Raw genomic sequence first — 230686 nt, 5'->3', positions numbered from 1 at the left:
GCTTGAACTTATTTCGCTTTTAAAAGTATTATTTTGTTCAGTATTTTGATTTACTTTTTCTTTATTTTCGATTTGATTTTTTGTATCTAATTCTTCTTTTGTATCTCAAATATTTTTATTTTCTGAACTGGAAATGTTTTGATCGTTTTTTGAAGTTAAATCCTTTGTTTCTTGCTCTTTTTGTTCGCTAACTTCATTGAAATTTTCTTTGCTTTCAATTGATTCTTTTTTATCACCACTATTAGTTTCTTGTTTTTCTTCTATTTTTTCGTTATTATCTATAGCGGGATTTGAGTTTATTTCGCTTTTGGAAGTATTATCTTGTTCGCTTTTTTGACTATTAGAAAAAATATTGTGGTTGTTTTCTTGTTCTTGTTTATCTTTTAAATCTGATTCGTCTTTGGTTTTTGGAATATCTTTATTTTCAAAACTTAAATTGTTTTGATTATTTTTTAAAGTTAAATCATAATCTTTTTCAGATGGCTTTTCTTCAATTTTAGTTTTGTTTTTATTAGGATTTTGAGTTAATTCTCCCTTTTTTGGTTGATCATTTTTTTTATTATCAACATTGCTTATATTTTCATCTTTATTTTTATCATCATCAATAGTTGAACAAGAAACTAAAATCAACGGAATTGACATTGATGATAATAATAAAGGAAATTTTTTTGATTGTTGTTTTTTCATTTTTTCCTTAATAGCAAAAAATGTGTGTATTTATTTTGCTAGTTTTATTTTTTATTTTACTGGGGTTTTGGGTATTCATAAATTAGTTTTTAATGCATTTGTTAGTGCTTCTACTTGTTTATCAGCACCAATTCCATAAAAGTTTTGAGCAAGACCAGATTCTCAACCTCCATAAGAGGAATTTCCACCTATTAAAACATATGATTCAGATCAAGTTTCATCTTCTTTAATAACTTGACCATTTTCGTTTTTCTTATATTTAACACCTTTAACACTTATGTCGAAATTACCAAATAATTTTCCGGTGTCATTTAAAACTTTATTACGTTCTGGATTTAATTTTTTACCAGAAGCAATATCGTTAAAATCATCAAAATTATCCCCAACTCTCATAACGGTTTTAAAAGAAATTTTATTACCTGAGCCATTATATTCACTTAAATCTCAAGTTTTTTCATTAACTAAATTCATTCTTTCTTCTTTTTCAGATTTTATTCTTTTTCCGTTACTATCCTTTTTAATGTGTTTTCAAGGTGCTTCAGTTTTACTTAAATCCACTCCTTGCATTCAAAATACTCAATCTGGTAAGTATTTAGCATCTAAACCTTCTGAAATTAAATTTTCTCTAGTAGGAACTAACTGATTTTCTTGTTCACGATTTGAGTTATACATTACAACTCCACCTTTTGAATAAACATATTTAATAAATTCAATTGCTCCTGCTATTTTAATTGCTTTTTTATCTTGAATAAAAGCGTTTCAATTTTTAGAGTTATAAACATCTTTATTTAAAACTAAATAATTTTGAAAAGCAAAATTGTTTAAAACTGTTTCATCAATATCCATAAATACTACAGGAATAGATTTATTATCGCTTGTATTAGAAACTACTACTTTATCATTTTCCACTTTAACTTTATCTAATTCTAATATATCAGTTTGCTTAATCATTTCATCAAATTGTTTTTTAGCGGCATTATACAAATTAATAGTCATAGCATCTTTTTCAGCTGAAACTGTATTTCAAACACCTGAATTTCATCTTAAATTATCAACAACAGCTTGACTTTCTGAATTTTGAGGTTGTTGACAAGATATTACAGTACCAACAGAAGCAACTACAGTTGTTGCCCCTAATAATGGAATAAATAATTTTCTTTTTTTCATTTTTTTCTCCTTAATTTATTTTTTTAATTATATATATTAATATATATTAATTATAAAACTTTTATTTAAAATAAACTTAATAAAATAAATATTAGTAATTTTTAATCTTATTTTTAATAAATATCTTAATAAATGAATTTTATTTGTAAAATGTTAATTATTATTAGTGAATTATATTAAAATAGCAGATTATTATTAAAAAATAATTCAATAATCATAAAATTTTATTAATTTTTAACTTTTTTAGAAAAAATTTTAATTTTTACATTTTTGTTTATAATAGGAGCATGAAATTAAAGAAAAAAGTAATATTTAATGCAATTATTGTTGCATCACTATTAACAACATCTTACACAATTGTTTCATGTAACAAAGAGAAAGGAAATGAGCAAACCAATACTGTTGAAATTGGTTCAAATTCTAATACTTTAGAATTAAATAAAAAAGAAATTTTAAACTTTGATGCTAAACAATCTTATGATTGAATAAATAAAATTAATTTTGTTTTATGAATGAAAAAACAACAAGATCAAACATTTTTACCTAAAATTGAACAGGTTCTAAAAAAAGATTTTATTTTTAGTAAGCAAAATGATTATACAATCGATAATTCTTATGATAAATACTTATATTTATTAAAGTTAGTTTCAAGTCAAAGTGATAAAACTGATTTACCTACTTGAGAAAAAATTTTAAATTTAAATATATCAGAATTAAATCTTTGAGAAAATAAAATGCAATTAATTGATTTTATTTCTAAAAATCCTAATGATAAATTGCCTACTAGAAAAGTGATTTTAGAAATGAATGATACTGATGTAAAAAATATGATCGCAAGACTAGAATTATGAAATTTAATTTTAAAAGAAGAGGATAAAGGTAAATTACCTGATCTAGATAAAGTTTTATCTATGAATATTTTTGAATCAAACAGCACTAAACAAACTGTATTTTCGTGATTTTATACAATAAAATTATTAAATTTAATTGAATCACAAGAAGATAAAGCTGATTTACCAACTAGAGAAAATGTTTTACAAAATATAGAAACAAATTACCAAACTCATATTGATTTATATATTAAATTAGAATTATTAAAACTTTATAAACAAATAAATGATAACGGTAATTATCCTAGCAAAAGTGAAGTTTTAGAATATCGTAATAATGATGCTATTGAAGAATATCAAAATAATTTATTTAGCTTATTAAAAGATAATAAAAAATTATTTTTAAGCAATTTTAGAAATTTTATAAAATATAACGAAGGAACTTCTAAAATTGATTATAATAAAATCATTCTTAACAAAATTGAAAATGATTCTAAATTTATAAAATTATTAGATTCTATTTATAAATATTATAGATATGACTATTCAAATAAAAATGCAAATATTTTAAATTTTTTACTAATATTAATTAATGATTCGCTACAAAATAATGATTTAATTAAAAAAGATTATATTATTGATGCTCTTGAATATTTAATGGAAAATAACTTAAAAATTCCTGAAAAAATTTTAGTTTCACAAAACATTACCCCAGCAATTTATTTACAAAAAATCGGACAAATTTTAAGTATTACAAATAAATTAGAAAATAAAAACGATTTACCTAAAATTACAGAGATTTTAGATTTGGAAGAACATTTAATGGATGAATTAATTAATAAATTAATTTTATTAAATTTAGTTTCTCAACTAAAAGATAAAAACGATATTCCTTTAACAAATGAAATACTTAAAATGAATGAAAGTAATGTTGAAAAATGAAATAGAATTGTTTTAATTTTACTAAATTGAGAAAAAATAAATGATAAAAGTAATTTACCTTCAAGAACTGAAATTATTAATAAAGAAAATTCAGTTGATCAAATTAATATAATGAAATTATTATCAAAAATCGAAAGTTTTGATAAAAAAGAGGAATTACCAGATAAAAATCAAGTATTAAAATTTAATTCAAAAGAGATAAATGAATGAATTAGTAAATTAGATTTATTAAATTTATTGAAAGAAAATAACTTCGTTTTAAAAAATGATAAATAAAAAAACCAATTTCGCAATTGAAATTGGTTTTTTCATACCACTAATTTTCATCTAACATCTTTTTAATTTCAGTAAGTTTAGCAAAATTGGTTTCAAGTGATGCTAATCTTATTTCAAAAACATCATTAGTAATAGTAAATAATCTCTCTAATTCTTTATTAAATTCTTCTTTATTTTCAATTTCACTATATAAATTTCTGAATTTAACCTTTTCTTGTTCAATGACAAAATATTTATTAAATAAATTATTAAATTCAGTTATATGTTCTTTAACTATTTTTAAATCACTACTTAGAAATTGATTATAAAGAAGTATTAAAACTTGAGTACTAATTCCGTATTTCGGTATTTTTTTAGCAACTTCTTCTTCAAATTTTTTAAATTTATCTGGATAAGTTATAAATGCCCTTGCTATAAACATCATTCCACCAGAATAGGATTGTAAAATTGATGTTAAATCAGTTTCTAATTTATTCACTTTTCCTTCTGAAATGAAAGTAAATCATTTTTGAGTATTTAAAAGTTTTTCTTCTTTTAATAAATTTAATTTTTGTTGATCTTCTTCAGAGATTGTATAAACTTTTTCATTTTCTACAAATTGACCTAACCCATTAACAGATGAAAGTATTCTATCTTCAACATACTGTCCAGTTCCTTTTGAAGTGGCATATATTTCATCTTCAACATACTGTCCTGATCCACTAACTGATGAAAGAACAACATCTTGAACACTTTGCCCTGATCCTTTAATTGAAATTTGTTCTTTACAAGAAATGACTAAAGAAGAAATCCCCAATATACTAATGGGGATTAAAGAAAATTTTAATAACTTTTTCATTTTCATTATTAAGAAGCACTAGTGCTACTTGTAGTTGTGGCTGCTTGTGTATTTAATGATTTAGAAATTTCTTTTAATTTATCTGAGTGTTGATTAATTAAAGTTACATATTTTTCTAAAGCTTGTGCATATGTTTCTAATTTTGCTAAATCACTATCGAGTTCTGGATAATTACCATTTACATCGATTTTAAATCTCATTTCATTATTTTCGAGTGTAAAGTATTTATCAAATAATGCATTTAATTCATCGCGTTTTTCTTCAGCCGCTGCAATTTGAACAGACATAAATGTAACATAATTAATAACAACTAACATCCCTTTTTTCTCTTCTGGATAATTAGATAGTTTTTCTGTTACAAATTTTTCAAAATTTTTGAAAAAATCTTTTTCAGTTTCATATGCTTTTTCTAAAAATGGTTTTTGATCAACTTCACTTGTCATTAAAGTCAATAATTCATTTTTTAAATTAGCAAATTTAGTAGCATCGTTAAAATATACTTTTTGTTTTTTAACTAATTGACCTTTTTCTGAATTTTCTAATCACGCTTTTTTAGCTTTTTCGTTATCGTAATCTTTATTTCCATCACCACAAGAAATAGCGATTGTTGCTGCTCCAAAAATTGTTAATGGAACTAAAGAAAATTTTAATATTTTTTTCATATTTCTCCTCGTTTTTTATAAAACACTAATTTTATTATAATTACAATATAATATTATACATAATTATTTTAACATTTTGTTTTTTTAGAACTATTAATTTAAAATTATTAAGAATTTTGATTATTTAAAGAATTATTAATTGCTGATAATTGCTCATAATGATATTGAATTAATGGAATTTGTTTGTTGTAAATTGTAACTCCGATATATTCTAATCTAGCTAATTCATTTCTAGTAGTTTCATCCTCAATATTGATTTCATTTTTTAATGAAACACCATCTTCGTTTATTTGGTAATACTTATTAAATAAGTTTTCAAATTGTTCTTTTTCAGAATTTACCGATTTTATTTGTGCAATAATTCAAAATTTATACGATTCGGCTGTATAGTAACCCTTTAATTGAGGTGGTAATTGAAAAGGAAGCATACTTAATGATTTTTCAGCCTCTGCAAACAGTGAACTGTTAATAGAATAAGCTTTTTGTAAGAAGGTTAAATCATTTGAAAATGTTGAAATATTTGTTGTTAATGTGCTAAATTCATCATTTTCTAAAAATGTTTTTCATTTTCCGATTATTTCAAGTTTTATTTGAGATTCTTCAAACACCTCAGCCTGCACAGAAACAGAAGTTCCTTTTTCATAATTAAATGCAACATCTTCAACATACTGTCCTGATCCATTAACTGATGAAAGCACAACATCTTCAACGCTTTGACCCGAACCATTAACAGATGAAAGAACAACATCTTGAACACTTTGTCCTAATCCTTTAAGTGGGGAATCATATATTTGATCTTTAACTGAAACAGAAGAACCTTTTTGTGTTTTAATTTCTTCTTTATTTTCATTATTACAAGAAATTGCAAAAAGCGATGCGCCCAAAACACTTGCTGGAATTAAAGAAAATTTTAATAACTTTTTCATTTCTCTCCTTATTTTTTTAAATAATTATTTATCAATTTAGCATTACTTTTAAATAGCAAAATCACATTTTATTGCGAATTTATCTTATTTAAATCATTGCTAATTTTTAATAATTGTTGATAATGATATTGAATTAATGGAATTTGTTTATCATAAATTGTAATTCCGATATATTCTAATCTATCTAAATCTTTTTTAACATCAGGATTATCAATATCAAATCCGTCTTTTAATTTAAATTTATCTCCATTTACTTCATAATACTTATCAAATAACTGTTTAAATTCTTTTTGTTCCGCTTTTACCGAGTGTACTTGAGCATACATTCATCATTTATACGATTCGGCAGTATAAAAAGGAATTGCCTTTTCTGGTATGGGAATTGGCACGAATTTTAATGACTTAGTTGCTTCTTCAAATAATTCTTTGTTAACCGAATAGACTTTTTGTAAAAAATTTAAATCTTCTGAAAATTTAAACACTTGGTTTTGTAAATTGTCAAATTCATTATTTTCTAAAAATGTTTTTCATTTAATAATTGTTTTGTTATTTTCAGAATCTAATCAATGAATTTTTGGTTTTTTGTCTAAATTTGGTTTTTCATCTAAATTAGTTGACTTTTCTTGCTCATAACAAGAAATTGCTAATGGCGAAATCCCTACAACAATAATTGGAACTAAAGAAAATTTTAATATTTTTTTTCTCACTTTCCTCCTTTATTTTTATATATTAATTATATAATTAATTATCATAGTGAAATGAAAAAAAAAAAAAAAGTAGTCATTTTGGCTACTTTTTCGCTATTTTTCGGCTATTAAATCAATTTTAGCCAGGGCTTTAATACTATCTTTATTTTTTAACGAAATGATTTTAACACCCTTGGTGTTTCTTGAAGTTTCAGGAATTTGATTTAATGAAGTTCTAATAGCAATTCCTTGTTTTGTTAAAATTAAAATTTCTTCATCACCTTTAACATTTCCTATATATGTTAATTTTCCTGCCTTAGAACTATTAATTGTTTTAACCCCTTTAGTTCCTCTAGAAGTTTTTCGATATTCATCAATTAAAGTTTTTTTACCAAATCCGTATTCACCTAGTGCGAAAATAAATTCTCCTTCAGATGATGGCGATGCACCAACAACATAATCATCTGAATTTAAATTAATTCCTTTAACTCCTGCTGCTTTTCTTGATGTTGCTCTCAAATCGCTTGAAGCGAAACGGACAACATGTCCATTAGAAGCGCCGATAATAATTTCGTCATTATCATTAACTATAAATGCTCTTTGAAGTTCATCGCCTTCTTTTAATCCTAAAGCAATTTTTCCATTAGAATTAATTCTTTGGTAGTTAATAATATCAGTTTTTTTAATAATTCCTTTTTTAGAAACAGTTACTAAATAATCGTTTTCTTTATATTCATTTATTGAAAGCATTGAAATAACTTTTTCATCCTTTTCAATGCTAATTAAGTTAATAAACGGAATTCCTTTTCCTTGTTTACTTTGTTCTGGTATTTCATATGCTCTTAAACGATAAACTTTAGCTAAACTTGTAAAGATTAATAAATCAGTATGAGTATTAGTAATTAAAATTGAATTTAAATTATCATCCTCGTAAGTTGTTGCTGTATTAGAACCAACACCTCCACGATTTTGTGTTCGATATTCGTCAATGTTAATTCTTTTAACATAACCATTATCAGTTAATGTAATTGCCACATCTTGCGATGGAATTAAATCTTCATCATCAATTGAACCAATTTCTGTGGAACTTATTTCAGTTTTTCTTTCATCTCCAAAAATTTGTTTTACTTCTTCTAATTCTTTAATAATTAATTCAATTAATTTATCTCTAGATGCTAAAATATCTTTAATTTCAGCGATTTTTTCATACAATTCTTGCATTTCTGATTCAAGTTTTTCAACAGCTAATCCTGTTAATCTACTTAATCTCATATCGATAATTGCTTTGGTTTGAATAGAAGTCAATTCAAATCTTGTTCCAAGTTTTTCTTGAGCTTCAGCATCTGATTTAGATGATTTAATAATTTTAATTACTTCATCAATGTTTTCAATTGCAATTTTTAAACCCTCTAAAACATGAACTCTTTCTTCTGCTTTTTTCAGATCAAATTGTAATCTTCTAGTAAAAACATCCACTTGATGTTCTAAATAAACTTCTAATGCTTGTTTTAAATTAATTAATTTAGGTTCACCATTAACTATTGCAGTCATATTTACTGAATAGCTAATTTGTAATGAAGTTTGTTTATAAAGATGATTTAAAACAACTTCAGGAACAAATCCTTTTTTAATGTCAAAAACTACTCTAATTCCTTCTCTTGATGTTTCATCACGGATATCAGCAATTCCCTCGATTTTTTTCTCTTTAACTAATTGTGCAATTTTTTCAATTAAAACAGGTTTTTTAACTTCATATGGAATTTCATAAACTATAATTTTACTTTTTCCATTTTTTAACTCTTCAATTCTTGCTTTTGATCTTAAAGTAAATGCACCTTTACCTGTTTCATATGCCTTGACAATTCCACTTTGACCTAAAATCATCGCTCCAGTTGGAAAATCTGGACCTTTAATATGATCCATTAATTTATAAATGCTAATTTCCGGATCTCGAGCTAATGCAATTGTAGCATCTATAACCTCTTTTAAATTGTGTGGAGGAATTGTTGTTGCCATTCCAACGGCAATTCCTGATACACCTGAAACTAGTAAATTAGGAAATTTAGCAGGTAAAACTGTTGGTTCAAATTCAGAGCCATCATAGTTAGGCATAAAATCAACGGTATCTTTTTTAATACCCTCAACCATTAACATAGCAATTTTAGACATTCTCGCTTCAGTATAACGCATTGCTGCTGCTTGATCACCATCAATTGAACCAAAGTTTCCATGCCCATCAATTAAAGGATATCTTAAAGAAAAATCTTGAGCCATACGAACCATAGCATCATATACCGAAGAATCACCGTGAGGGTGATATTTCCCTAGTACATCCCCAACAATTCTCGCTGATTTTTTATGTTGCACAGAACTGGTGATACCTAGTTCGCTCATTCCATATAAAATTCTTCTATGCACTGGTTTAAGACCATCACGAGCATCAGGAAGCGCTCTTGAAACAATAACTGACATTGCATATTCCAAAAATGATGAGCGCATTTCATCTGAAATTTGTTTAGGAATTATTCCATTAATTTCAGAATCGATAATTTGTGAACTAACAACATATTCATCTTTATCTTGTGGTGCTATTTCTTCATCATCTTGTTCTTGAACTATTTTTTCTTCTTTAAAAACAGTTTTAATTTCTTCATCTTCAATTATGTATTTATCTTTTTCTTCTTTTTCATCTAAAAACATATTAATACTCCTTTGAGTTTTTATAAATTTTATAAATATAATTTATAAATATTTAAAATTATACCAAAAAAATGCTATTTTTTATGTTTTTAAATAAAAAGAAAGACCCAAAATTAAATTTTGAATTTTTATAGTTTTTTATTACTAATTATGGTTGATTTGGTTCTTATGAATTTTCTACTTAGTTTGAACCTTCTTGTTGTTCAGCTTCGTGTTTTTTATCTTTTCTTTTAAGTTTGTCTTTTAATTTATTTAGTGTTTATTTACCTTTTTCTTTTGCTTTTTGAATGTTTTAATCGGCTACATAATTTCCAATTACATCAGCCGCTTTAATCAACTCCATCTTGAAATTTTTCAGAAACAAATTCCGCTACAACACTACCCACTTGTTCAATTGCTTCATCTCTTTTTTATCTTTTTAGCTTAGACCAGTTTCCTTTTTTTAGTATCATCTGTTTTATTTGGTTCTGATTGCGCCGGCGTTGACTATGTTGGCACTGATTGTGCTGGCTGAATTGTTTATACTTTTTTCCTACACGACACCACAATTGCTAGAGATGAAATAAATGTAGGTGTTCATCCTAATGTTAATAATAATTTTTAAATTTGTTTTTCGTATATTTATCCTTTCGATTTACTATATTACTATTTTACTTTTTTATTTTTTTGAAATATTATATAAAAAGAACAAATTCAATTAAAAAAAATCGCCATTTTAGCGATTTTCTTTATTTAAAATTAGTTTTTAATTTTATTTAATTGATGAACTGCGTTTCTTGCCGCTTCTCATAAAACTTCACTGAATGTTGGGTGAGGGTGAATAGTTGAAGCAATATCATAAATTGTTGATTCTAAATCCATTGCTAAAACAACTTCAGAAATTAAATCAGTTGCTGCACCACCGATAATGTGGCAACCGATAATTTCTCCAAATTCTTTATCAATAATGAATTTAGCAAATCCTTTTGATTCGTGAGCCGCTAATGCTTTTCCAACAAAACTAAATTGATGTTTTGCAACAATAAAATCTCTTTTTTCAGCTTTCGCTTGCTCTTCAGTAATTCCTACGACAGCAATTTCTGGGTGTGTGTAAATGCATGCTGGAACTGTTTTTGAAGAGTATTTTACTTTTCTATTTAAAATATTAGAAACAGCAACTACAGCATGTCTGTAAGCGACGTGTGCTAGCATTGCTTGTCCAACAACGTCTCCAATTCCATAAACTCCTTCAACATTTGTTTCACAATATTCATCAACTAACAATTGTTTTCTATCTCCAAGTTTAATTCCAACTTCTTCTAAACCTAGTGATTCTGGTACTCTTCCAACAGAAACTAATACTAAATCAGATTTAACTGAATCCTCTTTTCCATCAACTTCATAGTAAATTTTACCTTTTTCATATTTAGTTGTGTTAGCATTAGTAATTAAATTTACTCCTAATTCTAATAAATCAGATGTAACTTGTTTGATAATGTCTTTATCTAACATCCCTAAAACTGTTGGTAAATTTTGAATAATGGTTACTTTTGTTCCTGCAGAAGCAAAAACTTGAGCGAATTCAACCCCGATAACTCCTCCACCAATAATGGTTAATGATTTAGGTTGTTTTTCTAAATTAATCGCTTCCTTTGAAGTGATTAATTTTCCTTCTTGATATCCTTTTTCAAATCCTGGTAATGGGATTTTTCTATCACTTGATCCAGTAGCAATAATAACATTTTTTGCTCTATATACTTTCGAATCAACTTCAACTTCATGAGAACCAACAAATTTTGCTTCTCCAAAAATTGTTTTAACTTTATTCATTCTCATTAATGATTGTACACCAGAAGTTAATTTAGAAACTACCTCTGTTTTTCTAGCATGCATTTTTGTTCAATCAATTTTTGCATCTAGTTTACCAATAACTCCATATTCATGAGCGTGTTTAACTGAGTGTAATACTTCAGTTGTTTTTAATAACGCCTTAGTTGGAATACATCCAACATTTAAACAAACTCCACCTCAAAATTCTCTTTCAATTATTAAAGTTTTTAATCCTGATGCTCCCGCTTCTTCAGCTGCTAAATATCCACCAGGTCCTGAACCGATAACTATTAAATCAAAATCTTCTTCGATTTTTCCGGCATAAGCTTTACCTTTTTCTTTTGATTGTTTTTCAGAAACAGTTTGCTCAACTGCTGGTTTAGAACTTTCTTGTTTAACTTCGACTTTAGTAGCTGGTTTAGTAAAGGCAGATAAATCAAATAATTCGTTTGAAACTTTAACTTCACCAACAACTGAAGCCCCGCCTTCACTAGATGTTGCTTCTTTTTTAGTTTCTACTGGAGCTTCTGGTTCATAATTAGAACTTCCATCATCAATGTGGTAAATTTCTTGACCAACATGAATGGTGTCCCCTTCTTTCATTAAAACTTTTACGATTTTTCCTGTTGCAGGAGATGGGATGTCAGATGTAACTTTATCTGTTTCAACAGAAAATAAAGAATCACCTTCATTAACCATATCCCCTTCTTTTTTATAAATTTCGGCAACTACTCCTTCATGTAGTCCTTCACCTATATCAGCAAATTTAAATTTATGCATTTTAAAATACTCCTAAAATTTCTGGTTTTTCCAGTAATTGTTTTACTCTATTTGCAAATCTTCCAACTGTAGCTCCATCAATTCATCTATGATCGGCTGAAACTGTTAGATTCATAACTTTTCCTGGTACAATTGCTCCATTTTTAACAACTGGACGATCAACAATTGCTCCCACTCCAGCAATTGCTAATTCAGGATAATTGATAACTGGAGTTCCAAATAATGCTCCAACTGAACCATAATTGGTAATTGTAAATGAACCACCACTCATTTCATTTGGTTTAATTTTTTTATCTCTAGCGGCTAATGCTAATCTATTAATTTCTTTTGCTAATTCAACAATATTTGAATTTTGAGCATCTTTAACAACTGGAACCATTAATCCTGCTTCTGTATCAACTGCAATTCCTAAATTTAATGTTTCAGGATAAACAATCTCTCCAGCTGCTTCATCATATTTAGCCGCTAAAACTGGAAATTCTTTTAAAGCTATTAAAATCGCTTTGGCGATGTATGGTAAAAATGTTAATTTAACACCTGTTGCTGATAGAACATCATCAACAATTGATTTTCTTAAATCTCATAATTTACTCATATCTATTTCATTAACTAAACTAAAATAAGCAACAGAATCTCTAGAATTAATCATTGCTCTAGCAATCGCTTTTCTAATTGGCGTAATTTTTTCTCTTTTAGCTTCAAGTGAAGCAACAGGCTTAACTTTTTGCACAGTTTCAGAACTTTCTTTTTTAACAGAAGATTGTGATGCTTCTGGTTTAAAAGATAAAACATCATCTTTTAAAATTCTTCCAAACGGTCCTGTACCTTTAACTAAATTTATATCAATTCCCATTTTTGCAGCTAATGCTCTTGCTAATGGAGTTGAAACTATTTTGTTCATATTTTTCCTTTCTATTTACTAAAATTTAAATGCCATTACTTCTTTAATTTTAGCAACAACTTTTTTATCATCAATTGCATGATATCCCTCTCCACGTGCTAGCGGAACTGTAATATCATATCCTGTCAATCTTGATAATGGGGCTTTTAAATATTCAAAAGCTTTTTCATTAACTACTGTAATAATTTCTGCTGATACAGAAAATGATTTAACAGCTTCATGAACTACTAAAAGTCTTCCTGTTTTTTTAACTGAATTTACAATTGTTTCCACATCAAGAGGTTTAATTGTTCTTAAATCAATTAATTCAATGCTAATTTCTGGGTTAGTTTGTCTTAATTCTTGCAATGCTTTTAAACAATCGTGAACTTGAGCACCGTATGTTACCACAGTAATATCATTTCCTTCGACTAGTACATTAGCTTTTCCAATTGGAACTTCATAAATTCCAGCAGGAATTTCTTGTTTAAATGAACGATAGATTTTTTTTGGTTCTAAAAACACAACTGGATCTGGATCGTTAATTGCTGAAATTAATAAACCTTTTGTATCATAAGGGGTAGAAGGCATAACAACTTTTAATCCTGGAACATGAGCGAACATTGCTTCAATTGCTTCTGAATGGTGTTCTAAAGCACGAACTCCACCAGCCATTGGCATTCTCAATACTAATGGAACGGTAAATCTTCCTCTTGTTCTGTTTCTATATCTAGCAGCATGAGTCATTAATTGTTGAAAAGCTGGATAAGCAAATCCTTGAAATTGCATTTCTACAATTGGTTTTAACCCGAAAATTGCAGCCCCAACTCCAATTCCCATCATCGATGCTTCTGCTATAGGAGCATCTCAAACTCTTTCAACACCGTGTTTTTTTTGTAATCCTTCAGTTGCTCTAAATACACCACCTTCAAATCCAGCATCTTGACCTCATAAAACAACTTTAGGATCTTTTTCCATCATTAAATCAATTGCATTTGTTACTGCACCGATATTATTTAATGCTATTTTTTTATCTTCCATTATTTATTCTCCTTTGAATAATAAGCCAATGCTTCAGCTTTTTGTTCTTTTAATTCAGGTGTTAATTCAGCATATGTATGATCAAATATTTCATTTATATCCACATCTAATTCTTTTAATGATTCATTGTAAGCTTCTTTAACTTGAGCTAATGCATCTTCTCAAATTTTTGTTTTTTCTGCTTCTGTTAAATATTTTTTTGAATATAAATAATTTTCAATTCTATGCATTGGTTCTCATTTTTCTTGCTCTTGTTCCATTTCAACAGTTCTATAAACTCTTGGATTATCGCTGGTTGTATGTGGTCCCTGTCTTCACGACATAAACTCAACTAAAACCGGACCATTTCCTGCTCTAGAATATTCAACAGCTTCTTTTACCACGGCATATGAAGCTAATAAATCATTTCCATCAACTCTAACTCCTGGAATTCCAGCTGCAGCAGCTTTAGCAGCGATTGTTTCTGAACCTGTTTCTAAATGTTCTGGTGTAGAAATTGATCATTGATTATTATTTACACAAAATACTGCTGGTCATTTTCAAATTCCCGCTGTATTCATAGCTTCATAAAATTCACCTTCAGCAGTTCCACCATTTCCTACATATGACATTGCAACAGCTTTTTTACCTGTTAATTTAATAGCATATGCAAGTCCCGCCGCATGAGAACATTGGGTTGCTATTGGAATATTAACTGGAAGTAAATTAATACCTTCTGGTGTCATATTTCCCTTTTCATTTCCATTTCAGTATAATAATTGGTTTTTTACCGGCATTCCCATATATAACATAACTGCATTTGTTCTAAATGTTGCAGTAAATCAATCATCTTTTTCTAAAGCCATAGCAGAAGCAACTTGTAATGCTTCTTCCCCAAAATTAGGCGCAAAAGTAAGCATTCTACCTTGTCTTTGTAATTGTGTCATATAAGTATCTTGTTGTCTAGATAAAACCATTACTTTATATGCTTTAAGTAATTCTTCTTTTGTTAATTTAGTATCATTTTTAGGATTAATTAGTTTTCCATCAATGTCTAAAAAACGAACAATTTCATCTTTAGAAAACATAACTTTTCCCGCTTTAACAAATTTATATTCCATTGTTACTCCTTGTTTTATTTAAAATATATATTTTTTATTATACTACTTTTAAAAAATAAAATTTATTTAAAAATTGAAAAAACCTAAAAATAATAGTTTTTTACTGAAAATTAATATAGATAATGAAAAAACAAATTATCACTATTTTTTTAATAACTTACTTAAATTAATTTATTTTTTGCATTTTTCAATTTTATTTAATATTTCAGTATGAAAGCTAAAAATTGATAATATTGTAATTGAAATTATAATAAACAAGCAAAAATTAAAATTTAGCACTTTAATTAAAGCAACTATTTATTTGAAAAAAAAGAAAATAAAAAAATTAAATAATCATTTAAATAAAATATTTTTGACTATTTAATTTTTTTATTTATTTTGTTTTAAAAAACAAATGGAGCACTAATTATTATTAATATTAATGCAAAAATAAAACCAACAAAAACAGTAAAATAAGAACTTTGGCTGCGTTTTTGAGCATATGATTGTGCCGTTCATAATTCTTTTTCTGGTAAGCGGTTTTCTTTACGCATTTTATTTTCGCGTTTAATACTTCAATTTCTAATTCCGCGACTATAAATATCAAATAGTCCTCATTTTATAACTAAAGTTAAAATTACCAGAGCAAGAATTAAAAAACCAACAGTAAATAGTGATGTGGATCAAATTAATTTGTTAAATGCAAAAGTCATTAAACAAAATAAAATAATAAAAACTACTGTTCATATTCCTAAATAAATTCAGTCAATTTTTCTTATATTACCTATTATTCGGTTTTTTCAAAAAAATAAAAGTTTATTTTTCATTTTCAAGTCATTGTTCTAGTTGTTTTTCAGTTCCATACACTTTGTGACTTTGTGAATCGCCAACTAATTTTTCTATTACTTGATTAGGGAATTTTTGTTCACTTAAATAATTTAATTCAAATGAAGATGCCTCAAATGGCTCGTTAGCATTGGACATTTTTGGAATTGATTTAAATAAGTTAATTGTATAAGGATGTTTTGGATTGGAATAAATTTCGTGAGTTTTTCCTCTTTCCACAATTTTTCCTAAGTGCATAATAATGATGTTATCAGCAATGTATTCAACCATTGATAAATCGTGAGCGATAAAAATCATTCCAATTCCTTTTTTATCAATTAAACTTTTTAATAAATTAACTATTTGTGCTTGAATAGAAATATCTAGTGAAGCAATTGGTTCATCGGCAATAATAATTTTTGGTTGGCTTATTAAAGCACGAGCGATAACAATTCTTTGTCTTTGACCCCCTGAAAATTCATGTGGATAACGATAAGCAAATTGCTTTAATAATCCAACTTCTTCTAGTGCATTATAAATTGCTTGGTCATACATAACTTTTTTAACTTTTTTCTTCGCTTTGAAAATTCTAGTTTTTTTATGAAGACCTAGTAAGAACATAATTTGATAGTAAATTTTATTTAAAATTTTGGTTTCTAATTTAAAACTTTTAAGAATTTCTTCTTTTTCGCTAACTTTTTGTTCGTAAATTTTTAACTCTTTTTTAACTTGTTTTTTATTTAAACCATCAGCAGTTAATTTTTGCTCATATCATTTTAAAAAGTTTAAATGTACTTCTTTAAATTTTTGATCTAATATTAATTGTCTTGCTGAAATTTCTTGAATTAAAATATTTCCGTTTTCTATTTTTTCATCAATATCAATTTCTCATTTTTTAAATTCGCTAATATATTTATCTAATTCATGTTGGAAAACATGTTCATTTTTTTGATGAATTAATTTTGCTAAATTTAATTTCATCTCATCAATTTTTAAAATTTCTTTTTTTCTTGATATTTGTGATTTTAAATTTTTAATTTCATTTTCTAATGTAGTTTTTTGCTCTTGATATTTTTCTTTTCTTGAATGAGCAATTTCAATGTATTTAGAAAGATCCATTTCAGCATATTCGGCTAAAAGTTCTTCATACATTTGTTTTTTGTTTTTTCAACTTTCATTATTGTCATTAGCAATTTTTACAAATTTATTTTCATATTTTTCAATAATAAATTTGTTAAATTCATTAAATTCATTAATCATTTGATCAATTTCTTCTAAAGTTAGTCAATAAAAAACATTTTCGCTTAAACTCAATTTATTTGATTTATTTTTTAAAAATTGTTTAGTGATTTTATTAACATATCTTCTTTTCATGAAAAAAGAATAATTTTTAAAATCTTCAGTTTTTAATGCTTCATTTTTATTTAATAATTCTTCAGATTTATATTCAAAAATATAACTTTTAACATAATTTTGTGAGTTAATATGTTTTTCTTTTGATAGTTCTAAAAATTCTTTTAATTTACTTTCAAGTTCTGCTATCTGTTTTTTTAATGCAACATTAGCGCGAGAATTTTTAGTTAGTAATTCGGCTTCTTTTAATCCTCTTTCAGATTCTCTTAATGCCAATTCATCAAATGATAAATTACCATCACGGTATTCTTGTTGCTTTTCAAAATAGTAGTTATATAAAGTACTTGCTCCTTGATAAATTTCATTAATCGCTTTTGATTCGTGAAATTGTCTTTTATTTAAATATGAAAAGTATGAATTAAAAATATCTTCATAACTATTATTTTCAAACATTAAATCAAAATCTTGAAAATCATCAAAGTGAGTTTCTCATTCTTTAAAATATTCATTAGCTTCATTAATAATACTAAATTGATTCATCAATTTTTGTTCTTTATATTTTCTTAAAAATGAATAATGAAAGTTCTTAATAATTGTTGAAAAATCACTAAAAGTATCTTTCATTTTATCTTTAATAATATTATTAACTTTAAGTGGTTCTTTTAAAATTGAATATACATTTTTTTGTCCATTTAATGATGCATGCGGATCTTGAAAAATCATTTGCATATTTTTTCTCATAAATCTATTTTTAGATTTAGAAACTTTTTTACCAGAAATGATTTTATCTAATAAGCTAACTTGACCATTGTAATTGTCATAAAGTCTAATTAACGAACGACCAACTGTGGTTTTACCAGAACCAGATTCACCTATTAAACCTAAAACTTCTCCTTCATAAAGTTTAAAATTAACTTTATCTACAGCCTGAACAATTCCTTTTTTACTGTAAAAGTATTTCTTTAAATTTTTGACATTTAAAATTGTTTTTTCACTATTTTTATTCATCTTTTTCAAAAACCTTTCTAAATAATTCTAATCTGGATTTTAACTGTTCAGTTAATTCAACTTTAGGAGCATCTGGGTGTAATAATCAAGTTGCTGCTGCATGAGTTTCAGAAACATCTATTAATGGTGGTTCTTTTTCAAAATCAATTTCTAAAGCATATTCATTTCTTGGAGCAAATGGATCACCTGCAGGTAAATTTGCCATATCTGGAGGAGTTCCTTTGATATTAAATAATTTTTGATTTTTCTCTTCGGGAATTGCACTAATTAATGCTCATGTATAAGGGTGTTTTGGATCGGTAAAAATATCAGCCCTCGTTCCCTTTTCAACAACTTTTCCAGCATATAAAACATATATATAATCACAGAATTTAGCAATAACTGAAATGTTGTGTGAAATAAATATTAAAGAAATTCCGTATTTATTTCTAATATCATTAAATAATGCTAATACCGATGCTTGTACAGTTGGATCTAAAGCTGTTGTTGGTTCGTCGGCAATAATCAATTCAGGTTGCATTGCTACTACCATCGCAATTACAACTCTCTGTTTCATTCCTCCACTAAATGTATGAGGATAAGCATTGAATTTTTCTTTAGCATCACGAATTCCAAACGATTCAAGCAGTTCAATTAAATAATTAATTTTTTCTTCTTTAGTTTTAAATCTTGGATCTTTATGTAAAACATCTAATAATTGTTTTCCAATAGTTCTAGTTGGATTTAAAGCAGTTAGTGGATCTTGAGGAATGTATCCAATTTTTTTACCTCTAATTTGCTGTCATTGTTTATCTTTTTTATAATTAGAAATATCAATTCCAGAAATTTCCATTACATCACTTTGAACATTTGCAAATTCATTTATTCCTAAAAGCGATTTAGAAGTAACTGTTTTTCCCGAACCAGATTCGCCTACTAAACCAACAATTTGCCCTTTTTTAATTTTTAGATCAATCCCACGAACAATGTTAATAATTTTCTTTCTTCCTTCTTTGAAAGAAACTCTTAAATTTTTAACTAGCAAAAGAATTTCGTCTTTATTGTTTGTTTCCATTTTTAAGCTCCTTTCTTGATAATTTTAGGATCTAAAGCATCGTGGAATCCTAAAGCGATAAATCTTAATGACAATGATAATACTAATAAAATTAATGATGGGAAAACTAGCGCTCAAGGATTTTGATTAATTAAAGTTGCAGAGTTGGTTATTAATAATCCTAAATTAGGTGTTGAATCAACTCCTTCTTTTAAAAATCCTAAAAATGCTACTGCAGCAACCGCTTGAATTCCGGCTGTTATTCTTAAAACAAAACTATTTGCTAATTTTCCAGCTGTTGCAGGTAAAATGTGTGTAAAAATTAATCTTAATTTTGATGCTCCAATTGCTTGAGAAGCATAAATATATTCTTCATCTTTAACAATTATTGTAAATTGTCTTGTTGAACTAGCTGCTCCAGTTCAACCTGTAATTGCGAAAATTCAGATAATTGAAAATCAACTTGTTCCAAATATTCCAATTAAAATAATAAAGATAATTACTCAAGGAATGGAGCTAAATATTTCAATTAAACGTACTCCTCAAGTATCGACTTTTTTACCAACATGAAATCCTAAATATGATCCAATTACAACTCCGATAAATGTTTCAATAATTGCAATTGAAAAAGCAACACCTAATGCATTTAATGTACCAACTCAAGCTCTTAATCAAATATCTCTACCATAACTATCTGTTCCCATAAATGCAACAATTGGTTTAACAACATCTCCAGGTTTTGCATTTTCTGGTTTTGATAATTCGGTTAATATCTCATAAGGATTGGCTTTAATCATCCAAGTATCTGGAGCAATATTAACTGGTGTATTTTTAATTAATGTAGGATTTGTTTTTAAAATTTTATCCAAAATTTCGGTAGAAATTGAATATTCAATTTCACCTTGGAAACTCGGTCTTAATTCATTAACCAAAACAGATGAAGCACTTGAAATTGGTTTGTCAGTTTGATTAGGCGAAACCGCTCATGAAATTACTGCTGTTAAAATTATAGCAAGTAAAATTACTAATGAAAAAACAGCTACTTTGTTTTTAAAAAATCTTTTAACAACATCAAAAAATAGTTTAGAAGGTTTTCCAGTAACTTGACTTGAAATTATATCTTTATTAGCTTTAGAAAAAACTAAAAGTTGCTTATCAGCTTCAGAAAATTTATATTTATTTTCAAATTTCTGCTCATTAAAGTTGCTCATTTTCTTCTACCTCCATTTCTTGATTATTAGCATTTTTAAGTAGTAATTTATAGTTTTTATTTCTCAATCTTGATTTTTTAAATAAATTAAAGTAATTTTTAGAATTATCAGAATTTGCAATTCTAATTCTCGGATCCATTCAAGCATATGACATATCTGCAAAAATACTTGTTAACATTGATAGTCCTGTAAAAAATACTAGCGAGAACATAATTACATTAATTTCTCCTCTTTCAGTATAGCTAACAATGATTGTTGATGATCCAGGAATTCTGAAAAATCTTTCAAGAACAATACTTCCTGATAGTAATGATAAATAGGAAAATAATAAAGATCCTACTAAAATAACAGATGCATTTCTTAAAACATGTTTTCTAAAAATATTTCATTTTGATAGCCCTTTTGCTTTAGCTATTAAAACTTGGTTAGAAGTTAAAACAGTTACAACTTGATTTCTAACAAAAATTGTATATCCAGCTAAAGATGATAATGTAAATACTAAAATTGGACTAATTAAAGATATTGCTGTTAGTCAACCATTAACATCTCTTGGATCTTTAAATTCAAAAGGAAGACCCATTGCTGAAGTTATTAAAATAATAAATGGCGCAATAACAAAAGATGGTAATGCTACAAAGATTGTAACAAATGTAGCAATTGATGTATCTTGTCATTTACCTCTTTTATATGCAGAAATAACACCTAATGTTATTCCCAATATTACACTTAATAAAAATGCAGGAATTGAGACAGCAAATGTTCATTTTAACGGTTCAAAAAATAATTTAGGAATATTTTGACTATATTCAGAAGTATCACTGTAAATTACTCCAGGATTACCTAAAAAGAAAAAGTCTTTAAATCAAATAAAAAATCTTGAAACGGGATCTTTAGTAAATCCATAAAATTCTAAAGGATCAATTTTAGTTTCGGAATTAGGAGAAAGTCTTTCAGAAACTTGCGCAAGTTGAGCTTCTGTAAAAGGGTGTTTTCCAAAACTTGATTGAATTACATAAACTACAAATAAAATTATTAAAAATGTAATAATTGCTAATGCTAATCTTTTTAGAAAATATCTAAACACTCTCTCCCCCTTTTTCATTTTTTATTAAAATATCACCATATGGAACAAACGCCTCTTCTGTAAGTGGTCTCATAATGTTTTTATTTCAAATTGCAATAGCTGGTTTTGAAGAAACTGTTGAGTTAGCTCGTTGCGGTGTTACTCCAGATATTACTTTAATTTCTTTTGCTAATTCAATAAGTTGATTTTGAGTAATTTGATTTTGATATTGAAGGTTAAAAATCGACATAGCTTCTGAAAATTGCATTGGTTTTTCAGCATTTACTCATTTATTTTTTGCATGACTAAATACTTTTTTAACTTCTTTACCATTTTCCATAAATGTTTGTTCTAGTGTTTCATCTTTAAAATTTTTATTTGTTTGACTATCATTAAATAAAACGATCGAAACTCACATATGTAATAAACTTTGTCCAGTAATTTTTCTAGTTTGTATTTCTTTTTCTCATTTACCAGTTGTATTGTTTTTTACTCATTTATAATCTTGAGATCAAACAGGTTTTTTATTTAATCCTTCACCTTCAAATTTATAAACTTTTTTGCCACCTTTTGGAGTAGCTCTACCATTTTTATCTACTTCTTTTGGTGTAATTCCATCAGCTTCTGTTTCATATTCATATTCATAGAAAATATCTTGATAATCACCATCATAAGCATTTGGTGCTTCAATTCATTTATCAAATGGTTTTCATGAACTTGCAAATTCAGAATTTTCAGTTTCCATTTTAGCTAAAAACGCTTTTGCTGCTTTGGAATATTTTACAAATTCTGGAAATGATTTTACAAGCGGATCGTCGTCTTTTAAATTAGCAAAAACACTCATTGCTAAATAAAATCCCCCAGCTCTAGTGTAAGCAGAACCGTCAATTGCTGTTCCTGCTCCATCATAATCATATGATCATGAACTAGTTGAATTGTATGAAAATCCGTAAGCATAACCTGCTCAAAAGTCTTTTTTATCTTTCATTACAGTTACATTTAGTCTACTATCTAAACTGTTAATTGTTTTTACTACAGCGTCTAATGCTTGCTTATCTTTATCAGGTAAATTTGTATATCTTCAGTTTAATTCAAACTCAATTTTATCTTTAGATGCATCTAGATTTTCTTTTTGATAAAATTCATCTAGAATTTTTTTCATTTCATCTTGAAGTTTTTTAAATTCAGGTCCTTTAAATTGCTGTTCTTTACTTGCTAAATTTTCTACATAAATTTTATTTTGTTGTTCTATGTCTTTTGTATAGAAAATATTACCATTAGAATCTAAAGCAAATGTTTTATTTAATTCAGCAGAATTTTGTCTTGCAGTTTCTCCTTTTAGATCTGAACCACCAATTAAATTATCTGGTCCTAAAATGGAAATTCATGGTTCTAGCTGAGGAGTTATTTCCTTAGTAAAACTATAGTAATTTCATGCATTATCGATTGTAGTTCTAAAAGCAAGCGCCAATCCTTTAAAAGGATGATCTCCAACTACTGCAGTTCCTTTCGATAATTCATCTAAAGTTTTTCCATACATTAATTTTGCATAATTATCATTAAAATAGTATTTAGGAGAAACTTTTCCACCATTTAAATCATCAAAATCTTTAAAGGCATCTTTAGCACCTGGAATTAATGTTTTTCACATGTCATTTTTAACAGCATTTTTGTCAGGTGAAATTCTTAAATGAATTTGCGATGGATCATTTAAAAGTTCAGTTTTTTGCGAATCTGTTAATGAATCTCAACTTAAAAACGAAAGTGATCCTTCTAAATAATTTCTATACATTGAGTTATTAAATTGCACTTGATCTGCATATTGTGAATATTTATATGTAACTTTTAAAACAGCATTTTTTTCTTTATCTTTTCAACCTGTTTCACTATAATAAGGGTTTCTAATATACACTTTTCTTTCATTAGAAATTAAATTAGGTAGATATGGAGAAGCATATAAAGCATCGTTATCATAATCCATTGAATATCAATAATATCCATATTTTAATGAATCGCCAGTTTCACCATATAATCCCTTATTAACATCATTAGTTTTTTTAGCATTTTCAGCATTTCTATCATCAATAAATTGCTTAGAAACAGGAGTAAAATATGTTGAATTTTTAATAATTTTAGAATATAAATCTCCAAATGAAGGTTTTAAATTTTTTACACTATCAAATGTTAGTGCTAAATCATCTCCTCCACCTTCATATTTAGTTAAAAATTCAGATTCATTTTTAAATTTTTCTTTATCAACTCCAAAAACTTTAAATAAATAATCATTATGAACTTCGTTAGAAGATTCAAATATTGATGCTGTACCTAACGAAAGATCTCTAATATGATTTTCATCTATTGTTTTGGATGATCCGTTTTTATATCTATAACTAGCAGAATATAATAACTTTCTATTTCAACCGTAGAAAAAATCTTGTGGAATAACATTATATTTACTTTTTTCACCGTTACTTTTTACTCAAGGAATGTCTTTTTTAATTGCAATTTGCATTTTATTAGCATTTGCTAAAACTGCATTAAAAAAGTTGCTATTAATTGATCTTTTATCATTGGATTTTAAATTAACAATAGTTTTAACATTATTAGTTAAATCAGGAGTAACTTCGTGCTTATCATTATCAAAAACATATGTTCCCTTTGTTAAAGTTTCGCCATTTTCTAGTTGCTTATCTTCATTTACAGTTAAAATAACTTTTTCAGCCAATGCAAGAGCATCATATTGGAATGTCGGTGTTTCAATAGCATATTCAACTTCTTTAGCTCCGTCAGTACTAGAAATAACAGCTTTATTCACCTTTTTAAAAACTGGTTCATTTAAACGAACTGTAGAAAATAATTGTGCTGATGTAAAGTATGCATCATCAATTGTAATTCCAGAAATACTTGTTGTAAAATCTGTAGCAAACTTTTTATAATTTGAAGATGGAGCATTAACTACAGTTGTTATTTCTTGTCTTTTATATGCCGGTTCAATTTCTGAACAAGATATTAAAAACGAAATACCAGAACCTAAAATTAATGGCAATCCTAAACCGAAAAGCATTTTTTTCTTTTTTGTCATTTTTTTCCTTTCCTTATAATTAAAAATTACAAATTTGATAAAAAAATCTCTCATAAAATTAATTGGCTTAATTTCATAAGAGATTTTAAATTATTAATTATAAAATAAATTGTATATTTTTATGATAATTATCATCTTAGAAATTAAGCTAAAACATATTTGTTTTCGCAGAAAACAAACATCTTAATAATCATCGCATAATTCGTAAACGATAATTTCATATAACTCCTTAATTTGTAATTTTGTAAATTATACACTATTTTTTATAAATCTTTAAATTTTTTTATTAAACTATCAATATCTAAATCATCTAAACTCTTTAATTTTTCCTCTGCAGTTTTTAAGATTTTCTTTTCTCTTTCAAACTTAAAATTTTTCTCTTTTTCATGCTTTGTTTCAGTGTTGTTTTCATCTTTTGAAACTGATGAACTATCAAAATTTTCATTTTCATCGTTTGTTAAAGAGTTTATTGAAGAATTTTCAGTTCCTACTACTTGTAATTTTAAGTTACTTACAAAATAGGAATTTTTGTTTTTACTATTACCAAATCCCTCTTCTAAACTTGAAATATTAACAACTTGTGTATTTAATAAATTAATTTTATTATCAATATCAAAAACAGCTAAATCTAGTTGCAATTCATTAATTGCAATAGCATCGATAATTTGAAATTTATTAATTTTATTTTGGGCAAAAATCTTTTTACCCTGGGTATTTTTATTAGCAAAACCTATATTATTTGTTTTTATTTTTTTAAATTGTGATTTTCTTGTAAATAAAATTAATTCTTGATCATTTTCTATTAATTCAAACGCTTCAACTAAAACGTCTTTTGCTAAAGATATTAATTTAACACCAGAAGAATTTGTATTATAAATTGGAATTTCAATTTCACTATATTTAACAGCCTTCCCTTCGGAATTAATAATTAAAATGTCTTTATAATTATTACTTAATTTAGCATTAATTAAATAATCATCTTTATTTTTTAATTTAATAGCAGTTAATGTTTTATTAAATCTTGAAACTTCAAAATCCTTAATTAAAACTTTTTTGCCAATTCCCTGCGAAGATATTAAAACCACATAATTTTTAACATTAAAATCTTTTACTAAAATTGCACTAACAATTTTTTCTGTGCTTTTTAAAGAAACAAAGTTATTTAAATGAATTCCAAAGTCTTTTCACTTTGAATCTTCAATTTTATGAATTGGTAAATAAATATAATTTCCTAAATTAGTAAAAATCAATAATTTATTGACAGATTCTACTTTGTCTAAAAAAATCAAAGGATCTTGTTCTTTTAAAGAATAAGTGCTTAAATCGTTAGATTCATAAACTCTTAAAGAAAATTTTTTTAAATATCCATCTTTAGAAAGACCGATGTAAAATTGTTCATTTTTAATTAGTTCTTCTTGATTAATTTCAATTTTAAATTCTGAATCAACAATTTCAGTTTTTCTTTCAGTTGCATAAGTTTTTTTAATTTCTTTAAAAATATTTATTAAATAATTATTAAATTCTTTTTCATCACTCAATATTTTTTTATTTAAGGCGATTCTGTCTTCTAACATTTGTTTTTCGCTAATATATAAATTTTGATCAATTCTTGATAAACGGTATAATCTCATTTCAGCAATAGCGGTCGCCTGAATTTCACTAAAATTGAAATTATTCATCAATGCTTCAATTACACCCTTTTTAGAATTATCTGAATTTCTAATTATTTTAATAATTTCCTCTGTAATATCCCCTGCCTTTATTAAAGCTAATGTGATTTCTAATTTTCTTTCATCTTTTTCTAAATCATATTTTAGTTCTTTAGTTTTAAAATCTTTAATATGGCTTAAATAAGATTCGATCATATCATTTAATGACATTAATTTAGGAGCATTATTTTTAATAGCAATTGAATTATAAGAATAGTAAATTTGCATTTCTGTTTTTTGCAAAAGATAATTTAAAATTGTATTAACTTTTGCATCATTTTCTAATTCAATTAAGATTGAAACACCGTTTCTATCAGATTGATCAATCACTTCTTTAATTCCACTAATTTTTTTATCAATTCTTATTTCGTCAATATCCTTAACTAACTTGGATTTAACAACTCCAAAAGGAATTTCATAAATTTCAATTGATTTTTTATTTTTTTCATCGATAATTTTGTATTTAGAAACTAAAATTAATCGCCCTTTCCCTCTTTCAAATGCTTCTAAAATTCCGTCTCTTCCGTAAATAGTACCACCGGTAGGAAAATCTGGACCTTTAACAATTTCTGCTAATTTACGAAATTCAATTCCAGGATTTTTTACTTTTGCAATCGTTGCATCTAAAACTTCGCCTAAATTATGTGGTGGAATTTCCGTAGCAAATCCTGATGCTATTCCTTTGGCGCCGTTAATTAATAAATTAGGTATTAATGACGGTAAAACAGTTGGTTCAGTTTCTGAATCATCAAAATTAGGAGCAAAAGAAACTGTTTTTTTATCAATTGATTCTAGCATTAAATTAGTTATAGATTCTAATCTAGTTTCAGTATATCTCATAGCAGCGGCTGGATCATCATCTATTGACCCTTTATTACCGTGCATTTCAATTAATGGTACTCCCATTTTTCATTCTTGTGCCATTCTTACCATCGCTTCATAAATTGAAGAATCACCATGAGGGTGATACTTACCAATAACATCTCCGACTACTCTAGCTGATTTTTTAAATGGCTTATCATTTTTTAGACCTAATTCTCACATTGAATATAAAATTCTTCTTTGTACCGGCTTGAGTCCATCACGAGCATCTGGTAATGCTCTTTGTTGAATTATGTATTTAGAGTATCTTCCAAAACGATCTGATAAAACAATTTCTAGTGATTTAGAGATAAATTTTTCTGTAAATTTTCCCATATTAATCAGCTCCTTTATTTATATTTATATCAAAATCATCTTCAAGAGAAAAATCAACATTTTTATTAATTCACTCTTTTCTTAATTCAATTTTATCTCCCATTAATATTGAAACTCTCCGCTCTACAATTGCAACATCTTCAATTGAAACTTGAATTAATGTTCGTGTTTGTGGATCCATTGTTGTTTCTCATAATTGTTCAGCATTCATCTCTCCAAGACCTTTATATCTTTGAATTTCTGAATTAGGCTTTTCTTTTAATATCTCTTTTAATTCTTCATCTGTTCAGGCATATAAAACTTCGTTTTTATTTTTTCTAGAAATTTTATAAAGTGGTGGTTGAGCAATATAAACCATTCCGTTTTTAATTAAATCTTTCATATATCTGAAAAAGAAAGTTAATAATAAAATTTGAATGTGTGCTCCATCAGTATCGGCGTCAGTCATTATAATAATTTTTCCGTACTGAGAATTTTTAACATTAAAATCTGAGCCAATTCCAGCTCCGATTGTATTAATAATTGATGCTATTTCTTCATTACTTAAAATATCAACTAATTTTGATTTTTCAGCATTAATCACTTTTCCTCTTAAAGGTAAAACTGCTTGTGTCTTTTTATCTCTTCCTAATTTAGCACTACCACCAGCTGAATCTCCCTCGACTAAAAAGATTTCTTTTTCCTCTGGCTTTTTGCTTTGAGCAGGAGTTAATTTTCCTGACAGAATTTTCTTTTCATTTAAAGCACTTTTTGTTTTTCTAACTTCTGCTCGAGCCAATCTTGCTGCATTTCTTGCATCATATGATCTTTTAATTTTGTCTAAAATTTTAGTAGTTTGATCTTTATTTTCATTAATTCAAAATTTTAATTCCCTAGAAACAACTTCTTCAACAATATTTTTTGCTTCAGGTGTTCCTAGTTTGTCTTTTGTTTGTCCGACAAACTCTAAAATAGATTCAGGAATTTTTAGTGATAAAACCAATGTTAAACCTTCTCTTATATCTGAACCGTCAAAACCATTATTTTTTCCTTTTAAAATATTTTTTTCTTGTGCATAATCATTAAAAACTTTGGTAAATGCACTTTTGGCAGCACTTTCGTGTGTTCCGCCGTCTTTTGTTTTAACATTATTAACAAATGAAATAATCGATTCTGAATAACTATCAGTATATTGAAAACCGAATTCAACTTCGATTTTATTTTTATTATCAGCAAAAGTTGCTATTTCCTTATTAACCGCAACTTTTGAATCATTAATAAATTCAATAAATGCTTTTATTCCATTTTCGTGCTTAAATTCTTCGCTTTGACTAGTATTTTCATCATTAACTTTAATAACGACATTTTTTAATAAAAAAGAAGATTCTCTTAAACGTTCACTAATGGTTTCAAATGAAAATTTAGATTTTTTAAAAATTTCATAATCGGGCATAAAATGCACTTTTGTTCCTTTTTTAGAAGTAGTTGCAATTATTTTAGTTCTACTTTTAATTGAACCACCGTTTTCAAAAACAGTTTCATAATTATTTCCATTTTTAAAAACATTAACTACTAAATGCTTAGATAAAGCATTAACAACAGAAGAACCAACACCATGAAGCCCACCTGAAGTTTTATAAGCTCCTTCAGAAAATTTTCCTCCAGCATGTAATTCAGTAAAAACTAATTCCACACCAGATAAACCGCTAGAGTGTTTATCAATCGGAATTCCTCTTCCATCATCTTCTACAATTATAGAACCGTCTTTTTTTAATGTTACTTCAATTTTTTTAGCATATCCCGCTAAACATTCATCAACTGCATTATCAAATATTTCTCAAACCAAATGATGTAATCCATTTACATCAGTTGATCCTATATACATTCCAGGACGTTTTCTTACACCCTCAAGTCCTTTAAGGACTTTTAAACTACTTGCATCATAATTCATATAATTAATTTTACATTTTTTTACAATTTTAAATAAATAAAAACTTTTTAAAATTTAATTTTAAATATTATAAAAATCAGCAACCGATAGATTGCTGATTCAAAATTTTAATAAAGATCTTGAACTCAATTTATTAAAAATTTAACATTTTTACTTTCAAATTTTAATTCTTTAATTCTTTTTGAAGCTAAAATTGCATCACCTTTTTTAAAAGGTAAATCGTTAATAATTCCTTTTCCTTCTAAAATGATAATTTCTTTTCAAAAATCGTCTTTAAAAAGTATTGAGATATCTGTTTTTTCATGAAAAATTTTTGAAAGAAAAATACCTGTATCCGCTCCTAAAAAATCTTTATGAGTAATATTGTTTTTAATTGATATTTTAGCATTTAAATCTACTACATTTAAAGCATCATTAAGATGTAATTCTCTTTTATTTCCTTTTTCATCTGTTCGATTATAATCATAAATTCTATATGTTATATCGCTATTTTGTTGCATTTCAAATACCATTGTATTTTTTGGAATTGCATGAATTAGTCCGGCTTTAATATAAACATAATCGCCGACTTTTAATTGAAATTTGTTTAAATAATTTTCAATTGTATTATTTTCTATTGCTTTTTGTAATTCTGCTTTAGTTTTTAAATTTGTTCCTAAAATAAAAGGATCGTTTTCATTTTTTAATACATATCATCATTCATCTTTTCCAATAGAATTAAATTGTTTAGCATATTCATTATTAGGATGAACTTGAATACTTAGTGGCTCTTTAGCATCGATGAATTTGACTAAATTTGGATATTTTAATCTCTTTTTATTCTTTTTATAACCAAAAAAAGAACGGTTATTTTTATAAAACTGACTTAAAGTTTCACCTGTTTCTATTACAATACTTTCACACCCTGGAACAGCTGAAATTAATCAAGCTTCACCAATATTTTTCTTTGTTTTAAAAATTTTTTTTAAATTATCATTAGCTCAAATTGTTTCTTTTAAATACGGTTTTAAAAATACTAAATCTTTCATATTATTTTAATTTTTTATTAAAATGTGAATTTGCAAATAAAAGTCCTAAAATTCCTAATAAAACAAACATTATTAAAGAAAATATTCCATAAATAAATTTGGATAAATCAAGTGCATCGATTGAGTTATTTAAATTATCTACATTTGCATTAGACGGATTTGATAATGATTTATTAAAATCAATAAATAAAGAATAATCGCTTGATCCTAAAACTGTTAGAGTAATTCCGATAATTAAAAAGATAAAAGCAAAAGCAAGAATGACTGACAAAATAATAAGATTTTTATTTTTTTTCATTTTTTGCTCCTTTTTTTAAATTTAACTTATTTTTTAGTTGATTTACAAAAGGAATATTAATACTTTTGGTTTCTTTACCTTTTCAAAAACCATAAATTAAAGTAGTAATTGTTGTCCCCACTACTACAGCAATGAAAAAGAATAAAATACCTAATGCAGTTCCGTGAGTTTTAGAACCAACAGCTCCTAAAATGGCAACAATTGGACCTCCGTGAGCCGCTGCATTAGTTACACTTAACAATCCTGCTATTGCTCCCGCAGCTGACGAACCAATAACATTAGCTGTAATAACTCTTTTTGGATCAGCAACAGCAAATGGAATTGCTCCCTCGCTTATTCCAATAAATCCCATAAATAAAGCAGAAGCACCTAATGTTTTTTCTTGCTCAGTAAATTTTTTTCTAAAAATAATAGTAGCAAATCCCATTCCTAATGGTGCTACAGGAATTGCTGCTGCTACCATTCCCATCGGTTCAAAAATTTTTGATGATACTAAGGCAGTTGATGTTAAAAAGGCAACTTTATTAATTGGACCTCCCATATCAAATCCTGCCATTCCACCCAATAGTGCCCCAACTAAAAAAGCAACTCCTAATCCAACATTTGAATCTGTATTAAAAATTGATTGTAATCAAGAAATGAATTTACCCATTACAAATGCCACTGGTGCTCCAATGATAAATACAACTATTAATGAGTAAAATAATGTTACACCAATTGGAATTATGAACATCGGTACAGCTGCACTAATTGACTTTTGAATTTTAAATGATGAAATTCATTTAACTGTATATCCGATTAATAACCCAAATAAAATTGCTCCCACAAATCCTAATGGAGTTTTAGATTCAATTCCGCCGATATTGAAAAATAATGAATTCATATTGGCGACAGTTGAGACAACAAATGCAGGCATTAATGCTGCTCTTCCTGCAATTGAAAAGGCAATATATGCTCCCAATACTCCAATCATTAAGTTAAAGGAGACAACACCAATCTGTTCAATTCATCAAAGAAAATCGCCTCTTGGTGCTGATGAACTACTTCCATAAATACTTTTTCCTAGCCCCAACGAAAGCGCTATCATAATTCCACCAAAAATTACATAAGGAATCATATAAGAAATTCCACCGATAATATGTTTTAAAATGCCCTTTTTTTCCGATGAAGAATCACTATCTTCTTTTTTAGTGGATACATTTTTATAAACCGGTGCTATCTGTGCTTTTTTAACAATTTCTTCTGTATTGTGAATTGCTGCTTTTGTTGAAGTTTTTAAAAGTTTTTTATTATCGAATTTGTGTAAATCGATTGTCATATCTGTGGCAATGATTACAAAATCTGCTTCATCAATGTCTTTTTTTGATAATTTATTTTTAACTCCAACAGAACCTCTAGTTTCAATTTTGGTTTCATATCCCATAGATTTTAGCTGATTTTCTAATTTTTCAGCAGCCATATATGTATGAGCTATTCCTACTGTACAGGAAGTGATTCCGACAACTTTTCCTCTTGTTTTCTTCATTTGTTCAACCTGTTTTTTCTCGTTTAAATATGATTGAACAATCAATAAAATTTCATCAACTGAAACTGATTTTTTTAACTTCTGAATTGTTAAATCATTAACTAACATTGTTGAAATTTTAGATAATGTTTCTAAATGAATGTTGTTTTGATTTTTTTCAGGAATTAAAATCGAAAAAACATATTGAACTTTTGAATTATCAAATGTTTCTCACTCAATTTCTGAAGCAAGTTTTATATAAAACAATGTCGGCTTGCTTACGGCAGAAGATTGGCAATGAGGTATAGCAAAACCTTTTTCCATGCCAGTAGAAACTTCTTTTTCTCTATTCATTAAAGCATCATAAACTAATTTTTTATTAGTTGTAATTTTCATATCTAATGCTTTTTGAGAAATAAATTCAAAAATTTCTTGTTTATCTTTTAATTTTTGATTAATAAAGATATTATTTTTATTAAATATTTCCATTTTTCCTCCTATTTATATTATAAAAAAGAGAATAATAATAAAGGGAAATTATCAAATAGTTTCCCTTTATTTTATAAATATGGAAAATTATTTTCCATTTCATTTATCTAAAATTTTTAAATTATCAATATATTGTTTATCAAAATTATTAATTTTTTTTGATTGAATTAATAAAAATAAAATATCCGCAATAAATTGCTGATTTATTTTTGAAGAAATCGATACAAAACGTTTACTTTGTTCGATTGTATAATACAAAATAGTATTAGAATATTTTTCATTAATCATTTTATTGGCTGTTATAATGAAAAAGTCGGTTTTTTCCTTTTCAAATAAATCGATTATAAAACGAATTTCTTTTGTTTGACAAGATTTAGAAAACAATATTATTAATGTTTTTTTATCTTTTTGTTGTGAGGAAATTAATAAAAAAGAGTGAAAATCATTAAAAGATACTGCATTGATTCCAATTTTTTGTAAATTAATTGAAAGTTCGTATGATGAAAGATATGAAGAACCCACTCCATAAATAAATATTTTTTCAGCATCAATCATTTTCAAAACTAATAAATCGATTTTATTAAAATCGACTAGATGTGCAGTTTGATAGATAGATTCTTTATATTGAATAAATAACTTACTTAAAATCTCGCTAGTGCGATTTTTTTCATCTTTAATTGTTTTACTTAAATTTAAATAATTATGAAAAATAAAAAATTGCATATCTTTTAGCGATTTAAATCCTAATTTTTTTGTTAATTTTGAAATAACTGAAATTGATGTAGAAACATTGCTCGCTAATTGTTTGATAGAAAAATTATAAAATTTTTCAGGGTTTTTTTCTGCATAATTAACTATCATTTTTTCTGTATTAGTTAATTTTTCAATTATTTCTTTATTAAAAAATATTTTATCCATAACTTCCTTTTAAAAATAAAAAAATCACCATTCGGTGATAGGTCATATATTGAAATGGTGGCTCCGACAGGAATCGAACCAGTGACACACGGAGCTTCAATCCGTTGCTCTACCTACTGAGCTACAGAGCCATGGCGGTCCAGACGGGGATCGAACCCGCGATCTTCTCCGTGACAGGGAGACGTATTAACCACTTTACCACTGAACCATGGTTGCGGAGATAGGACTCGAACCTATGACCTTCGGGTTATGAGCCCGACGAGCTACCAACTGCTCCACTCCGCTATGTGAATGTTGTTATTAGCAACATATTTTAAATAAGAATTGTTTTTAAGTTATTACCTTATCAACAATAATGGCGGGCAATGAGGGATTTGAACCCCCGCGGGCGGTGAAGCCCCTGCTAGTTTTCAAGACTAGTCCCTTCAGCCTCTTGGGTAATTGCCCGTGGTGGACCCAACTGGACTCGAACCAGTGACCGACCGGTTATGAGCCGGTTGCTCTAACCAACTGAGCTATAGGTCCACTATCAGTTAGATAACCACATTGGGTTTCCATATGGTGGCTCCGAAGAGATTCGAACTCTTGACCTTCCGGGTATGAACCGGATGCTCTAACCAACTGAGCTACAGAGCCATGGTGGAGAGGAAGGGAGTCGAACCCTCTACCTCCTGCGTGCAAGGCAGGCGCTCTAGCCAGGTGAGCTACCCCCCCAAATGGTGAAGAAGACAGGATTTGAACCTGCGACCACTACGACCCAAACGTAGCGCTCTGCCAAGCTGAGCTACTTCTCCGTAAAAAATTTTATCATAAAATGAATAATTACAAAATTTTATTTTTTTTTTTTTTTTAATTTCCAATATGTGGTTTTTTTATATAAACCGGTTCTACTTTCAATAAATCTTTTTCTAATTCAAAAATTTCATTAAATATATAACGAAAATCATTGAAAAATTTCTGATAATTTACAGTATCATTTTTTTCTTTTTTTTCAACTACTTGGATTTCTGACAATAATTTTCCTTTTTCCGCTTGTGCCATATAAGCACTATTTCCTCTTGCATCAACAAAGAAAAAATTTTTTTCTTTATCATAAGAAATTAGTTCGAAAGTATTTGTAGTAAATAAATTACTATTATTTACTTGACAAATTGTGCGACAAAAAACAAGTGAAATTCTTGATCCTGTAAATGTTCCTGGACCAAGGTTTATAAAATAATTATTAATATTATTAATTGTAAGTGAATTTCGTTTTAATATTTGGTTAAAAATTGATGGTAGAATTTCAGATTTTTCTTTTAATTTTACCTTTATTTCATAATCAACTAACTGTTTATTTTCATTAAATAAACCAATAACTAAATCGTCTAATGTGCTATCAATAAAAATATTCATTATTTATTACTCCTTTTTTAAATGATAAATTCTTTCGTTATTTTCATTAAAATAAATGTTAATTGATACAAAATTATTATAATCTAAATTTAGATTATCAGACCATTCAATAATTACTTTTTTATTATCAAAATAATCTTCAAATTCTTGTAAATCACCTTTTAAATGATAAGCATCGATATGAACTAAACTTGGATAGATTTTCATTATATTGAATGTTGGAGATGTAATTTTTTCTTTAATATTAAGTTTTTTAGCAATTTCTTGTACTAAAGTAGTTTTCCCAGCTCCTAAATCACCATTTAAATATAAAAATTGTCAATTTAATTTAAATAACTGATCAATAATTAAACTTAAATTTTCTTTATTATTAATTAAAAACTTTTTTTCAATCATATTTAATAATTATAAATAAAAAATAAAAAAGTGATATTATAATCCTAAAAATAATATCACTTTAAAATATTTTGTATTTTAAATTATTAATATGCCTTAGCAAATAAAACAAATCTTTTAGTTAGTTTTCCAGAAGTAATACATGTGCAATCATCTTTTGGTTTTAAATATTTAAAAGGAATACATCTTGTAGTTGCACCTGTTTCCTTTTTAATTCTCTCTTCTTCTTCCTCGTCACCATTAAATGGTGTAATAACAAATTTATTTTCTGATATTGCTTTTTTAAATGAATCATAGTCATAAGCAATAACGGTGTTATTTTCTAAACGTTTTTTAGCTTGAGTATATAAATTTTCGTGAATTTCAATTAATAATTCTTCAACATACTCTCTAACCTTTGAAATATTTACTCTTGTTTTCTCAAAAGTGTCTCTTCTAACTACAGTAACCATATTTTCTGCTAAATCTTTTGGTCCAACTTCAATTCTAACTGGAACTCCTTGTATTTCTGAATTAGCTGCTTTAAATCCGGGTTGAGCATCACTTCTATCAACTCTAACTCTCAATTTTTTAGACAATCATCTTTCTAATTCATCTACTTTTTCTGAAACTTCAGGATATTTATTAGAAAATAGTTCTAAAATATCAACTTGCACAGGAGCAATTTTTGGAGGCATAATTATTCCTGAATCATCTCCGTGTGTCATTATAATAGCTCCCAATAATCTTGTAGAAACACCTCATGATGTTTGATAAGCAAATTCATCTTCATTATTTTTATTTTTAAAAGCAATTTTAAATGCTCTAGAAAAATTTTGTGCTAAATAATGAGAGGTCGCTGATTGTAATGCCTTACCATCTTTCATCATTGCTTCTACGGTGTATGTAGAACAAGCTCCAGCAAATTTTTCTTTAGGAGTTTTTTTACCCATAATTGTTGGAATAGCTAAATATTTTCTTAAAAACTTTTCATAAAGTTTAATCATATCTCTTGTTAATTTTCTAGCTTCCATTGCATTAGCGTGAACTGTGTGTCCTTCTTGTCATAAAAATTCTGTATTTCTTAAAAAAGGATTGGTAGTTTTTTCTCATCTCATAACAGATGTTCATTGATTATAAATTAAAGGCAAATCTTTATATGATTCAATGCTCTTTTTAAATAAGTCGGCAAATAATACTTCACTTGTTGGTCTAATGTATAAATTATCATGTAATTTTTTTTCGCCAACTTGTGTTACTGTAACTAATTCGTGAGAAAATCCTTCAACATGTTCTTTTTCTATATTTATAAAAAACTCTGGGATAAGCATTGGTAAATATACATTTTGAATACCCTTAGTTTTAAATAAATTATTTAATTCTAATTGGATGTTTTCTCAAATTGCATAGGAATTTGGTTTAAAAATAATGGTTCCTTTAATTGGACCGTATTCCATTAATTCACCATTTTTAATAACATCCACATACCATTGTGCAAAATTTTCTTTTCAAGGTGTGATTTTGTCTAATTTCTTCATATTAATAACATTTTACTAATTTTTTTATAAAAAAAAAGTAAAAAAATAATTTTTTATATGTTTTTTTAATTCATTTATTTACTTTTACTTTTTAATAAAAAAAATACAAACATAAAAAATGCTCGTATTTTCTCTATTTTTTAAAGATATAATCATAAATTTGTTGATAATTTGATACGGGTATAAATTTAATATTTTCTTTAACTTCATCAGCAATATCAACAAGATTTTTTTCATTTTCTTCAGGAATAAAAATTGTTTTAATTCCAAATTTATATGCAGCTAATGATTTTTCTTTTAAACCACCAATTGCTAAAACCTTACCTCTTAAGGTTATTTCACCAGTCATTCCAATTGTTGGAGATACTGGCTTTTTAGACAATGCAGAAATAATTGCTGTAGTAAATGTAACTCCTGCTGATGGACCATCTTTTGGAATTGCTCCAGCAGGAACGTGAATATGAATTTGATTAGATTCAAAATCAAAATCAATTCCAAATTCCTTTGCATTAGCTCTAACGTAACTTAAGGCAATTTCTGCCGATTCTCTCATAACATCTTTTAACTGTCCTGTTAGTTTAATTTCAGCTTTTGAAGAGGCAACAGTATTAACTTCTATTGATAAAGTTGAACCACCATAAGCAGTATAAGCAAGTCCATTAACAGTTCCAATTTGTGGTAGTTTTTCATTTATATCATCTGAATATTTTTCAATTCCAAGCATTTCATTAACAACTTTTTTATCAATTACAAATGTTTTTGAAAAATCTTTATTTTTTAAAGTTTGAGTAATTATTTTTCTTGCTATTTTATCAAAAGTTCTTTTTAATTCTCTAACTCCAGCTTCTCTTGTATATTTTTGAATTATATATTCAATGGTATCTGAATCGATATTGAAAAAATTTTCATCTAATTGGTTTTCTTGCAATACTTTTGGAATTAAATGCTTTTGAGCAATCTCTTTTTTCTCTAAAAGAGTATAAGAAGATAATTCAATAATTTCCACCCTATCAATTAATGCTTCTGGAATTGCTTCATAATAATTTGCAGTAGCAATAAATAAAACCTTAGATAAATCATATTCTATTTCTAAATAGTGATCTTGGAAAAATTTATTTTGTTCAGGATCTAAAACTTCCAACATTGCAGAAGCAGGATCTCCTCTAAAATCAGATGACATTTTATCAATTTCATCTAATAAAATAATTGGATTGGATACACCCGATTTTTTAATTGCTGTAATAATTTTTCCAGGCATTGCTCCTACATATGTTCTTCTATGACCACGAATTTCTGATTCATCACGAACTCCACCAAGTGAAATTTTAACCATTTTTCTTCCTGTGGCATCAGCAATAGATTTAACAATAGAAGTTTTACCAGTTCCTGGTGGACCAACCAATGTTAAAATTGGCATATTATTTAAAATCTCATCATTTTTTTTATTAAATAATGAAAAATCTAATGCTTCGTTTTCTGTAGGTAAATTTTTAATTAAATTTTTATTATTTAAATTGTTTTTTTGTTTTTTGTTTGTTAAAACTGCTAAAAATTCAATAATTCTTTCTTTTACATCTTTTAATCCAAAATGTCTTTTAGATAATGAATCAATTGCTTTAGAAATATCTAAATGTTCTTCAGAAACTTTGTATCATGGAAGTGAATAAATTAAATCTAAATAATTTCTAGTTACATTTGCTTCAGGAGAACTAGACATCATACCTTTTAATTTACGAGTTTCGGCTTTAATTACATTTCTAACTTCTAATGGAAAACGATTCTTTTCATCGTTTTCAAATAATTCACGCTCATTTTTTTCCTCTGTTTCATCTTCTTCACCTAATTTTCTTCTAATAGCGCGCATTTTTTCACGCAAGATGAATTCAGATTGTTGCTTATCAAGATTTTGTTTCATGATATTATCAATATCATCAACTAATTTCTTTTCATTAATAAATCTGTTAATGGATTTAGAAATTATTTTCAGTCTTTCTAAATCGTTTTCAGCAATTAAAATTTTTCTTTTTTCTTCTAAAGTTGAAAAAACGTTTGAAGACATTTGCAATATAAATTCTTTAGCACTTCTTACTACAAAATCTTCCGGCCCATAAATTTGAATAACTTCTCCAAGCGGTTTTAAAATTGGTATAGTAGAAATATTGTCTTTAATTTTTTCTAAAGCATTTTGAATTGTGCTTGAAGAAACTGGCTGTTCATCGATGACCATATAGGTCCCTTCAAGATTTAAATCTTCGTCTGTTTCTACATCTTTAAAATAAATTTTACTTTGTACAAATAATTCTGCAGTTAAGCCCGTTTTAGTTTTCGGTCTTTTAACTATACAGTAAACTCCAATTCTTTCTTCGCTTGTTGCTTTTAATTCGCTTCGATTATAATCAAGACTAGTAAAAAAGGAAACGGGAATACCTACTTCTTTTTCTCCTCTTGATTCTGCTAATTTTTCTGCAGGAATTACTATATCTTCAAGTTCGGCTTTACTTAATTTAACCTTTACTTGTGAACCGAGTAAAAAGATATCTGAAATAACATTTAATATTCTTTCTTTTTTCATATTTCCCCTCTCTTTTTTAAAAAAATATATAAAAATATATGTAATTATACATTAAAAATTAGCACTTAAAAACAAAAAGTGCTAATTTTTTTAAATTTCTTGCTTTTCAATGCTCTTTTTTTGTTTTTTTAAAATGAAAAACTGCATGTAATATAAAAATATAGATGCAATTGAAAAGCTAAAAAGATTGAATGTTCCGTAAATTATTAATGTAAATCAATAATAATTGAATTTCTCATTAGAAATTTGTGATCAATTCTGAGCAATTTCAATAAAAGATATGCTATTAACCATTTTAAATATATAGAAAAATAAAGGAGTAAAAAATAAAATATTTAATAATGTAATTATAACTGTAGTAATCAAAATTGCCAAAATGATTGAACAAATAACTTTTTTTGAGAAAAATAATTTATTAAATAATAAAAATGAATAGATATAAATAAAATTTGATATTAATAAAATAAAATGCCCTAAATATCCAGATATATCGATATTTCCTGTAATTATTGGCCCTAAAATAAAACGAATAAATAATGCAATTAATCCATAATGCTTTTTAATTGAAATAAATAAAGGCAAAATAAAGATAATCGATAAATCAAATTTTAAACCAAAATATTGACCAAATGGTCATATTAAATAATTACTAATAAATAAAGAAATTAAAGCTAAAGATAGCATTACTCCCGTTAAAGTAATACTAAATACATAATTATTATTGTATCTATTTTTATTCATTAATTAATAAATAATTAAGACCAATTAGAGCTGAATTATCTTTCATTTTATCAAAGCGGAATTTAACTTGTTTATATTGATTTTTATCAGTAAATTTTTTAGCTAATTTAACTGCTTTTTTTATAAATCATGAATTATTTACGGCAACAGAACCGCCAAAAACAATTAAATTAGGTGCCATAAATCCAATTGTAGTTGCAATCGTTTTTGCTAATGATAAAATTCCCTGATCAATAATTTCTTTATATAAAAAATGATTTTCGTATATTTGAAAAATTTCTTTAGTAGAAACATTAGTTTCACTTCATTTTTGAACTCTTAAATTAATTCCAGTTCCAGAAACGAAATTTTCAATTGCATAAGGAGATAAATGGAATTCGTCTAAATCATTTGTTCCTAAAGGAATTCTAGCAATTTCTTGTCCTAAATGATTAACTCCTTTAAATATTTTATTATTTAATATTAATCCAGCTCCAAAACCTGTTGAAATTGTGAAAAATTGAGTTATATCCTTTTCAGATTGTTGATAATAAAAATGGTTGGCTAAAGCCATAGCATTAGCATCATTTTCAAAAATAATTTTACTTATTTTTGAATTTTCTAATAAATATTTTTTAACATTTAAATTATTTCAGCCTTTTAAATTGGGAGTTTTTAATAAAATTCCATCTTCGTAATTTGCCGGTCCAGGAATACATAGTGCAACTTGATTAATTTCATATTTATTAAGTAAATTACAAATTTTATCAAGAGTCTCTTTTCAATTATTTGCATTAGTTAAAAAACGAATTTTTTTAACGATTTTAAAATTTTTAACTAATGCAAAACGAACATTTGTTCCACCAATATCGATTGATGCATATTTAATTTCATTCATTATTTAGTACCGAAAATACGATCTCCTGCATCACCTAGTCCTGGAATTATATATTTTTTTTCATTTAAATATAAATCTTGTGCTGCTAAAAATATCTTCACATCTGAATGTTTTTTTTGAACATTATCAATTCCTTCTTGAACACCAACTAAACACACTAAATTAATGTTTTTAAAGCCATCTTTTTTTAATCTTTCAATTGAATCAATTGCCGATGTTCCGGTTGCTAACATCGGATCAACTAATAAAATTAAAGAATTTTTATCAATTGTAGGAACTTTATAAAAGTATTCATGAGCTTGAAAGTTTTTCTCATCACGATATACCCCTATATGTCCTACTCTCGAATTGGGAATTAATGAAAGAATTCCTTCTACCATTCCTAATCCTGCTCTTAAAATTGGAACAATAATAATTTCTTGATCCATTTTTTGACCCTGAGCAATTGCTCCTGTTGGAGTTTCAACATCACATTTTATAGTTTTATAATCTCTTAAAATTTCAAAAACCATCAATGTTGAAATTTCTTTTAATAACTCTCTAAATAATTGATGACTAGTTTCTTTGTTTCTCATTATAGTTAATTTAGTTGTAATCAACGGATGATTTAACACTTTGACCATTTCTACCCCTTGTTTGTTTATATCTATTTATTAATTTAACATTCAATAAAATTTAATATCCACTGTTTTTATCTAATTTAACACCTTGCATAATTTGGACACCAGAAGATGTTCCAAATCTTGTGGCTCCTAGTTCATACATCTTTTTAAGATCATCTAAACTTTTAACACCACCAGCTGCCTTAATTTCGATTTTATCACCAACAATTTCTTTCATTATCATAATATCTTCTTCAGATGCTCCTCTGTAAGAAAAACCTGTTGATGTTTTAACAAATTCTGCTCCAGAATTCAATACAATTTCTGTAGCTTTTTTAATTTCATCTTTTGTTAATAATGCAGTTTCGATAATTACTTTCAATATTTTTGTACCGATTTCTTTTTTAACTGCTTTAATATCGTTTAAAACGTAATCGTATTGTCCTTCTTTTAATTTTCCAATATTAATAACCATATCAATTTCGTCAGCTCCATGATTTACAGCTAATTTTGCTTCATGAGCTTTTGCTTGTGTTGTCATTGCTCCTAATGGAAATCCGATAACTGAAGTAATGCCAACTTCAGTTTTTTCTAATTTTTCTTTTGCATGTTTAACTCAACAAGAGTTAACACAAATAGTTTTAAATCCATATTCTTTTGCTTCATCGATTAGTTTATTAATTTCTTTCGATGTACCTTCTGGTTTTAAATAAGTATGATCAATTAATTTTGCTCAATTCATTTTCTACTCCATTCTGTCTAAAATTACTTTATTTTCTACTTTTTGTTTATTAATTTGATATGAATCTTTTAATTCGTTTGCAATTTGCATATCAATTGGTTTTGATGAATATAATGTGAATAATAAATCACCTTTTTTTACTTCATCATTTGTTTTTTTGTTAATTTCAATTCCAGCTTCAAAATCAATATTATCTTCTTTAGTGATTCTTCCTGCTCCTAATTTTGATGCAGCGATACCAAAAGAAAGTGCTGAACTTATTTCCATAAATCCGTCATTTTCAGCTAGAACATCTAGTTTATATTTTGGATTTCAAAAATCTTTTGCTTTTAATTTTTGAACATCTCCGCCTTGTGTTTCGATAAATTCATAAAATTTATCTAAGGCTTTTCCGCTTTTAATAACTTCATCAATCATTTTTTTAGCTTCTTTTTCATCGTTTGTTACTTTTGCTTGTTTTAATATAGTAATACATGCTGAATAACATAATTCATTAAAGTCACTAGTTCCTTGACCTTTTAAAGTTCTAATAGCTTCTAAAACTTCATTTTTATTACCGATAGATTTACCCATTGGACGAGACATATTAGTAATTTCTACTCTAACATCTCTGTTTAATTCCTTACCAATAGTTATCATTTGTGATGCTAATTTTCTTGCCTCTTCTACATTTGTCATAAAAGCACCATTTCCACATTTAACATCCAATAAAATTGCATCTGAACCAGTTGCTAATTTTTTAGACATAATAGATGAAGCTATTAACGGAATAGAAGATACATTTCCAGTAACATCTCTTAATGCATATAATTTTTTATCAGCCGGAACTAAATCGTCTGTTTGTCCAATAACAGCAATTTTTATTTTATTTACTTGATCGATAAATTCTTGCTCAGTTAAAGCAACTGAAAATCCAGGAATAGATTCTAATTTATCAATTGTTCCTCCTGTATGACCCAGTCCCCGACCGGACATTTTAGCGACCGGAACATCTAAAGCCGCAATAATTGGACCTACCACCAAAGTGGTTTTATCTCCAACTCCTCCAGTAGAGTGTTTATCTACTTTAATTCCTTTTATCGATTTAAGATCAATAATTCTTCCTGATTTCATCATTTCTAAGGTAAATTTACCAATTTCTTTTGGTGTCATACCTTTAAACATTATTGTTGTTAAAAATGAAGACATTTGATAATCTTTAATTTCGCCAGATACATATTTTTGAATGATGAATTCTATTTCTTGATCATTCAATTCAAAGCCTTCACGTTTTTTAATAATAAGATCAACGATTCTCATTTTTTTTCCTTTCAATAAAAAAGACTAACTCAAAAAAGGTTAGTCCATATATTAATAAATTAAGCTAATTCTAAAGCAATTTCCATCATTTGAGAAAATTTAGTTTCACGTTCTTCAGAAGAAGTTTCTTCATGTGTTATTAAATTGTCAGAAATTGTTAATAAACATGCAGCTTCTTTACCTAATTTTTTAGCATTAGCAAATAATGCAAACGATTCCATTTCAACCGCGATTGCCTTGGAAATTTCAATTGTTTTTTCTAATGGTCTTGAAGAATAAAAAACATCTTGTGTATGGATTCTACCAACAGTTACATCAATTCCTAGTTTTAAAGCATTTTCTAATAATTGAGCATTTAATTTAGCTGATGGTCTTAAAACGTGAGTTTTTTGACCTAAAACCATTTCAGCATAAGCATGTGAATCTGTATATGCTTCATTAACTAATACAACATCGTAAAGTTTTAAATCTGCTGTATATGCTCCTGCTGATCCGATTCTAACAATTCTATCAACATCATAAAATTTAAATAATTCATATGAGTAAATTCCGATAGAAGGAACCCCCATTCCTGACGCAGCAACTGTAATTGGTTTTCCTTTATATAATCCTGTATACATAAAAACATTTCTAACAGTGTTAACTAATTCAACATTTGTTAAAAATTTCTCTGCAATAAATTTTGCTCTTAATGGATCTCCAGGCATTAAAACTGTTTTAGCAATTTGTCCTGGTTTTGCATTAATATGTGGTGTCATTTTTTCTCCTTATTTGTATAAATTTAACTATTAAATTATACTATTTTACTTATAAAAATAAAATTTTATTTATAAAAAACAAATAATTTTATTGCGAAAAAGGGGAATTTATTTTTTTATTTAAATTTAAATAATAAAAATGCGAGTTTATTATCACAAAACTCGCATTGTTTTTAAATTGACATCATTTTATTATTAAATATAATTTATTTTTTTCTTCTATTTTTAGTATTTTTTTCTTTTAAACGGATTAAATGATTTAAATCTTTTATGTAAAAATATCCTGATAAAAGAGATAAAAATAGTGCTAAAATAACTGGAACATTAAGAATTCAATAAAAAACAGGTCAATAAAAATCTGTTCATCTTAAAATTGGTCCTAAAATGAAAATTAATGGAATTGCAAAACTTTGAAAAAGAGTTTTTAATTTTCCTCAAATTGAAGCAGCTATTTTTTTATTTTCTCTTGCTGCTAAATTTCTGCAGCCATCAACAACAATATCTCTAGCAATAAATATTACAACAATTCATATTTCTGTAAAACCTATTGCTGCTAAAAAAATCAATGCAGTTGATGTCATTAATTTATCCGCAATGGGATCAAAAAGTTTTCCAAAGTTAGAAACATTATCGTATTTTCTAGCTAGATGTCCATCTAAAAAATCTGTTATCATTGCTAAAATGAAAATAAATACTGCTAAAATATTCATTCAATAATATTCTTTTACAGTTGGTTGAAAAGAGACGCTGGTATAATAGATTGCTAAAATAATTAGAAAAGGAACTCATAAAACTATTCTTAATAATGTTAAGTAATTGGGTAAATTTTTATTTTTCATTTAATAAATATTCGCCTTTCAATGTGGTTTTTCTTTCTAAATAAGTATCTTTAGATTCATCTTTTTCTAAAAAAACTTTTTCTAGTTCTTGAAAATATTCAATTTCTTTACTATTTCTTTTACTTCAACCATTTGATCTAGAGGCTATTAAAATTTCAATATTTTCTTGAAGTAATTCATTTTTTTCAAAAGGATTATCTATAAAGGCTTTTTTATATTCTTCTGTTTCAGTAACTTCTTTTAAATTTGATTTAGCTCAAAAAATAATATCCTTCATTTTTCTTTCGCCGATAGAAACTACAAAATTATCTAAATTATGTTGATTAACTTCAATTATTGAATTAACTTTAGCAACAACTTCTAATAAAACTTTTTGTTCTAATTTTGTTAATTCATCTCTCTGCTTTTTTAATTTTCTTTTCTTTTTTCGATCGACAATAACTTGAAAAACAATTAAAGCAATAATTCCTGCTATTAATATTCCTAAAATTATCCCGACTGTTGTTGAATCCATAAATAAACTTCCTTTTTGTATTTTGATTTGCTAATAATTACTTTTAAATTATATATTAAATAACTAAAAATATTAAAATTGTAATTCCGAAAAAAATCAGTGTTGATGTTGCATCTGTTAGTGTTGCTAAAACGGGAGCTGACATAACTGCTGGATCTTTTCCAATTCTTGCTGCTAATAAAGGAATAACTGAACCTAAAATTTTTGAAAATACGATAACCAAAAACATAGAAATAGAAGCAGCGGCTGAAATAATTAAAATGTATGCATATTTAGGTAATTTAGTAATTTGTCCCTCATATTCAATAAAAGAAGTATTAAATAAATCTCTACTTATCATAAAATAGCAAATTAATCTTATAAAATTAATCAACATCAAAATCGATCCAATAACCATACTAATATTTAATTCTTTAAAAAAAACTTTTTTCATATAACCCCGTTTTTTGATTTCTCCTAAAGAAAGGGCTCTAGTTATGGTTGTTGCAGATTGTGATCCTGCGTTTCCAGCAGAACCGGAAATAACGGGAATAATTGAAATGATTGTTGAAATAAAAATTCCCATTCCTAAACTTTTTAATGAATTACTGTGTTCTAAATAATCGGTGAATATTTGAATGATAACCTGCGATAAAGTAGATCCAAACATTAAAACAATTAATCAAAAAATTCTTGATTTAACTATTTTTAAAATACTTGTTTTTAAATATTGCTCTTCTAAATCTTCAGAATTAATCCCTGCCATTTTATACATATCTTCTGTCCCCTCTTCTTGAACGATGTCGATAATATCATCAGATGTAACCATTCCTATTAATCGATTCGAAGAATTCATTACTGGAATAACGGACATATCATTTTCAGCAAAAACATTAGCAACATCTTCCTTTAAATCGGTTGTATAGACACAAGGGACAGCAAACATTATTTCTTTTAATTGGAGATTGTCTTTAGAAAAAACAATATCTTCCAAAGTTAATGCTCCCACTAATTTTTTATTTTTATTAACAATGTAGTAGTAGTGGGTTAATTCTACATCGTCTTTTTTATTTCTTATATATTCAATTGCCTGTTGTGCTGTTCAATTTTCTTTTAAACTAATAATATCGACCGACATTATTGAACCAATTTGATCTTCTTTATACTTTAATATTTTATTAACAGCCGTTCTTCTTTCTGGATCAATATTTTTTAAAACCCTTTGTGAAAGATTGGAAGGAATTTCTTCAATTAAATCGGCAATTTCATCTGTATATAATTCATCTAAAATTTGCTCAACCATTTCATCAGAAAAGTTTTTAATTAAATTTTCTTGCACTTCCATTTCTAAGCTGGAAAAAATTTCTCCAGCTACATCGGTATTGAGCATTCTAAAAAATAAAACACGATTAACTATTGATAATTTTTCAACTTCATCGGCAATTTGGGAAATAGGAATAGATTTTGAAAAATCTCTTACTCAATTTATATCTTTTTTTTCTAAAGCGATTTTTAAATCCATTATAACTCCTACTTTTTTAATTTTTTAATTTCGATTCTAATACCTTTCTAAAATCATCAATTAATACATATTCGAACTTACCATTTTTTGCTATGGTAATTCCGCCAGTTTCTTCAGAAACAACTATTGTAGTTGAATCTGATTGTTCGCTAATACCCATAGCCGCTCTATGTCTTGATCCGAATTTATTATTAATTGATTTAGAAGTTATTTTATAATATGTTGAAGCATATGTAATTTTATTATTTCTAATAATAACAGCACCATCATGTAATGGTGAATTTTTATTAAAAATAGAAATTAGTAAGGAAGAAGAAATGTTTGAATCAATTCTAACTCCGTCTGTTCTTAAATTTTCGATATTATCATGATTTTCGATAGTTATAATTGCTCCAGTTTTAGTTTTTGAAAGTTCTTCAACCGCATTTTTTAATTCTATAATGACACGATTTTTATTGGAATCAGCCATTTCTTTAAATTTTGATTTTTTACTTTTAATATGCTTGTAAAGAAAATAAATTTCTTTTATAACAAGAATGAAAAACATTATTAAAACTAAAATTAAAACTAATACTAAAATAATTTTTTCCATTTTATTTCCCACTTTTCTAAAAAAACGTATCAAATTAGATACGTTTATTATTTAAATTGCAAATATATAAACTATAATTGCTATTATTAAGAATAAAAGCGCTATTCATACTGTTACTCATAAGATTCAATTTGTTCTTGTTCAAATAGATTCGGATTTAGGTTCTTCTTCTTTAGTTACAGTAATAGTTGTTGTGTTTGCTAAATTAGAAATATCAAGAACCTCAACAGGAATTTCTTCATTTGTTTCTCTGTTTACTAATGAATAAGCAGTTGGATTAATTGGTGTTGGAGAATTATATCCCAGTACTCTACCAGAAACAGTTATGTTAGCATCTGTTGCATCGATTGCTATTGTATTTCCACCACATTTATAACATAATCCACCAAATGATAATGTTGATGTGTGGAAACTATGATCGTAATTTGGAACAAAATCTTGTTGTGCTAATAAATGACATCCGTTGCAATAATCATCAACGATTTCTTCATCCATTTCCTTACATAATTGACAATCAAAAGCTTCAACTTCCGGCTCAACTTCAGCCTCTAATTCTTCTTCTACTATTTCTTCAACATCACTACTTAATTCTAAATAATCAACTGTTGAATTAGCAGCTAAATTAGCTTCCTCTTCTGCTATTAATGCACTTCATTTAGCGATTTCTTCGTCAATTTCTAAACACTCAGGACAGTTAAAGTGTTCTTCATCTTCGGTGTGTAAATGTTCTTCTTCAACTAATTCTAATTCTTGATTATCATCAAAAGTTTCAACTTCTTCTACTTGGTTTTCGATTATGTATTGAGATGAAGGAATTGTTCATTCTTCGTTGCATGGGCAATTTAATTCATCATCCACATCTTCGTATGAATTGCATATTTCACAATCATTTTCTGCTTTAACATCTAAGAATTCAACTGTTTCATCTTCATCTTGAGAAAATTGATTTCAGTATGCAATTTTTTCATCAGCTAATAAATGTTCGTGATCACATGAGGTAGGCTCTTCATAAAGAAGAACAGAATCTTGAACATCTAAATTAAGAGCTTTTTCTTCCTCTTCAACTTCAAGAGGCTCTTCAGATCTTAATAATGAATCACAAATTTCACAACCATTTAATAATTCACTGTCTTCAAGTGATTGCATCGCTTCACATTCAGCACAGTAAATTGGAAAACTTTCATCCTCGGTATCAATTAATTCTTCTTGTTCAAAATCTTCTTCAACAACATCGAATATTTCCTCTTCAACAAAATCACTATAAGTATCATCTAAATAAGTGTCTTCTTCTTCTTCTTCTTCAAATTCAAACTCTTGTTCTTCATTGATTTCATCAACATTAATTAAATATTGATTGTCATCATTTGTTAAATATTCCGCTTTTAAACATTGAATTTCGTGTAATTCATGAGTATGTGAATAGTTGTCGCCATTTTCTGAAAGTATTTTACATTCTAAACACTCTGCTTGTTCATAAACTTCAAGTTCTTCTGTTTCTGGATCTAAATTTTCATCAACAAAATCGGTCGATGACTCTTCTTCTTTTTCTTCCTCTAACACATTAGAATCTTCTGGTAATGACACAACAAAACTTTCAACTTCACTGTTATGACTTTCATATTCAGAAAAATCTTCAACTTCTTGATGAGAATCTAAACATTGGCAACTTTCATCACAATAACAAGTTGAGCATTCGCAATCTTGAGAACATTTTTTATCTTTTTTCAATACATTTGAAGCCATTGAACATTGACAATGTGAATTTCTTTTCTTGATAAGAAGGTGTTTTCAATTATCTTTATTTTCTTGGTCGAAAAGCACAATTTCTAAATTACCATCAAATCCAGATAAATCACAATTTAAGTTTTTCTCAAATTCGTCTACTTCAAATTCTGAATGAGCATCTTTAACGATATAGTGTTTATGTTTTTCTTTTAAATCACATGTATGGAGTTTGTGTCCTGAATCGCAATCGCATTCATCACAATCGCAATTTGAAACCGATTCTTCAATGAAATTATTTTGCTCTTTTTCTTCCTCTTCTGAACAACCGCAAACATTTTCATTTTCTGGTTGCTGTTCATCGGAACAATTTTCAGAACATTGTGGACAATGGAATTCGTCAAAATTAGATTCTTCAAATTCATTAAATTCATCATCAGACAATTTCGAATGATCGCAACTTTCGGAACAACTGCAATTTTCGCAATCTTCAACTTTTGAATAACAAGTGTCTTTCAAGCAATTTTCAGCAACAAAAATATCATTTTGTTCACTTTCTACTTTTTCTTCAACAACTTGTTCTTGATCATCAGCATAAAATCTTTCTAAATTATTTTCAAGACTTGAACACTCTAAATCACAATCACAATCAGGGCATTTTTCCTCTTCTTCAATAGAAGAACTTAATTTGTAATTATTTTGTTCAGCATTTTCTTTTTCTGTTTCAACAACTTTTTCTTGTGTTTCTGTTGCAACTTCCTTTTTGCTTTCTACATCAAATTCAATATATTCAACTTCAACTTCTTGATTTTCATTGATTCTTGATTTAACAGATCCGGTAAAAATTCCGTTTTCTCTAATCCACATTGTTGCATTGAGTTTTAAAGATTTAAAATGTTCAACTGTATCATCTAAATTTTTAAAAATTAAAAAATTCTTCTGTTTAGCTGCTTTAAAATGGAATTCCACTTCTTTTGTTTCTATGTTTTCTGTTTTAGAACAGTAAAATCTTAATATCATATTTTCCTCTTTTATTAGTACTAGTTTATCAGTTAATTAACATATTTTTTAGCATATATAATATTTAAAATTATATATTCAAATTTTACACCATTTTATTAAAAAAGAAAGAAAAAACAATCAATTAATAACAAAAATGTTTAATTTATTTTCCCAAACAAAAATTTTTAAACATTGAATCTAATAATTGTTCGTTATCTGCTTTTCCTGTAATATTGACAAGATCCTCTCACGCCTTTCTTAAATCGATTATAACAACATCTGCTGTAAAGCCATTTTCGATTGCTAAAATTGCATTTTCAATTGCTATAAAAGAGGATTTAATTAAAGACAATTGTCTTGTATTATTAATTATTTGTTCGTTATTTAAATCGATATTTTGATAAATTTTAATAATCTCTTTTTCTAATGATTCTAAGTCGTTATTTTTAGCTGAAATATAAATTTTTCCTTTTTCTTTTTCATTTAATAAATCTGCTTTATTAATAACTTGAATATATTTTTTATTTTTCGAACGATATTTTATTTGTTCATCATAATTATTTCACACGTTTGTTCCATCAATTAAATGAATAATAATATCACTTTCATCTATTTGTTTTAATGAACGATTGATTCCAATTTTTTCTGCTTCATTATTTGCATCTCTAATTCCAGCAGTATCTTTTATTAAAAATGGTAAACCACCCAAAACAAAATTCCCTTCAACCACATCCCTAGTCGTTCCTGCTTCGGCAGTAACAATCGCCTTTTCTTCATTTAAAAACGCATTTAATAAAGATGATTTTCCGGCATTAGGCAGACCGACAATCGCTAATTTAATTCCCTGATAGATAATCCTAGAATTTTCTGATAATTCAATGGTTGTATGTAATTCGTCTTTAATTTTCTTTAGCTCTAAAAGTAATTGGTTTTCTTTTAATTGCTCAACATCATCATATTCTGGATAATCGATATTTACTTCAATTTGTCCAATTAAAATTAATAATTGATTGATTATTTTGTTAATAAATTCACTAGTTTTACCATCGAATTTTTTAATAGCCATTTTTGTTTGAAAACGATTTTTAGCATGAATTAAATCATTAATAGCTTCTGCTTTTATTAAATCCATTTTACCATTTAAAAATGCCCGTCTTGAAAATTCTCCTGGTTCCGCCATCCTCGCTCCATTAGCTAATGCTAATTCTAAAATTAATTGCGTATTTACAATTCCGCCATGAGCATTAATTTCTACTGTATTTTCACCGATAAAATTATTTTTTCCTTCAAACCACATAACTAATACTTCATCAACTAGTTCATTGCCATTTTTAATTCAACCGTAAGTAATTTGCTTATCTTTACCTACTTTACCTGTATAAAATTTTTTAACTATTTGAAAAACATCAGGTCCTGTTAATCGAATTATTGAAATCGCTTGATTAACTTGACCACCAGAAGAAATTGCAACAATGTTATCAAACATTTAATATCCCATCTTCTTCTCGTATTCTTCTAATGTTCCTCTAAAAAGAAATGAAGAATCTGGTCTTATTTCTAAAATGACATTGGAAACATTTTTCACTAGTGCCCTATTATATGTAGTAAAAATCATTGATGATTTATATTCGCTTAATCCTTCAATAACAGAATCGATTGATTCAGCATCTAGATGATCTAATGGTTGATCAAAAATTAAAAAGTTCGATTCTTTTAACATCATTCTTGAAAACATTAATCTTGCTTTTTCTCCTCCTGATGTAACTTTTACATTTTTAAAAACCGAATCACCACTAAAAAGCATTCTTCCTAAAAAACTTCTAATTCTTTGATCTGAATTATCTTTATTAGATTCAATAGAATTTTCTATTGGTCATTTACTTAATCATTCCATTAAATTTTCATCAGTATTGAAAAATTTTGAATTATCTGATGGAAAATATTCGGCAGTAATAGTAGAACCTCAAATAACATTTCCTGATGTTGGTTTTTCAATTCCGAAAAGAATTTCTAATAATTTGGTTTTAGCAATGTCATCTTCACCTAACAGTACCATTTTCTCTCCTGGTAAAATATCAAAAGATAAATTATCAAATAAAACTTCATTTGTTTCGGGATTTACATAAGATAATTCCTCAACTCTTAAAATTTGTTTACCTGGTTGTTTAAAAACATCAAATCTAATAAATGGATATTTCCTTGATGATGGCTTAATTTCATCTAATGTTATTTTTTCAAGCGATTTTTTTCTAGATGTAGCTTGCGAAGATTTTGATGCATTAGCTGAAAATTTAGCAATAAATGCTTGTAATTTTGCAATTTGCTCTTCTTTTTTAGCATTAGAATTTTTTTGCATTTCTCTTAATAAGGTAGATGATTCTTTTCAAAAGCTATAGTTACCTGTAAACATTTTAGCTTCAGTAAAGTCAATATCTACAATATTAGTACATACTTGATCTAAAAAATCACTATCGTGAGAAACGACAATTACAATATTTTGATATTCAACTAAAAAGTTTTCTAATCATTTAATTGCTTTTAGATCTAAATGGTTAGTTGGCTCATCCATTATTAAAATATCAGGATTACCAAAAAGAGCTTTAGCTAGTAAAACCTTTACTTTTTGAGATGCTTTTAAATCGCTCATTTTCACATCTCATTTATCTTTAGGAATATCTAATCCTGACAAAAGAATTTGTGCATCATTTTCAGCGTTTCATCCTCCCATCATTCCAAATTTTTCTTCAAGTTCACCCGCTCTTGTATAATCCTCTTCTGTTGAATTAGGATTTTCATAAATTGCATTTTTTTCTTGTTGAATTTTATATAAATCTTCATTTCCCATAATTACAACATCAGTAACATTAAAATCATTATAAATATTGTGATCTTGACTTAATACTGAAATTCTTTGATTTTTGTCTTTAATAATTTCTCCAGATGATGCTTCTACTTGACCAGAAATTATTTTTAAAAATGTTGATTTTCCCGCACCGTTAGCACCTATAATTCCGTAAGTATTACCTTCGGTAAATTTCAAATTGACATTGTCAAATAATTTCTTATCATAAAATATTTTAGATAAATTTTTAACTTCTAACATTTTTCTCCTTTTAAAATAGTATTACAATTTTACTATATTTATTTTTATAAAAAAATTATTATCATATTTTATTGATTTTCTAATTTATCAATTATTTTTAAAAGATAATTTTGTTTTAATTCATTTTTATAAGTTCAAGTTTGTTTATTTCCAATTATTATTAAATTTTTTTTAGCTCTAGAAATTGCTACATTAAATAAATTGGGAGTTCCAGCTAATAATTTAACAGTATTTTCTGCTTTTTCGGATTTTGAATCAAGACCTAATACTATTATTATAAAATCAGATTCTCTGCCTTGAAAACTAGAGATTGTTTTTACATTGTTTTTTATTCACCGGTTTATATTATTATCTGATTTTTGTTCAAAATAATTTCTTAAACCTTCAATAACCTCTTTAAAATATGAAATAACACAAATATTATTAAGTTTACTGTAGTCTAAATTATTTTTATCAGTTTTTATAATTTTTTCAATTTCTTTTCATGCTACTTCCGCTTCTTTTTCGATAAAATGTTTTTTATGGCTATTTGAACTACCTACAACATTAATAAATTTATTAGTATAATTTACACTATTGTGTTTTTCAATTCCGTATATTAGCGAATTATTATAAAACAATTCATTAAAAATGGAAAAAATCGATTCAGGACATCTTCTATGAACATTTAGATATAATCCCAATTTTTCTCCTATTTCTTTATATGAAAAAAATTTTGAAATTTTATTTGCATATTCTTGCAACGAATTGTTGCTATAAGGGTTGAAAAATGGATTATTATAACTATTATTTCAATTAGAATCTCAAATTGTCTTTAATATTTTTTCATCTTCCTCGCCTATCGGTTCCAACTGTTTGGTATCGCCTAAAATTAATGCATTTTTTGATCTGAAAATCAAACCAAGTGACTGATATATTTTAGCTTGGCTCGATTCATCAATTATTATATTTCCAATAAAATTGCTTTCAGTTCATAAATCTCCTTTATCAGAAAAGGCATAATTTTTTCTCACTGATGCAAAAGTTGTTGAAATAATAGGAAAAATTATATTTAAAATAATTAATTCTCTTCCTTTTAAATGGGAGCGTTTTTGAAAAATATCATTTATTTTTTCGATTAATTTATGCTTTAAAATAAAATGTTTCATCACTTGTAGAGAACGGTGGAAAATTTCAACTCTTAGCGAATCTATATACTCAGTTATCCAATTAGTGTGTTTATAATTTTCCTTAAAATATTTTATTTTTTGATCACTACTTTTTAATTTTTCAAAATCAAAAAACAGCGAATCATCGATATTATTTGCTTTAGATTCTTTAATATACAATGTTTTTAAACTAGAAATTATTTTATTTTTAAAATTTCGTCTTGTATGTGATGAATTTTCTAGTTTAAAATCAACCTTTTTCATCAACTTATTTATTTTTAAATGTTTTTTATTTTTTTGTTTTAATTTATTAATTTTTTCACATATTTTATAGATTTTTTTATTAATTTTCTCTGCAAAACTAATCTTTTTAAGACTAGATGATATTCATGATAAAAAATCTAATAAATCATTTAATTGGGTTTTTAACTTGATTAGCTTCTCTTTTGAATATTCAAAATTTACATCATCTTTTAATTTTTTATAATCATCATCATTTACATAATTATTAATTGCTATTTTAAGTTTTTTTCTTCTTTCTGAATTGCTATAAGCATAAGAAATTGCTCCAAATGGCTCTTTTTTTGATTTATTATGAGCAAAAATTAATTTTGCTAATTTATTAAAATAAATATCTTTTATATCTGAATTATTTTCTAAATAATTTTCATTATTATTTAAATCAAACAAATTCAATTTTTTATCTAGTTCATTTTTGGGAAAATTATCATTTAAATTCAAAAATGGCAATTCAAAGGAAATGTTTTCTCCCGCTTCATTTGAATTGCTGGCTACAACCAATCCAAAATCGGAAAGATTATTTGCTATTTCATCTATAGGCAAATTTTCCTTATCTATTTCTATCATTTTTAGTGCTTTTTTGTAAATTAAATTTGAGGCAATATCCTTTATTAATGTTGTTTTACCAGTTCCTGGAGGACCACTAAGACTGATGACATTTTCTCATTGTTCATTTAGTAAATTATTCGTGTAATCTTGCATGAATGACGGTTTAAAATTGGAAGGTCATTTAGCAAATGTTTTTTTACTAATATCACTATATTTTACTAATAATTCATTATTTTCATAAACCGACTCGGTTTTATCCTTTGCTTCACTTAAAATTAAATTTATTACTTTTTCTGATTTATTAATATTATTTTTCACCATTTCTAATTCTTTTGCATAAAAATCTAGTTCACTATTTCAATATCGCTCATAATGATGAAAATTATTAATTTTACTATCCTCATCATTTTTAGAATCTTCATTTTCTCTTTCAACTTTTTTTACATATCATTGCACTTTTTCAGATGCAATATTGTATTCCTTAGGAAAATATTTATATACAAATTGATTTAAAAAATGTTTTATTTTTCCATAAGTAAATTTTTCGCATTTCATAAATTCATCAAATTCATTATTCAATAATTCATTAAAATCATTTTTTTCTTTTTCAATGTTTTCTAAAGTCAATTTTTCATTTTTACCCCAATAATAAAGAAAAAAAGTTGAACATGAAAAATTTCAATCTTGATTTTCTATACTTCATACAATTTCTTTATCGACAATAAAACTATCAATTGAAAATGAAAATAGATAAGTTTTTTTAGAATCCATTTTATTATAATTTTTAAAATTTAATTTTTTAGTACTATTTTTATTTCTAAATTCTCCTATTTTTTCAAGATCCTCTATTGAAAGATTGCCCAAAATAAATTGATATTTAAAATTATGATCAATATCCTCATCTAGTTTATCCCCTCAATCTTTAGCACTAAATATTTTTTTATTTTCATCGCTTTCAATAGTTTTTACATCTAAAAGTGATAATAATTTTCAATAATTAATTACTTCTTCTAAATATTTTAACTTTTCGTTTGATAATTCAAATTTATTAACAGAATTCATATTTTCCCCTATTTTACAATATATTTAATTATAACATTTTAAAATTTTAAATATAAAAAGTAAAAGATAATGTAAAATATTTAGCATTATGAAAAAGAAAGAATTTTGAAAAGTTTTTTTATTTATTATAAAATGTACTTTTATTGGTTTTGGTGGCGGAAATGCCTTAATGCCAATAATAAAAAAATATGCAGTTGATGAATATAAATGAATAACTGAAGAAGAATTTGATAGTGCTCTTGTAACTGTTAATTTACTTCCTGGTGCTGCTGTTATAGAAATGATTTCTTATATTGCAATTACTAAATTGGGAAAACTATGGGGAACAATTGTTACTTTAATTGCAATAATGCCACACATCATTGTTGTTATGGCACTTTACTATTTAATAACATTATTACCAATAAAATATTTATATGTTATTAATGTGGGAGTATTATCAGCGCTAATCGGTGTTATAATTGGGTTTTCATTTAAATATTTAAAAGCAAGTAGAAAAGATTTATTGTGATATGTTTGAATTGCACTTTTTATTTTAACACTTGCATTTTGTTTGTTTGTTCCCGCTCCCTTTAATTTACCAGCCATTCCTTTAATTTTAGGAATAATATTTGTTTTTATCTATGAATTTATAAAAATAAAAAGAGGTAAAAAATAATGTTTATTTTACTAATGCTTGCAGTATTTTTAGGAATCATCATTATTGCTTTAATAGTTTTTGGTGGCGGACAAGTTTTTATGCCTATTTTTCAATGGTTTTGAACTTTTTTATCACAACAATTTGATTTAGGGATTACTCAAGATAAAATAGATACCGTATTTACTATTTCTAATTCAACACCAGGAGTTGTATCGACTAAATTCGCTGCCTTTACAGGTATTTTAGTTGCTAATGGCGCTTGATGAGGATGAATAGTCAGTTTTTTTACATACTTAATTTTTTGTTTACCCGTTATTTTATTAATGACATTTTCGATGAAAGTTGTTAAAAAAACTAAAGAAAATAAGTATTTGGTTAATATGATGAAATTTATTAACCCTATTTTAGCTGGTGTTTTAATATCATTAGCAATTCAATTATTTATTTCTATAATTGCTCCAAATGTTTATTTTAATGAAAACTTTAATCAACCATATGCTTGAATAGAAGAAAATTCTAAATCAAATTTCTTTTCAGGTTGAAGATTAATTGTTTTAGTAATATGAGTTCCCCTTTTTGTTGGTTTTTCGATTTTTTACTACTTTAAGAAAAAACCTTTATATTATTTATTTATAGGAGGAATAATTTCATCTTTAATTTTATTTCAACCTTGATTATAAAATTAAATTAAATATAAGCATAAAATAAAAAACACCTTGGTTATTGGGGTGTTTTTTATTATTTATAATTATATTTTTACAAATTAAATAAAAAATAGATTCGCTAAAATAACGCAAATCTATTTTTCAATTTTATTTATTTGATTTTTCTGATTTTTTAACAACTTTTTTACTTGGTTTTTTATCAGTTGTGGTTTTTGATTCTTTTTTTACTGGTTTTTCTTTTGATAATTCTTTGGTTGCTTTTTTAATTTTTTCTCCAATGGTTCCTGAATGGTATTGGATTAATCTTTCTATAACTTTTCTGTTAATAATTGGAATTTGTAAATGAGTTTTAGGTACCATTTGTTCAATTGCTTCAGCGGTAGTTTTGTAAAATTTAGCCAATTTTTCTACTTCATTTTTATAATCTTCTTCAGTAGCTTCTAATTTTTCAATTTTAGCAATTTCAGCATAAATGAATGAAGTTTTTAAATTTTTCTTAGCTTCATTTTGAATTTCATTTTCAATATGTTCATCAGAAAATTTTAATAAATCTGCATATTCTTTTAAAGTGAAACCTTGACCTTTTAATGTTTCCTCAAATTTTTCTTTAACTCTTTTAGATTCATCTTCGATTAAAGCAGGAGATAAAGGAATTTCTGTTTTTTCTATAATTTTATCAAACATATCTTTTTGGAATTTTATTTTTGCTTGTTCATTTTTTTCATTTTTTAATAAATTTTCCAAATATTTTTCTAACTCTTTTATATTTGATACATTTTCAATCGATAATTCTTTAACAAAATTATTATTTAATTCTGGTTTTTCATATGTTTTAATTTCTTTTACATTAATTTTAAATGTTGCTGGTTTTCCTGCATATTCTGGAGAATGATAGTCAGCAGGAAATGAAACATTAATTTCTTTTTTATCACCTACATTAAATCCAATCATCGCTTCTTCAAAACCTTTAATAAAGTTTCCTGAACCGATTTTTAATTCAAAGTTTTCAGCCTCTCCACCTTCAAATGCTTTTCCATCGATAAATCCTTTAAAGTCAAATGTAACAATATCACCATTTTTAATTGCCTCTTTTGAATCTACGACTACCGATTTAGATAAAACTAACTTGTCAATTTCTTTTTTTACATCTTCTTTTGTAACTTTTGGTTCAACAAAATCTAAATCAATTTTTTTATAGTCATAAATTTCAATATCTGGATAAATAGGCAAAATGAAAGCAACAGATAATTCTTCGCTAGTTAAATTCATTATTTCAGCTCTTGTTCTTGAATTTAAAATTAAATCACTTTCCATAATTTGCTCTCTAGCTACTTTTTCTAAAGAATTAATGATTTTTGAAAATGCTCTTTCTAATACTTTACTTTCTGAAACTAGTTTTTCCGCTTTATCAGCTGGTACTTTTCCTTTTCTAAATCCTGGAATTGTAACGTTTTTCATTAAATATTGTTTAGCTTTTTTTTGTTGCTCTTTTCAATCTTCTAATTTCGCTGATACAGTTATTTTAAGTTCAGCAGTATTTTTTAAAATCTCTCTTTTTGTCATAAAAGCTCCTCTTTTTAAATATTAATAAATATTATAAATTATTTTTTTAAAAATTAAAATAATGTTATTTTTATTCTCTTATTATTTCAATTTTTTGTTCGTGATTTTTCTTATTTTCAACAACTTTAAAGTTTAAATTATTGTATTTATATTTAAATTTTAAAGTTAATTTTTTATTAGTTTTATCTTCTAAATATTTACCAATTTTTTTATAATGTTCTGGTAAATCAGTTCCTAAAACTTGGTTAATTTTTTCAATATCAGTTGAATATCTAACAATTAATTTCGATTCGTCTAATTCATACATTTCTAGATCATCACGAAAATCATGTTCATCATATATTTCACCAACTATTTCTTCAATAGCATCTTCAAAGGTAATTATTCCTATAACATTTTTATCATCATTATTTTTAGTAACAAAAGCAAATTGACTGCGATATTCTTTCATTTTTTTAAGAGCTATTTTTAATAACGAATTACTTGAAATATATGGAACTTCAATAATGAAATTATCAATTTCAAACTCGTTTTCCTCTAAAAAGAAAATGTCTTTCAATAAAATTATTCCAACAAATTTTTTGTTTTTTAAAACTGGTAATCTTGAAAATCTTGTTTCTCTAAAAATATTTAAGATTTCCGATAAACTTTGTTCATATGAAATATATGTAATATTTTTTAATCTTACATAATGTTTAGTTAATTTTACTGAATCAAAATCAAGTGCGTTTATTGCTAAAATCGATTCTTCTTTTTCTAAAACACCCTCTTCATATCCTGTATTTAAAATATGCTTTAATTCTCCTTCTGTGTTAGTTATTGGATTCGGTTTTACTAACTTAGAAATTAAAATTGTTATCGGTCAAAATAAAATATAAAAGAATGATAAAAATAAATATGTTCTTTTTAAATATCCTAATGGAAATTTTAAAGCAAACATTTTGGGCAAGATTTCTCCAAATATAACAATTAAAGGTGTCATAACTGCAGTTGAAATAACAATTTCTAATACATCATCAGTTAATACACTTGATAAAATTGTTGATAATATTGTTGATGCACAAACGTTAACTAAATTGTTTCCAATTAACAAGGTTGATAATGTCGATGGAAACATTTCATATCTTTTTATTAATGTTTTTTTCATTAAAGTTTTTTTAGGATTAATTCCTTCTTCAATTTTCGCTCTAGTAACAGACGAATATGCAGTTTCAGTTGCAGAAAACAATGCTGAAACAACTAGTAAAATAACTAATAATACACATAATATTATTCGTGTCGTATCCATTTTAATTTTGTTCTCCTTCTTCAAAAAATAATCCTATTTTTGGATTAAATTGTAAACTAATTTCCCCTATAGCTCCATTACGATGTTTAGCAATAATTAATTTGGTTTCTTGAATGTCGTATGGAGAAATTTCTTTTTTATAATAATTTTCACGATATAAAAAAGCCACAATATCAGCATCCTGTTCTATGGCTCCCGATTCTCTTAAATCGGAAATCAATGGCTTTTTATCTTCTCTTTTTTCCACTTCTCTTGAAAGTTGAGAAAGGGCAATCACTGGACAATTAATTTCTCTTGCAAGTTGTTTTAATGTACGAGAAATTTTCGATACTTCTACCTGACGATTTTGTCCACCACTACCCACATCAATTAATTGTAAATAATCCACCACAATTAAATCGATTTTCTTCATTTTTTGCAATAATTTTTTAGTTTTTCAAATCATTTCATGTAATTTCATACCGGCAGAATCGTCAATAAATAAATTGTAATGACCAATTTTTTCATTTAAAGTTGTAGAAATATTAACTCAATCGTGATTGGTTAGCATATGAGGGTTTTTTAAATGATCTGCTCTAATACCTGTTTCTGCAGATAAAATTCTTGTTACAAGCTGTGTTGTTGGCATTTCTAATGAAAAAAACACAGCAATATGATTATTATTTTCGACAATATTTTTTGTTAAATTTAAAGCGAATGCCGTTTTACCCATCGCTGGTCTAGCTGCTAAAATGATTAAATCACCTTTTTGTAATCCTGAAGTAATTTTATCTAATTCTCTAAATCCAGTACTTACTCCTTTTAAAGATGAAATATTTTTTCTTGAAAGAAGATCTTTCAAAATTTCAGCAGCCACTTCTTTCATTTCTTTAAAATCGTGAATTTGAACTCCACGACTAATTTGTACCATTTTAGCTTCAAAATCATTTAAAATATCATCTGTTTTTTTATCAGATTCATTTAATTGCGACATTGTATATTGAATAGCCATTTGAGCTTTTCTCAAATTAGATTTTTCAATTAAATTTGTCATTATTTCTTTAATTGTAGAATAAACAGGAACATTAATTGTAATTTCTGATAAAAATGATGCTCCACCAATTGCTTGTAATTTATTAGTATCGTGCAATTGACTTAAAACCGTTATTGTATTAACTTTTTTTGAACTAAAAAATAAATCATTAATTGCTTCAAAAATTATTGAAATTCTTTTGCTATAAAAATCTTCCTTTTCTAAAAAAGGAATGATTTTTTGTTGATCTTGTTCAACTAATAAAATATAAGCAATTAACGATTGCTCAATTTCTTCTGGTAAATAAAAGGTTTTATTCATCTTTTTCAACCTTAACTCTTAAATGTGCAATTACATCTTTATGCAACTTAACATTTAAAACTGTTAAACCAAGAGAAACAATATGTACATGATCTTCTAGAGAATGTTTTGGTAATTTAATATGCAATTCTTCTAGTGCTTTTAAAATTTTTTTTGCTGTTATTGAACCATGAACAACATTATTTGTTTCTTTTAATTTAAAATGCAAAATTATTTTATGAATTTTTTCTCTTAATTCATTGGCTTCTGCAATTTTTTTCAGTTCTTCATTTTTTTCATTTTCTAATTTTTTATCTAAAAATAAAGATGTTTTTTTATTAACTGGAATTGCAAATTTATTTTTTATTAAATAATTTTTTGCATATCCATCTGAAACATCGATTATTTGATTTACTTTTCCATCTTTACAATCTTTAATTATTATTACTTTCATATCTCACACTCACTATTGCTTGTCTAATGTTATCAACAAATTCTTCCAAAGTTTCTGTTGTACTTTCAGCTGCAGCAGCTGAAAAATGTCCACCGCCACCAACTGCTTCTGCAATTATCTGAACGTTTGTATTATTTATACCTCTAGCAGACATTTTATATTTATCTTTTCCTATAACCTTAGCAACCACGAATGTTGCTCTTCTTCCTTGGATATTCAGCATAAAATCGGCCGCTATTGAAACTACATCTAAATTAATTTCTTTATCGGTATATGCCAATAAAAATCCAGGTTTAACTTCTTCAACATTTTTAGTTATAGTATTAATTAATTCAAAAATTTCTTCGCTAATTTTTAATGTTTCAATTGATTTAGCACTTTGAGCACCCCATTTTACCAAAATGGAAGCTGCATTAAATGTTTTCATTGTTGTTGATTTTTTAAATTGATTTGTGTCCATGTAAATTCCATTAAGTAAAATTTGGGCAACAAATGGACTAATTAATCTAATTTCGCTACTTGAATTTAAGGCGATTAAATCAGTGATAATTTCTGACGTAGAAGAGGCAGTTGTTTCAATGTAATCATTTCCTTTGGCTAAAAAATCCGGTTTTCCAGATACCACCCTGTGATGATCAAAAATAAACACTTTTCTAGGATCGCTGTTATTAAATGCTGTTGGATTTTCGATTCTACTTGCTTCCGCCGTATCCAAAACAACCACCATAGTATTTTTATTAGTCATTTTAGTAGCAATTGTTGGCTTTAAAAAAATCTTTTTATCAATTTCCGAAACATTGTTGTTTAAAAAATTTTCTGTTGTAGCATCAAATGTTACATTTTGAATAAACATTTTTTTGTTTAAATTAAATTTATGTTTTGCATAATTAATTAAAAAATGACCTAAAGCATAAGCAGAACCTATAGCATCTAAATCGGCATATTTATGACCATATAAAATAATATTTTCTACTTCAGGATCTTCTAAAACTTGAAGCATTTTTTTAGCTACATAATTTAATTCACTTCTACTTGAATTAGAACTAATTTCGCTATTTGAACCATAAACAACATTTCTTTGACCATATTGCCCAACTGTAATTTGATTTCCACCTCTTGTTTTTGAATGCATAAGTGCATCTTTCGCCATTTGGTTTAATTTAAAAATTTGATTTGTTCCATAAACTATTCCAACAGATAAAGTCACAATTTGCTTTACATCATTACTGCTATTGCTGAGTTTAACTTCAATTTCATTAAAAACCGAAAAGTTTTTACTTCTTAATTTTTCAAAAGTTTCATAATTAGTTACAATTCAAAATTTTCCATCAATATATTGTCTATAAGAAAAATTATATGTTTTTGAAAGTTCATCTAGCAATGAAATAACTGATGTTTGAATTTTGAAAAAATCTTCCTCACCCAACGATGAAAGTAATAATTGAAAATTATCTATTTCAATTTCACCAATAATAATTTTATCTCTATTATAGTTTTCTAAAACATTATTATATAAAGTGATGTCTCTAATTGAAATTGAATTGGCATCACGATATTTTTTAGCTAAATATGTGTAGCCATCTTCGCTGAAAATAATTTCATCATCTTCATCAAGATTTTTATTTTGATTAAATAATTCATTAACATTTTTACCAATTCATTTTTTTGCAAATCTTTTTTCAATAAATGAAGAAGTTCAAATAACCTTACCCGTTGTTGAATGCAAAACAATTCCTAAATTACTATCTTCAATCACATCCTTAATGTAGTTATAAAGAGAGGAATGAATTTTTGAAAATTTATTTAGATAAACTCACAAAGTAAGGAAAAAACCAATTGTTATTAATAATAAAAATATTAAAAATATTGTAAACAATGCACCACTACTAATAATATTTGTTTTATATAAAGCAACAAAAATTAACGAAAGAACTATTAAAATGATAATTCCAAAACCAATTGAAATAATAGCTGTTGTTTTTTTATTCATAATTATAAATATTATAAGATAAAAACAATATATTTTAATTAAAATCATACTATTTTATTAAAAATGCAGTAAAATATCAATAATCTAAAGCAATAATATTTAAAAAATAAAAATAAAATTATAAAAAATATTGTATAATTTAAAAACTAAACACATAAGGAGATCTAATGGCAAATATTAAATCTAAAATTACAAGAATCAAAACAAATGAAAAATCAAGAATAAGAAACAATGCAATTAAATCAAGAGTGCGTGGTGCTATTAAAAAAGTAAGAGTTGCTGTTTTAGCAAATTCTGAAAACGTAAGTGAATTATTAGCTAAAGCACATAAAGAAATTAATACTGCCGTTTCTAAAGGTGTTCTACACAAAAATAATGGTTCTAGAAAAGCTTCAAGAATTGATGCGTTTGTTGCAAAACATTCAGTTGCTGCTTAAAATTAAGATATAAAAAAATCCCAATTCGGGATTTTTATTTTTAATCTTGACCCACTTCATCTAATTGATCAATTCTAGTTTGGTGCCTTCCGCCTTCATATTTTGTTTCAAAAAATTCATCGACCATTTTTTTTGCTTCTTCAAAGGTTGTAAAACGGCCACTCATTGCAATAACATTAGCATTATTATGTAATTTAGCTAAATAAGCATCATTAACATTAGTAATTCTAGCTGCTCTAATCCCTTTAAATCTATTTAAAGCATAAGAAATTCCTAGTCCTGTGCCACAAAAACCAACTCCTAAATCAGCTTTTTTATTTTGTAAGTGTTTTGCTAATTTTTTTCCATATTCAGCATATGAAACAGATTCTTTGTCATTAAATGGCCCTAAATCTTCAACTTCATATCCTTTTGATTTTATATATTCTAAAATTTGTGATTTTAAAGCATATCCCGCATGATCGCTAGCAAAAGCAATTTTCAATTTTTTCATTATCTTATTTCCTCCATATTTTCAACTCTAATAATTTTTGAAGGTTTATTAGTTCCTTCTCCAAAATCATAAACCTTTTTTATCATAAAAAAAGTTTTTTGTGCTTCTTGCAAATTTAATGTCTGTTTTCCTGAAATATTTGCACTAGTTACATAGCAAGGACCTAATTTTTCAAGTAATTGTAATAATCCACTTTGATCAGGCATTCTAAAACCTTGATCATTAACTACTAATGTTGTAGCTCCTGGTCAATATTTATGTGCCATTTTTTCAGCATCAATATTTCATTGTTTAAAAGTTCTTGCTTGTTCAATTGATGAAACTAAAATAATAATTTTTTTAGACAAATTTCTATTTTTTAATTTATATAAAATTTCAACATTATTACTATTAACTGGAACTCCTATTCCAACAACTGTATCAGTTGTAGTGATAAAAACATCATTTAAATCTTTTTCTTTTTCCATTATTTTATTTTACTAAAAAACCTATTTAAAATTAAATAAATAGGAGTATAATTTAAAATATAAACAAGGAGAAGATATGAAAGAAACAAAAATTATTTTAATTGGATGCGGTGCCGTAGGAACATCGTTTCTTTATTCAGCAATTAATCAAGGTTTAGCAAGTGAATATGGATTAATTGACAAATTTGAAGGACCTAGAGATGGTAATGTTCTTGATTTAGAAGATGCCATTTCCCCTTCACCAAGAAAATATAATATTTATGCTACAGATTATTCGAACATTAAAGATGCTGATATTTTAGTAATTACAGCGGGTAGACCTCAAGCTCCTGGTGAAACAAGATTAGAAATGGTTAAAGATAATTCTTTAATTATGAAAGAAATTGCAAGAAACGTTAAAGAAAGCGGTTTTAACGGAATTACAATTATTGCTTCAAATCCTGTAGATGTTTTAACTTATGTTTATTTAAAAGAAACAGGATTTGATTCTAATAAAGTAATTGGTTCAGGAACTAGTTTGGATACTGCTAGATTAAAGAGATTATTGTCTTTGAAAACTGGTGTTTCTACAGATAATATTAATGCTTATGTTCTTGGTGAACACGGAGATTCATCACTAGTAAATTACTCATCTTTTAAAATCGGAACACTTCCATTTAGTAAATACGAAGAAAAAACTGGAATTAATCCATCTAATTATGAAGAATTATTAGAAAAACCAGTGTATCAAAAAGCTTATAGAATTATTGAAAGAAAAAGAGCAACATTTTATGGAATTGGTGCATGTTTAGCAGAAATTGTTAGAAATATTCAAGAAGATTCTAACAAAATCTTAGCAGTTGGTGCTTATTTAGAAAATCAATATGAAGTTAATGATGTTGTAACTGGTGTTCCAGCAATTATCGGAAAAGATGGAATTAAAGAAATAGTTGAATTAGAACTGAATGAAAAAGAATTAAATAAATTTAAAAAATCCGTGAAAATTGTAAAAGATACTATTAATTCAATTAAATAATTTTAGATAAATCTTTTAATTTTATAAAAAAATGATCCTAAAATTAAAGGATCATTTTTTTTATAAAACAAAGTAAAATACTTAACAAAATTTTATATTTAAAATAGTAAAAAAGATAATTTTAAACAAAGATTATTAATATTGGATTTTATTAAAAAAAGCAGTATAACTGCTTTTTTCGGTCATTTCTGAAATGGAGCGAGTGAAGGGAATCGAACCCTCATAGTCAGCTTGGAAGGCTGAAGTTCTGCCATTAAACTACACTCGCATCTTCTTAGCCTTATTATTATACATCATTTTAAAAAATATACAAATAATTTTTTTATTTTTTATATTGAATAATTGCAATACGATTTTTATTATTAATATCTTTTTTAATTTTCAAATCAATATTTGGATATTTTTTTAAAAAATTTACATTTCAATCTGAAATTTCAAATATTAAATATCCCTTTGGTTTTAAAAATGATTTAGCATTTTCTAAAATTAGACGATAAAAATAATTGCCCTTTTCTTTAGCAAAAAGAGCTTGATGATTTTCTCAATTTAAAACGGAACTATCTAAAACAATGTTTTCTGGAATGTATGGTGGATTAGAGATGATTAAATCAAATTGTTCAGTTTTTGGAACTGATGAAAACAAATCAGATAAATAAATATCTGTATTTTTATCAACATTATTAATTTTTGCATTTTCAACACTGGAATAAATTGCATTTTCATCTATATCGACCATCGATACTTGACAATTAACATTTTTTGCTATTGCAATGCCGATAAATCCGGTACCACAACATAAATCTAGAACTTTACTATGTTTATTTATATAATTAAAACTTTCGATTATTACTTCCTCGGTTTCATATCTAGGAATTAATAATTTATTATCTTTAAGTAAAATTTTAACATTTTGCATTTCAATAAATCCTACAATTAATTGAATTGGCATATCTGATTTTAATTTTTCTTTTTCTAATTCACCGATTTTTAAAGGCAAATTATGTCTTAATTTTTCTTTTAAAAGCAATTTTTTTCTAATGTTATAATCCTGCATTTTGAATTTTTTCCGCTTGTTCTTCAGCTAAAAGAGCATCAATAATTGGATTTAATTGTCCGGCAATGGCGGTTTTTAATGAAGTTGAAAAGGCAATTCGATGATCAGTGATTCTATCTTGTGGGTAATTATATGTTCTGATTTTTTCGCTTCTAGCACCTGAGCCCGCTAATTTTCTAAACTCACTTTCAGTTTCTTGTTTTTTTCTAATTTCTAGTTCGTAAAGTCTAGTTTTTAAAATTTTCATCGCTAGTTCACGATTAGCAATTTGGCTTCTTCCGTCTTGCGAAGTAGCGATAACTCCTGTTGGTATATGAGTAATTCTAACTGCTGAGTCTGTTGTATTAACTGACTGACCTCCGGCACCTGAAGAACGGAATGTATCAATTCTTAAATCACTTTGATTAATTTCAATATCAACATCCTCATCAGCTTCAGGCATAACAGTAACAGTTGCAGTTGATGTATGTACCCTTCCTTGAGTTTCTGTTTCAGGAACTCTTTGCACTCTATGAACACCTGATTCATATTTCAATTTTGAATAGGCATTTAGTCCACTAACTGAAAAAACTATTTGTGTAAATCCTCCAGAATTAGCAAAAGTTGAATCTAAAACTTTAACACTCATATTATTTAAATCAGCTCATTTGGAATACATTTTAAAAAGATCGCCAGCGAAAATATTAGCCTCATCTCCACCGGCTGCACCTCTAATTTCCATAATGACATTTTTATCATCATTTTCGTCTTTAGGTAATAATAAAACAATTAATTGTTTTTCTAAAATAGGCATTTTTTCTTCTGCATTAGTAATTTCTAATTTTGCCATTAAAACAATTTCTTCATCTTTTTCATTTAATAATAATTTAGCATCTTTTAAATTGTTTTCTAATATTTGATATTCATTAAAAGCTTCAACTATCGGTTTAATTGAAGAAATTTCTTTATTAATTTGTGTGTACTTTTTTATATCTTGCATTAAATTAGAATCTAATAATTTGTCATTAAGTTCTTGATACTTTTCCTTTATTGTCATTAAAGATTTGTACATTGAATTTTCCATATTTTAAATTATATATTAATGTTTAAAAAAAGAAAATTAAAAAAAGAAAACGAACTAATAATGATTTAAGTTCGTCTTTTGTTTTAATATAAATAAAGAGGAATATAGATAAACGATAATAAATAGTATAGTGAATATGTATCTTTTAAAAAATCATTATATAAATATTTAATTAATTTATCCTTTTTAATAGAATTAGGGAAATTTAATTCCATAAATCCAAAATCAACATTATATTCAAAATAAACATTTTTACCAATTGATGTGATTGTAAAATTAAATATTTTACTTCCCGCTTTATCTTTATATCTATTTACAGAAGTTTCCATTGCTAATGGAGTATACATTTGTCTGATTTTTAATTCATTTTTAGATATTGGATTAAAAATTTTATTAAATTCGTTATTTTCTAATTTAATTCCTTTATTAGTTAGTCCAAAAAGTCCTTTTTTCTTTAATAATTCAAAATCAAATGCACGATCTTTTAAATGTTCTGTATTGATTTTTAAAATTCCAGTATTGTAATATTCTACATTTTCTTTATTATTTACTTTAACAACTCTTTCTCATAAAATATTTAATAATGAAACAGGGTATTTATTATCAATTAATAAATTTTTACTCGCACTTCTTGCTTTTATATGCGCATCATAAGGAACGTTATATCTAAAAGTTTGTATATCCTTTTCCGTAATTTGACATTTATTAAAAGCTTGTAATTGTGAAGGATTTTCAATGTTAGTGTCATCGCTATATCCTAAATAAGTAAAGCCCTTTTCAAGAGTTTCAAATGCCTCTTTATACATTAGTTCGGGATTTAATTTTTTTTTAATTTCCATTCTAATACGTTTTTTTATTTTTGTTGATTTATAGTAAAAAACCATTATTAAAATTATTGATATAATTATAAAAATCAATGAACTAACAACTAATGCTAAAACATTAATATTTTTATTAAAAAAACCTGCTACCATTCCGATTAAAAAAGCAATTGCAATAATTGAAGAAACTGAAATGACTAACAATGAAATTTTTAAATTCTTTTTATCTTTTTCGCTAATGGAACTTTCAACTGTCTCGGTTAATTTAGGCAAGAATTTTTGATCTGCTTCTTCCTTGAAAACATTAAAAGTTTTAAAATTTTCTACTATTTTCATTTAATTATAAATCCTTCATTGATACATCTTGTCTTTGAATTTCTGATGCTTGAAATAGTGGTAATGTTGATAATTTCATATCTGAAGAAACAATATTTGCTGGTCAAACAAAAATTTCAGAATTAAATGCAGTAACTTTTGAGTTGTATAATCTTCTAGAAGCTGCAATTTCTCTTTCTAAATATGAAGTTTGATTCATTAATTCATAATAAAGTTGATTGGATTTTAATTCTGGATAATTTTCAGAAACTGCGATCAATCTTCCTAAAACACTATTTGAAAGCGATTGAAGCTCTTGGGCATTTGATAATCCGGATTGCCCCATTAGTGATCTCATTTTTGTAACATCAGTTAAAATTTCTTTTTCAAAATTTTTAAATGATTTAACTTGGTCAACTAGTTTAATTAAAGTATCAGCACGCTTTGCAAGTTGTGTATCAATTCCTGAAGCTGCTTCGTTAATTTCGTTTTGAATTCTTAAAAACTTATTTCTTTTTACTAAATAATAAATTGGTCCTGCAAATAATAAAAGTGTACCAAAAATTCAAAATATTACTTTTGTAGCAACACTGCAATTTGGACTTTTTTCTAAATTATCTACAGCAGGTTCTAATCCCTTTGGATTATTATATTCTCTGTTATTAAATAAATTTGACATTTTTTCCTTTCCATTTAAATTTTATCATAAAAGAAAGGAAAAAATGTTTTTATATAATATAAAAACGTAGCATAAAATATGCTGTATTTTAATTATTTTAATTTATTCTTCAATTCTAGATAAAATAAAAAGCGGTGCTGTTTCTGATCTTAAAATTCTTTTTCCTAAAGAAATTAATTGATAGTCATTATCTAATGCTAGTTGAACTTCTTTATCAGTAAAACCACCTTCTGGTCCTATTAAAAATATTGAATCTTGAGGAAAAAAAGTATTATTAATTTTATATTCAACTTTTTCATGAGCAATATACCTGAACTTATAAAAGTTTTCAAAAACTTTTTCAAATTTTACTGGAAAATCAACTTGCATTGGTTTATTTCTAAAAGATTGTTCAGCAGCATTTTTTGCTATTTCATTTCATCTTTCAACTTTTTTTATTAAATCTTCACCCAATTTTTGTTCAACTCTTTCAGTTAAAAGTGGAATTAATCTAGTAGCTCCTAATTCGGTAGCTTTTTGTATCATTCATTCAAATCTTTTTGTATTAATAATGGCGCAAGCAATTGCTACTTCGCCTTGAAATTCGTGGTTTTCTTCAATTTCTTTAATAATTAGTGCTAAATCATTATGTAAGACACATTCATAAAATTTTTCATTATAAATACAAATAAAATTTTCCTTTTCCACTCTTGCAACTTTTATATGTGCAAGAGTTTCTTTACTTAATATAAAATAGTTTCCTTCGCGTTTTTGAGCAAAAAATCTCATCATTTTTTTACACCTCTTTCCTTTTTAGGTTATAATATTAATGAAAATGCCATCATAGCTCAGTAGGTAGAGCACATCCATGGTAAGGATGGGGTCGCAGGTTCGATTCCTGTTGTTGGCACCATATCATAAAAAATGACCTAAATTATATAAATATTAAAATATATATTATTATATCACTTATTATTTTTGCAATTATTAAACATTTTAATTATTTAATGCAATTTTAAATGGATTAAATAATTAAAATGTTTACTTTTTATTTTTTTACTAAAAATTCAATAAAAAAGAAAAAGAGGCAAAATCGCCATATTTTTAACTGAAAAAAGCATTTTTATGTTTTTTTTTTTTTTTTGCAATGTATTAAAATTAATTTAATATAAATGAAAGGAATGATATGGAAAGAGGACAGTTAATAAATTCCGTAATAAAAAAAGTTGTTAAAAAAGATAGAACTTTAGTAGAAGTGGCTTTAAAAAAGATGACCACAGAAGAACTAATGTTATTTAAAAAAACAGTTGATGCTAAATTTAAAAAACCTTCTGTGGCACTTTTATTAGGAATAATAAATCTTGACAGATTCTATTTAAAAGAAAGCCAAGCATTTTTAAAATTTATTACATTTGGTGGTTTTCTAGTTTGAACTATTTTAGATCTGTTTACCGTAAGAAAAAGAACTAGAATACTAAATAGCGAAATGCTTGTAAGAGAATTATCACTATTTCAATTCGCTACAAAAATTTAAAATAAAATTAAATAAATTTGACACATTTTTACTATATAAAAAAAATAGACCATTAAATTTGTCTATTTTTTTCAATTTATAATTTCAATTTTATTTATCACTAGGAATGATGTGAACATGGGTGTGAAAAACTACTTGTTTTGCTTCTGGTTCGTTATTTACAATTAATTGGAATCCCTTGACATTAAGTTTTTTAATTTGTTCTAAAGCAAGCTCTCTTGATTTTGTCATTAAATAAATAAAATCATCTTCTTTAATTGAAATTAAATTTCTAGAATAGTTTTTAGGGATAACTAAAAAGTGCCCTTTTCGAACTGGTTTAATATCTAAAAAAGCAATTACTTTATCATCTTCATACAAAATATCTGCAGGAAGTTCTCTGTTAATTATTTTCAAAAATAATTTATCCACTATTTTTTACCATCCTTAGAGTTATTTGCATTATCTGTTTTTTGATTTAAAACTTCGTCTTTATATGAAATTTTAAATCCTAGATCTTCATAAAAACTTTTTACATCATTATATAAAGAAGTAGAATCTGCTAAATATAATGAATATGCTAATTTTTGTTTTTGTTCATCTGAATTTCAAGGGGTATTATTTAATGAAAAATAAACTTTTTTAGTAGTTTTATCATTTTCATTTTTTACAACTTCTTCATCATATAATGGAACTATTTTATTAAAATATGTGGCTGAAACTTTAGTTGAATCTTCATTTAATACAGGAATTTCTGATAAAAATTGTTCATTTAAATCTTGACCATTTTCTGCAATTGTTGGTGTGTATTTAACTGATTGAGCATTTGTTCAATCGACATTAACTCAATAATAGTAATTTGATTTATTATTTCCATTTGCTAGCGACATTTTAACTAAAACATCAACCATTTTCTCTTGATTTGTTTCTGAAGGTAAAATTCTTTCTATTGTGTAAGTTACATTAGAGTGCGAATTTGCTTCTTTAATTTCTAAATCATCTTTAGATAATTGAAACTTGTTTTTATTTTTATCAAAAGAATCTTTTAAAGTTAAAGCCAAAATTTTTTTATCTTTCCAGTTTTCTGAAGAAGATAAATCATCTGATGAATAAATTAACCTTGTTTTTTCATCAACAAAACCGCTTTCAATTTTTGCCTGTTTTTTTAATGCATCAACATTGTAGTTAAAATCACCTTTAACATTTGAACCTTGATTATACAAAATTCCTTTATATGCATATAAATCTTTTACATTTAAAGAATCATTAACACCTAATAACTCAAAATCTTTGATTTGAGCAGTTAAATCAGAATTTAATTCTTGTTTATTAATTAAAGAATTAAATGATGTAGCATCTTTAATTTTTAACAATTTTACTACTGTTAAATAATTTGCATCGCTAGTTTCATATTTCCATATTTGTCCCGGTTGCTTTTCTAATAATAAAACTTTTAGAAAAAAATCTTTGCTTTCTGGATTTATATTTTGATAGATTGTTTTTTTGTTGTAATTTGTATTAGAATCGGCAATAGAATCTTTAAATCTTTTAGAATCTTTAATCTCTTTAGTATCTAAATTAATTAAAAAGTTTGAGACTAAAAGCATTTTATCAACTGTTGCTTTAATTCCTGAATAAGGATTTTTATAAAGTATTTTAAAAGATTGTTCACCAAATTCTTGCTTAGGTCCAATATCTGATTTTAAAACATTAATTTCTTCGCCAGTTAGTTGATTTTTAGAAGTTAAATCTGAAAATAATTTAACAGTAAATGAAGGATTTTTTCTAATTTCTTGCTTTTGATAAAAATCAAATGCCTCTTTTGCTTTTTTATAAAATTCGCCTTGATTGTTATCAATTTCAAATGTTAATGACTGTGAAGTAATTTTAAATACTTTTTGTATTAAAATATTTTCAACATATTTAGATTCAATAAACGATTTAACTTCTTGAGATTTTAAAAAATCATCTTCTTTTATTTTTTCTGAACTATTAACAGAATAATTGTTTGAACAAGAAATTGCCACTGGCAAGGTAAAAGAACTAATTATTAAAGAAGATAGTATTAATTTTTTATTTTTGATTTTTTTCATTTTTCCTCCTTATTTTTTAATTCCATAATGTTTTTGTAAAGCTTCGAAAATTGTTTCTATATCAGATTTTGTTTCTTTATTGACAATTACTCATTGATTTAATGAATCACTAAATTTATAGTCGGCATTTAAATTATTTTTTCTAACTGTTTCTAAATATGGTTCAACTTTTTTATTTATTTCTAATATTTTATTTAATGAATATGAATTAACTGCATTATCAATATTTTTATTTAATGTGTTTAAATATTCATCTTTAGCTTCTTGTGTTGCATTTGCTTGATTTTCTTCTAGAAGTTTATTTTTAAACTTATCATTTGTTAATAATTCTTTCAATACAAACTGATCTTCTTTTAATTGATCAAATAATTGTGAAACTTGTAATCTCGATTTAAATGATGAATCATTTTGATTATTAGCATTTAACTGCAATTCTTTTTTCAATATATTTTGCAACTTATCAAAAGTGTTGATTTCATTTTTTGTGACTATATTTAAACCTTTTGATGAATAAACAACAAAATTATTTTCACTTAATTTGTAAATTGTACTAATTTTATATGAATTAGGTTGTCCGTTTGTTGATGTTTCGCCAAATGTTTCTTTAAATGCATCACCAACTAAATTTAAATCCCCATCACTTAATTTATCAATAAATTCAGAAAGTTTTCTGTTTAATTCTGTTATTTCAGAAAGTGATTTATTAGCTAATGAACTGCTTTCTGGTAATAAAATTTCATTACCATTTTTAAAAATTTTCTCTTTTATTTTTGTAAATAAAGTTTGTGAAAAAATGTTATTCGCTTCTTTTGCGCTATAAACGTCGTTTACAAATGCAAGTGCATAAGATGCATCTTCGCCGCTAAAAATTTGCGATAAGTTTCTTAACCCTTTTTGTCCTAAAAATTGTGCATTACTTTTATTCACTGAAGAATTAATAGAATCTAAAAGGATTTTATCATTAACATTTTGATTTTTATCATCTGAAGATGCTCCTTTGAAATTTTCAATTAACTCTAAATGTGTTTTAACAGTTTTAGTAGTATTATTTTCATTTAATTCAGTTACTGAATATTTTAAAAGTTCTTTTAAATCGTTTTTAGCAATTTTTCAAAATGACTGAGCATTTGTTTGATTTTGTGTTGCATTAATTGTTAATTGTGAAATGTCGTAAAAATAAAACTGGTCTTTTAAAATTGCATTTTCGGAAAAGTAAAATTTATTAACAACATTATTTGCATTCATATATTCTTTAACGTAGGATTTTGTTAAAAAAGCAGAAACACGATAATCTTCAGCGATTTTTGCTAATTCTTTAGGAGTTTTTTGTGCATTTTCTTTTTTGTCAATATTAGGTAAAAAAGCATTTGTAGCACTATTACCTTTATCTGATGAATCATCTAAAATGATTATATCTTTAAATAATCTTTCGCCTTTAGCAAACACTATATTTCCATTTTTATCTTTTACATCTTCCGATAATACACGATTTTTAACATCTTTTGCTAAAAATGCTGTTGAAAATTCAGGAGTAAATCTTGATAAAGCTTTTGCTTGAATTGTTGTATATGTTAAATGTTCTACCGCTTTTTCAAAAGTTGTTGCTCCACCAAATTGAGCATTTGTAGTTAAAAATTTATTAAATTCCGATTCTCAATTTTCATAACCGTAGTTTTTTTGATATTGTCTTCTTTGATCTTCTAATTTATTTTTTTGTTCATTTTGAACTTCTTCATAACTTTTAAAATTTGGATTAAAAATTGAATTTGAGCTAGTTTTACCTTCAACATACGATTTATCTCAAGCTTCTTTAAATAATTTTGAAGCTTCGTATTCCTCTTGATATAAATATTTTACAAGTGTTTTTTTAGCTTCTTCCATTTTTTCCTTATTTAAAACTGAAGGAACTTTAACACTATCTAAAAGTTCTTTCATTGTAAGATCAACATCCTTACCATCAGGTGACGAAAAAGAAACTAATAAGCTATTATCATCTCTTTTATCAATTACAACTTTTTTAACATTTGCAAAACCAATTGGAACTCCTATTGCAATTGCAGATAAAGAAACAAAACCTAAACCAAAAAGCGAATATCTAATAGTTTTAGCCTTTTTAATTTGTTCAGGTGTTTTATTTGTGTCTTTTTTCTTACTTTTATTTTTAGAATTCATTCTAGCAATTTTTTTAAATATGTTTTCTTTTGACATTATTACCTCATTTAATTTGAAATATTAATTTTTAATTAATAATATAAAAATTTTACCAAATTATCAATTTTAAATTAGTAAAAAAATAATATAGTTTTTTTTACAGCAAAAATGCTTTATCATATATAGATCATTTTTAGTTTTTATTTTGCTATTAAAACTATTAATTTATAATAGAATTTAATAAAATTATTATCAAAAAATTAAAAGGAGATTTTGGGGGTTAAATGTATAAAAAATTTTCCGAAGGAATGATAGAAGTGATTACAGGTCCTATGTTTTCGGGTAAAAGCGAAGAATTATTAAAAAGAATAAGAATTCTTGAGTATGCAAATATTAAAACTTTAGTTATTAAACCAAATTTTGATACTCGTTTTTCAGAAAATGAAATTATTTCCAGATCAGGTGCTAAAATTTCGACTCATAGTGTTTCTAGTGCTGATGAAATACGAGAATTATTTAAAAAGAAAAATTATAAGGCTGTTGCTATTGATGAGGTTCATTTTTTTAACAAGGATGTTTTAACTTTAATAAACGAACTGGCTGATGACGGTATTAGAGTAATTGTTAGTGGATTGGACTTAGATTATTTAAGAAGACCTTTTGGGATTATGCCTTATCTTCTATCTATGGCTGAAACTATTACAAAATTACAAGCAGTTTGCGTTAGATGTAAAAATGCAGCTTCAACTAGTTTTAGAAAAGTTAATAGTCGAAATTTAAAAATGTTAGGCGATATTGAAGAGTACGAAGCTAGATGCCGTTCTTGTCATATAAAAGGAGAATTTACTAAAATGCAAGAAGTGACTAAAATGGAAGAAGCGAAAAAGAATGTTGATTAAAAAAGTTGATCTTAAAAACAAAAGATCATCTTTTTTTTTTTTTTTTTAAATTTTTAACATTATTTTATATCCAAATATGTTTTTATAATATCTTCTAAATAACCGTTGCTAGCCATATAAAAATTCATTAAATCTATGTATTTAAAAACTTTATTAAGTTGACTTTTAAATTCGTTATTTCAACATAAACCATCTGAAATTAAAATAAATTCGATATTATTTTGTTTTAAATCATTTTTTCTATTTATATAACTATCAACAATTTCTTCTGGCTTAGAACCAGAAGAAAAGAAATAATTAACTTCAATATTAATAATTTTATTATTTTTTATTAAAATAAAATCTGCTTTTCTATTTAAAATATCTTCATTTATACTAAACTTTAAGTTATTTAATTCTTTAAATTTTTTTGTTTTTTTATAAAAATATCATATTTTTTGCAAATGGATTCAATAACATTTGAACAAAGTGATTCAAAATTTATACCGCTTCTATTTTTTCTTCCATTTGTGTCCAACCCCACAAGAACTCCTATAACATAATCTAAAACACTAGAATTTATAAAGTTCATAAATAAATTTTTTAGACCCATTTTTTTGAAAAAAATTAAGTATTTGCTAATTTGTTTTTCTGTTAAAGTGGAATTTTCTAAATTTTCTGAAAAGTAAAATTCATCATCTGAATTAATTAATTTAAATTTTTTTGATTTTTTTACCAATTCATCCCTTTCTTTTTTCCCAAGCGCAAAAAGTAAGGGAAAAGTTTTTACAATTGATGGTTTATTTTTTAATAAAATTGAAAATTGATTATCAAAATCGTCATTTTTTATTAATATATTTAACCATTCTAATTCTTGTTTGAATTCATTATAATAATCAATGTTATTTCAGTTGATATAAAAATCATAATCTCGATTCGTTTCTAAAAGAGTATGGATAAAAAGTTTTAATTTTTCATCTTGCTTTAAATTGTTCATATTTTTCCTTATTTTAAATAATTTGTAATAATAACTTCTTGTCCATACCTATTATTAGCATCAGAATTAACCATTCTTTTGACATTTATTATTTCAATTTTATAATCTTTATATAATTCATTTATAAATGGTGTATTATGATTAGTTAACATAACATAACAACCTTTTTCATCTAATTGTTTAAACAAATTAAATAATCTAATATGATCATCTACACCAAATCCATTTTCAGTATAAGAATTGAAGGATGTTTTTGTCAATGGAGCATAAGGGCTATCAAAAAAAATAAAATCATCTTTCGTTGCATCCACTAACGCTTTTTCAAAATCTAAATTTAAAATTTTAACTTTTTTTAAAAAATAACCAATATTTTTAATATTATCTTCTGAAAAAGAATTCACTTTTGCCTTATTATTGAAAGGCACATTGAATAAACCCTTTGAATTAACACGATAAATTCCGTTGAAACATCTTTTATTTAAATATATAAAAAGCGCAGCGGCTTCAACATCATTAGTATTATTAATTATTTTAAGATTAAATTCTTTTCGTCGTTGAAAATATAAATTTTTATCACAAACTTCATTATCTCATTTTTTTAGTAACATTAACAATTTTTTATGGTCGGTTTTTATTTTTTTATATGCATTAATTAAATGTGAATTAATATCATTAATAATAGCAACTTCGGGCATTATTTCAAAAAGTAGTGCTCCCCCTCCTACAAATGGCTCATAATATTTATTAAATTTTTTAGGCATTCGCTTTTTTATTTCATTTAGTATTTGAGTTTTTCCACCAACTCATTTTACAAAAGGACTAATTTTTTTACTCATCATTCTCCTTAATTTAATAAATAAATTATATAAAAAACAGTAAAAAAACATAAAAAGTATCAACTTTTTATGTTATAAAAACTTTGTTTTAATTTTATTAATTTATTGAATTTTTAAAGCATTTTCAATATCTGAATATTTTAAATTGTCGATATTTGTTTTTGTTTCAACTATATATGTTTTCATTACGACTCTTACAAAAGGATATTTAGATTTAATTATAAAATTGGAATAAGGCATTCTTATAGTTTCATCATCATTGTAAGGATCAGGAGCTGATGAAATATCTATTATTGAAACATTTGAATGACTTAAATTTTTATAATATTTATCAAGATCAAATTTTGTTTCTTTAATGTCATTAATTATTTCAATGCTGTTATTTTCAAAATTAAAATTATTTTTAATATTTAATTTAGCTTCATTAATAAAATACGGTGTGTTTGAATTTAATGTATAAAATGTTTCAATTTCATTATTTTTGCTATTTTGTATTACTTCTTTTTTTGCAACTAAAAAATTAAATAAATTTATCGCTATATATTTTCTTTCATTATTAATTGGGTGATCTTCAAGTTGCTTAATATTTATAAAATTGACACTTTCTTGAAAAAAATTATGCTTTTCTCGTAAATTTTGATATTCCATTTCCTTATTTAATTTTTCTAAATTATCTTTATAACGATTTTCTAGTTCTTCGCGTAATTTTTTTCTTAGTTCTGGATTGTGATAAGTCATTTGCTCACTTCTGTTTAATTCTTTTCAATCTTCTTTAAACGTTTCAGGAAACATTGAATGTTTGACTTTTACATTGTTAAAAAATGAAAATATTTTACCGTTATCTAAAATAGTTCATTTCTTTGAATCTGATTTAAAATCATAAACAATGACAATGTCGTCGAAATTAGTTTTTTTAAACTTTCAGGATTCAACTTCACCGCCCATTGAAAATAAATTTTCTAAATTTAAATTTTCTTTTAATTTAATAGTATTTTGTGCTGACTGACTTTCAATTTTAGAACAAGAATCTAGCGGAATTATAGATAATGTTGTGGCACAATTAAGGCAATTTTTAATAATTTATTCATAAGGGATGTATTCCTCCTGAGTAATTTTGTCTGTGTCTAAAATAAAATATAGTAAATATAATGAATATTTTTTACTTTAATATTTATTTATTAAAATTAAATAAGTTATTCGATAACTGGTCCGTAAGGATACCTTCCTAATAAATGAAATAAATCAGATATTTTTCTAGCATCATCTAGTGGTAATGCATAACTTTTCATTATAACTTTAACAAATGGGTGTTTTGATTTTTCTATATGATTAGGATTAATTTCAATTATTTTTTATCAATATCCTTATCATAAACAACATTCATTATGGAAATATTAGAATCTTTTGAGTTATTAAAATGAATATTAGGATCTAATGTATCATATTTTACATTTCCATTTTCAATTTTTACTCCTCCTCATTCAGTTTGGAAAAATCTTGAAATTTTCAGTTCTGGATTATTAATTCAATATTTAGTGTCAGGAGATTTAAAAGAGTAAAATACTTCCGTTTCTTTCGTGTTTTTATCTGTTTCTTCTCATTTTTTAGCTACAAAAACACTATAAAGATTAATTAACATATAACGTTTATTATCATTTTTTATAATATTTGGTTTTATAATATGATAATTTATAAAAATTATATCTTCTTGTCTAAAAATACCTCTTTTTCATAAACTATCATAATCCATTTTCTCATTTATATTTCCCATTTCTTTTAATGCCATTTCGTCTTTATCTTCTATGTATCAAGGAATACTTCTAAAAGTTTTGTGATATATATATTCTCGTATTAAATCATAAGGTGAATGAAAGTAAAAATTCTTTAATTGTCCTCAGTTTAATTCATAAGGGAGAAGAAATTCTTTAGAAAACAAGATTTTTCAGCATCTTTTTTAAACAAATCAAATAAATTATTTGTATTCATTTTTTCTTTTAATTTAATTGCATTTAATTCAGCATTTTTTTCTCTTGTATTACAAGAAACTAACGAAATTACTGGCAAAGAGGCAGAACATATAGTGAACATTTTTATTTTTTTATTCATATGGTATATATTCCTCTTGTGTTATTTCGTTTGTATCTAAAATGTAGTATAACCCCTTTTCAATTACTTTTTCAGTAAAATAAGAATATTTTTTTTCCTTTTGGAAATGAATTTTATATTTCATCGGAATTGACGGCTCGTATGAACCAATTTTTTTAGTGGCATTTTCATAAATTTTTAAGTGAGTTGATCATTCAATTCCGCCATACCCTGTTAACCGAGTTAATTCATACATTTTTTTAGATGAAAGAGCAGTATAATTTTCTAAAATTACATTAAAAGGACTAATATATTTTTTTGCTTCTTCATCATTTATAAAATATTTAGAAATACTATTTGGATTCTCAAGAGGCAATGATTCATGAACAACTGCTAAATTAGAAAATACAAATAAATATTTTCTTTTTGTTCTATTCATATATCCTGAATCAAACTTATATCCGTCTACTAAATCTTTTTTTTCTATTTTTCGAACTTTATTTATATAAAATTTTAGTCTGTCTCAAGAAATTTTTCCATAGCCATATTGATCAGCGTTTTTTTCCTCTTCAGAAGATAATTTAAAACTAGCTAAAAGTGCCGCTTTTAGTTCTGCTACTTTATATTCTTTATTATTTAACTTTGAAATAAGAGCTGATAATGTTAAAACAACAGGGGCGGAAAAACTAGTGCCCGACCATTTATAAATGCTAGGATCATCAAATGATGTTTTTGTAGAAAAATATTGATCATTTAATAAAAGAGTTTCTTTGCTAAATTTATCTGGAGCTACTCCTAGTGGAGAATTTCTTCAATTTAGCATATTTCCTTCAGAAAAATTTTCAATTTTACCATCATTCATATTGTAAGCACCGATAATAAAAGTATTTTTAGATTTTTTTATTTTTGCTTGTTTTAAAAATAGTTTGTCATCGTTTGTTATGAGTTTTGATTTTTCTAGTATCGAATTTAAAATTGCTTTAATATTAAAATTAATACTTTTATTATCTAAAAAATAATTTTCAATAATTGAGATCATTTTTTTGTTCATTTCTTTTATTTTAGGAAACTCTATTTTTGAATTTCCTACAGAAATAAAAAATTTCATATCTTCTTTATAAGCATATTCGTCCAAAAGAGCAGCTTGTTCTTCGTAATCTAATTTCCAGTTTAATTCAATTGCATTTTTTAAATTATCATTATATTTTTTTAAATCTTCAAAATTTATATTTTTGTTAGAAATTTGGTGAGATACTTTATAAAAAAACTTTGTTCATTCTTCAAAATTAGCAAAACCATAACTCATATTTATAAATTTAACATTGTTGTTTTTAAAAAACTCCAAGTTTCTTCTAAGAATTTCCAAATCACTTTCGTCTCCATTTTCATTATAAGTTGTAGAATAAAAAACGGCATTTTTAAATATTCCAGAATCAGAACCTATAATAGAGGCAATTTCTGTTGCGTGTTTATTATCTTTTCATGCATCTTCGAAAGTTTTTTTTATTTCAGTGTTTTCTTGCTGATTATAAATAACATTATTTTTATTTAATCTATTAGGATTATTTTTTAAATAGTATTTCTGTTTTAGATCAATTTCCGATATTGTATTATTATTAAATTTAAGGAAATTAGAATCAACTAACCCTCCGTCTATTATTCCTATTTTAATGGGTTCATAGATAAATTCATTATTTTTTATATTTAAATGATCTCAAAGTTTTTTGTGTATAAAATTATATTTATCTACATTTCTTACAATTTTAGTTGAATTGTTGTTATAAGAATAAGAAATTCCCACAGTAGGCAAAGCAACTAAGGGCAAAGTTATTGCTATTTTTTTAAATATTTTTTTCAATTTCATTTATACCTCCTTTATATTTTAATTATAACTCAATAAATAAAAGAAAAATGTAATAAAAAACAAAAAAATAAACATCATTTTAAAATGCTTATTTTTTTGTTTTTAATGTTATTTTTTAAATAAGTTATTCGTTTGCCACATAATTAGGTTCCCTTCCCAATAAATGAAATAAATCTGATATTTTTCTAGCATCATCTAGTGGTAATGCATAACTTTTCATTATAACTTTAACAAATGGGTGTTTTGATTTTTCTATATGATTAGGATTAATTTCAATTATTTTTTATCAATATCCTTATCATAAACAACATTCATTATGGAAATATTAGAATCTTTTGAGTTATTAAAATGAATATTAGGATCTAATGTATCATATTTTACATTTCCATTTTCAATTTTTACTCCTCCTCATTCAGTTTGGAAAAATCTTGAAATTTTCAGTTCTGGATTATTAATTCAATATTTAGTGTCAGGAGATTTAAAAGAGTAAAATACTTCCGTTTCTTTCGTGTTTTTATCTGTTTCTTCTCATTTTTTAGCTACAAAAACACTATAAAGATTAATTAACATATAACGTTTATTATCATTTTTTATAATATTTGGTTTTATAATATGATAATTTATAAAAATTATATCTTCTTGTCTAAAAACACCTCTTTTTCTTAAACTATCATAATCCATTTTTTCATTTATATTTCCCATTTCTTTTAATGTCATTTCGTCTTTATCTTCTATGTTTCAAGGAATACTTCTAAAAGTTTTGTGATATATATATTCTCGTATTAAATCATAAGGTGGATGAAAGTAAAAATCATTTAATTGACCTCGGTTTAATTCATAAGGCAGAAGAGAAACTTCAGAAAACAAGATTTTTTTAGCATCTTTTTTAAACAAATCAAATAAATTATTTGTATTCATTTTTTCTTTTAATTTAATTGCATTTAATTCAGCATTTTTTTCTCTCGTATTACAAGAAACTAACGAAATTGCAGATAAAGAAATTAAAGGCAAAGTTATCATCATTTTTTTCAATTTCATTTACATCTCCTTTATATTTTAATTATAACTCAATAAATAAAAGAAAATTGTAATAAAAAAACAAAAAAATAAACATCATTATAAAATTGTTTATTTTTTTGTTTTTAATAATATAAACTAATTAACAAGTAAAATAACTTAAAATTAACTTTTATTGTTTTTTATCGCATCTTTTAAATTAGAAAAGAGTGCAATAATTGTCATTGGTCCAACACCGCCGGGAACAGGTGAAATGGCAAAAACTTTTTTTGAAACTTGTTCAAAATCAACATCACCAGTTATTTTATTATTTGATAAAGTGTTAATCCCCACATCTACTATAATTGAATTTAATTTTACATTTTCAGCTTTTACTAGATGTTTTTCGCCAGCAGCAACAATTAAAATATCAGCATCTTCACAACCTAATATACCAGTTTTTTTATTAAAACTTTTTGTTATAGAACCTAGTTTATTTAAAAGATATTTAGTTGGTTTTCCCACTAAATTCGATTCACCAATAACATATGCTTTTTTATTTTTTAAATCAATATTATAAAAATTTAAAAGCATAATAATACCTCTAGCAGTTGCTGGTGCAAATGCTAATTGATTTTGATAAAAATTTTTTTGATTTATTTCTGAAAGTCCGTCTATATCTTTTTGCAACGGAACAAAATTTAAAACCGATTGAGTATTAATGTGTTTAGGAAGTGGTAATTGAACTATTAATCCATCGCTTGTATCTGCTTCGTTTTTAATAATCATTTTCAGTTTTTCTTCTGAAATAAATTCATCTAATTTAATTAATATGCCATGAACATTTAATTCTTGAGCTTTTTTTAATTTATTTTTTACATACTTATTTGAAGCTTGATTATCGCCAACTTGGATAATTTTAAAAATTGCTTGTTTTTTTAATGAAGTGAAAAATTTTTTAAGATCTTCAAAAATAACTCTCGAAGCTTCTTTTCCACTTAAAATTAAAGGTTTATTCATTTACTTACTTTCTATTTTTTCTTGATATAATTTTAGTTTTTCTTGATAATTTTTTAATTTTTCTTGCTCAATAATAATTTTTTCTTTTGGTGCTTTTTCCATAAATTTAGGATTATTTAAAATATTTTCAGCTCTTTTAATTTCAAATTTAATAAAATCAATTTCTTTTAAAATTCTTTCTTTTTCTTTTGCTAAATAATCTTTTGATAAATTAATATAAATTTCAAATTTATTAGTTTTTAGTAGTGAAACTGAATTTTTTACTATTTTGGAATTACACATTTTATTAATACTATTTATAAAATCTGAATCAAAATCAAAATCCTTGATTCAATATTCGATAATTTCTTTTTTCGAAATATTGTGCTTTTCTCGATATTGTCTTAAATTTGTAACAATTTCAATTAAATCATCAACATGAGAAATGTTTTTAAATTTTTTAATTTTTATTTCATCATTATCCAATAATTCTTTATTAAACATTTTTTCATATAAATAATCTGTTAAAAATGGCATAAAAGGATGTAAAATTACAAAAAGTTTTTCAAGCAATTCCAGAGCATTTTTCTTATTTGGCTGAGTTTTTGTAAACTCAATGTATCAAGAGGATAAATGTTCATATATAAATTTATGAATTTCTTTATAAATTAAAGTAAAATCATATTTTTTCATATATTTATCGATATTTTTATTTAATTCATATAATTTATTTCAAATTCACTTATCTTTATCTGATAAAAGGTTATTATCATCATTTAAATCATTAATATATTTAACAATATTTCATAATTTATTATTAATTGATCAAGCAGCATCTAATTTTTCTTCGCTAAATCTAATATCCTGTCCCGGTGTTGAATTAAAAATAAGCGCCTCTCTTAAAACATCAGAACCGTATTTTTCTATAACTTCCATCGGATCAATTCCGTTACCTAATGATTTAGACATTTTTTTACCATCTTTGTCTCTTATTAGACCGTGAAGTAAAACTTGATCAAATGGTTTTTTATTTAAATTTTCTAAACTGAAAAAATACATTCTAGCAACTCAAAAGAAAATAATATCTCAACCAGTTACTAAAAGTGAAGTTGGAAAATATTTTCTCAGTTTTTCTTCACTTTGCGGTCAACCTAAAAATGCAAAAGGAGCTAATCCGGAAGAAAATCATGTGTCTAATACATCTTCATCTTGTACTCAATTTTCTCCTGGACTATCAATTTGAACTTTCATTTGCCCATCTTTATATCAAGCGGGAATTCTATGGCCTCATCACAACTGTCTAGAAATGGTTCAATCATAAACATTTTCCATTCATTTTTTAATAATGTTAACAAATCTAGAAGGTAAAAATTTTATACCGTCTTTTGTTTTAAGATGATCTAAAACTTTTTTTGCCAGTGTTTCCATTTTAACAAACCATTGATTTGACATCATTATTTCAACAACTTCACCACTTCTTTCTGAATAACCAACATTTGAAGTTATTTGTTCAACTTTAACGATAAAATTTTCTTTTAAAAGTTTTTTATACATTAATTCTCTTGCTTCAAAGCGATCTAAATTTTCAAATTCTAAAGCGAGTGAATTCATTTTTCCATCTAAATTTATACATTCATTGATTTTTAAATTATGCTTTTTGATAATATCAATATCTGCAGTAGCATGTGCTGAAACTTTCATTACTCCGCTTCCAAATTTTTTATCAATATAATCATCACTAATAATTGGAATTCTTTTTTTAGTAAATGGATGAATTACATATTTACCCACAATATTTTTATATCTTTTATCCTCAGGATTAACAGCTAAAGCAACATCAGAAGCAATCGTTTCGATTCTGGTAGTTGCAACTGTTAAAAATTTATCACTATTTTCAATAAAATATTTAATGTAATACATTTTTTGAATAGTGGGTTTATTAATAACTTCAATATTTGATAGAGCAGTTCTTTGTTTTGGATCTCAATTTATCGCCTTAAAGTCTTTGTAAATCAAACCCTTATTGTAAAAATCTATAAAAACTTTTAAAACTGCTTCATTTGCCTCTTTATCTAAAGTAAATCTTTCGTTGGAATAATCTAAAGCTAGACCTAAAGTATTTCATTGCTTTTTGATAACTTGATAATATTCGTCTTTTCAATTTCAAACTTGATTTAAAAATTTTTCTCTTCCCAAATCATAACGTGAAATATTTTGTTTATTTAATCTCTCTTCTACTTTAATTTGGGTGGCAATTCCAGCATGATCAACAGCTGGTAAAAATAATACATCATAACCTTTTAGTTTTTTATAACGAATAACAACATCTTGGATAAATCCATCTCATGCATGACCTAAATGAAGTTTTCCAGTAACATTTGGCGGTGGTAAAACAATTGTAAAAGGTTTTTTACGATTATCGTGAGTAGAAAAAAAACCTTTTTTTATTCATTTATCATTTCTATTTTTCTCAATTTCTATGTGACTATAAATGGATTTCATTATTTCTCCTTACTTTTTGAGCTTAAATCTATTATAACAGTATCTTCAATATCTAAAACATCATTTTTTTCTAAAACAAATTCATCTTGATTTTCTTTACTTTCATCAATTAATTTTAACATTGCAACATCGTTTTCAGATGTATAAACTAGTGAATTATTAATTTTATAACTTTTGCGGGAGTTATAAATTTCTTCATAGTCCATTAAACTTATTTTTTCCAAAATTTCCAAATGAAATTTTTTATCTTCCATAAATTTTTTAGCATACTCTGTTTCGAAAATTAAATTTCTATTATTTAATGCTTGTTCAATTATTTTTCCCTTTTCGATGAAAATATAATTATTTACAGAACTTTTAAAATATTTATCACTAAAAATTAATAAAGTTGTTTTTTCATCTTTATATTTAATCATTTCATCTATATAAGAATGATCGAAAATTGTTCTTCTTAGATCGACTATAACAACATCAGGACTATATAATTTTAATTTAGCAATATCAATTTTTATTCTATCTTTTAAAGAAAGTTGGGAATACGGAATTCATAATTTATCACTATTCATATTAATTGATTCTAAAAATGCAAAAAGTTCGTTTTTAATAATAACTTTTTGAATTAAAGAATTTTCATCAAAATCTTTAGTATAAACAAAAGAAAGAGGGTGATAAATTTCAAATGCGTGAAAATCTAAATTTTTTACTTCCTCTATTTTTTTCTTTATTTCTGCGGGAATTTTATTAAGTTTTTGCTTATTTTTTTGCAATAGTGAAAATAAATGGCGATCAATTTTCATTGATTGAAGAACTCTTTTTATTATTTGTTGTTCTAATTTTTTATTATTTTGAACATTAATTGTAATACTGTCAGTTAAACTGCTGTTGCTTTGATTAATTTCCCAAAAATAATCCGCTTTTTTTTCTAATAAATCGTTTTCTTTAATATTTTTTGCAGATTTATCAATTTCTTTTGAACCTAAAACTTTTATTTTTTTATTTTTTTCTAATTCTCGATATAAATTATTAATTTTTTCTTTTGTTTCTTCAATTTTCATCTGATTCATCTCTTTAATTCTTCTTAAAGAATATCTTTTTTCTTTTGATGAATCAATCTTTTTTAAAGATTCATTTCAATGAATCTTTTTACCTCTTTTAAAATCGAAAAAAACTTCATTATAATAACTAATTTCAAAATCTTGAATTGTTTTATATAAACCTTTTAAATTTTTGTCATCTATATATTTAAAATGTTTACGATTTTTTTTAAACAATTTATAAGTTTCTGTTTTAACTCAATAATTGATTTTAGCTTTATTGATATCATCAATTTTTTTAGTTTTTCTTGCTAATTTCAATTCTTTTCTAGAACGAATGATTTTTAATTTCAATGCCTTTATTAATAACTTATAAAATCCATTAGAAAAATTGCCATATTTTAAAAAATCTAATTCCTTTTTTATTTCCGCATTAATATCAAAAAGTATTTTACCTTTTTTATCATTTTCAATGTTAAATTCTGATGTGTTGGCAAAATTAAACACTTCTTTTTCCACTTTTTTATAATCGGTTTTTAAATTTTGTAATTTTCCTTCATGATTTCTATATTTTCTTTGAAAATCCAAATAAGAATTATATTTTTTAACCTCATAATATGAAATGGTACTTAAACTTTTATTAAGCATTGCTATTCTTTTATCCAAATAGTTATTTAAAATTTGAAAATCAATTTTTTTGCCCTTTTGTGTAAAAATTTCTTTCTCATCAATAGAATTTAAAAATTCATCATAAATTTTAATTTGTTTTAAAAATAATGAAGAAGTGAATTTTTCTTCATTTTCTTTAATATAAAATTCATATTCTTCACTTATCTCTTTTCAATCTTTACGAAAATCTTGAATGAGTTTGAAATTATGTTCATTTGTTTCTAAAGAATATTTCATTACTTCAAAAAGCGGTTTATCAAAATAATGATTTTTTCTATTGTCAGAAAATATGGATAAAACTTTTTCATTTACAAAAAAATCAGAACTCTTTCTTTTTAAAAAAGAGTTTCCGATTTTAATTACTCCTGAATATTTTTTATTTTTAAAAACTAATAAATCCCTAAATGAATAAGGCAGAGATGAATCGGAAGAAAAAATAATTATACTTTCACCTCTTTTTATTTCTAAATTTACATTTCTTAATTTATCTTTAAACGAAACATCAATTAAAGATAAAATATTCATTTCTTTTTCCATAAATCACCTTAATAACTGTTTTTAGTTTTATTTTTAACTATTGGAATAATTATTAAACTTGTTAAATAAATAACAAATAAATTTACTCAAATTTTAACAGGAGAAACAATAAAATGTGAAATTAAAGCGATTTCAAAAGTTGGAAAAGTTCCTGATTGAACATCGCCTAAAGATAAAATAGAACTACTAATAGGTTCTAAAATTGCCGAAAAAACAATAATAGGAACCATAGTAGAAAAACGATCTTTAGATTTGAAAAATTTTAAAAATCTAGCGATTGTAATAAATATTAACATTGAACTAGTTCCTGAAAGCATTAATATCAAAAATGATGTTTTATTTTTAATAAACTTAGAATTTTCAAATGCAGAATCAGGAGCTGCATAAATAATGCTTATTATAATAGTCATTATTAAAATTAATAAAATTCAACAAGATAATAACATCAAATTATAAAGTCTTGTTTCAAGACTTTTTTTATTTAATCTATTAATTTTTTTACTTATTTTTTGAATTTTTTGACTAATTTTAACTTTTTCATTAGAATCAGAAATTGACAATGTAGTTAATTTTAAATTTAAAGCTGTTAGTTTAGTTAAGTTAAAATTAACTTTTTCTTCATATTTTTTTTGTAAATACTCCTCATTAAATCTTTTTTTAATAATGTCAAAAAATAGCCATGAAACCATTCCGGGAATTATTCCGGTTATTGCTAATGAAATTGTATAATAAACTGAATAAGTAGAAGGTGCAAATTGTAAACTGATTAAATCCGATAAAAATCCTGTTAAAAATCCAACAATTGGTCCAAATATAAATCCAGTTATTTTTATCGGTAAACCAATAATGGAAAACCTAATATTTGGCAAAATTGCTAAAGGAAAAAGCCTAATGCCTAATAAAAGCATTATTGTAGATATTGACATAAAAACAGCAACAAATGCTATAGTTCTACTATTTCACCTTTTCATAATTAATTAAATTTTACATTATTCTTTTAAATTCAATAAAAAAAGTTAAAAATTTATTATAAATAATAAAAGTTTAAAATTAAAACCTAGTTAATTAACTTATATATTAAATTAAAAATAGACTCACAATTAGCAAGTCTATTTTTAATTTAATATATTTATTTTTTATTTTTTGAAAAGAATTTTTTTATTTTATCTAATAAAGTAGGCTTTTCAAAATTCTTTTTAATTTCTTTTTTCCTAATTTGACTTAAATTAGAAAATGCTATTTCCTTGGCTTCGTCTATATCTTTAACTTCTTGGTTTTCCAGAACTTGTTTAATTTCATTTTCAACAATAACTTGCGGATCAATAGTTCCGTATTTTTTAGGTTTAAATTTAATAAGAGCTCAATAAACAACAGGTAGAAAGATAGCACCTGAAAATCAATTTCCAACCATTGCTGATAATAAATTGGGTAAAAGTGCTTTTCCTGTTCAATTTAGCGATGAATATTCAGGAAGTTTGTGTCTTGAATTAATTTCAATCATTTCATTTAATGTAGTTGTAAATTCATAATAACTATTATTATTTACTGGATTTTCTGCCTTCATTTCAGCCACTCTTTCTGCTGAAATTAACCCTTCATGTATCCATTCTTGAAAATCCGCATCATTAGCAAATGTTGTATATTCAGTATTTTGAAATAATCAACCGAAAGCAAATAAAATTCCATTTGCTACAACATGCTGAAATCCTGCAATTGCAAAAACTCAAATAAAGAAAAACATAATTAATATTTTTCCTGATGTTGAATTTGTTGCCAAACAAGCTCAAACTGTTCCGGCAACTAAAATATTACATAAAAGCGCCGATGCAAAAACTTCAGTTCATGTATAAGATATTTTTTTTGAAATTATAAATTCCAAAACTCTTAATTGATCGTCTTTAAAAGCGTGTGACAATTTTAATAAAATTGCAACAAATAATCCCCCTAAAAAATTACCTACTAAAACTCAAAATAAATTTCTTAAAACTTTAGTAGCTCGAGCCTTTTTGGTCATAACAGCTAAACTTTGTAGCGAATCGGATGTAAATAATGAACCACCTAAGATGGTTATCATAATTATCCCTACAGGGAACACCATAGCAGCTAAAAATAAAGCATTTCCAGCGAGATAAAAATGCCCATTTGTTTCTACTTGATCCGCACCAAATCAACCTAAAACATAAATATATCCAATATATCCAATCCCAACATAAATAGATGCCATCATTCCCATTAATAGATGTTTTCACCAGACTAATTTTGTTTTCTGGTATCCATAATCAATAGCATTAGAAAAATTACTCTTATAATCCTGCATTTTTTCTCCGTTTATATTTTATTTATTATAATACAAAATGTGGTATTATATATATAAAAGTTAAAAATATAGAATTTTTATTCTATGTGAAAGGAAAATAATGAAAAAAGATATTCATCCAAGTTACCAAACTGTAAAAGCTGTTTGTTCTACTTGCTCAACTGAATTTACTTTCGGTTCAACAGTATCAAAAGTTTCAGTTGACGTTTGTTCAGGTTGTCATTCATTTTTCACTGGTGATAGATCTAAAGCAAGAGCAACAGGAAGAATTGAAAGATTTAACAGAATGGCTTCTTTTGCTAAAAATGCTAAAAAATAAATATAGTAAAATTAGTAAAACATTGATCAATAAATAAAAAATAATTCCTTTAATATTTGGGAATTATTTTTTATTTCAATTTTTAAAATCTAAATTTTGCCTTTTATTTACATTTTCGTTCCTAAATTTTAACTAAAATATAGTAAAATAAATAAATATGAAAGAAAATAAAATTCCAATTAATCAAATTATTTTAGATGATAACATAAATTTTATGAAATCACTTCCTGATGAATGTATTGATTTAATTTTTGCCGATCCTCCATATAATATGAACTTGCAAAAAGAATTATTAAGACCTAACGGCTTAAAATTTGAAGGAGTAAATGATGAGTGAGATAAATTTAATTCTTTAGAGCATTATAAAGAAGAAAGTTTAAAATGAATTAAAGAATGCTTAAGGATTTTGAAAAAAAATGGATCATTTTGAATTATCGGTTCTTATCAAAACATTCATATAATTGGTAATATTTTACAAAATTTAAATGCTTGAATAATTGGTGAAATTATTTGAGAAAAAACTAACCCCGTTCCTAATTTTGGGGGAACAAGGTTTGTTAATGATCATGAAACACTTTTATGAGTGGTAAAAAATAAAAATTCTTCATTTACATTTAATTATAAAACAATGAAATTTTTAAATAAAGGCAAACAAATGAAGTCAATTTGAAATTTTGCTATTTGCTCAGGAAAAGAAAGATTAAAAGATGAAAATGGCAAAAAAATTCATAGCACCCAAAAACCACTACAATTATTAGAAAGAATTATTTTAGCATCTAGTAAATATAATGATTTAGTTTTTGATCCATTTATAGGAACAGCCACAACAGCTCATGCTGCTAAAAAATGAGGAAGAAATTATTTGGGTGTTGAGTTGTTTGAAAGATATTATAATGCCTCAATTGAAAGACTAAAAAATGTTGAAGAAAATATGGAAGATGATAATGTAAAATTTGCATCTTTTGACAAAAAACAAGAAAAAGTCACTTTTAAAGATTTAATAGATGCCAATTTAATAAATGTTGAAGAAAATATTTATATTCAAAATTTAAAATTAAAATTTAATATTGATGGAACAATTACTTATTTAAATGAAAAATATAGCCCCAATGCTTTATGCAAAAAAATTTTTAATAAACCTACTAATGCATGAGAAGTTATAAAAATAAATAATCAAAAAATATCAGAAATAAGGAAAAAATACAGAGATAAAAATTAATCTTTGTATTTTTTTATTATTTCCATTATTCACTTATTATTTTTTAACTCGTCATTTAAAATTTTAATATTTTTCTTTGTATTTAATCAATTATCAATTATATTTAAATGTTTAAATAATTCATCTCCGTAAAATACATTAAACGAATTAAAATTTTCTTTATATTTATCATATTCATTTATATAAAAAGAATAATTTTTTCTTTCCGTTTCATCAATAAAATAAATTAAACTATGGATTTTATAAGATGAAAATTTGGACTTTATTTTTTTACTTTTGGATAGCAAATTAGAAATTTGTCCAATTCTTTTGGTACTATCATGATTATCTCTAACCTTTACTTCAGCAATATATAAATCGTTATTTAAAGAAAAAAGAAGATCAATATTTTTATATTCGTTATTTTCATTAAGCAAATTAAAATTATTTTCTTTTAAAAATTCCTTTATTACTTGCTCAAAAAAATTACCATATTTAATATTTGCTATTTGAACTATTGAACCATAAAATTTTATTTCATTTTCAATCGGGATTGTATAAATAGAATTTTTTACTTCGCTTTTTTTAATTGTATAAAAAATTCTTTCGCCTATATTTGAAAAATTTTTTTCAAATATTTTTTTGATTTTTTCAAGTGTCATAAAACAATTATATTTTAAAATTTTAAAAATTATTTCTTTTTATGATATCATTTACCTAGTAAAATGCATAGAGAAACACTGAGTTGAGAAACTATGAAGTGTGCCAACCTGTATTTTAATATATAAGGTGGTTATCAAGGAATATTAATAAATATTCAACATGTATTATTTTTATTTATGCATTTTAAAATAAATAAAAAAGGAGAAAGATGCATAAAATTTTATTTACTAGCGAAAGCGTCGGAAAAGGTCATCCAGATAAAATATGTGATCAAATTAGTGATGCTGTACTTGATGCTATTTTAAAAAAAGATCCAGATGCCAGAGTTGCTTGCGAGGTTATGGCTTCTAATAGACTAATTATTATTGGTGGTGAAATTACTACAAAATCGTATGTTGATGTAGTTAAAGTTGCATGAAAAATAGTTAAAATTTTAGGTTATACAGAAAATGATTTTACAATTGTTTCTAATGTCAATAAACAAAGCCCTGATATTAATCAAGGTGTTGATCAACAAAACGGACAAATTGGTGCGGGCGATCAAGGAATTATGTTCGGCTATGCTACAAATGAGACACCAGAGTTTATGCCACTACCAATAACTTTAGCTCATCAATTAGTAAAAAGAGCAGAGCAATTAAGAATAAGCGGGAAATTTAAATGAGCAAAAAGTGATATGAAAAGCCAAGTAACGATAGATTATAGTAATAAAAATAATCCAAAAATCGATACAATTTTAATGTCTGTTCAACATAGTTTTAATTATGATGAAAAAAAATTTAAATCTTTTATTAAAAAAGAAATAATGAATTTTGTTTCTGACAAATATAATTTAAATAATGACTATAAAATTTTAATCAACCCAACAGGTCAATTTACAATCGGAGGACCTGTTGGTGATACCGGTTTAACAGGAAGAAAAATTATTGTAGATACATACGGCGGTAGTGCTCATCATGGTGGTGGTGCTTTTAGCGGGAAAGATTATACTAAAGTTGATAGAAGTGCTGCTTATGCAGCGAGATGAGTTGCTAAAAATATTGTTGCCGCTAATTTAGCTGATAAAATAGAAATTCAACTTTCTTATGCTATCGGAATTGCAAAACCCATTTCAGTTTTTGTAAATAGTTTTAATACTGCAAAAGTTCCGGAAGATAAAATACTGGAAATAATTAACAAAATTTTTGATTTAAGTCCTAAAGGAATTATTGATAATCTGAATTTGAAAAAACCAATTTATCAACAAACTTCAGTATATGGTCATTTTGGAAGAAGTGATTTGGACTTACCATGAGAAAAATTAAATAAAGTTGAAGAAATAAAAAGATTGATAAATAAATAAGTTTAAACTTTTTATGAAATTTAATAAAAAAATGACTGACATAAAATTATCAGTCATTTTTTTACTTTATTATAAAAGAAGTTTTTTTATAAAAATTAATACATCAATTTTAAATTACTTTTTTTCTTTATATTTTTTAATATCATCTTCGTGGAAAGATTTTAACATTTTAATATCTTCTTTAATTTCCTTAATATCCTGGTTGTGTTCTGTTAAAACAACCTTAATTTCTTTAATATCTTGACTGTGTTGTGCTTGAACTGCTTTAATTTCCTCGATGTCATTACTATGCTTTTGCAAAATTCTACTGTGCTCTGCTAGAACGACTTTTATCTCTTTGATATCCGCAGAATTTTCATTAGTTTGTTTTTGCACATCCAAAAGCACATTTTGCATATTAAGAACTAAATTATATAAAGATTTAAGTGTGATTTTTTTCTCGTTAGTTTCTTGCATTTTCAATTTTTCTCCTTCCATTATAATTCTACACTTTTTTTCATCTTTAAAATCGATTTTACATTGATGTTTTTCATATTGCTTAATTATTTTTGTTGCTTTTTTTAATGAAACTAAATTTTTATTATTATTCATATAAACCTCCACATATATATGTCGGTTTTTTGCTGTTTTCATTAAAAAATGGAAAAATTTAGGAAAAACAGGCGATTTTTCCTAAAAAAATGACCATTAAATACTAAAAAAGGAAACTAAATTATTTTACAAAAATTATATTTAATTATTTAAAAAGATTTATAATATTAATATTGAAAGGAAAAAATATATGTTAAATTTTTTAGAAAAACATTTAAATGAAAATATAATTTTAGAAGCTGTATTTAAAGGCGATAATTTACCTGAATATACAGTTGAAAAAAATTTTTATATTACTGAATTTTTAAATAATAAAAAAGCGGTAATTTATTTAGGGGAAAAAGATAAATTTAAAAAAGAAAGTTTAAACTCCTTAATTGATGTATTAATATCTTTATCAAGAACTTATGAATTGAATTTATCCTCTTTTTTAGTTAATGATATTACTGCAACATTTTTTGTAAATAAATTAGTTGAAAAATATGAATTTAAAAATGCAAAATTATATAATGTAAAAACAGACAAAAAAGAAGAAGAAAATAATTTATTTGTAGTTTATAACAATTTAAAAGAATTAGATTCTGAAATTAAAAAAGTTAAAGTATTAGCTGATGCAGTTAATTTTGCTAGAAATTTACAAGTAACTCCGCCGAATGTATGTAATTCAGAATGATTAGCTGAAGAAGTAAAAAAAGAAGTGGGAAAAGATAGTAATTTAAAAGTTAATGTTTTAACCAAAAAAGAAATTGAAAAACTAAATATGGGATTATTACTTTCTGTAAATAAAGGATCGATGTATGAACCTAGATTAGTTTCAATTGAATACATTGGAAATCCAAATTCAAAAGAAAAAACTGTATTTGTTGGAAAAGGAATAACTTTTGATTCTGGTGGATACAACATCAAAACCGGAAGATATATGGTGGGAATGAAATTTGACATGTCTGGTGCGGCAATTGTTGCATCAGCACTAAAAGCTATTTCACAATTAAATCCTAAAGCAAATGTTGGTGCCGTTTTAGCAATTACCGATAATAGAGTAAATGGTGATGCAAATTTACCTGATGCTGTTTGAAAATCAATGAATGGAAAAACAGTAGAAATTAACAACACCGATGCTGAAGGAAGATTAGTATTGGCAGATGGAATGACATATGCAATTAGAAATCTAAATGCAACAAGAGTAATTACCGTCGCAACATTAACTGGTGCAATTTTAGTTGCTTTAGGTCAAACATACACAGGAGCTTTTTCTACTTCGGATAATTTATGAAAAGAAATTGAAGTAGCAGCGAAAGAAACTGATGAATTAGTATGAAGATTACCACTACATGATGATTTTGCTAAATTTATTAAAAAATCAGTTGTAGCTGATTTAAAAAATACAGATTTTACCGGTAATGGTGGTTCTATTTCTGCAGCTATGTTTTTAAAAGAATTTGCTGAAAATGCTGAATTTGCTCATTTAGATATAGCAGGAACTGCTGAAATAAGTGACAAACCAATGGGTGTAATGGTCAAAACATTAGTTCAATTAGCCTTAAACAAAAAATAATTTCAAGTTAAATGAATCTAAATAATAATAGGTTCATTTTTTATTTAATCTATTTTAGTTATAAAAAATATATGCCATCTTAGTGACATATATTTTTTATAATGAATTAATAAACATTTTTTTCTTCATGCGAGAAAACAAAATAGGAAGGATGAACAACATACCGACTTGCAATTTTTTTACCTAATTCATTATATGATCAAGCATAAACGATTGGTACAAATTCTAAATTTCATGGATTTTCAATTTTTTCATTTGTTAATTTATATGCAATTTTCTTTATAGCATCTGTTTTTTTAAGTAAATATTCTCAAATTGAAAATGTTTCATTTTCTAATAATGGAATTTCATATTCTTCAGAAACATAATGGTCAGCTACCATTATAACTTCATTTTTATCATTATAATATTGTTTTTTATAATAATTGATTTTATCTCCGAAAATAACCCCATAATCTTTCATTCATTTAATTTCGTCATTAATATCAATTTTTTCCATTGTAGAATATTTATAATCAATTAAAGAAGAATAAGATTTTGCTAATCCGCTAAAATTTTCTGAAACATATCTTCCTAGTTTATCAATAGTATAAATCGCATTCATCCCCTCTAGTTGTTGATATGCATTGATTGCAGTAATTCTTGAAACATCGAATTTTTGCATTAAAAAATGTTCTGATGGCATTATCTGATTTTTTTTATATTCACCACTTGCAATGACTTTTAAAAGATAATGTATTATTTTCATTTTTTTAGTACGTAATATTCTTTTTTTATCTTTCATAATTTAATTATATTAAAAAAATAGTTTTTCTATTGTTAAAATGTTTTTTGTTTAATAAATTAAATAAAAATTCCTTTATAAAACTATTTTTTAATATAAAGTTATGTATTTTTATTTTTATAAAATATTTATTTAAATAAATAAAAAATGAATATCGCTAAAAGATATTCATTTCACTTATTTTTGTTTATTATTAATATTTTTATATGAAATTTACAGTAAAAATGGATTCTAAAACTTTAATAACTCCCCAAATGGAAAGACCTGAAAATAATAATCCTAAAAGCACAGCAATTATTCCTAAAACAAATGCGGTACCAAAGGTAAATTTTTCTCTTAATTTTGCTAAAAACTTTTTCATTATTATCCCTTAATTGTTGAACCATTTCTTGAAATGGAATTCATAATTCTTTTTCTAAATCCAAAATAAATAATAAACATTGGTAAAATAGCCAAGATTGTTCCAGCCATTTTAACATTTTGTAGAACCTTAATAGGATCATCTTCAATTGGGTTTCTACCCACTTCAAATAATCAAATATTAATTACTTCTACAGATGAATTTCCACCACTTAATAATAATGTTGGTCATAAATATGAATTTCAAGCAGCAAATGCTGTTAAAATTCCAACTGTTCAAGTGGTTGAAGAAACCATTGGAAGAGCAACTCTAAAAAAGTAATTAACCCCTGAACAGCCGTCAACCATTGAAGCTTCTTTGATTCTATCTGGAATGGATTCAAATGCATTTCTATACATAAACCCATTAAATACCGAAACGGCAAATGGCATAATCAACGCAAATGCTATATAAATCGGTGATGAAGTTCATTGTAAAATATTAATTATTCTATATTGACCAATTAATAATGCCATTTCTGGAAGTATTAAAATGGATAAAAAGATAACTCAAGCTAAATTTTTATGTCTTCATTTTTTCATCGAAAAGGCATAACCGAATGTTGATGAGAAAAATAATTTAATAACCACCGAAATGAATGTTGTTAATGCGGTTCATCCTAGCGCTTCTCAATATCCCTCTTTAAATGCCTCATGGAAATTGGATCAATCAACTGGGTTAGGAAATAAGTTTAACTCAGTTGGACTGTGTGTTGCTTCTTTAGTTGATAAAGCGAAAATGACCATGATGTAAAATGGGAACATAATAATTGTTCCAAAGAAAAATAAAGTAATTAATTTTAAAAGAGTTGCAAAAATTATTTTAATAATATTTGTTTGTTTTACTTCAGAAGAAATTTTCTCTACTCTTTTATTAAATTTGAACTTAGAGAATGAGTTTTGTATTTTTAATCGTATTCAAAACATTTTTTTCTCCTATCTTATTTATAATTATAATAACAAATTTTATTCCTCTTTTTAAAATTACCGACATTGCAACCCCTAATAAAAATAGATATATAGTTGTTGCTCCAGCAAGACCAGATGCCCCTTGTTTAATAAAGTCATATATCATTAACATTATTGTCATACCACCATTTACTTTCGCTTCTGTTGGATTGTTGTTGAATAATGCAAGAGGAAAGACTTTAATTCCCCCTAATATACCCATAGTAACTAAAAAGTTTAATGTTTTAGTAATTGATGGTAATGTAATTCTAAAAAATTGTTTGGTTTTTGATGCTCCATCAATTGAAGCTGCTTTATATAGAGTTTTATCAACCCCAAGCATCGCAGTAGTGATCATTAAAATCTGGAAAGCAAGTCCTTTTCAAACACCATTAATTAAAAGAACAACTAAAGGTAAATAAGAATCATAAACCCCCGATTTTAATCATTTTGTATTGATGCCTAATGATCTATTAACAATTCCCACTCCATTATCAAACATATAAGCGAATGCAATTGAAACAGCAACAGCACTTGTAATATATGGAAGGAAGAAGATTGTTTGTCAAAATCCTCTTGCTCACTTTTTATAAAGTGTAGAAATTGCTGTGGAAATTATTATTGAAATAGTTAAAGTAATTGGTAAAGCTAAAAATCCATATATTAATGAATTTCTTACTCCAACTGCAAATAATTCATCTTTTAAAACTAATTCAAAGTTTTTTCAACCTGCTTCTCTTATTGAAGCATTGTTTGGGTTAGGTAAGTAAGTAAAAGATGTTATAGATGCATAAATAAGTGGGAAAAATGTAAATAATAAAACAATAAATATTGAAGGTATTAATAATAACATTGGTTTTCAATAATTTGTTTTTTTATCTAAAATTCCTAATTCATATTTTTCATCTTTTAATTTCTTTTTAATGAAATATTCTCTTATTTTATCTAAAACATTCATTATAGTTCCAATCTTTCTTTAGTTTGAACATCAAATAAATGAATTTTGTTTTCTGGAATATTAAATCTAACTTCTTCACCTATTTCATAAGACAATTTATTTCTTAAGAAAATGTTAAATACTCCAATATTTTCAACTTCTACTTTTGCAAATATTTCTTTACCCAAATACTCAATTGATTTAATTTTTGAAACGAATTTTCCTTCTTCAGTTTCATGTAAATGTTCACCTCTAATTCCAACTCTAATTTCTGTTAGTTCAGAATTATCAAGCGATTTTAAATGAATATCATTTACTGAAATTTCATTATTTTCTACTTTAGCAGTAAAAATTGTCATTTCTGGAATTCCTAAAAATTTAGCGACAAATTCATTTGCTGGTTTATTATAAAGTTCAATTGGTGAACCAATTTGTTGAATTTTACCAAATGACATACATACGATTTTATCAGAAATCGACATCGCCTCTTCTTGGTCGTGGGTAACAAAAACAGTTGTAATTCCTAACTCTTTTTGAATACCTCTAATTCATTGTCTTGTTTGAACTCTTAATTTTGCATCTAAATTCGATAATGGTTCATCCATTAATAAAATTTTAGGTTCTCTAACAATACCTCTAGCAATTGCAACCCTTTGTTGTTGCCCTCCGGATAATTTAGTAGGTTTTTTATGTAAGTTTTTAGTAATTTCAACTCTTTGAGCAACATTAACTACATATTTTTCAATTGCTTTTTTAATTGAAATATTTTCTGATAGTAATTTTTTGTGTTCCTCTAATTGTTTTTCATCTAAATTATCTAATTTTAGAGAATATTTTGCAATTAATTCTTTTTCAAAATTACGATATTGCATTTTTGTAAATTTATACAATTTTTTAAAGTTTTGTTTGTTAATTTTTAACTCATTAAACTCTTCAGAATTTTTAATACTTAATTTTTCTTCTTTAATTAAGTTTTTAAGAAAATCTTTTTGTTTTATATATTTATCTTTAATGATTAAAAGATTTTCTTTATATTGACTATGGATTTGAGCTTTTTTGTTTTTGGTTTCCTGTAAAAGATTTGTATATTTTTCTTTTAGTTGTTCAACTTTCTCTGATGATTCTAATTTTTTAAGTTTTGCAAGTTCTTTTTTATATTGTTTTTTTTCTAATCTTCGATCTTTTAAATTTTTAAGTCCAACATGACTTTCTCTTTTTATTTCTGTTTGTTTATATAAAGGAATTAAATCTAATTTTGCTTTTAATTCATTTAATTTTTTATATAAATTAGATTTTAAATTAGTAATATTTAAATTAACTTGTTTATAAACATCAAAGTAATTGAAAATATAATTATCATATTCTTTCAATTCCTCTTTTGAAGCACCGTTTTGAGCAAAAACCAATGAATTTGCTTGATGTTTTGCATAAAGCGATTTTTCCATCATTTTTGTTTTTCAAACTTTATCGTTAGTTAACGGAAAAGCAATATTGTCATAAACATTTAAATGTGGATATAAGGCATAATTTTGAAAAACTAATCCTATTTTTCTATCTTGTGGGGTAGCTTTAGTTACATCAACTCCTTCAAAAAGAATTTGACCACTAGTTGGTGTTAATAAACCAGCAATTGCATTTAATGTTGTTGTTTTACCACAACCAGAAGGTCCTAGTAATGTAACTAGTTCACCTTTTTTAATTGTAATATTAGCATTATCAACCGCTAATGTTTCACCATAGTCAATAACTAAATCTTTAATTTCTATAGCTGTTTCAAATTTTTTAGATCTATATCTTTCATCCGCTTTGCTTTTAATTTCTTCAATTAAAGCTTGTCTCTCTTGAATTGCTAGTTCTGCATTCGTACTCATACTTTATTTATTTTCTCCTTGGGATTTTTTCTCTTCTTCTATTAAATCAATAATAAATTTTTGTTTTTCTAAAATATTATCTTCTGTTTCTTTGTAAAAACCAAGATGAGAAGGAACTCCTCTTTCTCCATAATATTTCTCGAATTGACTTATCAATTCTTGTTGGTTTTTCGCATTTTTATACATTCCTCTATTATTATTTCACGCTTCATAGAAGGCGTTTCATAATTTTATCGCTTCATAATATTCTACTTGAGAAATATCTGACATTTTTTCTTTTCAATCAGCTAAATTGGGCGCTGTTAGACCTTGTCTTATAATTTCTGCTGAATAATTTTTTCATTTTCCACTATCTTGAGGATCTTCATAAAAAATTCATCCAACTATTCTTTCGTATGATTGTGCAGGTCTTCTGCCTGAAAACACAAATTTAACTTTAGTTCCTGCAGGAAGTAATTCTTTGGCGAAATTAGTTGCTTGCTCTGCCATAAGTTTTTCTTCGCCTTCAGATTCAACATATACTCCATCTTTATTAAGTCCTTTTTCCGGTGTGTCAATACCTACAAGTCTAATTCTTTGGCGCCCTTCCACTAATTGCCCTGTTCCTGCGTCAATTGTAACAGTATCACCGTCTGCTCAACTTATAATTGTCGCATCAATGTGTTTAATTATGCCCTCATATGAAGGAAGTTGATCGCTTTCTTTTAAGTATTTTTCATCTTCCTTTTGACAAGAAACAACTGAAAATGTTCCAAACATAGGAAAAACAACCATAAGGGTTGTTTTTCATAATAAATTCTTTTTCATTATTTTTATGACTAATTATTTAAAACTATTACCTAATGTAATATTTAATTCTCTTATAAATTGATCAAATGTTTCAGGTGTTTCTCTGTCTTCAGCTCTATTCATATATGCTCCAAAAGCTGCATCGATTGATTTTCTAAATGTTTGCGATCTTGAATCTGTAGGATCTTCGTAGATAGTATGTTTTTCAGCTGTTGCAGGATCTGAAACTAATTTAAATGATTCAAATGCTATTTTGTTAAAATCATTGTAGTCAGAAGGTGTGTTTTGAGATAAAATGTGTTTAGTAGGTGCGATATAACTTCCATGAGCAGCAAAAGCTTCTAAAGGTGTTAATTGTGTGTATGTTTTGTCTCCGATTTTTCAATCTAATTTTTCTGAAATATATCATTTAACAAAGTTTATTGTAGCTAAATCTTCTTTTTCATTTGCGTGCATTGGTATCAATGATGGACCTTGTGATAAAACGATATTTTGTTTATCATCTTTTTCAGAAATAAATGCATCTCTAAGAGATAATAATTCATTTTCTTGCAATTTTTCTGTAGCGGGAGCTTGGTATTTTCTAAATCCACTATCAGATACTTGAGTTAGCGGAGTTGAAGTATAATCGCCTTTAAATCATTTAGCATCTATAAGGTATACATCATATCCGCCTTTTTTACCAGCTGGAATAATTCAACTCTTGAATTTTTCACCTATTTGATCAGATTTTAATCCACCATCAGTTGAATAATATCCAACAACTGTATTTGCATTTTTTCCTTGTGTTAATTTTTCAACTTCTGATTTTGTTTTTTCATCTGCTTCTTCATTATATTTGTAGTCATTATCTTTTTCTTTACCTTCAGGTTTAAAGTTCTTTTTACCTTCAGGTCCGAAAAATAATGTATTTTTATATTTTGTACCTACTTTTTTGATATAAGCAATCGCCCCTTTAGCCTTGTCTTCTTCAGTTGGAACTATTAATTCATAACCATATTTTGCATCAATTGTTTTTTCTGTTAATTTTCCTTTTTCGTCAACTGATGTAAAAATTCAGCTATATGAATTATCTTTATCGGTATAAAAATTATGATTGTATCCAGCTGTTGAACTAATTGCAAAAGCAAGTCTATGTGCTTTTAACATATTCGACGAATAATCTGCTGACGATTTAATAAATAGTGCTTTTTCATTTAATAATTTAGCAATTTTATCAAAATTTTTCTCAAAGATTTTGTTTTGTTCTGTTCCTTTTTTTCTAACATCATTATAGTTCACTGAAGTTTTGTCGTCAGTTAAACCGAAAATAAATTTGTCATAGTCTCCATCAACATCAGATAATGCATTTTTATATAGAACATTCGAAATTGTATCAATACCTAGTACATAATCGGCTTTTTTATTAATTGGTTTTCCATCTTCATCAGCTTTTGGAAATGCTTTTTTAATTCTTGAAGCTAAATCAAATAGACCATCATAACTTTCAAATGATTCTTTTGAAAATTCAAAACCAGCTAATCCGCCATTTTCTTTACTTACTGATTGATATTCTCCTCAAATTTCTTTTACTGAAACTTCATCAGCTGCACCTTTTGTTTTAATATTATTGAAAAACTCTTGATCTGAAGATTTTATTGTAGCTTTATTTGCAGAATCCTCAGTTGCTTTTTTGATAATATAAGCAAAAACTGGCATATTAACTGTTATAGCTTGTGAAGATTTATTAGATGGAATTAATCATAATGAACTTTTTGGATCTCTTCCATTTTCTGTGCTTTGTAAACCGGCAATTTGATAGTTAGTAGCTAAAAATTGATCTGAAAATATTTCCTTCGCTTTTTCCAATACTCCAACCGCTTTTTGCGCCTCGGTTTCACCAGCTAAATCTAAATGCATATTGTATTTTAATAATGTTGCAACTACATTTGGATAATTTAATGTTAAGTTATATAAATCATCTTTTGATTTTGCAGGTAATTTTGTATTTAATTGACTTTCTAATTCTTCGTATCCACCATTTAATTGAGCTACTTCAATTGGTAAATATCCTTCTTTTTTATCTTTTACTTCTTGTTTGTTGTTTCATGCTTCAATTACGGCATCAAGTGCGGCTTTTTGCACACTTGTACTACCGAAAGTAGAAGCAATTTTAATTTTACCATCATCGGCTTGGTCAAACCTTGTTTCTCCACAGGAAATGAATGTAGCAAGCGATGCCCCTACAGTTGCTAGTCCTGTTAATTTTAAAAATGTTTTTTTTGTCATAAATTTCCTTTACATTACATTTTATAAAAAAGCAAACTTAAATATAAAAATAGTTAAATTTACTTTCATTTTATTACTAAAATATTTTACATTATTTAATTGTTTTGCTCTAATTAAAAAAAAAAAAAGTAATATTATTTATTTTTAAAACATATTAAAAAAATGAATACAAATATTTATGTTTTTAAAGAAAATTTAGTATAATTTAAGCAATATTTAATCATAATCTCTTTGTTTTTACATTATTAATTTTAGTTGAAATTTTATATTTTAGAATTTAATATGTTATTACAAACATAACTTTAGATAACTAAAATATATGTTCAAATTATTTTTTAGTAATTTTTAGCCTATAATTTTATCACATTATAAATGATAATGCAAATATCAATTTTAATATTTTAATATTTAAGCCAAAAATTTAACTTTTAAAAAAGTTTAATTTGTTCGTTTTTTATATTTTATAATTTAAATATAGACATAATAAAAGATAAAAAAGAAGACGGTTATTAATATTGAATTTATTTTCGTTTATCAAAACTATTAGATTTTAGCTACTTTATCAATAAAATTGTTTTCGCCTTTTGTTTTGTGTTTTATAAGGGGAGGATCATCAGATGAACTATGAAAAGAAAAAGATTTTTTTACATCAATTTTTAAGAAGATTAATTCATGGTTGAAGTACATTTATTTATTTTATTTCAATTACTTTGCTATTTATAATATTAACTTTTTCTTTATGAAATTACATAGATAATTTATTTGAAAAAAAATCATATTATTTTACATTTATGTGAACAATTTATACACTTTTATTAACAATTTGACTTTTTGTAAAAAATATACAATTATCACATATTTCTATGAAGTTATATGATAATGAAATAAATTCAAAAAATTTAAATAGTGATAAAAATACTTTGCAAAAAATATTGTTAGAAAATAAAAATATTTTATTTGTTAAAGAAAAAAGAATTAAAAAAATGGTTGATTTTTGAGAATTTAACGAAAATTTTAAAAGAGATTTCTTATTTGCAACTGAATTTAGAAAATTATCATTTTTCTATGTATTTATTTTGATTTTAAGTTTTTTATCTTTTTGAATACTGTTTTATTTACCCAAACATAAACAAGATATAAGCCAAATAATACCATATATAATTCTTTTTCAATTTGGATGAATAAATTTCATTTTATTAGCATACGATTTATCACAAGTTATAATTACAAGAGTTAATAAAAATATTTTTAATTTCAAACCATTATATTAAACAGAATATAAAATTTGTATTTTAATAGTTAAATAAAAATAGGTCTTTCTTTTATTTTGAAAAACCTATTTTTTTATTTTATTTCTGTTTTTAATTCATAATATTCTCTTGAAAAGTCTATTCATCTTTTAATTTCACTTACATTTTCTTCATTTTTAAAAATAATTGGTTTAAATCAATAATTATTTATTATTGCTCTTTTAATATAGATAAAATCATCATAATAATTAATTTCTGTATTTTCGATAATTTTTATTATTTTTTTTCTTGTTAAAAACATCATAAGAGGATTTCATTTTAATATTTTAATAGCCTTTTCTAGATCGTTTTCAAATAAAATAATTTTTAATGATTTTTTTCGTTCTCATCCAAACTGATTAATAATGGTTAAAATTAAGTGAATAATAGAAAAGGGAATTCATATTGCCCAAATAATTGTTGATGTTCAATTATTTTTATTTATAATAGTAAAAATAAAAGTAAGAAAAATCGAAATAATTTGCAAACTAAAAAATATTCAATATTGAACAGTGATTATTTTTCCAAGATTTTTTATAAATTTATATTGAATAATTTTTTCATCACTCATAAAAACCTCCCAAATTAATAGAAATATTTTAAATAAAATTTAACACATTTATTACTTTCTTTCTTAATAAAATTATATAAAAAAAATATAGAAAACAATATAATTATTTTTTTATAAGTTGAAATTAAAAAAATAACATTAAAAAGAGGTTTTCATTTTATATTAAACAGGGAGCGTAATTGATTGTCAGATAACGATCCAAATAATAAGATACTATGTTTTGTTGTTGAAAAACTTAAGAGTTCTAACATATTTTAAAATAATATATAAAATGATGTTTTATTAAAATATTTATATTTTATGTTTAGCCAAGCAGAATATAAGACATAAAAAACATTTAATTTAAATTAAAAAAAATATAACTTTAATAAAGTATGATTTATCAATATTATAATTACAAAAGTTAATAAAATGGCTTTTAATTTTATCCTTTGCATTGAGTTAAATTATACTCAAAATTTAAAATGCTTAATAAAATTTGATAATTAATCTATACTTTATTTTAATTAGTAATTAAAAAAAATAAAACGGATAGAAACTTATATCCGCTTTATTTTTTATATAAATTAAATTTTATAGTTTTTTATTTGATTTTAAATTATCATTGTATGTTTGATATTCTCTTGCAAATTCTATTCATTCATTAATTAAATTCATATTCTTTTCATTTAAGAAAAAGTATTGTCAAGAATAAACGGTGCATATAATACCTTTTTTAATATAATTAAAATTATGTGCATAATCGATTTTTACATTTTCTATTTTTTTTCTTATTTTGTCTTTAGAGATAAATCACATAAAAATATTTCATTTTAATATTTTAATCGCTTTTTCTAAATTATTTTCTATTAAAACCGTTTTTAATGCCTTCTTTTTTTCAATTGCAAGCATATAATAAATATTTAAAATCATATAAATGGATACTAATACAGATATTGTCCAAATATATATATTTAAATTTTTTTCAGTCATATGGTCACCTTTAATAAAAACAAAAAACGCCGGAAGAATCGCTGGAATAAGTATTACTATAGTTGTACCTATAAATAAAAAGTGTTGTTTTTTAACTATCATTCCTATGTATTTTATAAATTTATATTGAATAATTTTCTCATTTTCTATTTTCATACTAAATAAATTTTATTATAAAATAAATAAAATAGATAAAAAAATATTTAAATTTTAAAATATAAGTTATATTTTATCACTCTTCATCCATATCTTCTTCATCATCAGGAAATTCAACTTCTTCCATTTCTTCAGCTTTTAAAAATCCATCTAATGGGTTGCTCCTATCATCTGCAAATAAAAAAGTTGATAAAATAACTGGATTTCTTCGTTTCTCTTTATAAAAAAATGGAATTAAACGATCTTTAATTAATTGCTTTAACTCAGGAACTGTTCAATCGTTTTTATTTTTAATAGTAAATAAAATTGCTCCATGAACTATTCTTTTTATTTCTTCGACAAAATCATTGGAGGTTTTAACATAAAATGAACCTCTGGAAATAATTCTAGGTCTTCCGACAATAATATTTTTTACTCTATCAATGGCAATTACTACATGAACAAACCCATTTTCACCTAGTGCTGTTCTTTCTTTAATTAATGCTGAATTAACTTTAGAAACAATATCGCCATCAATAAAAATAGGTCCTGGATTAATAAATTCATCACTTTTAGTTAATTTACCATTAACTAAATAAAGTACTTCACCAATTCTTGGAATAATTATATTTTTAGGATCAACACCATTTTCAACCGCTGTTTGACCATGGACAACAGACATACGATATTCACCATGATAAGGAACAAAATAAGTTGGTTTTGTTAATTTAAAAATCTTTTCATGCTCCTCTTTATAAGCGTGTCCTGAAGTGTGTAAATATCCATCGGCCCCATTTTCTTTAATAATAGCTCCAGATTTATAAAGTCTATTTACTAAAAGTTCAATTTTGATTCTATTTCCAGGAATAGGCGAAGAAGAAAAAATTATCATATCACCATGTTTTAAAGTAACCTGCGGATGTTTTCCAATTGACATTCGTGTTAAAGCAGCCATTTGTTCACCCTGTGAACCAGTTGTTAAAATCACAAGTTCATTATCTTGATATTTAGAAATGCTCTTTTTATCAATAAAAACATCATTGGGAGCATCAATGTAGCCCATTTTTCTCCCGATTTGCACCCCACTTACCATCGAACGGCCGAAAGTAACAACTTTTTTACCAAGTTTTGCTGCTAATTCAATAATTACTTTTACCCTAGTTAAATTAGAAGCAAATGCGGTAATAATAATTTTTTTCTTAGCCGAAACCATATGGCTCTCTATATCTTTTAAAATATCCTTTTCACTAGGTGAGTGAAAAGGTCTCATTGCATTAGTTGAATCTGAAAGTAATACAGTTAAATCTTCATTTCCTATTTTTTCTAATTTGGAAAAATCGGTTAAATTACCGATTGGTGTATAATCAAATCTAAAATCACCGGTGCACATAATGGATCCATTTGGTGTTTTTACTCTAATTCCAAAGGCATCAGGGATTGAATGTTGAGCGGTTCAAAAATCTACTTCAATTTCTTTGAATTTATGTATATTATCTCTTTCAATTTCTATATACTCAACTTTTTTTCTAATTCCACGATCTTCAAATTTAGCTTTTAAATATTGAATCGCAATTTTTGGAGCGTATATTTTTGCTATATCTACTTCTTGAATTAAATAAGTAACTCCCCCAATATGATCTTCGTGTCCATGGGTAATAAATAAGCCTTTGATTTTATGTTGATTCTTTTTTAAATAACTATAGTCTGGAATGATTCCTTTTATTCCTGTAGCAAAAGTGTCTGCAAATTTAATTCCCGCATCGATTACTACTATTTCATCCTTATATTCAATAACTAATGTTGATTTTCCGATTTCTTGCATTCCACCCAATGCAAATAATTTTGTTGGTTTCATTATTCTCCTAATAATATAAATAATTTAAAATGAACTTTATAAATTGCTTGATAACAATTTCTTATTTTTTATTTTACAAAAAAAAATGATTTTGCAAAATATAAAACTTAAAATTATTAAAAAATGTTTATTCAACAATTAATATATTTGAATTTAATATTTAATAAATAAAAAAAATCAAATATAAAAATATACATTTTTTAAAATAGTATTACAGTTTATGTTGAAATATATGATGAATGTTAATATTAAATCGATCACCTATTAATGCAAAAATAATCAATATTTTCACCATTTAATAGTCAATTTTCTAGGAAAAATCGCCTGTTTTTCCCAAATTTTCCATTTTTTAATGAAAACGGCAAAAAACCGACATTATATGTGGAGGTTTATATGAAAAATAATAAAACTTTAGTTTCATTAAAAGAAGCAATTAAAATTATTAAACAATATGAAAAACATCAATGTAAAATCGATTTTAAAGACGAAAAAAGTGTAGAATTATAATGGAAGGAGAAAAATTGAAAATGCAGGAAACTAGTGAGAAAAAATCACACTTAAATCTTTATATAATTTAGTTCTTAATATGCAAAATGTGCTTTTGGATGTGCAAAAACAAACTAATGAAAATTCTGCCGATATTAAAGAAATCAAAATTGTTCAAGCAGAACATAGTAAAATTTTACAGGAGCATAGTAAAATTTTACAAGAACACAGCCAAGATATCAAGGAGATTAAGACTGTTCAAGCACAACACAGTAAAATTTTGCAAGAGCACAGCCAAGATATTAAAGAAATTAAAGAAGACATTAAAATGTTAAAATCTTTCCACGAAGACGATATTAAAAAATATAAAGATAAAAAGTAATTTAAAATTGATACATTAATTTTTATAAAATAAATGCTACTTTTATAGCAAAATAAAAATAAATTGACTGATAGTTTTTCTTCAGTCAATTTTTATTAAATTTTAAGATAAATTTAAATTATTTTTAATGCAAAAATAATTTTTATTTTCACCATTTAATAGTCAATTTTCTAGGAAAAATCGCCTGTTTTTCCCAAATTTTTCCGTTTTTTGACGAAAATGGTAAAAAATTGACATTATATGTGGAGGTTTGTATGAAAAATAATAAAACTTTAGTTTCATTAAAAGAAGCGACTAAAATTATTAAACAATATGAAAAACATCAATGTAAAATCGATTTTAAAGATGAAAAAAGTGTAGAATTATAATGGAAGGAGAAAAATTGAAAATGCAGGAAACTAGTGAGAAAAAATCACACTTAAATCTTTATATAATTTAGTTCTTAATATGCAAAATGTGCTTTTGGATGTGCAAAAACAAACTAGTGAAAATTCTGCCGATATTAAAGAAATCAAAATTGTTCAAGCAGAACATAGTAAAATTTTACAGGAGCATAGTAAAATTTTACAAGAACACAGCCAAGATATTAAAGAAATTAAAGAAGACATTAAAATGTTAAAATCTTTCCACGAAGACGATATTAAAAAATATAAAGATAAAAAGTAATTTAAAATTGATACATTAATTTTTATAAAATAAATGCTACTTTTATAGCAAAATAAAAATAAATTGACTGATAGTTTTTCTTCAGTCAATTTTTATTAAATTTTAAGATAAATTTAAATTATTTTTAATGCAAAAATAATTTTTATTTTCACCATTTAATAGTCAATTTTCTAGGAAAAATCGCCTGTTTTTCCCAAATTTTTCCGTTTTTTGACGAAAATGGTAAAAAATTGACATTATATGTGGAGGTTTGTATGAAAAATAATAAAACTTTAGTTTCATTAAAAGAAGCGACTAAAATTATTAAACAATATGAAAAACATCAATGTAAAATCGATTTTAAAGATGAAAAAAGTGTAGAATTATAATGGAAGGAGAAAAATTGAAAATGCAGGAAACTAGTGAGAAAAAAATCACACTTAAATCTTTATATAATTTAGTTTTTAATATGCAAAATGTACTTTTGGATGTGCAAAAACAAACTAATGAAAATTCTGCGGATATTAAAGAAATCAAAATTGTTCAAGCAGAGCACAGTAAAGATATCAAGGAAATAAAAGTTATTCAAGCACAACATAGTCAAGACATCAAGGAGATTAAAACAGTTCTAGCAGATCACAGCAGAATTTTACAAGAACACAGCCAAGATATCAAGGAGATTAAGACTGTTCAAGCACAACACAGTAAAATTTTGCAAGAACACAGCCAAGATATTAAAGAAATTAAAGAAGACATTAAAATGTTAAAATCTTTCCATGAAGAGGATATTAAAAAATATAAAGAAAAAAAGTAATTTAAAATTGATACATTGTTTTTTATAAAAAACTTCTTTTATAAGACAATAAAAAAATTGACCGGTGTTTTTTATCGGTCAATTTTTTAAAATTTAAATAAATGTATATGAATTATACTTTTATTAATTGATTTTTTATTTTAATTAAAATATAACTAAAATTTTGTTTATTTTTTCTGCACTTAACTTTGTATTTTATATTTTCGAAAAATGTTTTAGTATAAAATCTAGATCTAAATCAGATGTTGATTCATAAACTAAATCTGCTATTGCTCAATTTTCATTTTCTTTGTGAGTTATAGCGACTGCATTAATTTTTGCAGCTTTTAATCCTTTAACACCTGCTATTGCATCTTCAAATCCAATTGTCTGTTCAGGTTTTAAATTCAATTCTTTAGCTGCTTTTAAAAAAATTTCAGGATCTGGTTTTCCGTTATTAATAGTAGAAGGATCGACTATAAAATCAAAAAAATGATATAAATTAATTTTTTTTAAAATTAAAGGAGCATTATAGGAACTAGATGCAATTGCTAGTTTTAAGTTTTTTTGTTTAGCATTTATTAAAAATTCTTTAATGTTAGGTAAAATATTTTTTTCGCTAATTTCTGTTTCTAGTAATTTTTTATATATTTCATTTTTACTATTAGCCATTTTTAAAATCTCCGATTCATCTAAATTAACATTGAAAATTTTTAAAATTGCTTTTAGTGTATCAATACGATTTAAACCTTTTAGTGAACTATTTTGCTTTTCGCTATAATCAAGATTTATTTTTTTAACTTCTTGCTTTCATGCTTGATAATGTAAAGTTGCAGTTTCAGTAATTACACCATCTAAATCAAAAATAAGTCCCTTTATCATTTTGTTATAACCTTAAAATTATGTTTATTTGAAATTAAATATTCTTGTTCATTAACATAAACTTTTAAATCATTACCCGAAACTTTTTCAATTGTAAAATCATTTTTATTGACTGAAACTTTTAATTTTGTATTTTTAACAGTTATTGAATAAGTTAATTTGGTTCACTGATTAGGTAAAATCGGACTAATATAAACATTTTTATTTAAAAATCTAAATCCTCCATAACCAAAAACCACACTCTGTCAAATAGCAGCTAGTGATCCGGCGTGAATACCTGCATCCGCTGAGTGAAAATTAGTTCCCATATCAATATTTAATGAATATTTAAATAATTTATAAGCTATATCCATTTTTCTTAAATCAATTGCCTTAATAGAATAAGTTGTTGGACTTAAAGAAGAATCGTGAGTAGTAACTGGTTCATAAAAATCAAAATTTGCCCTAACTACTTCTCTAGAAAACAGTTCATTAAAAATAAATGTTGATAAAATAACATCTGCTTGTTTAACTAGTTGTGCGCCCAGTCTTTTATGTCCTTCTTTAGTGTTAAATAGTTTTTTACCTGCATCACCTAATAACTGAAAATCACTAATATCCATTCTCGGTAAACTTAAAAATTGATCATTTTCTGCAATGATATTATTTTCATTAGGAAGTTGCTGGATTAAATTATCTTTAACATCAATCATTAAATTCAAATTTCATTTATAAGGTAATTTTTTATTTATATCATCTAAAATTTTTAATCCCTCTGAATTAGATGATAATTTATTAATATAGTCAATAGCCAATTCTAAATTTCTTTTAGCCACTAAATTAATAAAGTTATTATTATCAATATTTCCTTTATATTCATTAGGACCCATTACATCTGTTATTTGATATTTATTATTAGCCATTTTCTCTACTCTAGATGTTCAAAAAATAGCAGTATCAATTATCATTTCATAACCCATTTTATTCATAAAATCTTGATCATTTGTTACTTGAAAATATTGATCAACTGCAAAAGCTATATCTCCAGGAACGTGAATTTCTTGTTTTCTAGAAGCAATTGGAATTTGTTTTCCTGTAACGATGTCTGGTTGTCCTCAATATGGAGTTACCTCTCCATCGGTAGGTCACGCCATTTCTCATGGATATTGTGCTCCAATATAATTTCCTTCAGCTGCTTTTTCTCTGGCTCCTTCAATTCCTTTATAACGATATTCTAGTAAATTTCTAGCAATTTTGGGATTAGTAAATAAATAATTAGGTACAATAAAAAATTCTGTATCTCAATAGCAGTGTCCTTGGTATCCTTCGCCAGATAATCCCTTAGCTCCTACAGACATATTTGATGAATGGGTTGGTACAAAATTATTCATATGATAAATGCTAAATTTTAGTGCTAGTAAATCATATTTTGCTTCTTTATTTCCTTCGATTTTAACATCAAATTGTTTATAAATTTTGTCATAATCAATTTTATTTTGTTTTTCAATATCTTTAAATTTTATTTCTTCAATTGTTTTAGCTAATTTATCAGCATTTTCTTTAACATTATCATAATTTAAAATTTCATCATTATCTACCGAGGTTGATACTGACATAATTTTTTCTAATTTAAATGGCTTATTAACTGAAACTTCACTTTTAATTAAATAGCCTACTTGTCTTCTTGCCATTTTTAAAACATAATCATCATTACCACTTTTTAAAATTTTATTATTAGCATATGCTCTTAATTTTAAATTATGAATTACTCAATGATTTGATTGATTTGTTTGTTCTTGATATTGCAATAAACTTTCGCTTAATAATGTTTTTTTACCTTCGTCCAAATGCTGAATCCCACTGTTGGTGGTTTGTCCATCAATCATTGGAAAAATTTTAATACAAGTTTTTTCACCAGTTAATTGTTTTATTTCAATTGTTTGTGCATAAATTTGTTTGTTAGTTTGGGATACAATTCTTTTAAAAACAAATAAAAATTTTTTATTTTTGATTTTTGCTTCTACTTCTCTTTTTAAAATTCCATTTTTTAAATCTAAGGATTTACGATATTTCATTCTTCTATTTAGCATAAAAATTTCATCATCAATAAAAATTGATGTTTTTAATAAATCTGCTAAATTAGCAAGTTCAGATACTTCAGTTCGATCGCCTCTATTAAATATTCCATTAACAAAAAAATCTTCTTTGTTGTAAACATTTTTTTCTTCGTCTGTCGCTCTTAAACCTAAATATCCATTTCCTTGAGAAAAAATTGATTCACTTTTTTTAGTTAATAGTGAGTTAAAACCTCTTTGTTCAATAATAAAATTTTTAGTATCATAAATTAGTTTGGGCATTATTTAACTAGAAACATAAACGACTCATACGGTCTTAGTGTTCCTTTAAATTCCTTTCCATCAGTATATGTGCTCATAATTATTTTGTGATATGAAAAATTTAATATTTCTTTTTCGTGTTTAGTTAAATTGATAAGGGAAATTATAGTATTTTGATCATCATATCTTGTAATTTTAATAATTTCATTTTCTAGTATTTCTAGTTTAGATTTACCTTCAATTAAAAGATTTTTATATTTTTTTCTTGTTTTAATAAGTTTTTTATAAAAATGTAAAATAGATTCTTTATCATTTTCTTGTTCTTGTACAGAAGAATTTAAATAATCTCCCGACATTTTAATTCATGGTTGTGTTCCTTTATTAAAACCATAATTAATTGTTTTATTTCAAACCATCGGAACTCTTGCATGATCTCTTCCGTTAATATTGTGAAATCTTGTCATTTCTTGTTCGCTATAAATTTTCTTTTCATCAACAAAAATTCGATATGAATTTAATGCATCAACATCTTTAAATTCTTCTCTATTTAAAAATATTGGATTTTTTAATCCTATTTCTTCACCATATAAAATTGTTTGAATTCCTTTTAATGAAAATTGGTATAAAGCAAGTGATTTTGCTGATTCATTTCAATATAATTTTTCATCTCCTCAACGCGAAATAGCTCTTGAAGTATCATGAGATGATAAAAAATTGCTTATCATATGATTTTCAATTTCTTCATTATTTTGATATTCAATTGCTCCTTGATTTGCAAATTGCTTTATCGATCAATTAGCATCATAACCATTTCTTCCTGTTTCTCTTCCTCAGCCGATGTATCATAATGAAAAATTATAAAAATTATCTGCAATTTTTTGTTCACCCTTTCCATATTGTACAACTGTATTAGGTTGAATTCCTGAAGCTTCTCCAATTAGGAAAATATCTTGTTTATCTTCATAAATTTTGTTTAAAAATTTTTGTAGATAATTTACCATTTGCGAACCAAAGGAATGAGTAAATTGTCCATTTTCATTAATTTCTTTATGAACATGTTGAATGGCATCTAATCTAAATCCTTTAACTCCTAATTTATATCAAAAATCAATTACATCAGCCATAGCATTAATTGTAAAATCAGAACCTCAATTTAAATCAACTTGTTCTTTAGCAAATAAATGGAAATAATATTTTTTTAATGATGGAACATATTCTCAAGCGCTTCCGCCGAAAATAGATTGTTCATTACCCGGTTTATCTGTTCAAATATAGTAGTTATATTCTTTATTTTTTTCTGATTCAATCGCCTTTAAAAATCATTGATGTTTATTTGAAGTGTGATTTAAAACAATATCCATAATTATTTCAATATTTCTTTTTTTGCTTTCTTGAACTAAAAGTTTAAAATCGTCAAGTGTTCCGAAAGTTTTTCAAATTTCTTTATAATCCAATACATCATATCCAGCATCAGCAAATTCTGTTTTATAAACTGGACATAATCATATTGCATCAATTCCTAAATCTTGTAAATAATCTAATTTAGAAATAATTCCTTTTATATCGCCGTTTCCGTCGTTGTCAAAATCACTAAAAGAACGAGGAAAAATTTGATAGACAACTTTTTCACCTCATTTTTTTAAATATTTATTCATTTTTTCCTTTCTTTTGTTTAAAAATTAAAGAAGTTCTACCAGGAATAGATTGATAAATATTTTGTTTATCAATTTTACTTCTTGAAGAAAATATTAATTCCATATTTTCAACTAAATAGTTTACATTATCGTTTTTTAAATTATGAATTACTAAAACTTTTTCGTTTTCTATTTTAATTTCATATGCTATAAAATCTGTTTCAATTTTTAGAAATTTAAGGGCACTATTAATTTTTTTAGCACTATCTAATCTAAAAAATTTACTATTGTTTCTAAATGTAAAAAGTTGTTTTAAAAAATTAAAAACTTCCGATTTTACAACTTGATTATCTAAATGTTTCCACTTAATTCCGTTTGTATAATCTGTAGTTTTATAAGAATTATCACAAACTTGGTCATTATTATCATCTTGATTTAAAATGTTATTTTTATTTAAAATTTTTAATGTTCGATTATCATGTTGACCTGAAAAATCTGTTGGTTTTGTTTGTAATAATTCAGTTCCTGCTAAAATTAATTGTCTTCCTTGACTTGTTATTTGCATCATTAATGCTTGTTTATATAATGCAATATTTTCATTTAAATTTCGATCTGAAATAACATTAATTTTATCTCATAAAGTAAATCCATCATGGCAAGCAACATATTGTAAAGCTAGTGAAGGATCGCTTGTAAATAATTCATAATTTTTGTTTTTAGTTGAAATTTCTTTAGGAAAATTAAAATTTTTTAAATTTGCAACAACTGAAAAAATATAATCGTCCATTTTGTTAAAATTTCCAAAAATTAAGCCCTTTTCGTTGTTAGCAATATCATCTGCTCCTTTAATGGCATTTCTGATTGTGTCATTAAAGTAAGCAAATTTATATTTATTTTCATTTATTCCTTTAGTTCATGAATTATTAAAATCTAAATCACTAAAAGGTCAGGCTTCACCATGCAAAATAATATTTGGGTTGATTTTTCTTAATTTAACAGCAATTTCTTTTAACGTTTGTTTGTCAATAAATGTTGAAAGATCAAATCTAAAACCATCAACACCAAAATACTTTGCATAATAAATTAATGAATCTAAAATTAATTTTCTTACCATTTTTGCTTCGCTATTTAATGCGGGAAATGCAACTGGTTTTACTTTACTTTTGTTTCTAAAATAATAATTGGGAACAATTTTTTCCAATAAATCATTAAACATCATATGATTATAAACAACATCAATAATAACTGCAATGTTATTTTCATGTGCCTTATTAACAAAATTTTTAAAATCCCCAATAGATGATTGAGCATCTTTTGGATTATTAGAATATCAACCATTAAGTGCAAAATAATTTAAAGGATCATAGCCTCAATTGTAATTTGTTGTTCAACCACTACCTTGATTTTTATTTAAAATTTTTAAATCATTATTATTAATAGTATAAATAGAATGAACTGGTAAAAGTTGTAAATGAGTGATTGACAAATCTTTTAAATAATCAAAAATTTTATTTTCAATTGCTGCGTTAAATGTTCCTAATCTATTTTTAAAATCATTTTGATTTAAAAGAGAAGTAAAATCTCTTATGTGTAATTCGTAAATTAACGGATCGACACCATTATTTAAATTACTAATTAAGGGTTTATTAGGAATTTCATTTACTAATATTTTTTGTCAATCCACAATTACAGAATAGGGTATTTCTTTTGTTTTTCCTTTTCAATCAAAAGGAAAAAATGCTTTAGCATAAGGATCAAAAGTTATTTGATACTGCCTTTGATCTTTATTTAAAATTTTATATAAATAAAGTTTTGATTCATAAGCACTTGCTATGGTAATAGTTCAAAAACCTTTATTGTTTTTTAGCAAAAAACTTTGCAATTTTTGCTTATTTTCATCAAATAATTCAAGATAAACTTCTTTTGCTAATGGTGCTCAAAAAGTAAATTTAAACCCCTTTTTTACTTTTTGAACACCTAAATACTTATTTTGCAAATTGAGTTTTTCATCGATTGTTTTAACATTATTACTAACTTTTAAATAATCGCCGTTATATTTAATCATTTTTCTCCTGTTAATGTGCTTTTATTTTTAATTAGTTACTTTTAAAATTGCAAATCCCATTTCATTGAGATTTATTTCATTATTTTTTAATTCTACATTTTCTGAATAAACAATTTCTGCTTTTACATTTTCTTTTAATTTGTAATTCGTCTTTTTACCTAAACCTGCTGAAAAAATAAATAAATATTGTTCTGTTTGTTCGATATTTTGCCTTACTAATACTCTATAGTCGGGATTTTTTACAAATTCATTTGCATCAGCTATGGTTTTAGAATCTTGCAAGTACATAAATGGATGTTTTTTCCTAAAATTATTCATAAATTTAATTAAATTAAATGTTGAACTTGGATTATTTACTTGATCTTCAACATAATCAATATCACTAGAATAATTTAAATGAATGTGATCATTTGGACTTTTTTCTTCTTTAAAATTTACTTGCAGATCCTTATTTTTTCATTTAAATGGTTCTCTCATAAAAGAATCGCCTTTAGATTGAGAAGAGTGCATATAAAGTTCATCGCCATGATAAATTATTGGATTTCCCGGCATCGATAATAAAAAGAAATAAGCATTTTTAACAGCTAATTTTGCCCTATCAGAAAGATTTTTAGATAAATCGTCTTCTTGTTCAACAGCTTTTCGAAATGAATTAATTCAGCGATCAACATCGTGATTAGTTAAAAACGGAATTCATAAATGTTGTTTTTCACTACCTAAATTATTTAAAAATGTTTTTAGTTGATCGTGTTTAAAATTTAAAAAGAAGAAATTATTTTTTCAATGTTTACCATCATAAACTGTTCCAAGAGCTAATTTTTGTCCATCATAAAAATACTTTTTAGCACTTAAAGGCGAATCTCATCATTCGCCCATCATAAAAATATCTAAGTTTCGATTTATAGATTGTAGTCCCTGAATGCTAGCTTCCCTTAATTCACTAAAAATTTTATTTTCATTATAATTATTTTTTGTTTCATTTTTTGAAGAAAAGTATTCAACAAAAGCATCATATCGAAACCCATCTACTCCTAATTTAGTTCAATACGATTGAATATATTTTAATTCTTGAATAACTTCTGGATTATCCAAATTTAAATCTGGCATTCCAGCTCAAAATTTTGATGTATACCACTTATTTGTACCTTTTTTATTTTTTAAATTAGGAAATAAATTTCTTAATTGATCTGTATCTTGATTTGTATCTTGGATTTGATTTTCATAAAAACGATAGAAATTTTTATATTTTTCATCGCCTTCTAATGCTTTTAAAAATCAAGGATGTTCAAAAGAGGTGTGATTAAAAACTAAATCTAAATAAATCTTAATTCCCTTTGAATGAGCTTCTTGTAAAAATTCAATAAATGCTTGTTTTCCACCTAATTCTGGAGCTACATCTGTATAATTGATTACATCATAACCATGATAAGAACTTGCAGGGTGAATTGGTGAAAGATATAATTGATCTATTCCTAAATCAACAAAGTAATTCAAATTGTTTTTTAAACCAATAAAATCGCCAATTCCGTCGTTATTTCCATCGGCAAATGCATAGACTAAAAGTTGATAAATTGTGGAACTTTTTTCATTATTTTTACTATAAAAAGGTGCAATAAATTGCACATTTTTATCATCATCTTTATAACTTAATTTATTGTATTCTTGATAAAACTCTTTTCCTTGTCAATTTAAAGATTTTTTTGTTGAACAAGAAACAACTGTCAATAAACTAGCCATAAATGCATTTGTAATTAATAATTTTTTATAAAATGATTTTTTTGTCATTTTTTAAATAACCAAAGTTTTTTAAAGAAAAAAGCCCGAAAATTCCAGTAGTTAATAATAAAACAAAAATTATTCATCCTGTTGTATAATCAGGAGGATTTAATGTTTTAATAATTCTTTCCTGTCTTAATAAAGTTTCTGCAATTGGTGGTTGAAATGAAAGTAAAATTGAAATTAAAATAATTGCAAAAATCACTAAAAATATATTAATTTTTAAAAATAATAAATTGTTGTTAGTTTGTTTTAAATAATTTACTGTGCTGATAATAGAGATAACTATTATTATTGCAACTAAAAGAGAAAATAAAACTCATATTACTCTAAATATTGGTAATTGTGCATATATTTGCGAATTTTCATTATTAAATTTTTCACCAATATAATTTTTCTCTTCCTCTAAATAATCTAATGCACTTTGATAAAAACCGAAAAACAGTCCAAAGCTGATTATTGAAACTAAAATCATTAAAATAAAAGTAATTTTTCTATATGTGTATGTTTGAAAATATTTCATTAATTTAATCTTTCTTCTGTATTTTTATCAAAAATATGTACTCTTTCGTCATTAAATGAAACTCAAACTATTTGATATAATTCAAAATCACGATTATTTAAAACAGTTGCAACAATTTCTTTTTCTCAATTTATTTTAATTACTACTGAAAGTTCTTTTCCTAGCGATTCAACAGCAAAAATTTTTCCTCTAATAGAATTTGGTTGTTGACTTTCGTGAATAATAACATCCTCTGTACGATAACCAATAACTAATTCTTTTTTATCTTTTAAAGTTTCTTTTAATTGTTCTGGTAAAGTTAATGTTCATTTTGTTCCTTCTAAAACAAAATTATTATCTTGATTTTCACCAACTAATAAATTCATTGTAGGCGAACCGATAAATTTAGCAACAAAAATATTTGCTGGCTTAAAATATAACTCTTTGCTTGTACCATTTTGCTGAATTTTACCATCATTTAAAACAACGATTTGATCTCCCATTGTCATTGCTTCTAATTGATCGTGAGTAACATAAATCGATGTTGTTCCTAAAAGTCTGTGAATTTGAACTATTTCTCTTCTCATCGATTCACGTAATTTAGCATCTAAATTTGATAAAGGTTCATCCATTAAAAAGATCGATGGTTTTCTTACTATTGCTCTACCAATTGCAACTCTTTGTCTTTGACCTCCGGATAAATCACGTGGCTTATTGTATAAATAATTATCAATTTTTAAAATTTTAGCAGCATCTTTTACTCTTCGGTCGATTGTATCTTTTCTTTCTTTAGCAATTTTTAAACCAAAACTCATATTATTATAAACATTCATATGAGGATAAAGGGCATATGATTGAAATACCATTGCAATATTTCTTTCTGCAGGCGAAAGATTATTAAATCTTTTTCCGTTAAATAATAAATCACCTTTAGTAATTGAATTAAGTCCAGCAATCATTCTTAATAATGTAGTTTTTCCACAACCTGATGGTCCTAAAAAAATGCAAAATTTTCCTGCTTCAATTTTTAAATTAATATCTTTTAAAGTTCATTTATCATTACCCTCGTATTTTTTTGATAAATTAACTAATTCAATTGTTCCACCACTATTGGATTGAGTTATTTCTCCAATTTCATTTAAAAATGTATCAAATTTCAAATCATAAGCATTAATGTCATCTAATTCAACATTTTCTAATAAAGTATTTTCTTTTTTCATTTTATCCTTTCACTGCACCTTCTGATAAACCACCAACAATATGTCTTTGTGATAACATAAATAATACAAATGGTGGAATTGATGCTAATAGAGCACCTGCTGAATATGCTCCGGCATTAATATGTTTTGGTTCTGTGGAAATAAATGAATCAAGTCCCACAGCTAATGTTGTTTGTTTCATATCTGCTATTGTAAATTTAGGCAAAATCACATCACCAAAAGGAATTAAAAACGATCATAGGGCAATTATTGCGATCATTGGTCTTGCTATTGGTAATAAAATTCTAGTAAATAATTTTCAATTACCACAACCATCGATTTTTGCTGAATCATCTAATTCTCGCGAAATTGAATCTAAATAACTTTTAAAAACAAAAGTGTTCCCTGCTATTGCACCACCTGAATAAATCAATATTAATGTAATTCTCGGATCTAATCCAAGCGAATCTCTTCCTAGAGTTACTATAATATAAAGCGAAATTAGTGAAGCCGTTGCTGGAATCATTTGTAATAACATAATCACTGAAAGCGAATGTTTTGATCCTGCAAATTTAAATCTAGAATAGGCATAACCATTAAATGCTACAAAAACGATTGTAATCAACATTGTTGATAATGCTATAATAATTGTATTTATGTATCAATTTACATATAAACTTCTTTCATTTTGAAATAAATACACAAAATTATCAAAACCAAATTTAAATGAATCCGGTGATAAAGAAATATATCTAGGATTGAAGGTATTGAATGAAGCTAACACCATAGTTACTAGTGGAAATAAAATAATAAAAACTCAAATTAATAAAAGCAAGTAATTAAAAAATAAATATATACCTTCTATTAAAGTAAGTGGTTTAGAATCGGAAGTATGAATTTTTATTTTACTATTTTTAAAAGCATTAGTTTTAATTTTTTTATCTTTTATTTTACTTTTTAAAGAAAATAATTTCATTTTATTTACCTCCTTTTGCTAAACTTTTTGCAAATCCATATGCTGCAAATGATACAGATATTAATGATGCTAAAATAACAAGCGCAGATGAAAATGCAACGTTTCCATCAATTTGTACAGCGGTTGTTAGTTTATAAATTCATGAAATAATAATATCTGTACTTGCTTCTTGAAAGGCGGTTGGATTTAAATATGCAGGTCCACCACCTGAAAATAGTGAAATTATTGTAAAGTTATTGAACATAAATGTAAATTGTCCTATTAATAAAGGCGCTAATGAAGAAAGTAAAATCGGTAAAGTTATATGTCAAAATAGTTTTGATTTTCTTGCGCCATCTATTTCTCCTGCTTCATATATATCTTTCGGTATCGATTGTAAATTACCTGTTATTAATAAAAAGATATAAGAATGTCCTAATCAAGTTTGAATTACTATTAATAAAAATCTTACTCAACTAGTGCTTGCGAAAAAGTTAATTCCACTATCAATAATATTTAACTTAATTAAAATGTAATTAATTAAAGATGAACTATCTGCTTGAAATGCTGATTTTAAGAAAATAATTGTAACAAAGGCAGGTATTGCCCACGGAATGATATAAATCAATCTAAAGAATTTTTTAAATTTAATTTTTTCACTATTAACTAAAATTGCAAATAATGTTCCAACTATAATTACAGATAAACCTGATAAAAAGGTTCACATTAATGTTCAACCCACAACTCTAGAAATTGATGTTAGTAGTCCATTATTTCTAAAAATTCATCATTTACCATATTGACCAAATCCAATTCAATCTACCGTTTGTCCTGGAGGTGTATGTTGAAATCCAGTGTTTGAAAAGGAAATTAATAATGATGTAATTAAAGGAACTAAAACAATAAATGCAATTAAAAATCATCCAGGAATTGAAATTAACCAAGGGAATCCTTGTTCACTTAATCATTTTTTTGTTTGACTTCAAGTTTGAGGTCGCATTCCTTCTTCTAAAAATTTACCTTGCCTATATGCACCAACTGCACTGGAAATGATAAATGCTAATGTAACTGCTAATAAAATAAATGAAGCTGCAGCACCGAACATTCAAAATCTTGCATCTGGTAAAATTCCTTTTTCAAAATTATGGATACTTTTACCTAAATCAATAATTCCTTGAATTCCTCCAATTTTATTTCAAGTTATTCCAAATGAAAAGGGAACAAATACTGCATAAAACAGTGTTGATAAAATTAAATATAAAATTGCCTTACGATATTCTTTAAAAATAAATAATTGCGCAAGTCCTGGAAATAATAAATTTAAAAACATCGCTTTTCATTTTGCGCCATTTTTATTTTCTGTTGGTATTTGTTTTACTACTTCAGTAACTTTTGATTCATAAATTTTTTTAACTATTTTTCTTTTTGAATTTAATCTAATAAACTGAGTTTTTAAAATAGATTTATTTTTTTCTTTTTCATCAAATAATTTTAAGGAATTAATATCTTCTTTATAATTAATTTTTAATTCTTTTAATTTAAATGAATATGCCTTTTTAGTAATCTCGTTTGCTTTTAATTTAGATTTTAAGTTATTAACATTTTCTTGATATTCTGTTTTTATAGATAAAAATTTATTTTCTAATCTTTCTTTATTTTCCTGAAGTGGATTACTATCAATTTCTAAAATTTTTAATTTTGCATTTCTAGATTCATAATTAAATTTATTTAATTGCTTGTTTCAATCACTTAAATATTCAAATAAAGCATCAGATTTTTTGATAAGAAAATCACCATCATAACTATATTCTTGTTTTAATTGACCTAATTTTTTATAATAATTTGCTTTTACATATAAAAGCGCATTTTTATATTTACTTTTTCTATAAATGAATGGTAAATGATTTTCTAAATGAATTTCCAGTCTTTTTTTATCTTCTATTTTAATATTTTTTATTGTCGATTCAACTTTGTTAATAACATCTTGAAAATGGGATTTATTTTTATTGAAAACTATTTCATTTTCTTTGTTTTTAGTATGAAAATCAACTAAAGATAAATGGTATTTTTCATAAACATCTTTTAAATGTTTTTTTGCATTTAATTTTAAGAAATTAGCAATAATAAGTGCTTTTTGATACTGCTTGTTAATTTTAAATAAATCCTTAACTATTTTAATTTCTTGTTTATATTCTTGTTTTATTTGTTTTTCTTGAAGTTTTTTACCAGCGTAATATTGCTGCAATTTTAAATTCTTTTCTTTATTCGCTTCAATTAACTCAACTTTTTTTGCCTTGATTTTTAATTTTCTTTCTTTTAATTCTGATTTGGCATCTAAAATTTTTGTTTGATATTCTTCATTATATGAATATTCAGCTTGTAAAATCCTTTTTTGATAATCAATTTTTAATTCTTTTTTTTCTTTTTTAAATTTTTCTTTTGATTCTTTTTTAATTGTTGGCAATTGATTTTCTATTTCACTTTTTTTAATAAATAATTTACTTTGTTTATTTATTAAGACTTTATAAAGTTCTTTTATTTTTTTAATATTTGCATCATCATTTAAAATAATTTGCTGTTCACTTGTGAATTTATCAATGTTCTCAAAAACTGATTTTTTACTAAATCTTTCTTTATTGTTGGTAATTTTTATGTATTGATAAATAATAATTAAAAATGCTTTATGCATTAAGAGAATGTTTTCATCACTTTTTGCCTTTTCTAAAACTGATTGAATGTTTTGCTCTTTAATCGAAACATCATCAGCTGTTTTTAAAAGCATTTTATAGTAATTGTGAACATAATTAGCTGATTCAATGTTTTTTTTATCAATTTTTTTAATCTCAAATTTAATTAATGATTTTAAATCTTTTGCTATTTTTAATTGCTTAATTGTTTCTTTTAAAATTTGTGATTCATTTCTATGTGAAATTTTTAAAGTAGTTAGTGCTCTTTTTTCTTCGTTTTTTAAATTCAATCTAGCTTTTAAAAACAGATTTTTATCAATTTTTTTCTTTAAATCGAGATTTCTTTTTTTACGATCATAAACATTTTTAGATTGGTTAATAAAATCTTTATATGAATATTTTTTATCATTAATTTTTTTCTCATAGCTTTCGCCATATCAATTTCATAATTTAATTTTTTCCAATTTAACCTCCTTTGCTTATTCGTAGTTTTTTATAATGATGCATTAATCTTTTTCTTTTTAAATCAATTAATAAATAACAGTTAATTATTGCTAAAATAGAAAATATTATTGTTCAAAAAATTACAATCATTAGCCTGATGATATTTTCATTTATATTTCCGCTTGTAAAATATGGAGCAATTATAATTCCTATGAAAAATAAAATTCATATAAAACAAAATAAATAACCATAACCATATTTTTTAGAAATAATAATATTTATTAAATATCCAATGATAACAACTGAATTAGTGATATAACCAACATATCTAACTGTTAAAAAAGTATTGATTGCACTTTCTCTTTCTTGATCTTTTAAATTATCAAATGCTTGTGTTCCTATTATTAATCCTTCTAAAAGTCAAAATAATAAAAAAATAATAGAAATAGAAAGAAGTGTAATCAATAAATAAAATATTCTTCTTTCTATTTTTGGTTTATATTTCATTTTTATTTAATAAAGTCAGGTGCATTACTTGAATTTCAAGTATTAACGTTTACTTGTACTAATTCATCAATTTTATTTACAAATATTTCTTGGAATTGTTCTAATGTTGTTCCTTTAGCAATACTTTCATAGAATTTTGCACTACCAAATGATTGATCGTTTCATATTCCTCAAAATTGCTTAAATTGTGGATTTCAATTATCCAATCTTCCTTCTTTTATGTTAAATACTCCAAGTCCATCTTTTTCAGATAATGGTTTAGTAGAAGTAATAACATCGATAATTTTTTGTGCAACATTTCCATTTTTGTATTCATTAACTAATAAAGTAACTTCTGAAACTGTTTTATCAGAAGAAGATGAATCTTTTTTAGGGAATTTAGTTGCTAAAAATTGAGGTTCATATCCGTCTTTTCAATTTAGTCAATCTGCTTGATTAATGTAATTATTAAAATATAGTTCAGCAGCTTTATTAATTGTCTCTTCATTAACAGCGGTTTTTGCATAAGTTTTTGAAAATTCAGCTGCTGCTTTTTTAACTTCTGCTAATTTTTTTGTTCTACTTTCGGCGTTTTTTAGTTCTTGTGTTAATTCGACTTTTTCGCCACCGTTATCACCATTAGCTCCAAAAATTAATTTTTCCACTTTTCTAATGTGTAAGTTATTTTCATCTTGCTCTAAATCCTTAGGAACTGAACTAGTTTTTAATAATGTTTTAGCAATTTGTCATGTTTCATTGGTTGAACCTTTTAAATTTGCTAAATCTGTTAATCCTAAAAGTGCTGCTATTGCATTTCTTAATCCAGTAGCTTGTTTTAAAGGATTAGATGTTAGTTTGGTTAAATGTTCATCTGTTACACCTGGATATTTACTTTTTGTATTATCGTATACTTCTGTGTATAAATTAGCATCATTTAATGGAGAAGAATTTTGTTCTTGACTTCAACTTTTATCTTGACCATAAACTTTTGATAAATTTTGTTGAACTATATTAACATTTTCATTAAATTTTGCTAATAATTCATCAATATTAGCATACCCGGCTTCTGTTGCGAATGTGCTTAATGAAGTTTGTTGAAGTTTTCTATCTTCGTCAAGTCTTGTTTTCAATCTATCTTGAATATTTGTATAATATGGAATTTTTGTATCTTTTTTGAAGTATGCATAATATGATTCTGTTTTAAAAATAATTGATAAAACTTCTTCTAATGCTTTTTCTCTCTCAACAGATGCTCCATTGTTTCTTGAGTTAATTGCTCACGATCATGAACCAGCTGCTTGAATGTATTCTTTATCATTTTTTAATTTAGGAGTATTTAAAAAAGTGTTAATTCCTTGATTTGAAGCATTACCAACATCTCACGAACCTACAAAAGCATATTTTAATTTTTTAGCAGCTAAAAGTTCTTGCACTTTATTTTGCACAGGACCCATATCGTGTTGTAATAATGTTTTTAAATCATTTTGTTCAATTCCATTTTGACTTCATTTTGTTTGTTTATATTCTTCTTCTGTTTTAGAAAATGCCGCTTCTCACACTGGGAACATTAATTCAGCAGCTACTTTAACAGCTTCTTTAAATTTGCTATGATTTGAATCTGATTTTAAAAATCCTGAAGATCATGTTCCATCTTCTTTAACATAAAACATTTTCTTCATTTCATCAGAAGTTAAATGTCCACCTAAAATACCATTACCGTATCATCCGTCTTGAATTCTGAAAAATGCCTTTCCTTCTTTTACTAATTCAACCATTTCATCTGTGTCTTTATTTTCTAAATCTTTTTTAACTTCCTCTAATGTTTGACTTGACATCATAACAATTCCCTCTTTGTTATGAGCGAAATTATAGAAACTAGCATTTTTATCATTTACATATCTAAATGAACCGAAGGAATTAATAAAACTTTTTTCCGCATCACTTGCATTAATTTGTTGAATTAATTTATTTTTAAATTCTTCTGAATAAGGTTTTAAGGCTCTTTTACTTAATAAATCTGTTATTCTGTCTTGCGGACTGTAAATTAAATCAGGTGAATTTTTATCTAATAAAGATGTGTTTACTATTTGATCAATAGCACCGAAAACTTCTTTTTCAATAAAAACTAATCTATACCCGTTTTTATATGATTCAGTATTTTTAAATTCGTTTTCAACTTGATTTCAAAATTCGGTTTGTGGACCATATTTAGCAACTCTTATTTCTTTAGAGTTAGCAAATTCATTAACATTATCTCCACATGAAATAAATGCTAAAACCGGTAATCCCAAAACTGAAAGTCCTAATATTTTTTTACTTTTTCTCATTTTTTTCCTTTTCTATTCAAAAACTATTTCATTGAATTTTAAACAAGATAATGAAACAAATAAATTTATAAAAGAAAGGAAAAACAAAATTAAAAATATAATTTCTAAATAAACCAAAATTTTTCCACTTTCTGTTTTCGGTAATATTCTTACAAGTCTAATTACATAAACAATATTTACTAAAAAACAAAAAACAAAAAAAGAAATTATTAATCTAAATTCCATTTTGTTTAATAATAAAAACAACTTATCTTGTAAGTTTTTTTCTTCAGTGTTTATTAGTAAAAAAATGAAAAAAATTAGAGAAATAGAAAAAATTATCGCAGAAAAAAACGAATATAAATGTTCGATTACTTTCGGCAAATATTTTCTTTCTCTTGGCGCTTTTCCTAAAAATAAATTTTTCATAGTTTTTGTTCAAAATTACAATGTGTTTTAATTTTAGTGAAGTTATTCACTTTATCAATTATATATATATATATATATATATGACGAAAGAAAAACACAAAAAAGTTCAAAAAAAATCATTATTTTTGACTTTTTTGAACTTTTTTTTGAATTATTATGAATATTTTTTTGATAAAATCATTTTAGGAGGATAATATGCTAGAAATTTCATGTGGTGCTATTGTTTTTAAAAAATTTAAAAGGCAAATTAAAGTTTTAATAGTTAAACAATTTAATAAATTTTGATCTTTTCCAAAAGGACATGTGGAAAATGATGAAACTCATATTCAAACTGCAATTAGAGAGTTAAAAGAAGAAACTAATTTAGAAAATGTTATTATTATGGAACAATATCAATATGAAACAAATTATAAATTGGATAATAATAACGATAAAAAAGTAATTTTATTTTTAGCAATAGAAAAGGAAAAAAATATTTTAAAAATTAATGATAAAGATATTACTAAAGTAAAATATTTACCAGTAAAAAGAGCTATGAATATGTTAAAAAGAAAGGATTTAATTGAAATTTTAAGAAAATCTTTTAATGATTTGCAATTTTTAATAAAAGATAATAAAAAAGAGGGAATTTAAAAATAAAACCCTCTTTTTTATTAAAGCCATTTTTAAAAATCATATATTTTAGTTCTATAAAATACAATATCTTTTTTTAAAACTCAAAATATTCATCTGCGGTTTAAAACATATTCTAAAATATCAGTTTTTGTCATCATTTTTGACTTACCATACTGAAATCATATTTGATAAAAGGCAGAAAATAATCAATATGGAACAAAAAATATCGTAGGTAGTCAGCTCAAAATTAAAAAGACTGTATCGCTTTTAATAACGGTTCACAAACTTGCGATAAAAGCACTATAAAATAGCATTCCTAAGGAAATAAATAAAATAATTTTTGCATATGCATCATAAATAGCAAAAAAAGCAAATTGACGATGTTTTTTCTCTGTTAAATAATTTTTATTTTCACTTTTGTTTTTATCAATATAATTAACTATTTTATATTTAAAAGCTAAAATTTCAATTAAAGAACTTATCGCTAAACTTATATACAAAATTAAATTTTTTAAAAAATAATCTAGTCTGTCAAATGAAACAAAATATTTTTTAATTAGATGCTCACTTGTAAATATCGAGGCAAAAAATAATCCAGAAAAGAAAACTGATAAAAATCATCATAAAAAATGATATTCATCTAATTTTATTTGAATTTTATCTTTTATTTTAAGGTCTTTAAATTGATTATGAAAATCAAAATCGTTATCGTTCATATTATTAAACATTAATTTGTTTCTCCTTTTTATGTAATACTTTTATAACTTTATAAAAAATATCAGTTTTTTTTTTTTTTTTTTTTATCAACTTGTTTTAATTAATATATTAAATTATACAAAAATATTTATAAATATTTAGAATCTTAAAGATAAAATTAAACTTATTTTAAAAATATAAATTTAAAAAATAATCAAAAACTATTTTTAAAATTCTGTTTAAAACATAAATTAATAAATTCTTTTTTAGTAAGGTAAAAAAGTAATATAATTGAATTAATAATTTTATAAATTTATAAAAAGGAAAAAAATGAAAAAAGGTACTTATAATACAATTAAAAATGCAATTGAAATGCATGATAATATTTTTATATTTCATCATATTAGACCCGATGGAGATTGTTTAGGTTCTCAATTTGGTTTAGGTGAATTAATTAAATTAAACTATCCGAAGAAAAAAGTATTTTACATCGGAGATTCTAAAGGTATTTTATCGTTTTTAGATTTTACTCATTATGATGAAAGTAAATTAACTGAAAAAGATTTTAAAAATTCTTTAGGTATTGTTGTTGATGCTTCTAGTTCTGATAGATTAGAAAAAAAAGAACTAATTTTATCAGGAAAAATTAGTGCAATGGCAAGATTAGACCATCATCCTAATGGAGCAGATATTGATTATAAATATAATTGAATTGATGCATCATATGCTGCCGCAGCTGAAATGGTTGGTTATCTAGCGATGAAAGCAAAATGAAAAATTGACGCCCATGCAGCTGAATACATTTATACAGGAATTTACACCGATTCAGGAAGATTTTTTTATAGCGACACAAGTAAAAGAACTTTTGTAGTAGCTGCTCATTTAATGAAATATGGATTAAATATTCATAAAATTCATCAAGAATTATCAGGTAAAACAATGAAGGAAATTAAATTCCATGGTGAAGTTTTATCAAACTTTGAAAGCAAAGAAAAAGTTATTTGATACTATGTAAAAAATGATGTTATTGAAAAGTTGAATTTAAGTTATGAAGAGGCTAATCAAGTTAATATTCTAGCTAACATCGAAGATAATAGAATCTGAATTTTCTTTATAGACCAACCAGATGGAGAAATTAGAGTTCGTTTAAGATCTAATGGTCCAAAAGTTAATTTAATCGGAAGAGAATATGGCGGAGGAGGTCATGATAATGCTTCAGGTGCTATGATTAGTGATCCTGCACTAATTCCGGAAATAGTTGAAAAAGCCATTAAATTAATAAAGGATTTTGAAAATGAAAATCGGTAGTATAAAAGAAGTAACTGAAATAATTAAAAATCATGATAATATCGTAATTTTTCATCACATTAGACCTGATGGAGATTGTTTAGGTTCGCAATTTGGTCTAAAACAATTGATTTTAGATAACTTCCCTAACAAAACTGTTAAAACTGTTGGAGATTCTAAAGGTATTTTATCATTTTTGGATTTTCAATTTCAAAACGATCTTTCTGATGATTTTTTAAAAAGTGCTCTTGCTATTATAGTTGATGCAAATTTTAAAGAAAGAATAGAAAAACGTGAATTATTAGATAAAAATATTTTTAAATCAGTCATTAGAATTGATCATCATCCTAACGAAGATGATTTAAATACTGATGTTAAATGAGTTGATTCTTCATATATTGCAGCTGCTGAACAAATTGCCCATCTAGCTGTAGAAAATAAATGAACAATTAGCGCTAAAGCAGCTGAGTACATTTATACAGGAATTTACACCGATTCAGGAAGATTTTTATATTCTAATACAAGTTCAAGAACTTTATTTTTAGCATCAGAACTTTGAAAAACAGATATGAATATTGAAAAAATTCATTCTAATTTGACAAAAAACAGTGAAAATGATTTAAGATTTCAAGCATATATTTTATCCAATTTTAAAAGATTGGAAAATGTAATATATTATTCTATGGATTTAGAAACACAAAAAAAATTCAATAAAGATTCTGCAGCTGCAACTAGACCTAATATTTTAGCTAATATTGATAATTATCGAATTTGACTTTCATTTACTCAAGAAGAAGATAAAAAATGAAGAGTTGAATTTAGATCGAATGGTCCAGTAGTTAGAAATGTTGCTGTCAAATGAGGTGGTGGAGGCCATGAAAGGGCATCGGGTGCAATAATTAATGATGTTAATGACATTGAAAAAATTGCTTATGACTGTCAACAAGAATTTGAAAATTGAAATAAACACAATTAAAAAAATAAAAAAAATTATTTTATAATTTACAATGTTTAAAAAAACGAGAAAAATTATATAATTTAATAGTAAAATAAAAAAATAAATATTTATAGGAGAAAAAATGAAAATTATATCAGTTGGTGCAAACCATGCTGGAACTTCTTTTTTAAGAACAATGAAAAAGATTGCTCCTGATGCACATCTTGTAGCTTATGATAGAAACACAGACATTTCTTTTTTAGGATGTGGAATTGCATTATGAGTAGGTGGAGAATTTGATACACCAGATGGATTATTTTATTCAAGCATTGAAGAGTTAAAAAATCTTGGTGTTGATGTTAAAATAGCTCATGAAGTTGTTGAAATAAATAGAGAAGAAAAATATGTATTAGTTAAAGATTTAAATACTGGAGAAACATTTAAAGATACATATGATAAATTAGTTTATGCAGGTGGAACATGACCTATTGTTCCTGCATTTGAAAATGTTGATTTAGAAAATATTATTGTTTCAAAAATATTTGCTCATGCTAAAGAAATTAAAGCTAAAGCAGTAGATCCTGAAATCAAAAATGTTGTAGTTGTTGGTGCTGGGTACATCGGTATTGAACTAGTAGAGGCTTTCCACAAATATGGAAAACATGTAACATTAGTTGATATGCAAGATAGAATTATTCCTAACTACTTTGACCCAGAATTTACTTCAAAAGTTGAAGAATCAATGAAGCAACATGGAATTAAATTACAATTAGGAGAAAGAGTTCAAAGATTTGAAACCGAAGATGGAAAAACAGTTTCAGCTGTAGTTACAGATAAAGGAACATATGCAGCTGATTTAGTAATTTTAGCAATCGGATTTAAACCAAATACTGAATTAATTCAAGGTGTAGAAAAAACTGAAAATACAGCTATTAAAGTTGATAAATTCCAAAGATCATTAAGTGATGAAGATTTATATGTAATCGGTGATTCTGCTTCTATGATTCATAACTCAACAGGAGAATATACACATATTGCTCTAGCAACAAATGCTGTTAAATCAGGAATTGTTGCAGCATTCCATTTAGCTGGAAATGAAGGAATTACATTCCCAGGATACAGCGGAACAAATGCAATTAATGTGTTTAACTACAATTATTCATCAACAGGTTTAACAGATGTTACTGCTGCTAAATATGAACATCTAAAAGATAAAGTTGCATCAGAATACTTCGAAGACAATGATAGACCAGAATTTATGAGACATCATTACAAAGTGTGAATTAAATTAACATACGATAAAGAAACTTTAAGATTATTAGGAGCACAAATCGGTTCACAAGGAAGAGCGGCAAACCATACAGAAGTAATGTACATGCTTTCACTAGCAATTCAACAACAATTAACTCTTCCACAAATCGCTTTAATGGACTACTACTTCTTACCACACTTTAACAAACCATTTAACTTTATCATTCAAACAATTTTAAACGCTTTAGGTTTAAAATATAACGAATAATTTATTTAATATCAAATATATAAAATAAATGTGAAAAAATAGCAAGTAATTCTCTTGCTATTTTTATTTATGTTTTATAATTGTTATTATGAAAAACAAATGACAAATTAAAAGTAGTGAAGAATTAAATCTTTCTTTTGATTTTGAAATTTTACTTCACCAAGAAAGAATATTAGATATTAAAATCAATAAAATGTTACGCAATTTAAAATATGATGAAAATTATTTTAATTGATTTATGGAAGATTTAATTTTTCTTCTAGATGAAAATAGATATCAAAGAAGATGAGATTATGGAACTATTAATATTTATAATATTAGTAATTTAAATTTATCAAAAGAAAATGAAAAGGATTTTTTAAATCTTTTTAAATCAGTAACAAATTTCGATTTATTAGCAAAGGAGTAATATAATGAAAATATTTGTAAGTAAAAATTATTCGCCATTTTATAATTTGGTTCTTGAAGAATTGATGATTAAAGACGATAATAATAAAGAAGATATAGTTTATTTGTATCAACATAATAATGCAGTAATTATTGGAAGAAATCAAAATGCACATAGCGAAGTTAAATTTGATGTTTTAGAAAAGGAAAATATTGATTTATATAGAAGAAATTCAGGCGGAGGCGCTGTCTATCATGATTTAGGAAATTTAAATTTTTCTTTTATAACTAAAAAAGATGAAAGAAGTTATGAAAAATTTTTAGAACCAGTAATGGAATTTTTAAAAACTTTAAATTTAAATGTCGAATTTAAAGGTAGAAATGATTTAGTAGTTAATGGTTCTAAATTTTCTGGCAATGCCCAATTTATTTATAAAGATAAAATGGTTCACCATGGAACAATTTTATTTAATGTAGATTTAACAAAACTTTCTAAAGTTCTTAATCCAAGTAAATTGAAAATGGAATCAAAAGGAATTAAAAGCGCTAGACAAAGAGTGACTAATCTTTTAGATGAATTAGAGCAAAAAATTTCTATTCAAGAATTCATTGATAAATTTGCCCTATTTTTAAAAGAAAAATATAATGCAACAGATTTTATTATTCCTGAAAATTATTATCAAAAAATAGATGAAATTGCAGAATATAAAAAATCAAATGATTGATTATTGGGAAAAAATCCAGAATTTTCTTTTTTTAATGAAGCAAAAACTGATGGGGGAATTTTACAAATAAAGGCTAATGTTATTAAAAATAAAATCGATTCACTTCAATTTCAAGGTGATTTTTTAAGTAAGGCTGACATTAATGAAATTATTCCGTTATTTTTAAATAAAAATTATGATAAAAAAGAAATTGAAAATATTTTAAATTCAATAAGTAATTTAAATGATTATTTTGGAACAATAACCATTGATGAAATAATTTCAATTATGTTTGGAGAATAATGGATAAAAAATTTATAAAAATCTTTGACGAAGAAGTTTTTTATGTTGAAGAAAATACAGGAAAAGAAAAAGTTTTATTTTTACACGGTTTTAACTCTTCTCACAATTTTGCTCAACAGCTTTATTTATTAAAAAATAGAAACTATGATGTAGTGGCAATTGATTTTCCTGGCTGTGGTAAAAGTAGCGCAAACAGCGAAATTACGATCGAATATTATCAAAAAATTGCTCAAGAATTTGTAAAACAAATAAACTATAATTTTAAATTAGTAGTGGGGCATTCTTTAGGTGGAGCAAGTGCATTATATTTATTAAATAGTAAAATGGTTAATTATGCACTTTTAGCTGCACCTATTAATTACAATATTTTATCTGCAAAACTAGATGAAACAACTGAAAAACTTAAAAGATGATTAATTCCAAGCAATTTAAATGATGCGATTGAAAGTTCCGAAAACTTAGTATTTAATAACAAAAATGGTTACAAAGAAAATTTAAATAAAATTGCTACAATGTTTTTAAAAATTACTAAATTTAAAGAGAGAAATTTTTTAAAACTTGTTACAAATCAAATTATTAATCCCAACTATTTGAAAAAAGAAATTAAAAAATTATATACTCAAAGCAATAATTATGAATTCATTATCGGAATAAATGATATGTTCGTTCCTTTTATGTCGGTAGCTAAAATTGCTAATGATTTAAACAAAAACCTTAGTGCTATTTCCAATTGTGGACATGCCATTTTTTTTGAAAAACCTGAACAAGTTAATGAAAAAATTAATAAATTAATTAGTAGTTTATAAACATATTTTATTTAATGATAATAAAAAAAGTAGATAATCATTATTCAAGATTGTCTGCTTTTTTAATTTATTAAAATTATAAATGACTATGGCACTTAAAATTAAAACTACTAAAATATTCACTGAAAAAATGTAAATAATAAAGTTAATATTTATTAAAAATGAATGCTTATAAATAATAAAAACTCACTTTTTTACTATAAAAAATAGCAAAAAATGTATTTTTTACTTTTTTTTTTTTTTTTTTGTTGACTTATATAATTAATTAAAAAAAGGAGGAAAAATGAAAACTTTAAATGAATGCAAAACTATGGCCAAAGCAGTTTTATGAACTAATGTAGTAGTTGTGGTTTCTTGACTATTATTTGCAATATGTACAATCGCTACTGGAGTTGCAGGATTAACAGGTGACTTATCATTATCAGGGGCAGATGCTGGAATTGTTTTCGCACTTATATTTATGATAATAGGTATTATTTCATCAATTTTAGTATTGATTTTTCAAATTATTTTAACATTTAAATTACCTCCATTAAAAGATGAGGGTAATTATTTTGTTTTAAGTGTTGTAGGAATCTTTATTCAATTAGTTGGTTTTATTGGTGCAATTATGCTATTAAACGAAATTAAAAGAAGAAATATTTCGGCAAAATAAAATTTAAATTTAATTGTAAAAAAATAGACACCCTAAAATTTTTGGATGTCTATTTTTATTTTGCTTTTATCTTATTTTTAACCTTTTAATGCATCTAGTATTTCATTTTTAACATTTTCGCCTTGAATTTCTTGAATGATTTCTAGTGCAAAATCAACTGAAACTAAAGCGCTTTTTCCTGTAATAATTTTCTCTCATTTAGTAATATTGTTTCTTTTTCTATAACCTTTACCTTTTTGATAATCGCTTGGGTATGCACTATATATAATATCTTTATCAAAAACTCTTTGAGTGTATAAAACATTAGGTGCATCGCAAATTGCAAATACTCATTTATCTTCATGAATAAATCTTTCGATTAATTCTTTGCTTTTTGAATCATTTTTTAGCGCTGATACACCTTTTCCGCCAGGAATAAAGATTGCACCATAGTTACTTCAGTTTTCTATTTTTTTTCTAGTTGTAATTTTTACTATTCCATATTGTCCAACATATTCTCTAGATTCATTTGGATTAAAAAATACAATTTCATCAAATGTTTTAGCTCTTTCTAAAGTTGTTGTAACCGCTACTAGTTCATAATCTTGAAAATCATCCAATACTAGTACTAATAATTTACTTTTAACACTACTCATTTCTCTCCTTATTTATTTCATTTGTTATTTTTTGAATTTCTTTTTTTAAAATTTTTTCTATAGATTTTTCTCATGTTGAGTGACTAGCTTTATCAACTAAAAATAACTTAGCATTTTTTAGTTTTGAAAATAATTGAAACGCACCACTGGGTAAGCAAATGTGATCTTGCCTGCCATGAACTATAATTGTTTTAATATTTTCAATTTTTTTAGTGTTTTTTAAAATAAAATTATTTTCTTTTAAAAAACTATTGTTTACAAAATAATGTGCTTCTAAAAGTGAAATATCAATATTAAAATTATGCTGTTGTTCAGTTAATCTTTTTCTTGGCTTGTATTTGCCAATTGATGCTAAAGAAGATTCTCAATCAGAAAAAACCTTTGCAACCTCTTTTCTTAACCCATTATTTTTGTCTTTTAAAATTTCATAATATCTTTGTAAAATGTCCTGATTGTTTTTAAGTTTTACAAATTCACAAAATTTTTTATAGTAATCTGGATTAAATTCGCTTGCTCCGTTTTTTTTATAAAGAAAATCAACATCTTTTTTTCTGGCTAAAAAAATCGCTCTTAAAATCATTTGTAAAACATTTTCAGGATATTTTATTGCATACAATAAACTCAATGTAGTTCCTCAACTGCCACCAAATAAAATAATTTTTTCTAATTTTAAGTGTTGCTTTAATTTTTCAATGTCTTCGATTAACTCATCAGTATTATTTTCTTCTAGTTCGTGTCTGGGTATACTTTGACCACAACCTCTTTGATCAAAAAATACCAATTTATATTTTTTCAAGTCAAACAATTTTATATTTTTATAAGAACTTCCTCCACCAGGACCGCCGTGAACAATGAAAACCGGTATTCCTTCTTTGTTTCCGTGAATTTCATAATAAATCGAATGTAAATTTGAAACATTTAAATATCCAGATTCAACAAGTGATTTATTTCTGTCCATAACTTCTCCAAAATTTTAAAATATTTATATATAAATATTATAATAAATTTTAAATATTTTCTTTAAAATTAGTTTTTTATAATTGATTTTAATTTATTTGATAATTTTAAAATTTCTTTTTTCATTATAGATTTAAAAATTTTATCTTCGCAAGAATGCCCCGAAGCATCTGCTAAATATAATTTAGCATTTTTTAATTTTTGATAAAGCAAAAATGCTCCTTGAGATCTACAGATTAAATCAAGACGACCGTGAATTAATGTTGTTTTAATATTTTCAATTTTTTTAACATTTTTTAAAATATAATTATCGTTTTCTAAAAACAAATTATTTATTAAATAATGCGATTCAAACATAGCATAATTAATTTTATCTTTAACTTCATTTTCTAAAGCATTTTCATAAAAATGAAATTTAGAAACAGATGCCAGCGAGGATTGTCAATTTGTATAATAAATAGCTGCTTTTGATTTTAATAAATGATTTTCACTTTTGAAAATATTATAATATTTTTCTAAAACCCTTTTGCCCTTTTCGTTTTTAACTAATGTAAAAAATTTATGATAGTAATCAGGTGAAAATAGTGCTGCTCCATTTTTTTCATAAAGAAAGTCAATATCTTTTTTTCGACCTAAAAATATTGAAAACAAAAATAAATGCAAAATGTGCTTTGGGTATTTTATTGCATATAGCAAACTTAAAGTAGATCCTCAACTACCGCCAAATAAAATCATTTTATCTATTTTTAAAAGTTTTCTAATTTTTTCAATATCTTCTACTAATTTATTACTATCATTATTTTCTAGTTCCATTTTAGGTAAACTGTTACCGCAACCTCTTTGATCGATAAAAATAACTTTATATAAATTTAAATCAAATCATTTTATATCTTTGTAATTACTAGCTCCACCAGGGCCGCCGTGAATAACAAAAACTGCAATATTTTTTTCTTCCCCATAAACTCGATAATAAACTGAATGATTATCTTCAGTTTTTAAATAACCCGATTTAAAATTATTAATCATATGTAACATTTGTTAACTTTCTTAAATAAATAATAAATCATTGCATTGTTTTTTCTAAATCTGGTTGATTGTTTTTTGTTAAAAATAATTTTAGTTTACCTAATTTATATAAATTATTATATATTTCAGTTTCATCAATTGCCGGTTCTAATCCTAATTTTAAAATTTTTTCTGGATAATATTGACTTAATAATTTATATCCAAAATTGAAAAAATCTTTTTTAGGAATAATATCAGGTTTAATAGAACCAATTATTGCTAATTTTATACCAATTAATTGATCATCAAATTTAGGTCACAATATCCCTGGTGTATCAAGCAGTTGAAAATCTCCTGCATTAATTCATTGTTGTCCTTTAGTTACTCCGGGCATATCTCCAACTTTTGTTTTAGCTGATGCAATAAGATTAATTAAAGTTGATTTACCACTATTGGGCACTCCAACAACAAAAACTCGTAATCTTGGTTTTAAAAAACCTTTTTCCATATCTTTTTTTCTTTTATTTTCTAATAAATGATTAATTGATTTTAAAATTATTTTTTTTGAAATATTTTCTTTTAAATTAACCAAAATTGCTTTAGAACTGGAATTGTTTTCAAATCTTTTTAAAATAGTGTTTATTTTATTTTTATCAGCCATATCACTTTTTGTTATCACAAAAAGACGCGGTTTTTCTGGAGCAATTTTATCAAATTCTTCATTATATGAACTAATAGGTGCCCTGCCATCTAAAACTATTAAAAACAAGTCCACTAATACTTGCTTTTCTTTTATTTGCCTTATGGCTTTAGCCATATGTCCTGGAAATCATTGAATCATAATATTAATTTTACCACAGCAATAATTGCTATATTTAAATTATTAATATTTATACTGATAAATAGCATAATAATTTAACTATTTATATAAAGCATTTTCTACTTCGTCAAGATTTTTAAAAACCGATCAAAAGCCTCTTTTTTCTTTCATAGCATTAAACATTGTTTCTTTTAATTCACTATAGTAATTAAAATCACTTGTATAAAATGGAGATTTTACATCTATGGAAATATATTTAATTATTGCTAAACCATTTTTTAGCATTTCTTTAGAAATATCTTGATTATTATAATAAGCTTTCGAAACAATTCGATTGTATTTATCTAAACTAATTTTTTCTATATTTATATTTTGATTTTCGATCAAAACCTTTAATAAAGAACGCGCTTGAATTGCGTAAGTATATTTTAATCCATCGTTTTTTCGGTGGTTTTGATCTTTTATTTCTGGGGTATCAATTCCATATAATCTATAACGATCATTTAAAATATTGAAAGTATCGCCATCATATACTGATGTTACTTTTTGATTGTAAATAAATTGAGAATTGTGCTGACAAGAAGTAAACAAAAACTGGACAAACAAAAGAAAAAGTTTAATGAAATAAAAAAACAGAGCCTTAAACTCTGTTTTCTGATCCGAATTCTTTAATTTTTTCAATTACTGTTTCTCTCATTGCTAAAGATCCTGGAGCATATAATTTTCTAGGATCAAAGTTTTTTCCTTGTTTTGCTTTTCCTGATTCAACAAATTCTCAAATTGCTTTTGCATTTGCTTGTTGTAATTCTGTATTAACATTAATTTTTGAAATTCCTAATGAAATTGCTTTTTGAATTTGATCTTTTGGTATTCCTGAACCACCATGTAATACAAGTCCAATTTTTGCCTTAGCAGAAATTTCTTGTAATGCTTCAAAATTCAAAGATTTTCATGATTCTGGATATGGACCGTGGATATTTCCAATTCCAGCGGCTAACATATCAATTCCTAATGAAGTCATTTTTTTAGCTTCAGCAGGATCTGCTAAATCTCCATTACCAACAATACCATCTTCTTCTCCGCCGATTGTACCAACTTCAGCTTCAACAGAAACACCAGCAGCAACTGCTACTTTTAATAATTTTTTGGTATTTTTTAAATTAGTTTTAAAATCTTCATGAGAACCATCATACATAACAGAAGTATACCCTGAAGCAATTGCTTTAAGACAAGCTTCGTATGAACCGTGATCTAAATGTAATGCAACTGGAATTGTAATTTTTAAATCTTCGATTAATCCTTTAACCATTCCATACACTGTTTTATAACCACCCATATATTTTACAGCACCTTCAGATGTTGCTAAAATTAATGGCGATCTCATATCTTGAGCTGATAATAAAACTGTTTTAGCTCATTCTAAATTATTAATATTAATGTGAGGTACTGCATATTTTTTTTTGTATGCATCTTTCATCATTATTTTTGCATTTACTAAACCCATTATTTTCTCCTTATTTATTTTAAGTTTACTATTAAATTATATAAATTTATTTTAGAAAATTAAAAAAATAATTAATAATGTCATTTTTTTAATTTAAAAAGGAAATATATGATTTTTTTAATAATTTAAGCCATAAAATGAAAATAATTTATTATTTTTTAGCTGAAAATTATTAATTAAATTATCTTTTTAGTTTATGAAAAAAATAAATAGAAATTTTTATTTTAAAATAATATATAATAAAAATTAATCAATAAAGGAGCAATTATGAAATATAGTTATCCAATAATATATAAAAAGGCAAAAAATAAAAGTGCAAACCCTATTATTTTTGTTCATGGCTTTAACTCATCTCCTAAAAGTCATAATATTTTTGCTGATAAATGGAATGAAAGTGATTATTATGCTATTGCTTTTCCTGGAAATTCTCTTTTAAAAGCTAAAAGGGGTGATGAAATATCGGTCGAAAGTTTTGCTAGATTGTTAGCAAACTTTATTAAGGATAACAATTTAAATGATGTAGTTTTAATTGGTCATTCAATGGGAGGGGCAACTATAGCATTGGCCTACCAATTAATTCCAGAAGCAATTTCAAAAATGATTTTTGTAGCGCCTATGAACAAAAGCTCTTTAGCAAAAAAAGATGATTATTTTAAAACATATTTTCCAAAAACATTTGAGGAATATAAAACTTTTTTAAATGCTTTATATTACGATACAAAACCTCTTTTTAACAATAATGAATTTATGAAAAAAGAAGAAGAGCAATTCGATCCATTTTTATACAATAATCCCGATATTTTAAAACTCGGCTATTCACTACCTGATATAAATTTAATGAATAAAATTGAAGATGCTCTTAAAAAAATCGAAATTCCTTCGCTGTTATTACTAGGAGAAAAAGATGCAGTAATTGATCGCGAACAATGCATTAAATATTTTCAAAAACATTTAAAAAACTTAAAATATAAAATATTTGATAAAACTGGTCATATGATTTATTATGAAAAATTTGATCAATATTATAAAATTGTTAGTGAATTTATTAAAAATGATTATAGTAAGGAGAAAAATGTATAAATCCAAATTATCAATTAAAGAGACTCAAATTGCAATTCAAAATTTAAAAAAATATTTTCAAGAACAACTGAAAAAAAATTTAAATTTAGTTAGAGCAACTGCTCCATTATTTGTTGCCAAAACTTCTGGATTAAATGATGGACTAAATGGAGAAGCACCAGTTTCATTTAAAGTTAAAGGAAGTGAACAGCAACTAGAAGTTGTGCACTCATTAGCTAAGTGAAAAAGAAATGCTTTAAAAGAATATAATTTTGATGTCTATGAAGGTATCTATACAGATATGAATGCAATAAGAAGAGAAGAAGAATTGGATAATACACATTCATATTATGTAGATCAGTGAGACTGAGAAAAAATAATAGAAAATAAAGATCGAAATTTAAATTATTTAAAAGAAACTGTAAATTTAATTTATGATGCATTATATAAAACAAAAGAAAAATTAGTTGAACAATTTCCTAATTTAACAAATGATTTAGTTAAAAAAGTCTATTTTATTTCTTCTCAAGAATTGGAAAATAAATATCCAAATTATTCAGTTGATGAAAGAGAAACATTAATAACAAAAGAAAAAGGAGCTGTATTTGTTTATCAAATTGGTTATCCTTTAAAATCAAAAATTATTCACTCTCGTAGAGCGTTTGACTACGATGATTGAAATTTAAATGGAGATTTACTCGTTTATTCTAAAGTTTTAGAAAAAGCAATTGAGCTTTCTTCTATGGGAATTAGAGTCAATGAAAAATCAATTCTTGAACAATCAAAAATGAGCAAAAAAGAAATTGAACAAATTTCCCCATATCATTATAATGTAGTTAATAATTTATTACCATTAACAATCGGGGGCGGAATCGGTCAAAGTAGAGTTAGTATGTTTTTACTAGAAAAAAAACATATTGGTGAAGTTCAATCTAGTTATTGACCTGAAAACTACAAGTTAAAGTTAAAAAAGGAAGGAATTGAAATTTTGTAAATAAATTTATAACAAAAAAACTGACAGAAAACTGCCAGTTTTTTTGTTATAAAAGAAGTTTTGTTTTTTTATATGAATTAATGTATCAATTTTAAATTACTTTTTATCTTTGTATTTTTTAATATCCTCTTCATGGAAAGATTTTAACATTTTAACATCTTCTTTAATTTCTTTAATATCTTGGCTGTGTTCTTGTAAAATTTTACTGTGTTCTGCTAAAACAGCTTTGATTTCTTTAATATCTTGGCTGTGTTGTGCTTGAACAATCTTGATTTCTTTAATATCGGCAGAATTTTCATTAGTTTGTTTTTGAACATCCAAAAGCACATTTTGCATATTAAGAACTAAGTTATATAAAGATTTGAGTGTGATTTTTTTCTCACTAGTTTCCTGCATTTTCAATTTTTCTCCTTCCATTATAATTCTACACTTTTTTTCGTCTTTAAAATCGATTTTACATTGATGTTTTTCATATTGTTTAATAATTTTAATTGCTTCTTTTAATGAAACTAAAGTTTTATTATTTTTCATATATACCTCCGCATATATATGTCGGTTTTTTTGCCGTTTTCATTAAAAAATGGAAAAATTTGGGAAAAACGGGCAATTTTTCCTAAAAAAATGCCATTAAATGCTGAAAATAAAAATTATTTTTGCATTAAAAATAATTTAAATTTATCTTAAAATTTAATAAAAATTGACTGAAGAAAAACTATCAGTCAATTTATTTTTATTTTGCTATAAAAGTAGCATTTATTTTATAAAAATTAATGTATCAATTTTAAATTACTTTTTATCTTTATATTTTTGAATATCATCTTCATGGAAAGATTTTAACATTTTAATGTCTTCTTTAATTTCTTTAATATCTTGACTATGTTGTGCTAGAACGACTTTAATGTCTTTGATATCAGAAGAATTTTCATTAGTTTGTTTTTGAACATCCAAAAGCACATTTTGCATATTAAGAACTAAGTTATATAAAGATTTGAGTGTGATTTTTTTCTCACTAGTTTCCTGCATTTTCAATTTTTCTCCTTCCATTATAATTCTACACTTTTTTTCGTCTTTAAAATCGATTTTACATTGATGTTTTTCATATTGTTTAATAATTTTAATTGCTTCTTTTAATGAAACTAAAGTTTTATTATTTTTCATATAAACCTCCACATATAATGTCGGTTTTTTACCGTTTTCATTAAAAAATGGAAAAATTTAGGAAAAACAGGCGATTTTTCCTAAAAATAAATTAAAAATTTCATAAAAATTAAAACAAAAATATTAATTAGTTAATAACATTTATTTGTTTTAATTTAATTGAATTAATATTATAATTATTTTATAATTTTTATACACAATCAATATCAGCGAGGAAAAATGCAAAAAATTTTAAAAGGGCAGTTTTTTACAGAAAAAAATGTTTTTATAAATAACAAAATTTTTAAAAAATTTATGAAAGAAAATAATCTTTGAAACAAAAAAATTTTAGAACCTTTTGCAGGTAAAAATAATTTGATAAATTTTTTATTAAAAGAAAATCCTGAATTAAATTTTTGTTCTTATGATTTAGAACCTAAAAATGAAAAAGTAATTAAAAACGATAGTATTAATAATTGATTTTATAAAAATTTTGATTTAGTTATTACAAATCCTCCTTATTTATCCAAACATTCTGCTCATAGAATGAAATTATCTGTTGATTTTAAAATATATGATGATTTATATAAATTATCTCTAGATAAATGCATCAGTAATGTAAAATATACAATAGCAATTATTCCCACCACATTAATTAATAGCAATAGAAAAGAAGATCAAAAATTAATTAATAAACTTTTAATATTTCAACTGTTGCCTTACAAAAATAATTTTTCTGATACCGAACACCCTGTTGCTTTAGCGTACTTTAACAATGAAAAAAATGATAGCGACTTTCTTTTATATGAACATAATAAATTAATTGGCAGTTATAGACAACTAAAAACAAAAGAAAAAGAAATTTTGAAATTAAAAAATAATTTAAAAATTAAGTTTAATGTTAAAAATGGAAATATATGTATAAATACAAGTGATAATACAAAAGATAAAGCAAATATTAAATTTCATAAATCAAATTGAAAAAACGATCAGGAAGTTAAAAGCACAGATAGACACAAAGTCAAATTATTAATTCAAGATATCGAAATAAATGATGAAATTATTGATAAATTAAATAATAAAATAAATGAATTAAGAAATAATAACTGTGATTATTTATGATCGTCTTTTAAGGGGGTTTCTAAAGATGGTTATTTTAGAAAAAGATTGGATTTTAATAGAATAAAAAAGATTATAAATTCAACTTTATAAATCCTTTAATTTTGATTTTATACTAGATAAATTAACAATAATTGCATCACTGTTTATTTTTTTTAAATTATCAATTTTCTTTTTTGTATAATATTTTCCGTCAAGACAAAATCAAACATTATCTTTTGTTTTCTTACCCAAATTTTTCATCTGAATGATTACATCATTATATTGATTATCTTGAGCGCCGCCACTTTCATTTGTATATTTATTAACAATGAATATTTTTTTATTTTTATAGTTTATACAAAAATCTAGTGATTTTTGCCCATTTGGTTTATTTTTTAAATTAGAAATTATTTCATCATCAATTAAATAATATGCATTTTTTCCAGAAGGTTTTAACTTTTCTATGACAAATCCAGCACTTTCTATTTCCTTTCTAAAAATGTTTTCATATATGTTTTGCCTTTTAGGATCCTTCATAAAAAATGATAGTATAATTTCATCACCTTGAATTAATGACTTTTTAATAATTTCCTCGTATTTTTTTTCTAAAAAAGTTCTTTCAATATTTTTTTTTACTTTTTCTTCCATTCATAGTGGAATTCCGTTTTTCTTTATTTCTTCTTTTAGCTTATTTCTTTCATATTTCCATATTTCTTTGATTATTTTTTTATATGTATCCATAAATTTTATTTTAGCAAAATTAGCAAAAATAAACAATATTTTATCTGATACTAATAAAAATAAATTTAATTTGAATTTTTAAAAAAACACCTCAAAATTTAAGGTGTTTTATATAAAATTCAATTGATTTTGTCAGCTTCTGTAAATTAATTTTAAAAAATAATCTTAAAATTCACTGGCTGCTTTTTTAATATTTTCAATAATTGAATCAACTTTTTCATCAACAGTTAATTCGCTAAAAGGCGCAACCTTTGTTCCTGTTAATTTAATTGATGGAACAACTTTCGCTCCCAAAAATTTTCAATATCCTTCCAAATTTTCTGTAAATAATCCAAATGGATATCAATCGGCAGGAGCACCTTGAGATGTTAATATTTGAACTTTTAAATGGTCTAAAAGACCTTTTGCATCTCCTTTTTTGCTATACTTATAACTGAAAGTAACATTCGCTACTGAAATGGCATCAATAAAGTTTTTAACTGGAGCTGAATAATTAAAATTAATCATCGAAGTTGAAAATAAAACTTTATCAACACTTTTTAATAAATTAATGTATTTTTCAGACTCAATATCTTTTCAAAATGTAGCGAAATTTTTCTCACTTAATGATATTGATGCTGTTTTTTCTTGATTTAAATCTAATTCTATAATTTCGTGATCTGGATTTTTTTGCTTGTAAAATTCTACAAATTTATCACTCATTAATTTAGAACCAGATTTTCCCGATTCAATAATCGAACCTTTAATAACTAATAGTTTCATCATTACCTCCTAATAAGTAAATTTTAGCATATAGATTTTTTTTACTAATTTTTAATTTCAAAATTTTAAAAATTACTTAAATTTTGCAATTATCACTTTTTTATTTTCGTATATAAAAGAAAATAGTATAATTTACTAAATTTTTTTTATCATTTAAAAGGAGGATCGAAATGATTAAACTTTTAAAAGAGATTTTTAAATCTTTATCAAAAAATAAAATAACAGTTATTAGTTTATCTATCTTAATATTTTTAACAACTGCTGTTTTTAGTTTGCTCTTTAGTGTTAAAGAATCTTTTAGCAGAGAGGTTAATAGATATAATCAAGTGTCTAAAATGCATGATAATACCGTTGATTTAGATATTAATTTTAGTGGAAGTGCAAAAGATAATGGATATGAAAAAAGTAACGAACTTCATTATAGTCCTGAAAATAACGGAACTTTTGAAGAAACTTTTTTAAAATTTAATACAAATTTTATTAAATTAGAAGATTTGGGTGTAAAAAATTTAGATAAAGACTTTTACATTAAAGCTAATGATTTAAAACTTGAATACGATATTAACAAAAATATTAAAAATATAATGGATAAAGACTTTGACTTTCAGTTGCAAAATGGAGAATTTAGAGTTTTAAATGATCAAAGTAAATTATTTTTAAAATACAGAAAAAATTCTAACGGAGAATTTATTCAAGTTGAACAATTAATAAGCCAATCAAAAGAAATTAGTTTTATTTTGGATAGAAAATATCAACTAAAAGAAGTAATTGGAATCGAACAACCAGGAAGAAAAGGCGGTCTTTTTGATTTTGGGGTTGCAGGGACAATTAATTCAATTAACCAAATGGCAATTAATTTAAATACTAATGAAGCAACTTTTGATGTTGCTAAAATTAATGCTTGAGAAAATTTAAATGTTTTATATTTATTAACAACTGAACAAACAGCTAATTTACTAGGAATAAAAAAAGATAATAATAAGTGGTTTTTACCTGGCAAAAGAGAATTTAATTCTCAATTATTTAACTGAGACGATATTGCTGAATGAGCATCGCCCACTTTAGGAAATAATGTTGTTTTTAAATCCGAAGGATTAATGAATAATACTAGTGGTAAAGCGATGCTGAAAAATGATTTTAGATTTACTCTTCCTTCTTATTTCAGATTCTCAAAAAACGATACATATAAATTGAAAAATGAATGAATTGAATATGTAAAGTATGAAAAATGATATATTTTACACAATTTTAAATTACAAGATTTAGATCCTACAAAAAGAAATTTTTCTCCATCGTTTTTATCTTATTTAATGACGATGAAAAACGACAATCCGCAAGAATTTGCTAAAATTGAAAATTTAAGTTATTGAGAGAAACAAACAATTACTAAAAATATTAATGATGAAATAGTTAATACTACAAATCAAAAACTTGATAAAAGTGATTTATTAACTTCTATTATTTTGAAAAAAAATATTTCTTTTAAAAATAATAATGTATACAACACAAATATAATCGATTCTCAAAAACCAACCACTATTAAAGATATAGAAAATTTGGGTAATGAATTAAATATCAAGGAAATGACAGAAAGTGAGTTAAATAAACTTTCTAATTATGACATTGTTAACTCTACATATGCTAATTTAAAAAATCAAGTTTACGAAACTATAAAAGAAACAATTTATAATAAAATTAAAGAAAATGAATTAGTTGAAAAAACAACTGTTTCTAATGATTTAAAATCATCATTAGGTAGAAGAAGATTTTTAACAACTAGTGCCATAGATGAAAAAACTAAAGAAAATAGAATTTATCAATTTATTGATGCTGGAATTTCAAATGAATTTTTTGATAAAAATCAAGAACAAAATGTAGGAAAATTATTTCAAGAAAGTCAATCAAAATCTAATTTATATCCCAAAGCCGATCCTTCTTTAGATAAATTTAATTTTAATGCTATTTATTCATCGAAAATTATTAATGGAATTTTTCAAGGATATATTCCTAATCGAGAATATTTAGATGTTAATATCCAATATATTAATATTAAAACACCTAATACCTTATTTTTAGAAGTAAAAAACGAAGAAAAAGTAATAATTTTAAAGGAAAAAAATAAACAAATAGAAAATTCAAAAATTTTTGCTGTTGGTAATTCTGAAGGAATTTATCAAATTTATCAAAAAAATAATAATGAGTGAGAAAAACATTCATCTTTATTGACATTAAATGATGTACAAGATTTTATTAATAATAAAAATTTAACTCTTGATGCTAAGGTGGGTGCAAACGGTTGATTTAAAGTGGATGAAAATTACATTAATTCATATAGTTTACCATTTATTTATCGAGCACCTTCTTCTAGTTTATTAAAGGAAATAGAAACACAACAAACAGTTAAAAATCTTTTTGATAGTTTAACAAAAGCTATATCAAATAGCGATTTGGTTACTAAAAAATTTGTTAGACAAACAGATTTAAATAAATTGTTTAAAGCTATGGAAAGAGCATTTAGTACCACTAAATATTATGAAGTGTTTATTAATGGTAAAAATGATCAATCTTTAATGCAAAAAATGATTTTTGAATCGCTTTATTTTGCAACTATTGAAAATGGAGATTTATTTATTAATGACTTTATTATCAACTTTATAGAAGGCATTAAATTACAATTAAATCAAAAAACTAATCTTGAACAAAAACAACTTTATTTTGCCCAAGAATTAAATAATATTGGAATTTTACTTTCTAATTTTGGAATTGATTTTTGAAATCAATTATTGAAAGATAATAGTATTGAAGAAATATCTAAAGTTATTTTAAATCCTGAAAATTTTTTAGATGGAATTTCAAATATAGTTCGTTCAATTAATTTTAAACAATTTTTAACTGATATCCATAATTGATATGAACTAAAATGAAATAAAAAAGAATTATCAAGCACCGAAGCATATTATTACTTTGGTATTGCAGATTTGGTTATTCCTTTAATTAAATCAATTGATTTTCAAGTTTTCAAAAAAGGAATTAGCGAAGTAATTGAAAATATTAATTTCGATTCACTTTTATCCACTACTTATGATAAACAAGGACTTAAATATAAAGGAATTATTTTTAATAAACTGATTAATTCTTATAAAGAATCAATTTATAAAGAAAAAATAAATGAAATTTTAACTACTATTTTTAATAAAATAAACGGAAATAAAGACTTATCTAATCCAGAAAATAATTTTAAAAATGTAAAAGATGGATTAATTTCTATTGTTAGCATTTTGGATAAAGATGCCTTATTAAAAACAATTGAAAATTCTTTAATTAATGTTTATTTTGAATCAAATAAAATTGTTGATAATAATAACTCTTCAAAAGTTTTATTTGTAACTAAAGGATTAAAAAATACTGATTTAGTTGCTGCATTTATTAATACATTTTTTAAAGATGCACAAACTAAAAATAGTTTTTTAAATAGTGTTGAAAAAATGTTTAACCTTTCAGGTAAAACCGGTCAACAAGGGGGATTTTTCGGAATTTCCCATGCTTTACCCGAAAAAGACGAGCATAAACTTGATTTATTTGATTTACAAAATTTAGAAATTCTTTCTTTTGCTAAATTAGAGCAATTAATTTATGATAATGATAAGCTAATTGAAAAAATAGATAAAAACAAGGAAAATGCAACTTTTACAATTCAACCGTTTTTTGATGAAAACGAAAAACAATTTATTAAAAAATATTTATTTAAAAATGGCGAAATAGTTAATGATCTTAATTTAATTTTAGAAAAAGCAAATGTTTTAAAAAAATCAATTGAATTATTTAAATTTAATAGATTTAAATTTTCAGAAGATAAAAGTAGTTTTCAGGAAAATGATGCAAAAGGCGAATATTCTATAAGCGATAATTTATATAAACTCTATCTAGAAGAAACTAACGGAAATCTGGCATATAAAATTGCAAAACCAGAAGCTAAAAAAGCTGTTAATGAAGTGGTTCATACATCTGAATTATCTGGTCCAATTAATTCTTTTGTATTTTATAAATTCTGAGTTAAATTTATCGTTGAAAATAATCATTTAACCGAGCAAGAATTAAATGTTGCATTTAATAGTTTGGTAAATTTAGCCAAAGATGAAAAATATCGTTTATTTGAAAAATTAAACGATACAAATTGAGAAGGCAATTTCCAACCTTCAAGAATAGCTCAATCATACGATATTCAGCCTATCGGGAAAGGTATTGTTGATCCTTTTAGTGTTGCAAATGACATTTTCTTTAATACAGAAAACATTGTAGAAAACGACTTATTAGTTAAACTATTAAAATCGCCTATTTTTAAAAAAGAAAGCAAAAATAAAAATAATTTATCAAAATGAATTATTGAAAATAGAGTTGAATTAATTTCTGTATTAGCACAAGTTGCTAATTTTCAAAAACAAGATTCAAAATCAGGATATTTTAGTTACTTAGAAAGTGGTTTTAAATCGATAAATAAATTTGTGAATTCAGGTAATTATAATGGAGAAATTATTGATAATTTAATCAAGGATTTTACAGTTCAATCATCAATCTTTTTATCATTAGGACTATCAGATGTTGTAACTTCAACTTATTCAGGGGCAATTTTTCCGGTTGTTTCGGCATGATATACAGCTAATCCAGATAATGGTGCGACCGAAGAAAATAATGCTAATTTAGTTTGAGTTTTAAAAAATAGAATAACTGATTTTTCAAAAATTAATAATATAAATGAAATTAAAGATCGTTTTTATAATTTGCTTAAAGATGAAATTTTCAATTACAAATTAGAAAATCATGATGTTAAGGGTTTATCAATCGATCTTTCTTATGTAAGACATTTAGAAGAAAATATTTTTCAAAATAATAGTCAAGATATAAAAATATTTGATATTAATATAAATAGAATATTTTATGATTTAATCGATGCATCAACAGTTGTTAGAGAAGAAAATAAATTTTTAGTATTTAAAGATGTTCGTTCTTTAGTTGCTAAAGTAAGTCAAAGTTTTATGGAAAAAAATGATAAAGAGGCTTATACACTTGATTTACCAAAAACATATGATGAGATGGAAAAACTTTTAGATAATGTGGATGAAAAACACATTATTAATGTTAATGGATCAAAATTTTTAATTGTTGGACACGATTCAACTGTCGATTATCTATTTCCTGTTATTGATGAGGAAAATTTACAAGTTGATACAAAAACTCAAGCACCTGTTTATGTCAATAAATGAGGTTTTGATCGGGTTAGAGAATCATTTAGAGGCAATACTGTTAAAGATTATTTATTAGTAAAATTACAAGACAGCAATCAAAAGCATCAATTTAATGAAGAAGTTAATAACTATATTTCAACTAATTTTTCAGGAACTGCAGTTAAAAAATCTTTTGCAATTGATGAATTTGACTTTATAAATCCTGAAAGAAGTTTAAGAATATCAACAACATTTTCATTAATTGATTCAATTTCAAAAGCTAATTTTTATATGATAACTTTATTGTCCATATTAGTAACAATTTCTACTTTATTTATTACCAAAAGGTATATTTCCACAAGAAATAAAGTAATTGGGATTTTAAGAGCACAAGGTTATAGCTCGGTAATGATTGCGTTTTCATTTATTTCCTTTCCTTTTATAACTTCCTTTATTGGAGGAGTTTTAGGATATATTACCGGTCTATTACTGCAATTACCACTTAAACAAATGTTTGCAAATTATTGAACTTTACCGACAAATAATTTGACTTTTGAATGGCAACCCTTTTTATTAACGACACTATTTCCATTTGCAATTCTTTCTGTTTTAGTAATTGGTTCTGCAATGTGAATTTTACGAACAAAACCAATAGAATTAATGTCGGGAATTGTTGAAATTAATGTGGGTAATGTTGCTCAATTTGTTTCTAAAGGATTTAGAAAAACCGGTATAAAAACCAAATTTGCTGCATCACTAACAATTAACTCGTTTTGAAAATTAATATCATTAATGATATCAACAATTTTAACAGCATTTATTTCTTTATTTTCTATTGCTTCGATGGGAGTATTTAAACAGTCTGTTGATGCTACTTATAGAAATAGAAATTATCGTTATAAACTAGATTTAGAAACGCCGACAATTCAAGGTGGCGCCTATAAATCCTTTAATAAAAATGAATTGGATGATTTATTATATGTTCCTATTGGTGATTCAACCGAATCGAATTTAGAGTCTAATAACTATTTCAAACCCGGAAGATCATTAGTTAATGGTTCATTAAAAAATAATAGTTATTTTAAAAATGGTAATCCATCAAATAACGATCCGCATGTACTCACAAGAGCGGCTTTACAATTGCAAATTGAATCTTCATTAGCGATTTCACCGTGAGATATTGTTTTAAATTCAATGCCTGATAGCCAAAGGGCTAGAACATTAAAAATATCCCAAGAAACTATTTACAAATTAGAAAAGACCCAGAACATTAATAATGATCAATTTGAATATGTAGGAACAAAAGAAAACCCGTTAAATTACTTTAAATATATAGAAGATTCACAATTATCTTCTGGTGGTAAATTCTGATATATGGTTTGAGATAAGCAAAAAAATACTTATGAGAAATACCCAATTACTACTTTAAGTCAAGCTCCAAAATTTGATCAAAATAATAATATTGAAAGTTATTATTCAATTCGTGATGAATATCGTAAATTTTTAGTTGAAGCTTATAAAAAAATTGATTCTAACGACTTTTTTATGGGTTTTGGCGGAATTATTTTCAACGAAAATACTAATGAAAAATATTCATATATTCAAAGTGGATTTAATAATGAAAGTAATTTAAAAATTTATGGATATAATAACAATTCCAAATTTGTTTCTATTAAAGATAAAAATGGAACTAATTTAATTGATTTAATGGAAAAATATGTTCCTGAAAACATTGATAATAAGCAAAATAAAATTAATAATAGCGAAATTTCAATCGCTTATGATCAAATTACAAATTATATTTATCCAATTTCTGTTAACTATGTATTTTTAGCTAAACATAATTTAAAATTAAATGATGTAATTGAAATGGAAGTTAAAAATTCTGTTGATCGTTATTTTAAAAAGTTAGAAAATAAACCAAATGACAAAATTAAATTTAGAATTGTAGGAATTATTGATACTTATATTAATAGCGAATTAGCTACAACTAAAGATATTGCAAATTTAATAACAGGATTGTCATTTTTAGATGGTTCAGATGCATTTAATGGAATTTTATCCAATGATGAATTACCTGAACAGACCGTTGCTTCTATTGGACTATATGCTAAATCAGGTTATTGATTTGGTTCTGATACCATTAATCCTGAAACAACCAGTCAATATGAAGAATATTTTACACAAATTTATTCAACAAACGAAAGCCAGCCTGGTGTTTTAAAACAAACCGGATTTACTGATGAACAAATTAATAAATTACTATTTATGAATTCTGGTAGTCAGCAAAATAATGACTTAAAAATTGATTTAACAAATACAGATACAATAGAATTTAAAACTAATAATAAGGATTTAATTCCACAGGCAGTAGATAATTTTATTAATTTATATTCTAAAAATATTTATGATTCTTTATCTACATCTGTAGATGCTAAAGATATTGAAATCGGGTTTGTTAACAATGTTTCTAAAACCGTTTCAGATTTAACTATAGTTGTATTGGTTGTTTTATTTATTGTTTCAATTGTTATTTTAGTAATGATTTCCACAATGATTATTGCTGAAAATGAAAAAAATATCGCTGTATTTTCAATTTTAGGTTATAACAATAAAGAAAAAATAAAACTATTTTTCGGAATTTATCTACCGTTGATTATCATCGCCACTTTAATAGCAATTCCTTTAGCAATAGGATTTATTGCACTATTTAATGCCTTTTTAGTATCTTCAAGTTCAATTGTATTAGCACTATCATTAAAATGGTGACATATTTTAACAGGATTTGCAACAATTGTCGCTGTGTTTGTATTCACTTCAATTATGGCTTGAATTAATATGAACAAAATTAAGGCAATCGATTTATTGAAAGGAAAATAATGGCTTTATTTAAGAAAAAAGAGAAGGAAAATAAACAAAAAAATAATGCTAATGCTCAATCTGTTAAAACAGAAAAAGAGCAAGTCAATATTCTTTCTAAAAAAGAAATAAGAAAAATTAAAAGAGCAAATAATAAACCTAAAAAGAAAATAGGAGTGATTAATAATAAAAATACCGATAAAAATATTATTGAAGTAAAAAACGTAACTAAATTTTATTTATCGGGCTCTGTTATTACTCATGTTTTAAAAGGGATTTCTTTAAATATTGAAAAAGGTGATTTTGCTGTATTGTTTGGAAAATCTGGTTCTGGAAAATCAACTTTATTAAATATTATTTCTGGTTTAGATCGTGCTTCTGATGGAGAAGTAATTGTTGCTAATAATAATTTAACTTATTATAATGATTCTCAATTAACTAAATTTCGCCGTGATAATGTAAGTTTCATTTTCCAAAATTATAATTTATTACAAAATTTAAATGGTTATGATAATGTTGAAACTGGAGCTTATTTGCAAAAGGATAAAAAGAAAGTACTAAATATCAATGATTTATTTAAAGAGTTTGAAATTGAGGAAATTAAATATAAATATCCATCACAAATGTCTGGTGGACAACAACAAAGAATTTCAATTTTAAGAGCTCTTTCAAAAAATGCTGATATCATTTTTGCTGACGAACCTACAGGAGCATTGGATGAAAAAACTTCTAGAGCAGTATTAAAAGTTTTACAATATATTAATAAAAAATACGGAACTACTATTGTAATGGTTTCTCACGATCCGACTGTTGCAGAACTATGTAATAAAATAATAAAATTGTCATTAGGAAAAATAAGTGATATTATCATCAATGAAAACCCTAAACAATTATAAATAAAATATAAATATATAAAAATTCCCGCCAAATTATCTAATACGGCGGGTTTTTTCTCGCCATATTATTTTTTTGTCGCCAAAAGTGATATAATTGTCGGGGAAGATAAGATGAAAATTATTGATTATTTAAAAATAATAAATGAAAAGATTTCCTTTTCATTTTTAGATATTATTACAAAAATTTACGAATTTAAAGGGAAACAAGATTTATACATAAAAAATCATTTGGATATTTTAGAAAATATGATGAACGTTGCTAAAATTCAAAGTGTTAAATCTTCAAATGCCTTAGAAGGAATTTACACAAGTGATAGTCGTTTAAATGAATTGATTAATAATTCTGATACTAATTTAAAAAATCGAAACGAAAGAGAAATTGCAGGATATAAAATAGTATTAGAAATAATTCACGAAAACTATGAATTTATTGAGTTTAATAAAAAAAATATTTTATGACTACATAATAAACTTTATGAATTTTCACAAATTCAACATAAAGGCAAATTTAAAAAAACAGAAAATTTAATTTTAGAAATTGATGAAAATCAAAATAAAAAAATTAGATTTGAGCCAGTTAAAAGCTATGAAGTGGAAAAATATATTGACCAAATGATTATCCAATATCAAATTGCTAAAAAAGAAAAGATTCCTCCTTTAATATTAATTCCAATTGTTATTTTAGATTTTTTATGCATTCACCCTTTTGAAGATGGAAATGGCAGATTAAGTAGATTATTAACTTTACTTTTACTTTATCAAAATGGTTTTGATGTAGGTAAATATATAAGTATTGAAATGCTGATTGAAAAATCTAAAGATTTTTATTATGATGCATTAAAAAAATCTAGTGACAATTGACATCAAAACCAAAACAATCCTTTTATATTTGTCGAATATTTATTAACAGTAATTTTAAATGCTTATCAAGAATGTGAATCTAGATTTAAATTAATTAGTGAAATTAATAAATCAAAAGAAGAAACAATATTAAATATTATTGAAAATTCTGTTTTTCCGATTTCTAAAAGCCAAATCAAAGAAAAAATATATAATTTATCATTAAGAACTATTGAAAGATATTTAAAAAAATTAGTTGATGATGAAAAAATTATTTCAATTAATAAAGGAAGAAATACTAAATATTTAATAAAATAATAATAAAAAACCTTGAAAACCAAGGTTTTAATAATAATTTTATACAATTTATTTTCTGTTTTTTGTTTTTAGCATGAAAGTAAATTGTCCAGAATAAATAATTAGCGATATTGTTTGTCAAACAAATGTAGAAATTGTTGCAGCAATCGATCATTTAAAAATAGTTTCAGTTTCTTTTAAACCATTTTTTAATGCATCTTCAAGCGACACTAATGTTTTTGTTACATCAGCAGGTCCGTTATAACGATTTACAATAATGAAAATTCAATATAAATTTCACATTACATTATTTAAAACAAAAATAAATGACATTCCTTTGCTCATTCCAGAAAAATCTTTTGTTTTAAACTGATGAGCAACAACGGGAATAAATGCAAATGTTGTTAACATTGGAGTTACAATTGCAAGAAATGGAGTAATAATTTCTCCAGCAGTTGTTCCGTAACTTAAATTAAGTGAAAGACCTAATATTCCCAATAAACAGAAAACTAGCATTGTGACAAATGAAGAAATTTGACCAATTGTTTTTTCTCTTTTATTTAATCTTTTATCAAACTGATAAGTTGCAATCATCATTATGTTGTAAGTAAATACTGAAATAATATTAGCAATTGCTATTGGAATTAATTTTGTGCCGTCTTGATAACAACCAAAAATAATTCATAAACAGCAACCGATATAAAATATTCAATATGAAATATAATTAACATTTCCTGTTTTTTTCTCTTTTAAAATAGAAATTAACTGTGGAATACCTAATGATGCTGTGATTAAACAAGCAATTATTCCAAAAATAATGGAAAGAATTGCTGAAGAAAAAGTTATATTATCGCTATTATTTAGTGTAAAAAAATTAAATATATCCATGTATTAATTATATATTAATAATTATTTTTAGTAAATATTATTTAATTTATTGTTTGTAATTTAAATTACTTTTATAGTTTATTTTTCTTTATTTTTGTATTTTTTAATATGTTTATATAACTTATTTTTTAAAAAAGAAAAAAAATTTCCTTTTATAGGAAAACTTTTATTAAATTACTAATAAATTTAAAATTGTGATAAAGTAGCATTGATTTTACCTTCAAATTTAATTGTTGATTCAATTTTAATTTTAACTCATTGTCCAACTTGAAATTTGTGTTTTTGATTTTCTAAAAATAATTCTTTATCATCTACTAAATAATTTTCTCCAGGTAAACTAGAAATATGAATTAATGCACTTGCGCCTGTATTTAATTCAACAAATAGTCCAAATTTTTTAACCGAAACAATTTGTGCATCGAATTCTTGATTGATTTTATTTTCGTAAAACTCAGCAACTTTAATCGCAAATACTTCTCTTTCTAAAGCTAATGCACCTTGCTCACTTAAAGAATTTTGCATTGCTATTTCTGCTAATTCTTTTTTAAAATAATCTAATTTATCCATTTTATTTAGAAAAACGAATTCTCTTAACAACCTATGGACAATTAAATCTGGATACCTTCTTATTGGACTAGTAAAATGAGTATAATACTCTGAAGCTAATCCAAAATGCCCAACATTGACATCTGAATAAATTGCCTTTTGCATCGTTCTTAGTAAATTAATTTTAATAAAATTATCAAAATTTATTTCTTTTACTTTTTCAATTGCGTTTGCAAAATCAACAGGATTTTCAGATATAGGAACCTTAACATTAATATTTAATAATTTTAAAATGCTGTTTAAATTTTCAATTTTTTCAATTTCCGGTACTGGATGAATTCGATAAATTGATGGTAATTTCTTTTTATACATAAATTCCGCTATATTTTCATTAGCCCTAACCATGAAATCTTCAATCATATTTTCACTAACATTTCTCTCTCTTAAAACGATGTCAATTGTTTTTCCGTTTTCATCTAAAACGACTTTAGATTCATCAAATTCAAAATCAATAAATCCTTGTTTTTTCTTGTATTGTCTAATTATTTCTGTTAATTCATAAGCATTTTTTAATAAATTAGAAATATTAGTATCAAATTGTTTTTCATTATTATAAAACTTATTAACTTCTTTATATGTTAATCGTTGATATGAATTAATAATAGAAGGATAAAATTTTACTCATTCATTTTCTCCTTGAGAATTGATTTCACATTCCATTGTTAATGTAAAACGATCAACATTAGGATTTAAAGAACATATTCCATTCGATAATTCAAATGGTAACATTGGAATAACTCTATCAGCTAAATAAACTGAAGTCCCTCTTAATTTTGCTTCTTCATCAATTGGATCATTTTCTTTTACGTAATAACTTACATCAGCAATATGCACAGCTAAAATGAAATTGCCATTTTCTGTTTTTTTCACGCTGATAGCATCATCGAAATCTTTAGTATCATCTCCATCGATAGTCACAATAATTTCATTTCTTAAATCAACACGATTTTCTAAATTTTCATTTTCAATAGTTTGAGGAATTTGTTTGGCATATTCCAACACTTCAGATGAAAACACATGTGATCAAGATGATTTTTCAATTGTGATTTCAATATCTTTATAAGGTTCATCAATTTGACCGTGTTTAGATAATAATTCAATTTTAAATATCGGTTCTTTATATTCAATTATTTTAACTTTTACTACATCTTTATTATTTAATTGATATTTTTCTGCTCATCTAAATTTTCCGTTTATTTTTGAATCTAGAGGTTTAAAATCAAAATAACCATTATTTTCTTCTATAGTTCCAAAATAAATATTTTCTGCTCTTGAAACAATTTTATTAACAACTGCAAATTGACTACTTCTTTTTACATCATCAAAAATTGTAATTTCAACAGTGTCGCCATTAAGTGAATTATTAGTATAATTTTTAGGAATAAAATAAGAAATTTCTTCTGTTTCATCTACAAAACCAAACCCCTTTGGATTAATTTTTATTTGCCCAATAAGTGTTTTAATTTTTGGCAAGTAAAAATATTCAGAATTTTTTGTTTGAAACAGAAGATTTTTATTAACATTTTTTTTTAAAAATGAGGAAAAATTTTGATTTTCTTTTAAAGGAATATTAAAATGTTTAACAATATTTATAAAACTAGTTGTTTTATTGAGCACAAAATTTTGAATTTTTTCTATATTATATTCTTTCACTTAAAACAGCCTTATCAATAATGCTACAATCAACAAAATAAAACCCGATACAAACATTGTTCATTTTAAAATCTTTTTAAACCCTCTTTCTTTAGAAACTTTAAATAAATCTAAATCAGACGATCCAACTAATGCTCCTGAAAATCCGTTAGAATCCGGGGACATTAATAACGATACAACTAAAATTATTAACGAAACTAAAACTAATATAACAGTTAGTGCAATTTTCATATTTCTCCTTTAATATTATTAAATTATAAACAATTAATTAAAATAATTATAAAAATTGATACAATTAAAATTAAAAGGAGAAAATTATGAAAATTTTATTAGCAGGAACACCTGAGTTTTCAGTTCCGATTTTTGAACAAATAATTAAAAATTTTAATGTTGTTGCAATTGTTTCGCAACCAGATCGACCAGCAAACAGAGGCTATAAATTAGAAGCAACACCAACTAAAAAATTAGCTCAAAAATATCAAATACCAATTTTTCAACCAAATAAAATTTCCGAAATCAAAGATCAACTAAAAGAACTTGATTACGATATTATGGTTAGTGCAGCGTTTGGTCAATGAGTTCCAGATTCGATTTTAAATATAGCAAAAGTTGCTTCTGTTAATATTCATGGTTCCTTACTTCCTTTATATCGTGGCGCAGCCCCAATTCAGCATGCAATTTTAAATGGTGATAATAAAACTGGAATTACATTAATTTATATGGTAAAAGAAATGGATGCTGGAAATATGTTGGCAAAAGCTGAAATAGATATTTTAGAGGAAGATACCTCTAAGGAAATATTTCAGAAATTATCAATTTTAGCAAGCGAAAATATCGTGCAATGACTTAATGATTTATATCAAAATAAACTTATTGAAGAAAAACAAGATTCTTCTTTAGTAAAATTGGCTCCAAAAATAGATAAATCTTTTGCCCAAATTTTTGAAAGCGATAAGATTGTTGATGCTTATAGAAAAATTAAAGCACTCAATGACAATCCTGGTGCATTTTTCATTAATAAAGAAAATAAAAGAATTAAATTGTATCGTGCTTCACTGAATTTTGTTAAAAATGCTTTAATTTTAAAATTAAAAGATGGAATATTGTATGTTTATGAATATCAATATGAAGGTAAAAAAATTGTTAATGTAAAATAATATGAAAAATACCAAAATAATTTTTGTTTGTATAAAAATAAATTGTTTTGGTTTTTATTTTAAATAATAAATTAAATTATTTGTTAATTTCTTCTGTATCTATAAGAGAATTTCAATTTTCTATACTTTTATTTATTTCTTTAAATAAAATCCTTTTTCTATCAATTTTGTTGGATAAATAGGAGAAAATAACGTCTGATAAAGCAAATGCAGAAATTTTAGAACCGATTGCTCCAATTCGATAATTTTGATTAATAGAATCTAAAAATAAAACATTTTTTGGTTGGTAATTATCAATTAACATTTTGCTTTTTGTTCATACTGAGTAAATTACTTTATTTTCATTTAAAAAATTTAAAATATTTTTTACTTCCAACGTTTTAAGAGAACGAGAAATGATTGTAATATGCATTTTATCTTTTATAATATTAGTAAATGAATAAAATTCATGAATATCGTCAATAAAAATGGCATTAAAGCCGATTTTTCTTAAATTTGTTGCTAAATATTTAGCAACTAATGCCGATTCACCTTTTGCAAAGAAAATATTTAATTTATGATATTTAATAATTGTATCGATATAATTAGTTATAGATTTTTGATTTTCCACATTTTCAAATGTTTTTTCAATTGCATAAAAATAGTGCGATCTAATATTTTGGACAACTTCTTTTAATGATAAATTTCCCTTCTCTTTAACATCTAAATCGTATAATTTTAAAAATTGATATCTTTGTGAAATGTAAATTTGTAAATCATTAAAGGATTCAAAACCGAGTTTTAAAGCAAATCTTGAAATCGTGGATTGGCTTACTTTAATTTTTGAAGATAGCGAAACTGAATTTTGTTTTAAAAAATCTTCTGTTTCGCTTTGAATGAAATTTAAAATTTTTTGATATGAACTAGTTATTTTAATTTTATTTAAAATTGAATTTTCAATTATTTGATTTTTAAACATATTTAAATTATATAAAAAAAATCAGCATCGTCATTAATGCTGATTTTAGTTTATAATTCTTTACCGATATTTGAAACAATTTCATTATTTAATGCTTCTACTTCTACACCAATAATTGCTTGATAGGAATTATCTGATATTTTAACAACCCCCATTGCTCCCGCTTGTTTTATTAGTTTTTCATCTACTTTAGAACCGTCTTTTACTATGTATCTTAAACGAGTTGAACAATTATTATATTCTATAATATTGTTTCATCCTCCAAATCCTTTAACTATTTTTCGCGCCTTTAAAGATAGTGAATTGATCTGATTATTAGTTTCTTTTACTTTTACTTCATTAACCTTTTCTTCTTCAGAAATTTTTCCTTTTCCTCTACCTGGAGTGTTTAAGTTTAATTTTTTAATTAATAAAACACTAATTGAAAAGTATGTTGCTGCAGTAAATGCTCCAATTACAATTATTCATCCTGGATTAGCAAATACTTTATGTGCTCCTGTAAATCCTGAATCATTAATAATTGCAAGAGATTTTGAAATACTTAGAATATAATCCATTAATCCTGCTGAAAATCCAAATCCCAATTGGATTCCAAATGCTCCAGTTATAAATGAAAATACTCCTGTTAAAATCGCATGAACTAAATATAATAATGGTGATGCATATAAAAATGCAAATTCAACAGGTTCGGTTATTCCTGAAAGGAAGCTTACCAATGCTGAAGATCCTAAAAGTGCAATAACTCTAATTTTTTGTTCTTTGTTTTCCGCTGTAAAAACAAAAGCTGCAACTAACGCTGGAATTCCAAACATCATCATTGGGAAAAATCCTGCTTGGAATAACCCACCCGGATTATTTTTAGCAACCCCTGATAAAAAGATATTAATATCTCCTACCACTACATCAGTTGGTAATCCCCCTGCTTTAGGAAATTCTCCTAATTGGAATCAGAAAATATTATTTGGAATATGATGTAAACCGAATGGGATTAAAAGTCTGTTTAAAAACCCGTAAACCCCCATTATGGACGCTCTGGTAAATCTAACACCCAATGTGTATTCAGCATTAGGTGAAGTAGCATCAGATAAACTTTTAGATAATTGGAAAATAGCAAATGCTATTCAAGGAAAGATTATTGCATAAATAACTGAGAAAACAAATGCAAAAACTATTGCAAGTGCAGGAATTAATCTTTTTCCAGAGAAAAATCCTAAAATTTTTGGCAATTCTACATTGCTGGTTTTATTGTAAATTCACGCAACTATTGCACCTACAATAATTCCTGTTAAAACATTTTCCCCTAAAATGGCATTGATTTTCGAACCGAAAATCGCTTCAAAACCAAGTGTTATAGTTCCGTTTGAATTAACAGTTGAATAACCTAAATCAACCGTTGAATAAATGCTCGAACTCATTATCGGAACTAATTTTGCAACGATTATAATTGCTATAGCACCAGCAAATGCTGCTTCTCCCCGTCTTTCTTTTGTAAATCCGAAAGCAAGACCTATTGTAAATAATAAATATAAATGACCAAAAACTAAATCACCTGAAAAAGTAACCGTTTTTTGAATAAATGCTGAAAACGTTGTATTAGTAGGAACATCAGCTCCTATTCTTAATAAAATTGCAGCTACAGGTAAAATCGCTATAGGGAACATTAAAGTTGTTCCAATTTTTCCTAATTGTTGCATCATTGTATTTAAAAATAATTTAAATTTACTTTGCTTTAATGTGTTCATTATTTTTTACTCCCTTTACCTTTTTTCAATAAAAAACCATGAACAACAACCGTTGATATAATGGCGGCAAAAAATACTAAAACAAAGACTAAAACAAATCCAGCTATAATATTCGCTCTTAAATTAACAGCATCTAAATTTGCTCCATCAACTTTGTAAAGAGTTAATAACATTACTACTGTTACAAGCAAAATTGAAAAGAGAATTCAAAGCACTATATAAAATCATTTTTCTTTTCTAATATTTGAAAAATTTATTTGTTTGATAAATGACATCTTTCTCCTTTTTAATGTCTTTTTGAGTAAAAAACTTTTTATCTACCCACTAAAATTTTCTTATTATTTTAAATAATTTTAATAATTTGAATATTTAATTCATTTTTAACTTTAAAAAAAATAATTAATTAGCTATTAAATGTAAAAAATGAATTAAATATTCATAAATTTTTATTTTTATAAAAAATAAATTAAAATGATAATGAATTGAGGTTATATGGAATATACAATTAAAGATGTTACGATTATTAATCCTAATAATACAATAGATAATGCAGATATTACTATTAAAGGTAATAAAATTGCTAGTATAACAATCAAAAAGGGAATGGGAAATAAGTTTTTAATTCCAGGATTTGTAGATCTCCATATTCACGGAATTAAAAATAATGATGTTATGGATGGAGAAAAAGCAGTAATAAATATCTCTAAAAATTTAGCTAAATTAGGAACAACATCTTTTATGCCAACATTGATGACTAATTCTTGAAAAAAAATTATCGAATCATTAAATCAAGTATCAAAAATAAAACAATGAAAATCACGATTTTTAGGAATTCACATAGAAGGACCTTTTATAGACGAAACTAAAAAAGGGGCACACAAAAAAGAATTTTTACTAAAGGCAACAAAAAAAAGAATTGATCAGTTAATTGAAGCATCTGATTTTAAATTAAAAAGAATTTCGTTTGATCCTAAAATGGTGAATTTACAGACATTTAGCTATTTAAAAAATGAATTAAATGTTTATGGATCAATAGGACACAGTGATGCTAATTTTAAAATGGCAAATCAATATTTTGAAAAAGGTTGTGACTCTGTTTGTCACTTATGAAATGCAATGTCTGGTGTCGATTCACGTAATCCAGGAATAGTGCAATCAGCATTATATAATCAAAATGTATTTGTAGAATTAATAATTGATTTTGTTCATATTTGCAAAGAAACTGTTGACTTTACAATTAAAATGAAAGGTGTTGATAATATTATTGCAATATCTGATGCCATTAAACCTGCTTATTATAAAAACGGCCTTTCTATCTCTGGCGATTTACAAGTTTATAAAAAAAATAAATTAATTAAAATCAATGGAACTGATACAATCGCAGGATCTGCAATTGTAATTTATGATGCCTTTTTAAATTTGCTTAAATCAAATTATTCTTTAAACGATGCTGTAAAAATGACTTCATATAATGCAATTAGATATTTAAATATTAAAAATTTAGGAATAATTGAAAAGGATTATTTAGCTGATTTTTTGATATTAAATAAAAAAAATTATAAAATAGAAAAGGTTTTTTTTAACGGAAAGAGAGTTAAATAATGAAATTAATAATTGAAAAAAATGAAGATTCAGTTGCTCAAGTGGCTGCTGATATTATTAAAAAAGAAATTTTAAATAATAAAAAAATGAACATTTGTTTTGCTACAGGAAATAGTCCACTAAAAACATATAATAATTTAATAAAAATGTATGAAAATAAAGAAATTTCTTTTAAAAACATAACTTCATTTAATTTAGATGAATATGTAGGAATATCTAAAGAAAACCCTTGTTCTTATCATTATTTTATGCATCAAAATTTATTTAATAAAATTGATATTAATCCTAAAAATATTAATTTACCTAACGGTAATGGAGATATTAAAAAAAATGGACAAGAATACGAAAAATTAATTGTACAAAAAGGTGGAATTGATTTGATGATTTTAGGAATTGGTGTTAATGGGCATATTGCTTTTAATGAACCAGGATCGAAATTAGAATCAAGAACTAGAGAAATTGAATTAACAGAAAGTACTATTGAAGCAAATAAAATTTATTTTAAAAATAAAGATGAAGTTCCTAAAACTGCAATTTCAATGGGATTGGCAACGATATTGGAAGCTAAAAAAATTATTTTAATTGCTACAGGTCAATCAAAATCTCAAGCGATTTTTAATACAATTCACGGAGAAATAACAGAAAAAAATCCTGCCAGTTTTTTAAATAAGCATAATGATGTAACCTTGATAATCGATGAAAAAGCAGCTAAATTACTTAAAAATTAATTAAAAATATAAAAATACCACTTAAAAGGTGGTTTTATTTTATGTTTTTAATTGTTTTTACTGAAAAATAAGTCAATATCATTATTAATCGTTTATTTTAATCCATAAAATTTTTAATATTTTTTTAATAAAAATAAAAATAGTTTTATAATATAAATGTTTAAATTTAAAGATATTTTAAGTTTAAGAGAAAGGAAAAATGGCACTTTTAAATAATAATGAATCCAAAACTGATTTGCAACAAGGTTTAACATCCTCTGAAGCAAAAAAACGTTTGGAAAAATATGGATTAAATACAATAAAAGCTAATAAAAAGGACAATATCTTTCTTGTGTTTTTAAAGCAATTTAAAGACTTCATGATAATTTTGCTTTTAATTGCAACCGTCTTTTCTTATTCGGTCGCTATTTACGAATATGTTGCTCATTCGGATCGTGATCAAAAAGAAATTATTATTAGCTTTATAGAACCTACAATAATTTTAATTGTAGTCGTCCTTAATAGTATGCTTGGAACATATCAAGAAATCAAAAGTAATCAAGCCGTAAGGGCGCTTGAAAATAGCAACAAATTAAATGCCAAAGTAATCAGAGACGGAATTTTACAAATTATTCCCGCCGAAGAAGTTGTAATAGGGGATTTAATTGTTGTTGAAGCTGGTGATAGTATTCCTGCTGATGCTAAAATAATTGAAAGTTTTAGTTTTAATGTTGTAGAATCGGCGCTAACCGGAGAATCGCTTTCTGTTGAAAAAAAACCATCTAGTGAAGATTTAAAACATTTACCTCTTGGTGATCAAACTAATATGATTTTTTTAGGAACAAATGTTGTTAACGGAAGAGCAACAGCGATTGTTATTGCCACCGAAAAAGATACAGAAATGGGTAAAATTAACAAATCTATTCAAGAACAAACAGTTAATTTAACACCATTGCAAATAAAATTAGAAAAATTAAGTAAAATATTTGGAATTTCAGGAGTTATTTTATTATTTGTAACTGCACTAGCTCAAATATTATTAACAAATGCTTTTTCAGGAAATTGAAGTTCTCCTGAATCATATTCAAATTCAATTGTTGTCGGAATTTCTCTAGCTATTGCCGCTATACCAGAGGGATTAATAACATTTACAACTGTTTTACTGGCAATTGGTGTAGCTAAAATGACAAAAAGAAATGCAATTATAAAATCATTTCCAGCTATTGAAACTTTAGGTTCAACAAATATTATTTGTTCTGATAAAACAGGAACATTAACAGAAAACAAAATGACTGTTGTTGACTTTTATGATAATGAAAAGCCTGAATTAAAAGACAAATTCGAAAATTCAAAAGCATTATGAGCACTGGTAGGATGTTGTGATGCTTCAATTAATGTAAATGAAAAGGGAGAATTAGTAGAGGTTGGTGATCCAACTGAAACTGGAATTTTAAAATTCGGATTAAAACACAATATTTCTTCAGTTTCATTTTTTGAAAAATATAATAAAATTGCATCACTCCCATTTGATAGTGATAGAAAAATGATGTCAATTTTAGTAGGGGATGAAAAAGAAAAAATCCTCATTACTAAAGGTGCTCCTGATGTTATTTTTTCAAAATGTAATAACTACGATCAAAAATTTTCAAAAATTAATGAACAATGATCTAATAAAGCATATAGAGTAATTGCTGTTGCTTACAAAAAAATAGATCCGCTAAAAACTGATTTAAATTTTGAAGATGAAAATAACTTAACATTTTTAGGATTGGTTGCAATGATCGATCCGCCTCGTGAAACTGTAAAACAAAGCATCAAAGAAGCGCTAAGTGCAGGAATTAAACCTGTAATGATTACAGGCGACCACTTAACAACTGCTATTGCTATTGCTAAGTCATTAAACATTTATAAAGACGGAGATTTAGCAATTACAGGAACTGAATTAACTCAAATGGACGATAAAGAGTTGTTTGAAAAAATTAACAAAATAAGTGTTTATGCCAGAGTTAATCCGAGTGACAAATTAAGAATAGTAGAAGCATGACAATCACACAATCAAGTTGTAGCAATGACTGGTGATGGGGTTAATGATGCTCCAGCACTAAAACGAGCAGATATTGGATGTGCAATGGGAATTACGGGAACCGATGTTTCTAAACAAGCTGCTGACGTTATTTTAACTGATGATCGTTTTGATACAATTGTTAAAGCTGTTAAAACCGGTCGTGAAACTTTTGATAAAGTTAAAACAGTTATAATGAATCTTTTAGTTTCTTCAATTGCTGAAATATTAATAATGTTATTTGGTTTATTTATTTTCAGATTTGCATTTAACGATTCAATTGGAAACGACACAGAATTTCTTGTATTATCAGCATCTCAACTTTTATGAGTTAATTTACTAACCCATGGTTTACCGGCAATTGCTCTGGGAATCGTGGATAATGATGTTGATGTTATGTCTCGAAAACCATTTAGTAAAAAAGATAGTATTTTCGCTCATGGAATGGGTAAAAAATTAATTATTCAAAGTGTAATAATTTCACTACTTTCATTACTTTCTTACTTGATAGTTGCCTTAGTTGCTAAGCAGCAAGGAATTATTGGCGATTATTTTGTTAAATTAACTTCTACAGCCGCTTTTGTTACTTTAGGAATTTCAGCAAGTATTAATTCATTAAACTTAATGAGTAGTAGAAATATTATTTTATGTAAATTCAGCAAATACAAATGAGTATATTTAGCTTCCACATTTTCTTTAATTTGTGTACTATTGTCTGCTTTTGTACCAGGACTAAGAGATGTATTTAGAAATGCCGATATTAGTTTATTACAAGATTTAGGTATTTATAATCACATTTATTGAATTATTCCTATATTACTAGGATTTGGATTATTAATTTACTGTGAAATTGAAAAAATAATTTATTTAGTTAAAAAACATTTATTAAATAAATAATAGTTAATTAGTAAAATTTCCCTCTTATAGTAGAGGGTTTTTTATTATTTTAAATAAAAATGCCGCCTTAATTTAAGGTGGCAGAATTTTATTTTGCTTTTTAATTATTAAGCAATTTAAACATTTTTTTGTAAGAAATTAAATCAATTTCTTGTGGTCTAATATTTAATTTTAAATTTAATGAATTAAAAATTAACTCAATTTTATTTGAATCTAAAAATAATTTTAAATTGTTAATTAATGTTTTTCGTTTCATAGAAAAACACTTTTTAATAAATTCTAAAAATAAATTTATTTCCTTTTGTTTTAAATCTGGATAGAAACTAAATGTCACAATTGCTGAATTTACTTTCGGCTTAGGAACAAAACTATTAGGCAAAACGATAAATTCTTTTTTAACACTCGCTAGATACTGGCAAGAAATCGATAATTTTCCATAACTCGGAGTTTTTACTTTTGCTACAATTCGATCAGCAACTTCTTCTTGAACCATAATAGTTAATTTTGAAAAAGAATTAATATTTTCAAATATTTTAAAAAGAATTTTGCTAGTTATATAGTAAGGTAAATTAGCAACTACTGCTCATTTATTTTCAAAATTTAAATCAGTTTCTAAAAAATCTTGGTGAACTAAAGTAAAATTATCATTTATTATTGAAGAATTTAAAATTTCAATCATATCTTTATCAATTTCAAATGCCAATACACGGTTTGCTAAATTAACTAAATGAGTTGTTAAAGCTCCTTGACCAGGTCCGATTTCGATAACATCTTCATTTTCTATATTAGCAATTTTCAATATTTTATTAATAACATTTTTATCAACTAAAAAATTTTGACCCAAACTTTTTTTTGCTTTAATATTTTTATTTATCATTTAAACACCAAAAACTCTCATAACATTTTCCATAATTATTTTCTTCATTTTTTCTTTTTTTATCCCCTTAATTAATGCTATAGTTTCTACAACAAATGAAACATAATGAGAATGGTTAGTTTTAGATCTATACGGTTCAGGAGTTAAATACGGAGCATCAGTTTCACTGAATATTCTATCATTAGGAATCAGTTCAATAACTTTTCTAGTTTCAAAATTTTTTTTGAAAGTTATTACACCGGAAAAAGAAAAATAAACATTATTAAAACTTAAAAATTTTTCTGTTCATTTTAAATCACCTGAATATGAATGAAAAATAAATTTTATATCTTTATATTCAGTTTTATTTAAAATATTATAAATATCTTTATGAGCATCTCTAATATGTAAAATCACTGGTAAATTATATTTTTGAGCTAATTTAATTTGGGTTTCAAGTGCTAGAATTTGAAATTCGGGTTTAGCATTGGTTTCATAAAAATAATCTAATCCAATTTCTCCAATTGCAACAGCTTCTTTTTTTTCTAAAATTTTTTCAAGTTTATGAAAATCAAACGGCTCGTTTTTTATATTATTAGGATGAACTCCATAAACAGGAAAGACATTTTTATGTAATCTAAATTCTTTATCAATTTCAAATGTTTCATTTATATCAGTGGCAATAAAAAACATTTTTTCAATCCCGTTTATAAAATTGTTTTTTATTTCTTGATTTGGATTTAAATAATATTCTTTTAATGGATGAGCATGTAAATCCACTAAATCTTTTTCCAAAATTTCTGTTTTTAAAATATATTTTTTATATTTTCGTTCACCTTCAATAAATTCGCCTAAATAATTATAGTCAAATGCTTTGATAACTTTTTCTGAAGCAATATTATTAAAATCATGAGTAATAATTATTTCATCTAAATTATATGTATTTTTTGCATGTTTTAACATCGTTTCAAGAGCATAATTTGCTAATCCTCTTCGGCGAAACTTTTTGTTGGTTCAATAACCAATGTGCCCTACTTTTTTAATTAAATCATTATTTTCATCTGCAACTCGAATATTTACTCAAGCTAAAATTTCATCTATTTCATTGTCTAAATCAACTAAAAATAAAAATTCACCTTTAAGTGCATCTTCTTGCTCTCCTTTTTTGACTTTTTCCATCCATTTAAGCACTTGAGAAAAGTTTTGTTTAATATTTTCTATTTTTGAAAAATCTAAAAACCCTTCATCAAATTCGGTTTTAATAAAGTGATTTTTATATTTTTCAGTTAATTTTATAAATTTTAAATTAGCCATTTGTCTCCTTTTTTATAAAATATAATTATTTAGATTATAATTATAATAATAAATAACAATTCAATTTTACAACAAAAGGAGAAAAATGTCTAACACAGAAAGAAATGTGCTATTTGGAATGGAAAATTCTTTGAATTTAGCACAGAAAATATCAGAAAGAGTTAAATTACCATTAACACCAATTAAAAAAGAAGTGTTTGCAGATGGAGAAATTTTGTTAAGCTCCACAGAAACCGTTAGAAATTCTAATGTTTTTATTGTCGCAAGCACCCACACACCTGTTAATGACAATATTATGGAATTATTAATCTTTATTGATTCATTGAAAAGAGCAAGTGCAAAAGAAATAACAGTTATTTTATCATATTACGGATATGCAAGACAAGATAGAAAAGCAAAGGGAAGACAACCGATTGCCGCTAAATTAGTTGCTAATTTATTAGAAACAGCAGGGGCAACAAAAATAATTGCAGTTGATTTACATAATCCATCTATTCAAGGTTTTTTCAATATTCCGCTTGACGATTTGAGGGGACAATATGTTTTAGCTCGTAGATTAAGAGAAAAACATAAAGATTTTACAGTTGTTTCACCTGATCATGGTGGAGCAGTTAGAGCTAGAATTTTATCTGAATTAATTTCAGATTCTGTTAAAATCGCTATTATTGACAAAAGAAGAGTAGGAACTAATCAAATTGAAGTTTTAGGAATGATAGGTACAATCGATAGCGAACATGCGGTTTTGGTTGATGATATTATTGACACAGGTGGAACAATTTTAAATGCTGCTAAAATAGTTAAAGAACACGGAGCAAAAACCGTAACAATTGTAGCCACTCACGGAATATTTTCAAAAGGATTTGAAGCATTTGAGCAAAGCGAATATGTTGATAAGGTTATTATTTCCGATTCTATTGATAGAACACAATTACTTGAAAAATACACAAAATTAGAAGTGGTTTCTTTATGCGATTTCATTTCTCAAGTTATAATAGCTACAATAAATAGATCATCAGTTTCTGATATTTACAAAGGATTTAGAAATGACCTTTAAACAAAGGGTTAAAGAATTTATAAATAATGATTTAATTTTTTCTAAAATGGAAAAATATGTAAAATTGATTGAAGACAAAAATAAAGTTATGAATTTAACTGGCTTTAAAGATGATGTTCTTTGAGAAGAAGGAATTTATGAATCATTAATTTTTATGGATCGAAGTTTTACAAAACACATTAATGAAAAACAGAATTTAGTTTTAGATATCGGTGCAGGTGCGGGGTTTCCATCTGTGCCTTATTTAATTTACAATTCAAATATAAAATTAACAATATATGAGCCTATACAAAAAAGGGTTGATTTTTTAAATTTAGTTTCTAAAGAATTAAATTTAAATATAGAGGTACTTAAGATTAGAGCAGAAAAATCAATTGAATATGAAAAATTCGATTTTATTTGCGCTAGAGCTGTAACAGATTTGAAAAAATTAATCGAAATTACAAATCATTTAGGAAAAATTAATTCAGTTTTTTCCTTTTTAAAAGGTCCGAAAGTATTTCAAGAATGAGAAGAAGCAAAATGAATAATAGATCAGCTGCATATAGAAAATATACAAAATATTAAAATTGATACAAAAAATTTAAAAGAGAATTTTACTTTTTCTTTTGTTAAAAAGCTAAAAACTAAAGACGGTTTTCCCAGAAAATGAGAAAATATCGTAAAAAAATAGCTTTTTTTTTTTTTTCAATAACAATAAATTAAAAATAATATAATTGAAACATGAAAAAGAATAAATCTAAATTAAAATCACTTATTGTTTTATCCTCATTAACTTTACCAATTTATTTGGCATCCTGTTCTGCTACTGAAACTGAAAATATTAAAGATATTGTAAAAGAAAATGGAAATTCAGATAATAATAATTTAAATGAAAAAAATGATAAAAAATTAGAAGATAACAAAAAAAATCAGAATGATAAAAATCTTAATTTAAACAACGGTGCTAATAACGATTATGTCAGCGGAGAAAATAATTTAGAAATTGATAGTCCTGCAAAAAAAGAAGAAAATTTGTCTGAAAATAATTCAGATAATTTTGAATCACAAATTAATAATAAAGAAAATGAATTATCTATTAAAAACGACTTGGATAATTCTAATAAAACTAGTGATTTAAAATCAAATGAATCCGCTGAAAAATCACAAGAAAAAGATAAACGCACACAAGAGAACTCTAACAATAAATCTGATAAAAGCGATCAATCAATTAAAAATGAAACACCTAAAGATCCACAAGAAAATGTTCAATCTCAATCAAGTAATAGTGAAAATAATTTAGAAGATAAAAATATTCAAGATTCACAAATATTAACTGCCGAAAAAGATAATAATCAAGTAGAAAATATTGCTTCAGAAAATGGCGATAATTTAGAAAATAAAAATATAAGTTCTGTTGATGAATTTTATTTTCCTAAATATGAAGGAAATTATTTTGATAGCGACATTAACGATGATAAAACAATCGCTTTACCAGTTTTAAAAGATGTTGATAGTCAAAAAAGATTAAGAAAAGAGTATTTTAATTATTCTAATATTGTTCCTACAGGAATTTATTTAGAACCAGGGAAAAAATATTTAATTCAAATCGATCTGGATCATAAAATAGAAAATGGCGAAGTAACTATAATAGCAAGACAGGGTTCAAAAGCGGAGAAAAATACTTGAGATTCATTAAACTATGTTGAATGATATTTAAAAAAGGAAACAAATCAAATAGAATTTAATTTAATAAACAAAAAGGAAGGTCATTTAGTTTATTTAGAAAACACAAGTGGAAAGCCAGTTACAGCAACAATTAAAAACCTAAACAAGCAAGAAACTCCTTTTTCTACATTCCCTTTTTATATTTATAATCCTTCACAACCAGAAAAATTCTGAGACTATTTAAGTGAAATTCAAAATAATAAAAATCTTGCACAATCAACTTTTATGCAATTTAGCGACCCTGAAAGCGGGGGAATACAAGTTATTTGAAGTACCCAGCAATCGATTAATACATTTATTAATCAATTGAAATTAGATTCTAAACAAAAGGCAACTGATTACATTAAAACTTTTATGAGAGACATAAAAGAATGAGTTGATGAATTAAATAAATTCAATGGGTTAGATAAAAATGATCCAGTTGAAGCTCAAAGACCTACAAATTCACCTTTATTAATTCAAGCCACATTAAATATTAAAAAACCATCAATTTATTATGCTTCTAAAAAATATGTTCACTTGCCAGAAGATTTAGTATCTGAATACTTTAAAAATACATCCGCATTATATGGCTGAGTTGCCAACCATGAAAAAGGACATGTAATTGATAATACTTCAATAGTTGTTGTTGAAGTCACAAACAATATGTATGCATCATATGCTGGATATTTAAATATGAAAAAGGTTATTGCATCAGGTAATTACAACAAAGACAAAATAAAAGCAAATAATTTTGTTAGTTCAAAATATTGAGATGCAGAACCAAAACATTTTAATTATCTATCTTCTAAAATACAAGATCCTTCAACAAAAACACTTTTTGTTGAAGTGTCAGATGAAAATAAAACACCTTTTTATCCTGTATATGTATGATTTTTAACTTCACAATTTATGAATAAATATGATTATTCTAACTATGATTTTAATAATCAAAATGATGTTTTATTCACTAAAAAGGAAGTTGACAATATTAAAAAATTCGGAGTTTGAGGTACTTTACAAAGATTATTAAGAGATAGAGGTGAATTAAATAAATATGATAAAGAAAATTTATTTGATATCTTTTATCAAAATAATAAAATGAACAGATTGCCATTATTATATTCAATTGTAACTGGATTTGATTTTTCAGATGTATTTTCTAGATTTGGTCAGGAAAATATCGATCCAAGAATTGCTGCTTTTACAGCTAGATATCCTAAATTAGATAAAAAGATTGAATATTATAATGTAATGGGTGAAGTATATGATGAACTAAATTATCCTGAAATAGATCAATCGCTTAAACCAGAAATTACTTATTCTAGTGCAGTTGGAAATGGTGGTAAAAGTACTAAAAAAACACTTTTAAAAATTTCACTAAATAAAGATGTATTTAATTCTTTAATTGTTTATGAAATATATGTTGATGGAAAATTATATTTAATATCTAAGCCGAAAAATTCAATTGTAATTGATGGCGATATTTCAAATAAAAATATTACAGTTAAAGCATATGATTATAAATTAAATGAAAGTTCTATGAGTGAAATAGCAACAAAAAAATAAATAATAAAAAGATCCTTAAAAACTAAAAGGATCTTTTTTTTTTTTTTTGTGTGTGTGTGTATTATTATTGTTTGTTGTTTAGCTTATCAATTTCTTGTTCTAATTGTGTTTTTTCTAAATTAAATATTTGAGTTAAATTTAATAAATTTTCTTTATTTTCTTTTCTAATAGTAATATCTAGTAATTTAATTTTTAGTGAAAAATCACTTAATTGATTTTCGCTAAAATTAATTACAGCTTGACGATTATCTTCACTTAATTCATTCATTGATTTTAAATAATTTAGTAAGAAAATTTTTTGATTTCATTTTTCAACTTCTTCGTTTCTAAAATCTTTAATTTCTTTTCAAGTTGGTAAATTATTTTTATTTTCTTGTTTATTAACACCATCTAGTAATTCTATTTTTATTTTAGTGCTATAAATACCATCGTAATCTAAATTTAAAATTTCATTTCAAGTTGGTAAATCGGTTTTATCGCTTTGTTTTAAAATTAAATCAATTATTGACAATTTCATTTCTAAAAATGATAATTGATTTTCACTTGCTTGAAATAGAGAGTTTCTATCAGGTAAATATGATTTATCATTTGCTGAATCGTAAAATTTTAGTAAATGAATTTTCTTTTTTCATAATTCAATTGCTTGTAAATCTAAATCTTTAATAGTATTTCAATCTGGTAAATTGGTTTTATCATTTTGATTATCAATCAGCTCAAATAGTTGAATTTGAGAATCAACATTGTCTTTTAAATAACTTGTATTAAAAATATCATTAAATGTTGGTGTTGTTACTTTATTTGCATTTTTTAAATAAAACTCAAATAGTTTTCTTTTTAAACTCATTTGTTTATCGTCTATAGTTGCATTGATAATATCACTTGCACTGATAGGTAAATTATTTTCTTTATATTTATCAAAAATCTTTAATAAATCAAATTTAGTATTTAATGAACGCAATTCTTGGTCATTTAAATTTAAAAGTGCATTTCAATTTGGAAGCAACGATTTATAATCGCTTTCTATTCAAGAAGTTAATGCCGAAATTAAGGAATAATTTTGTACTTTAGACGAATTTTCTTTTCCTAAATTCAGAATATCCTCTCTGATTGAAAGATTATCGTTTTTAGTTTGTTTTTCTCAAGCTTCAAGCAAACTGACTTTATTAATTCAGTTATTTATCTCGCTTGTACTGAACATTACAAATTCACTTCAAGATGGTATTTTTGATTTATCTTTTAATCCAATGATTTTTTTAAATAAATTTATTTTAGAAGATGAAAAATCTATTAATTCCTTTGTTTTTTCAAATTTTAAAATCTCGTCTTTTGTAGGTAAATATTCATCAAAAGAATTATTTTCAATAAATTCAATGTATTGTAATTTATTTTTTCAAATATTAATTTCCTCTTCATTAAATTTTAAAATTTGTTGCTCAGTAGGTAAATTTTCTTTATTATTTTGCTTTTGAACATAACTAATTAAATCACCTTTATAATATCATTGTTCCGTTTCTTTAAATTCCAAATTTAAAATATCATTTCATTTAGGCAAAGTTTCTTTATTTTCCACAAAACTTAAATTTTTAATAATATAAACTTTTTTGTCAAATTCATTTACTTCGCTACTATCGAATTTTATAATCTCGTCTTCTGTTGGTAATCAACTATTATTAGGATTTTCTTTTACAAAATTAATTAAATCAATTTTAGCATTTCACTCTGAAATTTTACTATCATAAAATTCGTTAATGTCATCAAAAGTAGGAAGGTTTTCTCTATTTTTTCTACTAAAAACAAATTTTACAATTTTTTCAAAATTATAAAAATTTTCTACATTAGTTAAATACATATTTTTAACTTCTTTTCAAGTTGGTAAATTCTCTTTATTTTCTAAATTATTGATAAAATCTAAAACAGCAACTTTAGATTTTAATTCGTCTAATTCATGAATATTTAATAAAGTTAATTCAGCTAAGGAAGGAAGGTTTTTATCGTTTTGTTTGTTAATTAAATCTAGCAATTCAATTCTTTCATTTCAAGTTGTTGCATCGGAAACATCTAATTGCAGAATTTGCTCTACACTAGGTAATCCTCGTGTATCTTTTTTATTTACAATGTTATTAATTAATTTAATTTTATGTTCATATTCAGAAATTTTCATTTTATCAAAGTCTAAAATGTCATTAAATGTAGGTAGTCCGTTAATATCTTTTAATTTAGAAATCGATTCAAATAATAAAACTTTTGAAACTAAATTTTTTGCTTTTGTTTCATTTAAATCCACAACTTGTTGTTTAGTTAATGAAAAAGCAGAATTTTCTTCATTATAGAAATTTTCAATTACATATATTTTCTCTTTTCACTCATTTAATTTTTTATAATTCATTTTTTGAATTTCTTCACTAGAAGGAAGGTTTTTTAAACCATTATTTTTATTAATAAAATTAATTAAACGAATTTTATTTGCTATGATTTCAATTTCGTTTCCGCTGTATTTAAAAATTTCTTTTTTTGTAGGAATTCAATTTTCATCGTTACCTTTATAAGTTAAAATCTCTTTAACATCATTTCAATAATCAACTCTAATGTCATTCAGTATTTCCTCTTTAGCAGATGAAAATTCTTTATCAGTTAATTTTTCAAAAAAGTCAAATACTTCTAATTTATTTAATAAATTGAATAAAGATTTAAAATCCATTTTTGATAAATCTTGTTTTGAAGATAATTTATCATTATTTTTTTGATTTTCTAAAATTGAGTTAATTTTATTTTTTGCTGTTTCATCAAATAAAACGGTTTTTTCTTTATTTTTAGTTTTTTCTCCCGTTGAACCAGCATTAGGATCTTCAATTTTATCATCTTTTGGTTTAGAGTCTTTAGGTTGTTGTAAATCTTGACTCACTTCATTTCCGCAGGACATTAAAGCAAAAGATGCCGAAAAGACACTTGAAAAAGCAATTGTATTAAAAATTATTTTCTTTTTAAATTTCATTATTTCTCTCCTATAAATATTTTTTATTATACTTGATTTATATAAAATTATTTTATTAAAATTTTATTTTTTTTCACTCTCTTTGTCTTTCTTCTAATTTATTAGAAATTGAATCTATTTTTTCGATAAATTCTTGATCACCAAAAGGCATATTATTTTCAGGGAAAGTATGCAGTCATAATATTGTTAAATATAAAACTAAAATTCTGTGCTGTAAAACATATTCATAATCATAATCGTCATATGCATTTAAAAAAACTGTTTCTTGTTCATCGCTTAAACGGCATGATTCTATAAAATATGCTAAATCAAAGTGCTTATCACCTTTTGATGCATATTCTCAATCAACAAATCAAATTTTTTCATTTTTATCGATAATAATATTTTCTAATCAAAGATCATTATGTAAAGGAATATCCTTTTTCATATTTCTTAAAATTAAATTAATTTTTTTAAAATATTTATCAATAACAGGAATTTTAATGTTTTTTTCAACTAATATTTTACGATATTCTTTTATTCTTGAAGCATGATTGGATGGTGGAAAATCTAATTTAGAATTATGAAGAGTTTTCATCAAATGTGCTACTTTTGCTAAATTAATATCATTAACTTCTATTTCTTTCCCTTCAATTCAATCAAAGTAAATATCTTTATCATTATTATGTATCATTTTTGGAACAAAATCTAAATTACTTAAAAGATCGTAGTTTATTCTATGATTAAAAGAATTTTTCTTTTTTTCTTGATAAAAAAATTGACCATCTTTATAAGAATTATTTGTTAGTCCCTTTTCAATTTTAATTTTCATTGGTTAATTATAAATTATTTATATAATTTAATTATGAAATTTTCTTTTATTCCTAAAAAATTTTTAAAAAATATAAAAAATATTAAGATTTTTTACTCAGGGAAGCAAAATAAAACCTACATTGGTGATTATCAAAATATAAAAGTTCAAATTAGAGTTCCTAATATAAATAATGATTTTGTTAATTGAAAAAATGAAAAAGAAGTTATTAAATGTAATTCTGATTTTTTGTATTATAAAAATGGAGTTTTTATTAAAAAGTGAATAGAAGCATCAACATTAAAAAAAATTAATTTAAATCAAGAAATAATTACTAAAATTTTTCAAGAAATAGAAAATTTTTCTTTATTACCTTTGACAAAAATAAAAAAGTTTGATTGAAAAACAAAAGAAATAAATGATTTAAAGTATCGAAAATTAGTAAGAAAATATAAAAATGACCAATTGTTTGTTTCACACGGAGATTTAAGAAAAAAAAATATTTTATTTACAAATAAAAATGAAATTTATTTAATCGATTTTGAATGAACTAGATTAAATAATAAATATTTTGATTTAGTATGTTTAAATCTCTATTTAAAAATTAGTAAAAAACTAATTATCGATTATTTTAAACTAGACAAACAAAAATTTAATGATTTTGCATATATGATAAAAAAGTTTAATAATCACTGAATAAAAAAACATTATAATGGTAAAATTTAAATATTAATAAATAGGAGAGTATAAAATGAAAAGACCAGTTATTTTAACAGTTATTGATGGTTTAGGACTAAGAAAGGAAAAACAAGGAAACGCCTTTGCTTTAGCTAAGACACCAACATTTGATGAATATTTTAAAAATTATCCACATTCAGTTATTCAAGCATCTGAAAATTATGTTGGATTACCAAAAGGACAAATGGGCAATAGTGAAGTTGGGCATTTAAATATTGGAGCAGGATTTGTTGTTTATACAGGATTGTCACTAATTAATAAAGCTGTTGATGATAAAACATTTGGTAAAAATGAAAAATTTTTAGCAGCATTTGAAAATTCCAAGAAAACAAATACCCCATTACAAATTATGGGATTATTATCACCAGGTGGTGTACACTCACTAGAAAATCATTTATTTGAATTATTAGAAAGTGCTAATGAAAATGGAGTTAAAAAAGTTTTAATTCATTTATTTGGAGACGGAAGAGATGTTGCTCCTCAATCCATTTTAAGTTCTTTAGAAAAACTTAATTTAATTATTAGTAAATATCCTGATTATAAAATTGGTTCAATTGCTGGAAGATTTTATTCAATGGATAGAGATAAAATGTTTGACAGAGTTGAAAAAGGATATAATGCAATTTTAGGAATGGCTGAAAATACTTTTGAAAATGTAGTTGATTATGTAAATAAACAATATAATGAAGGTATTTTTGATGAATTTTTAGTTCCTGCAATTAACTCGCAAGTAAATAAAAATGATTTTTTAAACAATGAACATTCAGTAATTTTCTTTAATTTTAGACCAGATAGAGCAAGACAACTATCGCACTTAATTTTAGGAACTAATTTATATGATTTTAATCCTAAAAACAAAGTTAAAGTGAATAAATTTGTTTCAATGATGAAATATGAAGGAATTGATACAGATGTCGCATTTGAAGAAGTGCAAGTAACTCATCCTATCGGTAAAGTTATTGAAGGTGCAGGATTAACTCAATTAAGATTAGCAGAAACACAAAAATATGCTCATGTAACTTTCTTTATGGATGGGGGAAATGATGTTGTATATAAAAATAGTGAAAGAATTATGGTTCCTTCATTAAAAGTAGAATCATATGCTGATGCACCTCAAATGTCAGCGAAAGAAATAACTGATCAATTACTAGAAAAAGCAAAAGATTTTGATTTAGTAATTATGAATTTTGCTAATCCAGATATGGTTGGACACACTGGTAATTTAAAATCAGCTATTAAAGCAGTAGAGGTTTTAGATGAACAACTTGCTAGAATTAAAAAATGAGTTGAGCAAAATAATGCAGTACAGTTCATAACAGCAGACCATGGTAATGCCGAAGTTACTGAAGATGAAAATCAAAAACCAGCAACTAAACATACCTCCTATCCTGTAATGTTAATTACAACAGATAAATCTTTAAAATTAAAAGATGGGAAATTAGCAAATATTGCTCCTACAATTTTAGATTATATGAAAATTGAAAAACCAGAATCTATGAACGAGGAATCTTTAATAATTAAATAATTACAAAGTTGATTTTGCCTATTGTGGTAAATCAACTTTTTTTATTTTCTTTTTTTATTATTAAAAACTGATATTTTTTATATTTAACTATTAATTATTAACTTTATTTTATATTTAAGATTACTATTTTGATATATAATTATATCATTTACAAAAAACAATCGAAAAGAGAATACAATGACTGTAGAAAACATTTTAAAAACAAGCTTTCGACTAGATGCATTTTTGTTTGAATTTATTTCAAATTTTTTATTAATTTTCTTAATTTTAATATTAATGTTGATTAAAAAAATAGAAAAAATAAAAAATTTAAAGCTATTTTATGCTACTAGTTTTTCTTTAGTGTTTATTATAAGTGTAGTAACTACTTGAGCAATTTCTAGGTATTATAGCAAATTTTCTGCCGAACCTTTTGTTAGTCCTAGTCATGTAATATTATTTTCCATATTAAAAGCTACGCCCTTTAAAAGTGATACATTATATTTTTATGATCAAGGAATTTTCTACATTTTAAGTTCCCAATTTTTAGCTTCTATTTTTGCTTTTTTAGCATACATTTTAGTATTTTATAATTTAAAAAAATGAAGCAATTATAAAAGTAAATTTGAAAATATTCATTTTTATGAAATTATCGAACAAAAAAATGATAGTAATCCCATTAAATTTTTGGTTAAAGAATTGATATTTATTGTTTTTTATTTAATAACCATTCCATTTATTGGACAAATTAATGCAATTTACTATAATTGAGACCATTTTAAAGCATTATTAATTACTTTTTCATTTTTATTTTTCATTTTATTTATATCATCATTTTTTGGTTTTTTTACATTTCATTTATTTTTTTCTTTAATAGTTATTTTTTGTAATTTAATGGCTATTTTAAAAGAAAAAAGAGAAAATATTATTACTAAAAAAGAAGTAAATAAAAAAATAACATTCATTTCAATTAATGGTCTTATTTCAATAATATTAACATTCGTTTTACCTATTATTGTTGCTACAATAATTTGACAAATTGGAAAATCACAAGGAGTTATTTTTAATTTTTAATTATGAAAAGAAAATATAAATTTTTATTATCATCACTTTTAACTGCTAGTCCAGTTATTACTTTTTTATCATGTACACCAGCAAGTCAAAAACAAGAATTTAAAAAAGAGGAAGAAAGTGATTTAAATCCAAAAGAAAAGGTAAAATTACCCGAATTAAATAACATAGATGTTAAAAAAACAGACATCAAAATCGATACTTATATTTTAGATAAAGTTAAAGACATTTATAATTCTCTTGCTGAAAAAGATTTTTTAGTTTATACAAATCAATTAGATCCTAACTTAAATGGTAAGCCATTAAATTTAGATAAAATTTATCCAACAGATTTAATAAAAAATAATTATGTTAAAAGATTTGCTGATGTTGATATTGAAAAAATTAAATCAATTCTTTTACAAAATTCTAAATTTGATCAAAAAGAAAAAGAATTTATTAAAAGTTTAACATTTAAAGTTCATTATTCTCATATTCATTTAAAAAATGATAATTTACTAAAAGTCTATGTTCCTATTGAAATTATTTCTAAAGTTCCAAATAAAAAACCTTCCCTTTATCAATCGAGGTTTATTGAATCAATAACCGAATTTAAAAATGTGGATATTGAAAATACAACTTCTGAAAGAAAATATAAAATTTTAATGCAAGAATTTAATAAATTAAAACAATTTTTACAAAATAATTTACAGTCGATTTCACTTAAATTAAATAAAGAACAACTAAATAAAATATTAGAAAAATGAAATTTAAATGAACTAAGTTCTGAGCAATATAAAGAATTTATAGATCTTTCTTTTTCATCTGAACTACAAACTTTAATTAATGGAATTGAAAGTATAAAAGATGAAAAAGAAAAAACTTCAATTAAAGCTAAAATTAGAATTATTGATGCTTATTTTAAAAATAATCAATTTGATAAATTATATTTAAAAGTTCGTTATGCTACTGGAAAAGTTGATGAAAATGGCTTTAGTGATTATAACCATGGCGAAGATTTAGAATATTTTATTAATTTAGAAAACAATTATTTATTAGAACAATATATTAAATTTCAAACTAATTTTCACTTTAATGAAGTTAATAATATTTATGAATTTAATTTTTTAAATCTTAAAAAAGAAGACATGTATTTTATTTTTAAAGATGAAAAAATTAAATTAATAGATTATCAAATAACTAAAAAAGATCCAAAAAATGCTACTATTAAATTCACAGTTGAATATAATGGACAGAAAATAGAAAATATTTTAATGAATTTTGGAGTGGGTAATTATGTTTATCAATTTGAAAAACAATTTCAAAATGATAATTATCAAGCTCACAATTTCATTGCTGAAAAAATTACAGCTGATAATATTTTAAAAATTAATAATAGTTTATTTACTGCTTACGGTAATCAAATTTTTTCAGGCGGTTTTGACACACTAAGAGCTTTTTATACTAAAAATACAGATATTGCTAATTCATTGCATTTAGGAGAAGATTATTTAGCTCCACAATTTCAACCAATTGTTGCTCCATATGATGGTGAAATTATTGCAATATATAATAGTCCATCAGATCAACCGGCTTCAGGAATTGGTACAACATTAATGATGAAAATTAATTATAGCCAATTAAAATTAACACCGAGAGAATTTGAAAATCACTTTAAAACCCCTTACGATTCTCAAGGATTTTTCTATATTGGCTTTATTCACTTAGATGCTTCTAAAACTTTAAATAATAGTAATTTAAATATTGTCGTTTCAAACAAAGAAATTAATAAAAGAAAAATGACTTATGCAGGAAATATTTCCCCTAAAACCCCTTTAAAAGTTAAGCAAGGACAAATAATGGGTTATTTAGGTTCTCATGCTACAAACGGAGGTTGAATGACACACGTTCATACAACACTTGTAGCTAATGGAAAAGGTTATTATAATGATAATGGTTTTTATCAAGAAATTAAAATTAATGAAAGATTTAATAAATACGATCCTGAAAAAGGTAGATTAAGCGACATTAGAGTTCAGGGTGTTGCGGTAGCGCCGAAAACTCAAATTAAAAATGTTGATCCAATCACTGCTAAAAGTGATAAAAATGGGAAAAATGACCCTTTATATTACACTATTAATGTTTTAGATTGACACAAAAGACATGGTGTTTTAGTTAATCCTAATGCTATTTACAAAATTAGAGGTGAGCAATCTTTTTGATTTAATATTGAAGAATTAAATAATTTAGAAAATTAAAATTTGTCTAAAAAAGTTAAAAATATACAAAAATAAAAGAAAAAGGCACATTTTTTTTTTTTTTTTTATTTGCCAATAATTTAGTAATTTAGATTATAATTTAAATGAAAATTATAAATTTTTAATTAAAAGATAAAAAAGAGGAAAATATGAACGAGTATAGTAAAGAAAATAATGGAATCAATCAAAGAGCAGAATTGCATAAAAAAATTTGAGCAATAGCTGATAAGGTTCGTGGAGCAGTTGATGGATGAGATTTTAAACAATATATTTTAGGAATTTTGTTTTATAGATTTATTTCTGAAAATATTACAGAATATTTTAATAAGGATGAAAAAATTGAAAATCCTGATTTTAATTATGAAAATATTAGCGATGAAGATGCTGTTAAATACTTTAGAGGATTAAATAGTGAAGATGACATTGTAAAGCAAAAAGGTTTTTTCATTTTGCCTAGTCAACTTTTTGCTAACATCCTTAAAAATGCTAGAAAAAATAATGATTTAAATACTGATTTAGCTAGAATTTTTAAAGAAATAGAATCAAGTGCTAGCGGTTATGCTTCAGAAGATGATATTAAAGGACTTTTTGATGATATTGATACAACTAGTCACCGTTTAGGTAATACAGTTGCTGAAAAAAATAAAAGATTAGCAGATATTTTAGAAGGAATTGCTGAGATTAATTTTCAAGATTTTAAAAATAATGAAATTGATGCTTTCGGTGATGCTTATGAATTTTTAATTTCCAATTATGCATCTAATGCAGGGAAATCTGGTGGTGAATTTTTTACTCCTCAATCTGTTTCTAAATTATTAGCAAGAATAGTGATTGAAGGTAAACAAACAATTAATAAAGTTTATGATCCAACTTGTGGAAGTGGTTCATTACTTTTACAAATGAAAAAACAATTTGATGAAAATATTATCCAAGAAGGTTTTTTCGGTCAAGAAATTAATATTACTACTTACAATTTAGCAAGAATGAATATGTTTTTACATAATATTAATTTTAATAACTTTAATTTAAAAATAGGTGATACTTTACTAAGTCCGATGCATAAAGATGAAAAACCTTTTGATGCAATCGTTTCCAATCCGCCATATTCAATTAAATGAGTCGGAGATGCAGATCCAACATTAATAAATGATGAACGTTTTGCTCCAGCGGGAAAATTAGCACCTAAAAGTTATGCTGATTTTGCTTTTATTATGCACTCATTAAATCATTTATCTAGTCAAGGAAGAGCAGCAATTGTTTGTTTTCCTGGAATTTTTTACCGTAAGGGAGCTGAACAAACAATCCGTAAATATTTAGTTGATAATAACTTCATTGATACAATTATTCAATTACCTGAAAATTTATTTTTCGGAACTTCAATTACAACTAGTATTTTAGTTATGGCTAAAAATAAAATGAATACAAATATTTTATTTATTGATGCAAGCAAAGAATTTAAAAAAGAAAAAAATAATAATATTTTAGAAGATAAAAACATTAATAAAATTGTTGAAAAGTTTGTAAATAAAGAAAATGAAAATTATTTTGCAAGATTTGTAACTAAGGAAGAAATTGAAGAAAATGATTATAATCTTTCAGTTTCTAGTTATGTAGAAAAAGAAGATACAAGAGAAAAAATTGATATTAAAGTTTTAAATGCTCAAATTAAAGAAACTGTTTTCAAAATTAATCAATTAAGATTGGATATTGATAAAATTGTTGAAGAATTAGATTTTGAATAAAGGGATATAATGAATAATAAAATTTTAAATATTCTAAAAAATGAAAAAGTAGAATGAAAAACATTAGGCGAAGTTTGTGAAATAAAATCTGGAGAAACAATAAGTAAACAAGTAATTTTAAAAAATCCTGGTATATATCCAGTAATTAACAGCGGAATGGCACCGCTAGGATATATTAGTTTTTGAAATGTAGAAAACGATCCTATCGGCATTACATCTAGAGGTTCTGGAGTTGGAAGTGTTACTTATCAAACTGGTAGATATTTTAGAGGTAATTTAAATTATTCGGTGTCAATTAATAACCAAAAATATCTTAATACACGATTTTTATATCATTTACTTTTAAATTATCAGGGTGTTATCCATAAAATATGTACATTTAATGCTATACCCGCATTAAATACTTCGGAATTAAAAAAATAAAAATTCCAATACCTTCTTTAAAAACTCAGGAAAAAATAGTGCAAATTCTTGATAAACTTTCTAATTTAAAAAATGAATTAAATCAAAAATTGAAAATTGAACTCAATTCTAGAATTAAACAATATGAATATTATCGAGATAAATTATTAAGCGAAGAATATTTAAACAAAATTACATATAATTTAGTTCTCGACACACACACACACACACACACACACAGCAAAATCATAATGAATTTAGCATAAATTCAAATAAGATTTTGCTTGAAAGTAATCAAGAATATAAATTACGGTTAAAAACACTGGGTGAAATAGGTAAATTTACAAGAGGAAACGGAATAGCTAAAAGCGATTTAAAACTCAATGGAAAGCCAGTAATTCATTATGGTCAAATTCATACCACATATAATATAAGAACTGATAAAACATTTTCATTTGTGGATGATCAAATTTACTCGAAATTAAGAAAAGCTAACTTCAATGATTTATTAATAGTAACTGCCTCCGAAAATCAATCAGATCTTGGAAAATCAATTGTTTGAACTGGAAAAAATGAAATCGGCATTTCTGATTATGTGTATGCATATAAAACAAAAGAAAATTCTAAATATATACAATATTGAACTCAAACAAATTATTTTAAAGAACAAAAAAATAAAAATATGAGAGGTTCTAGTATTTATTATCTGCTTCAAGAAAATATGGAAAAATTCAAAATTTTAATTCCTCCTTTAGAACTACAAAATAAAATTGTTGCTATTTTAGATAAATTTCAAGATGCAATTGAACATTCAAAAGGATTACTACCACAAGAAATTGAGCTAAGAAAAGCGCAGTATGAATATTATCGTGATAAACTACTTTCATTTGATATTGATGTAACTCCAGAGAGAGAAAGAGAGAGCAAAATTCAATAGAAATACCTAATTCCTATTGAATTTTGCTTGAAAAGGCAGAAAAACTGATATGCAAGTTATTAAAAAATAGTTCAGTTATTAAAAATAAAGATATTTATAAAATCCAGATAAAGAGTTTGAAAGAAATTTGTAAATGCTATGACGGTGTACACCAAACACCTAAATACATTGATCAAGGAGTACCATTTGTAAGTGTAGAAAATATTAAAAATATTTATGCAACTAATAAATTTATATCACTTAATGATTTTAATAAATATAAAATCAAAACGCAAAAAGGCGATTTATTTATGACAAGAATTGGCGACATAGGTACTTGTGCAGTAGTGGAAAATAATGATAATTTAGCTTATTATGTATCTTTAGCTTTATTAAGACCGAATCAAAATATTGTTTTAAGTAAATTTTTAAAATATATGATTGAAAGCGAACATGGTAAAAAAGAATTAAATAAAAGAATTTTACATAGTGCCTGCCCTATAATAATAAATTTAACAGAAATTTCAAAATTAAAATTTTTAATTCCTCCTCTTACTATTCAAAAACATATTGTTAATATTTTAGATAAATTTTATGAACTAATTAATGATTTAACAAAGGGACTACCACAAGAAATTGAATTGAGAAAAAAACAATATGATTATTATTGTAATAAACTTTTAAATTTTCATTAATTAACGAGCTGAAAGGAAGTTATGAAAAACATAAATAAAATTACTAAAAGTGAACACATTATCGAAACAGATCAATTAACCATTTTAGGGGAGTATCAAAAGATTGATAGAACAAATTTAAATAAAAACTATCAATCTGAAAAAGAATTAGAGCAAGAATTGATTAAAAATCTTATACTTCAGGGTTATGAAAAATTAGAAATTCATACACAAAGTCAATTATATGAAAATCTAAAATTACAAATTGAAAAATTAAATAAAATTCAATTTAGTGAAAAAGAATGAGCGAGATTTATTAATGAATATTTAGATTCTCCAAATGATAGTGTTGTCAATAAAGCAAATAGAATACAAGAAAATCATATTTATGATTTTAAATTTGATAACGATACTATTAAAAATATTAAAATAATTGATAAAGAAAATCTTAATAATAATCATATGCAAGTTATTAACCAAATTGAACAAAAAGGAAAAGCAAAAAATAGATATGATGTTACAATTTTAGTTAATGGTTTGCCACTTGTTCATATCGAACTAAAGCAAAGAGGTTATAGCGATAAAGAAGCATTTAATCAAATTGTTAGATATAAAAGTGAAAGTTTTGATTCTGAACATTCTCTTTATAAATATACTCAAATTTTTGTAATTTCAAATGGAACATATACAAAGTATTTTTCTAATTTCTTCGATAATAAAAGAGCTAATTTTGAATTTACCATTGATTGAGCAGATCAAAAAAATAATATCATTTCTGATCTAGAAGATTTTACAAAAACTTTTTTTGAAAAAAGAGTTGTTTTAGCTGTTTTAACTAGATATACAATTTTAACAGCCGAAAAAAGATTATTAGTAATGAGACCTTATCAAATTGCTGCAACTGAAAAAATATTGCAAAAAATTAGATTAAGTTACAATAATAAAAGTTGATCTAAAACAGAGGCCGGGGGTTATATTTGACACACAACAGGTTCAGGTAAAACTCTAACTTCTTTTAAAACAGCTAGATTAGCAACTGAATTAGATTTTATTGATAAAGTATTTTTTGTCGTTGATAGAAAAGATTTAGACAATCAAACGGTAAGAGAATATAAAAAATTTCAAGAAGATAGCGTTTATGGAACTAAAAACACTAAAGAATTAAAGAAAAATATTGAAAAGAAAGATAATAAAATTATTGTTACAACAATTCAAAAATTGAATGAATTTATAAAAACAAATAAAAATCATGAAATTTTTAACAAACAATGTGTTTTAATATTTGATGAATGTCATCGTTCACAATTTGGAGAAGCTCAAAATAATATTAAAAAATCATTTAAAAAATATTATCTATTCGGTTTTACTGGAACTCCAATTTTTAGTGCAAATTCACGGGGATTTGATACAACAGAAAGTGTTTTTGGAAAACTTTTACACTCTTATATTATTACTCATGCAATAAGAGATAAAAAAGTTTTAAAATTTAAAATCGATTATCACAATACCGTTCCTTATTATAAACCTCATGAAGAAAATCAAGAAAGTGATAGAAGAAAAACGATCGAAAGAGAAAAGATGTTAATTCATGAAAACAGAATTAAGGAAATAACAAAATATATTTTACAAATTTTCCCTGATAAAACAATTAGAAATGAAAATATAAAAAGCAAAAGTGAACATAATGCCATTTTAGCAGTTCAAAGCATAGATGCAGCCAAACTTTATTATAACGAATTTAAAAGGCAACAAGAATTTTTGGATGAAGATAAAAAAATTAAAGTAACAACAATTTTTAGTTTTGCTGCTAATGAAGAAAAACTTGCAGTTGGCGAAATCGCTGATGAGGAATTAGAAACTGCAAAAAATATTTCAAATACATCAAAAGAATTTTTAGTTTCTGTTGTGGAAGATTTTAATTCTACATTTAAAACATCATATGATTTATCAGATAATGGTTTTCAAAATTTTTATAATGCAGTTTCTGAAAAAACAAAAAATAGAGAAATTGATTTATTGATTGTAGTAGGAATGTTTTTAACAGGATTTGATGCTCCAACATTAAATACTTTATTTGTCGATAAACAACTTAGTTATCACGGATTAATTCAAGCATTTTCTAGAACAAACAGAATTAATAAAATTAATAAACCATTTGGCAATATCGTATGTTTTAGAGATTTATCTAACCAAACTCAAGAAGCTATTAAATTATTCGGTAATGAAGATAGTGCAAAAATTATTTTTGAGAAAGACTTTTTAAGTTATATAAATGGATATTTTGATGAAAATGGAAAACTTATTAACGGTTATTCTCAAACAGTAAATGAACTTAAAACTTATTTTCCTAATCCAGCTGATATTTCTGGCGAAGAAAAAGAAATGCATTTTATATCTCTAATCAATAATTTACTAAGACTTAATAATAAACTGAAAAATTATGACGAGTTTAAAAATTATAAAGGTAAATTAAGCGATAGAGAAATGCAGGATTATAAAAGCACCTATATTAAAATTCGCGAAAAAACATTACACGAAAGAAACCAAAATTTTAATCGTAATGATTATTCAGAAATTGAATTTGAAATTGATTTATTAAAAAGTGAAGAAATTAATTTGGATTATATTTTCCGTGTTAGCAGTTCACAAAAAACTGTTGATGATATGAAAAGGGAAATGATTAGATTAATCCGTTCTGATATTAAAACTTCAAAACAAGAGCCTTTAATAGAAAAAATGTTTAGTGACTATTATAATGAAATTCAAACTCTCTTTGAATCTAGTAATAATGAAGTTATTAAAGTTAAAAAAATTGTTGAATTTTTTTACGATTTTGTGAAATTACAAAAGCAAAATGATATTAATAAATTAATTTTAAATCAAAAATTAAAGGATCAAGATACTGCTTATAGATTTATTGCAAATTGCATTAATAAAGGAAATGTATATCGCGAAGGAACGGAAATTAACGACTTAATAACCGGCGGAAGAATGTCAGGAAATAGGGCAGAAAAAAAACAAATTATTTTTACTGAAATTCAAAAATTAGTTGATTTATATAACGGGATTTAACGATATAAAAATTAAATTAATTTCAATTATGTATAATAAAACCATAGATAGAAAAACCTATATTGCAATATAAAGTGCAACACTTATAAAAATTATATATTTTTGAAATATTTTTTTGAAAAAATAATTTTCAATATTACAAATTACCCTCTAATTAGAGGGTTTTTATTATTTTTAAAATATTTGAATTTAAATTGATTAAATAATATTATCTTATTCGTCGTCATCTTTGATTATTTTCTTATTTTCATAACTACTCATTCAATTAAAAATTTTTCTTGGCATATTGTTGATTTTTTCTTGTATTTCTAAAATTTCCTTATCAGAAATAGTTGAAAAATCTGCTCCCTTTTTATAAATTCTTCTGATTAGCCCGTTAGAATGTTCATTTGTTCCTCTTTGATACGAAGCATAAGGTTCACAAAAATAAATTTTACATTTTAATCAACTTGCTAATAATCCAATTTTTTCAAATTCTATTCCATTATCAATTGTTATAGTTTTAACATTTAAATTATTCTTTTTAATTAAACTATATAAAACTTAATTTACTTTCATTGGATTTTTAGACTTTATTTTTTGATAATAGTTTTCTCTAGTTTTTCTTTCAGTTAGTGAAACTAAATTTTCAAAACCATTTTCTCTTTTTCCGATAATTAAATCTGCTTCTCAATGACCATATTCCTTTCTTAAATCTATATATTTCGGTCTTGTTCATATCGGAAAAACAAATTTATTTTCAAATTTTGAAAAAATACCCTTTTTTCTTTTTCTGCCCTTTTTATAATATTTTCTTGGTTTATCCGATTTTTTTAATTCTCATCTATTAGATTTAAATCAATTAAAAATTTGTCTAAAAGATGGGATTTTTATGTTTGGATAATTTTTCTTAATAAATTGATAAGTTGCTTCAATTCCGTGAAAATTTTTATCATATTTACTTACAAAAATTTTAGTAAATTCTTGATATTTATAAAATGAACTAGCATATTTATGATAAGATCTTATTTTACTTTTTTGGTGTGCTTTATGTGCATCATAAAAACCAAATTCATCAGAATTTATTTTCAACTCTCTAGAAATAGTTGATTTATTTCTTTTTAAATTTTGAGCTATTTGACTTATGCTTTTTTTCTCAAAATAAAATAAATAGTTTATTAAATGTCGTTCTTCGTTTATAATATGTTTATACATTTTTCTCCCTATTTTTTGGGGAGGATTTTTTTATTTTTCAAATATTTAATTAAATAAAAAAATGCAACCCCCTTATTTTAATTTTAAACCAAAACATTTTTTCATTGGTTTAAAGAGTGTTGCACTTTATATTTCAATTTGGGTAGTAAAAATAAACATCCCTTTATTTCAAAAATAACTTTTTGTTACTTCCCTAAATGTTCGAGAAATCAAGGAGTTGATTATACAAATACAGAAATGGATATAAAATTCGGAAAAATGAAAGGCGAAAATATATCTTCAATCGACGGAAATAATCAATCGAGTTATAAAAAAATAAAATTATATGAAAGCGACGCTCGTAAACTATACGGAAAATGAGATAATGTAAAAATTATTTCAGAAAATGATACTACACTAAATGGAAAAAATAAAAAACCTAAAACTAATATCTTTAACAGTTTGTGAGGAATTAATATCAAAACAAAAGAAAGGTATAATTATAAGGATGGAGAAAATCTAAAATTCGCCATTATAATTACCTTAAAGGAACTTAATGGCCAAAACAGAAAAGAGGAATTTATAAAGTGATGTTCAGAAAGAGGTTGATTAGTTAATGAAATTAATATCAAAAATGAAATTGATATTTATAATAAATCTGAGGAAGAAATTAATTTTGAATAACTTTTAGAAAATGAAAAGTTTTTCTAAAATCAGAAATTAGTTTGTTTATATAAAGGAATTTAATAATGTAAATAATACAAAATATTGCTATAGGTTTGATTATAGTAATATTTTTTGTTTTATTTAATGTTATAATTAAAAAATGAAAAGAAAAAAAGTAAAAATTATTCAATTACCTAATAAAATTTTAAGGCAAAAATCAATTGATGTTCCTTGACCTTTAAATGAAGAAGATGAAAAATTGGCTCAGCAAATGATTGATCATATCGATTATTCGCAAGAAGAGGGACAAACAATGTATCGTCCTGGTGTAGGTGTCGCCGCTGTGCAATACGGGATTTTAAAAAATATGTTTTATGTTAATGTTAACAATGGTAAAGATGACATTATTTTTAAAGATGTAATAATTAATCCCAAAGTTTTAGGCACATCTGAATCAGAACTTGCGTTACACCACGGAGAGGGATGTTTAAGTGTTGGGGAAAATTGACCAAATCAGGAAGGGTTTGTTAGAAGAAAAAAAGTTATTAAAGTTGAAGGTTATTCTTATTTTGATAAAGTTAAAAAAGTTTGAACAGTCTCTGATTATGTGGCAATTGTTTTTCAACACGAATTAGATCATTTACAAGGAAAGTTATTTATTGATAGAATTAATAAAAAGGCACCTTGAAAAAAAGTTGATAAACTTGAAACAATTTAATAACAAATTAATATAATTAGTGTCAAAAAAGCAATGTTTTATTTTTTAAATGATGTTTTTTTGACTTTTATTTATAATTTATATATAAAAAAGGGTATTAATTTAAGATGATAAAAAAATATGAAAAAATATTAAGTGAAATTGATTTATTATTAAATAAATTTAATGAAGATAATAAAACAAAAGTTAAACTAGTTGTTAAAGGCAGTTATGTTCTTTTATCACGTAAAGCAATAGAAAGAGAAATTAATGATATTAATTTTTGTTTTGAAAGTACATTAATTAACCAAAATTATGATTTTTTAAATTTTTTAAAACATAATAAAAAGTTTAAAACTATTAGTTCAGATGCAAATTTATTTATTTTTGAATTTGAAAATTTAAAGCTGGAATTTATTTTATTTGAAACAATTAGCAGAAATTTCACTACAGTTAGAAAAAACTTAAAAAATATTAAAGTGTTACAATTGAAATATGCGTTTGTACAAAAAATGCTTATGTTAAGTTATATAGACAGTCAATATTATGAAAATGATTTTACAAAAAAATTAAATAATTTAGTTGATGATCTTTCTTTATTTGACTTAAAAATCGATCAATATGAATTTTGAGATAATGAAAAAGTGTGATCTTTTATTTTAACAAGCAGTTACAACAGCTTCTTTATTTATAGATACTATAAATATAAAGACTTTTTAGCTTATGATTATCAAATAAGTAATAAGGCAAAAAGTATTTTGTCTAAAGATAAAAATGTTTTTAAATTAGTCAACCAATTTTGAGATTTTTTAAAAAAGGAATATATATTTGACACTTCTTTCTCTTGATTAGATGATTTTTTAAAAAGTAATATTGAGAGTCAATTTAAAATAAGCGAAAATGAGCATTATTTTATTTTAAAAAATAGTCGCATTAGTTTAGATTCAATTTTATTAAAGGACGAATCTGAATTTTTTGATAAATTAGATATTAGTGTTAATCGAAAAACAAACTGACAAGCAGAGGGTATTATTTTAAGCTGAAATCAACTACATATGGATCTTGATTTTTCATTAATAGAAATGGTTGAAATGAATATGGAACTTTTTTCAATAAAATTTTTAACCAACTGAAATAAAATAAACTGAAGTTCAGACGAAAAAATGTTTTCTATTGAACTACCTATATTTAAAAAGAAAGATAATGTTTTTTATATTAGTATTAAAAACTTTTACTATTTCATTTTTTCACTAGTGATGCTTTATAATGAATTAGATTTAAAAAAGAAAAACAAAAAACTTAAAGTTTAACATTTGTTGTTAAAATAAAAAGTTTTTTGTTTTTTATTAATTTAAATTATTCAAAATCTTTCATTCATTTTCTTTTTTGATCATCGCGATTATCTTTTAACGAATTGAGCACATCTCTTTTTTCACTGTTGGACATTTTTGGAACATAAATTTTAAGATGAACTTTTAAATCGCCTGTATATCTTGAATTTTTAAGATTTTTTGCACCTTTATTTTTAATTGTTAAAACATCGCCCGATTTATAATTTTCATGCATTTTTAACTTTTCAATTCCATATGGACTAGGAACATCAATTTCATTTTCTGCAATAATATCAATTATAGAAACAGGAATTGTTAGATGAATGTCATCATTAGCTCTTATAAAGTGTTTGTGCTCTTTAACAGAAATTTCTAAATATAAATCTCCGTTTTGTCCGCCGTTTTCTCCAGGGCCACCATAGCCTTCTAAAATAATCGACTGTCCATCTTTAATTCCTGCAGGAATATTAACAGTTAATTCTTTTGCCTCTTTGGTAATTCCCTTTCCTGAACATGTTCGACATAATTTGGTTATCTGTTTTCCAGAACCGTTACAAATAGAACAAGTAACACTATTTTGAATTGCCCCAAATGGAGTTTTCATCACTTTTACTTCAACTCCTTTACCATTACATTTTTTACATGTATGAATATCGGAATCGCTTTCAGCTTTTGAACCTTTACAGTGACTACATTGAGAAAATTTTTCAAATTTTCTTTTTATAGAAGTTCCTAATATTGATTCAATAAACGAAATGGAAAAACTTGCTTTATAATCATCTCCGTTAAATCTTCTTTTTCTACTTGAATGTCTATCGCCTGAAAAACTAGAGAAAAAGTCTCCGAAAATATCACTAAAACCTTCAAATCCCCCAAAATTTCCATCAAAACCGGAACCGCCACTCATCTGATCAAATGCTGCATGTCCATATTGATCATATTGTGCTTTTTTCTTTAGATCTGATAAAACTTCATATGCTTCATTTATTTCTTTAAATTTTTCTTCAGCATCGTGTTCTTTATTTCTATCGGGATGATATTTCATCGCCAATTTTCTATATGCCATTTTAATATCTTTTTCACTTGCTGCTTTAGTAATTCCTAACACTTCATAATAATCTCTTTTATTCATAATAGAAAAATTTTAGCACAAAATTGCTTAGAGTGCTAAAATTTTTTATTTTATTCATCATTATCTTGATTGGAAACATTTAATTCTAAGAAAGTAAATGTATGATCGCTAACTTTTTTAACTCATTCATTTAATGAAGCATTTTCTTCTATTTCCTTTGTTTTATTAGCTTTAGATTGAGCATTTACCTCTTCTTTTCATTTTATTTCATCCTCTATATGACTAAAAATTGAGTATATATCAAATTTTTGCCCATTCATTGATGTTAAATCGCTTTTAATAAACATTTTATCATATGGTTCAGATCATAAATTAGTTCTACCTAATGATGTTAATTCTTCCATATCCATAGCTGAAGTATAACCTGAATTTAAAAGATTTTTAAATGCTTTATTTCCGTTTTTCTTTTTAATGTTTGTGTCACCCATAAATATTAAATCGTTATTATTACCATCCTTTTGATCGTATCAGTTCATAACATTGATTAAATTAAGTGCTTCTTCAATTTCATAATTTCCTTGACCAGAAAATCCTTTAGCACTAACTTCACCCGCTTTAGCTTTTCTTCCTGGTGAATCAAAATGGCCAAAAACAACGGTAAAATCATTTTGTTTTTCATTTTTAACTCTGAATTTCATTCCATATGGTGGACGAACATAATTTAATTGTTGATTTTCTTGGAAAATAGAATTATATGATGTATTTTCGTAAACAAGCCCCATATATGGGTTATTAATATTTGAATAACCAACAAAAGGAATTGGTTCTAAAAATTTACTTCTTCATAAAATAGCAATTCGTTCCGCTTGTGTTTCTTTGCCTTCTCCGTGTAATTCTGGACTAAGTTCATAGGTCCATTTTCCATCTGGATCTAATTTCTGTAAATTTTCAACAATGGTTCTTGCTCCATTATCATTTTCTATTTCTGTTAAGCCAGCAAGAGAAATGTTTTGACTTAATAATAATTGAGCAATAGTTTTATTTTTAATGTCTAATTTTCCAGCTTGATTTGTAACATTTCAATGAGCGATTTTTAATGTTGAAACTTCTTCGTTATTAGTTGTTCCTAGAACTACTTTCTGATTGTGTCTCTGTTACTCGTGAATCTTGAGTATCTGTTTGTTCAGACTGATTTTGTTCTGGTTGTGTTTGAGAATTTTCAGTTTCTGTAGTTTGTGTTTCGCCTTGTTTTGAACCTTCTGAATTTTCTTGACTACCACTTGATTGTTTGCTTTCATTTTCTGAAGGTACTGTGCTAGTATTATTTTCTTCTGTCTTTTTTTCTTGCTCGGCATTATTTGTTTGAGCATCTTGCTTTTGAGAAGAATCTGTTGTATTATCAGTTTCTGTTAATTCATTATTTTTTGGATTATTATCGGTACTACTTGGATTTGAATTTTGAGAATCTTTGGAATCGGTTGAATCTTTTTTCTCTTCTGTTGTTCCTGTTTGCTTTTGTGTTTCTTTATTTTTGTCAGTTGTTTTAGACTCTTCTGTTTTTGCATCTTTTGGATTGTAGAAAATTCCTACTTCTTCTTTATTTTTGGCCATTTTAGCAACGTCAAATAAAAATCTTTCATAACCACCGACTTTACCTAGTGATGAAGGTTTTAATAATGAATTTTTAATATCTGTTGAGAATTTATTATTTTTGTCATAAAATGATCCATAAAATCCTATTAATTCATTTTCTTGAGCTGAGTTGTAGTTAGTTAAAGCGGTAAATTTAGTTTCTAATGCAGAATCTGCAACTACATTATATTTATTAGAAGTATATTTTTCTTTTTGTGCTTCTTTAACTACATAGTTTGTATAATTATTGAAGGATTTTAATATTGCTATAATACCTTCTTGCATTTGTTGAGCACTTGGTTTTAAAACTTCATTATCATATTTTGTAAAGTAGAATTGAGGAGCTTTTTGTTCACTTTTCATTTTCTCTGTTAAAAAGTAAAATCCGTGTTTATTTTCAGAAATATTATTTTCTTGAGGTGAAGTTTCTTTAGGTTTAGTTTCTTGAGGCGGAGTTTGTGTTGATGTTTGTGTTTGTTCTTTTGTATTATCTAACATTGTATATGAAGGAATTCTTGTTTGTGTATCAGTAACTTCTCCGTTATCTTTATCATCTTTTGTTGTATCTAGTTCAAATCAAACAAAAGTATGATCACTTATTCTTGCATTAATTCATGTATAAAGGTCTCATTTAGATTCTTTTCCTGTTCCTCTTTCGCTAATTGCTTGTTCTTTTCATTTCACTTCGTCTAAAATACCTGATGAAAAAACAGTATAAAGATCGAATTTTTCTTGTTTAGTAATGTCTAAATTACCTTTATAGAAAACACGGTCATATGGATTTGCATATTTTTTAGTTTTTGATCCACTTAAAGTTGTTGGATCTTTAATATTAAACACCGAAACATACTTATCATTCATTAATGGTTCAAATGCTTTTTGACCATTTTCAGTCATTATATTTGTGTCACCCATTAAAAATAAATCATTGTTTTCTCCGTCTTTTTGATCATATCACTTCATAACATTAACGGATTCGAGGGCTTCTTCAACTTCAAAATGTCCTTGTCCTGGATATCCGGTAGCGTCTTTTTCATTTCTTTCTTTTTTAGCTTTTGGAGAATCAAAGTGAGCAAAAACTGCAGTGAAATTATTTTGTTTTTCATTTTTTACTTTAAATTTCATACCATATGGAGGACGAGCATAAACAACTTTTTCTCCTGAATATAATTTAGAATCAAATTCTTTGTTTTCATACACTAACCCCATATATGGGTTTTTAGTATTTTCATAACCTGCAAATGGAATTGGTTCTAAAAATTTACTTCTATAAACTACTCCAATTCTTTCTTTCTGACTTTCTTTACCTTGTCCAAATAATAACGGACTTACATCATATTTTCATTCACCTTCAGGATCTAATTTATTTAAATGATCAACTATTGTCTTAACAGCATAATCTGAATCTTTTCCTTCCATATCTTCTATTTCAGTTAATCCTGCTAGTGAAATATTTTGGCTTACTAAAATTTTTGCAATTGCTTCATTTTTATGATCATATTTACCTGTTTGATTTAAAACGTTTCATGAAGTAATTCTAATTTTATTAATATCATATGCCGATTTATTAGATACTGGTGTACTAGGTGCTGGTGTTTTAGGCTTTTCTCCAGGATCTGATTTAGCATGAGTTGCTTGCTCTGTGTTTCCACAAGAAACCATCATAGCTAAAGTTGATGCCCCTAATGACATTGCTCCTAAATTTAAAAGTAATTTTTTATTTTTTTTCATTAATATGACTCCTTTTTTGTTTTTATACTAAAGTTAAAAATAATTCAATTTTAAAACTAGATATGTATTTTTCGTCTGCTGAATATAATTCGTAGTCAAAAGTAATATAGTTATTTTCTCTTTTTAGTGATTTTAATAAATATATAAAATCTAATTCACCATATTCAGTTTGAAACGGACAAGACATTTTTGTATTTAGTTCCAAATTAACTGTTGCATGGCTTTGAAAAATATTCACTTTATCCTCACTCACTTCAATTCTAATTTGAATATTTGTGTTTGGATCTTTGAAAATGTAAGCATCAAATTCTTCTCATTTATCTCTTTCTAATGGAGAAATAAATTCAATAACTTTATTTTCATTATCTTTTATCATAGTAGATTTAAATTTTATTTTCATAAATTTAACCTCTGCTCAACTATTTCTTTTCCAAATAAATAGATTGATTTTGCCAATTCAGGTCCATGCTCTTTAAAAGTTGTTGCAACTCTAATTGGTAAGAACAGATTTTTACCCGATAAATTAGTTTCTACTTTAGTATTATCTATAGCACTTTGAATTCCTTCTATAGTAAATTCATGTGCTAATAAATGTTTTTTAAATATTCTTATTAAATCAATATTTTCAATTTTTATTTCGGTTTGAGTTTCGATATTTTCATAGATTTTCAAATTTTCTTTTAATTCTGTAAATGTGGTTGCATTTTGTTTATAAGTATCGACAAATAGATTTAATCATTTTTCATCTTTTATTGAGTTTAATTTACTTATAATTGTAGAATTGCTTAAATTTTTCATATATTGTTTGGAAAATCATTCCATTTTTTTAATATCAAATTTAGAAGGTGATTTAGATAATCTGTTTTCATCAAATTTTTTAATGATAGTTTGATGATCCATTATTTCTAAGGCATCTTCAGAAGTTCAACCTAATAATGTTAAAAAATTGAAAATTGCTTCAGGAATATATCCCTCATTTTTGTAATCTTCGATAAATTGTTTAACTGAATTATCTCTTTTAGAAAGTTTTTTTCCCTCCATATTTGTGATAATAGTTAAATGCCCGAATTTAGGGGCTTCCCATCCGAATGCTTCATAAATCGCCAATTGTTTTGGCGTGTTCGTTATATGTTCCTCCCCCCTTAATACATGAGAGATTTTCATATCATAATCATCAATTACAACGGCAAAATTATAAGTAGGATATCCATCTGATTTTAAAATTACTCAATCACCAATATCGTTAGAATTTACTGAAATTTCTCCTCTAACAATGTCATCTCACTTATATTCTCTATTTTCTGGAAGAGCTAATCTTATTGAATACTGTTTGTTGATTTCTCTTCTTTGTTTTTCTTCATCTGATATTTTTAATCAATTTCTATCATATCTGAAACTAAAAATCCCTCGATTTTCTTGTTCTTTTTTTTGTAATAAAAGTTCTTCAGAAGTATCATATGCTTTATATGCTTTATTTTCATTTAATAACTTATTAACTAGTTCAAGATAACGTTCTAATTTTTCACTTTGTCTATACTTTCCATATTTATTATTGGGGTTAATAGGCGATTCATCTGGAATTATACCTAATCACTTTAAATTGTCTAGTTGTGATTTTTCGCCACCTTCGACATTTCTAGCGACATCAGTATCTTCAATTCTTACTATAAAATCTCCATTATAATGCTTAGCAAATAAATAAGAAAAAAGAGCGGTTCTTGCGCCTCCTATGTGCAAAAAACCAGTAGGACTAGGTGCGTACCTTGTTCTTACTTTCTTCATAAATTCTCCTTGTTTTAATAGTTTTTACTATAATTAAATTATATAAAATTTAGTAGTTAAAAATAAGTAAAAAAAACTAAAATTAAATTGCTGCTTTTAATATTGATTAAAAAATTTTAAAAAATAAAGGCATAAAAAAATCGCCTCAAAATAGGCGACCTCTTACTGGGTTGACGAATTTACAAAATCGTTTAAGACTGGCTCAACTTTTGAAGAGTTCGTAGTAACTTAATCTACAATTTAATTTTATCATTTTTTAAATAAAAACAATAATTTTTTAAAATATTTTTTGCGGTTGATATACAAAAAATAAAAGGGTTAAATATTTGCACAAATAGTCTTTTATGTTATCATTTATTTATTATTTGTAGGAAATTAATTTAGGAGAATAATGAAATTTATAGATGAAGTAAAAATAAAAGTGGAAGCTGGAAAAGGCGGGAATGGAATTATTGCTTTTAGAAGAGAGGCACACGTTGATAGAGGGGGTCCTGATGGAGGAGATGGAGGAAATGGCGGTTCCATTTTTTTTGTCGGAGACTCTGGAGTTAACACTTTATTACATCTTTATTTAAAAAAAATAATAAAGGGTAATGATGGTGAAAACGGAAGAAGAAAAAATCAATATGGTGCAGCAGGAGAAGATATTTATATAAAAGTTCCTATTGGAACCCTAGTATACGATGGGGATAAACTTTTATGTGATGTAATTAAAGAAGAGCCTTATCTAATTGCCAAAGGTGGTAAAGGTGGTAGAGGAAATGCAAAATTTAAATCATCACGAAATACAGCTCCTAAAATTAGTGAAAATGGTGATTTTGGACAAAAATTTAATTTAACTTTAAATTTAAAAGTTCTTGCAGATGTTGGTTTTGTGGGAAAACCCTCTGCTGGTAAATCAACTATTTTATCTAAAATCTCAAATGCTAAACCGAAAATTGCGGAATATCATTTTACAACTTTAGTTCCTCAACTGGGATTGGTTCGTGTTTTTGAAAATTCTTTTGTAGCAGCCGATTTACCTGGGTTAATAAAAAACGCCTCTTTAGGTAAGGGTTTAGGAACACAATTTTTGAAACATATAGAAAGATGTAAAATAATTGCTCATATAATTGATTTTGGAGATGAAACAAAAGATCCTATAAATGACTATCTAGAAATTAATAATGAATTAAAATCTTATAATTTAAGTTTGGAAAAAAGAAAACAAATTATAGTAGCAAATAAATCTGATTCTCTATTTTTTCAAAACAAATTAAAAATATTTAAAAAGAAATTTCCTAACGAAAAAATTGTTGAAATCAGTGCATTAGAAAATAATAACATCGATACATTAAAAATCGAACTTTGAAATGCTATTAAAAATGAAAAAAGTCCAATTTTTGAAAAAACGTTTTCAGAAGTTACAATAACATTAGAAAAGTATCATGAAGTTAAAAAAATTCACGAAGGTCTTTATGAGGTTTATGGCCCTGAAATTGAAGAAATTTATAACAAAATTCCAATTGTTTCACATGACAATTTAATGAGATTTAACTACAAATTAAAAGAATTAGGAGTTTGAAATCAATTACTTGATTTAGGCATCGCTTCAGGAGATGTTGTTAGAATTTATGAATATGAATTTGTTTGGGAAGATGAAATTTAAATAAAGGAGGAAAAATGAATACATTAAAACTATTTGCACAAGAATCAGATTCTAGTTGAGCAAATAATAATTTTGTAGTTAAAATATTAGATTTATTACAATCAGATAGTGCACACATTTGAGTTCCAATAGTGTTCTGTGCATTAATTATTTTGTCATTTATAATAGGTTTTTTCTTAAAGGGTCAATTTTTAATTGTAAAAATAACATCATTAGTTTTAACAATTGTTGGTTCTATTGTAGCATATTTTATTTTAAAAAATATGATTGAAAAAAGCGAAGATGATAATATAAAATCTCTTAGTGGAGTATTACCGATAGCATTAACGATGATCTCACTGATTTTCTATTGGGCAGTTAGATTATTGTCAATGATAATTTATTTTATAATCGCTATTTTTGTCAAAATAAAAAGAAAAGAAAAAAGAAAAAGAAAAATTATTAGAAAATTTATTTTCGGTTTAACTAATGCCGTATTGACCGTTCCCGGAACACTTGCATTTTCTAATGTATTATTGGTTGCTTCACCACAAAAAGAAAGCAATTTTAATAAATTTTCAAAAATAGGTGTTTCTGTTTTAACAGGATGAAAAGGTTCATCTATTGATTCTTTATTTTCAAATATTAAAAATGCAAGTGAATTTGTCGCAGATTTAACAAATATTGTTTCATTATTATCTAAAGATCCAAGTAGTTTAACACCAGAAGAAAGAACAAAATTAAATGATACTTTAAAAGGTGTGTCAAACTTATTAAATGATTCAAGAATTTTAAATGCAATTATTCCAGTAATTCAAAATAATATTGACAATTTTAATGTTGAATCAACTTTAAATTCTGCAGTAGATGAAGCAATTAAACAACTAAAAATTGAAAATCCAAGATATATAAGTGCTAATGAAAAAGATAAAAAAGAAATTTTAACTAATTATATTACAGAAAATATTGAAAGACTTTATAACGAAGCTAAATTACAAAATCCAAATCTAGATAGTGAAAATAAATATTTAATGAGTATTGCTAGTTCACTAGAAAAACAAACAATTGAAAATTTATCAAATACAATTCACCAATCGATTGATGATAAAGATCTACATTCCAAAATTGATATTAAAGAAGTAACAGAATCGATTTTATCATTTTTCAAAACTAAAGAAAACGGAAAATAAATCAATAAAAAATCTTCCATTAAGGAAGTTTTTTTATGAAATATTTTTAAATATTATGACATTTATAGTTTAATCAAAAATAAAGGAATATAAAAAGAAAAGGGTAAGATAATGATGAACTTAAATTATAGTTTTTTATATATTGATTTTCTAGTCAAAAAATTAAAAATATAATAAATATTAAAAATAAAATTGTTATTATCAAAATAAAAAACAATAAAATATTTTTAGTTTTAAAAATTTTACAAAAATCTTGTTGAAATCTTTTATCTAATAAAAAATGACGTTTTGTGTTTTTGACAAAAAATAACTTAAAAAAAATTATTCCAGAAACTATTAAAATTGTTATTCCTGAAATAAAAAAATTAATTATTATTAAATTTTTATGCATCATATTATTTTGCTGATAATAAAAGGTTTCAAATAGTGAAACTATAATTAAAATATAAAAAATAATTATAGAAATATAACTAATTATTTTGTGTTTCATCATTATTTTTATTTATTAATGTTTGTGCATCATTTAAATCTTTTATTTCTGAAACTTTAATTCCTTTAGGAACATTAAAAGCAGTTCCATCTTCTAATGTTACTTCTTGATATTGTAGTGCTTGATTTTTAAGTTGAATATTTTGTTCTTCTTGTAAACGAATGTGTTCAATTATTTCTTTTGGAGTTTCTGAATCAAGTTTTAATACTCTTCCATCTGATAGAACTATTTCGGTGTATTCAATTTTCATTGCATTTCTATTATTAAAAAGTCCGACAAAAGCCACATCAGCACTTTCGTTAATAAATGCTTCAAATTTTTTAGTTGCCTCTTCAGTAAAAATTTGAAAAGGATTTTTTTGCGAATATTGCACTAAATTAGCTGAGGATCTCAATTTATCAACTATATCGATATGATTTTGTCATTTTTGATCTAATGCACTTAATAAAATGTGCCTTTCGTTTGAAACAACTTGTTCTTCACCTACATTATTTTTTAAATTATCTCTTAAAGTACTAAAATAAATTTCTTTAAATCTTTTAATTAAATACTCTTTTAATTCGTCATAATGATGTTCGCTAATTTCTTTATAAGTGAATTTAATTTTGGAAATTCTTGTAAAATTTTCATTTAAAAATTGTAATAATGTTTCATAATTAACTTCATTATTGCTCATAACAATATATTCAAAATTCATAAAATTATTAACACCTCTGTTAATAATTCTTTCAATATAATGATCTAAATTTTCACTTAATAAAATAATATCTCTTTGGGTATAAACCAAATCTCTTTGTTGTCTAATAACATCATCAAAACTTAAAACATTTTTTCTATTGTCGTAGTTAAATCCTTCAATTTTCTTTTGTGCGCGTTGAAAAAATTTATGAATTGATTTTCCTTTTATTGGCTCATCGCCTAAATTGCCATAACTTTCTTTAATTGCTTCAAAGTTTGAAAAACGAGCCATTAATTGATCTTCTATTGATAAAAAGAATTTAGAATAACCAACATCTCCTTGTCTACCAGCACGCCCTTTTAATTGATTATCAATTCTTCTTGCCTCAGATTTATTTGTTCCTAAAACATATAATCCACCTTTTGCAAGTGCTTCAGGACTTGGTTTAATATCTGTTCCTCTACCAGCCATATTAGTTGCAATTGTAACAGCTCCCACTTCTCCGGCTTTAGAAATAATTTCTGCTTCTGATTCATTTTGCTTAGCATTTAAAACAGTATGAGGTATTCCTTCCTTTGCTAATAATGAATGTAAATATTCCGATTCATCCACTTGTGCTGTTCCTACTAAAATCGGTTGACCTATTGCATGTTTTGCTTTAATTTCGTTAACAATTGCTTGATATTTAGCTTTGAAAGAACTGTAAATTAAATCTTTATCATCAATTCTAATTATTGGTTTATTGGTTTCAATAACATTAACTCTTGTATTATATATATCAATAAATTCCTGTTCTTCGGTTTTAGCTGTTCCTGTCATTCCAGCTAATTTTTTAAACATTCTGAAAAAATTTTGATATGTAATAGTGGCTAATGTTTTTGTTTCTGGCTCAATTTCAATCATTTCTTTTGCTTGAATTGCTTGTTGTAATCCTTCAGAATAACTTCTTCCTTCCATAATTCTTCCGGTAAAAGTATCAACTAATTCAATTTTTTGATCTTTTATAATGTATTCAACATCCTTTTTCATAATTTTATGTGCTCTTAAAGAATTTTGAATTCGATGAACTAATTCAGAATTATCAATGTTGTATAAATTATCAATATTAAAAAATTTATTAGCTTTGTTAATACCAGTATCATTTAATTTAATACTTTTACTTTCCATATCGATGTAATAATCATCCGGAACTAAAGTTCTAACAAATTGGTCAGCAGCAAAATATGTATTGGAAGAACCTTTTTCTCCACCTGAAATAATTAATGGAGTTTTTGCTTCATCAATTAAAATAGAATCAACCTCATCAATTAAAACATAGTTTAATCCTCTTTGAACTTTAGCCTCTTTATTGGTAACCATATTATCTCTTAAATAGTCAAATCCTAATTCAGAGTGAATTGAATAAGTAATATCACAAGCATATGCTTCTCTTTTTCTGTGAGAATCCATTTGCGATTTATTAATTCCGACAGTTAATCCCATTCAATTATGTACTTCACCCATTTCTGTTGCATCACGCTCTGAAAGATATTCATTAACGGTAGAAACTATTACACCCTTACCTTCAAGAGCGTTTAAATAAACGGGAGCAATAGAAGTAATTGTTTTTCCTTCACCAGTTTTCATTTCTGCAACAGAACCAAGATCTAAAATAATCCCCCCCAACATTTGCACATCATAAGGGAATTTATTTAAGACTCTTCTAGTTGCCTCTCTAACGGCTGCAAAAGCTTCAACTCTAATGTCTTCTAATTTTTCTCCCTTTGCTAATCTATCTTTAAAAATCTGGGTTTGCCCTTGTAATTCTTCATTGCTCATTGAAGAATATTTAGAGCGTAATTTGTTAATTTCTTTCAAAAGTTTTTGGGCTATTTTCATTTCAGTTGAAGTATTAAAAAATTTTTTCACTTTATTAAACATAATTACTTTTAATTTTACCATTTAATTAATATTTATATAATAAATATAAATGATTAACTTCATAAAGTTATTAAAAAAGTTTAAAAAAATACGACACTTTAAAATTTAAAAGCAGCGTATTTTTTAATATTATTTTATATTTGTTTTGTCAATGGATAATATTTATTTTTTAAGAGCTTGATCGATTCACTCAATTAAAATATCTTTTGGAAAATATTCAAAGCCTTTGTTTAAAATTTTCCCGTCTTTCATAACAATGTGTGTTGGCACTCTAAGAACTTCAAATCTTGTGTTTGCTTGTCTAAATAATTTAGCTTCCTCAGCATCAACATTTATCATTTTTATTCTTTCTTCATTTTGAAAATGTTGTTCTACTTGTTTAACAACTGGAGCCATCATTTTGCAATCTCCACATCATTCAGTTGTAAATTCTAAATATACAACTCCATTATCGATTACTTTTTGAGCATCTGCTCACGACATTTTTTGTATTTTCATAATTTAATCAAAGGGATTATCAAATGGCAATGTTTCACTAGAAACAGAATCAAAATTAATTTCTTGATTGTTTTGATTATTTTCTAAACCAAAATTTGATTCTTTAGAAAAATTATTAACATTTTCTTTTTTATCTAAATTTAAATTAGCAGATAGTTCCTTTTCTTTTTTTTCAGCAAAAAAACTATTTTCTATTTTATTTGTAGTATCAACTTTATTTTTTTCTAAATTTTGATTGTTTGTAAACCCTTTATTTTCTCCTTCTTTTTTTTCTTTTATTTTAACCCTATTTTCTCATTTTTTATTTTTTTTAATCATATAAATGTTTTTTTGTCTAAAAAATAAGAAAATTTCAATTGATATAAGTGTTATTAATGTTAAAAATGGCATTAATAAAACTCCGATTGTTGTTGTGGTTGATTTTAAAATACTATAAATTAAAGTATTAAATACTCCTAAATGATTAAAATTAGGTAACAATGAATTAGCAGTTTCTAATCCTTGAAAATCTAATCATCACTGATTAAATGAATTAGTTCATACTGTAGCACCTATTTCTAAATTAAAACCTTTATCTTTTTCAATTAAAAAAACTAACATCGAAATAAATCAGCCCGAAATTGTAAAAAATCAAAAATTAATTTTAAAGCCTTTTATTATTAAAATGTCATCGCTGACTAATTTAACTAAACATAAAATCAAAACAATAAAAAAGTAAATATATGAAAGTTTTCCAAAAGTTGCTCCAATTGTATATGAATAAATTGTTGTAATAATTTCTAAATTTAAAAAAGAAAAAATAAAAAGAGCAAAATGAAATAGAAGAATGCTGAATCAAAGCATTTTGCTATTTTTAAATTTTTCAAAACTAAATTCTCTTTTTATTTTTTTATATTTCATAAAACACCGTTACTACTATTGGTTCTTTATCATACAATTTAAACATTTTTTTTCTAACTTGTTTTTTTATTTTTTCTTGAACATCTTTTAGATTTATTTTTTCATTTTCTAAAAACGCTTGATAAGTAATGGAAGTAATTATTTCATGAATTTGATTTTTGTTTTCTTTAGAAATTATTCCGGATGAAGCGATTTGCAATTCTCCTTGCAGTTTTTTTGTTTTATAATCAATTAAACTATTTATTGTAATAACTCCATCTCTTGCCAATGCTTCTCTTTCTTTAATAACTTCCGGAGAAATGTCGCCTATACCAAAACCATCAATAATTACTTCTCCCACTTGTTTAATAGTTCCTTTTTGTGAAAATAATTTCCCATCTATAAATGAAGCGATTTTGCCATTTTGCAAGACAATTGTGTTAGATCTATTTACCCCTGCTAAAGCTGCTATTTCAGAAGAAACAACTAAATAACGATATAAACCTTGTAATGGAATAAAATATTGAGGTTTTAATTCTTTTACAGTCATAAAAATATCTTCTCTTGCTGGTCTAATTCTATAATATTCATTTTCTGTAATATCTACAACATGAGGAGTAATTCTCGCAATTTCATCTAAGGTAAGTGCATGTAAAACTTCAAGACCGTTAATCGGAGGAGCGATCATAATAACTTTATCACTATCATTTAATTTTAAATAAACATCATTATCTTCTGTTATTCTTAAAAATCTTTGATAAATTCTTTCATTAGTGGAAGTCACTAAAATAACTGCATTTTTATGGTCTTGAACATTTTTGTAGTCAATAAATTCTGGCATTTGTAAAAAATTGCCTTCATATTTAATTTTTCTAATTAAATCAACAAGTTGTCCATATGTTCTACCGTAAACCGCAACTGGTCGTTCATATTTTAATGCTAAATCTAAAACTTCTTGCAATAATGCCATCTCCTCATCTATTGCACCAATAATGATTCTAGAATCGTTTTCTGTTTTATAAAATATACTTTCTATTAAAGGAGTAACATCGATCTTATCAATTGCTTTACCTCTATAATTGGCTCTACCTGAATCGATTAATAATGTATGAATCCCTTTGGGTGATTCAACAGAATTTTTAATTTTTTCCAAGTTGGTTGTACCATAAATATTTAAAGAACCAACAATAAAATTTAATAAAATTAAAATCGCACCATCTTCAGTTTCGAAATTATATCCATAAACCCCTGCTATTGAACCAGCTAAATAAATTGATTTAACTTCTGTTTCTTTAAAAGTGATTTTTTCACTTGTAATTGAAATAACTTCATATTCTTCATGGCCAATTTTGTATTTAGAAATTCGATCTAAAATTAAAAACTTAGTAAATGGTGAACAATAAATTTTCAATCCTTTTATTTTCATTAAAAGTCATGGAAGAGCTGAAAATGATTCGTTTTTTCCATCGGTAATAAAAACACCTTTGATTCTATTTTTGTTTTTTTCTAAATATGAAAAATCAGGTATTAAGGTATCAACACCATTAGTTGAACTGATAGGTACTTTTGTTCCTGCGTTGACTAAAAAAATTGAATCATCAATTTCAATTACATAAGAATTTTTTCCATTTTCATCAAGACCACCAAGTGCGAATATATTAATTTTTGCCATATATCTCCTATTTTAAATGTATTAATAACTTGAAAGTATTAGTATTTATTAAAAAAATTATATTAAATTTTTCTATATTTTACATTAATATTTAAAAATATTAAATAAAATTAACATTATTAATATAGTTTAAATTGCTTTTTGTTTATTTCAAAAACAAAAAAACAAAAAACCAAAGGAGAACTTTGGTTAATAATTGTTTAAAGTTGATCATTTAACAATTTGATTTTTTCTAAAAATAAATCTATTAATTGATCAAAAACTTTTTTTCTTTTAAAATTTTTTGAAATTATTTCATAATTAAAAATATCGATATTTTTATCTAAATTTAAGTATGAAATTGTTTTATGATCATAACTATAAAATAATAAGTTGTTATTTGTTAATGAAAAATAGTCCCAATAAAGTGTTTTTCTATCTTTTGTAATTACTTCTAGAAAATATTGACTTTTTATTTCGGTGTTTTCTAAAAAACTTTCTTGAATTTGTGCTTTTGAAACGATATTTATTTCCTTAATTTTTAAATTAAAATCGTTAAAGTTTACTTCATAAAGTTTATTAATAATTTTATTAATATCCACCAAGTCTAACTTTAATTTATTGATTCTTAAAACAAAAATAGAATAGATTCACTTTCATATAATTAAGAAAATTAAAAATATATACACAAAAGTAAAAATAGATGTAAAAGCAATTCAGACAATTAATAATTGACTGTTAGTTTTACTATAAAACAACGGAAAAAGCGTTCAATGAAAGGATGTAAAAATAAACAAAATTAATAAATAAGGAGATTTTATTTTTATAAATTTTAAAAATGATGCTATTTTTGTCTTTTTATAAAATTCACTTTCTTTAAATATCTTGTTGTTTTTAAATATCCCTTCATCTTTTTCTATTTGTAAATCGTGAAAGTAATTTTTTAATTTTAAATTATTATTATTATTATTATTATTCATAATTGTAAGATCTTTCAATTATTAAAGTGCTTATTTCTGTAAAAACTAGATGAATTTTGTTAATTATAATTTCATCTAAATATGACTCAAATATAGAATTTTCTAACTTTCTTTTAGTTTGAACTATAACTTTTTTTAAATTTAAATAGTTATTTAACTCAATTGTCTTTCCATTTATTAATAATATGCTTTTATTTTCTTGCTTTAAGTGAGAGCCAAAAAATACAGTAAAATTATTTTTATCAGATATTTTAATTCAAAAATAATTTTCCTTATCTTGAACATTTATTTTATCTATTTTGTCTTTTTCTAAAAATTCAATTTTAGTAAATGAAAGTTTACTTTTATCCATTGAATAAAAAATTTTGTAAATAAACATTTCAGTTAGTTCAAAATAATACAATTTATACGAAGTTGTAAGTGATATGCTACGCGAAAATTTTGGTTTAACTAAAAAGATAACAATTAATGTTAGCCAGATATTAAAAGTAAATAAAAATAGTGAAATTCTATAATCTAATTTATCAGAATATGAATATCTTAAAAGAAATAAAGATGCTGTTCAAAGAAAAAATAAAAAAAAGTAAATTAAATGTCTACGTTTATGTAATCATTGCTTATTACGATTTAAAAATTGCGGTTCTTTATATGAGAAATATTTGTAATTTTTCATAAAATCATTATACATTTTTTAAAAAAATAAAAAAATTAATCTCAAAATTTTGAGATTAATTGATATTTTTTAATTTTTTCCTAAAATTTTAAACATATTTTTTTTATAAACTTCAACTCCCGGTTGATTAAATGGATTTATTTCTAATAAATATGCAGAAATGGCACATGCTCTTTCGAAAAACATTATTAATCAACCTAAAGTTTTTTCGCTAAAGTCATCTAAAAGTAAGTGAATATTAGGAACTTTCCCTTCTTTAACATGGGCATCTGTTGTTGCTTTAAATGCAGCATCATTTACATAATGAACAGTTTTATTTGCTAAATAATTTAATTTATCTAAATTTTCTACATCTTCAGTAATTGTTAAATCATATTTAGGATTTTTAACAGTCATTACTGTTTCAAATAAAATTTTCGATCCCTCTTGAATAAATTGACCTAATGAGTGTAAATCGGTTGAAAAAACAGCGGATGTTGGTAATAAACCTTTTCCTTCTTTTCCTTCGCTTTCACCGTACAATTGTTTTCATCATTCGTTAAAAAATGAAAAATTTGGTTCATAAGAAACTAGCATTTCTGTGCTATATTTTTTACCTAATACAAATCTTGTTACAGCATATTTATAAGCGTCATTTGTTTCTAGCGAATTGTCTTTATAAATTTTATTAGCTTCTTTTGCTCCTTCTAATAAATCGTCTACATTAATTCCTGCACAAATGAGCGGAAAAAGACCGACAGGAGATAAAACGCTAAATCTTCCTCCAATATCATCAGAAATAACAAATTTTTGGTATTTTTTTGTTGTTGCAAATTCAAATAATGTACCTCTTTTAGCATCTGTTGTTGCAAAAATTAATTCATTAGCTTCTTTTGCTCCTACTTTTTCTTCTAATAAGTTTTTAAAAAACCTAAAGGCAATTGCTGGCTCGGTTGTTGTTCCAGATTTGGAAATAACATTTATTGCAAATTTTTTATTTTTTACATAATTTAATAATTGTGCTAATGATGTTGAACTAATTGATGTTCCTGCAAAAACAATTTCCATTTTTCTTTCTTTTCCAGGATATTGACCATGAACAAAATCAATTGCTGCTTTAGCACCCAAATAAGAGCCACCAATTCCGATAACAACTAAAGTTTCAATATTTTTATCATGTAAAATTTTTGCAGATTTTTTCATTTGCTCAATTTCTTTTCAATTACTATTTTCAGGTAAATCTTTTCATCCTAAAAAATCGGAACCTTCACTAGTAAAATTGTTCATAGATTCGTTAATTTTTGAAACTTTTTCTTGATATTTTTGAATTTCTTTTTCAGAAATTGCATTTTCTAAATTTAAAATTATTTTCTTCATTTTTCCACCTCTTTTTTTGCATGTTGAAATAAGTTTTCAAATCCATTTTTTGTTTCGTTTATCTTATATGTAAAAGGAATTTTTAAATATTTAGGTCTTATTGCTTTAAATGAAAGAGATGCTTTTTTATTTCTGTGACTCACACTTAAAACTTTTAATTTTATTTCATCACCTAAAACGAACATTTCACTTAAATTTTTTATATAATAATCACTAACTTCTTGTATAAAAACAACCCCTTGATAATCATTGGGCAAATCAACTCAAAAGTAATTTTTATTAATACTTTTAACTTTTCCTGTTACTATATCACCGTTTTTCATAACTATTTTAAATTATACACTTTTATAAAGTTTATTTATAATAAATTAAGAGAAATAAAAAACACAAAATAGTTTTTTCTGTGCTTTTTTCTTATCTTATTCATCTAAGTCAATTGTGGCTAAATCGTTAATTAATTTATCTCTATCTACTAGTTTAGGATTTTCCTTTAATTCTTTTTCCTTTTGAATTAAAAACATTATTTTTTCTTTGTTAGCATCTTTTTTCTTATCGAAATTACATAATGCTGAAATCGCCAATAAAAAGGCGATAATTGCATTAATAAAAGCGATTGAAACGAAAATTCAAAGCGGAATAATTTGATTATTTTTAACAATTGCATAAGCCGATAAAAGTCCATTAAATGCGCTCGCTAAAATTAAAAAAATACTAACCGCTAAAAATACGGATTTAGATATAAAATATTTTTTCTTTAATTCTTTAATTGTTTTTTCTGCTTTTAAAATTTCTTGAGAATTATCTTTCACTATTTTATATCCTTTCTAGAATATTTGATATCTAAAATTTCAGAAACTTTTTCAAAAAGAATAATATCTTTCGTTTCTTCATTATTATATTTTCCTTCACCATTTGTATAAAAAATCTTTTCAAGCTGAATTAAATTGTTAACTTTTTGATTTCTAATTCATTTTTTTCTAATTACAAATAATGCTAATAAACCATTAATTATAGCAATAGCTATTCCTATTCATAAGGTAAAAACAGGTCATTGATCAACCGCTTTTCCGCTATCATCTAATCTAACAAATAAATTTGCAAAACCAGAAAATTCAGAAAGTTTTGATGCGGCCAATTTAACTGTACCCATTATGGTTGAAAAGAAGGAAAAAAATAAAGCGAAAACACTGTTAATTCGATAAATGTGTTTATATATTTTAGCTTTTATTTCTGTTTTTCTTTCAATATATTTCATAAATTCTTGAGTGGAATTAAAAATTTTTGAATCATAAATCATTTTATTTTCCTCCTCTTAAAATAAATTTTTTAATCAATTGTCGTTTAGAAACATTTTTCTTTTTTAAATGTTCATCTAATATTGCTTGAAAATCTTTTTCAAACTCTTGAGAATCGTATTCTTTATCTTCTTTTAGTTTATAAGTTATATATGAAATTTTTCTCATTGCTTTTTTATAACTTTTATATTTCATAACCTCTTTGTAAACTGATAAAAATAAGTTAAATATAAAAGTTAAAACAATCGATGATGCTAAAACAACTGTAAGTCCTAATTCATCTAAAAATGATTTTCTTTCTTCAGATGGGATATTATTAAATCTATTTGTTTCGATAATTACAACCGTTAAAGCTAAAGCGATTATTACCAAATTTAATATAGTTAAAGTTCATTGGATAATTTTATCAGAAACAGAAGAAATCAACATCTCTCTTGCTAACTTCTTTCTTTTAGTTTCCATATAATTAATTAATTTTTCATCTGTTTTTTTCAAAATTCCTCCGTTTTTTAATTATACTATTATTTTAAATTATGAAAATGATAAAATGTATAAGAGTTTATACTCAAAAAAATAATTAGGGGTGATCGTGGATCTTTTATCACAACTTAAATTAACTTTATCTAATCAAGGACTTTGAGGTGCTATTATAGCCTCAATCGGAATCATTGCATTAGGTTATGGTTTAACAAAATTTAAATTATTAAAACAAGAAGGAAAGGGTATTATAAATCAAATAGTATTGCTAATTGCGCTACCTGCATTAGCATTTAGTGGATTTATGAATACTATTACAATCGATTCATTAATCGAACAAAGTATAATTTTAGCAATTTCATTTGCATTTTATATTTTGTTAAATGCAATAGCTCTTTTATGAGTTAAGTTCGGGACAGTTGCTCTTGCGAAAACTAAACTAGCAAAGAAAATTGGGGGAGAAAATGTAACTGAATCAAAAGCACTAGTTATTTGAATGATGCTTATTTTTGGTTCAACAACATTTTTTGGTCAACCAATAATTCAAGCAGTTTATGGTAATACAGGAATTTTAGCAGCTAATATTTGAAATATTCCTTACAGAATTTTCTTATATTCATTATGTTTTATGTTAATGGCAAGATTAAAATTTAATAAAGAAAACTTTACTAAATCAATAAAAACTGCTTTATTAAATCCAATCGTTATTGCAACTTTTTTAGGATTGATTTTCTGATTAAGTCAATTAATTCCAGGTGGAACATGAAAAGTAAATGAAACTAAATATGTTGGATGATTCGAATTGAAGACAACATTACCTGCAATTCATAAAATTTTCCAAACTTTAGGTTCTTTAGCTTCACCATTAATTTGAATTACAATTGGTATGACACTAGCTGCAACACCATTAAAACAAGCTGTTTCTAGTGTTCAAGTTTGACTATTTTGTTTTGCTAAATTAATAGTAATTCCTGCGATTATGTTTTTAGTAATGTTACCTTTTGTAAAATATGGAAAAGTAACACCAGGTGTGGCTGGAGCGATGGTTATTTATGCAGCAGTTCCACCAGCAACTGTTGTTATTGCTTATTCAATGAAATACAAAATGCAAGAAACATATTCTGCTCAATGTTCAGCTCTTTCAACGCTTTTAGCAATTATAATAATGCCAATTTGAATTTTAATTTGTGGAGCAGCATTTTAATATGAAAAAAATAAAAGTTATTTGTTTTGGTGTAAGAAAAGTTGAAGAACCAATCTTTCATAAATTTAATAAATATGGATATGAATTAGAATTACGTTCAAACGCTTTAACAGAGGAAACTGTCGATTCAGTAAAAGGATTTGATGCAATAATAACAAGAGCTAGTGATAAAGTTACAGCTGCTGTTGTTGAAAAAGTTAATTCATTTGGAATTAAATATCTTTTAACAAGAACCGTTGGAACAGACCATTTAGATTTAAAAAGAATGAAAGAATTGGATATTAAATCAGCAAGAGTTCCTTCATATTCTCCAACTGCAATTTCTGAATTAGCTTTTTCTATGGCATTAATGCTTAACAGAAAAACATTGCATTTTGCTGATAAAGGAAAAAATAACGATTTTACAGTAGATGCATTTGGATTTGCTAGAGAATTTAAAAACACAACAGTTGGAGTTATAGGTACAGGAAAAATCGGATATTGAACAGCTCATTTTTTTAAATCTGTTGGTGCAAAAGTTTATGGATATGATATTTATCCAAATGAAAAAGCGAAAGAAGTTTTAGAGTACACTGACTTAGATAATCTACTAGCAAAATCTGATATCATTTCCTTCCATATTCCATATATTAAAGGTCAAAATGACAAAATGATTAATAAAGAATTCATTGAAAAAATGAAAGATAATTCTATTTTAATCAACACCGCAAGAGGGCAAATTCAAGATGAAGAAGCGTTATTATGAGCTTTAGAAACAAATAAATTAAGTGCTATAGCAACCGATGTTTTCAACAAAGAATCTGAAATATTTTTTAAAAAACATGAAAGCAAAGTTCCAAATAGCACCGTTGCAAAATTAATGGAATATTATCCTCGTTTTGTTGTAACTCCTCATATCGGTTCTTATACTGATGAAGCAGTCGCTAATATGGTCGAAACTTCTTTTGATAATTTAAATGATTTTTTAACAACAAATGATTCTAAAAATAAAGTTTAAAATAAATTTAAGAAAAAAATATACTCGATATAAATAAAAAATAGAACACATTTTACTGTGGTCTATTTTTTATTTATTTTGATGTCTGTATTAATTTAATTTTGCTTTTTTTGCATTAAAAATAAAAGCGCTTTTTCATGAAATATTTTCATTTGTTTCTCTTAAAATTTTTTTATATTTTAAAACTTTTATTTTATTAACAATATTATATTTATTAAATTTAAATTTAAACGAAATTAAAAAGATATAAAAGAAATAACTTAAATATAAAACCGCTGGAATTAAAAATGAAAATGTAATTAATGCATATGGTCATTGAGTCAAAATTCCCAGTGTATTAATTCCGTCTTTTCCTAAATAAAGTCAGTTTGCATTTAAAGAAATTTTTAATTTGGCATTATCGGTATTTTCAGCAACAGCATTTAATATTCAATTTAAAAAGAATGTTAATATTCCAATTATAAAAAGAAAAATTAATCCTCTAGTTAATGAATAAAGTGTTAATTGTGCTTTTTTCCCGTAAACAATATGGGTAAACACAGGCATAAAAATAACAAATCCATGAGATAGGGCAAAATCTCACATTTCCCTTGTATCATATCCTACATTCATACCTGCCCGCTCGTATTCTCTAGTTCCTGGAACAAATGAATTATATATTCTATCTCCTTTAATAAATTCTTCAACAATTCCTATGTTAGCAAAAGCAAATCCAACAATACCGCCTAAAATTGCTAATATACTAAAATATTTAACTAAATATCCTCTTTTAAATATATATAAAAATGAAAGCAGAAAAATAAAAAATCTACACATATGTAACGGTAATAATTCTCATTTTCAAGGATAATCACTTATAATCAAAATAATTATTCTATAAAAACAGAAGAATAAAGCGATAGATCCGATTACAATAAAAATTTGTTCAACAGTCAATTTGTTAAATAGAAATTTTGTTTTATTTTTTTGATTAAAATAATTATTTATTTTTTCACGATAAATTCATAAAATCAATACTGAAAATAATACTAATGCAAAAAATAAATAGAAAATAATCTTCGATTCTTCAAAACTGGCAACATTTCTTCGTCAGGTGAAAAAAGTCATCCACTCCTCCTTTATTATTATTTTATATATAATTATAAAAAATTTTTTAAATAATTGTAAAAAAAGTTTATAATTAAATAGCCATCGAAATAGAAACCTTGTAACCTGGTCAGGACAGAAATGAAGCAGCCACATCGAGAAGTGCTATGTTCGGTGGTTTTTTATTTATTTTTATAATTAGTTAATTAAAATTATCATATAAATATTTTTAATTTTATTTTATATGATAATAATATAGAAAGGAAAAAGTATGGAGGAAAAAATGCTTTTTTATTCAAAAAACATAAATTATGAAAAAGATATAGATTTATCTGCAACTTTATCAAGTAAAAATAAAAAACAAATAAATAAAATAGAAAGTAATTTGAATAACAACATAAAATTTTTAATTGATAAAATATTAAAAAAATTTTATAAAGGTACATATGTTTAAAAAATATTTAAAATCCTTTTTTGAAAATAATGAACTGAAAGTAGAACAATATCATTTAATTAATTTTTCTAAAATAAAATTTACTAAATGAATTTATTTACCAATATTTGGTTCTTTTATATTTTGTTTTATTTTTTGAAACTTCTTTTTGGTTAAAATAAAAGAAAACAAAAAAATAGCATTTAAAATTAATCAAATAGTTATTTCAATATTAATGCCAACTTTTATAATTTTTATTTTTTTCATATTATTTATTACAATAACGTTTTTAATCAGTTTAAATCAAATAATTATTTTATCCGTTTCTATTGTTTTGTTACTTTTAAATTTATTAGCATATTTGATGTATTTGCTTTTTTTAAAAGAAATGAAATTAATTAATAAAAAATATAAAAGTAATTTAGAATTTAATTATCAAGATGAAGAAATAAAAATAATAATAAATAGAATTAAAAACAAAAAAAGTAGTAAAATTTCTATTGATTTTTTTGACAAAAACGCTGATAAATATAATGAAGTTGATGAAAACATTGACTTTTTCAATGATAATAAAGGATTTATTTTAATTCAACAAATAGTTACTGTTTTTTGAATATTTAATTATTCTGTTTTTTGTTCTCTATTAATACAAAAAACAAAAGATTTTTTATCAAATAAAATAGTTAAAAAAATCGATGCTATTTTGTTGATCAATACAATAATTACATGAATGATATGAATTCTATTTTTGTTTTTCTTAGTAATAATCAATGTTGAATCACTAAACTTTTTGGAAAATTATACATATAAATATAATTTACAATCATTTAATGCATTATATATCGCTTTATTTTTTGTATTTTTTGCTTTATTTTCAATTTTAAGAGGATTAGTCATTAAAAAAGTTGTTTTTAAAATAGTTTATGAAAATTTAAATATGAATGATAAAATGTAATAGTTTTAAATAATGAACTAAAATTATTGATAATCATCATAAGACAATATAAAGACTACTTAAATTTTAAGTAGTCCTTTTTATATATGAATTAATTTATCAAATTTTTACTTTATTTTCTTTTGGAATGTACATTTTATCATTTTCAGTAATTTCATATGTTTGTGCAAATAATTCGTTATTTGCTAAAACAACATTTGCTCTAATTTTAGTTGGAGAGTGAACGTCAGTTTCCAATTGTCTTTTAGCTGCACCTTCACGATAAATGGATCTTCAAATGGTTGCTCAACTTTTAAATAATTCTTCTGGATTAAAGTCTTTTTCCATTTTTGCAGCTTCTAATGCACATTCAAAACCACCTAAATCTGCAATATTTTCTGATACAGTTAATTTTCCATTAACCTTTCCAAATTCTGTTTCTCTTTGATCGTATAATTTAATAACTGCTTCTGTTCTTTTTAAAAATTCGCTTTTATCTTTTTCTGTTCATCAATTATTTAATTGTCCGTTTTCGTCGAATTGCGAACCATTGTTGTCAAAAGCATGTGATATTTCATGAGCAATAACTGCTCCAATACCTCCATAATTAGCTGATGAACAACGATCGTATTTATAAAAAGGGAAATTTAAAATTGCCGCTGGAAATACCATTTGATTTTTTATTGGATGATAGTAAGCATTTATTTGTGCAGGCGACATTGATCAATATCTTTTATCTTCATCTTTATGATAAAGAGAAATTTTATATTTAGAAATTTCTTCACTAAATTTCAGAGCGTTAGTAAATAAATTTCCTCCTTGTTCGTATCCCAAAACTTTGAATTTATTATAATAAGGTCTGATTATTTCTGGATAACCAATCATAAATTTTAATTTTGAAATTTTTGCAATTGCTTTTTCTATTGTTTCTTTTGATAGTCAATCGTTTTCAGAAAGTCTTTTTGTATAAACTTTAACCATATTTTCAATCATATGCTCAATATTTTTTTTAGAATTTTCTCCAAAATATTCTTTAGCATAAAACATTCCTAAAGGCATTGAAAAAAATGTGTTAGTTTTATCATAAGCAAAATCTTCTAATGTTCTGGTTTTTTCAATCGAAGTCACTGCTTTTGAAAACTTGTTAGCAACTTCTCTAATTTGTTCGGTTAAAAAAGTTGTTGTTGATAAAAGATTTTTTACAAATAGTAAATCTTTATATTTTTCAAAATTTTCTTCGCTAAAAATTAAATCAAAATTTTTAAAAAATCTTTCATTCAATATTGAAACTTCAGTTACTTCTTGACCTACAAATCTATCAATAATTTCTAAAAAATTAAAGTTTTTAGAATATTTGTTAACTTCATTTCTTTGTTTTAAATTATATAAAGAAACATAGTCAGCCGCCTCTTCAGGAGTTAATACATAGTTTTTATATAACTCGTCGAATTGAATTGAGTTTTGAATAATTTTTTCACTTTCTTGTTCGTTTTTTCCATAACTTAAAAGTAATTCTTTAACCATATTTTTTCATACAGTTAATAATCTTTCTTTTTCTTCTTGATTTTCATATGTTTTTGTTGAAGGTAATATTGTTGAATCTTCTGAAATCCAAACAATTCTTCTTTCGCTATTTGCAAAATCTTCATCTATAGATAATGAAAAAGGTAAAAAGTTGTAGTTAATTCAAAAATCTTTATTAGCATTTTGGATTTGGCTAAAATTTTTTAAATTTTCAATTTTAGATAAAAAGTTTCTTACTGGTTCTCATCCTAGTTCGTCTCTTTTTTTTGTATTTAAAATCATCGAATAAAATTTTACATATTCGTGAATTAACGGATCGTTAGGTATTGAAGAATTGTCTTGGTGTCACTTAGAAACAAGACCTTTTAATAATTTTTCTAGTTCCAAATCCATCTCAACAAACGAACCAATAGAAGATCTATCGTCAGGTATTTTTGCAGTTTTTAATCACTGCTCGTTAATATATTCATAAAAATCGTCTTTAATTTTTTTATTCATTTTTTCTCCTTATTTATGATATTTTATATTGTTTTTAATTGAAAAAGCACGATATATTTGTTCAACTAAAAATATTCTAAATAGTTGATGCGGAAATGTCATTTTTGAAAAGCAAATTTTGTTTTCAAATTTAGTTTCATCAACACCGTTAGAACCTCCAATAACAAATGTGATATTACTTTTGTCAAAAAAAGAGACAAATTCCTGAGAATTATATTGCTTGCCACTTAATGAACAAAGTATTACATAATTGTTTTTTGGAATACTTTCTAATATTTTTTCTGTTTCTTTTTGAATTTTTAAATTAATATTAGTTTCATTTATTTCCTTAATTTCAATTATATTAATTTTTGAAAAAAAAGTAATTTTTTTTATATATTCTTCAAGTAAATTTAGATATTTAAATTGTAAATTACCTACTGCTACAATTGTTATTTTCATTTTTATTTTCTTCTTGTATTTAAATAAAACATCAACATTTGAATATCAGAAGGGTTAATTCCGCTAATTCTTGATGCTTGTCCAATGGTTGTTGGTTTTACTTTTTTTAATTTATCTCTTGCTTCGCTTGCTAAATTTTCAATTTCATTATAATTTAAATTTTCAGGTAATTTTAGTTTCTCTAGTCTGATCATTTTTTGAGCTTCATTAATTTGTTTTTGAATATACCCTTCCAAGCGGGTAGTCACCATAACTTCATAACCATATTCAAAATCATTAATAATATCATTATAATCGACATCAGGTCTTGAAATTAGTTGCAATTTTGATTGTCCATTTAATGCATTATATTTAATTCCTATATCGCTTTTAGCAGAAACAAAATCATTTTTTAATTCTTCAATTTTTTGTGTAATTTTTAAATATTTTTCTTTTATTTTTAAATATTCGCTTTCACTAATCATCTGTGATTTATAAGCATATTCTGCCATTCGAATATCAGCGTTATCATTTCTTAATAATAAACGATATTCAGCTCTTGAAGTTAGCATTCTATATGGCTCTTGTGTTCCTTTTGTGACTAAATCATCAATTAAAACGCCTATATATCCTTCACTTCTTAAAATTTCAATTGGTTCTTGTTTTTTTAAAAATTGAGCAGCATTTATTCCGGCGATTAACCCTTGTCCCGCCGCTTCCTCATATCCGCTAGTTCCGTTTATTTGTCCAGCTAAAAATAAACCAGAAAGGATTTTAGATTCCAAACTCTTTTTAAGTTGTAAAGGATTGATGGCATCATATTCAATAGCATATGCTCATTTAGCAACTCTTGCATTTTTTAATCCCGGAATCGATTTAATCATTTGTATTTGAACATCTACAGGCATCGAAGTTGATAATCCGTTTATATACATTAAATCACCTTTTGCTGTTTCTGGTTCAAAAAATATTTGATGTCTTTCTTTGTCTTTAAATCTTACTATTTTATCTTCAACAGAAGGGCAATATCTAGGACCTATTCCATCTATCAATCCTGAATACATACTGGATTTATCTAAATTTTCTAAAATTATTTTATGCGTTTCTTTAGTTGTGTATGTTAAATAACAGTGAATTTGTTTATCTAATATTTTTTTAGATTTAAAACTAAAGTTTAATAATTTGTTTTCCAATATTTCTTCGTCAACTTCAGAAAAGTCGATTGAATCAGTTCAAATCCTAGGTGGTGTTCCTGTTTTTAATCTAATTATTTCAAAACCGTTTTCGTTTAAATAATTAGATAATTTTGATGATGTTTTTTGACCATCTGGTCCTGTTTTTTCAACAACATCTCCTCTTAAAACTCTAGAATCCATATAAGTTCCAGTTGTAATTATTATTGCATTTGCATAATAAATTTCCCCGTTTTCAAGCTCAACACCTTTTACAAAACCATTTTCATCAATTAATTTATCAACAATCGATTCTTTTATTGTTATAAAAGGATTTTTTTGAACTGCATCTAGAACAATTTTAGAATATTTATCTTTATCTATTTGTGCTCTTATCGCTCTAACAGCAGGCCCTCTAGACTCGTTTAACATTTTAATTTGAATCATCGCTTGGTCAGCAAAAACACCTTGCATTCCACCTAATGCATCAATTTCTCTTGTTATAATTCCTTTAGCAGGTCCTCCTATCGAAGGGTTACAAGGCATTGAAGCTAATTTATTTTTATCCAAAGTAACTAATAAAACATTAAATTTTTGTTTAGCTAGAGCGAATGTCGCTTCAATTCCAGCGTGTCCTCCACCAACTACGATTGCATCATATTTTTTCATTTTCCTCTTTCTACCTTTTTGCTAATAAAAAAGAAAGAAGTTTTAAAACTTCTACCTTATTCCGCTGCTATTATATAATAAACTTCTTTATCAACTCAGACAACATCGCCTATTTTAATTTTAGAACCTCTTGATTCGCTTTTTTGACCATTGATAGTTACTTCGTGTCTTAAAAGAAAATTTTTAGCCTCTCCGCCAGAATCAATTATTTTTATTTTTTTTAAAAATTGACTTAATTTAATAAATTCACCAACTATTTCTACTTTCATTTTTCTCCCTATTGTCTATTAAGTTGTCCCTATTAACTGTTTGTTATTTGTATTGGAAGGAGAAATTATAAAAACTCTTTTAATGCTTTTATCAACAAACATATGAATTTTTCCTTCGAAAACCGATATTGCTTCTTTTAAATATTTGTGGTTCAAGGCAAAAAAAACTTCATGCTCTTTGCTTTGATATTTAAAATTTTTAGTTTTAACATTTATAGTTCCCATTTCTTCCTTATCACCAATCATACTAAACTCATTTTCATTAACTAATATTTTTAATTTGTAATGAAGATCACTAGAAATTGCCGTTGCTTTTGAAATGAGATCTATTAAATCTTTTTTTTCTATATCAATTTTATAAATTAAATCTTGCAAACTAGGAAAAACATTTGATAAATCTTTATAAGGGAAATCTAAAACTTTACATTGTATTCTGGTATTTTCAATTTTTGTTTCTAACTTATTATTGTCAACATAAATTTCTATATCACCATGATAATCAGAAGGTATAAAATCTTTAAAGTTTTTTGCCACTATAGATATATTGAATTCAGCATCAGAAGCAATTGAAATGGTTTCAACTGCAATTCTATATCTATCGGTAGCGGAAATTGTTAATTGCCCGTTTTTCGCTACTAAATTTAAACAATTAAAAACCATCTCAACACTATCGCTAGTTGCAGCGAAACTGGTGTTTTTAACCGCATTGCGCAAATTATCGGAATTTACTATAATTTTTGAACCAAAAAATTCAAAATTAATTAGTGGATATTCTTCATTATCCATAACATTTAATTTATAAACATCATCATCATTTTTTATTGAAAGATTTTTATCTTTTAGTTCAAATTCTAATATTCCTGATGTTTTTTTAATTATATTTTTCATTAAATAATAATTAACTAAAACAACTCCTGGTTCAACAATTTGTTGTATATTATCTTTTTCTATAAAACCTTTAATAGATAGTTCTCCATCGCTTCCGGTTAAATATAAGCCTTCTTGTTTTAATTCAATGTAAATACCTCTTAAAGAGTTAAGAAAATTTATAGAATTAATAGCTGTACCAACTCTATCAAATTCTTTTTCAAAAATCTTTTTACTAATTATAAACTTCATTTATCTTTTCCTTTATTTTTATTTATTATTATATTTTATTTATTTAAATTATTATTATTAAATGTTGTTAATTTTGTTATTAATTGTTTTTTTATGCGAAAAATCACACTTTTAATCGTTTTAAATTCATTTTAAATTATGTTGCTTTTTGTATTTTATTTTTTATATTGATGATTGCGTTTTTAATATCAGGAGCAACTTTTTTTTCATTTTCAACTTTTTTATAAGAAGCTAAAATGGTTGAGTGATTTTTTCCACCAAGAATCATTCCGATTTTTTCATAAGAGTATGAAAGCATATCTCTCAGCATCAATACACACATATTTCTAGCTACAACAATTTCTTTTTTTCTGCTTTTTCCAACAATTTCATTCACTTTTATTTTATAATAATTAGCAACACAATTAACAATTCTGTCGCTTGTTATTTCACTTTTAGAAAAACTAGCATCTCTAAAAATGTTATTAACAACAATTTCGGTAAATTTAATATTTTTCTGACTACCCGATGAGAAAAATTTAATTTTATTTATAGCACCTTCCAATTCTCTGATTGATTTATAAAAGTTTCTAACAATAAAATTAAATGCTTCGCTCTCTCATGTTTCTATATTTAATTTTTGTTGTTGAATCTTAAATTTTAAAATTTTTAACAAATCATCATTAGTTGGAGATTTTATTTCTAATACCAAACCACCTTGAAAACGTGTTATAAACCTTTCTTCAAATCCTCCCAATTCTTCTGGTTTTTTATCTGCGCAAATTATTATTTGTTTATTTTTTTGATTCAAAGTGTTAATAACATTAAAAAGAATTCCTAGAGTCTTATTTCTATTTGCGAGCATTTGAATGTCATCAATTAACAAAACATCAACACTGTTTAAAAATGAAATCAAATTATTTACTTGCTCTACATCTTTTTCCTTAAGATTCATAGCAATTTCATTAGTAAAAAAATCAGGATTTAAGTAATAAACGATTTTGTTTTGTTTTTTTAATTCGTTGCCTAAAGCGTGTAAAAAATGAGTTTTCCCCATTCCTGAATTGGAATGAATAAATATTGGATTGAATTCGATTTCTTCACCGTTTAAAATTGATTTTGATGCTCTTAACACATCTTTATTAAACGAACCTTGAATTCAATTATCAAAATTAAATTTAGAAACCAAATTAGATTTAAACGCTTTTTTTGTGTCAATATTTTTTTCAGATTTTATAGCATTTTTTTGTTCTTTTTTTTGATTTTTGGTCAAAATTTTAATTGACATATTTTTATTAAAAAGTGATTTTATCGATTCTTTTACAACATCCATATAATCGTTTTCTAACATTTGTTGAGTTAATTCATTGTCAGTAACTAAGTAAATTTCATCATCTGAAAAAGAATCGATTTTTAAATTCGAAAAAAAGGATGAAAAAAGAATTGTGTCCTTGATTTTTTGTTCGAAAAAGATGTTCATTTTTTTATTTATTGTTGGTAAATCTTTATTAAGTGAATTGTCGCTTTTATTCATAATATTAAATAATAAATGAAAATTTAAAAAACAGAATATAAAAATCTTTTATAACATATAAA

190 protein-coding genes, 10 tRNA genes, 1 other RNA gene and 2 pseudogenes (1 of these 203 cut by a window edge) are annotated in these 230686 nt (G+C 25.0%); 57 read left to right on the top strand and 146 right to left on the bottom strand.

The annotated features are described in order from the left end of the window. Both QEG99_RS01020 and QEG99_RS01015 read right to left on the bottom strand, forming a co-directional pair. Positions 1-687: the start of a hypothetical protein gene (locus QEG99_RS01020; RefSeq protein WP_280102152.1), read on the bottom strand. It extends 2184 nt beyond the left edge of the window; 687 of the gene's 2871 nt are visible here — the first part of the coding sequence; it begins with the start codon at positions 685-687; the stop codon falls past the left edge of the window. A 51-nt stretch (positions 688-738) separates the two neighbouring features. Continuing rightward, complete coding sequence (locus tag QEG99_RS01015; protein ID WP_280102151.1) at positions 739-1854, bottom strand: HAD family acid phosphatase; 1116 nt, start codon at positions 1852-1854, stop codon at positions 739-741. 287 nt (positions 1855-2141) lie between these two features. On the opposite strand from QEG99_RS01015, the gene QEG99_RS01010 reads away from it, so the two are divergent. After that, the gene (locus QEG99_RS01010; protein WP_280102150.1) at positions 2142-3902 is read left to right on the top strand and encodes a hypothetical protein; all 1761 of its coding nucleotides are present in this window, start codon (positions 2142-2144) and stop codon (positions 3900-3902) included. A gap of 40 nt (positions 3903-3942) precedes the next feature. On the opposite strand, the gene QEG99_RS01005 is transcribed toward QEG99_RS01010, so the two are convergent. The 47 genes from QEG99_RS01005 to QEG99_RS00775 form a co-directional block, all read right to left on the bottom strand. Beyond that, entirely contained in the window at positions 3943-4740 is a 798-nt protein-coding gene (locus QEG99_RS01005; protein ID WP_280102149.1) for a hypothetical protein, read from the bottom strand. An 8-nt stretch (positions 4741-4748) separates the two neighbouring features. Further along, positions 4749-5402 (bottom strand): hypothetical protein, encoded by a 654-nt coding sequence (locus tag QEG99_RS01000; protein WP_280102148.1) that lies wholly within the window; start codon positions 5400-5402, stop codon positions 4749-4751. A 107-nt stretch (positions 5403-5509) separates the two neighbouring features. Beyond that, positions 5510-6328 (bottom strand): hypothetical protein, encoded by an 819-nt coding sequence (locus QEG99_RS00995; protein ID WP_280102147.1) that lies wholly within the window; start codon positions 6326-6328, stop codon positions 5510-5512. Positions 6329-6396: 68 nt separating this feature from the next. Continuing rightward, complete coding sequence (locus QEG99_RS00990; RefSeq protein ID WP_280102146.1) at positions 6397-7035, bottom strand: hypothetical protein; 639 nt, start codon at positions 7033-7035, stop codon at positions 6397-6399. Between the two features lie 93 nt (positions 7036-7128). Continuing rightward, positions 7129-9714 carry a DNA gyrase subunit A gene (gyrA, locus tag QEG99_RS00985; RefSeq protein WP_280102145.1) on the bottom strand — a complete coding sequence of 862 codons (2586 nt, stop codon included), beginning with the start codon at positions 9712-9714 and terminating at the stop codon, positions 7129-7131. A gap of 738 nt (positions 9715-10452) precedes the next feature. Then, positions 10453-12303, bottom strand: coding sequence for a dihydrolipoyl dehydrogenase (gene lpdA / locus QEG99_RS00980; protein ID WP_280102144.1), 1851 nt, complete (start codon positions 12301-12303; stop codon positions 10453-10455). Position 12304: 1 nt separating this feature from the next. Beyond that, positions 12305-13204, bottom strand: a complete 900-nt coding sequence (locus tag QEG99_RS00975) for a 2-oxo acid dehydrogenase subunit E2 (protein WP_280102143.1) — start codon at positions 13202-13204, stop codon at positions 12305-12307. A gap of 18 nt (positions 13205-13222) precedes the next feature. Continuing rightward, positions 13223-14224, bottom strand: coding sequence for an alpha-ketoacid dehydrogenase subunit beta (locus QEG99_RS00970; protein ID WP_280102142.1), 1002 nt, complete (start codon positions 14222-14224; stop codon positions 13223-13225). Then, entirely contained in the window at positions 14224-15324 is a 1101-nt protein-coding gene (gene pdhA, locus QEG99_RS00965; RefSeq protein WP_280102141.1) for a pyruvate dehydrogenase (acetyl-transferring) E1 component subunit alpha, read from the bottom strand. Before pdhA ends, QEG99_RS00970 begins: the two co-directional genes overlap by 1 nt. Before the next feature lie 383 nt (positions 15325-15707). Beyond that, positions 15708-16130: a DUF3899 domain-containing protein gene (locus QEG99_RS00960; protein WP_280102140.1), complete on the bottom strand. Its 423-nt coding sequence runs from the start codon at positions 16128-16130 to the stop codon at positions 15708-15710. After that, a complete protein-coding gene (locus QEG99_RS00955; RefSeq protein WP_280102139.1) occupies positions 16120-18489 on the bottom strand; it encodes an ATP-binding cassette domain-containing protein in 2370 nt (789 codons plus the stop codon). Before QEG99_RS00955 ends, QEG99_RS00960 begins: the two co-directional genes overlap by 11 nt. Then, a complete protein-coding gene (locus QEG99_RS00950; protein ID WP_280102138.1) occupies positions 18482-19543 on the bottom strand; it encodes an ABC transporter ATP-binding protein in 1062 nt (353 codons plus the stop codon). Before QEG99_RS00950 ends, QEG99_RS00955 begins: the two co-directional genes overlap by 8 nt. A gap of 2 nt (positions 19544-19545) precedes the next feature. Further along, positions 19546-20733, bottom strand: coding sequence for an ABC transporter permease (locus QEG99_RS00945; protein WP_280102137.1), 1188 nt, complete (start codon positions 20731-20733; stop codon positions 19546-19548). Beyond that, positions 20720-21817 (bottom strand): ABC transporter permease, encoded by a 1098-nt coding sequence (locus tag QEG99_RS00940; protein ID WP_280102136.1) that lies wholly within the window; start codon positions 21815-21817, stop codon positions 20720-20722. Before QEG99_RS00940 ends, QEG99_RS00945 begins: the two co-directional genes overlap by 14 nt. Further along, positions 21810-24878 carry an OppA family ABC transporter substrate-binding lipoprotein gene (locus QEG99_RS00935; protein WP_280102135.1) on the bottom strand — a complete coding sequence of 1023 codons (3069 nt, stop codon included), beginning with the start codon at positions 24876-24878 and terminating at the stop codon, positions 21810-21812. Before QEG99_RS00935 ends, QEG99_RS00940 begins: the two co-directional genes overlap by 8 nt. Positions 24879-25141: 263 nt before the next feature. Next, positions 25142-27784, bottom strand: coding sequence for a DNA topoisomerase IV subunit A (gene parC / locus QEG99_RS00930; protein ID WP_280102134.1), 2643 nt, complete (start codon positions 27782-27784; stop codon positions 25142-25144). 1 nt (position 27785) lies between these two features. Further along, a complete protein-coding gene (parE, locus tag QEG99_RS00925; protein WP_280102133.1) occupies positions 27786-29714 on the bottom strand; it encodes a DNA topoisomerase IV subunit B in 1929 nt (642 codons plus the stop codon). A gap of 107 nt (positions 29715-29821) precedes the next feature. Next, positions 29822-30742 (bottom strand): type I phosphomannose isomerase catalytic subunit, encoded by a 921-nt coding sequence (locus QEG99_RS00920; protein ID WP_280102132.1) that lies wholly within the window; start codon positions 30740-30742, stop codon positions 29822-29824. A gap of 1 nt (position 30743) precedes the next feature. Next, positions 30744-31040, bottom strand: coding sequence for a hypothetical protein (locus tag QEG99_RS00915; protein ID WP_280102131.1), 297 nt, complete (start codon positions 31038-31040; stop codon positions 30744-30746). After that, the gene (locus QEG99_RS00910) at positions 31027-33033 is read right to left on the bottom strand and encodes a PTS fructose transporter subunit IIABC (RefSeq protein ID WP_280102130.1); all 2007 of its coding nucleotides are present in this window, start codon (positions 33031-33033) and stop codon (positions 31027-31029) included. The genes QEG99_RS00915 and QEG99_RS00910 overlap by 14 nt, the downstream gene beginning before the upstream one ends. An 87-nt stretch (positions 33034-33120) precedes the next feature. Next, positions 33121-33951 carry a MurR/RpiR family transcriptional regulator gene (locus tag QEG99_RS00905; protein WP_280102129.1) on the bottom strand — a complete coding sequence of 277 codons (831 nt, stop codon included), beginning with the start codon at positions 33949-33951 and terminating at the stop codon, positions 33121-33123. A 55-nt stretch (positions 33952-34006) separates the two neighbouring features. After that, a tRNA-Phe gene (locus tag QEG99_RS00900) sits at positions 34007-34082 on the bottom strand. Position 34083: 1 nt separating this feature from the next. Next, positions 34084-34159 (bottom strand) — tRNA-Asp (locus QEG99_RS00895). Between the two features lies 1 nt (position 34160). Beyond that, positions 34161-34236 (bottom strand) — tRNA-Met (locus QEG99_RS00890). A 71-nt stretch (positions 34237-34307) separates the two neighbouring features. After that, a tRNA-Ser gene (locus tag QEG99_RS00885) sits at positions 34308-34398 on the bottom strand. 1 nt (position 34399) lies between these two features. Next, positions 34400-34476, bottom strand: a tRNA-Ile gene (locus QEG99_RS00880). A 34-nt stretch (positions 34477-34510) separates the two neighbouring features. Further along, positions 34511-34587, bottom strand: a tRNA-Met gene (locus QEG99_RS00875). Position 34588: 1 nt separating this feature from the next. Then, positions 34589-34665: transfer RNA gene (locus tag QEG99_RS00870), tRNA-Ala, on the bottom strand. Between the two features lie 3 nt (positions 34666-34668). Beyond that, positions 34669-34745 (bottom strand) — tRNA-Pro (locus tag QEG99_RS00865). Positions 34746-34800: 55 nt separating this feature from the next. Beyond that, entirely contained in the window at positions 34801-35346 is a 546-nt protein-coding gene (tsaB, locus tag QEG99_RS00860; RefSeq protein WP_280102128.1) for a tRNA (adenosine(37)-N6)-threonylcarbamoyltransferase complex dimerization subunit type 1 TsaB, read from the bottom strand. 6 nt (positions 35347-35352) lie between these two features. Then, positions 35353-35742, bottom strand: a complete 390-nt coding sequence (gene tsaE / locus QEG99_RS00855; protein WP_280102127.1) for a tRNA (adenosine(37)-N6)-threonylcarbamoyltransferase complex ATPase subunit type 1 TsaE — start codon at positions 35740-35742, stop codon at positions 35353-35355. Positions 35743-35828: 86 nt separating this feature from the next. Further along, positions 35829-37259, bottom strand: coding sequence for a proline--tRNA ligase (proS, locus tag QEG99_RS00850; RefSeq protein ID WP_280102126.1), 1431 nt, complete (start codon positions 37257-37259; stop codon positions 35829-35831). 133 nt (positions 37260-37392) lie between these two features. Beyond that, on the bottom strand, positions 37393-39831 hold the full coding sequence (gene lon / locus QEG99_RS00845; protein WP_280102125.1) for an endopeptidase La: 2439 nt from the start codon (positions 39829-39831) through the stop codon (positions 37393-37395). A gap of 90 nt (positions 39832-39921) precedes the next feature. Beyond that, positions 39922-40572 (bottom strand): MPN527 family putative ECF transporter permease subunit, encoded by a 651-nt coding sequence (locus QEG99_RS00840; RefSeq protein WP_280102124.1) that lies wholly within the window; start codon positions 40570-40572, stop codon positions 39922-39924. Next, positions 40565-41449 carry an ROK family protein gene (locus tag QEG99_RS00835; RefSeq protein WP_280102123.1) on the bottom strand — a complete coding sequence of 295 codons (885 nt, stop codon included), beginning with the start codon at positions 41447-41449 and terminating at the stop codon, positions 40565-40567. The genes QEG99_RS00840 and QEG99_RS00835 overlap by 8 nt, the downstream gene beginning before the upstream one ends. Then, positions 41449-42072 carry a uracil phosphoribosyltransferase gene (upp, locus tag QEG99_RS00830; protein WP_280102122.1) on the bottom strand — a complete coding sequence of 208 codons (624 nt, stop codon included), beginning with the start codon at positions 42070-42072 and terminating at the stop codon, positions 41449-41451. Before upp ends, QEG99_RS00835 begins: the two co-directional genes overlap by 1 nt. Positions 42073-42124: 52 nt before the next feature. Next, positions 42125-42793 (bottom strand): deoxyribose-phosphate aldolase, encoded by a 669-nt coding sequence (gene deoC / locus QEG99_RS00825; protein ID WP_280102121.1) that lies wholly within the window; start codon positions 42791-42793, stop codon positions 42125-42127. A 3-nt stretch (positions 42794-42796) separates the two neighbouring features. Continuing rightward, the gene (locus QEG99_RS00820) at positions 42797-44092 is read right to left on the bottom strand and encodes a pyrimidine-nucleoside phosphorylase (protein WP_280102120.1); all 1296 of its coding nucleotides are present in this window, start codon (positions 44090-44092) and stop codon (positions 42797-42799) included. Between the two features lie 59 nt (positions 44093-44151). Further along, complete coding sequence (gene deoD, locus QEG99_RS00815) at positions 44152-44850, bottom strand: purine-nucleoside phosphorylase (protein ID WP_280102119.1); 699 nt, start codon at positions 44848-44850, stop codon at positions 44152-44154. A 206-nt stretch (positions 44851-45056) separates the two neighbouring features. Further along, positions 45057-45689 (bottom strand): CDP-diacylglycerol--glycerol-3-phosphate 3-phosphatidyltransferase, encoded by a 633-nt coding sequence (pgsA, locus tag QEG99_RS00810; protein ID WP_280102118.1) that lies wholly within the window; start codon positions 45687-45689, stop codon positions 45057-45059. Then, entirely contained in the window at positions 45679-46203 is a 525-nt protein-coding gene (locus QEG99_RS00805; RefSeq protein WP_280102117.1) for an MHJ_0274 family protein, read from the bottom strand. The genes pgsA and QEG99_RS00805 overlap by 11 nt, the downstream gene beginning before the upstream one ends. A gap of 55 nt (positions 46204-46258) precedes the next feature. Beyond that, complete coding sequence (gene mgtE, locus QEG99_RS00800; protein WP_280102116.1) at positions 46259-47704, bottom strand: magnesium transporter; 1446 nt, start codon at positions 47702-47704, stop codon at positions 46259-46261. A gap of 16 nt (positions 47705-47720) precedes the next feature. Beyond that, entirely contained in the window at positions 47721-48296 is a 576-nt protein-coding gene (locus tag QEG99_RS00795) for a diadenylate cyclase (protein WP_280102115.1), read from the bottom strand. Between the two features lie 51 nt (positions 48297-48347). Continuing rightward, a complete protein-coding gene (locus tag QEG99_RS00790; protein ID WP_280102114.1) occupies positions 48348-51038 on the bottom strand; it encodes a hypothetical protein in 2691 nt (896 codons plus the stop codon). A gap of 145 nt (positions 51039-51183) precedes the next feature. Beyond that, entirely contained in the window at positions 51184-52506 is a 1323-nt protein-coding gene (gene mnmE / locus QEG99_RS00785; RefSeq protein ID WP_280102113.1) for a tRNA uridine-5-carboxymethylaminomethyl(34) synthesis GTPase MnmE, read from the bottom strand. Then, positions 52507-54123 (bottom strand): ABC-F family ATP-binding cassette domain-containing protein, encoded by a 1617-nt coding sequence (locus QEG99_RS00780; RefSeq protein ID WP_280102112.1) that lies wholly within the window; start codon positions 54121-54123, stop codon positions 52507-52509. It lies immediately after the preceding gene. Between the two features lie 68 nt (positions 54124-54191). Then, the gene (locus tag QEG99_RS00775) at positions 54192-57182 is read right to left on the bottom strand and encodes a DEAD/DEAH box helicase (protein ID WP_280102110.1); all 2991 of its coding nucleotides are present in this window, start codon (positions 57180-57182) and stop codon (positions 54192-54194) included. 88 nt (positions 57183-57270) lie between these two features. Between QEG99_RS00775 and QEG99_RS00770 the strand changes: the two genes are divergently transcribed. Both QEG99_RS00770 and QEG99_RS00765 read left to right on the top strand, forming a co-directional pair. Further along, entirely contained in the window at positions 57271-57840 is a 570-nt protein-coding gene (locus QEG99_RS00770; RefSeq protein ID WP_280102109.1) for a chromate transporter, read from the top strand. Further along, complete coding sequence (locus QEG99_RS00765) at positions 57840-58502, top strand: chromate transporter (RefSeq protein ID WP_280102108.1); 663 nt, start codon at positions 57840-57842, stop codon at positions 58500-58502. Before QEG99_RS00770 ends, QEG99_RS00765 begins: the two co-directional genes overlap by 1 nt. A 132-nt stretch (positions 58503-58634) precedes the next feature. On the opposite strand, the gene tig is transcribed toward QEG99_RS00765, so the two are convergent. The 5 genes from tig to QEG99_RS00740 form a co-directional block, all read right to left on the bottom strand. Further along, positions 58635-60050, bottom strand: a complete 1416-nt coding sequence (gene tig, locus QEG99_RS00760; RefSeq protein ID WP_280102107.1) for a trigger factor — start codon at positions 60048-60050, stop codon at positions 58635-58637. A gap of 70 nt (positions 60051-60120) precedes the next feature. Beyond that, complete coding sequence (locus QEG99_RS00755) at positions 60121-61338, bottom strand: hemolysin family protein (RefSeq protein WP_280102106.1); 1218 nt, start codon at positions 61336-61338, stop codon at positions 60121-60123. 1 nt (position 61339) lies between these two features. Then, positions 61340-62671 carry a replicative DNA helicase gene (dnaB, locus tag QEG99_RS00750; protein ID WP_280102105.1) on the bottom strand — a complete coding sequence of 444 codons (1332 nt, stop codon included), beginning with the start codon at positions 62669-62671 and terminating at the stop codon, positions 61340-61342. After that, positions 62664-63104 carry a 50S ribosomal protein L9 gene (gene rplI / locus QEG99_RS00745; protein WP_280102104.1) on the bottom strand — a complete coding sequence of 147 codons (441 nt, stop codon included), beginning with the start codon at positions 63102-63104 and terminating at the stop codon, positions 62664-62666. The genes dnaB and rplI overlap by 8 nt, the downstream gene beginning before the upstream one ends. Continuing rightward, entirely contained in the window at positions 63085-65094 is a 2010-nt protein-coding gene (locus tag QEG99_RS00740) for a GGDEF domain-containing protein (RefSeq protein ID WP_280102103.1), read from the bottom strand. Before QEG99_RS00740 ends, rplI begins: the two co-directional genes overlap by 20 nt. Before the next feature lie 167 nt (positions 65095-65261). Here QEG99_RS00740 and rpsT point away from each other — a divergent pair, with 167 nt between their 5' ends. Further along, on the top strand, positions 65262-65531 hold the full coding sequence (gene rpsT / locus QEG99_RS00735; protein WP_280102102.1) for a 30S ribosomal protein S20: 270 nt from the start codon (positions 65262-65264) through the stop codon (positions 65529-65531). Positions 65532-65571: 40 nt separating this feature from the next. On the opposite strand, the gene rpiB is transcribed toward rpsT, so the two are convergent. Further along, positions 65572-66024 carry a ribose 5-phosphate isomerase B gene (gene rpiB, locus QEG99_RS00730; RefSeq protein ID WP_280102101.1) on the bottom strand — a complete coding sequence of 151 codons (453 nt, stop codon included), beginning with the start codon at positions 66022-66024 and terminating at the stop codon, positions 65572-65574. Continuing rightward, positions 66024-66491, bottom strand: a complete 468-nt coding sequence (locus tag QEG99_RS00725) for an L-threonylcarbamoyladenylate synthase (RefSeq protein WP_280102100.1) — start codon at positions 66489-66491, stop codon at positions 66024-66026. The genes rpiB and QEG99_RS00725 overlap by 1 nt, the downstream gene beginning before the upstream one ends. A gap of 76 nt (positions 66492-66567) precedes the next feature. Here QEG99_RS00725 and QEG99_RS00720 point away from each other — a divergent pair, with 76 nt between their 5' ends. Next, positions 66568-67506, top strand: coding sequence for an L-lactate dehydrogenase (locus tag QEG99_RS00720; RefSeq protein WP_280102099.1), 939 nt, complete (start codon positions 66568-66570; stop codon positions 67504-67506). 194 nt (positions 67507-67700) lie between these two features. On the opposite strand, the gene QEG99_RS00715 is transcribed toward QEG99_RS00720, so the two are convergent. The 6 genes from QEG99_RS00715 to QEG99_RS00690 all read right to left on the bottom strand — a co-directional run bounded on the left by QEG99_RS00715 (position 67701) and on the right by QEG99_RS00690 (position 72209). After that, positions 67701-67774: transfer RNA gene (locus QEG99_RS00715), tRNA-Gly, on the bottom strand. A gap of 54 nt (positions 67775-67828) precedes the next feature. After that, a complete protein-coding gene (locus QEG99_RS00710; protein WP_280102098.1) occupies positions 67829-68560 on the bottom strand; it encodes a peptide chain release factor N(5)-glutamine methyltransferase in 732 nt (243 codons plus the stop codon). Continuing rightward, positions 68547-69623, bottom strand: a complete 1077-nt coding sequence (gene prfA, locus QEG99_RS00705; protein ID WP_280102097.1) for a peptide chain release factor 1 — start codon at positions 69621-69623, stop codon at positions 68547-68549. Before prfA ends, QEG99_RS00710 begins: the two co-directional genes overlap by 14 nt. An 83-nt stretch (positions 69624-69706) precedes the next feature. Next, positions 69707-70780 carry a hypothetical protein gene (locus QEG99_RS00700; RefSeq protein WP_280102096.1) on the bottom strand — a complete coding sequence of 358 codons (1074 nt, stop codon included), beginning with the start codon at positions 70778-70780 and terminating at the stop codon, positions 69707-69709. Between the two features lie 4 nt (positions 70781-70784). Continuing rightward, on the bottom strand, positions 70785-71438 hold the full coding sequence (locus QEG99_RS00695) for a LemA family protein (protein WP_280102095.1): 654 nt from the start codon (positions 71436-71438) through the stop codon (positions 70785-70787). 102 nt (positions 71439-71540) lie between these two features. Beyond that, positions 71541-72209 carry a 16S rRNA (uracil(1498)-N(3))-methyltransferase gene (locus QEG99_RS00690; protein WP_280102094.1) on the bottom strand — a complete coding sequence of 223 codons (669 nt, stop codon included), beginning with the start codon at positions 72207-72209 and terminating at the stop codon, positions 71541-71543. A 45-nt stretch (positions 72210-72254) separates the two neighbouring features. Between QEG99_RS00690 and QEG99_RS00685 the strand changes: the two genes are divergently transcribed. Both QEG99_RS00685 and QEG99_RS00680 read left to right on the top strand, forming a co-directional pair. Further along, positions 72255-72330, top strand: a tRNA-Thr gene (locus tag QEG99_RS00685). A gap of 273 nt (positions 72331-72603) precedes the next feature. Further along, entirely contained in the window at positions 72604-72951 is a 348-nt protein-coding gene (locus tag QEG99_RS00680) for a TM2 domain-containing protein (protein ID WP_280102093.1), read from the top strand. Positions 72952-73041: 90 nt separating this feature from the next. Here the strand turns inward: QEG99_RS00680 and hinT are convergent, their stop codons facing one another. From hinT to QEG99_RS00665, 3 genes are read right to left on the bottom strand one after another with little or no spacing between them, the layout of a single operon-like run. Continuing rightward, complete coding sequence (gene hinT, locus QEG99_RS00675) at positions 73042-73365, bottom strand: histidine triad protein HinT (RefSeq protein ID WP_280102356.1); 324 nt, start codon at positions 73363-73365, stop codon at positions 73042-73044. Next, a complete protein-coding gene (locus tag QEG99_RS00670) occupies positions 73362-75023 on the bottom strand; it encodes a HinT-interacting membrane complex lipoprotein P60 (protein WP_280102092.1) in 1662 nt (553 codons plus the stop codon). The genes hinT and QEG99_RS00670 overlap by 4 nt, the downstream gene beginning before the upstream one ends. Positions 75024-75032: 9 nt before the next feature. Continuing rightward, positions 75033-77231 (bottom strand): HinT-interacting membrane complex protein P80, encoded by a 2199-nt coding sequence (locus QEG99_RS00665; protein ID WP_280102091.1) that lies wholly within the window; start codon positions 77229-77231, stop codon positions 75033-75035. A 227-nt stretch (positions 77232-77458) separates the two neighbouring features. On the opposite strand from QEG99_RS00665, the gene QEG99_RS00660 reads away from it, so the two are divergent. Further along, on the top strand, positions 77459-78073 hold the full coding sequence (locus QEG99_RS00660; RefSeq protein WP_280102090.1) for a thymidine kinase: 615 nt from the start codon (positions 77459-77461) through the stop codon (positions 78071-78073). 59 nt (positions 78074-78132) lie between these two features. Here the strand turns inward: QEG99_RS00660 and QEG99_RS00655 are convergent, their stop codons facing one another. The 13 genes from QEG99_RS00655 to QEG99_RS00595 form a co-directional block, all read right to left on the bottom strand. Further along, entirely contained in the window at positions 78133-78516 is a 384-nt protein-coding gene (locus QEG99_RS00655; RefSeq protein WP_280102089.1) for a DpnII family type II restriction endonuclease, read from the bottom strand. Next, positions 78465-79049 (bottom strand): DpnII family type II restriction endonuclease, encoded by a 585-nt coding sequence (locus QEG99_RS00650; RefSeq protein WP_280102088.1) that lies wholly within the window; start codon positions 79047-79049, stop codon positions 78465-78467. The genes QEG99_RS00655 and QEG99_RS00650 overlap by 52 nt, the downstream gene beginning before the upstream one ends. Before the next feature lie 8 nt (positions 79050-79057). Then, positions 79058-79885, bottom strand: a complete 828-nt coding sequence (locus tag QEG99_RS00645; protein WP_280102087.1) for a DNA adenine methylase — start codon at positions 79883-79885, stop codon at positions 79058-79060. Between the two features lie 102 nt (positions 79886-79987). Continuing rightward, entirely contained in the window at positions 79988-80830 is an 843-nt protein-coding gene (locus QEG99_RS00640) for a hypothetical protein (protein WP_280102086.1), read from the bottom strand. 400 nt (positions 80831-81230) lie between these two features. Beyond that, positions 81231-81671 carry a hypothetical protein gene (locus tag QEG99_RS00635; protein ID WP_280102085.1) on the bottom strand — a complete coding sequence of 147 codons (441 nt, stop codon included), beginning with the start codon at positions 81669-81671 and terminating at the stop codon, positions 81231-81233. Positions 81672-81784: 113 nt separating this feature from the next. Continuing rightward, complete coding sequence (locus tag QEG99_RS00630) at positions 81785-81991, bottom strand: hypothetical protein (protein ID WP_280102084.1); 207 nt, start codon at positions 81989-81991, stop codon at positions 81785-81787. Then, positions 81984-83834, bottom strand: a complete 1851-nt coding sequence (locus QEG99_RS00625; RefSeq protein WP_280102083.1) for a S8 family serine peptidase — start codon at positions 83832-83834, stop codon at positions 81984-81986. Before QEG99_RS00625 ends, QEG99_RS00630 begins: the two co-directional genes overlap by 8 nt. A 276-nt stretch (positions 83835-84110) precedes the next feature. Further along, on the bottom strand, positions 84111-84872 hold the full coding sequence (locus tag QEG99_RS00620) for a hypothetical protein (RefSeq protein ID WP_280102082.1): 762 nt from the start codon (positions 84870-84872) through the stop codon (positions 84111-84113). Between the two features lie 144 nt (positions 84873-85016). After that, positions 85017-85850: a bifunctional 5,10-methylenetetrahydrofolate dehydrogenase/5,10-methenyltetrahydrofolate cyclohydrolase gene (locus QEG99_RS00615; RefSeq protein WP_280102081.1), complete on the bottom strand. Its 834-nt coding sequence runs from the start codon at positions 85848-85850 to the stop codon at positions 85017-85019. Continuing rightward, positions 85851-88331 carry a valine--tRNA ligase gene (locus QEG99_RS00610; RefSeq protein ID WP_280102080.1) on the bottom strand — a complete coding sequence of 827 codons (2481 nt, stop codon included), beginning with the start codon at positions 88329-88331 and terminating at the stop codon, positions 85851-85853. It lies immediately after the preceding gene. After that, a complete protein-coding gene (locus QEG99_RS00605; RefSeq protein ID WP_280102079.1) occupies positions 88331-90571 on the bottom strand; it encodes a hypothetical protein in 2241 nt (746 codons plus the stop codon). Before QEG99_RS00605 ends, QEG99_RS00610 begins: the two co-directional genes overlap by 1 nt. Before the next feature lie 8 nt (positions 90572-90579). Beyond that, positions 90580-91542, bottom strand: coding sequence for a substrate-specific component FolT of folate ECF transporter (locus QEG99_RS00600; RefSeq protein ID WP_280102078.1), 963 nt, complete (start codon positions 91540-91542; stop codon positions 90580-90582). 158 nt (positions 91543-91700) lie between these two features. Continuing rightward, positions 91701-92888, bottom strand: a complete 1188-nt coding sequence (locus QEG99_RS00595; RefSeq protein ID WP_280102077.1) for a formate/nitrite transporter family protein — start codon at positions 92886-92888, stop codon at positions 91701-91703. A gap of 100 nt (positions 92889-92988) precedes the next feature. On the opposite strand from QEG99_RS00595, the gene rpmE reads away from it, so the two are divergent. Continuing rightward, the gene (rpmE, locus tag QEG99_RS00590; protein ID WP_280102076.1) at positions 92989-93207 is read left to right on the top strand and encodes a 50S ribosomal protein L31; all 219 of its coding nucleotides are present in this window, start codon (positions 92989-92991) and stop codon (positions 93205-93207) included. A 157-nt stretch (positions 93208-93364) separates the two neighbouring features. Beyond that, positions 93365-94426, top strand: coding sequence for a site-specific DNA-methyltransferase (locus QEG99_RS00585; RefSeq protein WP_280102075.1), 1062 nt, complete (start codon positions 93365-93367; stop codon positions 94424-94426). Here the strand turns inward: QEG99_RS00585 and QEG99_RS00580 are convergent. Next, entirely contained in the window at positions 94423-95067 is a 645-nt protein-coding gene (locus QEG99_RS00580) for a TdeIII family type II restriction endonuclease (RefSeq protein WP_280102074.1), read from the bottom strand. The two genes, QEG99_RS00585 and QEG99_RS00580, sit on opposite strands and share 4 nt — an antisense overlap. Positions 95068-95276: 209 nt before the next feature. Here QEG99_RS00580 and metK point away from each other — a divergent pair, with 209 nt between their 5' ends. After that, the gene (gene metK / locus QEG99_RS00575) at positions 95277-96410 is read left to right on the top strand and encodes a methionine adenosyltransferase (RefSeq protein ID WP_280102073.1); all 1134 of its coding nucleotides are present in this window, start codon (positions 95277-95279) and stop codon (positions 96408-96410) included. 114 nt (positions 96411-96524) lie between these two features. On the opposite strand, the gene QEG99_RS00570 is transcribed toward metK, so the two are convergent. Next, entirely contained in the window at positions 96525-97001 is a 477-nt protein-coding gene (locus QEG99_RS00570) for a hypothetical protein (RefSeq protein WP_280102072.1), read from the bottom strand. Positions 97002-97191: 190 nt separating this feature from the next. Between QEG99_RS00570 and QEG99_RS00565 the strand changes: the two genes are divergently transcribed. After that, positions 97192-98556 carry a M17 family metallopeptidase gene (locus tag QEG99_RS00565; RefSeq protein WP_280102071.1) on the top strand — a complete coding sequence of 455 codons (1365 nt, stop codon included), beginning with the start codon at positions 97192-97194 and terminating at the stop codon, positions 98554-98556. A 106-nt stretch (positions 98557-98662) separates the two neighbouring features. Here the strand turns inward: QEG99_RS00565 and QEG99_RS00560 are convergent, their stop codons facing one another. After that, positions 98663-99340 (bottom strand): GntR family transcriptional regulator, encoded by a 678-nt coding sequence (locus tag QEG99_RS00560; protein ID WP_280102070.1) that lies wholly within the window; start codon positions 99338-99340, stop codon positions 98663-98665. A 206-nt stretch (positions 99341-99546) separates the two neighbouring features. On the opposite strand from QEG99_RS00560, the gene QEG99_RS00555 reads away from it, so the two are divergent. After that, complete coding sequence (locus QEG99_RS00555) at positions 99547-99714, top strand: hypothetical protein (RefSeq protein ID WP_280102069.1); 168 nt, start codon at positions 99547-99549, stop codon at positions 99712-99714. On the opposite strand, the gene QEG99_RS00550 is transcribed toward QEG99_RS00555, so the two are convergent. Genes QEG99_RS00550 through QEG99_RS00530 form a run of 5 tightly spaced genes read right to left on the bottom strand, consistent with a single transcriptional unit; the run spans position 99704 to position 106552 of the window. After that, on the bottom strand, positions 99704-100666 hold the full coding sequence (locus tag QEG99_RS00550) for a carbohydrate ABC transporter permease (RefSeq protein WP_280102068.1): 963 nt from the start codon (positions 100664-100666) through the stop codon (positions 99704-99706). The genes QEG99_RS00555 and QEG99_RS00550 overlap by 11 nt on opposite strands. Beyond that, positions 100626-101645 carry a carbohydrate ABC transporter permease gene (locus QEG99_RS00545; protein ID WP_280102067.1) on the bottom strand — a complete coding sequence of 340 codons (1020 nt, stop codon included), beginning with the start codon at positions 101643-101645 and terminating at the stop codon, positions 100626-100628. The genes QEG99_RS00550 and QEG99_RS00545 overlap by 41 nt, the downstream gene beginning before the upstream one ends. Then, positions 101645-103495: an ABC transporter ATP-binding protein gene (locus QEG99_RS00540; RefSeq protein ID WP_280102066.1), complete on the bottom strand. Its 1851-nt coding sequence runs from the start codon at positions 103493-103495 to the stop codon at positions 101645-101647. The genes QEG99_RS00545 and QEG99_RS00540 overlap by 1 nt, the downstream gene beginning before the upstream one ends. 3 nt (positions 103496-103498) lie before the next feature. Then, entirely contained in the window at positions 103499-104302 is an 804-nt protein-coding gene (locus tag QEG99_RS00535; RefSeq protein WP_280102065.1) for a thermonuclease family protein, read from the bottom strand. 15 nt (positions 104303-104317) lie between these two features. Beyond that, positions 104318-106552 (bottom strand): P68 family surface lipoprotein, encoded by a 2235-nt coding sequence (locus QEG99_RS00530; RefSeq protein WP_280102064.1) that lies wholly within the window; start codon positions 106550-106552, stop codon positions 104318-104320. Positions 106553-107169: 617 nt separating this feature from the next. Here QEG99_RS00530 and QEG99_RS00525 point away from each other — a divergent pair. Beyond that, positions 107170-107823 carry a hypothetical protein gene (locus QEG99_RS00525; protein ID WP_280102063.1) on the top strand — a complete coding sequence of 218 codons (654 nt, stop codon included), beginning with the start codon at positions 107170-107172 and terminating at the stop codon, positions 107821-107823. A gap of 73 nt (positions 107824-107896) precedes the next feature. Here the strand turns inward: QEG99_RS00525 and QEG99_RS00520 are convergent, their stop codons facing one another. The 3 genes from QEG99_RS00520 to QEG99_RS00510 form a co-directional block, all read right to left on the bottom strand. Next, the gene (locus QEG99_RS00520; protein WP_280102062.1) at positions 107897-108412 is read right to left on the bottom strand and encodes a hypothetical protein; all 516 of its coding nucleotides are present in this window, start codon (positions 108410-108412) and stop codon (positions 107897-107899) included. Positions 108413-108985: 573 nt separating this feature from the next. Continuing rightward, on the bottom strand, positions 108986-109540 hold the full coding sequence (locus tag QEG99_RS00515; RefSeq protein WP_280102061.1) for a hypothetical protein: 555 nt from the start codon (positions 109538-109540) through the stop codon (positions 108986-108988). A 73-nt stretch (positions 109541-109613) separates the two neighbouring features. Beyond that, complete coding sequence (locus QEG99_RS00510; protein WP_280102060.1) at positions 109614-111374, bottom strand: ribonuclease J; 1761 nt, start codon at positions 111372-111374, stop codon at positions 109614-109616. A gap of 586 nt (positions 111375-111960) precedes the next feature. On the opposite strand from QEG99_RS00510, the gene QEG99_RS00505 reads away from it, so the two are divergent. The 3 genes from QEG99_RS00505 to QEG99_RS00495 all read left to right on the top strand — a co-directional run bounded on the left by QEG99_RS00505 (position 111961) and on the right by QEG99_RS00495 (position 113701). After that, the gene (locus QEG99_RS00505) at positions 111961-112242 is read left to right on the top strand and encodes a hypothetical protein (protein ID WP_280102059.1); all 282 of its coding nucleotides are present in this window, start codon (positions 111961-111963) and stop codon (positions 112240-112242) included. Between the two features lie 447 nt (positions 112243-112689). Continuing rightward, positions 112690-112908 carry a hypothetical protein gene (locus QEG99_RS00500; protein ID WP_280102058.1) on the top strand — a complete coding sequence of 73 codons (219 nt, stop codon included), beginning with the start codon at positions 112690-112692 and terminating at the stop codon, positions 112906-112908. A gap of 388 nt (positions 112909-113296) precedes the next feature. Continuing rightward, positions 113297-113701 carry a hypothetical protein gene (locus QEG99_RS00495; RefSeq protein WP_280102057.1) on the top strand — a complete coding sequence of 135 codons (405 nt, stop codon included), beginning with the start codon at positions 113297-113299 and terminating at the stop codon, positions 113699-113701. 195 nt (positions 113702-113896) lie between these two features. On the opposite strand, the gene pgmB is transcribed toward QEG99_RS00495, so the two are convergent. From pgmB to QEG99_RS00435, 12 genes are read right to left on the bottom strand one after another with little or no spacing between them, the layout of a single operon-like run. After that, a complete protein-coding gene (pgmB, locus tag QEG99_RS00490; RefSeq protein ID WP_280102056.1) occupies positions 113897-114562 on the bottom strand; it encodes a beta-phosphoglucomutase in 666 nt (221 codons plus the stop codon). After that, positions 114556-116898: a glycosyl hydrolase family 65 domain-containing protein gene (locus QEG99_RS00485; protein WP_280102055.1), complete on the bottom strand. Its 2343-nt coding sequence runs from the start codon at positions 116896-116898 to the stop codon at positions 114556-114558. The genes pgmB and QEG99_RS00485 overlap by 7 nt, the downstream gene beginning before the upstream one ends. Continuing rightward, the gene (locus tag QEG99_RS00480; protein ID WP_280102054.1) at positions 116898-118532 is read right to left on the bottom strand and encodes an alpha-amylase family glycosyl hydrolase; all 1635 of its coding nucleotides are present in this window, start codon (positions 118530-118532) and stop codon (positions 116898-116900) included. The genes QEG99_RS00485 and QEG99_RS00480 overlap by 1 nt, the downstream gene beginning before the upstream one ends. Continuing rightward, the gene (locus QEG99_RS00475) at positions 118525-120576 is read right to left on the bottom strand and encodes an alpha-amylase family glycosyl hydrolase (protein WP_280102053.1); all 2052 of its coding nucleotides are present in this window, start codon (positions 120574-120576) and stop codon (positions 118525-118527) included. Before QEG99_RS00475 ends, QEG99_RS00480 begins: the two co-directional genes overlap by 8 nt. Before the next feature lie 27 nt (positions 120577-120603). After that, complete coding sequence (locus QEG99_RS00470) at positions 120604-122361, bottom strand: alpha-amylase family glycosyl hydrolase (protein WP_280102052.1); 1758 nt, start codon at positions 122359-122361, stop codon at positions 120604-120606. Next, positions 122339-122875, bottom strand: coding sequence for a hypothetical protein (locus QEG99_RS00465; protein WP_280102051.1), 537 nt, complete (start codon positions 122873-122875; stop codon positions 122339-122341). Before QEG99_RS00465 ends, QEG99_RS00470 begins: the two co-directional genes overlap by 23 nt. Continuing rightward, the gene (locus tag QEG99_RS00460; RefSeq protein WP_280102050.1) at positions 122875-124074 is read right to left on the bottom strand and encodes an ABC transporter ATP-binding protein; all 1200 of its coding nucleotides are present in this window, start codon (positions 124072-124074) and stop codon (positions 122875-122877) included. The genes QEG99_RS00465 and QEG99_RS00460 overlap by 1 nt, the downstream gene beginning before the upstream one ends. A 1-nt stretch (position 124075) precedes the next feature. Continuing rightward, positions 124076-125029: a sugar ABC transporter permease gene (locus tag QEG99_RS00455; protein ID WP_280102049.1), complete on the bottom strand. Its 954-nt coding sequence runs from the start codon at positions 125027-125029 to the stop codon at positions 124076-124078. Between the two features lies 1 nt (position 125030). Beyond that, positions 125031-128159 (bottom strand): ABC transporter permease subunit, encoded by a 3129-nt coding sequence (locus QEG99_RS00450; RefSeq protein WP_280102048.1) that lies wholly within the window; start codon positions 128157-128159, stop codon positions 125031-125033. Between the two features lies 1 nt (position 128160). Next, complete coding sequence (locus QEG99_RS00445) at positions 128161-128646, bottom strand: hypothetical protein (RefSeq protein WP_280102047.1); 486 nt, start codon at positions 128644-128646, stop codon at positions 128161-128163. Between the two features lie 2 nt (positions 128647-128648). Further along, a complete protein-coding gene (locus QEG99_RS00440; protein ID WP_280102046.1) occupies positions 128649-130952 on the bottom strand; it encodes a hypothetical protein in 2304 nt (767 codons plus the stop codon). 12 nt (positions 130953-130964) lie between these two features. Next, positions 130965-131360 (bottom strand): hypothetical protein, encoded by a 396-nt coding sequence (locus QEG99_RS00435; protein WP_280102045.1) that lies wholly within the window; start codon positions 131358-131360, stop codon positions 130965-130967. A gap of 195 nt (positions 131361-131555) precedes the next feature. On the opposite strand from QEG99_RS00435, the gene QEG99_RS00430 reads away from it, so the two are divergent. Then, a complete protein-coding gene (locus QEG99_RS00430) occupies positions 131556-131993 on the top strand; it encodes an NUDIX domain-containing protein (protein ID WP_280102044.1) in 438 nt (145 codons plus the stop codon). A gap of 32 nt (positions 131994-132025) precedes the next feature. On the opposite strand, the gene QEG99_RS00425 is transcribed toward QEG99_RS00430, so the two are convergent. After that, positions 132026-132703, bottom strand: coding sequence for a hypothetical protein (locus QEG99_RS00425; RefSeq protein ID WP_280102043.1), 678 nt, complete (start codon positions 132701-132703; stop codon positions 132026-132028). Between the two features lie 298 nt (positions 132704-133001). Between QEG99_RS00425 and QEG99_RS00420 the strand changes: the two genes are divergently transcribed. From QEG99_RS00420 to QEG99_RS00390, 7 genes are all read left to right on the top strand, one after another. Then, complete coding sequence (locus QEG99_RS00420; protein WP_280102042.1) at positions 133002-133979, top strand: bifunctional oligoribonuclease/PAP phosphatase NrnA; 978 nt, start codon at positions 133002-133004, stop codon at positions 133977-133979. Further along, positions 133966-134934 carry a bifunctional oligoribonuclease/PAP phosphatase NrnA gene (locus QEG99_RS00415; RefSeq protein WP_280102041.1) on the top strand — a complete coding sequence of 323 codons (969 nt, stop codon included), beginning with the start codon at positions 133966-133968 and terminating at the stop codon, positions 134932-134934. The genes QEG99_RS00420 and QEG99_RS00415 overlap by 14 nt, the downstream gene beginning before the upstream one ends. Positions 134935-135037: 103 nt before the next feature. Beyond that, positions 135038-136414: an FAD-dependent oxidoreductase gene (locus QEG99_RS00410; RefSeq protein WP_280102040.1), complete on the top strand. Its 1377-nt coding sequence runs from the start codon at positions 135038-135040 to the stop codon at positions 136412-136414. An 88-nt stretch (positions 136415-136502) separates the two neighbouring features. Further along, complete coding sequence (locus QEG99_RS00405) at positions 136503-136823, top strand: hypothetical protein (RefSeq protein WP_280102039.1); 321 nt, start codon at positions 136503-136505, stop codon at positions 136821-136823. Positions 136824-136827: 4 nt separating this feature from the next. Further along, positions 136828-137808, top strand: coding sequence for a lipoate--protein ligase (locus tag QEG99_RS00400; protein WP_280102038.1), 981 nt, complete (start codon positions 136828-136830; stop codon positions 137806-137808). Beyond that, on the top strand, positions 137808-138614 hold the full coding sequence (locus QEG99_RS00395) for an alpha/beta fold hydrolase (protein ID WP_280102037.1): 807 nt from the start codon (positions 137808-137810) through the stop codon (positions 138612-138614). Before QEG99_RS00400 ends, QEG99_RS00395 begins: the two co-directional genes overlap by 1 nt. Positions 138615-138897: 283 nt before the next feature. Continuing rightward, positions 138898-139269, top strand: coding sequence for a hypothetical protein (locus tag QEG99_RS00390; protein WP_280102036.1), 372 nt, complete (start codon positions 138898-138900; stop codon positions 139267-139269). 77 nt (positions 139270-139346) lie between these two features. Here QEG99_RS00390 and QEG99_RS00385 read toward each other — a convergent pair whose 3' ends face one another. The 6 genes from QEG99_RS00385 to fba form a co-directional block, all read right to left on the bottom strand. Next, positions 139347-139904: a DJ-1/PfpI family protein gene (locus tag QEG99_RS00385; protein WP_280102035.1), complete on the bottom strand. Its 558-nt coding sequence runs from the start codon at positions 139902-139904 to the stop codon at positions 139347-139349. Then, positions 139897-140862: a prolyl aminopeptidase gene (gene pip / locus QEG99_RS00380; protein ID WP_280102034.1), complete on the bottom strand. Its 966-nt coding sequence runs from the start codon at positions 140860-140862 to the stop codon at positions 139897-139899. Before pip (QEG99_RS00380) ends, QEG99_RS00385 begins: the two co-directional genes overlap by 8 nt. A 68-nt stretch (positions 140863-140930) precedes the next feature. Beyond that, on the bottom strand, positions 140931-141887 hold the full coding sequence (pip, locus tag QEG99_RS00375; protein WP_280102033.1) for a prolyl aminopeptidase: 957 nt from the start codon (positions 141885-141887) through the stop codon (positions 140931-140933). Then, positions 141880-142707, bottom strand: coding sequence for a ribosome biogenesis GTPase YlqF (gene ylqF, locus QEG99_RS00370; protein WP_280102032.1), 828 nt, complete (start codon positions 142705-142707; stop codon positions 141880-141882). The genes pip (QEG99_RS00375) and ylqF overlap by 8 nt, the downstream gene beginning before the upstream one ends. 78 nt (positions 142708-142785) lie before the next feature. Continuing rightward, positions 142786-143292, bottom strand: coding sequence for a thermonuclease family protein (locus QEG99_RS00365; protein ID WP_280102031.1), 507 nt, complete (start codon positions 143290-143292; stop codon positions 142786-142788). A gap of 34 nt (positions 143293-143326) precedes the next feature. Further along, entirely contained in the window at positions 143327-144190 is an 864-nt protein-coding gene (gene fba / locus QEG99_RS00360) for a class II fructose-1,6-bisphosphate aldolase (protein ID WP_280102030.1), read from the bottom strand. A gap of 267 nt (positions 144191-144457) precedes the next feature. On the opposite strand from fba, the gene QEG99_RS00355 reads away from it, so the two are divergent. Further along, positions 144458-145270 carry an alpha/beta hydrolase gene (locus QEG99_RS00355; RefSeq protein WP_280102029.1) on the top strand — a complete coding sequence of 271 codons (813 nt, stop codon included), beginning with the start codon at positions 144458-144460 and terminating at the stop codon, positions 145268-145270. After that, positions 145263-146243 carry an aspartate--ammonia ligase gene (gene asnA, locus QEG99_RS00350; protein ID WP_280102028.1) on the top strand — a complete coding sequence of 327 codons (981 nt, stop codon included), beginning with the start codon at positions 145263-145265 and terminating at the stop codon, positions 146241-146243. The genes QEG99_RS00355 and asnA overlap by 8 nt, the downstream gene beginning before the upstream one ends. A 96-nt stretch (positions 146244-146339) precedes the next feature. Here the strand turns inward: asnA and QEG99_RS00345 are convergent, their stop codons facing one another. Both QEG99_RS00345 and QEG99_RS00340 read right to left on the bottom strand, forming a co-directional pair. Next, on the bottom strand, positions 146340-146774 hold the full coding sequence (locus QEG99_RS00345) for a hypothetical protein (RefSeq protein ID WP_280102027.1): 435 nt from the start codon (positions 146772-146774) through the stop codon (positions 146340-146342). 255 nt (positions 146775-147029) lie between these two features. Next, on the bottom strand, positions 147030-147401 hold the full coding sequence (locus QEG99_RS00340) for a hypothetical protein (protein WP_280102026.1): 372 nt from the start codon (positions 147399-147401) through the stop codon (positions 147030-147032). 219 nt (positions 147402-147620) lie between these two features. On the opposite strand from QEG99_RS00340, the gene QEG99_RS00335 reads away from it, so the two are divergent. Further along, entirely contained in the window at positions 147621-148592 is a 972-nt protein-coding gene (locus QEG99_RS00335) for a hypothetical protein (RefSeq protein ID WP_280102025.1), read from the top strand. On the opposite strand, the gene QEG99_RS00330 is transcribed toward QEG99_RS00335, so the two are convergent. Together QEG99_RS00330 and QEG99_RS00325 are read right to left on the bottom strand one after the other, a co-directional pair. Then, positions 148587-149222: a hypothetical protein gene (locus tag QEG99_RS00330; protein WP_280102024.1), complete on the bottom strand. Its 636-nt coding sequence runs from the start codon at positions 149220-149222 to the stop codon at positions 148587-148589. The two genes, QEG99_RS00335 and QEG99_RS00330, sit on opposite strands and share 6 nt — an antisense overlap. A gap of 165 nt (positions 149223-149387) precedes the next feature. After that, entirely contained in the window at positions 149388-149987 is a 600-nt protein-coding gene (locus QEG99_RS00325) for an FMN-dependent NADH-azoreductase (RefSeq protein ID WP_280102023.1), read from the bottom strand. Positions 149988-150154: 167 nt separating this feature from the next. On the opposite strand from QEG99_RS00325, the gene QEG99_RS00320 reads away from it, so the two are divergent. From QEG99_RS00320 to QEG99_RS00310, 3 genes are all read left to right on the top strand, one after another. After that, a complete protein-coding gene (locus QEG99_RS00320) occupies positions 150155-158086 on the top strand; it encodes an ABC transporter permease (protein WP_280102022.1) in 7932 nt (2643 codons plus the stop codon). Beyond that, positions 158086-158961, top strand: a complete 876-nt coding sequence (locus tag QEG99_RS00315) for an ABC transporter ATP-binding protein (RefSeq protein WP_280102021.1) — start codon at positions 158086-158088, stop codon at positions 158959-158961. The genes QEG99_RS00320 and QEG99_RS00315 overlap by 1 nt, the downstream gene beginning before the upstream one ends. A 111-nt stretch (positions 158962-159072) precedes the next feature. Beyond that, the gene (locus QEG99_RS00310; RefSeq protein WP_280102020.1) at positions 159073-160119 is read left to right on the top strand and encodes a Fic family protein; all 1047 of its coding nucleotides are present in this window, start codon (positions 159073-159075) and stop codon (positions 160117-160119) included. 48 nt (positions 160120-160167) lie between these two features. Here the strand turns inward: QEG99_RS00310 and QEG99_RS00305 are convergent, their stop codons facing one another. The 3 genes from QEG99_RS00305 to secG form a co-directional block, all read right to left on the bottom strand. Beyond that, positions 160168-160986, bottom strand: a complete 819-nt coding sequence (locus QEG99_RS00305; RefSeq protein WP_280102019.1) for a PQ-loop domain-containing transporter — start codon at positions 160984-160986, stop codon at positions 160168-160170. Positions 160987-161172: 186 nt separating this feature from the next. Then, positions 161173-163245 carry a ribonuclease R gene (gene rnr / locus QEG99_RS00300; protein WP_280102018.1) on the bottom strand — a complete coding sequence of 691 codons (2073 nt, stop codon included), beginning with the start codon at positions 163243-163245 and terminating at the stop codon, positions 161173-161175. Further along, positions 163246-163476 (bottom strand): preprotein translocase subunit SecG, encoded by a 231-nt coding sequence (gene secG / locus QEG99_RS00295; RefSeq protein ID WP_280102017.1) that lies wholly within the window; start codon positions 163474-163476, stop codon positions 163246-163248. Between the two features lie 86 nt (positions 163477-163562). Here secG and fmt point away from each other — a divergent pair, with 86 nt between their 5' ends. Beyond that, entirely contained in the window at positions 163563-164402 is an 840-nt protein-coding gene (gene fmt, locus QEG99_RS00290) for a methionyl-tRNA formyltransferase (RefSeq protein WP_280102016.1), read from the top strand. Positions 164403-164478: 76 nt separating this feature from the next. On the opposite strand, the gene QEG99_RS00285 is transcribed toward fmt, so the two are convergent. Genes QEG99_RS00285 through QEG99_RS00275 form a run of 3 tightly spaced genes read right to left on the bottom strand, consistent with a single transcriptional unit; the run spans position 164479 to position 167377 of the window. Next, a complete protein-coding gene (locus tag QEG99_RS00285) occupies positions 164479-165360 on the bottom strand; it encodes a MurR/RpiR family transcriptional regulator (protein WP_280102015.1) in 882 nt (293 codons plus the stop codon). 50 nt (positions 165361-165410) lie between these two features. Further along, complete coding sequence (locus QEG99_RS00280; RefSeq protein WP_416388966.1) at positions 165411-167105, bottom strand: PTS transporter subunit EIIC; 1695 nt, start codon at positions 167103-167105, stop codon at positions 165411-165413. Beyond that, positions 167102-167377 (bottom strand): hypothetical protein, encoded by a 276-nt coding sequence (locus QEG99_RS00275; RefSeq protein WP_280102013.1) that lies wholly within the window; start codon positions 167375-167377, stop codon positions 167102-167104. Before QEG99_RS00275 ends, QEG99_RS00280 begins: the two co-directional genes overlap by 4 nt. A gap of 217 nt (positions 167378-167594) precedes the next feature. On the opposite strand from QEG99_RS00275, the gene QEG99_RS00270 reads away from it, so the two are divergent. The 3 genes from QEG99_RS00270 to QEG99_RS00260 all read left to right on the top strand — a co-directional run bounded on the left by QEG99_RS00270 (position 167595) and on the right by QEG99_RS00260 (position 172370). After that, positions 167595-168704, top strand: a complete 1110-nt coding sequence (locus QEG99_RS00270) for an N-acetylglucosamine-6-phosphate deacetylase (protein ID WP_280102011.1) — start codon at positions 167595-167597, stop codon at positions 168702-168704. Then, entirely contained in the window at positions 168704-169432 is a 729-nt protein-coding gene (nagB, locus tag QEG99_RS00265) for a glucosamine-6-phosphate deaminase (RefSeq protein ID WP_280102010.1), read from the top strand. The genes QEG99_RS00270 and nagB overlap by 1 nt, the downstream gene beginning before the upstream one ends. Positions 169433-169631: 199 nt before the next feature. Continuing rightward, the gene (locus QEG99_RS00260; RefSeq protein ID WP_280102009.1) at positions 169632-172370 is read left to right on the top strand and encodes a cation-translocating P-type ATPase; all 2739 of its coding nucleotides are present in this window, start codon (positions 169632-169634) and stop codon (positions 172368-172370) included. 100 nt (positions 172371-172470) lie between these two features. Here QEG99_RS00260 and rsmA read toward each other — a convergent pair whose 3' ends face one another. Then, positions 172471-173247: a 16S rRNA (adenine(1518)-N(6)/adenine(1519)-N(6))-dimethyltransferase RsmA gene (gene rsmA / locus QEG99_RS00255; RefSeq protein ID WP_280102008.1), complete on the bottom strand. Its 777-nt coding sequence runs from the start codon at positions 173245-173247 to the stop codon at positions 172471-172473. Next, positions 173248-174540, bottom strand: coding sequence for a TatD family hydrolase (locus tag QEG99_RS00250; protein ID WP_280102007.1), 1293 nt, complete (start codon positions 174538-174540; stop codon positions 173248-173250). Positions 174541-174625: 85 nt separating this feature from the next. Between QEG99_RS00250 and QEG99_RS00245 the strand changes: the two genes are divergently transcribed. Genes QEG99_RS00245 through QEG99_RS00235 form a run of 3 tightly spaced genes read left to right on the top strand, consistent with a single transcriptional unit; the run spans position 174626 to position 178849 of the window. After that, the gene (locus QEG99_RS00245; protein WP_280102006.1) at positions 174626-175594 is read left to right on the top strand and encodes a ribose-phosphate pyrophosphokinase; all 969 of its coding nucleotides are present in this window, start codon (positions 174626-174628) and stop codon (positions 175592-175594) included. Then, the gene (rsmG, locus tag QEG99_RS00240; protein ID WP_280102005.1) at positions 175584-176267 is read left to right on the top strand and encodes a 16S rRNA (guanine(527)-N(7))-methyltransferase RsmG; all 684 of its coding nucleotides are present in this window, start codon (positions 175584-175586) and stop codon (positions 176265-176267) included. Before QEG99_RS00245 ends, rsmG begins: the two co-directional genes overlap by 11 nt. Positions 176268-176317: 50 nt before the next feature. Then, positions 176318-178849, top strand: a complete 2532-nt coding sequence (locus tag QEG99_RS00235; protein WP_280102004.1) for a hypothetical protein — start codon at positions 176318-176320, stop codon at positions 178847-178849. A gap of 64 nt (positions 178850-178913) precedes the next feature. Here the strand turns inward: QEG99_RS00235 and QEG99_RS00230 are convergent, their stop codons facing one another. Together QEG99_RS00230 and QEG99_RS00225 are read right to left on the bottom strand one after the other, a co-directional pair. Next, complete coding sequence (locus QEG99_RS00230) at positions 178914-181841, bottom strand: hypothetical protein (protein WP_280102003.1); 2928 nt, start codon at positions 181839-181841, stop codon at positions 178914-178916. A gap of 55 nt (positions 181842-181896) precedes the next feature. Then, complete coding sequence (locus tag QEG99_RS00225) at positions 181897-182652, bottom strand: phosphotransferase (RefSeq protein ID WP_280102002.1); 756 nt, start codon at positions 182650-182652, stop codon at positions 181897-181899. 33 nt (positions 182653-182685) lie between these two features. On the opposite strand from QEG99_RS00225, the gene QEG99_RS00220 reads away from it, so the two are divergent. The 9 genes and pseudogenes from QEG99_RS00220 (at position 182686) to QEG99_RS00175 (ending at position 194987) form a co-directional block, all read left to right on the top strand. Continuing rightward, entirely contained in the window at positions 182686-183357 is a 672-nt protein-coding gene (locus QEG99_RS00220) for a protein kinase family protein (RefSeq protein WP_280102001.1), read from the top strand. Positions 183358-183382: 25 nt separating this feature from the next. Continuing rightward, a complete protein-coding gene (gpmI, locus tag QEG99_RS00215) occupies positions 183383-184894 on the top strand; it encodes a 2,3-bisphosphoglycerate-independent phosphoglycerate mutase (RefSeq protein WP_280102000.1) in 1512 nt (503 codons plus the stop codon). Between the two features lie 177 nt (positions 184895-185071). Further along, positions 185072-185947, top strand: coding sequence for an MAG4940 family membrane protein (locus QEG99_RS00210; RefSeq protein ID WP_280101999.1), 876 nt, complete (start codon positions 185072-185074; stop codon positions 185945-185947). 2 nt (positions 185948-185949) lie between these two features. After that, positions 185950-188181 (top strand): MSC_0775 family lipoprotein, encoded by a 2232-nt coding sequence (locus QEG99_RS00205; protein ID WP_280101998.1) that lies wholly within the window; start codon positions 185950-185952, stop codon positions 188179-188181. Positions 188182-188330: 149 nt separating this feature from the next. Further along, positions 188331-189923, top strand: a complete 1593-nt coding sequence (locus QEG99_RS00200; RefSeq protein ID WP_280101997.1) for a type I restriction-modification system subunit M — start codon at positions 188331-188333, stop codon at positions 189921-189923. A gap of 9 nt (positions 189924-189932) precedes the next feature. Further along, positions 189933-190591: pseudogene (locus QEG99_RS04320) on the top strand (restriction endonuclease subunit S). A 14-nt stretch (positions 190592-190605) separates the two neighbouring features. Next, entirely contained in the window at positions 190606-191262 is a 657-nt protein-coding gene (locus tag QEG99_RS00185; protein ID WP_280101994.1) for a restriction endonuclease subunit S, read from the top strand. A gap of 23 nt (positions 191263-191285) precedes the next feature. Continuing rightward, the gene (locus QEG99_RS00180; protein ID WP_280101993.1) at positions 191286-191936 is read left to right on the top strand and encodes a restriction endonuclease subunit S; all 651 of its coding nucleotides are present in this window, start codon (positions 191286-191288) and stop codon (positions 191934-191936) included. A gap of 21 nt (positions 191937-191957) precedes the next feature. Then, the gene (locus QEG99_RS00175) at positions 191958-194987 is read left to right on the top strand and encodes a type I restriction endonuclease subunit R (RefSeq protein WP_280101992.1); all 3030 of its coding nucleotides are present in this window, start codon (positions 191958-191960) and stop codon (positions 194985-194987) included. 213 nt (positions 194988-195200) lie between these two features. On the opposite strand, the pseudogene QEG99_RS00170 reads toward QEG99_RS00175, so the two are convergent. Beyond that, positions 195201-196181: pseudogene (locus tag QEG99_RS00170) on the bottom strand (IS30 family transposase). Between the two features lie 237 nt (positions 196182-196418). On the opposite strand from QEG99_RS00170, the gene QEG99_RS00165 reads away from it, so the two are divergent. The 3 genes from QEG99_RS00165 (at position 196419) to QEG99_RS00155 (ending at position 198833) form a co-directional block, all read left to right on the top strand. Then, positions 196419-196844: a hypothetical protein gene (locus tag QEG99_RS00165; protein ID WP_280101990.1), complete on the top strand. Its 426-nt coding sequence runs from the start codon at positions 196419-196421 to the stop codon at positions 196842-196844. Between the two features lie 142 nt (positions 196845-196986). Next, entirely contained in the window at positions 196987-197544 is a 558-nt protein-coding gene (gene def / locus QEG99_RS00160) for a peptide deformylase (RefSeq protein ID WP_280101989.1), read from the top strand. 107 nt (positions 197545-197651) lie between these two features. Continuing rightward, positions 197652-198833, top strand: a complete 1182-nt coding sequence (locus QEG99_RS00155; RefSeq protein ID WP_280101988.1) for a hypothetical protein — start codon at positions 197652-197654, stop codon at positions 198831-198833. A gap of 46 nt (positions 198834-198879) precedes the next feature. Here QEG99_RS00155 and dnaJ read toward each other — a convergent pair whose 3' ends face one another. From dnaJ to gltX, 5 genes are read right to left on the bottom strand one after another with little or no spacing between them, the layout of a single operon-like run. Beyond that, the gene (gene dnaJ, locus QEG99_RS00150; RefSeq protein WP_280101987.1) at positions 198880-199986 is read right to left on the bottom strand and encodes a molecular chaperone DnaJ; all 1107 of its coding nucleotides are present in this window, start codon (positions 199984-199986) and stop codon (positions 198880-198882) included. A 50-nt stretch (positions 199987-200036) separates the two neighbouring features. Continuing rightward, a complete protein-coding gene (locus QEG99_RS00145) occupies positions 200037-201017 on the bottom strand; it encodes an endonuclease/exonuclease/phosphatase family protein (RefSeq protein WP_416388965.1) in 981 nt (326 codons plus the stop codon). Positions 201018-201042: 25 nt separating this feature from the next. Further along, positions 201043-203289, bottom strand: a complete 2247-nt coding sequence (locus QEG99_RS00140) for an MnuA family membrane nuclease (RefSeq protein ID WP_280101985.1) — start codon at positions 203287-203289, stop codon at positions 201043-201045. Positions 203290-203311: 22 nt separating this feature from the next. Continuing rightward, on the bottom strand, positions 203312-203689 hold the full coding sequence (locus QEG99_RS00135; protein WP_280101984.1) for a hypothetical protein: 378 nt from the start codon (positions 203687-203689) through the stop codon (positions 203312-203314). Next, positions 203680-205071 (bottom strand): glutamate--tRNA ligase, encoded by a 1392-nt coding sequence (gene gltX, locus QEG99_RS00130; RefSeq protein ID WP_280101983.1) that lies wholly within the window; start codon positions 205069-205071, stop codon positions 203680-203682. The genes QEG99_RS00135 and gltX overlap by 10 nt, the downstream gene beginning before the upstream one ends. 391 nt (positions 205072-205462) lie before the next feature. On the opposite strand from gltX, the gene obgE reads away from it, so the two are divergent. Both obgE and QEG99_RS00120 read left to right on the top strand, forming a co-directional pair. Next, entirely contained in the window at positions 205463-206719 is a 1257-nt protein-coding gene (gene obgE, locus QEG99_RS00125) for a GTPase ObgE (RefSeq protein ID WP_280101982.1), read from the top strand. Positions 206720-206733: 14 nt separating this feature from the next. Next, positions 206734-207888 (top strand): hypothetical protein, encoded by a 1155-nt coding sequence (locus QEG99_RS00120; protein ID WP_280101981.1) that lies wholly within the window; start codon positions 206734-206736, stop codon positions 207886-207888. A 470-nt stretch (positions 207889-208358) separates the two neighbouring features. On the opposite strand, the gene secA is transcribed toward QEG99_RS00120, so the two are convergent. From secA to QEG99_RS00065, 11 genes are all read right to left on the bottom strand, one after another. Then, positions 208359-210977: a preprotein translocase subunit SecA gene (gene secA / locus QEG99_RS00115; RefSeq protein ID WP_280101980.1), complete on the bottom strand. Its 2619-nt coding sequence runs from the start codon at positions 210975-210977 to the stop codon at positions 208359-208361. Positions 210978-211139: 162 nt separating this feature from the next. Then, positions 211140-211475 (bottom strand): thioredoxin family protein, encoded by a 336-nt coding sequence (locus QEG99_RS00110; protein ID WP_280101979.1) that lies wholly within the window; start codon positions 211473-211475, stop codon positions 211140-211142. Between the two features lie 3 nt (positions 211476-211478). After that, the gene (locus QEG99_RS00105; protein WP_280101978.1) at positions 211479-212375 is read right to left on the bottom strand and encodes a hypothetical protein; all 897 of its coding nucleotides are present in this window, start codon (positions 212373-212375) and stop codon (positions 211479-211481) included. Continuing rightward, a complete protein-coding gene (locus QEG99_RS00100) occupies positions 212365-214026 on the bottom strand; it encodes a ribonuclease J (RefSeq protein ID WP_280101977.1) in 1662 nt (553 codons plus the stop codon). The genes QEG99_RS00105 and QEG99_RS00100 overlap by 11 nt, the downstream gene beginning before the upstream one ends. Before the next feature lie 200 nt (positions 214027-214226). Then, complete coding sequence (locus QEG99_RS00095) at positions 214227-214985, bottom strand: hypothetical protein (RefSeq protein WP_280101976.1); 759 nt, start codon at positions 214983-214985, stop codon at positions 214227-214229. Further along, on the bottom strand, positions 214978-215658 hold the full coding sequence (locus QEG99_RS00090; protein WP_280101975.1) for a hypothetical protein: 681 nt from the start codon (positions 215656-215658) through the stop codon (positions 214978-214980). The genes QEG99_RS00095 and QEG99_RS00090 overlap by 8 nt, the downstream gene beginning before the upstream one ends. Before the next feature lie 69 nt (positions 215659-215727). Beyond that, positions 215728-217014 carry a glucose-6-phosphate isomerase gene (locus QEG99_RS00085; RefSeq protein WP_280101974.1) on the bottom strand — a complete coding sequence of 429 codons (1287 nt, stop codon included), beginning with the start codon at positions 217012-217014 and terminating at the stop codon, positions 215728-215730. Continuing rightward, complete coding sequence (locus QEG99_RS00080; RefSeq protein ID WP_280101973.1) at positions 217002-217337, bottom strand: S1 RNA-binding domain-containing protein; 336 nt, start codon at positions 217335-217337, stop codon at positions 217002-217004. The genes QEG99_RS00085 and QEG99_RS00080 overlap by 13 nt, the downstream gene beginning before the upstream one ends. Before the next feature lie 96 nt (positions 217338-217433). Further along, positions 217434-217823, bottom strand: a complete 390-nt coding sequence (locus QEG99_RS00075) for a DUF4231 domain-containing protein (protein WP_280101972.1) — start codon at positions 217821-217823, stop codon at positions 217434-217436. After that, on the bottom strand, positions 217823-218311 hold the full coding sequence (locus QEG99_RS00070) for a DUF4231 domain-containing protein (protein WP_280101971.1): 489 nt from the start codon (positions 218309-218311) through the stop codon (positions 217823-217825). The genes QEG99_RS00075 and QEG99_RS00070 overlap by 1 nt, the downstream gene beginning before the upstream one ends. 1 nt (position 218312) lies before the next feature. Then, positions 218313-218804, bottom strand: a complete 492-nt coding sequence (locus QEG99_RS00065; RefSeq protein ID WP_280101970.1) for a hypothetical protein — start codon at positions 218802-218804, stop codon at positions 218313-218315. 94 nt (positions 218805-218898) lie between these two features. On the opposite strand from QEG99_RS00065, the gene QEG99_RS00060 reads away from it, so the two are divergent. Further along, positions 218899-219990, top strand: a complete 1092-nt coding sequence (locus QEG99_RS00060; RefSeq protein WP_280101969.1) for an AEC family transporter — start codon at positions 218899-218901, stop codon at positions 219988-219990. Positions 219991-220000: 10 nt separating this feature from the next. Beyond that, a complete protein-coding gene (locus QEG99_RS00055; protein ID WP_280102355.1) occupies positions 220001-220987 on the top strand; it encodes an NAD(P)-dependent oxidoreductase in 987 nt (328 codons plus the stop codon). A 90-nt stretch (positions 220988-221077) separates the two neighbouring features. On the opposite strand, the gene QEG99_RS00050 is transcribed toward QEG99_RS00055, so the two are convergent. Further along, a complete protein-coding gene (locus QEG99_RS00050; protein WP_280101968.1) occupies positions 221078-222094 on the bottom strand; it encodes a TMEM164 family acyltransferase in 1017 nt (338 codons plus the stop codon). 73 nt (positions 222095-222167) lie between these two features. Here QEG99_RS00050 and ffs point away from each other — a divergent pair. From ffs to QEG99_RS00035, 3 genes are all read left to right on the top strand, one after another. Next, an RNA gene (ffs, locus tag QEG99_RS00045) (signal recognition particle sRNA small type) lies at positions 222168-222264 on the top strand. 80 nt (positions 222265-222344) lie between these two features. Then, positions 222345-222527: a hypothetical protein gene (locus QEG99_RS00040; protein WP_280101967.1), complete on the top strand. Its 183-nt coding sequence runs from the start codon at positions 222345-222347 to the stop codon at positions 222525-222527. After that, positions 222520-223461: a hypothetical protein gene (locus tag QEG99_RS00035; RefSeq protein ID WP_280101966.1), complete on the top strand. Its 942-nt coding sequence runs from the start codon at positions 222520-222522 to the stop codon at positions 223459-223461. The genes QEG99_RS00040 and QEG99_RS00035 overlap by 8 nt, the downstream gene beginning before the upstream one ends. Before the next feature lie 96 nt (positions 223462-223557). Here QEG99_RS00035 and QEG99_RS00030 read toward each other — a convergent pair whose 3' ends face one another. The 6 genes from QEG99_RS00030 to dnaA all read right to left on the bottom strand — a co-directional run bounded on the left by QEG99_RS00030 (position 223558) and on the right by dnaA (position 230624). Continuing rightward, positions 223558-225462, bottom strand: a complete 1905-nt coding sequence (locus QEG99_RS00030; RefSeq protein WP_280101965.1) for a M13 family metallopeptidase — start codon at positions 225460-225462, stop codon at positions 223558-223560. A gap of 9 nt (positions 225463-225471) precedes the next feature. Beyond that, positions 225472-225903: a 23S rRNA (pseudouridine(1915)-N(3))-methyltransferase RlmH gene (locus tag QEG99_RS00025; protein ID WP_280101964.1), complete on the bottom strand. Its 432-nt coding sequence runs from the start codon at positions 225901-225903 to the stop codon at positions 225472-225474. A 2-nt stretch (positions 225904-225905) separates the two neighbouring features. Continuing rightward, entirely contained in the window at positions 225906-227723 is a 1818-nt protein-coding gene (mnmG, locus tag QEG99_RS00020) for a tRNA uridine-5-carboxymethylaminomethyl(34) synthesis enzyme MnmG (protein WP_280101963.1), read from the bottom strand. Positions 227724-227779: 56 nt separating this feature from the next. Further along, positions 227780-227992 carry an RNA-binding S4 domain-containing protein gene (locus QEG99_RS00015; protein WP_280101962.1) on the bottom strand — a complete coding sequence of 71 codons (213 nt, stop codon included), beginning with the start codon at positions 227990-227992 and terminating at the stop codon, positions 227780-227782. Between the two features lie 18 nt (positions 227993-228010). Continuing rightward, positions 228011-229111, bottom strand: a complete 1101-nt coding sequence (dnaN, locus tag QEG99_RS00010) for a DNA polymerase III subunit beta (RefSeq protein WP_280101961.1) — start codon at positions 229109-229111, stop codon at positions 228011-228013. Between the two features lie 136 nt (positions 229112-229247). Next, the gene (gene dnaA, locus QEG99_RS00005; RefSeq protein WP_280101960.1) at positions 229248-230624 is read right to left on the bottom strand and encodes a chromosomal replication initiator protein DnaA; all 1377 of its coding nucleotides are present in this window, start codon (positions 230622-230624) and stop codon (positions 229248-229250) included. Between the last annotated feature and the right edge of the window lie 62 nt (positions 230625-230686).

The sequence above is a fragment of the Mesomycoplasma lagogenitalium genome (genome assembly GCF_029854295.1).
Lineage (GTDB): Bacteria > Bacillota_I > Bacilli_A > Mycoplasmatales > Metamycoplasmataceae > Mesomycoplasma_A > Mesomycoplasma_A lagogenitalium.
This window is presented reverse-complemented; position numbering and strand designations above follow the sequence as displayed.